Origin of the sequence: Rhizobium sp. WYCCWR10014 (genome assembly GCF_001657485.1) — a bacterium.
GTDB lineage: Bacteria > Pseudomonadota > Alphaproteobacteria > Rhizobiales > Rhizobiaceae > Rhizobium.
This window is the reverse complement of sequence record NZ_LXFU01000051.1, coordinates 57,672-284,763: the sequence shown is the minus strand read 5'-3', so window position 1 is coordinate 284,763 and position 227,092 is coordinate 57,672. Positions and strand designations below refer to the sequence as shown.

At 61.7% G+C, this 227,092-nt stretch carries 213 protein-coding genes, 5 pseudogenes and 1 riboswitch (2 of these 219 only partly in view); of the genes and pseudogenes, 134 read left to right on the top strand and 84 right to left on the bottom strand.

Going from position 1 to position 227,092, the window contains the following annotated elements:
• The 5 genes from A6U98_RS31350 to A6U98_RS31335 form a co-directional block, all read left to right on the top strand.
• On the top strand, positions 1 to 112 hold the 3' portion of the coding sequence (locus A6U98_RS31350; protein ID WP_156667910.1) for a BTAD domain-containing putative transcriptional regulator. Its footprint begins 1,874 nt before the window's first position; 112 of the gene's 1,986 nt are visible here — the last part of the coding sequence; its start codon lies off the left edge, out of view; the stop codon is at positions 110 to 112.
• A 105-nt stretch (positions 113 to 217) separates the two neighbouring features.
• Complete coding sequence (locus tag A6U98_RS37395) at positions 218 to 361, top strand: hypothetical protein (protein ID WP_003548235.1); 144 nt, start codon at positions 218 to 220, stop codon at positions 359 to 361.
• A gap of 13 nt (positions 362 to 374) precedes the next feature.
• On the top strand, positions 375 to 1,637 hold the full coding sequence (locus A6U98_RS31345) for a YcaO-like family protein (RefSeq protein ID WP_064655019.1): 1,263 nt from the start codon (positions 375 to 377) through the stop codon (positions 1,635 to 1,637).
• The gene (locus A6U98_RS31340; RefSeq protein WP_064655017.1) at positions 1,634 to 2,377 is read left to right on the top strand and encodes a TfuA-like protein; all 744 of its coding nucleotides are present in this window, start codon (positions 1,634 to 1,636) and stop codon (positions 2,375 to 2,377) included. Before A6U98_RS31345 ends, A6U98_RS31340 begins: the two co-directional genes overlap by 4 nt.
• Before the next feature lie 66 nt (positions 2,378 to 2,443).
• Complete coding sequence (locus A6U98_RS31335; RefSeq protein WP_064655015.1) at positions 2,444 to 2,710, top strand: hypothetical protein; 267 nt, start codon at positions 2,444 to 2,446, stop codon at positions 2,708 to 2,710.
• Positions 2,711 to 2,791: 81 nt separating this feature from the next.
• On the opposite strand, the gene A6U98_RS31330 is transcribed toward A6U98_RS31335, so the two are convergent.
• From A6U98_RS31330 to A6U98_RS31320, 3 genes are all read right to left on the bottom strand, one after another.
• Complete coding sequence (locus A6U98_RS31330; RefSeq protein ID WP_025397650.1) at positions 2,792 to 3,196, bottom strand: helix-turn-helix transcriptional regulator; 405 nt, start codon at positions 3,194 to 3,196, stop codon at positions 2,792 to 2,794.
• 202 nt (positions 3,197 to 3,398) lie between these two features.
• Entirely contained in the window at positions 3,399 to 4,235 is an 837-nt protein-coding gene (locus A6U98_RS31325) for an amidohydrolase (protein WP_064655014.1), read from the bottom strand.
• Positions 4,236 to 4,306: 71 nt separating this feature from the next.
• The gene (locus tag A6U98_RS31320) at positions 4,307 to 5,092 is read right to left on the bottom strand and encodes an IclR family transcriptional regulator (protein WP_064655012.1); all 786 of its coding nucleotides are present in this window, start codon (positions 5,090 to 5,092) and stop codon (positions 4,307 to 4,309) included.
• A gap of 342 nt (positions 5,093 to 5,434) precedes the next feature.
• Between A6U98_RS31320 and A6U98_RS31315 the strand changes: the two genes are divergently transcribed.
• From A6U98_RS31315 to A6U98_RS31305, 3 genes are all read left to right on the top strand, one after another.
• Positions 5,435 to 6,169, top strand: a complete 735-nt coding sequence (locus tag A6U98_RS31315; protein ID WP_064655010.1) for an SDR family oxidoreductase — start codon at positions 5,435 to 5,437, stop codon at positions 6,167 to 6,169.
• A gap of 95 nt (positions 6,170 to 6,264) precedes the next feature.
• Positions 6,265 to 7,542, top strand: a complete 1,278-nt coding sequence (locus A6U98_RS31310) for an L-fuconate dehydratase (RefSeq protein ID WP_064655008.1) — start codon at positions 6,265 to 6,267, stop codon at positions 7,540 to 7,542.
• Between the two features lie 244 nt (positions 7,543 to 7,786).
• Positions 7,787 to 10,366, top strand: coding sequence for a caspase family protein (locus A6U98_RS31305; protein WP_064655006.1), 2,580 nt, complete (start codon positions 7,787 to 7,789; stop codon positions 10,364 to 10,366).
• Between the two features lie 20 nt (positions 10,367 to 10,386).
• On the opposite strand, the gene A6U98_RS36980 is transcribed toward A6U98_RS31305, so the two are convergent.
• Positions 10,387 to 10,737: a hypothetical protein gene (locus A6U98_RS36980; protein WP_156667909.1), complete on the bottom strand. Its 351-nt coding sequence runs from the start codon at positions 10,735 to 10,737 to the stop codon at positions 10,387 to 10,389.
• On the opposite strand from A6U98_RS36980, the gene A6U98_RS31295 reads away from it, so the two are divergent.
• Complete coding sequence (locus tag A6U98_RS31295; RefSeq protein ID WP_064655004.1) at positions 10,729 to 11,946, top strand: isoprenylcysteine carboxylmethyltransferase family protein; 1,218 nt, start codon at positions 10,729 to 10,731, stop codon at positions 11,944 to 11,946. The two genes, A6U98_RS36980 and A6U98_RS31295, sit on opposite strands and share 9 nt — an antisense overlap.
• A 77-nt stretch (positions 11,947 to 12,023) precedes the next feature.
• On the opposite strand, the gene A6U98_RS31290 is transcribed toward A6U98_RS31295, so the two are convergent.
• Positions 12,024 to 13,634 carry a hypothetical protein gene (locus A6U98_RS31290; RefSeq protein ID WP_064655002.1) on the bottom strand — a complete coding sequence of 537 codons (1,611 nt, stop codon included), beginning with the start codon at positions 13,632 to 13,634 and terminating at the stop codon, positions 12,024 to 12,026.
• A 151-nt stretch (positions 13,635 to 13,785) separates the two neighbouring features.
• Here A6U98_RS31290 and A6U98_RS31285 point away from each other — a divergent pair, with 151 nt between their 5' ends.
• The 9 genes from A6U98_RS31285 (at position 13,786) to A6U98_RS31240 (ending at position 28,136) form a co-directional block, all read left to right on the top strand.
• Positions 13,786 to 14,376, top strand: a complete 591-nt coding sequence (locus A6U98_RS31285) for a hypothetical protein (RefSeq protein ID WP_018246184.1) — start codon at positions 13,786 to 13,788, stop codon at positions 14,374 to 14,376.
• Between the two features lie 293 nt (positions 14,377 to 14,669).
• Complete coding sequence (locus tag A6U98_RS31280) at positions 14,670 to 15,047, top strand: hypothetical protein (protein WP_064655348.1); 378 nt, start codon at positions 14,670 to 14,672, stop codon at positions 15,045 to 15,047.
• A 209-nt stretch (positions 15,048 to 15,256) separates the two neighbouring features.
• Positions 15,257 to 17,206 (top strand): DUF4384 domain-containing protein, encoded by a 1,950-nt coding sequence (locus tag A6U98_RS31275; RefSeq protein WP_064655001.1) that lies wholly within the window; start codon positions 15,257 to 15,259, stop codon positions 17,204 to 17,206.
• Between the two features lie 23 nt (positions 17,207 to 17,229).
• Entirely contained in the window at positions 17,230 to 18,846 is a 1,617-nt protein-coding gene (locus tag A6U98_RS31270; protein ID WP_064654999.1) for a caspase family protein, read from the top strand.
• The gene (locus A6U98_RS31265) at positions 18,843 to 21,374 is read left to right on the top strand and encodes a trypsin-like serine protease (RefSeq protein WP_064654997.1); all 2,532 of its coding nucleotides are present in this window, start codon (positions 18,843 to 18,845) and stop codon (positions 21,372 to 21,374) included. The genes A6U98_RS31270 and A6U98_RS31265 overlap by 4 nt, the downstream gene beginning before the upstream one ends.
• A gap of 13 nt (positions 21,375 to 21,387) precedes the next feature.
• Positions 21,388 to 22,560 carry a serpin family protein gene (locus A6U98_RS31260; RefSeq protein WP_064654995.1) on the top strand — a complete coding sequence of 391 codons (1,173 nt, stop codon included), beginning with the start codon at positions 21,388 to 21,390 and terminating at the stop codon, positions 22,558 to 22,560.
• A gap of 42 nt (positions 22,561 to 22,602) precedes the next feature.
• Entirely contained in the window at positions 22,603 to 25,008 is a 2,406-nt protein-coding gene (locus A6U98_RS31255) for a serine/threonine protein kinase (RefSeq protein ID WP_064654993.1), read from the top strand.
• A gap of 266 nt (positions 25,009 to 25,274) precedes the next feature.
• A complete protein-coding gene (locus tag A6U98_RS31250; protein WP_064654991.1) occupies positions 25,275 to 25,586 on the top strand; it encodes a DUF982 domain-containing protein in 312 nt (103 codons plus the stop codon).
• Positions 25,587 to 26,207: 621 nt separating this feature from the next.
• Positions 26,208 to 28,136, top strand: a complete 1,929-nt coding sequence (locus A6U98_RS31240; protein WP_064654987.1) for an adenylate/guanylate cyclase domain-containing protein — start codon at positions 26,208 to 26,210, stop codon at positions 28,134 to 28,136.
• A 72-nt stretch (positions 28,137 to 28,208) separates the two neighbouring features.
• On the opposite strand, the gene A6U98_RS31235 is transcribed toward A6U98_RS31240, so the two are convergent.
• From A6U98_RS31235 to A6U98_RS31185, 11 genes are all read right to left on the bottom strand, one after another.
• Entirely contained in the window at positions 28,209 to 29,084 is an 876-nt protein-coding gene (locus A6U98_RS31235) for an FHA domain-containing protein (protein ID WP_064654985.1), read from the bottom strand.
• 2 nt (positions 29,085 to 29,086) lie between these two features.
• Complete coding sequence (locus A6U98_RS31230) at positions 29,087 to 29,989, bottom strand: type II secretion system F family protein (RefSeq protein ID WP_197496463.1); 903 nt, start codon at positions 29,987 to 29,989, stop codon at positions 29,087 to 29,089.
• Positions 29,989 to 30,852: a type II secretion system F family protein gene (locus tag A6U98_RS31225; protein ID WP_064654981.1), complete on the bottom strand. Its 864-nt coding sequence runs from the start codon at positions 30,850 to 30,852 to the stop codon at positions 29,989 to 29,991. The genes A6U98_RS31230 and A6U98_RS31225 overlap by 1 nt, the downstream gene beginning before the upstream one ends.
• Before the next feature lie 134 nt (positions 30,853 to 30,986).
• Positions 30,987 to 32,885: an ATPase, T2SS/T4P/T4SS family gene (locus A6U98_RS31220; RefSeq protein WP_064654979.1), complete on the bottom strand. Its 1,899-nt coding sequence runs from the start codon at positions 32,883 to 32,885 to the stop codon at positions 30,987 to 30,989.
• A gap of 20 nt (positions 32,886 to 32,905) precedes the next feature.
• Positions 32,906 to 33,862, bottom strand: coding sequence for an RcpC/CpaB family pilus assembly protein (locus A6U98_RS31215; RefSeq protein ID WP_064654977.1), 957 nt, complete (start codon positions 33,860 to 33,862; stop codon positions 32,906 to 32,908).
• Complete coding sequence (locus tag A6U98_RS31210; protein ID WP_064654976.1) at positions 33,859 to 34,785, bottom strand: hypothetical protein; 927 nt, start codon at positions 34,783 to 34,785, stop codon at positions 33,859 to 33,861. Before A6U98_RS31210 ends, A6U98_RS31215 begins: the two co-directional genes overlap by 4 nt.
• Before the next feature lies 1 nt (position 34,786).
• Positions 34,787 to 35,467: a hypothetical protein gene (locus A6U98_RS31205; RefSeq protein WP_064654974.1), complete on the bottom strand. Its 681-nt coding sequence runs from the start codon at positions 35,465 to 35,467 to the stop codon at positions 34,787 to 34,789.
• Positions 35,439 to 37,076, bottom strand: coding sequence for a Tad domain-containing protein (locus A6U98_RS31200; protein ID WP_064654971.1), 1,638 nt, complete (start codon positions 37,074 to 37,076; stop codon positions 35,439 to 35,441). The genes A6U98_RS31205 and A6U98_RS31200 overlap by 29 nt, the downstream gene beginning before the upstream one ends.
• Positions 37,073 to 37,870 carry a TadE/TadG family type IV pilus assembly protein gene (locus A6U98_RS31195; protein WP_064654969.1) on the bottom strand — a complete coding sequence of 266 codons (798 nt, stop codon included), beginning with the start codon at positions 37,868 to 37,870 and terminating at the stop codon, positions 37,073 to 37,075. Before A6U98_RS31195 ends, A6U98_RS31200 begins: the two co-directional genes overlap by 4 nt.
• A gap of 5 nt (positions 37,871 to 37,875) precedes the next feature.
• On the bottom strand, positions 37,876 to 38,439 hold the full coding sequence (locus A6U98_RS31190; protein WP_064654967.1) for an A24 family peptidase: 564 nt from the start codon (positions 38,437 to 38,439) through the stop codon (positions 37,876 to 37,878).
• Positions 38,440 to 38,452: 13 nt separating this feature from the next.
• Positions 38,453 to 38,656 carry a hypothetical protein gene (locus tag A6U98_RS31185; protein WP_003548168.1) on the bottom strand — a complete coding sequence of 68 codons (204 nt, stop codon included), beginning with the start codon at positions 38,654 to 38,656 and terminating at the stop codon, positions 38,453 to 38,455.
• 396 nt (positions 38,657 to 39,052) lie between these two features.
• On the opposite strand from A6U98_RS31185, the pseudogene A6U98_RS31180 reads away from it, so the two are divergent.
• A pseudogene (locus A6U98_RS31180) lies at positions 39,053 to 40,433 on the top strand (ATPase, T2SS/T4P/T4SS family).
• 185 nt (positions 40,434 to 40,618) lie between these two features.
• Positions 40,619 to 41,509: a hypothetical protein gene (locus tag A6U98_RS31175; protein ID WP_064654962.1), complete on the top strand. Its 891-nt coding sequence runs from the start codon at positions 40,619 to 40,621 to the stop codon at positions 41,507 to 41,509.
• A gap of 100 nt (positions 41,510 to 41,609) precedes the next feature.
• Here A6U98_RS31175 and A6U98_RS31170 read toward each other — a convergent pair whose 3' ends face one another.
• The 4 genes from A6U98_RS31170 to A6U98_RS31155 are packed head-to-tail and all read right to left on the bottom strand — an operon-like array spanning position 41,610 to position 46,655.
• Entirely contained in the window at positions 41,610 to 42,164 is a 555-nt protein-coding gene (locus A6U98_RS31170; protein ID WP_064654960.1) for a sarcosine oxidase subunit gamma family protein, read from the bottom strand.
• On the bottom strand, positions 42,157 to 45,114 hold the full coding sequence (locus tag A6U98_RS31165) for a sarcosine oxidase subunit alpha family protein (protein WP_064654958.1): 2,958 nt from the start codon (positions 45,112 to 45,114) through the stop codon (positions 42,157 to 42,159). The genes A6U98_RS31170 and A6U98_RS31165 overlap by 8 nt, the downstream gene beginning before the upstream one ends.
• Positions 45,111 to 45,392, bottom strand: a complete 282-nt coding sequence (locus tag A6U98_RS31160) for a sarcosine oxidase subunit delta (protein WP_064654956.1) — start codon at positions 45,390 to 45,392, stop codon at positions 45,111 to 45,113. Before A6U98_RS31160 ends, A6U98_RS31165 begins: the two co-directional genes overlap by 4 nt.
• Before the next feature lie 12 nt (positions 45,393 to 45,404).
• Positions 45,405 to 46,655: a sarcosine oxidase subunit beta family protein gene (locus tag A6U98_RS31155; RefSeq protein WP_064654954.1), complete on the bottom strand. Its 1,251-nt coding sequence runs from the start codon at positions 46,653 to 46,655 to the stop codon at positions 45,405 to 45,407.
• Between the two features lie 87 nt (positions 46,656 to 46,742).
• Between A6U98_RS31155 and A6U98_RS31150 the strand changes: the two genes are divergently transcribed.
• From A6U98_RS31150 to minE, 16 genes are all read left to right on the top strand, one after another.
• Positions 46,743 to 47,702 (top strand): GlxA family transcriptional regulator, encoded by a 960-nt coding sequence (locus tag A6U98_RS31150; RefSeq protein ID WP_018448681.1) that lies wholly within the window; start codon positions 46,743 to 46,745, stop codon positions 47,700 to 47,702.
• A 79-nt stretch (positions 47,703 to 47,781) separates the two neighbouring features.
• Complete coding sequence (locus tag A6U98_RS31145; protein WP_064654952.1) at positions 47,782 to 48,465, top strand: helix-turn-helix domain-containing protein; 684 nt, start codon at positions 47,782 to 47,784, stop codon at positions 48,463 to 48,465.
• Between the two features lie 88 nt (positions 48,466 to 48,553).
• Positions 48,554 to 49,462 carry a glutamine amidotransferase family protein gene (locus tag A6U98_RS31140; protein WP_064654950.1) on the top strand — a complete coding sequence of 303 codons (909 nt, stop codon included), beginning with the start codon at positions 48,554 to 48,556 and terminating at the stop codon, positions 49,460 to 49,462.
• 38 nt (positions 49,463 to 49,500) lie between these two features.
• Positions 49,501 to 50,187 carry a GXGXG domain-containing protein gene (locus A6U98_RS31135; protein ID WP_027665463.1) on the top strand — a complete coding sequence of 229 codons (687 nt, stop codon included), beginning with the start codon at positions 49,501 to 49,503 and terminating at the stop codon, positions 50,185 to 50,187.
• A gap of 14 nt (positions 50,188 to 50,201) precedes the next feature.
• Positions 50,202 to 51,530, top strand: a complete 1,329-nt coding sequence (locus A6U98_RS31130; protein ID WP_003548137.1) for an FMN-binding glutamate synthase family protein — start codon at positions 50,202 to 50,204, stop codon at positions 51,528 to 51,530.
• An 80-nt stretch (positions 51,531 to 51,610) separates the two neighbouring features.
• Entirely contained in the window at positions 51,611 to 52,918 is a 1,308-nt protein-coding gene (gene glnT / locus A6U98_RS31125) for a type III glutamate--ammonia ligase (protein WP_064654948.1), read from the top strand.
• A gap of 97 nt (positions 52,919 to 53,015) precedes the next feature.
• Positions 53,016 to 53,900: a formyltetrahydrofolate deformylase gene (gene purU, locus A6U98_RS31120; RefSeq protein ID WP_064654945.1), complete on the top strand. Its 885-nt coding sequence runs from the start codon at positions 53,016 to 53,018 to the stop codon at positions 53,898 to 53,900.
• A gap of 169 nt (positions 53,901 to 54,069) precedes the next feature.
• Positions 54,070 to 55,203 carry an aminomethyltransferase family protein gene (locus tag A6U98_RS31115; protein ID WP_064654943.1) on the top strand — a complete coding sequence of 378 codons (1,134 nt, stop codon included), beginning with the start codon at positions 54,070 to 54,072 and terminating at the stop codon, positions 55,201 to 55,203.
• 11 nt (positions 55,204 to 55,214) lie between these two features.
• Positions 55,215 to 55,820, top strand: coding sequence for a dimethylamine monooxygenase subunit DmmA family protein (locus A6U98_RS31110; protein ID WP_064654941.1), 606 nt, complete (start codon positions 55,215 to 55,217; stop codon positions 55,818 to 55,820).
• Positions 55,817 to 56,782: a PDR/VanB family oxidoreductase gene (locus A6U98_RS31105; RefSeq protein ID WP_064654939.1), complete on the top strand. Its 966-nt coding sequence runs from the start codon at positions 55,817 to 55,819 to the stop codon at positions 56,780 to 56,782. The genes A6U98_RS31110 and A6U98_RS31105 overlap by 4 nt, the downstream gene beginning before the upstream one ends.
• Positions 56,783 to 56,813: 31 nt before the next feature.
• Positions 56,814 to 57,854, top strand: a complete 1,041-nt coding sequence (locus A6U98_RS31100) for a DUF3445 domain-containing protein (RefSeq protein WP_064654937.1) — start codon at positions 56,814 to 56,816, stop codon at positions 57,852 to 57,854.
• 51 nt (positions 57,855 to 57,905) lie between these two features.
• Positions 57,906 to 59,243: an NAD(P)/FAD-dependent oxidoreductase gene (locus A6U98_RS31095; RefSeq protein WP_064654935.1), complete on the top strand. Its 1,338-nt coding sequence runs from the start codon at positions 57,906 to 57,908 to the stop codon at positions 59,241 to 59,243.
• A gap of 121 nt (positions 59,244 to 59,364) precedes the next feature.
• The gene (locus tag A6U98_RS38085) at positions 59,365 to 59,967 is read left to right on the top strand and encodes a PAS domain-containing protein (protein WP_003553302.1); all 603 of its coding nucleotides are present in this window, start codon (positions 59,365 to 59,367) and stop codon (positions 59,965 to 59,967) included.
• Positions 59,968 to 60,176: 209 nt separating this feature from the next.
• Positions 60,177 to 60,896, top strand: a complete 720-nt coding sequence (gene minC / locus A6U98_RS31085) for a septum site-determining protein MinC (RefSeq protein WP_064654934.1) — start codon at positions 60,177 to 60,179, stop codon at positions 60,894 to 60,896.
• An 87-nt stretch (positions 60,897 to 60,983) separates the two neighbouring features.
• Positions 60,984 to 61,799 (top strand): septum site-determining protein MinD, encoded by an 816-nt coding sequence (gene minD / locus A6U98_RS31080; RefSeq protein WP_018448670.1) that lies wholly within the window; start codon positions 60,984 to 60,986, stop codon positions 61,797 to 61,799.
• Positions 61,796 to 62,056, top strand: a complete 261-nt coding sequence (gene minE, locus A6U98_RS31075; RefSeq protein WP_003548116.1) for a cell division topological specificity factor MinE — start codon at positions 61,796 to 61,798, stop codon at positions 62,054 to 62,056. Before minD ends, minE begins: the two co-directional genes overlap by 4 nt.
• 41 nt (positions 62,057 to 62,097) lie before the next feature.
• Here minE and A6U98_RS31070 read toward each other — a convergent pair whose 3' ends face one another.
• From A6U98_RS31070 to A6U98_RS31055, 4 genes are all read right to left on the bottom strand, one after another.
• Positions 62,098 to 62,478, bottom strand: coding sequence for a DUF6481 family protein (locus tag A6U98_RS31070; RefSeq protein WP_064654932.1), 381 nt, complete (start codon positions 62,476 to 62,478; stop codon positions 62,098 to 62,100).
• A gap of 127 nt (positions 62,479 to 62,605) precedes the next feature.
• Positions 62,606 to 62,830 carry a hypothetical protein gene (locus A6U98_RS31065; RefSeq protein ID WP_003553295.1) on the bottom strand — a complete coding sequence of 75 codons (225 nt, stop codon included), beginning with the start codon at positions 62,828 to 62,830 and terminating at the stop codon, positions 62,606 to 62,608.
• 128 nt (positions 62,831 to 62,958) lie between these two features.
• Positions 62,959 to 63,168 (bottom strand): cold-shock protein, encoded by a 210-nt coding sequence (locus A6U98_RS31060; RefSeq protein WP_003548109.1) that lies wholly within the window; start codon positions 63,166 to 63,168, stop codon positions 62,959 to 62,961.
• A 304-nt stretch (positions 63,169 to 63,472) separates the two neighbouring features.
• Positions 63,473 to 65,842, bottom strand: coding sequence for a DUF1989 domain-containing protein (locus tag A6U98_RS31055; protein WP_064654930.1), 2,370 nt, complete (start codon positions 65,840 to 65,842; stop codon positions 63,473 to 63,475).
• A gap of 250 nt (positions 65,843 to 66,092) precedes the next feature.
• Between A6U98_RS31055 and A6U98_RS31050 the strand changes: the two genes are divergently transcribed.
• The gene (locus tag A6U98_RS31050) at positions 66,093 to 67,877 is read left to right on the top strand and encodes an APC family permease (protein WP_064654928.1); all 1,785 of its coding nucleotides are present in this window, start codon (positions 66,093 to 66,095) and stop codon (positions 67,875 to 67,877) included.
• A gap of 110 nt (positions 67,878 to 67,987) precedes the next feature.
• Here A6U98_RS31050 and A6U98_RS31045 read toward each other — a convergent pair whose 3' ends face one another.
• The 3 genes from A6U98_RS31045 to A6U98_RS31035 all read right to left on the bottom strand — a co-directional run bounded on the left by A6U98_RS31045 (position 67,988) and on the right by A6U98_RS31035 (position 71,097).
• Entirely contained in the window at positions 67,988 to 69,019 is a 1,032-nt protein-coding gene (locus tag A6U98_RS31045) for an aldo/keto reductase (RefSeq protein ID WP_064654926.1), read from the bottom strand.
• A 230-nt stretch (positions 69,020 to 69,249) separates the two neighbouring features.
• The gene (locus tag A6U98_RS31040) at positions 69,250 to 70,521 is read right to left on the bottom strand and encodes an NAD(P)/FAD-dependent oxidoreductase (protein WP_064654924.1); all 1,272 of its coding nucleotides are present in this window, start codon (positions 70,519 to 70,521) and stop codon (positions 69,250 to 69,252) included.
• Between the two features lie 63 nt (positions 70,522 to 70,584).
• Entirely contained in the window at positions 70,585 to 71,097 is a 513-nt protein-coding gene (locus A6U98_RS31035; RefSeq protein WP_064654922.1) for a MarR family winged helix-turn-helix transcriptional regulator, read from the bottom strand.
• Here A6U98_RS31035 and A6U98_RS31030 point away from each other — a divergent pair, their 5' ends adjacent.
• From A6U98_RS31030 to A6U98_RS31005, 6 genes are all read left to right on the top strand, one after another.
• Positions 71,098 to 71,988, top strand: coding sequence for a haloalkane dehalogenase (locus tag A6U98_RS31030; protein ID WP_064654920.1), 891 nt, complete (start codon positions 71,098 to 71,100; stop codon positions 71,986 to 71,988).
• A gap of 96 nt (positions 71,989 to 72,084) precedes the next feature.
• Positions 72,085 to 72,684, top strand: coding sequence for a methyltransferase domain-containing protein (locus A6U98_RS31025; protein WP_064654918.1), 600 nt, complete (start codon positions 72,085 to 72,087; stop codon positions 72,682 to 72,684).
• A gap of 147 nt (positions 72,685 to 72,831) precedes the next feature.
• Entirely contained in the window at positions 72,832 to 73,506 is a 675-nt protein-coding gene (locus A6U98_RS31020; protein WP_003553255.1) for a response regulator transcription factor, read from the top strand.
• On the top strand, positions 73,503 to 74,882 hold the full coding sequence (locus A6U98_RS31015) for a HAMP domain-containing sensor histidine kinase (protein WP_064654916.1): 1,380 nt from the start codon (positions 73,503 to 73,505) through the stop codon (positions 74,880 to 74,882). Before A6U98_RS31020 ends, A6U98_RS31015 begins: the two co-directional genes overlap by 4 nt.
• Positions 74,883 to 75,078: 196 nt before the next feature.
• Positions 75,079 to 76,059: a 3'-5' exonuclease gene (locus A6U98_RS31010; RefSeq protein WP_064654914.1), complete on the top strand. Its 981-nt coding sequence runs from the start codon at positions 75,079 to 75,081 to the stop codon at positions 76,057 to 76,059.
• Between the two features lie 183 nt (positions 76,060 to 76,242).
• On the top strand, positions 76,243 to 76,389 hold the full coding sequence (locus A6U98_RS31005; RefSeq protein WP_003548073.1) for a DUF1127 domain-containing protein: 147 nt from the start codon (positions 76,243 to 76,245) through the stop codon (positions 76,387 to 76,389).
• Between the two features lie 151 nt (positions 76,390 to 76,540).
• On the opposite strand, the gene A6U98_RS31000 is transcribed toward A6U98_RS31005, so the two are convergent.
• Positions 76,541 to 76,888, bottom strand: a complete 348-nt coding sequence (locus tag A6U98_RS31000; protein WP_156667908.1) for a hypothetical protein — start codon at positions 76,886 to 76,888, stop codon at positions 76,541 to 76,543.
• Positions 76,889 to 77,015: 127 nt separating this feature from the next.
• Between A6U98_RS31000 and kduI the strand changes: the two genes are divergently transcribed.
• The 3 genes from kduI to A6U98_RS30985 all read left to right on the top strand — a co-directional run bounded on the left by kduI (position 77,016) and on the right by A6U98_RS30985 (position 79,665).
• On the top strand, positions 77,016 to 77,852 hold the full coding sequence (gene kduI, locus A6U98_RS30995) for a 5-dehydro-4-deoxy-D-glucuronate isomerase (protein ID WP_064654910.1): 837 nt from the start codon (positions 77,016 to 77,018) through the stop codon (positions 77,850 to 77,852).
• Positions 77,849 to 78,613 carry a 2-dehydro-3-deoxy-D-gluconate 5-dehydrogenase KduD gene (kduD, locus tag A6U98_RS30990; protein WP_280950279.1) on the top strand — a complete coding sequence of 255 codons (765 nt, stop codon included), beginning with the start codon at positions 77,849 to 77,851 and terminating at the stop codon, positions 78,611 to 78,613. Before kduI ends, kduD begins: the two co-directional genes overlap by 4 nt.
• Positions 78,614 to 78,924: 311 nt before the next feature.
• Entirely contained in the window at positions 78,925 to 79,665 is a 741-nt protein-coding gene (locus A6U98_RS30985; protein WP_064654908.1) for a FadR/GntR family transcriptional regulator, read from the top strand.
• 6 nt (positions 79,666 to 79,671) lie between these two features.
• On the opposite strand, the gene A6U98_RS30980 is transcribed toward A6U98_RS30985, so the two are convergent.
• Positions 79,672 to 82,974 (bottom strand): hypothetical protein, encoded by a 3,303-nt coding sequence (locus A6U98_RS30980; protein WP_064654905.1) that lies wholly within the window; start codon positions 82,972 to 82,974, stop codon positions 79,672 to 79,674.
• A gap of 344 nt (positions 82,975 to 83,318) precedes the next feature.
• Between A6U98_RS30980 and A6U98_RS30975 the strand changes: the two genes are divergently transcribed.
• The 4 genes from A6U98_RS30975 to A6U98_RS30960 all read left to right on the top strand — a co-directional run bounded on the left by A6U98_RS30975 (position 83,319) and on the right by A6U98_RS30960 (position 86,377).
• Entirely contained in the window at positions 83,319 to 83,987 is a 669-nt protein-coding gene (locus tag A6U98_RS30975) for a hypothetical protein (protein ID WP_064654903.1), read from the top strand.
• 780 nt (positions 83,988 to 84,767) lie between these two features.
• Positions 84,768 to 85,556: an exonuclease domain-containing protein gene (locus A6U98_RS30970; RefSeq protein ID WP_064654902.1), complete on the top strand. Its 789-nt coding sequence runs from the start codon at positions 84,768 to 84,770 to the stop codon at positions 85,554 to 85,556.
• A gap of 47 nt (positions 85,557 to 85,603) precedes the next feature.
• On the top strand, positions 85,604 to 85,864 hold the full coding sequence (locus A6U98_RS30965) for a hypothetical protein (RefSeq protein WP_003553233.1): 261 nt from the start codon (positions 85,604 to 85,606) through the stop codon (positions 85,862 to 85,864).
• 216 nt (positions 85,865 to 86,080) lie between these two features.
• Positions 86,081 to 86,377 (top strand): PRC-barrel domain-containing protein, encoded by a 297-nt coding sequence (locus tag A6U98_RS30960; RefSeq protein WP_064654900.1) that lies wholly within the window; start codon positions 86,081 to 86,083, stop codon positions 86,375 to 86,377.
• A 110-nt stretch (positions 86,378 to 86,487) separates the two neighbouring features.
• On the opposite strand, the gene A6U98_RS30955 is transcribed toward A6U98_RS30960, so the two are convergent.
• Positions 86,488 to 86,964 carry a hypothetical protein gene (locus tag A6U98_RS30955; protein WP_064654899.1) on the bottom strand — a complete coding sequence of 159 codons (477 nt, stop codon included), beginning with the start codon at positions 86,962 to 86,964 and terminating at the stop codon, positions 86,488 to 86,490.
• A gap of 196 nt (positions 86,965 to 87,160) precedes the next feature.
• On the opposite strand from A6U98_RS30955, the gene A6U98_RS30950 reads away from it, so the two are divergent.
• Positions 87,161 to 88,474: an MFS transporter gene (locus tag A6U98_RS30950; protein ID WP_064654898.1), complete on the top strand. Its 1,314-nt coding sequence runs from the start codon at positions 87,161 to 87,163 to the stop codon at positions 88,472 to 88,474.
• Positions 88,475 to 88,732: 258 nt separating this feature from the next.
• Here A6U98_RS30950 and A6U98_RS30945 read toward each other — a convergent pair whose 3' ends face one another.
• On the bottom strand, positions 88,733 to 90,274 hold the full coding sequence (locus tag A6U98_RS30945; protein ID WP_064654896.1) for a DHA2 family efflux MFS transporter permease subunit: 1,542 nt from the start codon (positions 90,272 to 90,274) through the stop codon (positions 88,733 to 88,735).
• 268 nt (positions 90,275 to 90,542) lie between these two features.
• The gene (locus A6U98_RS30940) at positions 90,543 to 91,451 is read right to left on the bottom strand and encodes a flagellin (protein WP_064654894.1); all 909 of its coding nucleotides are present in this window, start codon (positions 91,449 to 91,451) and stop codon (positions 90,543 to 90,545) included.
• Between the two features lie 310 nt (positions 91,452 to 91,761).
• Between A6U98_RS30940 and A6U98_RS30935 the strand changes: the two genes are divergently transcribed.
• From A6U98_RS30935 to A6U98_RS30905, 7 genes are read left to right on the top strand one after another with little or no spacing between them, the layout of a single operon-like run.
• Positions 91,762 to 93,444, top strand: a complete 1,683-nt coding sequence (locus A6U98_RS30935; protein WP_064654892.1) for an ABC transporter substrate-binding protein — start codon at positions 91,762 to 91,764, stop codon at positions 93,442 to 93,444.
• 19 nt (positions 93,445 to 93,463) lie between these two features.
• A complete protein-coding gene (locus tag A6U98_RS30930; protein ID WP_064654890.1) occupies positions 93,464 to 94,444 on the top strand; it encodes an ABC transporter permease in 981 nt (326 codons plus the stop codon).
• Positions 94,444 to 95,346, top strand: coding sequence for an ABC transporter permease (locus A6U98_RS30925; RefSeq protein ID WP_064654888.1), 903 nt, complete (start codon positions 94,444 to 94,446; stop codon positions 95,344 to 95,346). Before A6U98_RS30930 ends, A6U98_RS30925 begins: the two co-directional genes overlap by 1 nt.
• On the top strand, positions 95,343 to 96,158 hold the full coding sequence (locus A6U98_RS30920; protein ID WP_003553212.1) for an ABC transporter ATP-binding protein: 816 nt from the start codon (positions 95,343 to 95,345) through the stop codon (positions 96,156 to 96,158). The genes A6U98_RS30925 and A6U98_RS30920 overlap by 4 nt, the downstream gene beginning before the upstream one ends.
• Positions 96,155 to 97,081, top strand: coding sequence for an ABC transporter ATP-binding protein (locus A6U98_RS30915; RefSeq protein WP_064654886.1), 927 nt, complete (start codon positions 96,155 to 96,157; stop codon positions 97,079 to 97,081). The genes A6U98_RS30920 and A6U98_RS30915 overlap by 4 nt, the downstream gene beginning before the upstream one ends.
• Before the next feature lie 11 nt (positions 97,082 to 97,092).
• The gene (locus A6U98_RS30910; protein WP_064654885.1) at positions 97,093 to 97,563 is read left to right on the top strand and encodes a GNAT family N-acetyltransferase; all 471 of its coding nucleotides are present in this window, start codon (positions 97,093 to 97,095) and stop codon (positions 97,561 to 97,563) included.
• A gap of 21 nt (positions 97,564 to 97,584) precedes the next feature.
• Positions 97,585 to 99,606, top strand: a complete 2,022-nt coding sequence (locus tag A6U98_RS30905) for a beta-N-acetylhexosaminidase (RefSeq protein ID WP_064654884.1) — start codon at positions 97,585 to 97,587, stop codon at positions 99,604 to 99,606.
• Between the two features lie 87 nt (positions 99,607 to 99,693).
• Here the strand turns inward: A6U98_RS30905 and A6U98_RS30900 are convergent, their stop codons facing one another.
• A complete protein-coding gene (locus tag A6U98_RS30900) occupies positions 99,694 to 100,170 on the bottom strand; it encodes a helix-turn-helix domain-containing protein (RefSeq protein ID WP_064654882.1) in 477 nt (158 codons plus the stop codon).
• Positions 100,171 to 100,259: 89 nt separating this feature from the next.
• Here A6U98_RS30900 and A6U98_RS30895 point away from each other — a divergent pair, with 89 nt between their 5' ends.
• Both A6U98_RS30895 and A6U98_RS30890 read left to right on the top strand, forming a co-directional pair.
• Positions 100,260 to 101,075 (top strand): oxidoreductase, encoded by an 816-nt coding sequence (locus tag A6U98_RS30895; protein ID WP_064654880.1) that lies wholly within the window; start codon positions 100,260 to 100,262, stop codon positions 101,073 to 101,075.
• Positions 101,076 to 101,125: 50 nt separating this feature from the next.
• Positions 101,126 to 102,127, top strand: a complete 1,002-nt coding sequence (locus A6U98_RS30890) for an NADP-dependent oxidoreductase (RefSeq protein WP_064654878.1) — start codon at positions 101,126 to 101,128, stop codon at positions 102,125 to 102,127.
• Between the two features lie 97 nt (positions 102,128 to 102,224).
• On the opposite strand, the gene A6U98_RS30885 is transcribed toward A6U98_RS30890, so the two are convergent.
• On the bottom strand, positions 102,225 to 102,965 hold the full coding sequence (locus tag A6U98_RS30885) for an AraC family transcriptional regulator (RefSeq protein ID WP_064655347.1): 741 nt from the start codon (positions 102,963 to 102,965) through the stop codon (positions 102,225 to 102,227).
• 277 nt (positions 102,966 to 103,242) lie between these two features.
• On the opposite strand from A6U98_RS30885, the gene A6U98_RS30880 reads away from it, so the two are divergent.
• Complete coding sequence (locus A6U98_RS30880) at positions 103,243 to 104,157, top strand: DMT family transporter (RefSeq protein ID WP_064654876.1); 915 nt, start codon at positions 103,243 to 103,245, stop codon at positions 104,155 to 104,157.
• 22 nt (positions 104,158 to 104,179) lie between these two features.
• Here the strand turns inward: A6U98_RS30880 and A6U98_RS30875 are convergent, their stop codons facing one another.
• From A6U98_RS30875 to A6U98_RS30855, 5 genes are all read right to left on the bottom strand, one after another.
• Positions 104,180 to 105,382 (bottom strand): ROK family transcriptional regulator, encoded by a 1,203-nt coding sequence (locus A6U98_RS30875; protein WP_064654874.1) that lies wholly within the window; start codon positions 105,380 to 105,382, stop codon positions 104,180 to 104,182.
• Positions 105,383 to 105,478: 96 nt separating this feature from the next.
• Positions 105,479 to 106,678: an MFS transporter gene (locus tag A6U98_RS30870; protein WP_064654873.1), complete on the bottom strand. Its 1,200-nt coding sequence runs from the start codon at positions 106,676 to 106,678 to the stop codon at positions 105,479 to 105,481.
• 129 nt (positions 106,679 to 106,807) lie between these two features.
• Positions 106,808 to 107,584, bottom strand: a complete 777-nt coding sequence (locus tag A6U98_RS30865; RefSeq protein ID WP_064654871.1) for an SDR family oxidoreductase — start codon at positions 107,582 to 107,584, stop codon at positions 106,808 to 106,810.
• A 25-nt stretch (positions 107,585 to 107,609) separates the two neighbouring features.
• Positions 107,610 to 108,473, bottom strand: coding sequence for a MurR/RpiR family transcriptional regulator (locus A6U98_RS30860; protein WP_064654869.1), 864 nt, complete (start codon positions 108,471 to 108,473; stop codon positions 107,610 to 107,612).
• A gap of 22 nt (positions 108,474 to 108,495) precedes the next feature.
• Positions 108,496 to 108,885, bottom strand: a complete 390-nt coding sequence (locus A6U98_RS30855) for a RidA family protein (RefSeq protein WP_003553181.1) — start codon at positions 108,883 to 108,885, stop codon at positions 108,496 to 108,498.
• 111 nt (positions 108,886 to 108,996) lie between these two features.
• Between A6U98_RS30855 and A6U98_RS30850 the strand changes: the two genes are divergently transcribed.
• The 3 genes and pseudogenes from A6U98_RS30850 (at position 108,997) to A6U98_RS30840 (ending at position 112,070) form a co-directional block, all read left to right on the top strand.
• Positions 108,997 to 109,479 (top strand): hypothetical protein, encoded by a 483-nt coding sequence (locus A6U98_RS30850; RefSeq protein WP_064654867.1) that lies wholly within the window; start codon positions 108,997 to 108,999, stop codon positions 109,477 to 109,479.
• Between the two features lie 30 nt (positions 109,480 to 109,509).
• A complete protein-coding gene (locus A6U98_RS30845; protein ID WP_064654865.1) occupies positions 109,510 to 110,985 on the top strand; it encodes a M81 family metallopeptidase in 1,476 nt (491 codons plus the stop codon).
• A pseudogene (locus A6U98_RS30840) lies at positions 110,986 to 112,070 on the top strand (D-TA family PLP-dependent enzyme).
• A gap of 118 nt (positions 112,071 to 112,188) precedes the next feature.
• Here A6U98_RS30840 and A6U98_RS30835 read toward each other — a convergent pair.
• Complete coding sequence (locus tag A6U98_RS30835) at positions 112,189 to 113,175, bottom strand: MBL fold metallo-hydrolase (protein ID WP_064654863.1); 987 nt, start codon at positions 113,173 to 113,175, stop codon at positions 112,189 to 112,191.
• A 132-nt stretch (positions 113,176 to 113,307) separates the two neighbouring features.
• Here A6U98_RS30835 and A6U98_RS30830 point away from each other — a divergent pair, with 132 nt between their 5' ends.
• Positions 113,308 to 114,204, top strand: coding sequence for a LysR family transcriptional regulator (locus A6U98_RS30830; RefSeq protein WP_064654861.1), 897 nt, complete (start codon positions 113,308 to 113,310; stop codon positions 114,202 to 114,204).
• Between the two features lie 177 nt (positions 114,205 to 114,381).
• Here the strand turns inward: A6U98_RS30830 and ugpC are convergent, their stop codons facing one another.
• The 5 genes from ugpC to A6U98_RS30805 form a co-directional block, all read right to left on the bottom strand.
• A complete protein-coding gene (gene ugpC, locus A6U98_RS30825; protein ID WP_064654859.1) occupies positions 114,382 to 115,515 on the bottom strand; it encodes a sn-glycerol-3-phosphate ABC transporter ATP-binding protein UgpC in 1,134 nt (377 codons plus the stop codon).
• A gap of 195 nt (positions 115,516 to 115,710) precedes the next feature.
• Complete coding sequence (locus A6U98_RS30820) at positions 115,711 to 116,916, bottom strand: ABC transporter substrate-binding protein (RefSeq protein ID WP_011655222.1); 1,206 nt, start codon at positions 116,914 to 116,916, stop codon at positions 115,711 to 115,713.
• Between the two features lie 73 nt (positions 116,917 to 116,989).
• A complete protein-coding gene (locus tag A6U98_RS30815) occupies positions 116,990 to 117,847 on the bottom strand; it encodes a carbohydrate ABC transporter permease (RefSeq protein ID WP_064654857.1) in 858 nt (285 codons plus the stop codon).
• On the bottom strand, positions 117,844 to 118,728 hold the full coding sequence (locus A6U98_RS30810; RefSeq protein ID WP_029874853.1) for a sugar ABC transporter permease: 885 nt from the start codon (positions 118,726 to 118,728) through the stop codon (positions 117,844 to 117,846). Before A6U98_RS30810 ends, A6U98_RS30815 begins: the two co-directional genes overlap by 4 nt.
• A 13-nt stretch (positions 118,729 to 118,741) precedes the next feature.
• Complete coding sequence (locus A6U98_RS30805; RefSeq protein WP_064654855.1) at positions 118,742 to 119,899, bottom strand: Gfo/Idh/MocA family oxidoreductase; 1,158 nt, start codon at positions 119,897 to 119,899, stop codon at positions 118,742 to 118,744.
• Between the two features lie 329 nt (positions 119,900 to 120,228).
• Between A6U98_RS30805 and yghX the strand changes: the two genes are divergently transcribed.
• Positions 120,229 to 121,116 carry a YghX family hydrolase gene (gene yghX, locus A6U98_RS30800; RefSeq protein WP_064654853.1) on the top strand — a complete coding sequence of 296 codons (888 nt, stop codon included), beginning with the start codon at positions 120,229 to 120,231 and terminating at the stop codon, positions 121,114 to 121,116.
• Between the two features lie 57 nt (positions 121,117 to 121,173).
• On the opposite strand, the pseudogene A6U98_RS37880 reads toward yghX, so the two are convergent.
• A pseudogene (locus A6U98_RS37880) lies at positions 121,174 to 121,326 on the bottom strand (MmgE/PrpD family protein); the annotation flags it as partial.
• Here A6U98_RS37880 and A6U98_RS30795 point away from each other — a divergent pair.
• Positions 121,327 to 122,274: pseudogene (locus A6U98_RS30795) on the top strand (ABC transporter substrate-binding protein); the annotation flags it as partial.
• 134 nt (positions 122,275 to 122,408) lie between these two features.
• A complete protein-coding gene (locus tag A6U98_RS30790) occupies positions 122,409 to 123,857 on the top strand; it encodes a M20 family metallopeptidase (RefSeq protein WP_064654851.1) in 1,449 nt (482 codons plus the stop codon).
• Between the two features lie 135 nt (positions 123,858 to 123,992).
• On the opposite strand, the gene A6U98_RS30785 is transcribed toward A6U98_RS30790, so the two are convergent.
• On the bottom strand, positions 123,993 to 124,433 hold the full coding sequence (locus A6U98_RS30785; RefSeq protein WP_064654849.1) for a DMT family transporter: 441 nt from the start codon (positions 124,431 to 124,433) through the stop codon (positions 123,993 to 123,995).
• Positions 124,430 to 124,912 carry a DMT family transporter gene (locus A6U98_RS30780; RefSeq protein WP_064655346.1) on the bottom strand — a complete coding sequence of 161 codons (483 nt, stop codon included), beginning with the start codon at positions 124,910 to 124,912 and terminating at the stop codon, positions 124,430 to 124,432. Before A6U98_RS30780 ends, A6U98_RS30785 begins: the two co-directional genes overlap by 4 nt.
• A 191-nt stretch (positions 124,913 to 125,103) precedes the next feature.
• Between A6U98_RS30780 and mug the strand changes: the two genes are divergently transcribed.
• The 4 genes from mug (at position 125,104) to A6U98_RS30760 (ending at position 128,672) form a co-directional block, all read left to right on the top strand.
• Positions 125,104 to 125,646 (top strand): G/U mismatch-specific DNA glycosylase, encoded by a 543-nt coding sequence (gene mug / locus A6U98_RS30775; protein WP_197496462.1) that lies wholly within the window; start codon positions 125,104 to 125,106, stop codon positions 125,644 to 125,646.
• Positions 125,647 to 125,698: 52 nt separating this feature from the next.
• Positions 125,699 to 127,459, top strand: a complete 1,761-nt coding sequence (locus tag A6U98_RS30770) for an MOSC and FAD-binding oxidoreductase domain-containing protein (protein WP_064654845.1) — start codon at positions 125,699 to 125,701, stop codon at positions 127,457 to 127,459.
• Between the two features lie 88 nt (positions 127,460 to 127,547).
• A complete protein-coding gene (locus A6U98_RS30765) occupies positions 127,548 to 128,360 on the top strand; it encodes a pirin family protein (RefSeq protein WP_064654843.1) in 813 nt (270 codons plus the stop codon).
• Between the two features lie 93 nt (positions 128,361 to 128,453).
• Positions 128,454 to 128,672 (top strand): hypothetical protein, encoded by a 219-nt coding sequence (locus tag A6U98_RS30760; protein WP_064654841.1) that lies wholly within the window; start codon positions 128,454 to 128,456, stop codon positions 128,670 to 128,672.
• Between the two features lie 34 nt (positions 128,673 to 128,706).
• Here A6U98_RS30760 and A6U98_RS37875 read toward each other — a convergent pair.
• A pseudogene (locus tag A6U98_RS37875) lies at positions 128,707 to 128,874 on the bottom strand (PfkB family carbohydrate kinase); the annotation flags it as partial.
• A 492-nt stretch (positions 128,875 to 129,366) separates the two neighbouring features.
• Here A6U98_RS37875 and A6U98_RS30745 point away from each other — a divergent pair.
• Together A6U98_RS30745 and A6U98_RS30740 are read left to right on the top strand one after the other, a co-directional pair.
• Complete coding sequence (locus A6U98_RS30745) at positions 129,367 to 129,627, top strand: ribbon-helix-helix protein, CopG family (protein WP_064654835.1); 261 nt, start codon at positions 129,367 to 129,369, stop codon at positions 129,625 to 129,627.
• Positions 129,624 to 129,944 (top strand): type II toxin-antitoxin system RelE/ParE family toxin, encoded by a 321-nt coding sequence (locus A6U98_RS30740; protein ID WP_064654833.1) that lies wholly within the window; start codon positions 129,624 to 129,626, stop codon positions 129,942 to 129,944. Before A6U98_RS30745 ends, A6U98_RS30740 begins: the two co-directional genes overlap by 4 nt.
• A 116-nt stretch (positions 129,945 to 130,060) precedes the next feature.
• Here A6U98_RS30740 and A6U98_RS30735 read toward each other — a convergent pair whose 3' ends face one another.
• The 6 genes from A6U98_RS30735 to A6U98_RS30705 form a co-directional block, all read right to left on the bottom strand.
• Entirely contained in the window at positions 130,061 to 130,471 is a 411-nt protein-coding gene (locus A6U98_RS30735) for a TIGR02588 family protein (protein WP_064654831.1), read from the bottom strand.
• A gap of 6 nt (positions 130,472 to 130,477) precedes the next feature.
• A complete protein-coding gene (locus tag A6U98_RS30730; protein WP_064654829.1) occupies positions 130,478 to 131,347 on the bottom strand; it encodes a TIGR02587 family membrane protein in 870 nt (289 codons plus the stop codon).
• Positions 131,348 to 131,517: 170 nt separating this feature from the next.
• Positions 131,518 to 132,405: a DUF1206 domain-containing protein gene (locus tag A6U98_RS30725; protein WP_082934018.1), complete on the bottom strand. Its 888-nt coding sequence runs from the start codon at positions 132,403 to 132,405 to the stop codon at positions 131,518 to 131,520.
• Positions 132,406 to 132,653: 248 nt separating this feature from the next.
• Positions 132,654 to 133,187: a GNAT family N-acetyltransferase gene (locus A6U98_RS30715; RefSeq protein WP_064654823.1), complete on the bottom strand. Its 534-nt coding sequence runs from the start codon at positions 133,185 to 133,187 to the stop codon at positions 132,654 to 132,656.
• A 19-nt stretch (positions 133,188 to 133,206) separates the two neighbouring features.
• On the bottom strand, positions 133,207 to 134,025 hold the full coding sequence (locus A6U98_RS30710) for a bifunctional allantoicase/(S)-ureidoglycine aminohydrolase (RefSeq protein WP_064654821.1): 819 nt from the start codon (positions 134,023 to 134,025) through the stop codon (positions 133,207 to 133,209).
• 114 nt (positions 134,026 to 134,139) lie between these two features.
• A complete protein-coding gene (locus tag A6U98_RS30705; RefSeq protein WP_064655345.1) occupies positions 134,140 to 134,793 on the bottom strand; it encodes a glutathione S-transferase in 654 nt (217 codons plus the stop codon).
• A 123-nt stretch (positions 134,794 to 134,916) separates the two neighbouring features.
• Between A6U98_RS30705 and phaZ the strand changes: the two genes are divergently transcribed.
• Complete coding sequence (gene phaZ / locus A6U98_RS30700) at positions 134,917 to 136,131, top strand: polyhydroxyalkanoate depolymerase (protein WP_064654819.1); 1,215 nt, start codon at positions 134,917 to 134,919, stop codon at positions 136,129 to 136,131.
• A 31-nt stretch (positions 136,132 to 136,162) separates the two neighbouring features.
• Here the strand turns inward: phaZ and A6U98_RS30695 are convergent, their stop codons facing one another.
• From A6U98_RS30695 to A6U98_RS30670, 6 genes are all read right to left on the bottom strand, one after another.
• On the bottom strand, positions 136,163 to 137,998 hold the full coding sequence (locus A6U98_RS30695) for an ABC transporter ATP-binding protein (protein ID WP_064654817.1): 1,836 nt from the start codon (positions 137,996 to 137,998) through the stop codon (positions 136,163 to 136,165).
• Between the two features lie 35 nt (positions 137,999 to 138,033).
• Positions 138,034 to 139,230 carry an aminotransferase class V-fold PLP-dependent enzyme gene (locus A6U98_RS30690; protein ID WP_064654815.1) on the bottom strand — a complete coding sequence of 399 codons (1,197 nt, stop codon included), beginning with the start codon at positions 139,228 to 139,230 and terminating at the stop codon, positions 138,034 to 138,036.
• 68 nt (positions 139,231 to 139,298) lie between these two features.
• On the bottom strand, positions 139,299 to 139,811 hold the full coding sequence (locus tag A6U98_RS30685; RefSeq protein ID WP_033183611.1) for a RidA family protein: 513 nt from the start codon (positions 139,809 to 139,811) through the stop codon (positions 139,299 to 139,301).
• A 49-nt stretch (positions 139,812 to 139,860) separates the two neighbouring features.
• Positions 139,861 to 140,730, bottom strand: a complete 870-nt coding sequence (locus tag A6U98_RS30680) for an ABC transporter permease (RefSeq protein WP_064654813.1) — start codon at positions 140,728 to 140,730, stop codon at positions 139,861 to 139,863.
• Positions 140,730 to 141,671, bottom strand: coding sequence for an ABC transporter permease (locus A6U98_RS30675; RefSeq protein ID WP_003553764.1), 942 nt, complete (start codon positions 141,669 to 141,671; stop codon positions 140,730 to 140,732). Before A6U98_RS30675 ends, A6U98_RS30680 begins: the two co-directional genes overlap by 1 nt.
• Before the next feature lie 80 nt (positions 141,672 to 141,751).
• On the bottom strand, positions 141,752 to 143,278 hold the full coding sequence (locus tag A6U98_RS30670) for an ABC transporter substrate-binding protein (protein WP_028741822.1): 1,527 nt from the start codon (positions 143,276 to 143,278) through the stop codon (positions 141,752 to 141,754).
• A gap of 222 nt (positions 143,279 to 143,500) precedes the next feature.
• Here A6U98_RS30670 and A6U98_RS30665 point away from each other — a divergent pair, with 222 nt between their 5' ends.
• The 19 genes from A6U98_RS30665 (at position 143,501) to A6U98_RS30575 (ending at position 162,396) form a co-directional block, all read left to right on the top strand.
• Complete coding sequence (locus A6U98_RS30665; RefSeq protein WP_064654811.1) at positions 143,501 to 144,085, top strand: DUF1349 domain-containing protein; 585 nt, start codon at positions 143,501 to 143,503, stop codon at positions 144,083 to 144,085.
• A 224-nt stretch (positions 144,086 to 144,309) separates the two neighbouring features.
• A complete protein-coding gene (locus A6U98_RS30660) occupies positions 144,310 to 145,443 on the top strand; it encodes a transporter substrate-binding protein (RefSeq protein ID WP_064654809.1) in 1,134 nt (377 codons plus the stop codon).
• Positions 145,440 to 146,021, top strand: a complete 582-nt coding sequence (locus A6U98_RS30655) for an ANTAR domain-containing protein (RefSeq protein ID WP_064654807.1) — start codon at positions 145,440 to 145,442, stop codon at positions 146,019 to 146,021. Before A6U98_RS30660 ends, A6U98_RS30655 begins: the two co-directional genes overlap by 4 nt.
• Entirely contained in the window at positions 146,021 to 146,869 is an 849-nt protein-coding gene (locus A6U98_RS30650; RefSeq protein WP_064654806.1) for an ABC transporter permease, read from the top strand. Before A6U98_RS30655 ends, A6U98_RS30650 begins: the two co-directional genes overlap by 1 nt.
• Positions 146,869 to 147,789 carry an ABC transporter permease gene (locus A6U98_RS30645; RefSeq protein WP_064654803.1) on the top strand — a complete coding sequence of 307 codons (921 nt, stop codon included), beginning with the start codon at positions 146,869 to 146,871 and terminating at the stop codon, positions 147,787 to 147,789. The genes A6U98_RS30650 and A6U98_RS30645 overlap by 1 nt, the downstream gene beginning before the upstream one ends.
• A gap of 25 nt (positions 147,790 to 147,814) precedes the next feature.
• Positions 147,815 to 149,434, top strand: a complete 1,620-nt coding sequence (locus A6U98_RS30640; RefSeq protein WP_064654801.1) for an ABC transporter substrate-binding protein — start codon at positions 147,815 to 147,817, stop codon at positions 149,432 to 149,434.
• 66 nt (positions 149,435 to 149,500) lie between these two features.
• The gene (locus A6U98_RS30635) at positions 149,501 to 150,445 is read left to right on the top strand and encodes an acetamidase/formamidase family protein (protein WP_064654799.1); all 945 of its coding nucleotides are present in this window, start codon (positions 149,501 to 149,503) and stop codon (positions 150,443 to 150,445) included.
• Positions 150,442 to 152,133 (top strand): ABC transporter ATP-binding protein, encoded by a 1,692-nt coding sequence (locus tag A6U98_RS30630; RefSeq protein WP_064654797.1) that lies wholly within the window; start codon positions 150,442 to 150,444, stop codon positions 152,131 to 152,133. The genes A6U98_RS30635 and A6U98_RS30630 overlap by 4 nt, the downstream gene beginning before the upstream one ends.
• Before the next feature lie 79 nt (positions 152,134 to 152,212).
• A riboswitch (TPP riboswitch) is annotated at positions 152,213 to 152,309 on the top strand.
• Positions 152,310 to 152,359: 50 nt separating this feature from the next.
• Positions 152,360 to 153,163: a hydroxyethylthiazole kinase gene (thiM, locus tag A6U98_RS30625; protein ID WP_064654795.1), complete on the top strand. Its 804-nt coding sequence runs from the start codon at positions 152,360 to 152,362 to the stop codon at positions 153,161 to 153,163.
• Positions 153,160 to 153,795, top strand: a complete 636-nt coding sequence (gene thiE, locus A6U98_RS30620) for a thiamine phosphate synthase (RefSeq protein ID WP_064654793.1) — start codon at positions 153,160 to 153,162, stop codon at positions 153,793 to 153,795. The genes thiM and thiE overlap by 4 nt, the downstream gene beginning before the upstream one ends.
• A complete protein-coding gene (thiD, locus tag A6U98_RS30615; RefSeq protein ID WP_064654791.1) occupies positions 153,792 to 154,601 on the top strand; it encodes a bifunctional hydroxymethylpyrimidine kinase/phosphomethylpyrimidine kinase in 810 nt (269 codons plus the stop codon). The genes thiE and thiD overlap by 4 nt, the downstream gene beginning before the upstream one ends.
• A 218-nt stretch (positions 154,602 to 154,819) precedes the next feature.
• Positions 154,820 to 155,299 carry a GNAT family N-acetyltransferase gene (locus tag A6U98_RS30610; protein ID WP_064654789.1) on the top strand — a complete coding sequence of 160 codons (480 nt, stop codon included), beginning with the start codon at positions 154,820 to 154,822 and terminating at the stop codon, positions 155,297 to 155,299.
• Positions 155,300 to 155,323: 24 nt separating this feature from the next.
• Entirely contained in the window at positions 155,324 to 156,346 is a 1,023-nt protein-coding gene (locus tag A6U98_RS30605) for a glycoside hydrolase family 3 N-terminal domain-containing protein (protein ID WP_064654787.1), read from the top strand.
• Positions 156,347 to 156,389: 43 nt separating this feature from the next.
• Positions 156,390 to 158,036, top strand: a complete 1,647-nt coding sequence (locus tag A6U98_RS30600; RefSeq protein WP_064654785.1) for an ABC transporter substrate-binding protein — start codon at positions 156,390 to 156,392, stop codon at positions 158,034 to 158,036.
• A gap of 55 nt (positions 158,037 to 158,091) precedes the next feature.
• Positions 158,092 to 159,069 carry an ABC transporter permease gene (locus A6U98_RS30595; RefSeq protein WP_003553819.1) on the top strand — a complete coding sequence of 326 codons (978 nt, stop codon included), beginning with the start codon at positions 158,092 to 158,094 and terminating at the stop codon, positions 159,067 to 159,069.
• Position 159,070: 1 nt separating this feature from the next.
• Positions 159,071 to 159,949, top strand: a complete 879-nt coding sequence (locus A6U98_RS30590) for an ABC transporter permease (RefSeq protein ID WP_064654783.1) — start codon at positions 159,071 to 159,073, stop codon at positions 159,947 to 159,949.
• Positions 159,946 to 160,749: an ABC transporter ATP-binding protein gene (locus tag A6U98_RS30585; RefSeq protein ID WP_064654781.1), complete on the top strand. Its 804-nt coding sequence runs from the start codon at positions 159,946 to 159,948 to the stop codon at positions 160,747 to 160,749. The genes A6U98_RS30590 and A6U98_RS30585 overlap by 4 nt, the downstream gene beginning before the upstream one ends.
• Entirely contained in the window at positions 160,746 to 161,645 is a 900-nt protein-coding gene (locus A6U98_RS30580) for an ATP-binding cassette domain-containing protein (RefSeq protein ID WP_064654779.1), read from the top strand. Before A6U98_RS30585 ends, A6U98_RS30580 begins: the two co-directional genes overlap by 4 nt.
• A gap of 70 nt (positions 161,646 to 161,715) precedes the next feature.
• A complete protein-coding gene (locus A6U98_RS30575; RefSeq protein WP_064654777.1) occupies positions 161,716 to 162,396 on the top strand; it encodes a hypothetical protein in 681 nt (226 codons plus the stop codon).
• 3 nt (positions 162,397 to 162,399) lie between these two features.
• Here A6U98_RS30575 and A6U98_RS30570 read toward each other — a convergent pair whose 3' ends face one another.
• The 3 genes from A6U98_RS30570 to A6U98_RS30560 all read right to left on the bottom strand — a co-directional run bounded on the left by A6U98_RS30570 (position 162,400) and on the right by A6U98_RS30560 (position 164,514).
• The gene (locus tag A6U98_RS30570) at positions 162,400 to 163,191 is read right to left on the bottom strand and encodes an aldolase/citrate lyase family protein (RefSeq protein WP_064654775.1); all 792 of its coding nucleotides are present in this window, start codon (positions 163,189 to 163,191) and stop codon (positions 162,400 to 162,402) included.
• A 97-nt stretch (positions 163,192 to 163,288) separates the two neighbouring features.
• A complete protein-coding gene (locus A6U98_RS30565; RefSeq protein ID WP_064654773.1) occupies positions 163,289 to 163,492 on the bottom strand; it encodes a hypothetical protein in 204 nt (67 codons plus the stop codon).
• A gap of 119 nt (positions 163,493 to 163,611) precedes the next feature.
• A complete protein-coding gene (locus A6U98_RS30560) occupies positions 163,612 to 164,514 on the bottom strand; it encodes a LysR family transcriptional regulator (protein ID WP_064654771.1) in 903 nt (300 codons plus the stop codon).
• A gap of 140 nt (positions 164,515 to 164,654) precedes the next feature.
• Here A6U98_RS30560 and betC point away from each other — a divergent pair, with 140 nt between their 5' ends.
• On the top strand, positions 164,655 to 166,169 hold the full coding sequence (gene betC, locus A6U98_RS30555) for a choline-sulfatase (RefSeq protein ID WP_064654768.1): 1,515 nt from the start codon (positions 164,655 to 164,657) through the stop codon (positions 166,167 to 166,169).
• 17 nt (positions 166,170 to 166,186) lie between these two features.
• Here the strand turns inward: betC and A6U98_RS30550 are convergent, their stop codons facing one another.
• On the bottom strand, positions 166,187 to 167,047 hold the full coding sequence (locus tag A6U98_RS30550; protein WP_064654766.1) for a TIM barrel protein: 861 nt from the start codon (positions 167,045 to 167,047) through the stop codon (positions 166,187 to 166,189).
• Between the two features lie 66 nt (positions 167,048 to 167,113).
• Positions 167,114 to 168,484: an amidase gene (locus A6U98_RS30545; RefSeq protein ID WP_064654764.1), complete on the bottom strand. Its 1,371-nt coding sequence runs from the start codon at positions 168,482 to 168,484 to the stop codon at positions 167,114 to 167,116.
• A gap of 275 nt (positions 168,485 to 168,759) precedes the next feature.
• Between A6U98_RS30545 and A6U98_RS30540 the strand changes: the two genes are divergently transcribed.
• Together A6U98_RS30540 and A6U98_RS30535 are read left to right on the top strand one after the other, a co-directional pair.
• Positions 168,760 to 169,038, top strand: coding sequence for a hypothetical protein (locus tag A6U98_RS30540; RefSeq protein WP_064654762.1), 279 nt, complete (start codon positions 168,760 to 168,762; stop codon positions 169,036 to 169,038).
• Positions 169,039 to 169,214: 176 nt separating this feature from the next.
• A complete protein-coding gene (locus A6U98_RS30535; RefSeq protein ID WP_064654760.1) occupies positions 169,215 to 169,655 on the top strand; it encodes a DUF1810 domain-containing protein in 441 nt (146 codons plus the stop codon).
• A gap of 46 nt (positions 169,656 to 169,701) precedes the next feature.
• On the opposite strand, the gene A6U98_RS30530 is transcribed toward A6U98_RS30535, so the two are convergent.
• Positions 169,702 to 169,890 carry a hypothetical protein gene (locus A6U98_RS30530; RefSeq protein WP_064654758.1) on the bottom strand — a complete coding sequence of 63 codons (189 nt, stop codon included), beginning with the start codon at positions 169,888 to 169,890 and terminating at the stop codon, positions 169,702 to 169,704.
• 82 nt (positions 169,891 to 169,972) lie between these two features.
• On the bottom strand, positions 169,973 to 170,596 hold the full coding sequence (locus tag A6U98_RS30525) for a TetR/AcrR family transcriptional regulator (protein ID WP_064654756.1): 624 nt from the start codon (positions 170,594 to 170,596) through the stop codon (positions 169,973 to 169,975).
• Between the two features lie 127 nt (positions 170,597 to 170,723).
• On the opposite strand from A6U98_RS30525, the gene A6U98_RS30520 reads away from it, so the two are divergent.
• The 4 genes from A6U98_RS30520 (at position 170,724) to A6U98_RS30505 (ending at position 172,766) form a co-directional block, all read left to right on the top strand.
• Complete coding sequence (locus A6U98_RS30520) at positions 170,724 to 170,939, top strand: hypothetical protein (RefSeq protein WP_064654754.1); 216 nt, start codon at positions 170,724 to 170,726, stop codon at positions 170,937 to 170,939.
• Between the two features lie 188 nt (positions 170,940 to 171,127).
• Positions 171,128 to 171,376 carry a type II toxin-antitoxin system prevent-host-death family antitoxin gene (locus tag A6U98_RS30515; RefSeq protein ID WP_064654752.1) on the top strand — a complete coding sequence of 83 codons (249 nt, stop codon included), beginning with the start codon at positions 171,128 to 171,130 and terminating at the stop codon, positions 171,374 to 171,376.
• On the top strand, positions 171,376 to 171,798 hold the full coding sequence (locus A6U98_RS30510; protein WP_064654750.1) for a type II toxin-antitoxin system VapC family toxin: 423 nt from the start codon (positions 171,376 to 171,378) through the stop codon (positions 171,796 to 171,798). Before A6U98_RS30515 ends, A6U98_RS30510 begins: the two co-directional genes overlap by 1 nt.
• Before the next feature lie 119 nt (positions 171,799 to 171,917).
• A complete protein-coding gene (locus A6U98_RS30505; RefSeq protein ID WP_032991110.1) occupies positions 171,918 to 172,766 on the top strand; it encodes an IclR family transcriptional regulator in 849 nt (282 codons plus the stop codon).
• Between the two features lie 22 nt (positions 172,767 to 172,788).
• Here the strand turns inward: A6U98_RS30505 and A6U98_RS30500 are convergent, their stop codons facing one another.
• Together A6U98_RS30500 and A6U98_RS30495 are read right to left on the bottom strand one after the other, a co-directional pair.
• Positions 172,789 to 173,997 carry an amidohydrolase/deacetylase family metallohydrolase gene (locus tag A6U98_RS30500; protein WP_064654748.1) on the bottom strand — a complete coding sequence of 403 codons (1,209 nt, stop codon included), beginning with the start codon at positions 173,995 to 173,997 and terminating at the stop codon, positions 172,789 to 172,791.
• A 214-nt stretch (positions 173,998 to 174,211) separates the two neighbouring features.
• A complete protein-coding gene (locus tag A6U98_RS30495; protein WP_064654746.1) occupies positions 174,212 to 175,081 on the bottom strand; it encodes a sigma-70 family RNA polymerase sigma factor in 870 nt (289 codons plus the stop codon).
• Between the two features lie 108 nt (positions 175,082 to 175,189).
• On the opposite strand from A6U98_RS30495, the gene A6U98_RS30490 reads away from it, so the two are divergent.
• Positions 175,190 to 175,648 carry a carboxymuconolactone decarboxylase family protein gene (locus A6U98_RS30490; RefSeq protein WP_003547836.1) on the top strand — a complete coding sequence of 153 codons (459 nt, stop codon included), beginning with the start codon at positions 175,190 to 175,192 and terminating at the stop codon, positions 175,646 to 175,648.
• A 93-nt stretch (positions 175,649 to 175,741) separates the two neighbouring features.
• On the opposite strand, the gene rhaI is transcribed toward A6U98_RS30490, so the two are convergent.
• Positions 175,742 to 177,034 carry an L-rhamnose catabolism isomerase gene (gene rhaI, locus A6U98_RS30485; RefSeq protein WP_064654743.1) on the bottom strand — a complete coding sequence of 431 codons (1,293 nt, stop codon included), beginning with the start codon at positions 177,032 to 177,034 and terminating at the stop codon, positions 175,742 to 175,744.
• A gap of 77 nt (positions 177,035 to 177,111) precedes the next feature.
• On the opposite strand from rhaI, the gene A6U98_RS30480 reads away from it, so the two are divergent.
• Positions 177,112 to 177,270, top strand: coding sequence for a YqaE/Pmp3 family membrane protein (locus A6U98_RS30480; RefSeq protein WP_064654741.1), 159 nt, complete (start codon positions 177,112 to 177,114; stop codon positions 177,268 to 177,270).
• Positions 177,271 to 177,279: 9 nt separating this feature from the next.
• Here the strand turns inward: A6U98_RS30480 and A6U98_RS30475 are convergent, their stop codons facing one another.
• Entirely contained in the window at positions 177,280 to 179,376 is a 2,097-nt protein-coding gene (locus tag A6U98_RS30475; protein ID WP_064654739.1) for a bifunctional rhamnulose-1-phosphate aldolase/short-chain dehydrogenase, read from the bottom strand.
• 198 nt (positions 179,377 to 179,574) lie between these two features.
• Here A6U98_RS30475 and A6U98_RS30470 point away from each other — a divergent pair, with 198 nt between their 5' ends.
• The 14 genes from A6U98_RS30470 to A6U98_RS30405 all read left to right on the top strand — a co-directional run bounded on the left by A6U98_RS30470 (position 179,575) and on the right by A6U98_RS30405 (position 195,706).
• Positions 179,575 to 180,387 (top strand): DeoR/GlpR family DNA-binding transcription regulator, encoded by an 813-nt coding sequence (locus A6U98_RS30470; RefSeq protein WP_018246533.1) that lies wholly within the window; start codon positions 179,575 to 179,577, stop codon positions 180,385 to 180,387.
• Positions 180,388 to 180,435: 48 nt separating this feature from the next.
• Complete coding sequence (rhaS, locus tag A6U98_RS30465; protein ID WP_026265566.1) at positions 180,436 to 181,431, top strand: rhamnose ABC transporter substrate-binding protein; 996 nt, start codon at positions 180,436 to 180,438, stop codon at positions 181,429 to 181,431.
• A gap of 72 nt (positions 181,432 to 181,503) precedes the next feature.
• Positions 181,504 to 183,039: a sugar ABC transporter ATP-binding protein gene (locus A6U98_RS30460; protein WP_064654737.1), complete on the top strand. Its 1,536-nt coding sequence runs from the start codon at positions 181,504 to 181,506 to the stop codon at positions 183,037 to 183,039.
• A gap of 23 nt (positions 183,040 to 183,062) precedes the next feature.
• The gene (locus tag A6U98_RS30455; protein ID WP_064654735.1) at positions 183,063 to 184,064 is read left to right on the top strand and encodes an ABC transporter permease; all 1,002 of its coding nucleotides are present in this window, start codon (positions 183,063 to 183,065) and stop codon (positions 184,062 to 184,064) included.
• Positions 184,061 to 185,068, top strand: coding sequence for an ABC transporter permease (locus tag A6U98_RS30450; protein WP_064654733.1), 1,008 nt, complete (start codon positions 184,061 to 184,063; stop codon positions 185,066 to 185,068). The genes A6U98_RS30455 and A6U98_RS30450 overlap by 4 nt, the downstream gene beginning before the upstream one ends.
• Positions 185,065 to 185,385, top strand: coding sequence for an L-rhamnose mutarotase (gene rhaM, locus A6U98_RS30445; RefSeq protein ID WP_064654731.1), 321 nt, complete (start codon positions 185,065 to 185,067; stop codon positions 185,383 to 185,385). The genes A6U98_RS30450 and rhaM overlap by 4 nt, the downstream gene beginning before the upstream one ends.
• Positions 185,382 to 186,761, top strand: coding sequence for an FGGY-family carbohydrate kinase (locus A6U98_RS30440; protein WP_064654729.1), 1,380 nt, complete (start codon positions 185,382 to 185,384; stop codon positions 186,759 to 186,761). Before rhaM ends, A6U98_RS30440 begins: the two co-directional genes overlap by 4 nt.
• A 79-nt stretch (positions 186,762 to 186,840) precedes the next feature.
• The gene (locus A6U98_RS30435; protein ID WP_064654727.1) at positions 186,841 to 187,599 is read left to right on the top strand and encodes a fumarylacetoacetate hydrolase family protein; all 759 of its coding nucleotides are present in this window, start codon (positions 186,841 to 186,843) and stop codon (positions 187,597 to 187,599) included.
• A 125-nt stretch (positions 187,600 to 187,724) separates the two neighbouring features.
• Positions 187,725 to 188,609: an AraC family transcriptional regulator gene (locus tag A6U98_RS30430; protein ID WP_064654726.1), complete on the top strand. Its 885-nt coding sequence runs from the start codon at positions 187,725 to 187,727 to the stop codon at positions 188,607 to 188,609.
• Between the two features lie 157 nt (positions 188,610 to 188,766).
• Positions 188,767 to 190,926, top strand: coding sequence for a TonB-dependent siderophore receptor (locus A6U98_RS30425; RefSeq protein WP_064654724.1), 2,160 nt, complete (start codon positions 188,767 to 188,769; stop codon positions 190,924 to 190,926).
• Between the two features lie 94 nt (positions 190,927 to 191,020).
• Positions 191,021 to 191,800, top strand: a complete 780-nt coding sequence (locus tag A6U98_RS30420; protein ID WP_064654722.1) for an ATP-binding cassette domain-containing protein — start codon at positions 191,021 to 191,023, stop codon at positions 191,798 to 191,800.
• Between the two features lie 3 nt (positions 191,801 to 191,803).
• Complete coding sequence (locus tag A6U98_RS30415) at positions 191,804 to 192,679, top strand: ABC transporter substrate-binding protein (protein WP_064654719.1); 876 nt, start codon at positions 191,804 to 191,806, stop codon at positions 192,677 to 192,679.
• Positions 192,672 to 194,660, top strand: a complete 1,989-nt coding sequence (gene fhuB, locus A6U98_RS30410) for a Fe(3+)-hydroxamate ABC transporter permease FhuB (protein ID WP_064654717.1) — start codon at positions 192,672 to 192,674, stop codon at positions 194,658 to 194,660. The genes A6U98_RS30415 and fhuB overlap by 8 nt, the downstream gene beginning before the upstream one ends.
• Positions 194,657 to 195,706 carry a siderophore-interacting protein gene (locus A6U98_RS30405; RefSeq protein WP_064654716.1) on the top strand — a complete coding sequence of 350 codons (1,050 nt, stop codon included), beginning with the start codon at positions 194,657 to 194,659 and terminating at the stop codon, positions 195,704 to 195,706. Before fhuB ends, A6U98_RS30405 begins: the two co-directional genes overlap by 4 nt.
• Before the next feature lie 7 nt (positions 195,707 to 195,713).
• Here the strand turns inward: A6U98_RS30405 and mmsB are convergent, their stop codons facing one another.
• The 7 genes from mmsB to A6U98_RS30370 form a co-directional block, all read right to left on the bottom strand.
• Positions 195,714 to 196,595 carry a 3-hydroxyisobutyrate dehydrogenase gene (mmsB, locus tag A6U98_RS30400; protein WP_064654714.1) on the bottom strand — a complete coding sequence of 294 codons (882 nt, stop codon included), beginning with the start codon at positions 196,593 to 196,595 and terminating at the stop codon, positions 195,714 to 195,716.
• A 12-nt stretch (positions 196,596 to 196,607) separates the two neighbouring features.
• Positions 196,608 to 198,203 (bottom strand): GMC family oxidoreductase N-terminal domain-containing protein, encoded by a 1,596-nt coding sequence (locus A6U98_RS30395; RefSeq protein ID WP_064654712.1) that lies wholly within the window; start codon positions 198,201 to 198,203, stop codon positions 196,608 to 196,610.
• 136 nt (positions 198,204 to 198,339) lie between these two features.
• The gene (locus A6U98_RS30390) at positions 198,340 to 199,329 is read right to left on the bottom strand and encodes a branched-chain amino acid ABC transporter permease (RefSeq protein ID WP_064654710.1); all 990 of its coding nucleotides are present in this window, start codon (positions 199,327 to 199,329) and stop codon (positions 198,340 to 198,342) included.
• 1 nt (position 199,330) lies between these two features.
• The gene (locus tag A6U98_RS30385; protein WP_003547797.1) at positions 199,331 to 200,218 is read right to left on the bottom strand and encodes a branched-chain amino acid ABC transporter permease; all 888 of its coding nucleotides are present in this window, start codon (positions 200,216 to 200,218) and stop codon (positions 199,331 to 199,333) included.
• Positions 200,219 to 200,222: 4 nt separating this feature from the next.
• On the bottom strand, positions 200,223 to 200,924 hold the full coding sequence (locus A6U98_RS30380; protein ID WP_064654708.1) for an ABC transporter ATP-binding protein: 702 nt from the start codon (positions 200,922 to 200,924) through the stop codon (positions 200,223 to 200,225).
• Entirely contained in the window at positions 200,924 to 201,706 is a 783-nt protein-coding gene (locus A6U98_RS30375; protein WP_064654706.1) for an ABC transporter ATP-binding protein, read from the bottom strand. Before A6U98_RS30375 ends, A6U98_RS30380 begins: the two co-directional genes overlap by 1 nt.
• A gap of 5 nt (positions 201,707 to 201,711) precedes the next feature.
• A complete protein-coding gene (locus tag A6U98_RS30370) occupies positions 201,712 to 202,917 on the bottom strand; it encodes an ABC transporter substrate-binding protein (RefSeq protein ID WP_064654704.1) in 1,206 nt (401 codons plus the stop codon).
• A gap of 174 nt (positions 202,918 to 203,091) precedes the next feature.
• On the opposite strand from A6U98_RS30370, the gene A6U98_RS30365 reads away from it, so the two are divergent.
• A complete protein-coding gene (locus tag A6U98_RS30365) occupies positions 203,092 to 204,045 on the top strand; it encodes a LysR family transcriptional regulator (RefSeq protein WP_064654702.1) in 954 nt (317 codons plus the stop codon).
• Between the two features lie 55 nt (positions 204,046 to 204,100).
• Here A6U98_RS30365 and A6U98_RS30360 read toward each other — a convergent pair whose 3' ends face one another.
• Positions 204,101 to 204,439 carry a cupin domain-containing protein gene (locus tag A6U98_RS30360; RefSeq protein WP_064655344.1) on the bottom strand — a complete coding sequence of 113 codons (339 nt, stop codon included), beginning with the start codon at positions 204,437 to 204,439 and terminating at the stop codon, positions 204,101 to 204,103.
• 163 nt (positions 204,440 to 204,602) lie between these two features.
• Between A6U98_RS30360 and A6U98_RS30355 the strand changes: the two genes are divergently transcribed.
• From A6U98_RS30355 to A6U98_RS30340, 4 genes are all read left to right on the top strand, one after another.
• On the top strand, positions 204,603 to 205,790 hold the full coding sequence (locus A6U98_RS30355) for an acyl-CoA dehydrogenase (protein WP_064654700.1): 1,188 nt from the start codon (positions 204,603 to 204,605) through the stop codon (positions 205,788 to 205,790).
• A 90-nt stretch (positions 205,791 to 205,880) separates the two neighbouring features.
• Positions 205,881 to 206,339 carry a hypothetical protein gene (locus A6U98_RS30350; RefSeq protein ID WP_064654698.1) on the top strand — a complete coding sequence of 153 codons (459 nt, stop codon included), beginning with the start codon at positions 205,881 to 205,883 and terminating at the stop codon, positions 206,337 to 206,339.
• Complete coding sequence (locus tag A6U98_RS30345) at positions 206,336 to 207,697, top strand: FAD-containing oxidoreductase (protein ID WP_064654696.1); 1,362 nt, start codon at positions 206,336 to 206,338, stop codon at positions 207,695 to 207,697. The genes A6U98_RS30350 and A6U98_RS30345 overlap by 4 nt, the downstream gene beginning before the upstream one ends.
• Before the next feature lie 145 nt (positions 207,698 to 207,842).
• The gene (locus A6U98_RS30340; protein ID WP_064654693.1) at positions 207,843 to 208,412 is read left to right on the top strand and encodes a DedA family protein; all 570 of its coding nucleotides are present in this window, start codon (positions 207,843 to 207,845) and stop codon (positions 208,410 to 208,412) included.
• A 12-nt stretch (positions 208,413 to 208,424) separates the two neighbouring features.
• On the opposite strand, the gene A6U98_RS30335 is transcribed toward A6U98_RS30340, so the two are convergent.
• The gene (locus A6U98_RS30335) at positions 208,425 to 209,468 is read right to left on the bottom strand and encodes an NAD(P)-dependent alcohol dehydrogenase (RefSeq protein ID WP_064654691.1); all 1,044 of its coding nucleotides are present in this window, start codon (positions 209,466 to 209,468) and stop codon (positions 208,425 to 208,427) included.
• 480 nt (positions 209,469 to 209,948) lie between these two features.
• Between A6U98_RS30335 and A6U98_RS30325 the strand changes: the two genes are divergently transcribed.
• The 7 genes from A6U98_RS30325 (at position 209,949) to A6U98_RS30295 (ending at position 218,711) form a co-directional block, all read left to right on the top strand.
• The gene (locus tag A6U98_RS30325; RefSeq protein ID WP_003547774.1) at positions 209,949 to 210,038 is read left to right on the top strand and encodes a K(+)-transporting ATPase subunit F; all 90 of its coding nucleotides are present in this window, start codon (positions 209,949 to 209,951) and stop codon (positions 210,036 to 210,038) included.
• A gap of 70 nt (positions 210,039 to 210,108) precedes the next feature.
• A complete protein-coding gene (gene kdpA / locus A6U98_RS30320) occupies positions 210,109 to 211,812 on the top strand; it encodes a potassium-transporting ATPase subunit KdpA (RefSeq protein ID WP_064654686.1) in 1,704 nt (567 codons plus the stop codon).
• Between the two features lie 209 nt (positions 211,813 to 212,021).
• On the top strand, positions 212,022 to 214,082 hold the full coding sequence (gene kdpB / locus A6U98_RS30315) for a potassium-transporting ATPase subunit KdpB (protein ID WP_064654684.1): 2,061 nt from the start codon (positions 212,022 to 212,024) through the stop codon (positions 214,080 to 214,082).
• Positions 214,083 to 214,118: 36 nt separating this feature from the next.
• Positions 214,119 to 214,688 (top strand): potassium-transporting ATPase subunit KdpC, encoded by a 570-nt coding sequence (kdpC, locus tag A6U98_RS30310; protein ID WP_064654682.1) that lies wholly within the window; start codon positions 214,119 to 214,121, stop codon positions 214,686 to 214,688.
• 112 nt (positions 214,689 to 214,800) lie between these two features.
• Positions 214,801 to 217,509, top strand: a complete 2,709-nt coding sequence (locus A6U98_RS30305) for a sensor histidine kinase KdpD (RefSeq protein WP_064654680.1) — start codon at positions 214,801 to 214,803, stop codon at positions 217,507 to 217,509.
• Positions 217,506 to 218,198 carry a response regulator transcription factor gene (locus tag A6U98_RS30300; RefSeq protein ID WP_064654677.1) on the top strand — a complete coding sequence of 231 codons (693 nt, stop codon included), beginning with the start codon at positions 217,506 to 217,508 and terminating at the stop codon, positions 218,196 to 218,198. The genes A6U98_RS30305 and A6U98_RS30300 overlap by 4 nt, the downstream gene beginning before the upstream one ends.
• A gap of 57 nt (positions 218,199 to 218,255) precedes the next feature.
• Positions 218,256 to 218,711, top strand: a complete 456-nt coding sequence (locus A6U98_RS30295) for a PTS sugar transporter subunit IIA (protein WP_064654676.1) — start codon at positions 218,256 to 218,258, stop codon at positions 218,709 to 218,711.
• 114 nt (positions 218,712 to 218,825) lie between these two features.
• Here A6U98_RS30295 and A6U98_RS30290 read toward each other — a convergent pair whose 3' ends face one another.
• Entirely contained in the window at positions 218,826 to 219,842 is a 1,017-nt protein-coding gene (locus A6U98_RS30290) for a porin (RefSeq protein ID WP_029874803.1), read from the bottom strand.
• Between the two features lie 362 nt (positions 219,843 to 220,204).
• On the opposite strand from A6U98_RS30290, the gene A6U98_RS30285 reads away from it, so the two are divergent.
• The 5 genes from A6U98_RS30285 to A6U98_RS30265 all read left to right on the top strand — a co-directional run bounded on the left by A6U98_RS30285 (position 220,205) and on the right by A6U98_RS30265 (position 225,107).
• Positions 220,205 to 221,230 carry a sulfate ABC transporter substrate-binding protein gene (locus tag A6U98_RS30285; protein WP_064654674.1) on the top strand — a complete coding sequence of 342 codons (1,026 nt, stop codon included), beginning with the start codon at positions 220,205 to 220,207 and terminating at the stop codon, positions 221,228 to 221,230.
• A gap of 8 nt (positions 221,231 to 221,238) precedes the next feature.
• Positions 221,239 to 222,096 (top strand): sulfate ABC transporter permease subunit CysT, encoded by an 858-nt coding sequence (gene cysT, locus A6U98_RS30280; protein WP_033183675.1) that lies wholly within the window; start codon positions 221,239 to 221,241, stop codon positions 222,094 to 222,096.
• A complete protein-coding gene (cysW, locus tag A6U98_RS30275; RefSeq protein WP_064654672.1) occupies positions 222,086 to 222,958 on the top strand; it encodes a sulfate ABC transporter permease subunit CysW in 873 nt (290 codons plus the stop codon). The genes cysT and cysW overlap by 11 nt, the downstream gene beginning before the upstream one ends.
• A 10-nt stretch (positions 222,959 to 222,968) precedes the next feature.
• A complete protein-coding gene (locus A6U98_RS30270; RefSeq protein WP_064654670.1) occupies positions 222,969 to 224,009 on the top strand; it encodes a sulfate/molybdate ABC transporter ATP-binding protein in 1,041 nt (346 codons plus the stop codon).
• Positions 224,010 to 224,273: 264 nt separating this feature from the next.
• Positions 224,274 to 225,107: a cell wall hydrolase gene (locus tag A6U98_RS30265; RefSeq protein WP_064654668.1), complete on the top strand. Its 834-nt coding sequence runs from the start codon at positions 224,274 to 224,276 to the stop codon at positions 225,105 to 225,107.
• Between the two features lie 38 nt (positions 225,108 to 225,145).
• On the opposite strand, the gene pepT is transcribed toward A6U98_RS30265, so the two are convergent.
• The gene (gene pepT / locus A6U98_RS30260; protein WP_064654666.1) at positions 225,146 to 226,378 is read right to left on the bottom strand and encodes a peptidase T; all 1,233 of its coding nucleotides are present in this window, start codon (positions 226,376 to 226,378) and stop codon (positions 225,146 to 225,148) included.
• A 103-nt stretch (positions 226,379 to 226,481) separates the two neighbouring features.
• Positions 226,482 to 227,092, bottom strand: partial view of a metallophosphoesterase gene (locus A6U98_RS30255; protein ID WP_064654664.1) — the 3' portion only. It continues 142 nt past the right edge of the window; the window shows 611 of its 753 coding nt (coding positions 143-753); its start codon lies off the right edge, out of view; the stop codon is at positions 226,482 to 226,484.

Genomic DNA, 227,092 nt, shown 5'->3' with positions numbered 1-227,092 from the left:
GGAAAGTTTCCCGGATTTCCGGTGTGAGGATATCCGCCATTTCGTTCCTGATCGCGACCCCCGCTACACGGAATCGCTGATTCATGGCCTGCATCTGGCCGGACTTCCCTGATCCATTGCCTTTTAAATAAGCCTGTAACGCTTAAATGACGCAGGCAATGTTCCTCTCCGACGGTTAACGGCAGCCTCCCGCTGCCTTCCCTATCGGAGATGGAAAATGAAAACCAACGTTGAAACCAATGCCGCAATTCTCTCTCAGCCGCGTTTCTCGGCTGCAGCCAAGGCCGCGATGAAGCAGGACGAACTCAACATCGCTCCGAACGGTCTCGAAAACCTCACACATGCCCTGAAGTTCCGCTAAGGAACAAATCGGCATGTCCGCTTTCACCGACCTTGAAACGCTTGCCGGTGACCTTAAACGATCATCGGCCGGTGTCAGCGATTATCATGACCGCGCCGTCACGCCGGCGCAGACCTTGGCGGCCATCAGGCCCCATCTGCGCGAATTCGGCATCACGCGCGTCGGTCTGCTGACCGCACTCGACGTTCTGAACATCCCTGTCGCCTTCGCAACAAGGCCGAACAGCCATACGCTGTCGGTCTTTCAGGGCAAGGGTATCGACAATGATGCCGCCATGGCCTCGGCGGCGATGGAGGCGGTCGAGACGCGGATCGCCGAAATTGCCCCCGCCGACCTGACGCAGGCGACGGTCGAGAGCATGCGGGCGGAGCGTGCCGCCATGATCGATCTCGACAATGTCGCACGCTGCGCGCCCGACGAGATCGGCAGCAGTCCTATTCCCTGGTGCACGGGGTTCGACGTCCTTTCCGGCAGCAGCGTCTTCGTGCCCTGGTGGCTTGTCGGTCTCGACCATCGCGGCGAGAGGCCGCCGGGCTTCGAGCAGTCGAGCGATGGGCTTGCCTCCGGCAACACGCCGTCCGAGGCGGTCCTGCATGGACTTTGCGAGTTGGTGGAGCGCGACGCCTGGGCCTTGACCCAGCTGAAATCGCCCGAGCGCCTGAAGGAGAGCCGCATCGACCCCGCCTCCTTCGGCGATGCGGTCATCGACGTCATGACCGACCGGATCACCCGGGCCGGCATGAAACTGCTGCTCCTCGACATGACGACGGATATCGGCGTTCCCGCTTTTCTGGCGGTCATCATGCCAGGCAACCTTTCCGACCGTGTCGACGCGCGCTGGTCGCATGTCTGCGGTGGCTGCGGCTGCCATCCCGATCCCGTGCGCGCCGCGCTGCGCGCCATCACCGAAGCGGCGCAGAGCCGGCTGACCGCGATTGCCGGCAGCCGCGACGATTTCTCGCCGCGCATCTATCAGCGGCTCGACAGGAGTGCGGCGATGCAGCAGGTGGTTGAACTCTGCGAGGGCAGCGGCCGGATGCGCTCGTTCCAGGCCCGCGATCGCCGCCCGGCGACGATCCAGGACACCATCGGCCATATTTCCGAGCGGCTGGCGGCGACCGGTATCGAGCAGATCGTCGTCGTGCCGTTTCCGCACCCGGCCCTGCCGGTCTCCGTCGTCAGGGTGATCGTGCCGGGACTGGAGGTCGATATTTCAGGCCAATACATCCAGCTCGGCCTGCGCGCGGTCAACACCATGAGAGGAGCCGAATCATGAAAGTGCTGTTCGTCGGCCCGAGCCTGGGCAGCGATCTTGCCGCGGCAAGAGCCATGTCCCCCCGCATCGATTTCCGGCCACCGGCCGCCTGCGGCGACATCCTGAAAGCCGTTGAGGACGGCGCCACCGCGATCGGTCTCGTCGACGGCTATTTCGGCGATCTGCCCTCGGTCTGGCACAAGGAAATACTTTACGCACTCGAACACGATGTCGCCGTTGCCGGCGGCGCCAGCATGGGCGCGTTGCGGGCAGCCGAATGCGCGCCCTTCGGCATGGTGGGGCTCGGCTCGGTCTTCGAAGACTATGAGTCCGGGCGGCTGCTCGACGACGAGGCCGTTGCGCTGGTGCATGCGCCGCAGGAGCTCGGCTGGCTGCCGCTTTCCGTACCCTGGGTCGATTTCGAGCCGACTATCGATGCGCTTTACGCCAACGGCGAAATCTCGTCCGGCGAGCGCAAGAAGCTGCTGCTTGCCGGCCGTTTCCTGCATTTCTCCGAGCGCACCTATGCGAAGGTGGCCGACGAGTGCCATTTCCGCAGGCCGCGCCGCGATCACATCCTCGCCGCCATCCGCGGGAACCGGGTCGAGCGCAAGCGGGGCGACGCGTTACTGGTGCTGGAATGGCTGCGCCGGGACAAATTCCGCCCTGTCAACCGTGACTGGCGCTTTGCCGCAACCTCGCACTGGGAGCTCCTGCACGCCGAAGTCACGCGCAATGCGGTTCCTGTAACGCTTGAATAACGGTCGCGGCGGAAGATGCAGTAATGATGGAATCGTAGGGTTCCACGACCAAAGAGGGCGGGAACGATGTTTGAACACCACAACGAAGCTACCGGCAGCGAATATGCAAGGATCTTCCGGCTGCTGTCGGCAGCCAAGGATGAGGCTGAAAAGCTTCAGCTGCGCAATCTGACGCATTTGACGAACATGGCGCTGCTGCAGGTCGTCATCGATTGGGACGGCATAGACCCCGACAGGGAGCTTGACGTCAATCTCGAGAAGCTGCTCGGCAGCAAAGCCAAGATCGCAATGAAGGATGCCAGCGAGAATCTAATCCTGATCGATCGCCATTGAGCCCGATCGATTGCTTTTGATCTCGATCAACCGCCATTGATCCTCATGCGGTCCGTTCGGAGCGCGTGAAGGACAACCGGTCTATTCGGCCGCTTCAGTATCCAACTGTCCGGTGTTGGCAATCGCCTGGACCAGCTTCAGGATCTTCTTGCGAAGCGCTTCGTTCTTGATCGAAAAGAACGCCGCATTGAGAAGCACGCCTTCGCGCGAAATAACGAATTCCTCGCTCGGAGCGGCGTTGTCGTTGGCTGTATCAGGGGTCGACAGATCGTCGAAAAACGTCCTGACATCGACCTTCAGCGCGCCGGCGATTTCGACCAGCATGCTGGCGGAAACGCGGTTGGAGCCCTTTTCGTATTTCTGGATCTGCTGGAACGTTACGCCCACACGATCGCCCAGTTCCGTTTGAGAAACTTTCCTCAACAGACGCTGGATGCGGATCGTCTTTCCGACGTGAACATCGACGGAATGCGGTTCTTCTTTCATCTCATTTCCCTTCTGAAGGCAGCGGACAAGGGGTTATTCGCCATATCCGTGTCAACAACTTTTAGCCGAGATAAATAAGGCTAGCAATTGCTTGCATGTAGATAGAGTTAAACCCGAAAATCTGGCCCTTTTTGTCCCGGAATGGTACAAAAAACATGCCGAAATGGCACATCCAGGAGACCGGTCGCTTTATTTTATGACGTCAGAGCGACCAGAGGCGCTGTGCATTGGCGAAAAGCAACTTCGAGCGCTCTGTCGCGCTCGCGCCGGAAAGCATGGCATGGGTCGCCGCAACCCAGGTAGAGAGGCCGCCACCGAGCGTGCAGACCGGCCAGTCGCTGCCCCAGACGACGCGGTCCCAGCCGAAACTTGCGGTCACATGTTCGATATAGGGTTGTAGCGTTTGCGCCGTCCAAGTCTTCGCATCGGTATAGGCGACGACGCCGGAAATCTTGCAGACGACGTTCGGCCGCCGGGCAATCTCTGAAATGCCCGCCTTCCAGGGCTCAAAGGCATCCGAGCGGATATCCGGCACGCCGCAATGGTCGAGCACGAACTGCACATCAGGCGCAAGATCGACGAGGGCGGTCACACGGCTCGCCTGATGCGGCAAGGTGCAAAGGTCGAAGGTCAGGCCGCTGCCGCCGATGCGCCTGATGTTTTCGCGAAACAGGGCGCCTTCGGAGACATCATCGGGCACGACATGCAGCACGCGGCGGAATCCCTTGACGAAGGGATCGGCCTTTTGCCGCTCGAGATAGGCGGCAAAGCCTTCCTCTTCCGGCCGGCAGGAGACGATGGCGCCGGCAAGCAGACTGCCTTCCTTTTTGGCTATGCCGGCGACGTGATCGGTCTCGGCCTGCATGGCGGCGGGATCGACGTCGACCTCCATATGCAGCACCGTGGTGATGCCGCAGCGCCGGGCCTCCGTCGCATAGGCCTCGTAGAGGAAATCATGATCGAGATCAGGCGTGCCGGAAAGCCAGGGATAGGGCAGGGCCGCTCGATCGATGATATGCAGATGGGTGTCGATGAACACGCTCTTCCTCCCAGATGGTTTCGTGAAACTATCCCTGGTGAATGGATTGTTCAAATAGAAATTCTTGGGCCTCAGGCAGGGGTGACGACATCGGCGCCGGCAAGCAGCGAAAGCTGGGCGGCGGTCTTCTGCACCAGCGTGATCGCCTGGGTGATATCGGGAGCCGACGGGGCATTCACGAGCGCGATGAAGGGGCAGGTGAGGGCGGCGATGCAGCGGCGGTCCGGTCCGAGGACGGGAGCGGAAAGATTGTAGACGCCTGAAGTCTGGGCGCTCGCCATCATCTCGTAGCCGCGCTCGCGGATCTGGTCGAGACGATCGTAGAATTCTGGCCCGAGTTCGACGTCGGCGCGGCTACGCACATGTTCCGAGATCATCATCTCCCGCTCCTCCTCGCTGCGGAAGGCCAGCAGCACATGCCCCGATCCGGTATCGAAGAGGCTGATATGGGCGCCGATGCGGATTGAAAATCCCCAATAGTCCGGCGCCTCCTGCTGGGCGATGACGACGGCAGCACCCCGATCGAAGACAGCGAGGTGATTGGCCTGGCGCGTGCGCTGGGCAAGATCGCGCATCAGCGGCGTGGCGTAAGAGGCGAGCCGGCGCACCGGCGCATGCAGCTGCGCAAGGCCGAAGAGCTTCAGCGTCAGTGAGTAGCGGTCGCCATCCAGTCGGGTGACGTAACCGCGCCGTACCAAGCGATCGAGCATGCGGTAGAATTCGTTGGGGCTGCGGTCGAGCCGCTTGGCAATATCAGCCTGGGTGAGACCGCTGTCGACGCCGGCAAGCAGCTCCAGGATATCGAGGCCCTTGTCGAGGGCAGGAGCACGATAGCGGTCGGACTCGTCGGTCTCCATTCCTTCCTCCTGTGAATACCACTCTGCATATACGCAGAACCGCAGCCGGAAAAGGAAAACTTCGCACTTGACCCTTGGCCAATCGTCTGTTTGTCTATAAACAGACAAATCATCACTGAAGAGCAGGGCGGCGACGGGAGGAGCTGCTCTGCCTTTGCAGCAGTGGCAACTCCTCCATTTAACACGGAGAGCTGCGCGCATCTTGCCAGAACCCGGTCGAAACGCGCAAAGAAGGCGAATGGCGGACGATAATGGACAAGCCGTTCCATCACGACTGAGCTTCGCCAAGACATGACCCGCACTCCATCGTCCAGCGTAGACATTCCAGAAAAGGCCCGTGATATGACAAGCAGACTTTCCGGCAAGACCGTTCTCATCACCGCCGCCGGCCAGGGCATCGGCCGGGCGACGGCGGCAGCCTTTGCCGCGATCGGCGCCAAGGTCCACGCGACCGACATCAACACCGAGGCGCTCGCGACGCTTGCCGCGGAAACCGGCGTTGCCACCCATAAGCTGAACGTGCTCGAAGAGGATGCGGTCAAGGCTCTGGTCGCCGAGATCGGAGCCGTCGACGTGCTGTTCAACTGCGCCGGCTTCGTCCATGCCGGCTCGATCCTCGAGATGAAGGATTCCGATCTCGAATTCGCCTTCGACCTCAACGTCAAGGCGATGATCCGCACCATCCGCGCCGTGCTGCCCGGCATGATCGAGCGCAAGGACGGGGCGATCATCAACATGGCCTCCGTCGCCTCCAGCATCAAGGGCGTGCCGAACCGCTTCGCCTACGGCGTCACCAAGGCGGCGGTGATCGGGCTCACCAAAGCCGTCGCCGCCGATTACGTCGGTCAGGGCATCCGCTGCAACGCCATCTGCCCCGGCACGGTGGAAAGCCCGTCGCTGCAGGATCGGATGCGGGCGCAGGGTGATTACGACGCGGCGCGCGCCGCCTTCATCGCCCGCCAGCCTATGGGCCGGCTCGGCTCGCCGGAAGAGATCGCCGATCTCGCCGTCTATCTCGCCGGTGCGACCTACACGTCGGGCCAGGCGATCGCTATCGACGGCGGCTGGACGATCTGATTTCAGCGGATGCGGCCGGCCCGGCAGTCTTGCCGGCCGGTCCGCCCACTGCAATCAGCTCTATATAATCGGCCAATATAATCGGGAGAAACACCATGACCCGCATCACCGACCTTCGTGTCTTCGATCTCCGCTTTCCCACGTCGCAAAGCCTGGACGGATCCGATGCGATGAACCCCGATCCGGATTATTCGGCCGCCTACGTCATTCTCGATACGGATGCGCCTGATCTTGCCGGCCACGGCCTGACCTTCACCATCGGCCGCGGCAACGACATTTGCTGCATGGCGATCGAAGCGATGCGCCACCTCGTCGTCGGTGCCGACCTCACAGAGGTTCTGGCCCATCCCGGCGCCTTCTGGCGGCATCTGACCAGCGACAGCCAGCTGCGCTGGATCGGCCCGGAAAAGGGCGCCATTCATCTGGCGACCGGCGCGGTCGTCAATGCCGTCTGGGATCTGCTCGCCAAGCAGGCCGGCAAGCCCGTCTGGCGGCTCGTCGCCGAAATGTCGCCGGAAGCGATCGCCGATATCGTCGACTACCGTTATCTCACCGACGTGCTGACGCGCGCCGAGGCGGTCGAGATCCTGAAGCGTGCCGAGGCGGGCAAGGCCGAACGCATCGCAATCCTCGAAAAGGAGGGTTACGCCTGCTACACGACCTCGGCCGGCTGGCTGGGCTATGGCGACGAGAAGCTGCGGCGCCTCTGCCAGGAGGCGATCGATGCCGGCTTCAACCATATCAAGATGAAGGTCGGCCGCGACCTGGAAGACGATACCCGCCGCCTGAGGATCGCCCGTGAAGTGATCGGCCCCGATCGTTACCTGATGATCGACGCCAACCAGGTCTGGGACGTCGGCCAGGCGATCGACTGGGTGAAGGCGCTCTCCTTCGCCAAGCCCTTCTTCATCGAGGAGCCCACAAGCCCTGACGATGTCGCTGGCCACCGCAAGATCCGCCAGGCGATCGCCCCGGTGAAGGTCGCGACCGGCGAGATGTGCCAGAACCGCATCATGTTCAAGCAGTTCATCGCCGAGGGCGCGATCGACATCGTGCAGATCGATTCCTGCCGCATGGGTGGGCTGAACGAGGTTCTGGCCGTGCTGCTGATTGCCGCCAAGTTCGACCTGCCGGTCTGGCCGCATGCGGGCGGCGTCGGCCTTTGCGAATATGTGCAGCATCTGTCGATGATCGATTACGTCGCGGTGTCCGGCACCAAGAAAGGCCGCGTTATCGAATATGTCGATCATCTGCACGAACACTTCCTCGACCCCTGCCGGATCGAGAACGCCGCCTACATGCCGCCCACCCTGCCGGGCTTCTCCATCGAGATGAAACCGGCCTCGATCAGCAACTATACGTTTCGAGCTTAAGGAGAGTTCGCCGCAGCTGACGTATCCGATGCCGGCCGCATGATAATTTCTTGATTCTTACAGTCTTTCCCGCCGCCGATGGGCTTCCAATCTGACGGGACTGCTCCAATTCACTTGGAGGCGGCGAAGCTTGCTTTTTAGAGCGCCGAGGAATAGTTTTGAAATGTGAATGCGGAGGGGGCCCAGCACCAGCAGGCCAGCAAATTTTATTGAACTTAGACAATAGAATGTTTGCGATCGAGCCATGCCCAAGTTTCACTGCGTCAAGAGACTATACGCTTATCTGCTGATCATCGCAGCAGTGCTGCTATCGATCGGCACGGTACATGCAGCCATCACCGAGGAGAGCGGGCGCCGCGTCGCCCTCGTCATCGGCAACTCGGTCTACAAGACGCTGCCCTCGCTTCCCAATCCTGCCAATGATGTCGAAGAGGTCGCGACCACGTTGCGCGCGGCCGGTTTCGACGTGACGATCGGCGTTAATGTCGACCGTATCGGGCTCGAAGATACGGTGCGCCGCTTCCTGCGTTCGACCAGCAATGCTGAGGCCGGCCTCATCTACTATTCGGGCCACGGCATCCAGGTGGGCGGCCAGAATTTCATCGTGCCGGTCGATGCGACGCTGGAGACGCCCTATGACGTTGAGACGCAGACAATGCCACTCGACCTCATCCTGAACCATCTCAAGCAGAATTCGCGGGTGCAGCTGATCTTCCTCGACGCCTGCCGCAACAATCCCTTCAATGCCCAGAAATTCTGGATGGCGGAAAAACTGGAGCCGGTCGGCGCCACACGCGGGCTCGCGCGCATCGACAGCGATCTCGGCAGCTTGATCGCCTTTTCGACAGAACCCGGCCAGGTGGCGCTCGATGGCACCGGGGCGCTCAGCCCCTATTCCGAATCCTTCATCAAGCGGGCGAGCGAGCCCAACAAGGAAATCCGCCAGGTCCTGACTGATGTGCGCCGCGACGTGATGGCCATGACCGGCGGCAAGCAGGTCCCCTGGGAAAACTCCTCGCTGATGGACAGCTTCTATTTCATTCCGGCGCCGCCGCCGCCGAGCGTCGAACCGATGCAGCAGGTGAGCGTGCCGGAGGGTGCGGCCACGACCAAATTGCCGATCGCCCCGCCGCATGACGAGACCGGCTCGGCGCTGCTCGTCACCCTCAACCAGCTTCCCAAGATCGGCAAACTCAGCTTCGACGGCAAGCCGGTCGAGCAGGGCGCGAAGATGCCAGCGGCGGCACTGACGGCGCTGACCTATGATTCATCAGGCGTTGCCGCCGGAACCGTCGGCCTGATCGGCTATACCGTCAGCGACCCTTACGGTCAGGCGACGCAGGGCGTCGTCGCGATCACCGTCTCGGCGGATGCCGGCGCCAAGATCGCCCAGCTCGAACAGGAAAAGCAGGTGCGGCTGGCCGATGCCGAAGCCTATCTGAAGACGCTACCGCGCGACGTGGACACAACGATTGGCGTCGGCCCTGTTGAAGCCAGCCTGCCAGTCGTGCCGGCATCGACCGCGGAGATGACCTTTAAGGTCGCGGCCCTGCCCGACAAGGGCACGCTGCGCACCGGAGACCGCGTGATCGGGCTCGGTCACGTGCTCGAAGCCGCCGATATTCCCGCTCTTTCCTATGAGCCGCAGATCGGCACCGAAAACCAGTCTTTCGCCCTGACGCTACAGGCCGCCAACGACGACTTGCCGCCGGCGACCGTCACTTTCAAGCCGACGCTCGACGCCTGCGATAGCGCAGCCGCAGCTCCGCTCGATCTGCAGGGCGTGACAGCAGGCAAGCTGCCAAACGAGATCGTCGCCGATGATGCGCTGCCCGCTTGCATGGACGCGGTGAAGGCCTATCCCGGGGTGGCGCGCTTCATCTATCAGCTCGGCCGTGCCCAGCTTGCCAACCGCGATACCAAAACGGCGTTCGCCACGATCAAGAAGGCAACGGATGCCGGGCATGTCCGGGCGATCCAGGAACTATCAAGGCTTTATGAGTTCGGCGCCTCCGTCCCGCGCGATGCGGCCAAGGCTAGCCAGATCGCCAAGGATGGTGCGGCCAAGGGCGATCCCTTCGCCCTGCACAGCTACGGCAAGGCCCTCTATCACGGTCGCGGCACCAAGGCCGATCAGCAGCTCGGGTTGCGCCTGATGCTGCAGGCCGCCGATCTCGGCCATACCTATGCGATGAACGAACTCGGCTATATCTTCCTGAACGGCGTCAACGTTCCGGCCGATCCGGAGCGCGGTATCCGCTTCTACGAAGCCGGCGTCCAGCGCAACGACATCTATTCGCTGAACAATCTTGCGCTCGTCTACCGTTTCGGAAAGGGCGCACCGGAGGATCTCCCGAAAGCCCTCGATCTTTTCACGCGGGCGGCGGAGGGCGGACAGCCCCATGCTCCGACAAATCTCGGACGCATGTACCGCGACGGTATCGGCGTTGCCGCGGACAAAGCGGAAGCGGTGAAGTGGCTGGAGATGGGCGCCGAACGCGGCGACTATTGGGGTGCCCTCGACCGCGCGATGCTCGCGAAGGAAGAGGGTGCGGACGCTGACAGTCTTGCAATCGCGGCACGTTACTTCGCACTGGCGACTGCCATCAACATGCCGGGCAGCGGCGATCCGAAGAACCAGGCGCTGGCGGAACTCAAGAGGATGCCTAGCGCTGCGAAGAAGAATGCGGAGGCCGCCTTTGCCGCGGAGCTCACCGCTCAGGAAAAAAAGTCAATTCCGAAGACCAAGTCGCTCGATGACAGGCTCGTCAAGCTCGCCAAAGCGACATGGGTCAAGCGAAATCCTAGGTACGATCTCTTCTAAAACGGCGGTCCGGGGGCGCCCTACATGAACAGCAAGCTAATCATCCGTATGCTATTGTGCTCGACATTCATCGCAGGCTCAGGCGCAATCCTGCAAAGCTGCATCTTCGATCCTGGCGCCAGGACGCTGTTTGCCAGCGAAGAGCCGGCGGCCAGGAGCGCCACGCCGACCAGGAAAACCACTCCCACCGTTAAAAAGGTGGCCGCGCAACCCGCTTTCGCCCGCTCAGAGAACAGTTCCAGTGGGAATTCCGGCGGCGGTGGCTCTGGCGGCGGCATGGGCGGTGGTTCTAGCTCTAGCGGGTCGTCGAGTTCCGGCAACTCTTCGAGCGGCGGTCCTTCCTGGTAAAGGCAGGGTCTTTCATGATCCAAGCTGCGACGTTCATCGGAGCAGCAACCGGCATCGCACTCTCCACATATCTCCGGCTCGAGTCCGGCATGGCGATGACCCTTGCTGTGTTCTGCCTTCTCCTGGCGTGGATCGCCGTCGACGGCACATCCGCTGCTCGTTCGACCTGGATATCGCGAAAGAGACGAGACGAGGCTCCGGCCATCTTCTGGCGTCGCATCGGAGCGAAGCTTGTGGGCCTCGCTGCGCTCCTTGGCGTGGTCGTCATCGCCTGTTCGGTCTTTCCGTTTTTCATGCAGTCGTCGGCGGTCCGATGGATCGTTGAGGCTAGCCACACCACCATTCCGCTTTCCATCGCACTTGCCGGCGCCACCATTCTCTACGTCGCGGTCACCGATCTGGTCGCGGAGGAGCCCGACGATTATCTCAACCAGGTCGGGCGCGCGGTGTTGATGCAGGATTTTCGCGAGGAGGACGTGCTGTTCGCATTGCGCCTGCTCGCGATCAAGTGCTTCTTTCTCGTCCTGATGTTCTCGGGCGGCATGGCGGCTCTTTCCAATCTTGCCGAGAGGCCGGCTTGGGCGTTCCCGCCGCTCTCGGCGGCCTGGTTCGAAGGCCTGTTGCAGCTTGCCTTTCTTCTCGACGTCGTGCTTGCCGCCGGCGGCTATGTCGCGACTTTCAAGCTTTTCGGTTGGCATGTCAGGGCGACGGAGACGACCGCACTCGGCTGGCTCGTCTGCCTCATCTGTTACGAGCCGTTCTTCCCTGCGATCTCCCATGCCTTCGTGCCCTATGGCGAGGGGCCGGGCTGGGAGACCGTGATCCAGGAAGGGTCGGCCGTCTTCATCCTCTGGAGCGTCGCGACGCTGTTCTGCACCTTAATCTATGTCTGGGCGACCGTCGCTTTCGGGCCGCGATTTTCAAATCTCACCCATCGCGGCATCATCACATCGGGCCCCTATCGCTTCATGAAGCATCCGGCCTATATCTCGAAGAACATCGCCTGGTGGCTGGTTGCAATCCCAGGTTTCCTCGCCAGCGGCCTTGCGGAAGGGCTTGCCCGGGCCGGTATGCTGGCGATCGTCAGTCTTATCTACGTCATGCGTGCGCGAGCGGAGGAACGAATGCTGAGCCGGGATCCCGTCTATCGGGACTATGCCGACAGCGTTGCAGCTCACGGACTTCTGGCGATGGCAAAACGGCGGCTGACACCCACAGCGCCGCGCGTCTGAAAAGACGCGCAAAGGAGGCTGTAACACTTTGAATTGCTGCAATTATATGGCGGACCGGCGGCGTGAGGTCCGGCCGTTCAGCCGTCGAGCCCCTTGAAGCGCACCGGCTGGTAGCCGCGCATCAAGAGGCTGCCGAGCGAATAGGTATTGCGGCAGACGCGGCCCTTGCAGGCATTCGGCGAGGCCTCCATCACCTCCACCTTCTTGTCGGCCGTAAAGCGCATGAACAACAGGACATGCGAGCCCGGCTTGTTCAGCGCGTCGCCCGGCCGCATCGACCAGGGGTCGGAGAGGCGCTTGGTGATCCCGGGGATAGCGCGCGTCGAAACGTGCATCTTCAGGCCCCAGGCGTCGCTGACGAAACCGGAGCAGTCGACGCCGAGGATATTGGATTGCGGCGCGCTCTTGGTGCAGACATTGCCGGCGGTCTGGCCCTTTTCCACGCCACCGACGAAATTTTCGAGCGGCGTCTTGCAGCCCCAGCAGTAGGGAACACCCTTGACCGTCTGGCCGCGCTTGCCGATTAGGTAGATCGGGCGGCGCAACCGGTTCATGTTGACGCAGCCCGGGCCGGGATCCCTGCCATAGGCGGTTGATGTCACCAGCCAATTCAGCGTCTCGAAGCCGATTGCCCGCTCGATGACGTCGCTGCGCGATTTCGGCACGATCGCCACCTTCGGCGTCTTGCCGGGCTTGCCGGCAGTCGGCTGCTTGGCCGGGCGGGCGACGGCAAGTTTGCGGCCGGGCTCCCGGCCGTCGAGCCGCAGCACCTGGGCCCGGCTTTCCTGCGAGCGCAGGTAAAGCACGTCGCCGCGCGGGCCGATCGCCACGAAACGCCTGGAAAATACCGTGCCGGGTTCGATCGGCAGGTCGTAGACCCGGTCCATCGCGCCGTTCGGCGTGAAGCGCACTACCAGCATGCCGGTGCGCTCGGGCCGGTCGGCGGGAACGAGCTCGACCAGCGCATAGGGCCTGCCTGTCGTGTCGATGTCGAGAAGTTCGACGGTGCCGATCCGCCCTTCCGAGGCGAGCTGCAGCGAAAGGAAATTCTCCTCCGAGCTGCTGCGCCGCAGCAGGATTTCCGCCTTGTCGTTTGCGGCAGCCGAGACCTCGGCAACGATATCGCCGAGCCCGCGGCTTGGTACGTATTGAATGACCGGCGGGCGGGCCTCGGGCCGGCTGGTGCTGCGCCCGATCTCTTCGATGATGCTGTTCAGCGGGCCCGGCGATACCGAGCCCATGGAGGCGAAGACCGAGCGGGTATAGTCGTCGGCATCACCGCCGCCGTCGACGGCACGCAGCGTCTGCGACCGGCCATCGGCATCGGTGGAGCGCTCGAGCGGCACGACGCCGTCGGACCAAAGGTAGAGTTCGTTGTGAACGACGGCGAGATCCTCCGGCGTGGCATTTTCCGGCAGCGGCAGGATTTCAGGCTCGGCCTGCGAGCGTTCGGCGTCGACGGCGAGCACCCGGCCGTTGTTCTGGTCGAGGATGTAGATGGTGCCGTCGTCGCCAACGGTGATCGCCGCCGGCCCGGATGCCTCCGCTTCCTCGTTGGATGAGATGATGCCGACCGAACGCGCGCCGTCGCCGCCGCGAAGCTCGATGATCGTCGTATCTTTGGCGAAAACCGGCGAGGCGACCGCAAGTGCCGCGGCAAACAAAATATGCGACTCAAAACCACGCATTGCCTCGACCCCCGAAAGACCGTCACGTCTTTCAAAAATGGTAGGCTAGATATGACTTCTCAGCAAGCCGTTGCTTTCCAAACGATTTGGAGATCTGCGCCGGCGATAGTACAAGAGCATCGGTTCGAAGATTTGTCGGCAGGAAATGCTTATGCTGGAATGGAACGGTGACGAACTGGCGCTCGACATAAGCTTGCTGGAGCAGGTTCGCGCGGCGAGAATAGGTTTCTCAGACCGCGTCTGCGCCGCCTCGGCCAGCAAGGACGACAAGCATCTGGCGCAACTGCGCTCGGAGCCGACCTATCTGATGGCCGAGTTTCTCTATTCGATGAAGGTCTTCGGCATCAGCACCGCCGAGGATATCGAACGCTTCGCCGATCTGCACAATGATTACGTGGTTTCGCTCACCCGCGATCCGGCTAAGCTGCAGCGCCTGGGGCTTTCGCAGGATCGGGCGCTCGCCTCGATGTTCACCGCCGACACCAAGCCGCGGCTGATCCAGAACTGGGCAGAAAAATCAGGCGCGATCGACCAGTCCAATCTCGCCCGTTTCCTTGTTGCGGTGATGTCGAGCGAGACCTGCCGCAAGACATTGATCGATTTCGAGACGGCGGGCTTCATGCAGCGCAAGCGCTCGCCCTACGGCACCATGGTCGTCTGGTCGACCGGGATGATCGAGGAGATCTTCGGCGAGATGTTGCGCGACCTGCGCCTTAGCCTGCAGCAATTGAAGATCCTGTAATGCATGTCGGCGGGAACTGTGCAGCGAGGGTCGACGACATGCATGAAACAATGAGCGAAAGCGCCGCTGCCAGCCGATTTCAACCCTCCCAATCGATTGGCACCGAGCGCCGTTGCCTTCCTTCCGGCCTCTCCCTATTCTCGGGGCGCGCTTATGCATGTCGCCGGAAGGGTGCAGCGGTTCCGGGGCAACGACATGCATAAAAACAAAGAGCGAAAGCACGTCGCATGAATCAAGTTTAATGCGACGTGCTTTTGTCGCGCAGTGGCGCCAATAAGACGGATGTGACGACGATGACGAAATCCTGGCTCATGACCTTGTCGATCAGCCTTCTGCTGGCGCTGCAGATACCTGAGCTCGCGCATTCCGGCCCGACAGAGGACGCGCTCGCGGCGCGAAACCCCTCGCTTGCGGCGCTGCGCCAGCATGACGAAAAGGCCTTTGCCGCGGCGACCGCGATCATCGCCGAACACGAACGCGCCAAGGGGTTGACGCCCGGCGAGGACAAGCTGCCCGATGCGACCTCGCCCGGCCGCGACATGGGCTCGGGCCCCGGCAAGGAATTCACGATCGACAATCCGGATATTCTCTGGCTCTACAATTCCTCGCCCGAGGGAATGAGCGACCTGATCTCGATTTTGAAATCAGCCGGGCAGAAACCCAAGAACTAACCGCCTCCTCGCAGTCGAACGGACTATAACAGGTTCCGGTTATTCCAGAGCGCGAGTCTTGCTCACGTCTTTGCCTTGGCGGATTCTTCCAGGCTCCAAATAAATTGTAACCCTCCCTCAAGCAAGACAGGCGAAACCATCCCAATTTCGCCAGTCAGTGCTATTCTCATCTTCAACACAGTGTGAGATGTTCGAAGAGGAGGTTTCCAATGCCGAACCGCAAAGCCATCCTGGCAGCAGCCACTTTTCTTTCGTTCTTTTCGGTGGTTCCCGCCGTCGAGGCGCAGAACGAACGGACATTGACTGAGGCGCCGGCGCAGACCGGGCCTGTCAGCATCACCTTCGATCGCGCTGAAGCCAAATACGCCATTGGCGAAGTTGTCGGCCTCTTCATCCAATCGACCGAGAATGCCTATGTCACGGTGCTGAACGTCTCGCCGAACGGCGCGGTCGTGAAGCTTTTCCCGAACAAGTATCAGACCGACGCCCTTGTCGGCGCCGGCAAGCGCGTGCAGGTGCCGGATCCGGCAAGCGGCGCCAAGCTGCAGGTTTCCGGCCCGGTCGGCCAGGAGCAGATCAAGGTCTTCTATTCCTCCAAGCCGCTCAACATCTTCGCCGATCTCGGCGGCAGCGGCGGTGGCATGTTCCGCTCGATCGACGGCGGCATGGATGCCGTTTCCCGTAGCCTAGAGGAAGCCCGCAGCCTCGGCACCAAGATCAGCAGCAAGACGCTGATGCTGACGACGGTCGATAGTCCGGCCGCCATCCCGCCCGTCGCAGCCGCCCCCGCAGCAAAACCCGCGCCGGTCGAGCAGGCCGCAAAGCCGCCCGTTGCGCCGAAACCCGCGGCGGCTCCGAAGCCGGTAACGAAACAGGAAGTCGCCAAGAAGCCGGAAACGGTGGTGGAAAAACCGAAGCCGGCTGCTCCGAAAAAGGTTGCGCCGAAGCCTGTCGAGCAGGCAACCCAGCAGCCGCCGAAGAAATACAAGATCGTCACCAACCTGGCGCCCGGCCAGGAGCTTGCCGCCGACGAACTGGAACTGATCGGTCCGGCCGACACCACCTCATCCACCCGGCCGACCCAATATAAGCAGCCCACGCAGTACAAGCAGCCGAGCCAGTCTTCGCAGACGAAGATGCCGAAAATGCCGATGCCGCAGATCAAGATGCCGCAATTCAAGCTTCCCGGCGGCTTCAGCATCAAGATGCCGCAGCTAAACCTCGGCCGTTCGGCCGAACCTGATCAAGCCGGCGAGGAGATCGAGGTTGCAAACGCCGATACGCCCGTTTGCACCACCCTTCTCGACAAGCTGAACACCGCCGTTGCCGCCAAGGATATCGGTGCTGCCGCGGCTGAAGCCGATGCGATCGCCGTCAGTGCCGATTGCGGCCAGTTCCAGGTGAATGCCCAGCGCCGCGTCGCGGCCCTCAGGCTTTCCGCCGCCCAGGAGATGATGGCCGACAACAAGCCGGTCGCCGATTACGAGCCGCTGCTTGTCGCCGCCGACAGTCCGCAGGTGCTCTGGCAGGCCTCCGCCACGCTCGGCGAGATCTATTTCTCCGCACGCCGCTTCGCCGATGCTGCCGCCGATTACCAGCAGGCGATCGAGATCATCAAGAACGAGACCCGCACGCCGAAGGCGCCGCCCGCCGAGACGATTTCCGACCTCATCCAGCGCGCCGCCCAGGCTCGCATCCTTGCCGCCAACCCGACGAGCGACAATCCTGAAGGCAGCTTCGTGCCGGCCGAAAAGGATCACCGCAGCGGCGTGCTCGGCGGCATCTATTCCGAGAATGTGCGCGGCATCGTGCCGGTCTCCATTCCGGTTCCGATCACCTTCGATTTCAACAAGTCGAGCTTCACCTCGATCGGCACCGAAGCCGCCCAGGAATTGCTGGAGGCGCTTAAGGAACAGAAGCCCGGCCGCATCATCCTCGTTGGCCATACCGACCGGCGCGGCGGTGACGACTATAATCAGAAGCTGTCCGAACGCCGCGCCCAGGCCGTCGCCGACTTCCTGAAGAGCAACGGCCTCGACGCGACAATCGACGCCGAAGGCCGCGGAGCATCCGAACCGGTGGACGTCACCGCAACCGCAAACCTCACCGAAGACGATGTCGATGCGCTGAACCGCCGTGTCGAATGGCGCCGCGAATAGGCCGGGCGAGGAGGAATCTGGCCATGACCGCATTCGTTTCCATGGCCGCAGCACTTGCCCTCCTCACCATGGCGGCCACCGAGAGCCTGGCAAGGGTGATCGAGGCGCCGGAGCGTGGTGCGGTCAGGGCCGTGCTGATCGGCATCGACCTCTACCGCAATGTTCCACCGCTGCACGGCGCCGTCGCCGACGCCGACGACCTATCGCTTTCGCTGCGCTCGGTCGGCGTCGAGGACATGACGCTCCTGAAGAATGGCGCTGCCGACCGCGAGGGCATTTTCCATGCGATCGAGGCCGTGACGGAACGGGCAGGGCCTGGCGACCTCGTCGTGCTCGGCATCGCCGGTCATGGGTCGAGCGAGCCGGAACGCGTCAAGGGCTCGAAACCGAGCGGCCGCGACGAGGTCTATATCCTCGCAGGCTTCGACACCCGGCTGCCCGGATCGCGCGAGCGCATCTTCGGCGACGAATTCAAGACGCTGATCCGCAAGCTCGAGGCCAAGGGTGCCGATGTGGTCTTCATCGCCGATACCTGCCATGCCGGCGGCATGACCCGCGACGTCGATCCGCGCGGCGCCGAGATCACCTTTCGTCAGGCGCCTTCCTATACGATCGAGGAAGATGATCTCGCGCCGATTTCGACCACGGCGGATGCGCTGTCCACCGGCTTCGATTTCAAGCGGCTGACTTTCCTCGCCGCCGTCGACGAGAACACCAAGTCGCCCGAGATATCAATTCCCGGCATTCCGCAGAAACGAGGCGCGCTGAGCTATGCCACCGCCCGCGCCTTCGAAGGGGCCGCGGACCGCAACGCCGACGGCGCCGTCAGCCGCCGCGAACTGTTCGAATATGTGCGCCAGGCGGTCTACCAGTTCACCAACCAGCGGCAGAACATCTTTACCGAAAGCCCGCCCGGAACCGATCTCGATCGCGCGGTCGTCTACAATTACGAAGGGGCGGGGGGGCAGGCGGCGACGGAGAAATCAAACGCTCCGCTGCCCGCCGAGCCCGCGCCGATCAGCGTTGCCGCCCTCGGCTCGGAGCCGGTGCTGCAGGGGATCGATCCCGCAGTCACACCGTTCAAGCTGACGGAGGGTGCTGATGCCGAATTGGTCTTTGATCCGGAAAAACATGAGGCGATTGCCGGCGGCGATGTCGTCGCCTCCGGCGTCGGTGCCGGCGACATGCCTTTCGTCGTCGACCGGATGGCGGCGCTCGATGCGCTGAAGCGGCTCTCCGAGACAAACCCGCAGACCGTACGCGTGACGCCTTCCGACACCGTCCATCGCGAAGGTGAGCGCGTCGGCGTCACGGTGTCCGATATATCAGGCCGCAAGCTCGTGCTCTTCGACGTCACCGGCGATGGAACCGTGCAGTTCCTCTATCCGAACGAGAAGGAGGCCGGTGCTGAGATGTCTCAGACCTTCGATCTCGACCTTTCGGTCGTCGCACCTTTCGGCACGGACCTGCTCGTCGCCGTCACTTCTGAAACCCCGATGCCCGAACTTATTGAATTCCTGAAGCAGAACGACAGGCGCCGCACCGCCGGCAATATCGCCAAGCGCCTCAGCGAATTCCTGCCCGAGGGCGCACGCGTCGGATTTACGGTCCTCTATACCTCCGCCGGAGCCAAGCTATGAGCACGTCGATCAGCAAGGTCCTCAATATTGCGTCCGTCATGCTGCTGCTCGCCTCTCCGGCTCTTGCGCAGCAGGACACCGATTTCGCCGGTGAGGATGGTGGGCGTGTCATCGGCGGCCAGGCCGCCAAGAAGGGCGAATGGCCCTGGCAGGTAAAGATCCTGGCGCCCGACCCCGAACAACGCGGCCGTTTCGGCGGTCATTGCGGCGGCTCGCTGATCGCGCCCCGCTGGATATTGACCGCCGCCCATTGCGTCACCAGCGGCCGCTCCGGCAAGCAGGATCTCTTCGCCCGAGACTTGCTGATCGTCGAGGGCAAGTCGAAGATCGACAAGGTTATCGCGGTCGACGGGCCCGACAAGCCGGGCCTTGCCGTGGAAGACGTGATCATCCATGAGGATTTCGACCGCAAGGTCTTCGCCAACGACATCGCCCTCATCAAGCTTGCCGAGCCCGCCAAATCAAAGCCGGCGATCCTCGCCTCGGCCTCCGATGACGAGGTGGAGGCCGCGGGCCACCCGGCCGTCGTCACCGGCTGGGGTTACACCAAGGCCGATCATGGCTGGGACGACAAATACCTGCCGACCGAGCTGCAGGAAGTGGAACTGCCGATCGTTCCGCGCGAGGACTGCCGCGCCGCCTATCGCGACAGTTCGATGCGCATGAACCCGATCGACGAGCGCAATGTCTGCGCCGGTTATGCCGAAGGCGGCAAGGACGCCTGCCAGGGCGACAGCGGCGGACCGCTGGTCGCCCAGCGTCCCGACAAGCGCTGGATCCAGCTCGGCGTCGTCAGCTGGGGCGCCGGCTGCGCCGAGGCCGAACATTACGGCGTCTATACCCGGGTTGCCGCCTTCCGCGACTGGATCGCCGCAAAGACCGACGGCGACGTGCCCAATGTTGAAGGACCTGCCGCCGGCGATCAGGTCGCGTCCACTACGGCCAGTGGCGGGACGAAGCAGAGGAAGTCCGGACAGGAAGAGGCCAATCTCGCCATCACCACCCCGCCCGCCGGCGATACAGCGCCTGCCGGCACGACCGAAACGCCTGCTGCCGACACGCCCGCCGGCGATACCTCGCCGGCTGACCAGCCTGCCGCCGACGAACCCGCCGTGCAGCCGCCGGTCGTCCAGACGCCGGTGATCGAAAGCTCGCCCGGCGACCGCGCGCTGTTGATCGGCATCGACGATTACGAGATGCGCGAGGCGAAACTGACCGGCTCCGCCAGCGATGTGAAGACGATGCAGGTCTTCCTCGCCAAGACGCTCGCCTACCGCCCGGAACAGATCCACACGCTGACCAACCGCAAGGCGACCCGCGAGGCGATCCTTGCCGAGATCGACGACTGGCTGGTGCGCCAGTCGACGCCGGGAAGTCGCGTCTTCCTCTATTTCAGCGGCCAGGGCTCGGAAGAAATGGGTGCGGAGGCGACAACCAGCCCGACGCTGGTTGCAGCCGATGCCAAGCTGGTGCGCGAGGGCGGCACGGTAACCGTCACCAACCAGATCCGCGAAACCGAGATCGCCGCCCGGCTGAACAGCCTCAAGGACCGCCGCGTCACGCTGCTGATCGATGCCTGCCATGTCGGGCCCGGCAGCCGCAGCGCGGTGGCCGCACCCTCCGGCACCGTGCGTTGCCTCGGCCCGGCGCTGGCAGCGCTCGAACCCCCGAACAAATCAGGCAAGGAAGCCAAATTCTCCTTCGGCGGCGAAAACGCCATGGTCTGGTCGGCCGTCAATTCAGGGCAGTGGGCCCTCGTCGACCGCGAGGCCAAGCCGGCGCTCGGCGTCTTTACCCGCCGCTTCATCGAAGGGGTGCAGGATGGCGTGGCGCGCGCATCCGACAAGCCGAATGTCAGCAATGCCGCGCTTCTCGACTATGTCCGGCGCAAATCGGACGAATATTGCCGCACACATGCGGGAGACTGCCGCTTCACGCCAGTCCCGCAATTTTATGGCCAGCCGGATGCGCTCGGCCGGGATGTGATCACCGGCGAGGAGGCGAAGACGGCGGTCGCCGCCGTCGAGAACACGCTGAAGAGCGACAATGAGGCCGGAGTCGCCGTCGACGTGCTGCCCGGCACCGCGGTCAGCATCGGTGACAAGGTGGCGATGCGTGTCTCCACCAAAAAGTCCGGTTACCTGATCCTGGTCGATATCGACGCCTCCGGCAAGCTGACGCAGCTTTACCCGAACAAGCGCTCCATGGGCCTGAAACCGACAGCCAAAAGCGGCGACAACCGGCTCGATCCGGCCCGGCCGGTCGTCGTGCCGGATGCCCGCAATCCCTATACCGGCTTCGAATATGTGGTGGAAGGGCCGGCTGGCGTCGGCATGGTCGTTGCCATCCTCAGCGACAAACCGATCGAGGTGCTCGACCTGCCCGATGTGCCGACGCCGCTCGTCGGCCAGCGCGCCGCCTTCAACTATGTCTACGATCTCGCCCGCAGCCTCAGGATCGTCGGCGACGACGAGAACGGCGCCCAAGGCAAATGGTCGTTCGATTCCAAATTCTATCGCATCCGCTGAACAGGAGCGAACCATGCCGAAATCCACTCTGCTGGCGGGTCTTGCCGCTTCCCTGATGGCGCTTGCCCCGGCTCATGCCGGCGACAGCAAGGCGATGCTTGCAGCACAAGCCGGACTTGCCGCCGAACTGATCGACCGGACGCTGGCAAAGGAGGGTGCCGCCAATATCATGGTATCGCCGGCAAGCCTTGCCGCAGCACTCGGCCTTGCCGCCCTCGGCGCCTCCGACGAGGGCAAGGCATCGATCGCCAAGAGCCTCGGCTTCGGCGGCGAGGTGAAGGGACCGGAAACGGCGCTTGACGCCATGACCCCCGAGAAGCCGGCAGCGGCGGATGCGCCGTTGACGACGGCGGTCGCGATCGTCTTCGACGATAAGCTGGTGCTCGTCCCCGATGCGCTCTCCATGCTCGCCGGCCACCGGATCAAGCCGTCGATCGAGGATCTCGACGGACCGAAATCGGTCGAGCACATCAACGGCTGGGTCAAGGACGCCACGAGGGGCGCCATTCCGGTCATCCTGGATGCACCACCCGGCGGCGGCTTCGTCAGCCTCGGCGCGCTCACCTTCAAGGCGCGCTGGAAGACCTCCTTTGACAAGGAAAGCCCGGCAAGCCCCTTTCAGCGGCCTGATGGATCGACGATTTCGGTGCCGATGATGCATCTTGCCGGCGAGGGCCAGAAATTCCGCTTCGACGAGAAATTCACCGCCGTCGACCTTGCCTATGCCGGCGAGAGCTACAGTATGGTCGTGGTGACGGCGCGCTCCGGCAAGGGTGTGGGCGGCGCGGACCTGAAGGCTCTCACTTCCTGGCTGCAAGGGGAAAAATTCGAAGCCGCCAAGGGCGAAATCTTCCTGCCCCGCTTTTCCCTGAACGACGGGCGTGATTTGATGCCGGTACTCAATGCGATGGGAGTGGCGCCCGAGAAGGCCCAGGATGCGGGTTTCCCGGGTTTCACCAAGGAAAACATCAGTCTGGCACGCGTCCTTCAGAAGACGATGATCAAGGTTGACGAAAACGGCACGGAGGCAGCGGCAGCCACGGCTGTCATCACGGAACGCAGCATCGATCCGAAGCTTGTTCGTGTCGTGGCCGATGCCCGTTTCGCCTTCGCGCTTCGCGACACAAGGACCGGCCTGCTGCTGGCCGCGGGTCTGATCGGCGATCCGCTTCTGGCGGGCGAATAGAATTCGGTTTCATGAATGCAATGAATGCAGGGGGACAAGTGCATGAGAAGTGATCTGATCGCCCGCTACACGATCGGCGAGCCGGTCTATGAGAATGAGTTCATCGTCTATCCGGCCCAGGACAAGCGGATGGACCATGCGGTCTTCATCGTCGCGCCCGATATGGCGCTGAAGCTGGACAAGGCTCGTTTCGAGCGGGTCTGGACCTCCATCAACGAGGCCAAATCGCTGACGGCGCGGCGCTTCGTCGAAATCGAGGACCTCATCCCGCCGTCGCCGGAAGACGACAATTTCTACATTGTCGAGAAGCGGCCGTCGAAAACGCTGCATCAATATCTCGACGAAACGGAGATGGTGGCTTACGAGCGCGCCGCCGAGATCGGCCGCCACATCCTCGAGGGGCTGGCAACGCTGCACGGCGCCGGTTACGCCCACAATGCGCTGACGGACCAGTGCATCTACGTGTCGGAGGACTATTCCGGCCTGTCGGTCCGGATCGGCAACCTGCATCTGATCTCGAAGATCGGCGAGCACATCATCCCGCCCTATGTGCCGGAATTCGGCGCGCCGGAGATCTATGCCAGCGGCACCTTCTCCGCATCCGCGGCACTCGATATCTACGCCATGGGCATGATCGCCTACAAGCTGTTCCTGCCGCGGCAGACCTATGCCAGCGTCTTCGACAGCGTCATGGTCTGGGAAGACGAGCATCAACGCGAGCAGAGCTGGAAGAACATCCATCTCGACCCTTCCAATATCTTTCCCCGCCTCGATGTGCTGATCCCCGGCTTTCCCGAAGGTCTTGCAAGCCTTGTGGAACGGATGCTGAGCCGCGATCCGAGCGCGCGACCGCGCACGGGCGCCGATGCGCTGGGCGAATTCGCGCGCGTGACGACAGGCATCCAGCCGATGTCATGGGATCCGCGCGGCGGCATGCCGCAGCAGCAGGACACCCCGAAGCCGAAGAAATGGACGCCTGTCAAAATCTCCATGATCGCAGCACTGCTGCTGATCTGCATCGGCGTCGGCGTCTTCACCATCCCGAAGCTGCTGGCCCCGGATCCGAAACTCGTAGCCGATGTCGGCACCTGGAAGAAGGAGGCCGAAAGCAGAAAGCAGAAGGCGATTGCCGCCAAGGCGCCGGAGCGCCCGGCCAGTGACCAGGCGAAACTCTCGTATGACACGGGTGCTGCGGCGCTGACATCGGCCGATGCACTGCTCAAGGACGAAGACTATGAAAAGGCCCTTCCTGGCTTCCAGACGGCAGCCATCAATCTCGGCAATGCGTTGATCGGCATCTCGAAGGAGAATGCCGAAAAGGCGAAGGCTGCCGCTTCGGCCGCCGGCGGCGACAAGGCGCCAGTTTTTGCCGAGGCCGACGCCAAGATGAAGACTGCTGCCGATGCCGCCACCGCAAAGCAGATGCATGCTGCGGTCGGCGCCTACGACGAGTCGAAAACGACGTTTGACGATCTCGCCAAGGCGCTGACCGCGCTAACGGCGGCCGAAAAGGACGCCTCGGCAAAACGCGAAACCGTCAATCGCATCGGCGCCGGCGATAGTCCCGATGTCGCCAAGGCGAGCGGCCTGATGACCGAGGCCAAGGCCAAGGCCGAGCAATGGCAGATGCCGGCCGCGACGTCGGGCTATGGCGACGCCGCCAAACTGTTCGACGCCGTCATTGCCGATGTCATGGCGGCAAAGGACGAGGCGACGGCGCTGAAGCAGAAAGTCACCGATCTCAGCGCCTCGATCGCGACACGCGCCGGTGCTGCCGATCCGACGCTTGCCGCACTCGCCCCGAAGATCGGCGAGGCTGACGGCCGCTACACCGCGGAAGCCTATAAGCTCGCTATCGTCGCCTACCAGCCGATCCTGGCCGATCTCGAGGCGCTTTCGGCACGCGGCTTCTGCCCGGTTTCACAGACGCTTGCCTTCGAGACCGTGCCGGCGGGAAGTTATTCGCTGGAGAATGTCCGGCTGATGACCTCGTCGATGAAAGAGCTAGGCGGCATGCTCGGCGTTGCGAATGGCGCGGTGAAGATCGACAAGCCCTTCTGCATGCAGACGAAGGCCATCACCCGTGCCGAGATGGCGGAATATTACACTGCCAATTCCGATCCCGCCGCAGCCCAGGCCTATGCCGACAATCCGCAGCAGCCGGCCGACGACGTGCCGCTTGCCGTGGCGCAGAACTATACGGCCTGGCTGTCGAAGCAGCTGAACGCGCCCGTCCACCTGCCGTCGGCGACGGAATGGATGGCAAGCGCGGCGAAGATTACGCCGGAAAAACTGCCCGATAACGGCGATATCATCCTGCAATGGAGCGCCACCCCCTGCGAAGCCGGCGGCAATGTCGCCTTCATGGCGCAGGAAGGCTCGACCTTCGTCGTCTGTTCCGACGCCTCAACCGGCGGCATCTTCCGCGTCACCGCCGAATTGCGGTGAGCGCGGCGAAATGTGGAACCGGAAGCGTGCGCCGCTGTCACGGGGGCGAGGTAATCCGCTGCGAACCCGCAACGCGTCCATCAGTGCAACACTTGTCGACGACGGCAGGGCGCCCGACATAAGTTTCCAGAGCGCCCTTTCTTCTTCATCCGGCAGCTCGCTCTCAAGGGGTACGCTTCAACATTTTTCAATTCCAAATTACAAAATACGCGCGTATATTGAAGGTGGGGACTGTAGTACCCGTGCCTTGAGGGGTCGAGGGGACAATGTGCTGGAATACATCATCAGCATTCACGCCGGTTGGATTTGCTTTGCGAGGCCCGGCATCTCGCAAGATCGTATGGACGCTGGGCGACGCGGCGCGTCTCCTGATCAACGACTGGCCTTGCGATGACGGCGAGGAATATGTGGCTGCCGTGAAAGCCTGCGTCGACGCATTGAGCGGCAAGATCGCTCCAGAACAATTCCGGGAAGCGCTTCTACGTGCGGCCGATGAGGCGGGTATCGCCGCTCTATCGCTCGTCCGGCAGGAAGTTGGAGAGCGACAGCCGGACCTGCCGTCAAGCGCGCAAAGATAGTCGGAATTTCGGGGGCTACTCGCCTTTCGACGTCACGTTTGCGCCAGCAGCCGCGGACATCAGTCGCAAAGCTCAAGAAGCACAAAATGCAAAATGGCTCGAGCAGGTGCTGCCGGAATGTCCTACAAACCTGTTCCGATGTACCTCATCTATGCGGCCGAACCGTCGGCCGACAGCGATGTCGCGGATAGTAATAGATTTCCGATGGACCGGTTTGGCTGACCACGCTCGGTCGGGGACGACGGCGGATACACCGCGGAAGCCGAAAGCGGCGAATGATCTTCCGCTGCTATGCAGGAGCCTCCGCCTCAGGCGACGGACCATCCACCGTCCACCAGCAAGCTCGATCCCGTCACCAACGTCACCTTGCCCCTGAAGTCCGGCGTATTCTTCTGCATCACGGTCCCTCCCTCGATGAAGCTCATTTATGGCACCGTCGGCGCGCGGATGTCAGATGTTCTGCGAGTGCCGAGGAGTGTCCCCTTTGACGCGTGACGTCTGTTTCGGTTCTGGGGCGGATGTTACCACAAGCAGACATGCCGTTTTAGCGGTGTGCTAGTTGCAGCGCGTCGATGGGTGTAGACTGCCGACACGATTGCATGTTCATGCAAGGCAACGATGATGGGCACCCCCACGCTTGACCGGAAGCTGCTCGCAATCCTAGCGGCGGATATGGTCGGCTACTCCAAGGCGATGGAGGCCGATGAGGCCGGCACCATCAAGCGACTGAAGGCCATCCGCGCCGAACTGATCAATCCCGCCATCTCCCTGCGCCATGGCACCGTTATCAAGCTGATGGGCGACGGCGCGCTCGTCTCCTTCGACAGCGTGGTTGATGCGGTTGCCTGCGCCGCGGAGTTTCAGAATGTCGTGGCGGCGCGCAACGCCGACCTACCGGAGCCTGAGCGCATCGTATTTCGCGTCGGGATCAATCTGGGCGATGTGGCCTTGGTGGATGGCGATGTCTATGGGGATGGGGTGAACGTCGCCGCGCGGCTGGAGCATTTGGCCGAGCCGGGCGGCGTGGTGGTGTCGGGCACGGCATACGATCATCTCCAGGGCAAACTCGACTGGCCGCTCGATTTCGCCGGCGAGCAGCAGGTCAAGAACATCAGCCGCCCAGTGCGGATGTATCGACTGAGACTTGACGGCAAACGGGCGCGTCGGCCGCTTCTCGGAAGGATGCCGCGCTGGGCCAAGACGGCTGCAGCGGCGATCGTGGCGCTGGCTCTGGCGGGCGGCGGGGTTTGGTGGTTCTTGCAGCCGGAACCTTTGAGCGGCAAGCCGTCGGTGGCGGTGCTGCCCTTCGACAATTATGGCGGCGACGAGGCTAGCGGGCGTCTGGCCGATGGCCTAACTGAGGACATCATTACCGACCTCGCGCGGTTTCCCGAATTCGAGGTGGTGGCCCGAAATTCGACGGACGTTTATAAAGGCAAGCCGGTGGATGCCCGTCAGGTCGCAAGCGCGCTCCATGTCGGCTTTGTACTGCAAGGCTCGATCCAGCGGCAGAGTGGCCGGGTACGGATCACAGCACAGTTGATCGATGCGAAAACCGGCCACCATCTTTGGTCGGAGAATTGGGACCGGCCTGCAGAGGACGTGTTCGCCGTTCAGACCGAAATCGCAGAACAGGTGGCCAACCGCCTCGGCGGCGGAGTGGGACTGATTCAAGAGGCCGGGCGGGCTGCAGCCAAACGCAAACGGCCTGAAAACCTGAATGCTTATGATTACTATCTTCTCGGGTCCGAGAAGATCGAAAAGCTCACCAAAGCCGATGACGAGGAGGCCATCACGTTTCTCAACCGCGCCGTCGAGCTCGACCCAGGGCTAGCCCGGGCCTGGGTAGAACTTTACCATGCTCATGATCTGATGGGCGTGTTTGGCGTCGACCCCGAGAGCAACCGCAAGGCGGCCGCCGATGTGGCCGAACGCGCGGTGCGGCTTGATCCAAGCGACGCTGAAGCCCATGCGGTGTTTGGTATGAGCCTTGCCAATAAGGGCGATATGGGCCGCGGCAAGTCCGAATTCGACACGGCCCTTCGCCTGGCTCCGGGCTCGTCCGAAATCCTGACCTTTTACAGCGGGTATGCAGCACGCTTCGGTGAACCAGAACGCGGTGCTCAAATGGTCGACAAGGTCATGCGGCTCGATCCGAGTTATCCGATGTGGGCGTCCAACTTCTTCGCACCTGCCTATTTTATGGCGGGGCGGTATGAGGACGCGGTGAAGATGCTGGAGCGCATGACGCCCAACAACTACCAAAGGTGGACCTGGGTAGTCCGTAGCAGCTCGCTTGCGGCACTGGGTCGAACCGATGAGGCGCATGCTTCAGCTATGGAAACTCTCAAGCAGCACCCGGATCTAACTGTCGAGAGCATGATCAATGAACCCGGCCTAAGCATAATCGAGCGCAATCGGTTCATAGAGACAATGCCGCTCGCTGGCTTCCCGGCATGCGCCAAGCCCGAGGCGCTGGCGAACCTCGCCAAACCTGTGCGACTGCCGGAATGCGAGGCGGGGAAGGCCAAGCCCCTCGGGCAGCCATAGAGCAGCCCTGTGCAATGCGCGCGCCGCTGATTACCCCGACACCGGCGTGCATTGCTTGCTACAGGCCTCCGATCAACGCCGCGCCGGCGGCTTTGTGGCGGCGCGGCGCTGCAGCGCGAAGCGCGCGGCTGAGCAGTTGACGTCGGGAACGAGATCGTAGGTTTGCTGATAGAGGGTCTGCGCCAGCGTGTTATTGCCGCGGTTTTCCGAGGCAAGGGCTGCGAGCGCCGTGCGTTTGTAGGCCTCGACGATCGGCTCGGCGGCCTTTGCCAGCGCGGCGTCATCAGATGGTTCGGCTGCCAGCGAGAGGGCGGCATAGGTTGCGTCGCCATCCCTGCCGACGCGGCCGCCGACGGCGCCGTTGAAGCTTTGCTCGGAAACCTGGCGCATGCGCCGGGCATTCTTGATGCATGTCGGAATGCGGGCGGCTTCCGCACTGATGCGCTCAGCCGTCGGGCCACTCTCCGCGCTGCCGCTGTCAGACAGGATCACGTAGCCGATGATACCGACGATGGCGAGATAGACGACACCCATGCCGGCCAGGAAGGCCGGCTGCTTGAGGAGCGACTTTTTCGGCTTGTCGTCGCTCGTCTTGGAGGCCTCCTTCTTCGGCGCTTCCTTGGCGGCGGCCTTGACGACGAACTGGAATTCGACGTCCTTGCCGAGGCGGAAGCTGTCGCCGGCTTTCAGCGAGGCAGTCTGCAACAGCGCTTCGCCGCGCAGCATGATCGGGTTCAGCCCCATGCGGCGGATGATGAAGCCGCCGTCGCTCTGCCGCTCGATGCGCGCATGGATCGGCGCCAGGAAAGGATCGTCGACGACGATATCGGCATTGGAAGCCCGCCCAATCGACATTTCCGGCCGGTCGAGCACATGGCTGCGGCTCTGGCCGCCGGGACCGGTCTGCAGAAGGCTAGGCTTGTTTCCGCGAAAGAAGGAAAAGACCATGATCAGAACATCCCACTCGACATCATTTCGACAATTGCAGGCGCCAGCACCAGAAGCAGGATCGACACGACGATCATCATCGCCGGCATGACGATCTTGGCCTTCAGCTTTTCACTGGCCCTGTCGGCCTTTTCCCAGCGACGGAAGCGCAGGTCGCGCGCGTGCTCGCGCAACAACTCGACGCGGTTGCTGCCTTCGACTTCGCCCTGGATCACGGCGCGGATGACGCGGATGACCTCCTCGGCGGTCATGCGGCGCTCCAGGCGCTGCAACGCCTCGATCATGCCGGTGCCGAGCGCCACGTCCTTCAGCGTCTGTTCAATCTCCTCGCTCATGACGGTGCCCGGTGCCGCCTCGGCATAAAGCCTCAGGCTTTCCGGCAGTGTCGCTTGCGCCTGCTGCGTCATGACCACGAGATCGAGGAAATAGGGAAATTCGCGCGAGATGCGTTCCTTGCGGTCCTGCGCCTTGTCGTCGGCGACGACCCAGAAATAGATGGCGGGGATCAGGCCAAGGATCAGCCCGGCCACCAGCCCGCCAATCACGCTGCCGCTGGCGATGCCGAACAGCACACCGAGCACGACGAAACCGAACAGGCTCAAAACGACGAGAAGGGCGATATATTCCCGTCCCGTCACGCCGCCGAAGGGCCGGCCGGCATAGATCAGCTTCTGCTCGAGCTGCGCGCCGTAATCGGCCAGAAGCGGCTCGAAATGCGTCAGCACGAATTCGACCGGCGTGCGCATGCCGATGCTGTCGACAATGTTCGGGGGCGGACCATCGCCGCTGGCGGACCGGCGCACCACCTGAATGCTGCCGAGCAGATCGCCGATCCACCAGACGAACAGCGCAGCGGTGATCCCGGCAAAGACGACGGCGATGGGGGCGAGAGGTATCTGAGACATCAAACCGACACCTTCATCATCGAGCGCATCCAGAAGAAACCGGTCGCATAGAGAATGGCGCCGACGATCGCGATGACGATGCCGATGGCGTTGCCGAACACCTTGTCGATCAGTTCCGGCTGACCGAAGAAGATCAGCAGGATCATGAACAGCGCGCCGCCATTGACGACGCGGAAGTTCATGCGCGCCTGCGACGACGAGGTGGTGATCTTCTGATCGAGCTTCCAGATTTCCTTGAAGGATTTCGACATTTCCGTCAGCGGCTCGGAAATGTCGCCGCCCTGCCGGGCAAAGAGACCGAGGGCCGCATCGACCATCTTGAAGTGCAGGCTCGGCACAGTGCGGCCGTGGCGGTCGAGCGCCTCGACCAGGCCGATGCCAAGCTTCTGTTCGCGGGCGATGCGCTCGAATTCGCGCGAGGCCGGCATCTGACCGGTATCGGCCACCGCATTGACGGCGACGGCAAGCGGCTTGCCGGTACGCACCGCCGAGACAATCTGGTCGACGGCATAGGGAAGCTGCGATTCGATCTGCAGCCAGCGCCGCTGCAGGAAATAACGGATCAAGCCCTTGGGCAGGAAGAAGGCGACCGGGATGGCGACGACGAAGCCGAAGATCGGCCCGAAGATCAGCGAGATCACCACGAAGACGACGATCGCCGTGATGCCGTAGGCGAGGATCATCGTATAGGGCGGAACGGCATCGCGCCCGAAGACCTGCGCCGCCTCGCTGGCGAGCGCAATGTCGCGTTCAGTGGCGCGCAGCAGCGGCGCCGGCCAGCGCACCGGTGCGCCCCAGACGAGCAATCCCGCCGTTACAGCGCCGAGGGCGATCGTAAAAATCTGCAGAATGCTGATATCCATGGCTTCCCCCTCAGAGCAATTCCAGGAAAAGTGCGAAGTGGTTTCCCAGGCAAAGCGCAAAGCCCTTTTGCCGGGAATTGCGTAAAAACAAAAACTTAGAGCGGTTCTGCGCTTCCGCGAAACCCTGAACCGCTCTAGACGAACATGTCCAGTTTCTCGATCTCGCCGTCGTCGTTGAACTCGACGAGTTCGGCGACGAAGCTCGGCAGGTAGCCGGTGAAGGCATGCACGGCCTGGCCGCCGGCGCGGCCGACGAGATTGAAGATCGGCTCGACTATGATGAGGCCGGTATCCGGATCGATGCCGATCACCTCCGATATTTCGGTCACGGCGCGCCGCCCGTTCGCCAGGCGGTTCAGCTGCACGACGAGTTCGACGGCGGCAACGATCTGCTGGCGGATGGCCATGACCGGCAGTGAACTCTGGCCCTGCAGCACCATCACCTCCAGGCGGGTCATCATGTCCTGCGGCGTGTTGGCATGCGCCGTCGTCATCGAGCCGGCATGGCCGGTGTTCATCGCCTGCAGCATGTCGATCGCCTCCGCACCACGGCACTCGCCGACGATGATGCGGTCGGGCCGCATGCGCAGCGCGTTGCGCACGAGGTCGCGGATGGTGACGCTGGTCTCAGATTCCGCCGTCTTCGGCCGCGATTGCAGATAGACGACATGGATGCCGTCGAGCTGCAGTTCCGACGTGTCCTCGACGGCAACGACGCGCTCGCCGACCGGGATGAATTGCGACAGGCTGTTCAGCAGCGTCGTCTTGCCGGAGCCGGTGCCGCCTGAGACGACGATGTTCTTGCGTGAACGGACGGCAGCCTCGAGGAAGGCGCGCATCGGCTCGCTGAGCGCGCCGGCGGTCACCAGCTTGCTGATGTCGAGCCTCGACTTGCCGCCGAATTTGCGGATGGTGAGGCAGGCGCCCTTGACCGCCAGCGGCGGAATGACGGCGTTGACGCGTGAGCCATCCGGCATCCGGAAGTCGGCCATCGCCTCGCTCTCGTTGATCGAACGGTTGGAATCAACGGCGATGCGCTCGATCACCTTCATCAGCTGCCGCTCATTGGCGAAGGCGAAGGGATAACGTTCCAGCAGGCCGAATTTTTCGACGTAGATCTCGTCATAGCGGGTCACCATGATTTCCGAGATGACATCGAGATCCATCAGCTCCGAGATCGTCCCCCAGCGATACATCAGCTCCTCGATATTGGAGCGCAGGTGCATATGGGCGATCTCGTAGCGGTCGCCGGCGTTGAAAAGAGCCTGCCTGGACTGGAAGGCGGCGCTGAACCGCGTATCGAGCTGGGCAAAGTCGGAGCGGGTGGATTCGAAGTTGAGCTTGAGCTGAAGGGCCGAAATCAGTGCCTTGCCGACGTCGAAGAGACGGCGATTGTCCTGCTCCTCGCGCGAGAGGCTTGCGGCATTCGACGAAGCATCACGCCGCCCCGTGCGGGCGATGCGTTTTGCCAGCCACCGATAGACGGCGTTCTTGATGACGAGGATGACGAGATCCTGCGGCGCGCTGTCGAGCGCCTCCTTGATGAACATGTCGAGGCGCTCGCGGATTCGGTTTCGCGTGTCTTCGCGGCCGAAATCGGAAGATTTCACCAGCCGGTCATATTGCGTGTCCTTCAGCAGGCGCTCGTGGATTTCCATCTGCAGGGCGAGCACGCGTTCCTGATCGGGAAATTGCGTCACCGCTTCGGCCACCGCCGCCGGCTCGACGAGTTCGATCGTGACGTTGGGCACCCAGATCGACATGCCGGCCGAAACCGCAACCGGCGTGCCGGCCCGAAGCGGCTGATCGTCGACGCGCGTCGGGTTGCGGCCGTGATGCTGCACCGACCAGCCCTGGCCAGACTTTCGCAGCACGAATTGCGGCGAGGAGACGTGGCTGCCGCGAAGCCGCACGACGCCCGCGCCGGCGGGAAGCGTCAGTGTGCTGCTTTCGCCGACGAAATAGGTCTCGTTCGCCGAGAGCGGGATCACCTCCCGACCGCTGCCGTCCTCATAGGAAATCTTCAACAGCATGGCTTACTCTCCCGCGCCGGTCACATGCGCGTCCAGTTGATGCTCGGCAGGTCCTCGACGGTATTGTCGGCCGGATTGCGCAGCACGAGGTTCAGGCTGCCGTTCGACTGGCCCATGGCAAAAATCAGCATTTCAGCTTCCGACGGCGTCACTTCGACGGTCACATTGTTGTAGGTGCTGTTGGCCTTGGTGACCGCGCCCTCCGCCGTCGTCGCCGCGCCGACGGCCAGCACTTTGACATTCTGCAGGAAGGTGCGGGTGACGACGCGGGTGCGCGAGCTGATGCCGAGCTTATAATCCTGCGCCTGTTTGCGGTAGGCGTTGACATCGTTCTCGTCGGCCCCGGGATATTGGGTAAGATAGTTCTTCAGCATCTGCTCGACCGGCGACTGCGGCTGGGCTGGAGCCTGCGGCTGTCCGGCTGTGGCCGGCGCCTGACCCTGGACGGCAGGCTGACCTGGCACGGCAGCGGGCTGGCCCGGAGCTCCCGGCTGGGTGGCGGCGGCCGGCGCCACGGGTTCGACCGGTTCGTCGACCGTGCCGATGATATCGACATAGCTGCCCGGCTCGACGAAATGGCCGACGGCTGCGGCCGCGTTGACGGGAAGGGTCAGGGCCCGCTTGCCAGGCGCGATCATCGTCGTCAGGCGTCCGCCGTCGGTATCGTCGAAATACTGGAAGAGCAGCACGGAGCCGGCCGGAATGTCGCTGGCGGCCGTCCTGTCCTTCAGCCATTCCTGGTAGGCGCTGGCAGCGGGCACCGCGAGTTTGGCGAGCGCCCCGAAGCTTTCCGGCAGCATCACCGGTTCGGCGAGCATGTCGGGCGTAATCGCCTGTCCTCGTGTGACCTTCCTGTCGGGCTGGAGCCGCATGAAGGCATAAGCCGTCTGCTCGTTCTTGACGCTCTCGGTCCAGAAATAAAGCAGAACGCCGGTGATGAGCCCGACGATGACCGCCGCGATGAGCTTCCAGTTCATGGTGTTATTCCTTCGACGAAGGGTTGCCTGATTTGAATGACTTCGACGGTCCGGCCGTCGGTCTTGCTGCGGGTATAGAGAACATTGGCCTCGACGCTTCCGCGCCGGCCATAGAGCGCGGTGACCCCGCCGCGCTGTGCCGGCGGCGTCTCAATGGTGAAACCATCGCGGGCGAGCAGATCGGCGCGCTGATCGGACCAGCGCACGGCCGACAGCGTGCCTTTCGACACTACCGTGCGCGACGTGTGGCCCTTGTCGCGGTCGCCGATATCGCTCAGCACATCGACACCGGCCGGCGGACGCAGCGACATCGGCAACTTGCTGATATCGGCCGGAGCCGCGAAGGCCGGCAGCGTCGAGGCGACATCCTCGAAGCGGCTCATCAGCACCTCGGTCCGCGGTGCACCGGCGGGGCGGCGGATCATGATCGAGACGCCTGGGATCGGCGCTCTTGCCGAAGGATTTTTAGGATCCTGCCGGCGGAGATAGTCGAGGGCCGCCTCGCCGTCGCCGTCGAAGAACCGCACCACCACGGCAAGATCGTCGCGGATGCGGCTCGTCTTCGGGACGATCAGCATGTTGGCGGCAATGACGGCGGTCAGTTCTTCCTTGTCGTTGCTTGTCGGCAAGGCCGGCCTTGTGTTGGCAGCCAGCACCCGCAGCCATTCGTCGGTGATATCGGAAATGCTGCGATCGCTCTGATAGGGCGTGAACTCAAGTGGCTGGCCGTTGATGGCGAGATCGCGCGGCGCCCGCTCTGGCGCGCCGAGAATGCTGGCCAGCATCGAATTCAGCGTCACTCTGAAATCCTTGTAGATTTCGGCGCGAACAGGTGTGGCCATGGCGGCGGCGAGCCCGATGAAGAGCGCCAAACCGGCGAGATGCCTGGCAAAACGGAAGGAGATGCGCGAGCCCTGTCTCATCTTATTTCGCTCCCGGGAAGACGCCGTCGAACAGATCGCCGGAGTCGTCGGCCACATCGCGGATTTCCCGGCGCAGCGTCGGGTCGTAGCCTCGGCTCGTGGTATCGTTATTGTGAGAGGCAAAGAGCGTCGAATCATCAACCGTGAAGGCGTCCTTCCAGCGGAGGCTCCTGATCGTATCGAGATCGTCGGAATCCCTGAACTTATAAACCCGGTCGGCCGTCGCCGTGACGAGCTGCGGCTTTTCATTGGCGAGGTCGCCGACCATATCGCCGAACTCGCGGCCGTCGCTCTTCCAGGTATTCTGTACGTCGTCCCAGACAAAGGTGCGCTGAGGGTCGCCGCCGCCTTCATGCGATGGTGCGCGTGAGCAGCTCATGGCGTCGCGCCCGGGCAGTGCCGGCAAGGCCGGGATAGGGAAGACGTTCGAGAAATCCGACGTGCAGTCCAGCCCATTCGCCTCGGCGAAGGCGGCGTTGCGCATCGCCACCATGGTTCCCACCTTCTTGGTGGAAATCTTGTTCGCATGGATGACGAAAATCACGATCAGCAGGATGACCGGCGCGGCGAGCACGAATTCTATCGAGGCAAGACCGCGCCTGTCGCGGTGCAGCCGCATCAGCAGCCCGCGGCCCGGAGGACCGCCCATAGGCTCAGTGTGTGTTGACGGCAGCCCAGGCATTGGCTCCTCCCTGATCGAAGACGCGGGTCAAGCCGGTAAAACTGTCGGCTGCCGGGCTCTGCTTGATGGTGTTGGAAACCGCGCCGGTATCGTCGGCGAGTGTCGCGGGGGCAAGCGATGCCAGCCAGTCCTGGGTGTAGAGGTCGAAGGCCGTGTAGTTGTGGACCCAGCTCTGCGCCAAGGCGTAGGCGGACGGTGTCTTGTCCTTGAAGATGCGGATCTGCAGCCTGGCGCGCGGGGCGCGCGAAACGATCGCCAACGTCTGGTAGTCGTCGAGTTGCTCGCCGCCGAAGGGCGTGAAGTTGAAAGGTGTGCGTCCCTTCAGCCAGTAAGGCTTCGGGAAGGAGACGACGGGCAGTGCGCCTACCATCGAAATCGCAGCGCCCGCCGGGCTGCAGACACCATTCCAGATCGTGTCGAACTTGCGGGTGAAATCGTTCTCGTCCTTTGTCTGCTTGTCCGAATAGCGCGGTGGCTTGTCGATCGGCAGCTGAAAGGGGTTCACGATGCCGAATTCGATGCCGAAGAATTCCTCGGCGACAAAGAAGCTGCCATCGAGCAGCAGTTCCTGCCACCAGCTGAGATCGCCAAATTGCTCGATGATCGCCTTGAACGGGATCTTGCTCAGATAGGCCGGGCCGAAGGCTTCATAAAAGATGTAGAAGTCCACTAAAGCATCGTCGATGCCGCTCTCGTGATTGACCCAATCGCGGATATGGCTGCCGTCGACGCCGCCTGCGGTCAACGGACCCTTGCCGTTGGGGAAGCCGCGATTGGCAAACTCGCCGCGCATGAGAAACGGATCCTGCCCCTGGGTGCCATAGGTCATGGCGAGGCACATTTCAGCATAGGCCGAGGCGGGATTGATGCCGTCGCGATCGACCGGCAGGTTACCGCCAGCGCCTTCTCCAGCCTGGCCGCAGGATTCGCACGGCGGATGGAAGACGACGTGGTCCGACTTGTTCAGGCGCACCAGATGCAGGGCTTCGTTACCGACGCGCTGAGGAAAGCTCTCGACGAGGTAGTCGTTGAGGTCGTTCATCGCGTCGATGATGTCGCTGGACTTCACGATGAGGCCCCAGGGATCATAATCGATCTGTGCTTTCACCGTATATGCAATCGCCTTGGTGGCTCCTATCGCCCGGACCCCCTGGAACGCCAGGCAAGCACCGTAGATGATGCCGCCGACGATCGGGACCTTCTGCCAGCCCGGGCAATGGGGCATCGGCGGCATCGGCGGTAGAAGCGACGCCGGTCCGAAGCCATCCGTGAAAGAATATTCGGCGAGTTTCGCCAGAATGGCGCCCGAGCGCAGGGCCAATTCCGCGGTCGTCAGCTGGAAGGCGACCGAGGTCGCCATGACGACGGTTGCCTGCGAGGAGGCGACGTTGTTCATCGCCATGATGTTGAGATAGCGGGCTTCCCAGTCGGCATGGACGAGTGCCGCGGCATCCGCCGTGTCCTGCGTGCGCTGCTTGTCGTAGATCATCTGTCCCGTATTCAGGATCCAGACAATCATCAAAGCGAGCGCGATCGTCATGTAGAGAATGATCGGTGACAGGAAGCCGCGTTCGTCGCGGTGCAGGCGCTTTATGAGGGTCGGTGTCATAGCAGGTTCACCTCCGCCTTCGAGATCGTGTAGTAGCGGCCGTCTTTCCTCTGGCCGCGGGCAAAGACCCAGCCGGCATACTCGAGCAACAGGAAGCGCGCTTCCACCTTGGCGGTCACCGGTACATGCGGCGAGCGGTTGATGGCGGCATAGAGCGCCATCGGCGCGCGGTCGACGGTGACCGTGACGTTCTGGGGGTCGAACATGTAACGGGCCTGGTTGCGCATCGCCCGCCAGTTCTTCGAAAGGCCGGAGGCATCGGCGAGGCTTTTGAGCGCCTCTTCCGGCGGCTGGCAGGCGCCGACGCATCTGAGCTGGTCGTAAGGGGCAGCCGGGATCAGCGCCAGGCGGGCGGCAAGATCGGCCTTGCCGGCGGCAGCATCGTCATCGCAGGTCTTGACGTCGATGATGCTTCTAAGCGTGATCGGAAAAGCCGGGCAGAAATAGACGCGGGCGCTGCGGGCCGCCGCGTAGGCGGCATAATGGGTGAAGAGGTGGTTCTTGGCCAGGATCGTGAACTGGAAGACTACGAACATGAAGAAGACGAAGACCGGTGTCACGAGAACGAAATCCATCATCGTCGTGCTGCCGGAGATATCGCCGTGAAGCTCCGATATCCGGCGCCGGCGGGCGGAAAGCCGCGGCAGCAGCAGCATCGAGGCAAGCAGCATCATGGCGATCGCAAAGGTACCGAGGAGCGCGCCGTGATCCTGAGGGACCCAGAAGGTCCGCGAGTGCAGGATCGAACTCCAGAAGGCACCGTCGAAGATGGGGCGTTCGAGTTCCGCGCGCATTGCCGTTACCTCACGAATGAAAGAGGGGTGAAATCGGGCATGAAAAGGCACCAGAGAAGTCCGAGGGCAGCGGCAACGCCGAAGCGGACGGTATGATGGGTTTCGCGTGGCTTGAGCACCGAAGCGGCATCGCGGAAACCGGCAGGCAGGAGAAGCGCAAACAGTCCGACCGTTCGTGCCAGCACGCTCCACTGAACACGTCGCACCATGGAGAAAACCGCGATCACGCCGCCGGCCATGAGCGATGCAAGCGTGACGTCGATGGCGGGCCAGAGGCCAAGAATGGCGCCGAGCGCCGCCATCAGCTTGACGTCGCCGCCGCCGCAGCTTCCGGCTGCGAAGGCGATGATGAAAATCAGGCCGGCTGCAAGGAGGCCTGCGAAGGCAAGCCCTATGCCTGCGAGACCGCCGCTGACTGCCGCCAACATGAACCCGCCAAGCAGGCAGGGATAGGTGACGGCGTTCGGGATATGACCGTGGCGATGGTCGAGCACCGCCGCGGTCATGGTGCAGGCGACGGCGAGAGCCGCCGCCGCAGGCATCAGGGTCAGATCATAGGTCGTATCCATGATCCCGACCCGCTTATTGACCCGGCTCAGGAATTCTCTCGGCATCCGAGAGCGCCGTGTTCTTTTCGTTGAACCATTCGCCGATCTGTTTGCCGAATGCGAGCAGGATCAGCATCAGCGGAATGACGATCAGGGCGACGGCCAGGACGATCTGGGCCATGTCGCCGCGTTCGTCCTTGTGAAGTGCAATTGCGAGAGTCTTGAGTTTACCAAACATGTGATTACTCCTCATTCCCAGGTTTGTTTCGGTTCGAAGCCGTGGTGAAGATGAACCAAGCATACGCTATCGATCCGAACGAGCATGTTGCTCGATCCAATGATATTTTCTGCTTCAGCTTTTCTTCCCCGGCGGCCAACGTTTGTTGAGCAACACCATTAAGACCCAAGAGTGCGCCCAAGGCCAGCCCCCCGTCAAGCAAACGAAACGAAGGGTTCCAATTGTCTTGGAGGCGTCGGCTGCAAAATCGCAGTTGACGACGGATTTTTTCAACTAAGCTTTTGAACGGGCTGAAGTTTTACCTGCGGAGAACAAGTTTTTGATCGACCTTCGCGACTTCGTCTATTGCTCCAAAATTGGCCAATTCTTTCAAAGCCATAGAAGAAACGGCGTACGATGGTCGGAATCACTGCCCGCGCGGCGCACGACCATGGCGTTGTTTGGCGATCTGGATTAAGCTTTTCAAATGGTGGGTATCGCCCGCCAGTCGATCCGGAGAGAGAACGATGGAAACGATGAGCAGCATATTAATACTTGGATTGGTCCTCATTCCATTGATGATGTTCTTTCCGACAGCGGTTCAGATGATGGCGACGTTGTTCGGCATGAGCACGGTCCTGGTCGGGATGCCGCTCTGATGAAGGCCGTTTCCGACGACGCTGCCGAACAGGCGACCTTCCAGGTCCTGACCCGGGCGCTGGACAAGCTGCTCGGGCCGATCCGTTTTCTCCTCGATGATCCGAGCGTGTCCGAAATCCTGATCAACGGGACATCCGACATCTTCGTCGAGAGGCGAGGCAAGCTCGAACGCGCCGATACGCGCTTCGCCAGTCGTGAGGATCTGGAATCGGCCGCGCGCAGCATCGCGCAGTTCTCAGGCAAGCGACTGACGCCGGAGGAGCCGAGCATCGAGGCACGTCTGCCCGACGGTTCGCGCGTGCAGATGATCCAGCCGCCCGCCGCCCGCACCGGGCTTTGCATCTCCATCCGCCGCTTCCTGAAAGAACATCGCAGCATCCGCGACCTCGTCACCCAAGGCAGTCTGACCGAGGAATCGCTGTCGCTGCTGCAGGCGGCCGTCGGGCTGCAGAAGAACGTCATCATCTCCGGCGGCACCGGCACCGGCAAGACGACGATGCTGAACGCGCTATCGGAAGCCTTTGCCGACCACGAGCGCGTCATCGTCATCGAGGACACATCCGAACTGCAGATCCGCAAGGAACACGTGGTCTATCTCGAAGTGACGAAGCCCGACCGTTTCGGTCGCGGCGGCGCCAGCATCCGCGACCTGTTCCGCTCGTCGTTGCGCATGCGGCCCGACCGGATCATCGTCGGCGAGTGCCGCGGCGGCGAGGCGCTCGATATGATCCAGGCGATGACCTCAGGTCACAGCGGCAGCCTTTCGACAGTGCACGCGAACACACCCTATGACTCGCTGCACCGGCTGGAAACGCTGGCGCTGATGTCTGATATCGACATGCCGCTTCGGCCGCTGCGCGCCCAGATCGCTTCGGCGGTTGACGTCGTCGTGCAGATCGCCCGCTTCAAGCGCACCGGCCGGCGCCGGGTGATCGAGATTTCCGAGATCAAGGGCCTGAACAATGACGGCCAGTATATTGTCGAAAGCATCTACAAGCTCGAGGGCGACGGACATTCCAATCCCGATGGCGCATTGCTGTGGACCGGTGTCGTGCCGAGCTTTGCCGCCGATGCGGTGGAGGAGTTGCAAGGCGCGGAGCGCCCCGAATGGGTCGGTGCTGCCGCGCAACCAGCTTGAAACTTGTTGGCGGATGCCACCGCCAACAAGGGCTTTAGCGGCGGCTTTTATTCGCGCAATGATTGCACATATGCAATACTCTATTAATGTTCTCGTTGCACTCTAGCGATATCAAATGATCACGTTCGTCATGATGACGATCTGCAATGCCGCCTCATGAGGGGGCGCTCGACAGAGAACACATCATGATTTCCGCTTCATCGTCCGCAGCTTCCGGCAATTCGACGGCCCTGACCCTTCTCAAGGGCTCCGTCCAGTCGGCTGCGGCGACGACAAAACAGTCGGCCGCCAGCCAGATTCTGTCATCCATTTCCGGCGTCAATCTCGATCCGCTGAAGCAGACGGAGGGCCAGATCACCCGAATTCTGCTTGAGAACGGCGGGCAGTTCATCGTCGGCGGCGCGTTTTCGGACATCACCGGCACTGATAAGGATGACATTATCCGTGCGGGACCGGGCGGCGGGGTGAACGGCGGTGCTGGAGACGACATCATCAGCGGAAGCTTCGAAATGAACATCAGCGGCGGCGCCGGAAACGATTCGATATCGGTTAGCTCTCACAGCACGATCAACGGCGGCCAGGGAAATGATACGCTTTTTGCCGGATTGGAAAGCACAGTGACGGGTGATGCAGGAGACGATGCCATCATTGCCTGGCACAACAATACGATTGATGCGGGTGCTGGCAACGATACTATCCAGGTTGGGATTGGGAATGTTGTCACCGGCGGGACCGGAAATGACAAAATTGTCATCAGCGGCATCCAGGCTGAGAGCTACGGAAGCTCCGGATCGACCGTCAAATTCGCGATCGGCGACGGACAGGATTCCCTTACATTGGCCCGAAGCGCCTCCACCGTTGAGTTGGGAGAAGGCTTCACCGCTGAGAATACTAAGGTAACCATAGCGGGCAACAAGGCTACGATTTCTTTCGACGGAAACGATAACGATGGAATCTCGGTGGATTTCTTCTTCGGCAGCGCGCTGACGCTCTCCTTTGCCGATGGCAATACGCTGGAGGTCAAGCCAGGCGAAACGACGCTGCCGAGTTTCGTGTTATCATACCGACAACTCTGACCAACCGCCCTCGCCGACAAGGCGAGGCGTTGCAGACCGTGAGATGCAACATTGAAGCCGTCATGGCTTTTCGGGTTCCAGCAATACATGCTGGCTCTCGTTACGATGACGATGCGCCATCCTTTTCGGCGCTGGCCGCCATATGAGCGAGATCGTCCCAGAGACTTTCGGCAAAGCTGCGCAGCACCGTAAGCTCGAAGCTGTCATCGCCGGTGCGGACGATCTGCACCGAGAGATGACCGACCATCGTCATGGCCGAATGACCTTCCGGAAAGACGGAAGGATCGAGATCGACGGCAGTTCCCTTTGAAAGAAGCGCCCGCGAAGAGCGGCCGGAAACGCCGATACGCACGCGCCCGTGGCTCTGGTCCATGACGTAGGCCTTTCCCGCAAGCGCTGCGGCGAGAGTATCGAGGCTGGCCCGGACAAGCGGCTCGTCGCCGGCGACGAACCATTGCCGGAAGCCCGCCTTGCGGATCGAACTCTCAGCAAAGCCCGCCTTCACCAATTCCGCGGCGAGCGCGGATGGCTCGATGGCGCCCAGCACATGCAGGAGATGGCCCTCCGGCAGGGCTGCCAGCCGGATGCCTGCCTCCGAGATGCCGTTATAGACCGTTCCGGCCAGAACCGGTTTATGTTGCGGAAGATCACGCATGGAGCTTCTCGTTTTCGGGATCGATGAAGACGGGATGGCAGAGCACCGCATCGGTGAATTCGTTGCGCAGGCCGTTCCAGACCGTCACCTTTTCACCGATGCGCTCCGGCCCGCGCCTGACGAGCGCCAGGCCGATCGTATGGCCAAGCCCCGGCGAAAAGGCGCTTGATGTGACGTAGCCCTGGTCGTTTTCGAGGGTCGCGGCAACGCCGTCGGCAAGAATATGCGAGCCGGTGCGGAAACCACTTGCCGGATCGAGCGGCTTGACGCCGACGAGGCGCGGCCGCTCGGGATCCTGCAGTCCTTCGCGGGCCAGCATTGCCTTACCGATGAAATCCGGCTTGGTCGATGAAACCATGCGGCCGAAACCGAGGTCGCCTGGTGTTACCGTGCCGTTGATTTCGGCATGGGTGACATGACCCTTTTCGATGCGCATGACGCCGAGCGCTTCGGCGCCATAGGCGCAGATGCCATGTTTTCCGCCCGCCGCCATGACCGCATCGGCGACACTTTCGCCGTAGCCGGCCGGTACGGCCAGTTCGTAGGCGAGTTCGCCGGAGAAGGAGATCCGGAAGAGCCGGCCCTCGAGCCCGCCGCCGAAGAGCGAGACCTTGCGAGCGCTCATGAAGGGGAAGGCCGCATCCGACAAGTCCTCGTCGACGATCTCCTGGAGAATGGCGCGCGACTTCGGCCCGGCGACGGCCATTTGCGCCCATTGATCGGTAGAGGAGGCGAAGCAGACGTCGAGTTCCGGCCAGAGCGTCTGAGCGCAGAATTCGAGATGGGTCAGCACACCGGCGGCAAGTGCGGTCGTCGTGGTCATGAAGAAATGGCCGTCACTAAACCGGCTGGTGGTGCCGTCATCATAGATGAAGCCGTCCTCACGCAGCATGATGCCGTAACGCGCCTTGCCAACGGCGAGCTTGGCGAAGCCGTTGCAATAGATGCGATCGAGGAAGGTCGCGGCATCCTTCCCGAAGATCTCGATCTTGCCCAGGGTCGAGACGTCGCAGAGGCCGGCATTCTTCCGGATGTTCAGCACCTCGCGGTCGACGCTTTCGCGCCATGTCGTCTCGCCGGGGCGCGGGAACCAGGAGGAACGGTACCACAGGCCGGTTTCGACGAAGACCGCACCGCTCTTCTCAGCCCAGCCATGCAGCGGCGATTTGCGCGCCGGCTGGAAATGTTTGCCGCGCGACGCCCCGGTGAGGGCGCCGAAGGAAACCGGCGTATAGAAGGGCCGGAAGGTCGTCGTTCCCACCGCCGCGGGAGACACGCCGCGCGCCTCGGCGAGAATGCCGATGGCGTTGATATTGGAAAGCTTGCCCTGGTCGGTCGCCATGCCTGATGTCGTGTAACGCTTGGCGAGCTCGACATGGCCATAGCCTTCGCGGACGGCGAGACCCAAATCCTTGAGATGCACGTCGTTCTGATAATCGACGAAAGCCTTGCCCTTCGAGCCCTTGACCGACCAGAGCGGCTTTGCCTGTGCAGCCGTCTCGGACGCCGGAGCAAAGGCCGGCTTCGCCGCTGCGAAACCGATCGTCTTCAACGCGACAGCTGCCTTTGCGGCTCCATCCCCGAGGCAGGTCGCGGTTTGCAGCATGCCGGCAGCCGAGCCGGCAACAGTCAGACCTTCCTGCTGGACGGGCGCCAGAAACGCCGAGGCCTCGTTCGACCATTGCGGTTTTGCACCGCGATGGCAGGCAAGATGAATGATCGGGCTCCATCCGCCCGACATGGCAAGCGCATCCGCTTCAATCCGACGGGTGCCGCCTGCTGCCTCGACGCTGACGCCGCGCAGGCGCTTGCCGCCAAATGCATCGATGACCCTGGCGCCCTTCAGCACTTCGGCGCGGCCCTGCCAGCTCGCGGCCGCATCCCCGCGGCTGTCGACGATCGCCGCGACCGCGAGGCCGGCGGCCTCGAGATCGGCTGCGGTTCGATATCCGGCATCGTTGGTGGTGAAGATGACAGTGCTTCTGCCGGGCGCGACCGCCTGCCGGTTGAGATAGCTGCGCATGGCGCCTGCCATCATCACACCGGGAATATCGTTGCCGCCGAAGACGATCGGACGCTCCTCGGCGCCGGTCGCAAGGATCGCCTGCCGGGCGACGATGCGCCACAGTCTTTCGACCGGACGATCAGGATCGGGCATCGCCACATGTTTCTGCACCCGCTCGACGGCGCCGAAGACATTGTCGTCGTACCAGCCGAACACCGTCACGCGCGGCAGGCGGCGCACATTCGCAAGTCCCTCCAGTTCGGCAAGCAGCTCTCCCAAAAGCGCGTCCGCCGGCTTGCCGTCGACAGAACCGCTGTCGGAAAGCAGGCCGCCGCCGAGTTCGGATCCCTCGTCGGCGAGGATGACGCGCGCACCGGCGCGGCCGGCGGTCAGCGCTGCGGCAAGACCAGCAGGGCCGGCGCCGATCACCAGCAGATCGCAATGCGCCCAGCATTTTTCGTAGCTGTCGGGATCGGCCTCGTAGGATGCCCTGCCGAGGCCCGCCGCCTTGCGGATCACCGGCTCATAGAGCTTTTCCCAGAGGGCCGCCGGCCACATGAAGGTCTTGTAGTAGAAGCCGGCGCTGAGGAAGGGCGAGAGCAGCCCGTTGACCGCGCCGACATCGAAGGCGAGCGAGGGCCAGCGGTTCTGGCTCCTTGCCGTCAGCCCCTGGTAAAGCTCGATCATCGTCGCGCGCGTATTCGGCTCGGTGCGCCCGCCGCTGCCTGTCGTCACCAGCGCGTTCGGTTCGGCAGCGCCTGCCGTCAGGATGCCGCGCGGGCGATGATATTTGAAGCTGCGGCCGACGAGCTGGACGCCGTTGGCAAGCAGCGCCGAGGCGAGCGTGTCGCCCGGATGGCCTTCAAGCGGCCTGCTGTCGAAGGTGAAACCGAGTGTCGTGGCGCGGTCGATCCGGCCGCCGGAGGAAAGACGGAAGCTCGTCATGCCGGTTCTCCGCCGAGCTTGGAAAGTGCGGCGTCCCTGACGCCGTGGACCGCATGGGTGACGGTATCGCGTTCGACGATCAGCCAGCGGCGGCATCCGGAGGAGTGGTGCCAGTATTCGCTGTGCCGGCCCCGCGGATTGTCACGCAGATAGACATAATCGAACCAGGCCTCCGCACCGGCATCCGGTGCCGGCCGAGCAGGGCCCGCATCACCGCGGATCGTAAATTCCTCCTTGGGTCGGGCGCCGCAATGGGGACAGGAAATCAGGCTTGCCATCGTCGAAAGTCCTCAGTGCAGATTGGGCTGGGCGCCGACGCCCTTTTCGTCGATCGGGTAGCCGCGCGCGAAGCGGTCGAGCCGGAAGGCGCGGGCGGTCTGATGCGGCGCATTGCGGGCAATCAGATGGGCGTAGCAGAAGCCGGAGGCGGGCGTGGCCTTGAAGCCGCCGTAACACCAGCCGGTGTTGAGATAGAGATTGTCGATATGGGTGCGGTCGATGATCGGCGAGCCGTCCATGCTCATATCCATGACGCCACCCCAGGAGCGCAGATAACGCACCCGCGACAGCGACGGGATCAGCGCCAGCCCGGCTTCGGCAACATGCTCGACGCAAGCGAGATTGCCGCGCTGGGCATAGGAATTGTAGCCATCGATGTCGCCGCCGAAGACGAGGCCGCCCTTGTCCGACTGGGACGCATAGAAATGCCCGGCGCCGAAGGTGACGACCGTGTCGATGAAGGGCTTCAGCCCTTCGGAAACGAAGGCCTGCAGCACATGGCTTTCGATTGGCAGCCGCAGGCCGGCCATATCGGCGACGACGGTGGAGTTGCCGGCCGCCGCAAGCGCCAGCTTGCCGCAGCCGATGAAGCCCTTGCTGGTCTCGACGCCGGTCACGTGTCCGTTTTCGCTGCGGATGCCGGTCACCTCGCACTGGGTGATGATGTCGACGCCGCGGCTGTCTGCGCCGCGCGCATAACCCCAGGCGACCGCATCGTGGCGCACCGTGCCGCCGCGCGGCTGGAACAGGCCGCCCATAATGGGAAAACGGGCATTGCCGAAATCGAGGAAGGGCAATTTCTTGCGCACCGCCTGCCTGTCGAGAAGCTCGGCGTCGACGCCGTGCAGCCGCATGGCGTTGCCGCGGCGCGTATACGCATCGCGCTGCGCGTCGGAATGGAAGAGGTTGAGCACGCCGCGCTGCGAGACCATGGCGTTGAAGTTGAAGTCCTGCTCCAGCCCTTCCCAAAGCTTCATCGACAGCTCGTAGAAGGGATTATTACCAGGCAGCAAATAGTTCGAGCGGATGATCGTCGTGTTCCTGCCGATATTGCCGGAGCCGAGATAGCCCTTTTCGAGGACGGCGACATTGGTGACGCCGAATTCCTTGGCAAGATAATAGGCGGTGGCAAGACCATGGCCGCCGCCACCGACGATGATGACGTCGTAATGCGGCTTTGGCGCCGGGTCGCGCCAGGCAGGCGCCCAGCCTTTGTTGCCGCGAAGGCCATTCAGGAAAATCGAAAGAGCGGAATAGCGCATGGGTCACCCCGGAAAGAACAGGGCAATGATGCCAGAAAGAGCACGGCAGACTTGCATGATAAGGACATGAATCGCTAAGAAAGAGACATGTCCTCACTTGATAGCAGAAATGCGCAGACGATCGGCTTCATCCTAATCCCGGGGTTCGCGCTGATGTCTTATGCCTCGGCGACCGAGCCGCTCAGGGCTGCAAATCTCTTGGCCGGCCGTGAGATCTATCGGCTGCAGATCTTCTCGCCCGATGGCGCGCCGGCGCTTTCCTCCTCGGGCGTCAGCGTCCCCGCCGAACCGCTGCCCGTCAGGGGCGCGGGGCTCGGAACGGCCTTCGTCTGCGCCGGCGGGTTGCCCCGCGACTGGCGGTATCCCGGCGTACTTGCCTGCTTGCGGCAGCTGTCGCGCGAAGGTGTGAGGATCGGCGGCATCTCGGGCGGCCCCTATCTGATGGCCGCTGCCGGTCTGCTTGGCGGCCGCGATTTCACCATCCACTGGGAGCATGCCGCAGCCCTTCTTGAAGCCTTCCCAGACCTCACGCCGCGCCAGGCGCGCTTCATGATCGACGGCAACCGGATTACCTGCGGCGGCGGCATCGCACCGCTCGACATGATGCATGTGCTGATCGCCGAGCGCATGGGGCCGGATTTCGCCCGCCGCGTCAGCGACTGGTATCTTCATACAGAGGTCAACGAACCCGCCGCACCCCAGCGCGCCTCGCTGGCGGAGCGCTATGGCGTCTATCATCCCGGCCTGCTCAGCGTTCTCGAGCGGATGGAAGAGACGATCGAGATGCCGCTCGAGCGTGCCGCCATGGCGCGCATCGCCGGCGTCACCACCCGCCATCTCGACCGGCTCTTTGCGGCCCAGCTCAATACCACCTTCCTCGATCAATACCGCAGGATCAGGCTGCAGCATGCCCATCGCCTGCTGAAGCAGAGCCCGCTTTCCGTCTCGGAAATTGCGGTGGCCACCGGCTTTTCCAGTCTGAGCCATTTTTCCCGGATGTTCCGCGCCCTCTACGGCATCGCTCCGCGCGAGGCGCGGCGGGAATAGGTTTTCTTCACGGTTGAGAAATTTTCACTATGACGATAGGGTTGCCGTGGACAAAAGAAAAGGCGGCAGTGGAAAACCCATGAAATCCAACCGTAAAGCGGCAGAGCAACCGGAACAGGCGAATAGTGGACGCGCTCCCTTGTCCCAGGACCCGCACGCCGTTCGCGAGCCGAAGGAAAACAACCTCGAAATGGCGATCGGCCATGAGGTGCGCGCCTACCGCAAGAAACTCGGCATCACGGTCACCGATCTGGCGGCCGCCACCGGCATTTCACTCGGCATGCTGTCGAAGATCGAGAACGGCAACATCTCGCCGTCGTTGACGACGCTGCAATCGCTGTCGCGGGCGCTTGGCGTACCGCTGACTGCCTTTTTTCGCCGCTATGAGGAACCGCGCAATGCCGTCTTCGTCAAGGCCGGCCAAGGCATCGAGCTCGAACGGCGCGGCACGCGCGCCGGCCATCAATATAATCTGCTCGGCCATATCGACAACAATACCAGCGGCGTCATCGTCGAGCCTTACCTCATCACACTAACGGCCGATTCCGACACCTTCCCGACCTTTCAGCACGAGGGCATGGAATTTCTCTACATGCTCGAAGGCGTGGTCGTTTACCGCCATGGCGACCAGCTTTTCCAGATGGAGCCGGGCGACAGCCTGTTCTTCGATGCCGATGCACCGCATGGGCCGGAGCAGTTGGTGAAACTGCCGAGCAAATACCTTTCGATCATCACCTATCCACAGCGAAGCTCGAAGGGCTGACTTGCCTTAAAAGAAAAAATCTTTCTTCCGAGTTGAAATCGCAAAACAGACCTGCTAGTCCTTTCTCAACACGAACGGAGGTCTGGTCATGTGCGGAATTGTGGGTCTCTTTCTCAAGGATAAAAGTCTCGAACCGGAGCTCGGCGCGCTCCTGTCGTCCATGCTGGTGACGATGACGGATCGCGGGCCGGACAGTGCCGGTATCGCGATCTATGGCGACACCAGCGGCAACAATGCCAAGATCACCATCCAGTCGGCCAATCCGAAGAAGGATTTCGCCGGCCTCGAGGCCGAGCTCGGCGAGGCGGTTGGCGCACCGGTCGCCATCCAGGTGAAGAGCACGCATGCCGTCATCACGCTTGCCAAGGACCTGCTCGACGCGGGCAAGGCAGCCGTTGCGGACTTGCGTCCGAACGTTCGCATCATGAGCAGCGGCGACGCCATCGAGATCTATAAGGAGACCGGCCTGCCGAAGGATGTCGTCTCCCGCTTCGCGGTCAGTTCAATGGCCGGCACCCATGGCATCGGCCATACCCGCATGGCGACGGAATCAGCCGTCACGACGCTCGGCGCCCATCCTTTCTCCACCGGCTCCGACCAATGCCTGGTGCATAATGGCTCACTGTCCAACCACAACAATCTCCGCCGCGAGCTGAAGCGCGAAGGCATGACCTTCGAAACGGAAAACGATACCGAGGTCGCCGCCGCCTATCTGACCGCAGAGATGGCCAAGGGCAAGAATCTCGGCCAGGCGCTGGAAGGCGCGGTCGATGACCTCGACGGCTTCTTCACCTTCGTCGTCGGTACGAAATCCGGCTTCGGCGTCGTGCGCGACGCGATTGCCTGCAAGCCCGCTGTCATGGCCGAAACGGAGCAGTATGTCGCCTTCGGTTCGGAATACCGGGCGCTCGTCAATCTGCCCGGCATCGAGAATGCCCGGGTCTGGGAGCCGGAGCCTGCAACCGTCTATTTCTGGGACCACCAGAAGGTCGCATGACCGGCACCTCATGCGCATTCTCCAAGGGTTATCGAAACATGCCTGTCATTGATCTTGCCACTACGCCGTTGCGTGAACTCAACAGCGCCCTGCACAACATCCAGAACGGTTCGAACGATCTTTCCTTCGAAGTCGTCAATCCGCGCGGCAGCCATTCGGTCGCCGTCGGCATCGATGCGCCGGTCACCGTCGATGTGAAGGGATCCGTCGGCTATTACTGTGCTGGAATGAACGACGGCGGGACCGTCACCGTTCACGGTTCGGCAGGTCCGGGTGTCGCGGAAAACATGATGTCTGGAACAGTCGTCATCGAGGGCGATGCCAGCCAGTATGCCGGGGCAACCGGCCGCGGCGGCCTCCTTGTCATCAAGGGCAATGCGGCGTCACGCTGCGGCATCTCGATGAAAGGCATCGACATCGTCGTTCATGGCAATATCGGCCATATGTCCGCCTTCATGGGGCAGTCCGGCCACCTCGTGGTGCTCGGCGATGCCGGCGATGCGCTTGGGGATTCGCTCTATGAGGCAAAGCTCTTCGTGCGCGGTTCGGTCAAGAGCCTGGGTGCCGATTGCATCGAAAAGGAGCTGCGTCCGGAGCATCTGACGAAGCTGGCCGAACTTCTCGAAAAGGCGGGCGTGAGCGAAGTGAGGCCCGAGGAATTCAAGCGTTACGGCTCCGCCCGCAAGCTCTACAATTTCAATATCGACAACGCTGACGCATATTAAGGCGAGGGACCATCATGAGCTATCACAACCCCTATACCCCGCCGCGCAAGTCAGCGACCTTCGATGATTACACGCTGGCTGAAATCCGTCGTGCTGCGGCGACCGGCATTTACGACATCCGTGGCGCCGGCACCAAACGGAAGGTTCCGCATTTCGATGACCTGCTGTTTCTCGGCGCATCGATCTCGCGCTATCCGCTCGAAGGTTACCGCGAGAAGTGCGACACGTCAGTCGTCCTCGGCGCACGCTTTGCCAAAAAGCCCATCCACCTGAAAACGCCGATCACCATTGCCGGCATGAGCTTCGGCGCCCTGTCAGGCAATGCCAAGGAAGCGCTCGGACGCGGCGCGACGATTGCCGGAACCTCCACCACGACAGGCGACGGCGGGATGACCGATGAAGAGCGCGGCCACTCACAGACACTGGTCTACCAGTATCTGCCGTCGCGATACGGCATGAACCCCAAGGACCTGCGTCGCGCCGATGCGATCGAAGTGGTTGTCGGTCAGGGCGCAAAGCCCGGCGGCGGCGGCATGCTGCTCGGCCAGAAGATCTCCGATCGCGTCGCCAACATGCGCAACCTGCCGAAGGGAATCGACCAGCGCTCGGCCTGCCGCCATCCGGATTGGACCGGCCCGGACGACCTCGAAATCAAGATCCTGGAACTGCGCGAGATCACTGACTGGGAAAAGCCGATCTATGTGAAGGTCGGCGGCGCGCGTCCCTATTACGATACGGCGCTGGCCGTGAAGGCCGGGGCCGACGTGGTGGTGCTCGATGGCATGCAGGGCGGAACCGCCGCGACCCAGGATGTGTTCATCGAGAATGTCGGCATGCCGACGCTCGCCTGCATTCGCCCCGCGGTCCAGGCGCTGCAGGATCTCGGCATGCATCGCAAGGTGCAGCTGATCATCTCGGGCGGCATCCGTTCGGGCGCCGACGTGGCCAAGGCACTGGCGCTGGGTGCCGATGCCGTTGCCATCGGCACCGCAGCACTCGTTGCGATCGGCGACAACGATCCGCATTGGGAAGAAGAATACCAAAAGCTCGGCACGACGGCCGGCGCCTATGATGACTGGCACGAGGGCAAAGACCCGGCTGGCATCACGACGCAGGACCCGGAACTGATGAAGCGGCTTGATCCGATCGCCGCCGGCCGCCGTCTCGCCAACTATCTGAAGGTTATGACGCTGGAAGCCCAGACCATTGCGCGCGCCTGCGGCAAGAACCACCTGCACAACCTGGAACCGGAAGATCTTTGCGCCCTGACGATGGAGGCGGCCGCCATGGCCCAGATCCCGCTCGCCGGCACAAACTGGTATCCCGGCAAGGGAGGCTACTGATTTCTACCGGCCGGGCAAACGTCCCGGCCGTCTCGCATCCATAACCAAGGTGTCTCTAAGAAATCCAAAGGGGAACGAGAATGACACTGGACCTTGCTGCTTTTGCCAGAGACAAAGGCATCAAATATTTCATGATCAGCTATACCGACTTGTTCGGCGGCCAACGCGCCAAGCTGGTCCCCGCGGAAGCCATCGCCGACATGCAGAAAGATGGCGCTGGCTTTGCGGGCTTTGCAACCTGGCTCGATTTGACGCCGGCTCATCCCGACCTGTTCGCGCTTCCCGATGCTTCCTCGGTCATCCAACTACCCTGGAAGAAAGACGTCGCATGGGTTGCCGCCGACTGCGTCATGGACGACAAGCCTGTCGAACAGGCGCCGCGTGTGCTGCTGAAAAGACTGGTCGCTGAAGCTGCGAAAGAAGGGCTCCGGGTGAAAACCGGCGTGGAACCCGAGTTCTTTCTGATCTCCGCCGACGGCTCGGTGATTTCGGACCAGTTCGATACAGCCGAAAAGCCCTGCTACGATCAGCAGGCCGTGATGCGTCGCTATGATGTCATCGCCGAGATTTGCGACTACATGCTCGAGCTCGGCTGGAAGCCCTATCAGAACGACCACGAGGACGCGAACGGCCAGTTCGAGATGAACTGGGAATATGACGACGCGCTTCAGACGGCAGACAAGCACTCCTTCTTCAAGTTCATGGTCAAGTCGGTCGCCGAAAAGCACGGCCTTCGCGCCACCTTCATGCCGAAGCCCTTCAAGGGCCTGACCGGAAATGGCTGCCATGCCCACATCTCGGTCTGGGACATCGATGGCAAGGTCAACGCCTTCGCGGACAAGGAAATGCCATTTGGGCTCTCCGCTCAGGGTAAAACCTTCCTCGGCGGCATCATGAAGCACGCCTCCGCGCTTGCCGCGATCACCAATCCGACGGTCAATTCCTATAAGCGCATCAACGCGCCGCGCACCACATCGGGCGCGACCTGGGCGCCGAACACCGTGACCTGGACGGGCAACAACCGCACCCACATGGTGCGTGTGCCGGGACCGGGCCGTTTCGAGCTGCGCCTGCCTGATGGTGCGGTCAATCCGTACCTGCTGCAGGCGATCATCATCGCGGCCGGCCTCGACGGCATCCGCAGCCAAGCCGATCCCGGCCGGCACTACGATATCGACATGTATGCCGAGGGGTATCTGGTGAAGGACGCGCCGCGCCTGCCGCTCAATCTGCTCGACGCGCTGCGTGCCTATGATGCCGACGAGGGCTTGAAGGAGGCGATCGGGGCTGAGTTTTCCGCCGCTTATCTCAAGCTCAAGCATCAGGAATGGAATGCCTACTGCTCGCATTTCACCCAGTGGGAACGCGACAGCACGCTCGACATCTGAAGGGACGGACGTTCTGCAGACACGCTGATGCGCCGGAGCGGACAAGCTCCGGCGTGATCTGCCCCTCTGCACTTGGGATAGCGAAGAAAGAGACAGCATGAAGAACTTCGTACTCACCGTATCCTGCAAATCGACACGCGGCATCGTCGCGGCGATTTCGAGCTATCTGGCCGACAAGGGCTGCAACATCATCGACAGCTCGCAGTTCGACGATCTCGATACCGGCAAGTTCTTCATGCGCGTCAGCTTCATTTCGGAAGAGGGTCTCTCGGGCGCCGATATCGACACCGGTTTTGCAGCCGTCGCCGCTCCTTTCGACATGGATTTCGATTTCCACGACAGCGAGAAGCGCATGAAGGTGCTGCTGATGGTGTCGCGCTTCGGCCATTGCCTCAACGACCTGCTTTATCGCTGGAAGATCGGCGCGCTGCCGATCGATATCGTCGGCGTCGTCTCCAACCATTTCGATTACCAGAAGGTCGTGGTCAACCACGACATTCCCTTCCACCATATTCCCGTCACCAAGGCCAACAAGGCGCAGGCCGAGGCCCATATCATGGAAGTGGCCGAGCAGACCGGCACGGAGCTGATCGTGCTCGCCCGCTACATGCAGATCCTGTCGGACGAGATGTGCCAGAAGATGTCCGGCCGGATCATCAACATCCACCATTCCTTCCTGCCGAGTTTCAAGGGCGCCAATCCTTACAAGCAGGCCTACGGCCGCGGCGTGAAGCTGATCGGGGCGACGGCGCATTACGTCACCGCCGATCTCGACGAAGGCCCGATCATCGAGCAGGACACGGCGCGCATCACCCATGCGCAGTCGCCCGACGACTACGTCTCGATCGGCCGCGACGTCGAAAGCCAGGTGCTGGCACGTGCCATCCACGCCCATATCCATCACCGCACCTTCATCAATGGCAATCGTACCGTGGTCTTCCCGGCAAGCCCCGGCAGCTACGCCTCCGAACGCATGGGTTGAGACTTGCATCGACAGTAGTGCCTCGCCGCATCCGTCATTCAGAGCGTTAAGGTTGCGGCAGGTGCCATCAAAGTTTGGGAAATGCATGCCGGGCGGGCTTGCCACGGCGCGAAAGACTTATATAGTCAGGAAATAAATATTCCGTAGAGGAAACAAAAGGGAACGGACAATGGCTTTATCATGGCGTTTCTCCGTCTTGGCGGATCGGCATCGCGCTCTGGGATCGAAGCTTGAGGACTGGAGCGGCATGGGCACCGCCTGGACCTACGACAAGGACATGTCGGAAGAACATGTCGCCGTCCGCACCAAGGCCGGCATCATGGATGTCTCGGGCTTGAAGAAGGTGCACCTGGTCGGCCCGCACGCCATCGCAGTGCTTGACTCCATCACCACCCGCGACCTGACGAAGATCTACCCCGGCCGGTCGGTCTACGCGACCATGCTGAACGATCGCGGACACTTTACCGACGACTGCATCGTCTATCGCACCGGCCCGAATTCCTGGATGCTGGTACATGGCTCCGGCTCTGGGCATGAAGAGGTCGTCAAGCAGGCGGCCGGCCGCAATTGCGCCGTGCTCTTCGACGACGACCTGCACGACCTGTCGCTGCAGGGTCCGATCGCGGTCGACTATCTCGCCAAATATGTGCCCGGCATCCGCGACCTCAAATATTTCCACCACATGCAGACGACGCTGTTCGGCGCACCGGTGATGATCTCTCGTACCGGCTATACCGGTGAACGCGGCTACGAGATCTTCGTACGCGGCCAGGACGCCGTGATGGTCTGGGACCGGATCGTCGAGGAAGGCAAGGAAATGGGCATCATCCCCTGCTGCTTCTCCGTTCTCGACATGCTGCGGGTCGAAAGCTACCTGCTCTTCTACCCCTACGACAATTCGCAGATGTATCCCTTCGCCGATCAGCCGCCCGGCGACAGCCTCTGGGAACTCGGCCTCGACTTCACCGTCAGCCCCGGCAAGACGGGCTTCCGCGGCGCCGAGGAACATGCTCGCCTGAAGGGCAAGGAACGCTTCAAGATCTTCGGCATGCTGATCGATGCCGACGGACCGGCCGATCTCGGCGACGAAGTCTTTGCCGACGGCAAAAAGGTCGGCGTCATTACCTGCCCGAGCTATTCGTCGCTGACGAAGAAATCCATGGCGATTGCCCGTCTGGACGTTGACAAGGCGGTGCATGGGACGAAACTCGAAGTCCGCGGCAAGACCGTGAAGGCAGGCGCCACCGCCCACACGCTTCCTTTCGACGATCCGGAGAAGAAGAAGAGGACCGCCGTAGGTTAAGGAGCACGCGAATGCTCGTTGCAGGCATCAAGAGCCGTCCAGTCTACACGGGCCTGACCATCCAGCCCAACGCCCGGCGGCACATTTTCGCGCTCGAGGGGGAGGGCGCCAAGGCTCTCCTCGATCAGCAGCCGGCGCTTGACGAAACGGCGCTTTCCCGCAGCGAAATCCTCTATGTCGCCCGCGGCTCTCAAGGGTCCGGCCTCGACGAGGCGCTGCGCCGCCTCGGCGCCGACATGTTCTTCACGGCGCCGACCATCGCAACGCTGCTCTTCCGATTGAAGGGTTCGCTCGCGACCGCCCATATGGGCACGCGGCTTTATCTATCGGGCACGGAAGGCTTCATCGGCCAGGCGATGCTGGTGGCGCTCGATTACGGCATGGACCACGCCTCCGTCATCACCGAGCATCGCGGCTCGCTGGCCCGGCGTGTGCAATGCGTCCATTGCAAGGGCATCACCGACGACGTCACCACCAGCCCCTTTGCCTGCAGCCATTGCGGGCTGCCGCTTCTGGTACGCGACCATTATTCGCGCCGGCTCGCTGCCTTCCAGGGCGTCAATATCGATGCGGAAGAACCGGGCAGCGCGCCTGATCCGGAGGAGTTGTTCCTTTGAGCGGTGGCACTGAAATTCCTGTCCGCGTGACGCGGATCACGCCGATCGCCGAGCGCGTCAAGCGCTTCCGTTTCGAGCGCCTTGACGGCAAGCCGATGCCTTATTTCTCCGGCGGCGCCCACGTCATCGTCTTGATGAACGATGGCGGCCATATGCGCCGCAACGCCTATTCGCTGATGTCGCCGCCGCATGATTGCGCAGCCTATGAGATCAGCGTGCTGCACGTCGAGGATTCGCGCGGCGGCTCCACCTTCATGCATGAGAAGCTCAGCGAAGGCGACGAGCTGAAGGTCAGCTATCCCGTCAACCTGTTCCAGCCGGACTGGCGCGGGCGCAAGCACCTTCTGATCGCCGGTGGCATCGGCATTACCCCATTCATCGCGATGATGGAGCAGTTTTCCCGCGAAGGCGCCAATTTCGAGCTGCATTATGCCATCCGCACGCGCGACCGCGGTGCCTATTGGCAGCAACTCGTCGAGCGTTATGGCGGACATCGGATCAAGATCTATTGCGACGCCGAAGGCGACGCCATCCCCCTCACACGCCTGCTGGGCACCCAGCCGCTCGGCACGCATCTTTATGTCTGCGGCCCGTCCGGCATGATCGACGGCGTGCTGAAAACCGGCCTCAACGCCGGCTGGCCGGAGCAGAACCTGCATTCGGAACGGTTCCTGTCGTCACTGCCCGGCAAGCCCTTCGCGATCGAGCTCCTGCGGTCCGGCAAGACCGTGAAGGTCGGCCATCACGAAAGCATGCTGGAGGCGATCGAGGCGGCCGGCGTCGACGCGCCCTTCCTCTGTCGCGGCGGCGCCTGCGGTCAATGCGAGACCGGGGTCGTCACCTGCGACGGCAAGCTGCTGCACCATGACGTCTATTTGACGAGCGAAGAAAAGGCATCCGGCCGCAAGGTGATGATCTGCGTTTCCCGCTTCGAGGGAAACACGCTGCATCTTGATCTTTAGCGGCATCGGAAGCGGAACAAGGAGACCGGACATGGCAATCGTCTTCAAGCAGGAAACCTTCCGGAACGATTTCAGCTATCGCAACAGCCCCGAAAACATCCGGCGTTTCCCGTTTCCCTTCGACCGTGACGAATACATGTATTCGGTCAACATGGAGCCGCATGTGCACGGCCGGGCGGGAACCGTCTACGAAAGCCTGATCGACGTCGACGAGCATTACGTCGCCGAAATGCACGACCGGGCGCTGGTGCTGAAGGAAGATCCGCTGCGCTACCAGGCCCTGCCGCATATGATGAGCGCGCAGTGGGACACGCTCGAACTTTTGATGGAAGAGCAGGCGGCGGGTTACCCCGATCATTTCACACTGATCCGCAACGGCGACCAGTGGCGCTGGATCAACCGCCCGCTCGGCATCGACGACAGCTTCACCTTCGGCGATGCCTCGACGCTGCCCTTTGAGCCCTTCGAATATATCACCCGCCAGGCCCAGGGCGATTTCTGCATCGTCGACCAGCGCGACAGCAATCTCTGGATGGATGCCGGCATGGTGACCACTCAGGCCGACTGGTCGCTCGATTTCGATATCGGCATGAACTTCATGGAATGGCACGGGCCGGTGCCGCTCGCCCACCAGATCGGCGTCTTCGACCGGGCGCTGAAATTCCTGTTGAACCTGCAGCAGGGCAAGCCGACGCGACGCTTCAACTGGACGATGACGATCAATCCGCGGCTCGACACCAGCCCGGAGAATTATCACAAATGGGGTCCTGACCGCACCACGGTGACGCCGGAGAATGTCGGAGAAAAGGTGCATCTGCGCGTCGAGCTGCAGAGCCTCTGGCGCCTGCCGCGCTCGAACGCCATCCTCTTCGTCATCCGCTGCTACCTGATGAACATGGAAGAGCTCGTCACCGTGCCGAAATGGGCGCGCCGCTTTCCGCGCGTGCTGAAGACGCTGCCGCCCGAGCTCATCGACTACAAGGGCCTCACCCGCTTCCGCGAGACGACGATCGACTGGCTTGCCAAATATGACGACGGGGCGCCGACCAGCCCCGGCATCTATCCGGACTGAGGCGCAGCGAATGTGCAAGATAAAACGATATAATCAAGAGGGGAATGCTTCATGACAAGAGTAGCCGTCATCGGTGCCGGTCCTTCCGGGCTGGCGCAGCTGCGCGCCTTTCAATCGGCCGCCCAGAAGGGCGCCGAGATCCCGGAGATCGTCTGCTTCGAAAAGCAGTCGGATTGGGGCGGGCTCTGGAACTACACCTGGCGCACCGGCCTCGACGAATATGGCGAGCCGGTCCATGGCAGCATGTATCGTTACCTCTGGTCGAACGGCCCGAAGGAATGCCTCGAATTCGCCGATTATTCGTTCGAAGAGCATTTCGGCAAGCCGATCGCCTCCTATCCGCCGCGCGCCGTGCTCTGGGATTACATCAAGGGCCGCGTCGAGAAGGCGAACGTCCGCCACTGGGTGCGCTTCAGCACGCCGGTGCGCATGGTCCGCTTCGACGATCAGACGAAGAAATTCACGGTGACGGCGCATAACCGCATCGAGGACCGGATGTATGACGAGGAATTCGACTATGTCGTCGTGGCATCAGGTCATTTCTCGACGCCGAACGTGCCCTATTTCGAGGGCGTGAAGACCTTCAACGGCCGCGTGCTGCATGCCCATGATTTCCGCGACGCGCTGGAGTTCAAGGGCAAGGATATCCTGATCGTCGGCCGCAGCTATTCGGCCGAAGACATCGGCTCGCAATGCTGGAAATACGGCGCAAAATCGGTGACGACCAGCTACCGCTCGAAGCCGATGGGCTTCAAATGGCCGGAGAATTTCGAGGAACGGCCGCTGCTGACCAGGCTCGAAAACCGCACGGCGCATTTCCTCGACGGCTCGACCAAGGAGGTCGATGCCGTGATCCTCTGCACCGGATACCAGCACCACTTCCCCTTCCTGCCCGACGATCTAAGGCTGAAGACCGCCAATCGCCTCTGGGCCGACAGCCTCTACAAGGGGGTGATCTTCGACAAGAACCCGCAGCTTTTCTATATCGGCATGCAGGACCAGTTCTACACCTTCAACATGTTCGACGTGCAGGCCTGGTGGGCGCGCGACGTGATGATGGGTCGCATCACCCTGCCGTCCGAAGAGGAGCTGAAGGCAAATTTCGACATGTGGCGCGCCCGCGAGGAAACGCTCGATGATGCCGAGCAGATGATCTGGTATCAGGGCGACTATGTGAAGGAACTGCTTGCCGAAACCGATTATCCCAATTTCGACATCGAGGGCACCAACCAGACCTTCATGGAGTGGGAACATCACAAGGCCCACAACATCATGGGCTTTCGCGATCATGCCTACCGGTCGCTGATGACCGGCAACATGTCGCCGACGCATCACACACCCTGGGTCGAGGCGCTCGACGATTCCATGGAGGAATATCTGCGCAACTGATGAGGCGGACCTGCATTGCCGGAGGAGGGTGTTGGTGCTCTCTTCCGGCATTTGGACGTGCGCCTTTCTAAATGAGACGACATAAATCCATCTGCAACTCTTCTCTTCGGATGTGGCCTTCATGGATTTTCAAACGAGCATTCTCGGGCGCATGAGCGGTTTTCTCTATCGCTGCCGTGCCGACGAAAACTATACGATGCTTGAGATGACCAACGGTATCGAGCGCATCTTCGGTTATCCGGCCGACGAGATCATCGGCAACCGCACGCGGACCTTCACCTCGATCATGTACGAGGAAGACGTGCCTGTGATGGACGAGATCGTCGGACGGGCGCTGGAGAGGCGCACGGACTGGACGATGGAATACCGCATCCGTCACGCCATGGGCCATCTCATCTGGGTCACCGAGACGGGCGGCGGCATCTGGGACGAGAAGGGCGAGCTTCTCTATCTCGAAGGCAGCATCATCAATATCGAATCACTCTATCAGCGAATCGATGACCAGACCGCCGACATGCGCGTCACCGCTTCGAAGACCAATGAGATCCTGCAATCGCTGCGCTACCTGAAGCTGCTCGCCGTCAATGCCGGCATCGAGGCCGCCCGCGCCGGCACGGCCGGATCGGGCTTTGCCGTGCTGGCGGCCGAAATGCGCACGCTTGCCAACTCCTCGGAAGAGGCCGCACGCGCCATTTCCAACGCACAACGCAAGGCGGAAGGCTGAGTGTTACCCAAGCAGCCGCAGATTTGCGGCTCACGTTCAAAGCCATATAATTAACCGTTCGGCGCTTCCAGAGATTGCAACGCGATTCCAATGACTTGCAATAATTCTGTGCCTGACGAATCTCAGGTGATTGTTAGTGAAATTAAGGCCGCGTTAACTTTTTGTTAACCATAGCAGCGGTAGACATGGTCAACGATTTCTTCACATAGATGACCAAAGTGCTAACAGACGCTCGCTCTATCCGCATCAAGGGCCGCTCTTTCCTGGCGGTCATGCTGTCCCCGGATCTTCCGATCGATGATTGGTTGATCCGGCTGGACGATCTGGCCGCCCGTTCGGCCGGCTTCTTCCTCGGACGGCCTGTCGTGCTCGACCTGACGGACCTGCAAATCGACCGGCCGCAGCTGAAGGACCTCATTGCCGAACTTGCCAAGCGCAATGTCAGTATCATGGGCATCGAGGGCGCGCGGCCTTCCATCCTGGGGTCCGGCATGCCGCCGGCACTCAAAGGGGGCCGGTCGGTTTCCGATATCGAGGTTCAGACAAAGGAGCCCGTCGATCCGCCCGGCAAACCGGCAGCGGCAGAGACCCGCCCGGCCATGCAATCGATCGTCATCCGGGAGCCTGTGCGCTCGGGGCAATCGGTAATCTTTCCGGAAGGCGACGTCACCGTCATCGGTTCGGTCGCCTCGGGTGCCGAGGTCATCGCCGGCGGGTCCGTCCATATCTATGGCGCCTTGCGTGGCCGAGCCATGGCAGGGTCCATCGGAAACGCATCGGCGCGGATATTCTGCCGCAAGCTCGAGGCCGAGCTGGTTGCAATCGACGGCATCTACAAAATGGCGGAAGACATGGCGCCCAATCTTCGCGGACAGGCTGTTCAGCTCTGGCTCGAAGACGACGCGATCATGGCAGAGAAACTGATCTGACGGCAGCGCCGCGCGTCTCTTCGAGAGCCGCAAGAGGATCGCTTTAACACTTTGAATTACTGGGGCCACGGCAAAGGAGAGACAATGATGGGGAAAGTGATCGTCGTCACGTCAGGCAAGGGCGGGGTTGGCAAGACCACCTCGACCGCCGCATTGGGAGCGGCGCTGGCGCAACGCAATGAAAAAGTCGTCGTCGTCGATTTCGACGTGGGCCTGCGCAATCTCGACCTCGTGATGGGCGCCGAACGCAGGGTCGTCTACGACCTGATCAATGTCATCCAGGGCGACGCCAAGCTCACCCAGGCGCTGATCCGCGACAAGCGTTTGGAAACGCTGTTCCTGCTGCCGGCCTCGCAGACGCGCGACAAGGACAATCTGACGGCCGAGGGCGTCGAGCGCGTCATCAACGACCTGAAGCGCTATTTCGACTGGATCATCTGCGACAGCCCCGCCGGGATCGAGCGCGGCGCAACGCTTGCCATGCGCCACGCCGATGTTGCCGTGGTCGTCACCAATCCCGAGGTCTCGTCGGTGCGTGATTCGGATCGCATCATCGGCCTGCTGGATGCCAAGACCGCCAAGGCCGAGCGTGGCGAGCGGATGGAAAAGCACCTGCTGCTCACCCGCTACGACGCCAATCGCGCCGAACGCGGCGACATGCTCAAGGTCGACGACGTCCTGGAAATCCTGTCCATCCCGCTGCTCGGCATCATACCCGAAAGCATGGATGTTCTGCGGGCATCCAACATCGGTGCACCCGTTACGCTGGCAGACAGCCGCAGCGCGGCTGCTATGGCCTATTTCGACGCTGCTCGCCGGCTCGCCGGCGAGACGGTGCCGATCGCCATCCCAGAGGAAAAGAGGAATATTTTCGGTAAGATCTTCGGACGGAGGGCGGCATGAATATTTTCCGTCTTTTCAACAAGCAGAGAACCGCACCGGCCGCCCGCGAACGGCTGCAGGTCCTTCTCGCTCATGAACGTTCCTCGGCGGGGTCTGACCTGGTCACCCTGCTGCGCGAGGAAATCCTTGCTGTGATCGCAAAGCATGTACAGCTCGACCACGACAAGGTGCAGGTGACGATCGATCGCAACGAGTACGTCTCGACCCTTGAGATCGACGTCGAAATCCCGCTGAATGCAGCCGTGCAGGCCGCTTGAAAGAGAGCGCTGCCTGTTGCGACAACAGGCGGCGCTGACGATCAGGACTTTCTGGCTTTGCGATTGGCGTAGCGCAGGTCGCGTTCGGCCTTTCGGGCAGCTTCGTCGGCAATCACGCGAGCGATCCGGTCTTTGTCAGCTGCTTCGCGCGCGTCGACTTCTGCGCGTGCTGCGGCCTCGGCGGCAGCCTGGCGTTCGGCCTCGGCCGCCTGAGCCCGCTCCAGTTCCTCTTGCTTGGCGCGTTCTCGCTGAGCGCGACGTTCTTCCCTGGCCGCGGCAATGGCTTGGCGCTCCGCCTGCTTTGCAAGCCTTGTGGGTTCGGCTGAATCCTTGGCGTTACGATACGCATTGAGGAGAGCCGCCTTGGCTTCGGCAGCGGCGCTGCGGCGATCGGAAAGCTCGTTGTTTCTGGCGTTTTTCAAATCTGTTTCCTGACTGTTTGACTTGACCCTACGGCCCCGCGCGCCATCAGACGCGCAAAGGGCGCTGTAAACTGCTGCATGGTTTTATCCTGAAATCGAATCCGATTTAAGGAATTATGCAGTAGGATCAGATTTTCTTTTTTCGCTTCGCGCTGGGAGCAGTAACTCCTGTCAAGCGATCCTGCAATTCCTTGGCCTCACGCGCTTCGCGTAACCGCAGGGTTTTTTCATCGCGGGCACGTACGGTCGAATCGATCTCTTCGACCGCGCGGCTTCTGGCCAGGAACTGCGATTGCGCGTTTCCGAAGGCAATCTCCGCCTGCTTGCGTGATTTGCTGTGTGACTCTGTCATATCAATCCTGGATTTATGAGCCCGCTTGGCGAAAGCAGCAAAAAGGCCAGGCAATTTGCCTGACCTTGATAGTATCATACTTTCGACAGTGCCGGTACATCCGCGGTCAAAGGAAAGCAGATTTCAGTTTAAGCAGCTTGGAGATTGCAAGCGGACATTTTGCCCGACTTGTTATCGCGCTCGAGCTCGTAGCCGATCTTCTGGCCTTCGACGATTTCACGCATTCCAGCGCGTTCGACGGCAGAGATGTGGACGAAGGCGTCAGCGCCGCCATCGTCAGGCTGAATGAAGCCGAAGCCCTTGGTGGAATTGAACCATTTAACTGTGCCAGTGGTCATAACAAACCCTTTCATAGCAATTGAACGACCGCACGTGCGAAGGCACGACGGATGATGATCTCGATTTTGAAGAGGGAAGTTCGTCCAGGGCACGTTGCCAGCGCGCGATAACAAAAGTCAAACAAGCAATATCGACAACCGAGATATAGTAATTCAATCCAAATTTGTCAACTTTTAGTTTTTCAGGGTCATGCACTCAATATAAGGTTGCATCTCTGTCACCTTGCATGCCGCCGCTAAAACGTGCGGCTTCATCAACCGCGCGAGAAGCCGATCGCCGTCTCCCGAACCTCCAAAGCAGGCATTACGAGCGGGGCCGCGTCTTCTGCGGGTCGTAATGCGAAAGCGGCACGATCGTCGCCGGCAGGCGCTTCTGATGGCCGTCGAGCTTGCCGATCTCGACCTCGGTGCCGGGGGTTGCATGCATCACTTCGATGCGGGCGAGCGCGATCGTCTTGCCGAGGACCGGCGAGCGCGTGGCGCTGGTGACGACGCCCACCTGGGCGCGGCCGATATGGATGCAATCGCCGTGGCCGACCGCTTCGTTCGCCTTGATGTCGAGCCCGACGAGCAGATGGCGCGGATGCTCCTTGCGCCGGATCAGCGCCTCGCGGCCGATGAAATCGTCCTGTTTGGATTTCAGCGGCACCGTGAAGCCGATGCCGGCTTCGAACGGGTCCGTCTGGTCGGTGAATTCGTGGTGAGCGAAGATCAGGCCCGCCTCGATGCGGACCATGTCGAGCGCCTCCAGCCCCATCGGCTTCAACCCGTGTGGCTGCCCCGCCTCCCAGACGGCGTCGAAAACCGTCAGCGCGTCCTTCGGATGACAGAAGATCTCGTAGCCGAGTTCGCCGGTATAACCCGTGCGCGAGACGACGACGGGGGCACCCTCGAAGCCGCCGATGCGGCCGACGGTGAAGCGGAACCATTCGAGTTCGCCGATCTCAGGTTGGCGCGGAGCCGTCCAGATGATCTCCTTCAGGATATCGCGGCTCTTCGGACCCTGCAGGGCGATATTGTGCATCTGATCGGTCGATGAGCGGACCCAGGCCTTGAAGCCCTTCTTCTCGGCCTGCTCACGCAACCAGATGCCGCTGAAATCATCGCCGCCGATCCAGCGGAAGTTCTTGTCGCCGAGCCTAAAGAGCGTTCCGTCATCGATCATGCCGCCGTTTTCGTAGCACATGGCGGAATAGACGACCTGGCCGGTCGACAGTTTGCGCACGTCGCGCGTCAGGCAATATTGCAGCAGTTCCTCGGCATCCGGCCCCGTCACCTCGAATTTCCGCAAGGGCGAAAGGTCGATGACGGCGGCGCGCTCGCGGCAGGCCCAGTATTCCTCGACCGGCCCTTCGCTGGAAAAGCGGTTCGCCAGCCAGTAGCCGCGATATTCGGTGTAGTCCCGCGTCAACTCGGAAAGGCGGGGATGGAAGGCGGTTTCGCGCGTCAGTTCGGCGTCGGCATCTGGGGTCATGCGATAGGCTACCGCTCGTGAGAATTTCTCTTTTCCGGAAAAGGTGCGGACGTGGATATCCGTCGGATCCCAGCCGTTCGCCGCGTCGATATCGTCAGGGCAGGACGAGGAGACACAGACGAGGTCGGTCAGCGCCCGCATCAGCACGTAGTCACCGGGGCGCGACCAGGGCTCGTCGAGATAGAGCTGGTTGTTGTGGTCGATATTGGTGTTGTAGAAATAGTTCAACGCTTCCCAGCCCTTGCGGCCGGCAATGCCGTAAGGCGCCAGCGCCGCGTTGAAATTATCCGTGCAGTTGACGTGGCCGGGATAACCCATGTCGTCGTAATAGCGCGAATTGCAGGCGGTCGCGAAAGCGTCGTGGCGCCCGACCGTATCCTGAACGATCTCGACCAGCGGCTCGAAGTCGCGGTCGAAGGCCTTGGAGGGCAGGCCCGGCATCGGATAGCTGCGGCCGAGCAGCGTGCGGGTGACGGTGGAATCAAGCGCGAGGTCGAGACCCTTGTCGACCTTGCGGGCGGCAAAAGCCTGGAAATCCGTGCACTGGCGTCCATAGACATCGATGATCTGGATGAATTCGCCGGCCCGCACGAAATAGGCTGCGGCGGTGGCCGCCCGGATGCGGATATCCTCGAGCGGATCGGCGGCCGGTTCCGGCAGGGCGGAGGCATAATCGCGGATCAGCAGACTGCGCTTGATCCTGATCTCGATCGGCGTCGCCGTATCCTGCGCCTCCGGTGACATGGCGCCAGCGGGCGCAGCGACGATCAACAGGCCCTTCATGGAGATCGTGAATTCCGCCCGGCTGCCCGGCGTCGATCCGGCCCCGAAGATGCTGAGCGCGCCGGCCGTGGCCAGATCGGCGCCGCGACGCTGAAGTGCTGCGCGCGTTCGGGCAGCACTCTCATCCTCTGCCTGAAGAATGGCTTTCAAACCATTGGCCGAATTGCTGAATGCCGTTCCGAGACCAGCGGCCAGGAACCTCCCTTTCTCATCGAGGAAAGAGATTTCGCAGACCTGTCCGCCCTCGCTGTCGATAACGCTGACGCGGTCGCCCGGCTCGACGCGCATAACGACCGATCCGCCGCCCTTTGCCCTGTAGCGCTCGGTTCCCTCCGGCAAGGTGGGAATGCCGGGATAGCGCACGAGGCTCGCAGACGCCGGCCGCAGGCCCGTCATAGCAGGATGAAGTTCTCGCATACTGCCCTCATGGGAGGATCGGGCGTCCTCGGACACCCACGCAAGCAGGTTACAAAATGTCCCGGGAAAGTAAAGTGATGTTGACTAAAAAGAAAATATCTTCACTATGCATCAAGAGTTGAGACTCGGGGAATCCGTCGGGAACACGGATCGCCAAAATCATCCGGGCGGGCTTGAGACTGTCAGGGAGACACGTTCAGGGAGACGTACAAAGATACGTCCGGAACAAATAGAATGGGGAATTTCACCGATGACAGACATTGTGGAGGCCGGGATTGCATCCGGCACCGAAGGTAAGCTTGTACGTGCGCTCGACTGGAAGGGCGCATTCTGGGTGGCTGCGGGCGTGCCGCCGCTCGTTCTTTTCTCCATTGGCGGCATCGCAGGCACGACGGGCAAGCTTGCCTTCGTCGTCTGGATCATCTCGATGGTGATGGGTTTCCTGCAATCCTTCACCTATGCCGAGATCGCCGGCATGTTCGCCAACAAATCCGGCGGCGCGTCGGTCTATGGCGCCACCGCCTGGCTGCGTTACTCGAAATTCATCGCGCCGCTGTCGGTCTGGTGCAACTGGTTTGCCTGGTCGCCGGTGCTGTCGCTCGGCTGCGCCATCGCCGCCGGTTACATCCTCAACGCATTCTACCCGATTCCGGCAGCGGATTCGCAGATGGTCCTCGACTGGATCTCAGCGCATGCCGCTTCCATCACGGCCGACAGCCCCCGCGTCGCCGAATATATCGCCGCCCATGCCGGCACGACGCCGGACGACGCCATCAAGGCGTTGCTCAGCACCGACGGGATCGCCGCCCTGACGCCGGCGATCCGCAGCTGGTCGCTCTTGAGCTTCAACATTCCCTTCCTCGCCACCGCCAATATCAACGCCACCTTCTTCATCGGCGGCATCCTGATGCTGATCATCTTCGCGATCCAGCATCGCGGCATTTCGGAAACGGCAAGCGTGCAGAAGTGGCTGGCAATCATCGTGCTGGTGCCGCTGCTCATCATCGGCCTCTATCCGATCGTCAGCGGCCAGATCCTTGCCACCAACGTCACCGGCCTCGTGCCGCCGACCGCCGCCTATGCCGCCGCCGACGGCACATGGAGCAACGGCGGCTGGACGCTCTTCCTCGGAGGCCTCTATATCGCCGCCTGGTCGACCTACGGCTTCGAGACGGCGGTCTGCTACACTCGCGAACTCAAGAACCCGAAGACCGACACCTTCAAGGCAATCTTCTATTCCGGCCTTGCCTGCTGCCTGTTCTTCTTTCTCGTGCCCTTCGCCTTCCAGGGCGTCCTCGGCCATGCAGGCATGCTGGCCCCCGGCATCGTCGATGGCACGGGTGTTGCCGAAGCGCTCGGCGGCCTGATCGGCGCCGGCCGCGTCGTCACCCAGCTTCTCGTCGTACTGATGATCATGGCGCTTTTCCTCGCCATCATGACGGCGATGGCCGGCTCTTCGCGCACGCTCTACCAGGGCTCGAAGGACGGCTGGCTGCCGAAATATCTCGACCACGTGAACGAGCACGGCGCCCCGACGCGGGCGATGTGGACCGATTTCGCCTTCAATCTCTTCCTGCTGGCAATCGCCTCGGATGTCGGCGGCTACTTCTTCGTGCTCGCCGTTTCGAATGTCGGCTACATCATCTTCAACTTCCTGAACCTCAATTCCGGCTGGATCCACCGGATGGATTCCGGCCATATTGAACGCCCCTGGAAGGCGCCGACCTGGCTGATCGGCCTCAACACCGTGCTGGCCTTCGTCAACGCGCTGTTTCTCGGCGCCGGTGCCAAGGTCTGGGGTTATTCCAACGCGCTCTGGGTGGGCTTCATCTTCGCCGCCCTGATCCTGCCGGTCTTCGCCTATCGCCACTATGTGCGCGACGGCGGCAAATTCCCGGCCGGCGCGATGGAGGATCTCGGTCTCGTCGGCCAGGATCTCGGCGTCAAGAAAGCCGGCATCCTGCCTTACGTCGCGCTCGCCGGCGGCCTGGCGATCGTCCTGATCGCCAACGTGATCTTCCAGCTTCCGGCCTAAAATCGCCTCCCAAGCAGAAAGGCCGCTAAGCCGCCATGGAAACATGGCGGCTTTTTTCGTTGTTGGTCGCAGGCCGGGCGAGACGTCTCATCCGGTTATAGACGGAAGGCTCAGCGGCCGCCCTCGATCTTGCGGTGGCGCTGGTTGATGCCGCCCTTGCCGTAGGGATAGTCGAGTGGCTGAGGGGCGCTCACATCGTTCAATCTCGTCATCTCGTCATCGGAAAGCTTGACCTTCATGGCGCCCAAATTGTCAGCGAGCTGCTCCGGCGTGCGGGCGCCGAGGATGACTGACGTGATTGCCGGCTGCGCTGCCGTCCAGGCGAGCGCCACCTGCGCCATGCTGACGCCATGCGCCTTGGCGATCTCCTCGACGACAGCGATGATTGCCCAGGTTCTCTCCAGCGCATTGCGCGGCGCAAAGGATTCGCCGCCGCGATTGGGGTTTTCGCCGAGGCGGGTGGCGCCCGTCGGCATCTCGTCGCGCTTGTATTTGCCGGTCAGCCAGCCGCCGCCCAGCGGTGACCACGGCAACAGACCCATGCCGGCATCCTGGCAGGCCGCGACGATCTCGAGCTCGATGTCGCGCACCAGCAGGTTATATTGCGGCTGCAGCGTCACCGGACGGGTATAACCGCGAGCCTTGGCGATCTCCGAGGCCTTGGCGATATGCCAGCCGACATAGTTGGAGAAGCCGTAATAGCCGATCTTGCCGGAGGAAACCGCGTCGTCGAGGAAACGCAGCGTCTCCTCGATCGGCGTCAGCGCGTCCCAGGCATGCATCTGGTAAAGGTCGATCTGCTCGAGGCCGAGGCGGCGGAGCGAATCGTCGAGCGCCTGGCTAAGATGCCGGCGCGACAGGCCGATATCGTTGGGGCCGTTGCCCATCGGAAAGCGCCCCTTGGTGGCGACGATCGCCTGGCGGGCCTCGGTCGGGCGCGCCTTCAGCCAGCGTCCGATGATCTCTTCCGACTTTCCGGCGCTATAGACGTCGGCGGTATCGATGAAATTGCCGCCCCAGGCGAAATAATCGTCGAGCAGCTTGTGCGAGGCGGCCTCGTCGGCCTCCGCGCCGAAGGTCATGGTGCCGAGGCAATAGGCGGTGACGACGGTCCCGCTGGGACCGAGCTTGCGATAATCCATTTCTTCCTCCTCATGCGGATACCCGCAGCCGACGTGCAAACGTCGGGGTAGAAGCCGGGGCTCCTGCAATCAATGACAATGACAATATTGTGCTTGAGGCGGCCGCTTGCCGCCGGATGACGTATAGCGCCCTGGGCTGGGAGCACAGAGGCTGGGGTGAGCATAACCAATCCCGCCCGCGCGACAAGTGAGAAAAAAATATTCCTGCCTGCCGTTGCGGCCGACAACGATTACGGATTTTGCGAAAACGAGCCGGCGATCAGATCGGCTGCGGCGACGCCGGTCTCGTAGGCGCCGTGCGCCGTCGAATAACGCGACGTCGAACAGGCCTCGCCGGCAAAAAAGATCCGCTCGTCATGCGGCGCGGCGAGACGGCCGCGTTGATCGGAGGCGCCGGGTTCGGCGTAGGAATAGGAGCCGCCGATATGGGGCGCTGCGGCCCAAGCCGACATTGCCGCAACCGACAGCTCCTTGCGGATGTCCGCGCCAAAATGTGCCGCCAGTTCGTCGCCAGCGAAGGAGAAGGCAGCCTCTCTGCCTTGGCGCTCCAGATCATGCGCAAGGTCGCCGGCGAAATAGGCCTCGACGACGGGCGCACCGAATGGCCGGAGCTGATAGGTGCCGGTCGCGCCGCGACGGGTAGAGCCGAGCATATGCGTGTCCGCCGGCAGTGCCTCCTGGTTTGCGAGCCTCAAGAAGAGCTTGTCGGCAAGCCCGAGCGGCAAACGGGCCGCTGCCTCGATCTTGTCAGGCAAAGGCGGATCGAAGTTGATCTTGCCGGCGGCAAGCACATTGGTCGAAACGGTCACCAGCACCGCACGGGCACTCAGCACACCCTGGTTCGTCTCGATGCGGATACGGCCGGCGTGACGATGGTCGATGCGCGTCACCTCCGTGCCGAGCCTTGCCCGAACCGGCTTGCCGTAAAGCGAGACCAGCGTTCCGTAGCCCTCGCGCACCCGCCAGTCAGGGCCAGGGCCGGGATCGTATCTGTTGTAATCGACGACCGACGACCGCTCCAGCTCTGCGCCGGTGATATAGGTGCCGACCGCCCGGATCTGGCCGTTCCAGGCATTGCCGGGCTCGAGCATATCGGCCATGGCTGCGTCATTCCCCGCGTGGCTCTCGAGGCGCTCGAAATAGGCGCCTATCGCCTCGCTTGCGGCATGCGCCTCGGCGTCATCCCGCTGAAGCCGCCGTCCGCCATCGTTCCAGGGCGCCGGCGTGCGGTCGACCGTCAGTCCGACCTCGCCGGCGATGGCAGTCCAGGCATTGGTCCGCGCGCCATGCAGCCAGCCGCAGCCGAGATCGAGCCCGATATCGGCGGCTTCAGGCAGGCTGGCCGTCCAGGCGCGACCGCCGAGACGGTCGCCGGCTTCAAGCAGGAGGATGGACAGATCCGGGCGGATTGCCTGCAGGCGACGGGCGGCGGCGATGCCGGCGGCACCGGCGCCGATGATGATGACATCCTCGTCGGCACCTTTGCTGTTGTCACCAGGCATGTATTTTCCTTCGGTCGCGCGACGGTTAAGTGGAAAGGGTCGTCTCAAGCAAGCCCCGCTTCGCTATTGCAGCTGCTCCAGCAGCCGCCGAAGTGCTGTCCGCAGATCGTCCATCTGCTGCTGGCTGGTCAAGGCCGCCCAGTTTTCATCGACGTGCCGGCCCGCCGCCATCGCTATCGGCCTGACCCCCTGGCCTTTTTCCGTCAGAAACACCAGCCTGCCGCGCCGATCGTTCGGATCGGGCCGGCGCTCGACATAACCCAAGCGCTCGAGTTCTTCCACGGCCTGCGTCATCGTCTGCTTGCGAACGCGGGCGAGCTTGGTCAGCTCGCTAACCTGGATGCCCTCGGGCCGTGCGAAGGTGAAGACGTTGGCGTGCGGTGGGCGGATATCTCCGTAGCCTGCCTCATCGAGCGCCGCTTCGACGGCCTGTGTCCAATGTTGATGGACCAGACGCAACAACAGGCCAAGGGAAGAAGACGACATGAAACCCCGCGCAACAATATAGACAGTTGCCTGTCTATATGATAAATGGACAGCTGCCTGACTATATAGCACGAAAGCGCGGAGCTCCATATGCCGATCATCGATATTCTCACCTCGTTCATCTCCTACGAGGAACTGGGGGAGGGCGACCCGATCGTCTTCCTTCACGGCAATCCCACCTCATCGCATCTCTGGCGGAACATCATGTCCGGCATCGGGCCCGGCCGCTGCCTGGCGCCCGATCTGATCGGCATGGGACGCTCCGGCAAACCCGACATCGGCTATCGCTATGGCGATCACATCGCCTATCTCGACGCCTGGTTCGAAGCGCTTGACCTCGACGACGTCGTGCTCGTCGGCCACGACTGGGGCGGCGCGCTGGCATTCGACTGGGCCTCGCGCCACGCCGAGCGGGTGCGCGGCATTGCCTTCATGGAAACCATCCTGCGGCCGATGAGCTGGGAAGATCTGCCAGGCGGCGGAAAGGCACGTTATGAACTGTTGCGGGGTGCGGGAACCGGCGAGGCCAAGGTCCTCGACGAAAATTTCTTCATCGAACAGGCCTTGCGCGCAACCACGCTGAAAGGGCTCAGCGATGCCGATTGGGACGTCTACCGCGCCCCCTATCCGGACCGCGACAGCCGGCGCCCGCTGCTGGAATGGCCGCGCGCCATGCCGATCAACGGCGAGCCGGCCGATGTGGTCGCCAGGATCGAGGCCTATGACCGCTGGCTTTCCGCCAGTCCTGAGACGCCCAAGCTGCTACTGACCTTCGACGGGACCGCCGAAACGCTATTGATCGGCAGCGAGATGATTTCGTGGTGCCGCGACACCATCGCCGGCTTGGAAATCAGGGGCTGCGGGCCAGCGCGTCACATTGCCCCCGAAGACCAGCCCGAGGCGATTGCCGCCGAAATCAAAGGCTGGATCGATCGGAATGGGCTCAGAACAGCGCAGCGGAAGGTCGCCTCTCAGGCATAAAAATCTGCGTCTGCGTCACAGTGACTGCGACATGACAGACTGTTGCAATGTTGAGCCGGTTCATGGGTGGGATCAATCAGCCACTATGAAGGTCCAATGTCACGTTTCGATCGACGACGCTTTCTTCTTGCCTGGCTTCGCGCGCCACTGCGCATTGCCTCGATCACGCCATCAGGCCCGCGCCTTGCGGGCCTGATGACCAAGGAAATCTCTGCGATAACCGGGCCGATTCTCGAACTCGGTCCGGGCACCGGCGTTTTCACTACAGCCCTTTTGGAACGCGGCATTGCCGAGCGCGATCTGACGCTGATCGAATACGAACGGGATTTCGCCACGTTGCTTCAAGATCGCTTTCCCGATGCCAGGGTGCTGCAGCTGGACGTGCGGGAGATGTGGAAGACGGCGCTTTCCGGAAGATTCTTCGGTGGCGTCGTCAGCGGGCTTCCGCTTCTTGCCATGCGGCCCGACGATGTGCAGGCGCTGCTCGAGGGCTGCTTTTCCAACCTCAGGCCACACGGTGCCTTCTATCAGTTCACCTACGGGCCGAAATGCCCGGTGCCCGTCGAAATCCTCGACTCTCTCGGTCTTGTCTCAAAGAGGATCGGCTGGACGTTCCGCAATATCCCGCCGGCCGCGGTCTACCGCATCAGCCGCAGGTACCAGCCAATGGCATTGATCGAGCAGCGCCGCGCATGATGACGGATACGATCCTTCGATACGAGGCGGCGATCCGGCATTCGATGCGCGACAGGCATCGCAGACTTGCTCGAGGGTGATATGGTTTCCACCTATGGACCGACGGCCCCGATGGGCCCCCGATGGGCCCCCCGATAGGAATGTGAGATGCGCATATTACTGATCGAGGATGAACCTCAAATGGCTGTGGCGCTCCGAGGGGCGCTCACCAGGCACGACATGGTTATGGATCACGTTTCGACCCTATGCGACGCCGAACTGGTGATCGGCGACGGCGCCTACGACGCCGTGCTTCTGGATCGGCAACTGCCCGACGGCGATGGCCTCGAACTCATTCCGAAGATCCGCAAGAAGGGGCTGACGCTGCCAATCATCGTCATCACCGCCAAGGGAGAGGTTCCAGATAGGATCACCGGCCTTGAGACCGGTGCCGACGATTACCTTGCCAAACCCTTCGTCTTCGACGAACTTCTGGCGCGGCTGCGCGCAGTTATGCGCCGCTCCGAAACCTTGCGCCCGGCGCTGATTTCGATCGGCCGTCTTTCGTTCGACCCGACCTATTGCGACATCATCGTTTCCGGTCTGCGTCTGGAAATGCCGCGCCGGGAGGCGTTGGTGCTCGAATGCCTCATGCGCCGGGCCGGTCGCATGGTGCCCAGACCGGCCTTGATGGAAGCGGTCTTCGGCTTCGACGACGAGATCCAGTCGAACGCGCTCGATTCCCACATATCGCGGTTGCGGCGCAAGCTGGCAGCATCGCAAGCGGGCGTGGTCATCAACGTTATCCGGGGCGTGGGTTATCTCCTGCGTGAATCATCATGAGCAAACGATGCTCCTATTCGCTGCGCAAGCGCCTGTTCTGGCGGCTTCTTGCCGTGCAATCGGTCGTGCTCATCCTGGTGATGATCGTGCTGATTTCGGTTGGCAAGATATCCGAGTTCAGCTCGACGGAGGGCACGATCGAGATCCTGCGCCAGGCCGTCTTCCGCCAACCCACAGGAGAGTTGAGCCTGAGGGAGACCGAGGATCTGCGACAGCTGCGCAAGGAGGCGCCCGATCTCTGGTACACTGTTCGCGACATGCAGGGACATGTTTTGAGCGAGGGCCGGATTCCGGAAGAATATGCCGCAATCGGCAACACGCTCGATCATGTCGGCCAGGCGAAGTTCGGCTCGAACCTCGGCGACCACGACCGTCCAGCTGCCCGGATGAAGTGGATTGCGACGGATTGGGGACAGGTGCAGTTTCTGACAGGCACTGACGGCCCCAACTCGTCAACCTTCATCCTGCTCAAGCTTTCGCTGGTCCTTGTGAAAATTGTTATTCCCATCGTCGCAGTGATGGCGTTGGGTGCGTTGATCGCGACGCCGCTCGTCGTGCGAAGGTCGCTGGTCGGGATCGACCAGGCCGCGCTCCAGGCCGATACGATCGATATCGACCAGCGTGGCGGCCGGCTGTCGGAAAACGATACTCCGGAAGAGATCGCGCCGCTGGTGCACGCCGTCAACCGCGCGCTCGGTCGTCTCGACGAGGGTTATGAGCGGCAAGAGCGGTTTCTGACCGACGCCGCCCACGAGCTGCGCACGCCGATCGCCATTCTGAATACGCGAATTGGGTCCCTGCCGCACAGTTCGATCAAGACCGACCTCTTGGAAGATGCCGCAAGGCTTGCCGTACTCACCGAGCAGATGCTCGATCTTCAGCGGCTGAAACAGGGCAAGGTCCAATTCTGCAAGGTCGATCTCGGCCAGCTGGCCAGGAAGGTCATCATCGAGATGGCGCCGCTGGCCTTTGCCGCGGGCTATATGGTGCAGTTCGATGTCGACGGCGCCGGCGAGATCGAGGGCGATCCTCTGGCGCTGCAGCGCGCCCTGATGAACATCCTGCAGAACGCGATCAACCACGGCGGCAGGAAAGGTACCATTTCGCTGACCGCCGGCTGCAACTGGATCGAGGTCAGGGACGAGGGACCGGGCATCCCCGCCGATATGCGGGATCGCATATTCGAGCCGTTCTTCAAACGCCATCACGACGGACGCGGTGCCGGCCTCGGCCTCAATCTCGTTCGCGACATCCTGCGCATGCACGGCGGCGAGGTGACGATCGACAACCGCAATCCCGGCGCGGTCTGCCGGCTGAGCTTCCCGCCAGACAAAACGGCACGCGTTGATACTCCACCGCATCTCGCTACTGCATAATTCGAAGTGCTAAAGCGCGTCGCGATCTTTCAGATTCGCTTGCCGGTTCAGGTCTTTGGTTTTGCGGATGTCGTTGTCGCAAAACCACTCCACACTATGCGCGGCATCCTTTGGAGCATCCGTTGCGCCTCGCGAAAAAAACGCGCGGTGCTGTCCGGCGATGGATTAAATCGCGTCTCCGTGACATATAGATTCGATGAGCGTGCACAGAGATTCGCAACTCGACATGTTTGCCAAGGCATCGTCCGCGACGGCCAAGGCACGCGGTCCATCGCACCGGCGGCCATCGCAGCCGGTCGTCCACTCCAATGAAGACATGGCGCGGGCGCTCGAAGAGAGCGGCAACTATCGCATCTTGAGAAAACTGGTCGCCCGGCCGATTGCGTCAGTCAGACAGCCGGGGTTTTCGCGCCTCGGCGTCATTCTCGATACGGAGACCACGGGTCTCAACCATCGCAGCGACGAGATCATCGAAATCGGCGCCGTCGCCTTTACCTTCGACGATGACGGCGCGATCGGCGATATCGTCGGCATTTACGGCGGCCTGCAACAGCCCTCCCGGCCGATCCCGCCCGACATCACCCGGCTGACGGGTATCACCGATGCGATGGTCGAAGGACAACTCATCGATATCCGATCGCTGAGAACTCTGATCGAGCCGGCGGATCTGATCATTGCTCACAATGCCGGTTTCGACCGGCCGTTCTGCGAGGCTTTCTCGACGATTTTCACCGGCAAGGCCTGGGCATGCTCGGTTTCGGAGATTAATTGGAGCGCCCGCGGCTTCGAGGGCACGAAGCTCGGTTATCTCGTCGGCCAGGCCGGCTATTTTCACGAAGGCCATCGCGCCGTGGACGACTGCCACGCCCTCCTGGAAATCCTCGATCGGGAGCAGCGCGACGGTGAAAGCCCGTTCACCGAGCTGTACCGGGCCAGCCAGCGCTCGCGCATCCGCATCTTTGCCGAACACAGCCCGTTCGAGATGAAGGATCATCTGAAGGCGAGGGGTTACCGCTGGTCGGACGGCAGCGACGGTCGCTTGAAGTCCTGGTGGATCGAAGTCGGCGAAGAGGATCTCGACGACGAGCTTTCCTATCTGCGCTCGGATATCTACCGATGGGCCGAGGCGGAACCGCCGATCGTGCGGCTGACGGCCTTCGATCGCTTCAAACTCTGACCGCGAAGCGGTTCGGATCCCGATTGGCTACGGCATATGGCGACCCATGCAAGCGCCGCATAGGTGCAGTGATGCATTGGCGCTGCAATAATCAGATGTCCCGTACTATATACAACTCATCGAAGCGAACGAAGCGCCAAGGACTGGCAGCTAAGCTTCGAAAGCCCACGAAAGGGGATCATCATGAACGTAGCACGCTCTTTCAATAACTGGCGCAAGTATCGTCAGACGGTCGCTGAACTGGGTCGTATGTCCGCACGCGAACTGGACGACCTCGGCATCGGCCGCAGCGAAATCCGCAACGTCGCCCGCGCAGCCATCGCCCGCTAACGGCAGCTTAGACCAAGCATCTTCAAAGACTATGCCAGCGCCTGCTTCCTCCCGAGCGGGCGCTTTGCTTTTGTGCTTCCGGCAGATGGACCATGTGATCGAGCCTCCCGCTTTTCGCATAACGCATAGCTGCCCTGCAAAGAAATGCCTATCAACTGAGCAAAAAATAAGTATGATAATTTCTATCGAAGCGATGCACCTCCTCCCGCATCCCTTCGATAGACAGGCGCCCCATCCTCCTCCCAGGGTCGCCTGTGGAATGACAGCACTCCTCCTCCCAGCTGTCGTTCGGTTTTTTACGAAAGCCTGCCGCACCTCCTCCCGCGGCAGGCTTTTTCGTTTTGGCCGATAGCACCGCCGGATCGCCCAAGAACGGCCGCTTGCGATCCACTGCTTGGATGATGGCGTCATCATCTCCAGAAATTCTCCTGTCCATTCCCTGATTTTCTTTTGTGCTCTTGCGGGCCTTGCGTCTCCTCGAGCGCGCACGGACAAACATGTTGACTCCAAACTTGTCGTACAACTATGTAACCGGATGGATACCGCCGCAGCGGAACAGGCCGGACAAGACCGGCTTCCGTAATAGCGACGACCCGTAGCGACAATGAAGCGGAAGGAAAATTGACATGCAGATCGACGTGAGGCACGCCTCCCATCCCGAGGCCGTGCGCGATTTCGACACGGAGACGCTGCGGCGTCACTTTCTGGTGGAAACCGTCTTCGCGAGCGGCGAGATCCGGCTCACATATTCGCATTACGACCGCATGGTCATCGGCGGCGCGACGCCGCTTGGCCCCGGGCTGACGCTGACGGCGCCGACTGCGATCGGACAGGAAACCTTCCTTGCCGAGCGTGAACTCGGCGCCCTGAACATCGGTGGGGCCGGCCGCATCATCGTCGACGGCACGAATTACGATCTTGCCAAATATGATTGCCTCTATGTCGGCAAGGGTGCCAAGGACATCAGGTTCGAGAGCGCGGATGCTGCCAACCCGGCAAAGTTCTATCTGGTCTCGACGCCGGCGCACCAAGCGCACCCGACCGTGTTGCTCACCCGCGAAAAGGCCCGTCACCTGACGCCGGGCGAAGCTGCAACAGCCAACAAGCGGTCGATCTATCAGTTCATCCATCCGGACGTCTGCCAGTCCTGCCAACTCACCCTCGGCTTCACCATGATCGAGCCGGGCAGCGTCTGGAACACAATGCCGGCCCATACGCATGACCGCCGCATGGAAGCCTATCTCTATTTCGATCTCGAAGCGGAGCAGCGTGTGTTCCACTTCATGGGCGAGCCGCAGCAGACCCGGCATATGCTCGTCGCCAACGAACAGGCGGTCATCTCGCCGCCCTGGTCGATTCATTCGGGCGCCGGCACCAAGAACTACAGCTTCATCTGGGCGATGGCCGGCGACAATAAGAGCTTCACCGACATGGACCATATCGCCATTGCGGATCTGAGGTGAGCGTCGTGGCAAATCCCTTCGACCTTTCAGGCCGGGTTGCCGTCGTCACCGGCGCCAATACCGGTCTCGGCCAGGCCATCGCGGCAGCATTGGCGCAGGCCGGTGCGTCGATCGTCGCCGTCGGACGCTCCTCAATGGACGAAACCGAGGCGCTGGTGAAGGAAGCGGGAAGCCGTTTCCATGTCGTCAAGGCCGATCTCGCCAGTATCGAGCCGGTAAAGGGGATCGTCACTGAGACCATCCAGACCTTCGGCGGCCTCGACATCCTCGTCAACAATGCCGGAATCATCCGCCGCGCCGATGCGCTCGACTTCACCGAGGAAGACTGGGACGCGGTGATCGACGTCAACCTGAAGACCGCCTTCTTCCTGTCGCAGGCAGCCGGCCGCCACATGGTCGACAAGGGCAGGGGCAAGATCATCAACATCGCCTCGCTGCTCTCCTTCCAGGGCGGCATCCGGATCCCGTCCTATACCGCCTCGAAAAGTGGCCTCGCCGGACTGACCAAGCTGCTGGCCTGCGAATGGGCCGGCAAGGGCGTCAACGTCAACGCCATCGCCCCGGGCTACTTCGTGACCAACAACACCACGGCGCTGCGCGAGGATGCCGACCGCAATGCGGCCATCCTTGCCCGCATACCGGCCGGGCGCTGGGGAACGCCGTCCGAACTCGGCGGTGCGGCCGTATTCCTGGCATCGTCGGCATCCGACTACGTGCATGGAACGGTACTGCCCGTCGATGGCGGTTGGCTGGCGCGCTGATCGGTCTCACCAATCGATCAGACCTAGACACCGCGCCAAGGAGGCTCTGTCGCTTGATTTTCCGCATGACCGCAGAAATCGATTCTTGTTTTCGGGGTTATGCGCTAGAGCATGATGCCGAAAAGTATGAGCGGTTTTCGGACGACATCATGCTCTAACTATATAATGTAGAACAGGATTCAGATTTTAGGCCGACCCGGCCTAAAACCATTTTGTTCTAGAGCTGCTGCCCACCGCATCGGCGTGGATACGGAGTGCGAACAGGAAACGGGGACGGCGAGGCCGCCCCGACACCGGGATTTCGAAACAGGATGGCAGATAAGGACAACGCGGACTTCAATACGACTCAGCAGGCGCCGAACCTGCGCAGCAACCTTGCCGATATGTTGACGGCGCAAATCGAATCCGGCGACCTGAAGCCCGGCCAACGCCTGCCGACCGAACAGGCGATCATGACGGCGACCGGCGTCAGCCGGACGATCGTTCGCGAAGCGCTCGCCGCCCTGCGCGCGAAGGGGTTGATCACCACGCGGCAAGGCCTTGGCGCTTTCGTCTCGAACGATCCGACGCCCAGATCCTTCTCGATCATTCCGAACGACCTGCAGTCGATCGACGAGGTTCTGCGCGTGCTGGAGCTGCGCATGGGGGTCGAATACGAAGCTGCCGGTCTTGCCGCGTTGCGGCGCACCCAGGAGGACATCGAGCGCATGCAGGATCGTCTCGACGCCCTCGACAAGGCGCTCGAGGAGGGTGGATACGGCGCGCAAGAGGATTACGCCTTCCACAGGTCCATTCTGGTCGCGACGCACAACTCCTATTACGGTCGCCTCTTCGACACGTTCGGCAACATCATGGTGCCGCGGCAATGGGCACGCCTGGACAAGATGACATCAGCCGAACGCAAGCGTCATGCGGCGCGCATGCGCAGGGAACACCATGCCATATTCGCGGCGATCCGCGACCGTGACGAGCTTGCCGCGCGCCGCGCCATCCGAAGCCACCTGTCGAAAAGTGCCGCACGCTTCGAAGAGTTGCGTGACGCTACGGCATAATCCTTTTCACAGCTCGGGCTTCGGCTTCATCAGCCGCCGCCAGGCGGCGTGGTCGGTTTGCAGATCGACAGAAGCGTGGATCGCGGGCAGAAGCGGTTGGCGTTTGCGCCGGCCGAAGCGCCGTTTGAAGCCGAGGATATTTTCGACGAAGCTTCGGGTGTAGAGCCCGGGGCCGCTTGAATAGATCCGCCATCCACCGTCGACGGCGATTTCCCCCGCCTTGACGCGTTCCCATTCGGCCGTTGCCTGATAACGATCATGGAAAGCCGCATCGCTGCTGCTGAAATAGGTATTGCGCTGGCGCAGTGAAGCATGCGGCAGCGCTGTGGTGACGGAAATCGGATTGACGACGGCGATCGCCTTCCAGAGCTCTTCCGCCTCGGCATCGAGCGCCAGCGTCTCGCAGTAGCGCAGATGCGCATGGACATACATCAACCCGATCTCGCGGCCGAAGAAGGAGGAGGACTCGGCGCGGCGAAACAGCGTCTCAGGCCCGCCGGCATAGGTCGCGGGCTTTTCCATCAGCCGCACGCCGTCGGGGAAGAGCAGATGCTCTTCGATCAGCTTCATATGCTCGTGCCTCTGAGGCGGTGTGAACAGCCCCCCGAGCATCGCCTGCGTCATCGAGATCAGCGAGTAATGCAGCCCCGTGCGCCGGTCGCTCGGGTGCAGCAGTAACTCGACGCCGTCATGGCTGGGATCGAAGATGCCATAGCCGGCCACGACGCCGTCGCGCACGAGATGGCGGTTGAAATCCCGGCGCATCGCCGTAGCGATCTTCCTCAAACCCTTCGCCTTGTCGATTTTGGCCTTGTCGCCGTGGCCGAGGCGGCGCAGGATCGCCGAATAACGGACGATCTGCTCGTAGAGCAGGGCAACGGTCCAGCTGCTGACCATCCAGTCGCGCAGATGCGGATCGGCCGGCTGCAGGGAATCGTTCCAGTCTCCCTCGCCATAGCGGATCAGATGCGTTCCCGGGATGAAAGCTTCGCGAACGGTCTCGAGCAGCTTCTCGACATGGATCGCGATGGTGTCGAGCTCTGGCGCCCTGGCCATCGTCTTTTCATCGCGCCAGGAGACCTTCTCGTCGAGGATGGCAAGATCGCCGGTCGCTTCGATATAGTCACAGAGCGCCTTCAGCGGCCAGACGACGATGTCGCCGTGACTATCGCCTGCCCGGATGTTGGCATAGGGCTCCAGCATGAACCATTGGGGCCAGTCACCTTTTTCCAGGTATTGTTCGCTGAAAACGGTTTTCAGCACCGCCTTGGCTTCGCGGTCATGCTCATAGGCAAGCAAGAATTCGATCGGCCCCTGGCAGGCGTCGCGTGTGCCCCAGGCCGCACCGGTATATTGCTCGAGGCCGTGCGGCACGCTCAAATGCACGATCGCATCATGCGCCAGCCAGGGCAGCAGCGTCGTCTGCGCGGCAAGGTCGGGCGAGGTGCTGCCGATCGTTATGCCGCGCACCGCGTTCCGCCAAAATTTTGATGCCGGTGCAAGCATGGCTTCGTCGGTGACGCCGGCCTCATAACGCTGCGCCAGGCGCTCGGCATCCGTGGCATCGGTCATCGAGCCGACGACGGCAAAGCAGAGCGCCTGTGTCGGCCGGGATCGGAGCGCCACGAAAGCACCGTTGCGTGTTACCCCATCGCTGTAGAGCAGTTCGTCGCCGCCGATTTCCTCGATGGCATCGGGCGTCGAACTCACCAGCCAATATCCGGCATCGGGATAACGCTCGCCCCAGAGCCAGGCCGGGTCCGGTCGGAAAAGAATGCGTTTGCCTGCCGTATCGAATTCGATCTGCCCACCCACGTCATATTCGCGCTCGCCGAGCACGATATGACCAAACACCAGGAAGCGGCACGGCTTGCCCTCGACGGAGACGGTCCACTGCATCGCCGCATCCTCGCCGGAGGCGGCCGCCGACACGATGATCGTGCGTTCCGCGCAACGATAGATCCAGCGGCAATCGCTGAGCCCCATTTCGAACGCCGACGGCACCGCCAGAAGCTGCCAGCCGGCGCCGACATCCGCCATGATGCGCAGCCCGCTGGCGCGGGTCAGATTGTAGGGGTCGCGGGAGACGGAAAAGAGCTTGTGAAAAGAGGTATTGCCGATCGTCAGCTGGGCCGCGAAAATGCCCTGCATCCAGCAGGTCGCGGCAAGCGTCGCATCGTCGAGCAGCATATTCTCACCGCTTCTGACGATCGCGCCGTGACGGCGCGCCACAATGAGCTCCTTGTCGCGTAGGACCACATGGCGGTTCAGAACGCCGTCGGAGACGAAAAACGAAAGAAGCTTTCCGTCGACGCGCTCTTCCAGGCTCCGCTCCGGATAGAGCTTGCCGATCGCCTTTTTATCCAGCGCCTCGGCCTTCAGCAGGGCTGCATCCTGTAGCAGGCTGCGGACCGGCGCGACCTCCTCGATATCGGCAGCCGCACTGTCGGTCGCCGCGAGCTCGTCAAGCCGTGTAAGGTCGGCATCGCTCGACGCCTCGGGATGATCGGCGGCAAACACGGCAAAGAAGGTCGCGGTCACACCGCTTGCCGGGACGGAGAGCGATTTCGACTGGATGGCGGGACACGCCGTCTCTTGCTGGCGCCGTTTGCTCGGCAAGCTGGTGCCGAAAGGGCCGACCAGCTGGTCGTCGAGGCGGTCCTTCGCCTGCACCAGCTGGATCGCATCCGTGGCATAGGCGGCCGCCCCATCGAGGCAGCCTTGCACGAGCCAAGGGTTACGGGCACCCGACTGTTTTAGATTTTGTCGGTTCATCACGACAGGGCCGAATGTCTCGTGACCGGCGATATGATGGTCGACATATTGTGAGGCATAGGCTTCGCTGTTCATCAGGAAGCCGCGATCGCCGAGACCAACGTCCTGGATCAGCACCAGATCGACCGGCAGCGTCCCCTCCTTGAGATGCCGGATGGAGGCACGCCAGAACCAGGCCGTTCCGGAGGAATGAAGCTCGAGGCGGACGTCGTAGCCGATATCGCCTGTTTTGCCGCTCCAGGCCAGGCTCGTCGCATTGTGCCCGAAGCTGCCATTGGCGCGTGGCCCGACAAGCTCCACCACCTCGGGCGCGGCCCCGCCGATGCGCAGATAAAGGCGACCGACGCCGCCGGCGAGCGGCGAGCCCTGGATCTGGTTGATCTGCACCGATCCCTTGTCGTCGACGTATTCGATGGCAAACAGGGTGCCGTTCGGCAGGGCCGTTATCGACAGGCCGGAACCGTTGCTGATCGCAACGAGGCCAAGCTCATCGCGTCGGGGCATTTGAAAACTGCGCGTAAGGTCCGTGGCCATGAGATCTCGTCGATTGGCTTCAGAAGGGAACTGGAGGATGACGCAAAATGGTTGAGAGAAATCTTACCAATATCGCCGGTTCTCGATTAGGTCCTTGAAAGACAGGCCAGCCGATATCACTTGATGTTTCAATTCGAAAGTTGCACCGAGAGGTCATTGCCAAGGCGTCAATTGAACTGAGGTCGACGGTGACGATGATACGGTCAGGTTGCTCAATGGCGCCATAAGGCGGGAACGGAGTTCCCTATCATTTAACTTCAAGGCAAACTGGGACGGAAAAGCGCTGATTCCGTCTGTGCGTGCTTCTTGATGCAACTCGCAACTCCCATTCAACGAGGTGACTATTGACGCAGTTCTTCGAAACCACCCAAGGGATTATGGCAATGGGAGCGCTCATCGGCGCTGGCGGTTTAGCCGCTGGCTCCTTGCTTCCCATCGTTATCCGACTTGCGAAGTCTGGGATCAACCGGCGCCCGAAAGCCGAGGTTAGAAACCTAGCGATGCTGACGGTGCTGGCCCTGGACGATTTTGTCGGCGCCAGCTATGCGGCTGTTCACGACATGCCCGAATTCAATCCCATGGATGAAGGCGAATTCGCGTTTCACGTTCGTGATCCAGCCCTTGCACTCCCGCAGGACGCAAACTGGGGGCTTTTTAGTACCGAGCTCTCAGAAGAAATTTTGTGGTTGTCGAACCGAGTGAAGACCCTTTCTTATGCGTTGGATAGTCTCGACCTTTCCAGGCCGGGATACGATGGCTTCTTCGAGCGTCGCCAAGAAGGTTATGCTGGTCTGGCGGCTGAAGCGATGGACATTATTGAGCGTATGCTTGAAGAGTTTGACCTCACCCTGCCTGCCAAGCCAGATTATTATCGCCAGCGGGAAGGTCTCGTTTCAGCTGTCCAAAAGGCTGGGGAAAACACCTCGCGGCGCTCAAAGGCGCGCGCTCTGGCGCACCCGAGTGGGTCAAATGTGCTGCAACTGTTCCCAAAGGCGAACGACGACGCCGAGTAAAATCAAACGAAATCGTCGAACCCGATTAAGGGCGTCGCGTCCTCAAGCATGGCCTCTCCAGGATTTGATGGCTCGTTTCTCTGTGACCTAGTCCGGCGCCAGATCGACGCCTTCTAAAGAGTTCAAGATCCAGGTCGCGGTAGCAGCGTTCAAGAGGCCATCCTCCACGGACTATTTCGGCCGGATGATCCACTGTTGCATAGCTGCCTTGCACAAAAAATGTTTTCCAACCGGTCAAAAAAGGAGCATGGTGATTACAGCTGATGCAACACGACGGCTTTTCCTCCCAGTTCCGTCGTTTCAGCTGTTCCCCTCTGGAGGTTTATACCTTCACAATTAATGGGCCACGGTTCTCCGTCGGCCCTCTTTTTTTGTCCGCGAAAATCACGCGTTGCCGCCGGGTTTGATCGACCGCCATCCAATTCCCAGGTTGCAATGGAAGAAACTTATAGGGCGCTCAACCCGTTTCCGGGGAGCGCCCTTTTTGTTGCTCAAAGCGCGAAAACCAACAAGTCGGCAGGCGATCTGAAGTGGCGCTGCAATACAGGCGAGACGCCGTCGCGTAAAGTCCCGATCTTCTGTGCCAGGTAAGTTCCCCGGTTATTTCACAAAACATCGGGAACATTCTCCAAATTGATCGGTGCTCGTGGCGTAGCAGGCCTCTTTTGCCCATGTCGCTTAGGTAAAGCACGTCGACCATGTCGACAAACGTTAATAGCCTGTCCCATCATGTCCGAGCGATATCTGGACTTTTACGGCATTGGGTCGAAATAGCTAAATATGTTGATTGAGAGCAGTGGGATTCTATCAAAACCTGTAGATCATAAATCTCGCATCCGCGTCGTTGACCTCGAAACAGCCGGGAATGGCCCGAATGATGTTTGCGAGATCGGATGGCAGGACGTCGTGCTCGGCCATGATGGGGGATGGCGGGTTGACGATGAGCGCGGATCATTGCTTGTAAATCCAGGGCGACCGATCTCTCCTGAGACGATGGCAATACATCACATCTTGGACGCGGAGGTCGCGACAGCACCTTTTTGGAAAGAAATCGCCTCCAGCGTCTTACGGCCGGAAGGTGGAGCAATCGCACTGGCTGCACATCGGGCAAGTTTCGAGCAGCGCTACTGCACCCCCAGATATGCCGGTGGAGCGGCCTGGATATGTACGTGGAAATGCGCACTTCGGCTGTGGCCTGAACTGCCGAGGTTCTCCAATCAGATGCTCCGCTACCTGCGTATGCCCGAGGGACTGGTGCACGCGATTGGCCTTCCGGCCCACCGCGCGATGCCCGATGCGTACGTAACCGCACACCATTTGCGGGACATGTTGAATGAATCCACCTTCGAGCAACTGGTGAAATGGAGCAGCGAGCCTGGCCTTTTGCCACGAGTACCTTCAGGCCATGAGCGTGGCAAAAGCTGGGATCGGCTGGATATTGCGGCATTGCAGGCGTTCGCTCGCGATCGGGATGCCGACGTCCGCTTCAGCGCGGAGACGGAACTTCGCCGCCGTGGCGGCGCGGACGTGAAAGTGGCTGACGAAGCCGAACAGGGAACACTGCTTTAGGAGTTCTTCAGCTCCTGCAGGGGAAGGGACACAGCGGTGAGTGTTTGATGGCAGAACGAATGTCTGAACGCGCCAAGGGTGACATCGACGCCATTTTGGAACGGCTCTATCGGGTTTCCCCGGAGCTGGATAGAATTGCCGCCGATTGCGAGAGAGCTTTGCGGCTCAATGCGGAAGCAAGAGGCGATTACATTTCGCCACGAACCGTGCAGGCGTTTGCCGAAATGCGCGATGCCGTAAGGGCGCTGTACGGCTCGGCGCAGAATGCGATGAAGGAAGCCGATAGGTTCTTCAAGCCGAAGTCGTAGGTTAGATTTCGCTACGAATGCGCGATAGGGCCATGGGGCTCGGCACGGCCGACCATTTCAAGCCATTCGCCAGGTTAACCGTTCATCCACGGGAGCTTCAACAACGACAACAGTTCCCAAAGGCCGATCGCTTTTCGAGCGTCAACCATTAGCCTCACGCAGGAACAAACTGCACCCCGGCGGCTTTCACATGGGCTCGAACGGAGGAGTTTGAAAATGGACCATAGCAAGCACGTAAGACTAGGCACCGACGAACTAACGGCCGCAGTCCTTGAAGGCGCTACTGTCTACGGCGCAGATGACGACAAGGTTGGAAGCGTGGACCACGTGCACGGTTCTGGCCGCAGCGCAAATGTCGTCATCGACGTCGGTGGGTTTCTCGGCATTGGCGCAAAACCTGTGTCCGTGCCGATCAGCGATCTGGACTTCATGCGCGATGAAGATGGCGACGTTCACGCGGTTACGTCCTGGACAAAAGATCGGCTGAAAGAGATGCCCGAGCATCGAGACTAATTCACGGCGAGGAAGTTAAAAGCCCGATCTGTGAAATCGGGCTTTTCAAATTCGCGGGTTGTGACGGACTAAAGCCAATCCCGAAGGCAGGAGGGTGGTGCCACTCGTGGTCAAGTCGGCGGTTTACCGTCAGACGTGAACCTCGCGGAAAACCGTTGGCCATTAGACATCGTGCCATCACAGGAGACGGTCGCTTCGCCTTCATAAGGGTTGCCATAGGTACATGTACCGGTCGCGGCGACGACCTCTGGATCGTTTGGCTTCCCCTTAACGCCGATGATCACCTTGTCGACCTTCACGACGTCGCTGTCCGGCGTCCGATTGGGAGCATCCATACCGCTGAAGGTCACGATCCGTCCGTCATCGAGAATAAAGTAGAAGCCGACACGACCGTCTGGATAGGACATGTTGAGCAGCTTGCCCGAACAGCTATCAGCGAGCTTCTGTTTTCCCAAGATGAGCTTGTCGCATGAGCCCGTTAGGCCCATAGCGGTTGCATCGCCAATGCTCGTTTGTGCATGAGCGAGATTTACTGGCATCGCAGGAACGGCCGCGATTGCCGCAACAAGCAGTTCAAAGTCTCTCAAACATTTTCCTCGCAACTTTAGCAGCGGCCTCTCAGGCTCCGGTCTTAAGCTTCAGATCAGATGTACGAGCCGATCACCTTGCAGAATGTCATAAAACGCACAGGTAAGGCTGGCAAATGGCCATCGCGGCTTGCGGCTGCGATCTTTTGGCCTGAATGCACTATGAGCGGTCCATGGCAGCCGGGTTTGGAAACAAATGACCCCAATCACAATCGACGATGCACTCAACCACGCGGGGGCAGGACGATATCAGGGACGGCTGATGGCCATCTTCGGCTTGGTTTGGGCAGCTGACGCCATGCAGGTCATCGCAGTGGGCTTCACAGCGGCTTCGATCGCCACGAGCTTCGAACTAACGGTGCCGCAGGCGCTTCAGACGGGCACGGTGTTTTTCCTTGGCATGTTTCTGGGCGCAATGGGGTTTGGTCGGCTTGCCGATAGGATCGGTCGTCGCAGCGTTCTGATCGCGACAGTCTCCTGTGATGCGGTCTTTGGCACGCTGTCAATTTTCGCGCCAGACTTTACCTTCCTTCTGTTCATGCGCTTCCTGACCGGTGCAGCAGTCGGCGGGACGTTGCCGGTGGACTATGCGATGATGGCCGAATTCCTACCGGCGAAGAACCGAGGCAGGTGGCTGGTGCTGCTGGAGGGCTTCTGGGCCGTCGGGACCCTTGTTGTCGCAATTGCAGCCTGGCTGCTCAGTCTGTGGAACGTGGCCGAAGCCTGGCGATTGATCTTTGCCGTAACAGCAGTCCCGGCGATTATCGGTTTCGGTCTGCGGTTTTTCGTGCCGGAATCGCCGCTCTATCTTCTACGCAAGGGAAGGGGTGGAGATGCAAAGGCGATCATCGACCGGATGGCCCTGGTGAATGGCCGCAGTGCTCTGGGGCAAGAGGTTGACCTCGCGCCCGCAGCACCGACGCGTAGTATTGGAATATTCTCCGACGCTCTGCGGCGTCGAACCCTTCTGATCCTCGCGGTTTGGTTTCTGGTGTCCATTTCCTACTATGGTGTCTTCACCTGGATGCCTCCGAAACTTGCCGGGGACGGCTTTGGCTTCGTTCGCGGCTACGGTTTTCTTGTGCTGATCGCGCTTGCCCAGATTCCCGGGTATGCGCTCGCTGCCTACGGCGTCGAAAAGTGGGGGAGACGTCCAACGCTTGTGGCATTTTGCATCCTTTCCGCGATGGGATGCATTTTGTTCGTCGTCGGCTCATCCGCACTCTTGGTAGCGTCGTCACTGCTAATCATGAGCTTCGCGCTACTTGGTACGTGGGGTGCACTCTACGCCTATACGCCAGAGCTTTATCCTACTGCGTCCAGGGCAACCGGAATGGGTGCCGCCGGTGCCATGGCTCGGCTTGGAGGGCTGCTCGCGCCATCGTTGATTGGTCTTTTTGTGACCAAAGATTTCGGCCTGGTCATCGGGATTTTCGCTGCTTTGCTGCTGTTGGCAGGTGCCGCAGCCTATTTCATCGATGCCGAGACGCGCAGTGCTGCGCTGGCCTAGAAGCGGTTTGACCGATGTTTTACATACTGTCTTTCCGAGATAAGCAAGATGATGTGGGACGGAGGCTTCGCTTCTGCCCTTACGTTAAATCGACCCAATGAAGCTGTGTGGATGCGATCGAATATTGAAGGGTATTTCGGTGATCTGGCTGGTGCCATGCGCGAGTTAGGACTGCTCAGATTCCCCATCGCAGTCTCGGATCCAAGATTTTCAACAACTTAGTTGATTCTCTTTAAGCGGTTTCGTCAGCTCTGGTTTTCACGTCGGCGTTGGCCGCCTGGCAAAGGGCACTGAGAGCAGGGCGCAGCCGGTCAGGACGGCAATGACCATCCAGGCTTCATTGATTGCCTGGACGCTTGCCGCCGTCTGGACCAGCGGATCGAGCAGCGCCGTGGTATCCGCATCGAAGCTGCCGCTATGTCCCGATATGGTCTGAAGAGGTGCGCCGACAAATGTCGCAGCCTCGATGTCGCCGGCTTGAAGACGGGTCCACAGGGATTGTCCCAGCGGTTCCGAGCGCGTGTAGATGATGGTGTCGATGAGCGCGATGCCGATCGCCCCGCCGAGATTGCGCATCAGGTTGAAAAGTCCACTGGCATCGGGAATGCGATCTGGCGGAAGTGTGCCGAGCGCCAGCCGCGTCGGCGGCAGCAGGCAGAACATGATGGCGACGCCGCGCACGACCTGCGGCCAGAACATCGCGTCATAATCCGTGCGAGGATCCTGAAACGCGCTCATCCCGACGCCGATCGCAAAGAGCGCGAAACCGGCCGCCGACAGCAGGCGTGCATCCATGCGCTTCTCCAGCGCGACCGCGATCGGCGCGGTCACCAGTTGCGCGATGCCCGTGACCAGCATCGTCATGCCGATTTCGAGCGCGTCGTGTCCTCTGATGAAAGCGAGGAAGACCGGCATGAGATAGACCGAGCCAAAGAGGCCGATGCCGAGCACGAAGCTCAGGACGGAGCCGACGAGAAAGTTCCGATCGCCGAAGTTGCCGAGATCGACGATCGGCCTGTCTCGGCGCAGCGTTCGCCAGACGAAGACGCCTCCCGAAGCAAGGCAGACGGTTAGCAGGCTGAGCACATAGGCCGAGATCCAGCCGCTCGTCGGCGCCTCCTTCAGGCTGAGTTCCAGGCTCGTCAGCGCGGTCGCCATCAGCGCGAGCGCCAGTCCATCGAGATGCCTGAGTTCGGACGGATCGGTCGCCTGCCGCGGCAGGGATCGTGCGGCCAGGATTGCCGAGATGATACCGGGGATGATGTTGATCAGGAACAGCCAGTGCCAGGAATAGGTCTGCGTCAGCCATCCGCCGACGATCGGCCCGACGGTCGGCGCCAGCACCGCAAGCACGCCGGCGATCGTCGTCGCAAGCGCCTGCCGCTCGTTCGGAAAGAGAATGAACACGGCTGAAAATACCGAGGGGATCAGCGTTCCGCCGGAAAAACCCTGAAGCACGCGCCAGGCCACCAACTCGCCGAAGCTGCCGCTCATCGCACAGCCGGCGGAGGCTGCGACGAACAGGCTGATGGCGGTAACGAACAGCCATCGCATCGTCAAAAGCCGGGTCAAGAAGCCGGTGAGCGGGATCGCCACCACTTCGGCGATGAGATAGGCCGTCTGTATCCAGCTCATCTGATCCGGATCGATACCGAGCGCCGACTGGATGGTCGGCAGAGATGTCGCCACCACCTGGACGTCGAGGATCGCCATGAACATGCCGACGCACATCGCCATGAAGCCGAGCCAGACGATGGCGGGCGTTTCATCAGGACGGGCAGATTCAAGTCGTTCCGACATGCGATGATCCCGCGCGCTGCGTTCTCCGCCCTCGGGTGCGAAGACTAAGGCCGATCGTGGTTGCGATCGAGACGACGGACAGCATGGCTCGGAAGTGAACCGCGATTTCGCCGATCGCGACACCATAGTTCGGATGAGGACAGGAGGGATAGGGACCCGCCGACACAAATTTGCACGAGCGAGTTGAACGCGATCGAGCCTGACCGTGTGGGCCAGGCTCGATCGTATCATCAACGGATTTGCTCCGAGCGTCCTATATATCCGGCGTTTAGCTGCGGAAGAGCGACAGGATATTCTGCGACGACGAATTCGCGATCGATAGCGACTGAATCGCAAGCTGCTGTTGTGTTTGCAAGGCAGACAGTTTGCTCGACTCCTCCTCCATGTCGGCGTCGACCAGCCGACCCACACCCGAGTCGATCGAATCGGAAAGCGCGCTGACGAAGTCTTCCTGCAGATCGATGCGCGTCGAGATCGAACCCAGTTGCGCACCGGCAGAGGTCATTGCCGACAGTGCGGATTCGATGGTCGACAGCGCCGACTGGATCTGACCGGTGGTGAAGTCGGTGATATCAAGCGAATAGACGGAATCGCCGTTTGCGTCCACCGTTCCGAGGATGCCGGACGCGGTATCGATCGTCCCGCTGCTCATGCCGAACAACACATTGCCCGTGGAGCTGGTATCCAGAGCGTATTTCGTCATTTTAACGGAAACGGCGCCGGAGCCGTCGCGAACGAAGGACGATACGACACTTTTGGTGCCATCGGCGCCGGCGACCCAGTTTTCACCCGAGAACGACGCCGACTGGGCAATGCTCAGCAGCTGTTCCTGAAGCTGACTGATTTCTTCCTGGACCTTGGACTTGTCCACACCGTCCTCGGTCGCTGCGACAAGCTTGGATTTGATCTCGTCGACAACGTCGATCGCATTGTCCATGGCCGTATAGGCAGTATCGACCTTTGCTGCGCCAAGGCCGAGCGCGTCGGAGACGGCGGAGAGCGCCTTGTTGTCGGACCGCATCGTGGTTGCGATCGACCAGTAGGCGGCATTGTCGGATGCGGTGTCGACCCGATAGCCGGTAGAAACACTATTCTGTGTCGTTTCGAGACTGGAGTTGATGTTGCGCAGCGTCTGAAGGGCAGACATCGCTGAATTGTTCGTATTGATGCTCGTCATGGGAAATTCGACCCGCTCTTAGAAGTTGAATGTGTTGCATCCCGGGTGACATCCCGGCCGTGGCGAGCAGCCTCATGCTTATCGACCAATGTTCGAGCAGGTCGATTCGCCATCGTTGAAACAATTATGGTACTTAAAGGTACATTAATTATTAACGCCGGAATTATCCTTACAAAACAATGCTGATAACCGGCTCGGAGGCCGTTGCAAAAAGTTTGAGATCGGCAATTGACGTGTCGGCAGGAAACTGACTATCAATATTAAATCAATTTGATTGACTTCAAAAATAAGCAACAAGGGGAACGATGAAATGAGATTGAGCAAGAGTGCAAATTCCATGCGCGCCGGTTTTGCGGCGGCAACCGCCCTGACGGCGCTCGTCTTTTTTGGGGCGGGTGGTGCAGCCGCAGAGTCGGTGCTGACGATGCATATCGAGGAGCAGAGCAGCTGGGTTCAGAACTTCAATCCGTTCGATCTTGCCGGCCGCCGGCAGAGCACGATGGATTTCATCTACGAGCCCCTGGTCATCTTCAATGCCGAGGATGGCGGCAAGCCGGTGTTTCGCCTGGCGACCAACTATAAGTTCTCCGAGGATATGAAATCCGTCACCTATACGCTGCGGCCTGGTCTGAAGTGGTCCGACGGCCAGCCGCTGACGTCGGCTGACGTAAAATACACGATCGATCTCATGCTGAAGAACGCAGCACTCGACACTGTCGGCGTCGGCGAAACCATTGCATCCGTCGAGGCGCCGTCGGCGACCGAGGTCAGGATCGATCTCAAGGCCGTGAACTCCGATTTCCCGGAAACGCTTGCCGATCTCGCCGTCGTTCCCGAGCATATCTGGAAGGATGTTTCCGATCCGGTCGCCTTCAAGAACGAGAAGCCGGTCGGTTCCGGCCCGATGACGGAGCTGCGCCGTTTCACGCCGCAGGTCTATGAGCAGTGCCGCAACCCGAACTATTGGGATGCCGCCTCGCTGCATGTCGATTGCCTCAGACTGCCGCAGATATCAGGCAACGACCAGATGCTTGCCATCCTCCCGGAAGGCAATATGGACTGGATCGGATCCTTCATTCCACAGATCGACAAGACCTTCGTGGCGCTCGATGCCGACCATAACGGCTACTGGCAGCCGCCGGCCGAAACCGTCGCCTTCCAGATGAACTTCAAGAGCGGTAATGAAGGCAACCTCGAGGCCTACAAGGATCTGAACTTCCGCCATGCCTTCAGCCTCGCCATGGATCGCGCGTCGATGGTCGATATTGCGGGCTTCGGCTATCCTGTCGTCAACGAGCATGCGACCGGCCTGCCGCCGCGTTTTGAGACCTGGCGCAACAAGGGCGCCGAGGGCGACAAGGACGCCTTCATGGGCTTCGATACCGAGAAGGCCAACAAGATCCTCGATGATGCCGGCTACAAGAAGGGTGCCGACGGCTTCCGCACGACGCCGAGCGGCAAGCCGATCGCCTTCCCGATCATCGTTCCGAACGGCTGGACGGACTGGATCGACGCGGTCCAGATCGCGGTCGAAGGACTGCGTGCTGCCGGCGTCAACGCGTCCGTTGCCACGCCGGAATATGAACAATGGCGCAAGCAGATCATCGATGGCAGCTTCGAGGTCGTCATGAACTCCCGCGCCGACGGTGCTACGCCATTTCGCGGCTATTACCAGAGCCTGTCGACCGCCTATGGCGGGCGCATCACCGGCGCGCCCTCGCGCTATTCGAACCCGAAGCTGGACGCGCTTTTCGATCAGTATCTGACGGCGACGTCGGAGGACGATCACAGGAAGATCTTCAACGACATCCAGCTGCTGATTGCCGACGACTTTCCTGTCGTGCCGGTATTCAACGGGCCGACCTGGTATCAGTTCTCCAGCAAGCGTTTCACCGGCTGGGTCACCGACAAGGATCCCGTCATGAACCCGGAAGACCATGACAACAACCGCATGCGCCTGATGCATCTGCTGCGTCTCAAGCCGGTCCAATAAGCCTCGCGAGGAAGCGGAAATGCGCGTTTCGAGCCGGCGCCTCGGCGTCTATGCGGTCGCCCTGGCGTTCGCCATCGTCATGAACTTCATTCTTCCCCGGCTCATGCCGGGGAGCCCGGTCGATGCCATGATTGCCCAGCTCGGCCCACGGGCAACCCCTGCCGCCGTCGAGGCGATCAAGGCGCGCTTCGGCGCGGTCGACCAGCCGATGCTTTGGCAATTCGTCGATTACGTGAAGGGGTTGGCGACCCTCGATCTCGGCGTCTCGGTCAAATATTACCCCCAGACCGTCGTCCAGGTTCTCGGCCGTTCGACGCTCTGGACCGTCTTCCTTGTCACCACCGCAATCATCTTTTCGCTCTGCGTCGGTGTCGTGCTCGGCGCGATTTCGGCCTGGCGCCGTGGCGGACGCTTCGACACGATCGTCTCGCCGCTCTCCGTGATCATGATTTCGGTGCCGCCGGTCATCGTGGCGCTGACGACACTTTTCGTCTTCGCGGTCTCACTGCGCTGGTTTCCGGTGGGATATGCCTATGATCCGAACCTCGATCCCGCCTTCGATTTCACCTTCATTGGCAGCGTGTTCGCCCATGCGATCCTGCCGGTCCTGACGCTTTCGCCGTTCCTGATCGGCGAATTCCAGACGACCATGCGCTCATCGATGATCTCGGTACTCGGCGAGGACTATGTAACCATGGCGCGCGCCAAGGGGCTCAGCCACCTCACGGTCATGTTCGGCTACGGCGCACGCAATGCCATGCTTCCTGTTCTCACCAACCTGGCGCTGATGCTCGGCGCCGTCTTCGGCGGCTCGATCGTCACCGAGATCGTCTTCAACTATCCGGGGTTGGGGCTGACTCTTTATACTGCGAGCATCGCCCGCGATTATCCTGTCATCCAGGGGCAGTTGCTGCTGATGACGCTCGCGACGCTGGGCGCCAACTTCCTCGTCGACATCATCTACGGGCTCGTCGATCCCAGATTACGGGAGGCCGTCTGATGAGCTTTACGCTGCGACCCATCCTCAGGCAGAAGAAAGCGCTGGCCGGCCTCGTCATCGTTATGGCTCTGTGGCTGATGGCGCTGTTTGCGCCGATCGTTGCGCCCGGCGAACCCGGAGCGCGTGTCGGGCGCTCGCATCAGCCGCCGTCGATCGAACATGTCATGGGCACGACGAAGATGGGGCGGGATGTCTATCGCCAGTTCGTCTGGGGCGCCCGTAGCTCTCTCTCCGTCGGTTTTGCCACGGGCATTGCCATCACGGTTCTCGGCACGGCCATCGGCCTCGTCGCCGGTTATGCCGGAGGCAGGACCGATGCGGTGCTCGATCTTGCGACCAATGCCGTGCTTGTTGTCCCCAACATGCCGCTCTTAATCCTGCTCGCCTCCTTTGCCGGGACGGTGGGGCCGATGACGATCATGGCGATCATCGCGCTGACCTCCTGGCCCTGGGGCGCCCGCATGACACGCTCGCAGACGATGGCGCTTCGCAATCGTGACTTCGTCACGGCCTCCAAGATGATCGGAGAGCCGGCCTGGCGCATCATCTTCGTGGAAATCCTGCCGAACCTGACGACGCTGATCGGCATCAACCTCGTCGGCAGCATCATCTACGCCATCGTTGCCCAGACGACGCTCGAATATCTGGGCTTCGGCGATCCGCTGAAGGTCTCCTGGGGCACGATGCTCTACAATGCCCAGAATTCCTCGGCGATCATGGTCGGTGCATGGTGGGACATCGGGGTGCCGGCAGTCGGCATCGCGCTGACGGGGCTAGGCCTCGCGCTTTTGAATTTCACCTTCGACGAGATCGCCAATCCGCAGCTGCGCTCCGGCCCGGCGTTGACGCGCTGGTTCCGCCTCAACCGTGCCCGCAACAGGGAACTGGAGGTTGGCCGATGAGCGACAATCTTCTGGAAATCGAAAAGCTCAATGTCGACTACCTCATCGACAAGGGAGAGTTCCGCGCCGTCAAGGAGGTCTCCTTCAATATCGGCCGGGGCGAGATCTTCGGGCTGGCGGGTGAATCCGGTTGCGGCAAGAGCACGATTGCCTATGCCATCACGCGTCTTTCCAAGGCGCCTGCCTGGATCAGCGGCGGCAGCATCCGGCTGGACGGACAGGATCTCCTGAGGCTGCCCGAACGCGAGTTGCAGAAAATCCGCTGGAAGCGCATCGGCATGGTCTTCCAGAGCGCGATGAATTCGCTCAATCCGCTGATGCGGGTCGAGGCGCAGTTCCATGACGTTCTGCGCCGGCACACCGGTTGCTCGCATGAGGAATCAAGGGCTCGGGCTGAGGAGATGTTCCGTCTCGTCGGCATCCCCACACATCGCATCGGCGACTACCCGCACCAGTTCTCCGGCGGCATGCGCCAGCGCATCGTCATCGCCATCTGCCTGGCGTTGAGACCCGAGCTTATCATCATGGACGAGCCGACAACGGCTCTCGACGTGGTCGTGCAGCGGGAGATCCTCGAGCAGGTCGTCGATCTGCAGCGGAGCTATGGTTTCTCGGTGCTCTTCATCACCCATGACCTGCATCTGATGGCGCAACTCTGCCAGCGCATCGGCGTGATGCTGAAGGGCGAACTCGTCGAAGTGGGCGACGTTCGCCAGGTCGCTCAAGCGCCGCGGCACGATTATACGCGCAAGCTTTGGAATGCCATTCCGCAGCTTCCAGGCAATCCGCATCACTCGGGAGTCTTGGCATGAAAGCGGAGGCAAATCCTGTTGTCGCCGACGCCGTGATCCGGCTCGAAGACATCCAGCGTAATTTCGGCCCGGTTCATGCGCTGAAAGGTGTGTCCTTCTCGCTCTTTCCCGGGCGGGCGTTGGCGCTGGTCGGCGAATCCGGCTGCGGCAAGACGACGTGCGCTCGCATCATCGCCCGCTTGGACAGGCCGACGGGCGGCAGGCTGTTTTTCCGCGGGCAGGATCTGACTGCCCGCGGCGAGGCGAAGGATGAGCATCAGTACCGCAGGGAGGTGCAGATGGTCTTCCAGGATCCGTTCTCGTCGCTCAACCCGGCCTTCACCGTCAGCCACCATCTGGCGCGGCCGCTGCAACTGCATCGGCAGAGCGGCTCCAGGGCGGATCTTGCCGAAGAGATCGCCCGTCTGCTGACAAGCGTCGGGCTGGAACCCGATTTGACCAGGCAGAAATTCCCGCATGAACTCTCCGGCGGCCAGCGGCAGCGGGTGAATATCGCCCGGGCGCTGGCGGTTGCGCCGAGCGTGCTGGTCGCCGATGAGCCGACCTCGATGCTTGATGTCTCCATCCGCAAGGACATTCTCGATCTGCTCGCGACGGTGAAACGCGAGAATGACCTCGCCATGCTCTATATCACGCACGACATCGCAACGGCCGCACATGTGGCCGAGGAGATCGTCGTCATGTTCGCCGGCCAGATGGTCGAATGGGGCGACACCGATACGGTTCTGTCCGATCCACGCCATCCCTATACAAGGTTGCTGCTGTCAGCCGTTCCGGATGGCAGCCGGCCGTTCGTGACCGGCGGAAGCGCGCGTTTCCTCGAACAGGCAGAAAAGGTACGCTCGCTCAGCCGTCCTGAATCGACTGTCATCGAGCAGGTCGGCTCCAACCATTTCATACGCGCACTCGGCGTTTCCAGCTGAAGGATGGCAAAGTGGACTATCTGGTAAACCTTTCCACCCTGCCGCCAGATACGCAGTCGCCCGAGCGAATGGCCCGGGAGGGTGTGACGATCCGCCGTGCCCTGCCGCCGGAATTCCGGCTGATCACTGGCTGGATCGCAGAACAATTCGGTGAGGGATGGGCGAGCAAGGCATCCGTCGCCATGACCCGCCAGCCGCCGACCTGCTTCATCGCCACGCGCGAACAGAAGCTCGTCGGTTTTTCCTGCCATGAAGCGACGGCGCGCGGCTTCTTCGGACCGACCGGTGTCGACGAGGGCCTTCGCGGGCTCGGCATCGGCCGGGCATTGCTTTTTGCCAGCCTGAACGACCTGAAAGCGATGGGCTATGCCTACGCGATCATCGGCGATGTCGGCCCTTCTGCCTTTTACGAAAAGGCCGTCGGGGCCATGCCTATCCCCAATTCCGCTCCCGGCATTTACGCCGGAATGCTCAAGACCTGATCTTCAGAAGGAAGAGTGACCATGTCCACATCACGACCGAAAGCCCTGCGGCTTGAAACCCTTTGGAACCCGCCTGCTGATGGTAAGGAGTTTTCCTATGTCCTGCGCCTCAAGAACCTCGGCACTGAGCCGCTTTCGAATTTCTCCCTCTGCGTCAGCGGCCCGGGTCGTGTCGATCCGGCCGGGCGCGTCGAAGGCGCGACGGTTTCGAAACGGCTCTCGAATTTCACCGAATTCCAGCCGCCGGCCAATTTCGTTCTCGGCGCCGGCGAGACCTGGACGATCTCGGTCTACGCGCTGAGCTGGCAATTCCGTCACTGGACGGACGGCGCGACGAGCGGCTATCTCGCGCTTTCCGATGGCAGCACGATCGTGCTCACCATCGAGCCGACGCGATCTTCGGTCAGCAACGCACCCTTGAAGCGTGGCGCCGAGATCTATCCGGTTCCCATCAATGCGCCCGTTCAGGTGTCGATCATCCCCTGGCCGAACCATGTGTCGGTCACTTCCCGCCGGCCGCTGCCGGCCGGTTTTGCGCCGCAGGCGCAGAGCGCTGAAGGGCAGGCGGCAGCACGAAACTTCGCAGCGCTGGTCGAGCATCTGTTTGCCGTCGAGGGCATCGTGCGGAGCGAGGCGGAAGGCGCGGTTCCGGTTGCCCTGAAGGATGCCGTCGGGTTCGGGCCGGAGGCCTATCGGCTGGGCTTCGAGGATGAGGCGATCACGATCGAGGCAAGCAGCCGGACCGGCTTCCTCTACGGTCTCGTCACGCTCGGCCAGATCTGGCGCGGTGCAAGGCTGCATCCCGAGGTCTTCCAGTTTCCGGCTTCCGGCGAGATCGTCGATGAGCCGTCGATGGGTTGGCGTGGGCTGCATCTCGATGTCGCCCGCCAGTTCTACGGTGCGGCCGAGGTCAAGAAGCTGTTGGCGGTGCTTGCCTGGAACAAGCTCAACCGCTTCCACTGGCACCTTTCCGACGACGAAGCATGGCGCGTCGAGATCGACGCCTATCCTGATCTGACGGCGGTCGGCGCCTGGCGCGGCCACGGTCTGGCCGTTCCGCCGCTGCTCGGTTCGAGCCCGGCCCGCACAGGCGGTTATTACACCAAGGCCGCCATCCGCGAGATCGTCGCCCATGGCAAGAGCTTCGGCGTGGAGATCGTGCCGGAGATCGATGTCCCCGGTCATTGCTACGCCATGCTGCAGGCGATACCGGAGCTGCGCGATCCGGCCGAGGTCGGCAGCTATTATTCGGTTCAGGGCTTTCCCGACAATTGCATCAATCCGGCCCGCGAGAAGACCTATGAGATCATCGAGACGATCCTCTCCGAGCTCATCGAGCTCTTTCCGTTCAAGATCATCCATCTCGGCGCCGACGAAGTTCCGCTTGGCGCGTGGTCGGGTTCGCCGGAGGCGCTCGAGCGCCTGCGCAGCGTCGCCGGCAACGAGGTTGCCGATGCGCATGCCAAACGGCTGAACGTCGTGACCAATACCCATGGCGCCGACGACATCCACGGCTCGGGTGCCGCCTTCCTGCAGGCGGAGTTCCTGAACCGCGTCCAGCGCTTCCTTGCGAGCAAGGGCTGCATCACCGGCGGCTGGGAAGAGGCCGCCCACGGCGATGTCATCGACAAATCGAAGAGCTATCTCTGCAGCTGGCGCAATGTCGAGGTCTCGGCCGAACTTGCCGAGCGCGGCTACGAAATCGTCGTCTGCCCCGGACAGGTCTACTACCTCGACATGGCGCTCAGGCCCGACTGGGATGAGCCCGGCGCCAGCTGGGCGGGGACTTCAGATGCCGAGAAGCTCTACAATTTCGATCCCATCGGCGGCTGGACGGCGAGCCAGAAACAGCAACTCCTCGGCATCCAGGCCTGCATCTGGTCCGAGCCGATGACGGATCGCGCCGTTTTCGACCGCCTCGTCTTCCCGCGCCTTTCCGCACTTGCCGAAACAGGCTGGACGAAGCCTTCGTCCAAGTCGTGGGAGCGTTTCAGGGCGCTCGCAGGACTGATGCCGCTACTCTACGGACTACAGCAGTCGTAACGCTCGGATTGGCACCGCGGGCTTTATTTGAGGATCACCCTTGCCATCGCCGGAGGCGGTGGATGGCGGGGGATACTGACATCGCTTTCAAAGGGCGTTGTCAGGTGCCGCTTCATCTGCCGCAGGCAGCTCGCATCCGGGTGCTGCGATACGAATAGGACGTGTTCCAATCGGCGCGCCGGTCGCGCGGTCGATGGTGACGGGATCGATCTCCGTACCGGTCTCGACGTCGAAGAAGCGGGTGACTGCACCGCCGCCGCGGTGCTTGCGGCCCCAGGCGCCGATCGCAAACAGCACCGGCAGAAAGTCGCGTCCGGCTTCCGTCAGCACATATTCGTCGCGCGGCGGACGCTCGGAATAGCGGCGTTTTTCCAGCAATCCTTCCTCGGTCAGCGATGACAGCCGCCCCGTCAGCATTGTCGGGACAATGCCAAGGCTTTTGCGAAATTCATCGAAGCGGGTCAGCCCCGCATGGGCGTCGCGCATGATCAACATGCTCCACGCATCGCCGACGAGTGCCAGGCTACGGGCGATCAGGCAGGGCTGTTCGGAAAGATTCTTCATGTCGATATCTTTTTAGTAGTGACTTGCTATCGATTTGATAGTAACAGACTGCGCATGGATATTCCACGACAAAACGAAGGCAGACGTCGATGAGCAAGAGAGAACGCGGCATTGCCCTGGTCACAGGGGCTTCTTCCGGCATCGGGCTGGTGACGGCGAGGGCCTTGCTACGCGACGGTTACCGGGTGTTCGGCACCAGTCGAAAGCCGATGTCCGACACCGCCGATGGGATCACCATGCTGGTCTGCGACGTCATCGATGATCAATCCGTGCAGGGCGTCGTCGACGAGGTTCTGAGCCGGGCAGGGCAGATCGATCTGCTCGTCAATAATGCCGGGATCGGCCTGCTCGGTGGCGCCGAGGAGTCGACGACGGCGCAGGCGAAAACCATATTCGACGTCAACGTTTTCGGCACCATCAGAATGACCAATGCTGTACTGCCGGTGATGCGGCGGCAGCGCAGGGGCCGGATCGTCAACCTGAGCTCGATCCTTGGACTGATCCCGGCGCCTTTCAACGCGCTCTACGCAGCGACCAAGCATGCGATCGAAGGCTATTCGGAATCCCTCGACCATGAAGTGCGCACACAGGGCATCCGCGTCGTGCTCGTCGAACCGGGTGTCACCCGCACCTCCTTCGAGGAGAACATCACGCGCCCCGACCGGCCGATTGCCGTCTATGATGCGGTGCGCGCCGACGCGGAGAAGCTGATGCGCGAGATCGTCTCAAAAGGAGATGCGCCCGAGGTGGTTGCCGCAACAGTCATCCGGGCTGCCAATGCGCTGTCGCCCAAGCGACGCTATACTGCCGGGAAAGCAGCAGGACAGGTGCGTTTCATCCGCCGCTTCCTGCCCGAGTCCTTCGTCGACAAGAGCCTCCGGAAATTCAACAAACTTCCCGGTTGAGCCTGCCTTACCGCATTTCCGGCGCACCACAAAAACGAAAGTTCGCCCTCATGAAAGCATTCCTGATCGATCGCTACAAGAAGGGCGGCGCCCTCAGGCTCGGCCAGAGCCCTGAACCGCAGCTGCGCGAGAATGACGTCATGGTCGAGATCCATGCCGCCAGCGTGAACCCGCTGGATGCCAAGATCCGGGACGGCGAGTTCAAGCCGATCCTGCCTTACCGCCTTCCGTTGGCGCTCGGCAATGATGTCGCCGGTGTCGTGGTCCGGGTAGGCGCCAACGTTCGGCAGTTCAAACCCGGCGACGCGGTCTATGCGCGCCCCGGCCAGGATCGCATCGGCACCTTCGCCGAGTACATCGCCATCGACGCTGGCGATGTCGCGCTGAAGCCCGCCAATCTCAGCATGGAAGAAGCCGCATCCATTCCGCTTGTGGCGCTGACCGCATGGCAGGCGCTTATCGAGCGCGCCAAGCTGCAGAAGGGGCAGAGGGTGCTGATCCATGCGGGCTCCGGCGGCGTCGGCACCATCGCGATCCAGCTTGCCAAACATCTCGGCGTCCATGTGGCGACGACCGTGAGCACGGCAAATATCGATCTGGTGAAAAGCCTCGGCGCCGACGTGGTGGTCGACTACAAGAAGGACGACTTCGAAAAAGTGCTGAAGGGCTATGACGTTGTGCTGAACAGCCTCGGCAAGGATACGCTGGAGAAATCGCTCGCCGTCCTGAAGCCGGGCGGCAAGCTGATCTCGATATCAGGTCCGCCCGACCCCGATTTCGCCAGGGAAAACGGCTTCGGCTGGCTGCTGCGGCAGGTCATTCGTTTCTTGAGTTTAGGCATCCGGCGGAAATCGCAACGCCGCGGGATCGGCTATTCCTTCCTCTTCATGACGGCAAACGGCGCGCAGCTCGGCAAGATCACCTCGCTGATTGAGGCGGGCGCCATCCGCCCCGTCATCGACCGGGCCTTCCCGTTCGAGAAGACCAACGAGGCGCTGGACTATGTGGAGACAGGCCGCGTCAAGGGCAAGGTCGTCATCGCGGTGAAGTGAGGCCCGGGAGGGCCGAAGAGCCCTCGGTTTAGCCGAGCGAGGACGTCGAAACGCGGATTGGTTTCGGAAAAGAGAAGGGCGGTCGAGTGAAGGGGCTTCACTGTCGTTGCCGATAGGCAGAGGGTGTGACGCCTGTGCCCAACTTAAATGCCCGTGTCATGTGGCTCTGGCTGCTGAAGCCGCAGGCCGAAGCGATCTGCGCTATTGGGTCCATGCCTGATAACATCGATTTGGCGCGCTCGACACGCCGGTGAGCCACCCAGCCATGCGGGGACACACCGTAGCTTGCCCGGAACATCCGCTGAAAATGAAAGGCGCTGAGCTGCCCGATCGCCGCCAGATCCTGCAATCGGATTGTCTCACCGAGATGGGCCTCGATATACTCCAGACTCCGGCGCCGCACATGAGGAGCGAGCCCGCCGCTGATCGCGCAGGGACGCATCCCTCCATAACGACGATCAACGAAGAAATCGTTGATCGTCTGTGCCATCGCTTCTTCAGCCTGCAGATGACTGCCCGCCACGATCGCTTGCGTCATCTGCCGAAGCGTGCGCGCCAAGGCAGGTGCATCTGCGAAGGTCACTTCGGGAAGAGCCATGAGCCGAGCATCACGGTCAAACGTCTCCGCAAACATCCGGCGCATCTGGTCGTCGGGAACATACAGATGAACGAATTGGGAGAAGTCGGTGATTTCCCATTCGGACGAGTGCTCCTGTGGCATGATGCACAGCACCCCCGGACGGCCGCGCGCGGCGGGGCTGCCATCCAGACGACGCGTTCCGGCGCCGCCTCTGAGATAAAGACTGAACGTATGACCGTTCGGCCGCTGATAGCTCATCCTGTCGTGTGCATTGCTCCAGATGGCAGCTGATCGCCCGAACCCCAAATCGATGGATTGTGACATCCGCGCAGTGGGAGATGCTGACAAAAACCCGAAAACCGAGGGGTGACTATATTTCACCAATTCTTCCCCACACCTGACCATGCCGTGCGAACAATACCGGCGGACGACCCGCATGGCGAGCCGGAAGTCCGAGCAAATCGATTTCATAGCAAGAATCTGCAAGAGGCCTGCTCTCGGTCCGCCTATTGGTCGGGAAAACGAGGATCACTCCATGGCAAATGCCGCTCTCTTCATCGCAACCGTGCTCATATGGGGGACGACCTGGATCGCCATTGCGATGCAGGTCGGTCCCGTGCCGGTCTTGGTCTCGGTCTTTTACAGATTTGCGGTCGCAGCAGTGATCCTCGTCGCCATCCTGGCTGTCATGCGGCGGCTCAAGCTCCCTGCCTTGCGCGATCAACCTTTCATCCTTGCGCAGGCGCTTTGCCTGTTCAGCCTCAATTTCATCTGCTTCTACAACGCCGCCGCCTCTATCCCGTCCGGGCTAATCTCCGTGATCTTCTCGCTCGCAACGATCTACAATGCCGTCAATGCGCGTCTCTTCTTCGGCGACCGCATTACAGGCCGCACGCTTCTCGCAGCGGCGCTCGGAGCAACCGGCCTCCTCCTGCTTTTCGGACAGGATGTTGTCGTCGATTTCGACATGGGCACGCTGAAAGGGATCGGGCTCGCAGCGCTTGGCACGCTGTTCTTCTCGCTGGGCAATATGGCATCGCGTCGAAACAGCGCGGCCGGAATCTCACCGCTGACCGCCAATGCCTGGGGCATGACCTATGGCGCGATCGTCCTCCTGTTCCTGATTGCCGTGACGCAAACGCCGATCGTGGCGCCGCCCAACATCACCTATCTTGCCGCCCTGCTCTATCTCGCGGCAATCGGATCGGTGATCGGCTTCACCACCTACCTCATGCTGGTGTCCCGCATCGGCTCCTCACGCGCTGCCTATGCCACCGTCCTGTTCCCGATCGTCGCCCTGTCGTTGTCGACGGTCTTCGAGGGCTACCACTGGACCGGCCTAGGCCTGATCGGGCTGGCGCTGACGCTTCTCGGGAACGTGGTCATCTTTGCGCGACCTCTAGCCCGTCGCCAGCCGCAGGCAGAGGCGCGGCTGCCGGCAGGCGGATGAGAGGCCGGCCCCGGCAATCTCCCTAGCCGAGCGGCTTTTGCAGCACGTCGAAGCGCGGATTGGTTTCGGAAAAGATCGGCAGGGCGGCGGCGCCGAGGATCGCCGTATCCTTGCCGGTCATGCCGATCATGACGCGGGGCAATGTCCGCTTCTGGTTGGGATCGATCGGGGTGTGCAGCGGCTCCAGCCGCTCTGCAAGCCGAAGCATCAGCGATGTCGAGATGCTGCCTCCAAGTACGATGGTCTGCGGATCGAAGGCCAGTTCCAGAAAGTCGACGGTCTGCCGCAGCGGCTGGACGGCCTGGTCTAGCCAGGCGTCGAGACCTTCGCCGCCCTTGGCGATCAGCGCATCGAGATCGTCAGGCGAAAGCTCCTCGGCATTGGCAATGCCCATGAATTCGTAGGCGACCGTCAGCGAGATGTAGCGATCCAGACAGCCGCGCTTGCCGCAGCTGCAGAGCTTGCCTTGCGGTTCGACGATGATATGCCCGATCTCACCGGCATTGTTGCGGCTACCCTTGTAGAGGTGACCATCGAGGAACATTCCGGCGCCGATGCCGCCTCCGCCGGCGAGGAAGAGGTAGACGAAGCTGCCCAAACCGCGGGCGACGCCGTGAAGACGCTCGCCGATCGCTGCTGCCGTCGCATCGTTTTCGACAAGCACCGGCACCTTAACCCGCTGTTCCAGCTCATGCCCGACAGGAAAACCCTGCCAGCCGGGCAGGTTCAGGGGGCTGAGAGAAGTGGTGCCGCCATCGGCATAGCGGCCGGGCAGGGCCATCCCGACGCCGAGCAGCCGGTTCCGATCGAAAACGAAGGCCTGCTGAAGATCCTCGACGATGGACTGAAGAGCCGGCATGGCCCGTTGCGGATCCGGATGTTCGACATGGCGCTCGATGCGGGCGCAAACCGCGCCGGAGAGATCCGTTAGAACGCCACTGGCGCGCTGGCGGCCAAGTTCGAGGCCAATCGAATAGGCGCCGCGCGGATTGATGGTGTAGGGAATGATCGGCTGGCCGCGCGCCAGCTTCTGCGCCTCGGACGGGACGAGAAGATGCGATCTCTCCAGTTCCTCGACGATATTCGACACGGTCTGAGCCGTCAGCGCCGTCATCCGGGCGATCGCTGCGCGCGACAAGGGACCGTGCGTGCGGACAGCCTCGATCACCACACGCCGGTTGTGAGACTTGGCCTGTTCGAGATTCGTGCCGGAGATCGCCTTCATGTCGCCTTCAAAGGAAATGGTGCGTCACCCTTGTCACAAGACGAACACCGATGAAAGCCACATTCTTCGTCACGTCCCCTTTGCCGATGGCGCCGGCTAATGGGCTTTGCCTCTATGCAAGAGGCCGATGATCGCTATCCCCGCCAATCCGGTGACGGCGCTCAGGATCGCAGTTCCCGAATAGCCTGTCACATAGGTGCCGGCGGCAAAGACGAGCGCGCCGATCCCGGCGCTGGCGAAGATATTGACTGAGATCAGCGCGCTGCCGAGCCCCGGTCGGTCGGCGATCAAGTCCTGCAGATAGGTGATCGGAATGGTGATGATTGCCGACGCTCCGATGCCGGCAAGTAAGGTGAGCGCATAGAGGTGCCATGGCTCGGAGGCAAAGCCGAGCAGGCTGAGGAACACGGCATAGATGATGGTACCGGCGGCAAGCGCCGTCATCTGGCCGGTCTTCCGCGCGATGCGTGACCAGACGATGATGAAGACGACTTCCAGCAATGCGACGATGCCGACGAGAATGCCGACGTCGCTCAACCTGCCATGCGCAGCACCAGTGGCGATCAATGGCAGAAGGGCGTCGTTCAGATGCAGCGTGCTGGTGATCAGCGCCACCCCGCAAATATGCGCCGAGATGCGCGGCGAAACCACCTGGCGAAGCGCGCCGAGATAGCTGAGATGATGCGCTGCGGCCATCTCCGTTCCCGCGCGCTTCGGCAGGGCGAAGACAATGATGCCCTGGCAGAGCAGGCATGAGATGCTGGCAAAGAGGTAGGCCGGCAGCATGCTCGATGCGCCTGACAGAAGCAGGCCGGTTACCCCTGGGATCAGCACCCAGGACAGCGAGATCATGGCGCGCACGCCGGAGTTGGCCGTAACCATGTCGCTTCGGTTCATGCCGTGCATCGCCGCGCGCGCATTGGCAAACAGCAGCGAGTTCAGCGCCCCGTAGATCGGCAGGGGCAACAAGCCGCTGATGACGAATATGGCCGCAGTCGGAAAAGCGTAGACCATGCCGTAGCCGACGATGCCGAACAGGCAAGCGCCGATCATCGTCGACCGGTACTCGCCAAGCCGGTCGGCGAGATTGCCGAGAAGAATGCTGATGACGACGTTCACCGCCGCCGAGACGAAACTCAGGAAGGAATAGAGGCCGTCGCTCAAGCCCAGTTCGCGGATACCCACGACCGAACGGTAAGGTGCGGTCATCGCCCCCGCCATTCCAAAGGTGAAAATGGCGATCATGCTGGCGCGGATCGCCGGATTGCGGAAGACGTCGGGAAAAAGTCGGCTCATGCGGTCATCGATCAGAAGTAAGCCGGTCTCCCAACCTGCTCCTCTCGTCTTCCTCTGGAGCAATTCCAGGAAAAGTGTGAAGCGGTTTTTTGTCCGGAATTGCTTAAAAACAAAAAGTTATGGCGGTTCTCAGTAATGTTCCGATTGCGAGAAGGTTCGCGCGAGTTCGGCCTGGCCGGCCGTAAGGCCGCAATCGACAGGTAGGCAGACGCCGGTGATGGCTGCGGCCAGGGGACCGGCAAGGAAGGCCACGGCATTGGCAACATCTTTCGGATCGACAACGCGCTGCAACGGATACCAGCGGCGTGCTTCCTCGAACACATTCGGATTGGCTGCCGCGCGCACTTCCCAGGCCTGCGTCTTCACCGTGCCAGGTGCGACGGCGTTGGAGCGGATGCCGAACTTGCCGTACTCCACAGCGACCAGTCGGGTGAAATGCAGAAGGCCGGCCTTGGCGACGCTATAGGCCGGGTGCCCGAAGACATGCATGCCGTTGACCGAGGCGATATTGACGACGGAACCCTTCGAGGCCTTCAGCATGGGCTCGAATGCACGGAAACATAAGAATGCCGCTTCGAGATTGAGCGCATTGTCCGCCCGCCAGATCTCGGGCGTCGTCTCGTGCAGGCTGGTCGCGCGGGCGGCACCGGCATTATTGACCAGGGTTCGAACCACGCCGACGTCGGCAGCGCGCCTTGCCAATTCGGCAATGCTCGTCTCGCTGGTCACATCACATCCGACGGCGACGAAACGGTCGTCCGCCCCGAGCTTCGACGCCACGGCAACCGCAGCCGCGGCATCGATGTCGGCGAGAACCACGACGTCGTGGTCATCGGCGAGCCGTGCGGCGATCGCCGCGCCGATATCGCCCGCAGCGCCGGTGACGATGGCAATCGACTGCGTCATTTTCTGTCGCTCCCGTTCATGAACCTCAATCTCCAAGCAATTGCCGGTCGTCGCCGTCACGGTGAATGACAAGCTGCTGCTTGATACGCCGAAGCGTGGTCGTCGCCTTTGGCTGAACGGCATAGGCGACCAAGCTCGACAGGATATCGATCGTCGCGATGTAGGCGATGCGCGTCGAGGTCGGGCGATAGATATTGTGGCCCTCGGGAAGATCGATCGGCACGACGATTTCGGCGGCCTTTGCAACCGGGCTGTCCGTCTGGGTGAGGGCGATCGTCTTCACCTTTGTCTGGCGGGCAAGCTCGAAGGCCCGTACCAGCTCCATATTGCGCCCTGAGAATGATGAGCCGATCAACACGTCGCCGGGCCTTGCCGCGGCAGCCATCATCAACTGCATGCTGTGGTCGGAACTTGCCGTGATGCGAAGCCCGAGACGGAAGAGCCGGTTCTGCAGTTCGTCGGCGATCATCGACGAGTTGCCGCCCGACCCGAACGCATAGATCATCTCGGCCTTGGCGATATGAGAGACGGCGGCTTCGATCGCGGCAAGATCGAGCGACCGGTGCAGGAGAAAGAGCGCGTTCTGGGCCTTGGTGATGATATCCTGGGCGACATCAGCCGGATCGGTGCTTTTCGATTCCGGTTTCAGATAGCGCACGCCGATATGGGCGGTGCGGGCAAGCTGCACCTTGAAGTCGGAAAAGCTCTCGCAACCGAGCCGCCGGCAAAAGCGGGTGACGGTCGGCGGCGATACCTCGGCTCGTTCCGCAAGCTCGATGATCGAGGCATTCACGGCAAACTCGAAGTCGTTGACGATGATCTCCGCGATGCGGCTCTCGGAGGGAGAGAGCCGGCCCTTGTCTTCTTGCAGCGTTGAAAAGATATCCAAGCCCGTCCCCCCCGATAGTTGTCTATCTATCCTTCTTCTTATAGGCCACGCAGTCGATCTCAACCTTGCAATCAACCATCATCGACGATTGCACACAGGCGCGTGCCGGCGGATGTTCGCCGAAATACTCCTGATAGATTTTATTGAAGGTCCAGAAATCGCGCGGATCGTCGAGCCAGACGCCGACGCGCACGACGTCCTCGACGCCGTATCCGGCTTCATCGAGGATCGAAAGGACATTGGCGATCGTCTTGTGGGTCTGGGCGATGATGTTGCCGTCGATGATTTCGCCATCTTCCATCGCAACCTGCCCGGAAACATACAGCCATCCGTCGGCTTCGACCGCACGTGCGAAAGGCAGCGCCTTGCCGCCGGCGCCCGTTTGAACAGTGCCATAGCGCTTGATGGGCATGCTGAAGTCCTTGCAAATTATTTTCTTGATAAGTTGACAAGTGACCATAGAAAGCAGAATTTGACCAGTGAAAAACACGTTTTATGAAAAGAATTTCAATCTGGGGCAGATATGCGCGATCCTTTCAAGAATCCTTTCCCGTCCGACAGCGCCCGGCACGCTATCTGGGAGATGCTCGTTCCGCGCGATATCGATGCCTTTTTGGCCGCCGATTGGTCGATGGTCGAACATGACTTCGTGGAAGAGGGCTTCATCGGCATCGACGGCCGAAAGGAAGTCAGCCCCGACAAGTGGCGCCTCGCATTTCCGACGCTGTCGGCCTATCGCGAGGAATGGCTGAGGCAGGCGAAGGATTTCGCCGGCCAGAGCTTCGCAGAGGATGCTCGCACGGCGATCTTCACCACGACGACGCTGGAAGATATCGAAATCGAAGGCGACATGGCGCTCGTCCGCAAGAAATTCGACGGCGGCATTTCCAAGCCTGACGGTACCCGCGATGTCATGCAATGGCAGACGCTCTATTATTGCAGGCTTCACCAAGGACGCTGGAAAATCTCAGGTTTCACCGGCTACCTGCCGAACCCGATGGGTTGACGCGGGGCCGACAACACGAAGGCCACTTTCTTGCGCATTTTCACGGCAGCACTGGCGACCGAGACCAATACCTTTTCCCCGATCTGCGTGGATCGTCGCGCGTTCGAAGCGTCGCTTTATGCCCCGCCCGGCCAACATCCCGAAACACCGACACTCTGCACCGCGCCGATCACCGTCGGAAGGCGCGTCACCCGAGAAAAGGGTTGGGAGCTGATCGAAGGAACCGCCACCTGGGCCGATCCTGCGGGCCTCGTCAACCGGGCGACCTACGAGGAATTGCGTGACGAAATCATAGGCCAACTCCGCGCGGCAATGCCTGTCGACGCTGTCGTCATGGGCCTGCACGGCGCCATGGTGGCCGCCGGATACGAGGATACGGAAGGCGATCTTCTCTCGCGCATCCGCGAGATCGTCGGGCCTGATGTCCTCATCTGTGCCGAACTCGATCCGCACAGCCATCTCACCGCAAAACGCGTCGCAGCGCTTAATTTCGCCGTCTATTTCAAAGAGTTTCCGCATACGGACTTCGTCGACCGCGCCGAGGATCTCTGGCGCATTGCGGTCGAAATGCTCGAAGGTCGGGTCAAGCCTGTTATGTCAGTGTTCGACTGCCGCATGATCGACGTTTTCCCGACATCGCGCGAGCCCATGCGTTCCTTCGTAGACAAGATCATGCAGATCGAGAAGGATGATCCGGACATCCTGTCGATCTCGGTGATCCACGGCTTCATGGTGGGCGACGTTCCCGAGATGGGAACGAAGCTGCTTGTCGTGACGGATAATAAGCCGGAGAAAGGCGCGGCTTTAGCGCGCGAACTCGGCCTCGAGCTATTTTCGAAGCGCGGCACCTTCATGGTCCCGCAGATCGACGAGAAGGAAGCCGTTGCGCGTGCGATCGCCGCCACCGCATGGCCTGTTGTCATTGCCGACGTCTGGGATAATCCGGGCGGTGGCACCGCAGGAGATGCGACGGTTATCCTCGGAGAGCTCATGGCCCGCGGCGTCACGAGTGCAGCGATCGGCACCATCTGGGATCCGGTGGCCGTCCAGATTTGTTTTGCGGCAGGCGAGGGGGCAGAAATTCCACTGCGCTTCGGCGCCAAGTCGGCGCCGGGCACCGGCAATCCCATCGACGGCACCGTCAAGGTCGTCAAGCTGGTGAAGAATGCCGAGATGCAGTTCGGCGAGAGCCTCGCACCTTTCGGCGATGCCGCACATATCGTGTTTGACGGCCTCGACATCATCCTCAATTCGACCCGCGCTCAAAGCTTTGATCCGAGCCTTTTTTCGGCGATGGGCATCGATCCCGCCAGGCAAAAGATCCTGGTGATCAAATCCACCAACCACTTCTTCGCGTCCTTCTCGAAGATCGCGGCCGAGATCCTTTACTGCTCCGCCGGAACGCCCTATCCCAATAATCCGGCGACGACGCCATACCGGCGAGCACCGAAGACCATATGGCCGATCGTGGCCGATCCACACGGACCAGAACGCGGAGCCGCCTAGATGCCTGATGCCAGGTTTGCCGTCATCGCCAAGGCAGGCGACAGGATCGCCGATCTCTCGACGCCGCGTCCTGTGATCGACGAAGACCGGCTGGCTTCGAACATAGACCGCGTTCAATCCTATATGGATCAGCACGGGCTGAACTTCCGCCCGCATATCAAGACGCACAAGATCCCGGCTCTCGCCGTCGCGCAGGTTGCCGCCGGCGCCAAGGGCATCAATTGCCAGAAGGTGACNCCGAAGCCGGCTTCGAGGATATCCTCATCACCTTCAACATCCTGGGTCCGCAGAAGCTCGAGCGGCTGGCCAAGTTGAACGAGAGAATTTCGGCCCTCAAGGTCGTCGCCGACAGCGAAGTGACGGTCGACGGGCTGGCAGCACATTTCTCCGGCCACAAGCCGCTGAACGTACTGGTCGAATGCGATACCGGCGGCAGCCGCTGCGGCGTGCAGACACCGGGTGAGGCGGCCTCGCTCGCCAAGCGCATCGCCGCTGCCGACGGCCTCACCTTCGGCGGCATCGTGACCTATCCGAAGCCGCAATCGGCCGCCGCTGTGGAAGCCTTCATTGCCGAAACGCTGCAACATCTGAAATCGGAAGGCATTGACTGCCCGATCGTCAGCAATGGCGGAACGCCGAGCCTTTTCGAGGCGCATCTCGTCACGTCGGCCACGGAACACCGCGCCGGCACCTATATCTACAACGATCGCCAGATGGTGCGCATGGGTCATTGCTCCGAGGACGATTGCGCGATGCATGTGCTTGCAACCGTCGTGTCACGGCCAAACGCGGACCGCGCCGTCATCGATGCCGGGTCGAAGGCTCTGACATCGGATCTTCAGGGTTTTAGCGATTACGGCCTGATCGTCGGTTATCCCGAGGCGCGGATCAGCAGCCTCTCGGAAGAACACGGCGTCATCGACCTGTCGAGTTGCACCGGCCCCCGACCACAGATCGGCGAGAAGCTCTTCATCATCCCGAACCACACCTGCGTAGTGTCCAACCTGTTCGATACGATGGTCTTCCATCGGGGCGGTATCGTCACCCGCGTAGAGGATGTCGCGGCCCGCGGTCTCGTCTGGTAGGGGTTGGTTCCGATTGAGGTCGAAATAGCCCTGATCGCCAAACGCGGCTTTATCGCGGTGCAGCAGCCCCGCGAAAGCGGTCATGGCGATCACTACCCTTGCGACCGCCAAGCAGACCTCAGTTCTGCAGGGCCCAATCCGCTACCTGCCAACGCATCTGCCCACGGTCGGCAACGACACGGCCGAGCCCTGGGAAGGGCATGTGCGTGGCGGCGATGAGGGCGCCTTCCGAAGCGGCGCGAGGAAAGAACCGGTCGCGCATGGCTTTGGCCGCGGCAGGATCCTGCTCGAATAGGAAGAACACGTCGGTCGCCCCAGGATGAACGACGGGAAAGATCATATCCGAGACCATGATGAGGCTCTGCCCGCCATCCTCGACCCGCACGCCGATATGGCCGGGTGTATGGCCGGTCAGGTCGACAATCGAGACGCCCGGCACGATTTCTCGCTCTCCGTCGATCGCCTGAAGTCTCGGATAGAGGCGCACGACCTCGTCGGCCATTTTGAAGCTGGTCTGCAGATAATCGGGTGCGCCGCTGCGCTTGGCCGGGTCGGTCCAATGGGCGACGTCGCGGCGATCTATATAGAGTTCCGCCTTGGGATAGTTGTTCTTGCCTCCGAGGATCAGACCGCCCATGTGGTCCTGATGCATATGCGTCACGATCACCGCGTCGATCTGGTCGGGCTGCAGGCCGAGCGCGGCGAGCGCCTGCGGCAGTTGGCCGGTCTGCCCGATCGAGCCTGCCGCACCGGCATCGATCAGGATGCGGCGTTCGCCATCCTCGACGAGATACTGGTTGAACAGGAACCGCACCCCGCTGGCGCGGGCGGTGAACTGCGCGACTGCCGCCTGTTCGACCTCCGCCGCGGTTCGCCCCGGAAAATAATCATAGGGCATATCCGCATAGCCGTCCGTCAACGCCGTCACCGTGAAACGACCGATGCGGATCTGCGCGAGCGGCGTAACGCTGACCGGCGCTTTGGCCGTAGCCGGTGTCGCGGCAAGCGCGGACGCGCCTTCAATCATTCCTCCGCCGAAAAGGCTTCCCCCGAGCAAGCCGAGAGGGAGGGCGCTTGCAAAGGCACGGCGCGAAAGTTTGGGCATGGCGTCCTTCCTGATCATTAGCAATACGGGAAACCGAACAGCGCCGGTGAACGACGTGAAGCTATGATATCCACAATCAGTAGGGTATCCTGCCATTTTGAGAACATTCCTCTCAGATAACGGAAGGATTGCATGGATCGATTTGACGCGATGTCGGTATTGCTGGCGGTGGTCGATGCCGGCAGCCTTTCTGCCGGGGCGCGGCAACTGCGTGCCCCGCTTGCCACGGTCAGCCGCAAGGTCGCCCATCTTGAAAAGCACCTCGGCGTGCCCTTGGTGCTGCGCACTCGCCGGGGCCTGTCGCTGACCGAAGAGGGGCGCGCCTTTGTCGCCGCCTCACGCCGCATCCTTGAGGAGCTGGACGCGGCGGAGCGGCAGGCGAGCGGCGACCATGGAGCGCTGCGTGGCGGGCTCCATGTGACCGCACCTGTTGCCTTCGGCGAGCGTCATCTGCTGCCAATCTCGCTGCAATTCTTGAAGGAGCAACCCAATATCAACCTGCGCCTGACGCTGGTCGATCGGCAGATCAATCTTGCGGACGAGCAGGTTGACGTGGCTCTTAGAATTGGCCACCTGACGGACAGTGCACTGATCGCAACACGCGTCGGCAGTGTCCGCCGGGTGATCTGCGCCAGCCCCGAATATCTGGCCCGCCGAGGCGTGCCGCGTCAGCCGGAAGACCTCGCACGACATGACGGTATAAGCTTCCAGGGCTTTGCGACCGCGCCGGAATGGCGCTACCGCCGGGACGGTCCGGCCTTCACCATCGAGCCGCACCCCAAACTCGCGGTCAACACGACGGAGGCGGCCATTCAGGCTGCAATGGCCGGTATCGGCATCATCCGCGTACTGTCTTACCAGATTTCCGATCAGCTGCGCTCCGGCGCTCTGCAGGAATTGCTGACGGAGTTCGCGCCGGAACCGCTGCCTGTGAACGTGATGCATGGACCAGCCGATCCGCTGTCGCTGAAGGTGCGCTGCTTCCTCGACTGGATCTTGCCCCGCCTACGCGCGCGGGTGGCGGACTAAAGCGCTCGTCGCCGGGGCGCGGCTCGGTTGATGACAGTCACGCGAAACGGTCCGAATGCTTCGGGGCGCGGCTGACCGTTCCTAAGTTCGTAACATGCCGCCCGAGAAATCGCTGAACGAGAGGCGCAATTCCGCCATACTGCCGACGCCCGAACCGCTGAAACAGAGCCGGTCGTTTCAAGCCGCCGTCGGATTGATCACATTCATATCGATTTCCGTCAGCTCCACCCGCCGCTCGAAGGCGATGCCAGCCTCGTCGAAGAGATGGCAATCGGCGGCGTTGATGCCGGTGGCAACCGGCGTGTCGGGGCGGATGCCGACGCTGCCGGGCAGCATGGCGCAGAAATTCTCGGACTCTCCATTCAGCGAGGCGTAAGCGACCGTATTTGCCCCGAGGCGTTCGATCACCGTCGGCGTCACGGTAAAGACGATATCGCCGCCGTTGAGCTGGATATGCTCCGGGCGGATGCCGAGCGTCAGGGTCTTACCGGCCATACCGTCGCGCGGCGTTACCGGCAGAACGGCGGATTGGCCGAGATAATCGACTTCGACGCCGCCGGCGCTGATGCCTTTGCAGGTCACCGGCAGGAAATTCATTTTCGGATTGCCGATGAAGCCGGCGACAAACTGATTTGCAGGCTTGTGATAGAGCTCCAGCGGCGCGCCGGTCTGGGAGATGTCGCCGGAATCCAGCACGACGATACGGTCGGCCATGGTCATCGCCTCGACCTGGTCGTGCGTCACATAGATCATCGTCGCCTTCAACTGCCGGTGCAGCTTGGCAAGCTCGATGCGCATGTCGGCGCGAAGTGCTGCGTCGAGGTTGGAAAGCGGCTCGTCGAACAGGAATATCTTCGGTTCGCGCACGATGGCGCGGCCGATCGCGACGCGCTGGCGCTGGCCGCCGGACAGCATGCCGGGTTTCTGCTGCAGCCGCTGTTCGAGGTGAAGGATGCGCGCCGCATTTTCCACCTTGGCCTTGAGCTTTTCCTCTTCCATCCTTTCGACCCGAAGCGGGAAGGCGATGTTCTCGAAGACGGTCATGTGCGGATAAAGCGCGTAGGACTGAAACACCATGGCGATGCCGCGCTTGACCGGCGGCAGATCATTGACCCTGATGCCATCGATGACGATGTCGCCCGCCGTCGTTGCGTCGAGACCGGCAATCATGCGCAGCAAGGTGGATTTGCCGCAGCCGGACGGACCGACGAAGACGACGAACTCGCCGTTCTTCACATCGAGCTGCACGCCCTTCAGAACTTCGTAGTCGCCATAGAATTTCTGAACTTTGTTGAGTAGGAGCTGTCCCAAAAATCTGTCTCCACCGGCGGCCTTCGTCGCACATTCGATCAGCGTGACTGCATGATTCCTTACATCGGATTCGATTTAAGGAATCATGCAGCAATTCAAGGTGTTACAGCGCCGCCCTAAGAACGTACATGCGGCGCTGCGTGGGAGGGGGATCGCGGGCTGTTGCCGTCCGCGATCCCGCGCCCCCAAAGAGGCCTACTTGAACGCCTCGACTTCGCCGGCGGCCTTCTTGAGTGCTGCCTCCGGCTCGGCCTTGCCCGTCACCACGGACTGGATCATCTCGATCATCGAGTTCTGGAAGCCCTTGTAGTCGGTGAAGAGCGGCTCGGGACCACCGTAGCTGATGCCGTCGATCAAGGGCTTCCAGTGGGGATCCTTGGCGACGAATTCATCGACCTTTGCTGACGGCCGCAGCGGAGTGAGGCCCGCGCCGCCCTGCAGTTCGTATTCGGATTGCACATCCGGCGAGGTGATGAACTTGGCGAATTCCGTCGCCTTGTCCTCGACCCCCGAACCCTTGAAGATCGCCAGGCTGTCGGTGATCAGCAGCGTGCCGGGGCCTTTGGCGTCGGGGCCGAGCGGCAGCGTCGTGATGCCCCAGCTGATTTTCGTTGCCTTCAGGCGGTCGGCTGCACCCGAGCCTGCCTGGATCATTGCCACTTTGCCGTCGAGGAAGATGGCGCGGACTTCGTTCTGCTCGTAGGCGGTCGGGCCTTCTTCGGAGTAGGGGACGATGTCCTTGTAGGCCTTCAGCGCGGCGAGAATCTGCGGGCTGTCGAGGGTGACTTTGCCGTCGGCATCAATCACCGTGCCGTTGTTGGTGTAAACCCAATGCATGAACTGGTGCATCGTGTTGTCGAAGGTCTTGGCGGAGAGACCGAAGCCCGGAATGCCGGTCTTTTCCTTGATGGTCTTTGCCATCTCGATTTCTTCAGCCCAGGTCTTCGGCGGCGTCTCGGGGTCGAGACCAGCCTGCTTGAAGAGATCCTTGTTCCAATAGAGCGCCTTGGTGGAGAAGGCGATCGGAACACCCCATTGCGTGCCCTCGAAGGTCACGGTGTTGACGATGTTCGGATAGTAGGTCTTCTTCTCGTCATCGGTCATCGGAACCGGAACGATAAGGTCGTTCTGCGCGAATTCCTTCAACGTGCGCGAGCCGACATAGGCCATCGCCACCGGCGTGCCGGCGGCAGCAAGCGTCGTTGCCTTGTCCTGGCACTGTGCCCATCCGACAACCTCGGGGGCGACCTTCCAGCCGGTGTTCTTTTCTTCCCACTGCTTGATGTATTTGGTGTGGACCGGGTCGATCGTGTCGCCGCAATAGATCCAGCTGATTTCCTTGTCGGCCGCCTGGGCAGTGACGGCGGTCAGTGCCGTCGAACCGAGCAGGGCGAGCGCCATAAGGCCTGTCTTGATTGATATGCTCACGTCGTGACTCCCATTCTTGTGTTAGCTGTTCACTCGTTTTTTGGTCTTATTGTTTCACCGCACCGGCGGTAAGCCCGCCGACAAGGTAGCGCTGAAGGAAGAAGATGACGACCATCGCCGGCGCGATACCGACGAAGGAAGCCGCCATCAGTTCGTTCCAGATGACCTCCTGCTTGCCGAAGTAAGCAAAGAGCCCCACTGGCAAGGGCATGTATTCGGTCTTCGAGTTGAACGTCAGCGCGAAGATGAATTGCTGGGCGTAAGCGCCGATGAAGGTAGTGATGGCGACGACGATGATCCCCGGCATCGCAATGGGCAGGATGACCCGGCGCAGCGTGTAGAAATGGCTGGCGCCATCCATATAGGCCGCTTCGTTAAGCTCCTGTGGAATGCGGATCATGTAGGTGCGCAGCAGCCAGATCGCCGAGGGGATCAGGAAGGCGACGCCCGGCACGATCATGGCGAGATAGGTGTTGAGCACGCCGATGCTGCGCATCAGCCGGAAGAGCGGGATCAACAGCACGGCGCCGGAGAACATGTTCACCGTCAGGAAGGCGCCGAGCAGGATGCCCATGCCCCTGAATTCGAACTTCGCGAAGGCATAGGCCGCCGGAATGACGAGGCAGAGCACGATCAGCGTGACGATGATCGAGATGAAGAACGAGTTGAAGATATAGCGCCCGAAGCCCGGCACGCTGATCCACATCGTGCGGTAGGCTTCGAAGGAGCCGTTCTCCGGCCAGAAACGATAGGGCGAGGAGAATAGCTGGCTGAGCGGCTTCAGCGACACCAGGAATCCTTCGACGAAGGGCGAGAGAACGAAGAATAGAAACAGCGCGATGCCGCAATAGATCAGGATGATTTCCCACCGGCGGTAACGGTCGATCATGGCCGCATTGCTCATGCGCGTTTCTCCGGATTGAGGCGGCGGGTGACGCGGAAATAGGCGAAGCAGAAGAGCGACAGGAAGATGCAGATCAAAACGGCGCGCGCTGCACCTTCACCGTATTTCTTCGAGCCGATCGCGGTCTGATAGGTATCGATGATCATCGTCGTCGTCTCGCCGCTCGGTCCGCCCTGCGTCAGGATCCAAATGATGTCGAACGAGTTGAAGGTGGCGATCAGCGAGAGCATCGACATGGTAATGATCGCCGGCACCATCAGCGGCAGCGTGATGCGGCGGAAGCGGTACCAGCGGCCGGCGCCGTCGGTCCAGGCGGCCTCGTAGAGATCCTTCGGAATGGATTGGATCGCCGCCAGGAAGTAGATCGTCACCAGCGGCACGCCGATCCACACGTCGGTGATGATCGTTGCCCAGAAGGCGGTGTTTCCATAGGCGAGGAAGGCGACAGGGCCGTCGACGAGACCGAAGCGCTGCAGCATGCCCGATATCATCCCGAACTGGCCATTATACATCCAGCCCCACATGAAGATGCCGATCGCCATCGGCACGATCCATGGCGGCATGGTCAGCAGCCGGAACAATGAGCGGCCGGGGACCGCGGCATTCAGCATCGTCGCACCGAAGGTGCCGATCACCATTTTCAGGGCGACCGAGAAGAAGGTCCAGATGAAGGTGCGGATGATGACTTCGGCAAACCGCTCGTTGAAGATCTTCTCGTAATTAGCCCAGCCGACCCAATTGGTGGTCTTCCTGAGCGACGCGTCGGTGAAGGAGAGAATGAAGGTATCGACCAGCGGATAGGCGACGATCGCCAGAACATAAAGGACAGCCGGGAGAAGAAGGATGCAAGCGAAGATGAAGGTGCTTCTTTGAACACTCATCTTGCCGCCCTCCTCAAGCCGCTCTCGCGTGAAGGGCTTCGTCGAAGCGGTCCCAGATGGGTCTGAGATCGACGACCGCTTTCTTCATCCTCGCTTCGTCCATCGCCAAGGCGAGGATGCCGGCTTCGAGCGCGTTCAGGGTGGAAACAGGAAGTTCGAGCCCGGTGCGCACGCTTTCAAGCAGGTCGCTCGCCATCTGCTCATCGGCGCCGTAATGCTGGGAGAGCTCGGTGGCGGCATATTTGTTCTCGACCACCTTGTTGCCGGTCAGTTGTTCGTGAACGTCGAGATAGCCACGAACGAAATCACCTTCGGCCATGCCGCGCGAACCCATGATGGCGAAACGGCGGAACTGGTCGGGCACGTTCAGATTGGTGTGGAAGTTCATGCCGACGCCATTGGCATATTCGACGATCGCCACCTGATAGTCGATGATATCGGCATCGCTGTCGAAGACCTTGTCCGATCCCATCCATCCGCTCGGCTTGCGGTGGAAGAGCTCGAGGTCGTTGATGCCCTCGCGCGCCGGGTCGTTGGCCGGAATGAAGCTCTTGCGGCCGCCGAAACTGGCGACGCGCTCCGGCCGTGCGCCGGCGACGCCATTGTAAAGATCGAGGTCGTGGCAGCATTTCTCCAGCATGAAGCTGCCGGAATAGCGCTCATAGCGGCGCCAGTCGCGCATGAAGAAGGCGCCGTGATAAGGCTCGATATGTTCGGAAGCCTCGATCGACACGATCTGGCCGAGCTTGCCCGCGGCCTGGATGGCGCGGAGATCCTTGTAAAGAGGAGAATAGCGCAGCACGAGACCGACCATCAGTCGCTCATGGCCGAATTTTGCCATCAGATGGGCAAGTTCGATGCTTTCGGCGATCGTCGTGACAATTGGCTTTTCGCAAAAGACCTTGAGACCGGCTTGAAGTCCGAGCCTGATATGGTCGAGATGCAGATGGTTTGGGGAGCCGATCATCAGCAGATCGAGCTTTTCGGAGGCAAGGAGCTCCTCCGGCGAACCATAGGCCTTGCCGACTGAAATTCCCTTTTCCGTCAATCCGGGAAGTCCGGCCGGTTCCGGATCCACATAGCCAACAATGTCGAAGCTGCTATCGATTGCCTTGAAAACATAGCCGAGATAGCCGAGCCGGAATCCTAGCCCGATGATTCCCACTTTCATGCCGATCAGGTTCCCATTTAGTAATTTATTTTCTTTAAGTTGGGACAAAAATCGAGAGGCGTCAATAGAAAACGGGCATCGAAGCGCGAGTATGAAATTAATTTTCATAGATCGATAGCCGGCGGTCGATTGCTGCTTATGACCGGCCGGACGCGGATTGCCAAAGAAAAGAGCGCGCGCCGTTTGCAGCAGGTTCGGCGAATTCAGCGACTGTTGGCGCAGGCAGCGATCGCCATGGCAAGCACACGCGGGACTCGCGAAATGTTGAAAAGACTCGTGAGTTTACGTGTGTAGGATGATGCGAGACCCGAAGGCACGGAGGAGCCATCATGACCCGTATGACAGCCAAGGATTTCCCTCAGGAACTTCTCGAACTCTACGATTATTACGCGCACGGGAGAATTACCAAGCGCGAGTTTCTCGACCGGGCCGGCAAATTCGCGGTCGGCGGGCTGACGGCAGCGGCCATTCTTTCATCGCTGAGCCCCGACTATGCGCTGGCGACCCAGGTTGAATTCACCGATCCCGATATATCTGCCGAATACATCACCTATCCCTCGCCAAAGGGAAATGGGGATGTCCGCGGCTATCTCGTCCGCCCCAAAAACGCCACCGGCAAAGTCGCGGCCGTGGTGGTCGTTCACGAGAACAGGGGCCTGAACCCCTATATCGAAGATGTGGCGCGGCGCGTGGCGAAGGCGGGTTTCATCGCACTTGCGCCGGATGGCCTGACCTCGGTCGGGGGCTATCCCGGCAATGACGAAAAGGGAAGGGAACTCCAGCAGAAGGTCGACCCGGAAAAGCTGATGAACGACTTCTTCGCGGCGGTCGAATTTTTGATGCACAGCGATCTCACCACCGGCAAGGTCGGCATCACCGGTTTCTGCTATGGCGGCGGCGTCTCCAACGCCGCGGCGGTCGCCTATCCAGAGCTTGCCGCAGCCGTGCCCTTCTACGGCCGGCAGCCGCGCGCCGAAGACGTGCCGAAGATCAAGGCGCCGCTGCTTCTCCATTATGCCGGACTGGACAAGGGGATCAACGAAGGCTGGCCGGCCTATGAAGCTGCGCTGAAGTCATCGGAAAAGACATTCGAGGCCTACGTCTACCCTGACGTCAATCACGGCTTTCACAATGATTCCACCCCCCGCTACGACGAAGCGGCTGCCAAGCTCGCCTGGCAGCGGACGGTCGACTGGTTTACGAAATACCTCGCCTGAGAAGAACGAGCCGCGGCGGGGGAGTTCTCCCCGCCGCCAATCCGTCCCCCCGGCCTGTCAAGACGATTGATGGCCTGTGATCAGGCTCCAGAAGGGATCGTCGCCGGACAAGTTTTCCAAATCGGCAAGCCCGCGAAGATGCAGGAAAGAGGCGCCGGACATATTCCGATTTCCCCAGCGCAAGCAGTCCGTGAATTTGACTTCACGTTCATCGCCAAGTTCGACGATTATGTCTCGCCTCAGAACGACGGCAAGCCCGACGGCATGGTCGGCTCCAAGCGCCCTCTCGTCGATGGCATCAAGTTCATGGTCATTCCCGATGCTTCGACCGTAAAGGCCGGCCTTCAGTCCGGGGTGCTCGACACCGCGGAGATTTCGCCGGATCTCATTCCCGAATTCAAGACCAGCGACACGATGCAACTGATCGTGGCGCGCAACAACGGCAAAAACCTCTTCTACATCCAGACGCGCGACAAAGTTCTGAGCAATCCCGGCGTGCGCCGCGCCATGGCGATGGCACTCGATCTCGACCAGCTCGTCGAGGCCGCCTCCAATGGCACCGGCGCAGCCAACGGTTCGATGGTTTCGCAAGACTCGCTCTATTTCGACGATGTCCAGAAGAAGCGTCTGCCCTACGACATCGAGGCCGCGAAGAAGGAGCTCGCGGAGGCCGGCTACAAGGGCGAGCCGATTACCATCATCGCCAACAAGCGCAGCAACGTGCCAAGCTTCCCGGCCGCGGTGATGGCGCAGGCCATGATGCAGCAGGCAGGTCTCAATGTGCAGATCGAGGTGCTCGACTATGCGACGCAGGTCGATCGCCGCCGGTCCGGCAACTACCAGATCATCTCGCAATCGGTCGCGCCGCGGCTCGATCCGGCGCTGATGTACGGCTTCTATGTCGGCAACAAGGACAAGAACGCTTCCTTGATGTGGGATGACCCGAAGGCAGTCGAGCTGATGAAGGCCGCCTATGCGGAGGCCGATCAGACGAAGCGTCAGGCGATCTTCGACGAGTTTCATACGCTGATGCTCAAGGAAATGCCGGGGATCTTCCTCTATGACATGGTCGATGTCTGGGGCGCGACCAAGAAGCTGAAGGGTCAGCCCGTCTGGCAATCGAATGCCCGTCTTTGGGAAGTTTCGCTCGACAATTGAGCCCGAATTGCCGCGCCCGGTGGATCGGGCGCGGCCGTCCCACTTCGACAATCAACAGGAGATCCGGCAGGCAGTCCTGCCGGGTCCGGTGCAACACGTCCCTGTGGCGGCAGGACTGACAGCGAGGAAATGCCATGAATCTTGACGCGATCAGCTCCATTGCCGCGACGATCGAAAAGATGAAACCCGATTATGTCGCCCTCAGCGACAGTATCTGGGATTTCGCGGAGTTGAAGTTCGAGGAGCGGCGCTCGTCGCAATTGCTGGCAAGGACGCTCGAGGAAAACGGCTTTGCCGTGCGCCGCGGCGTCGCAGGCATGGAAACGGCCTTCATCGGCGAATCCGGCAGCGGCAAGCCGGTGATTGCCTTCCTCGGCGAATTCGATGCCCTGGCCGGAATGAGCCAGACCGCCAACCTGGCCGAGCCTCGTCCCCAAACGGCGGGAGCGACCGGTCACGGCTGCGGGCACAATCTGCTTGGTGTCGGATCGCTGATGGCGGCGGTCGCACTTGCCCGCCACCTTAAGCAGAACAACCTGCCCGGAACGGTGCGCTATTACGGCTGCCCGGGAGAGGAGGGCGGTTCCGGAAAGACCTTCATGGTTCGCGCCGGCGCTTTTGATGACGTCGATGCCGCCCTGACCTGGCATCCGGCTCCGTTCAACGGTGTTCGCTCGACGAACAATCTTGCCGTTCTCGAATATTACTATCGCTTCAGGGGTGTCGCGGCACATGCGGCCAACAGCGCCCATCTCGGCCGTTCGGCGCTCGATGCTGTCGAACTCATGAATGTCGGCGTCAATTTCCTGCGTGAACACATGCCGCAGGATTGTCGCGTTCACTACGCGATTACCGACACCGGCGGCAGGGCCGCCAATGTCGTGCAGGCCAGCGCCGAGGTTCTCTATCTGATCAGGGCGCCTGACATGCCGCAGGCGCTTGCGCTTGCCGGGCGCGTCGAGAAAGTTGCACGAGGTGCTGCGATGATGACCGAAACCGAAGTCGAGATCGTGTTCGACACCGCCTCGACGAACCTTCTTCCCAACATCACGCTTGAAACGGCAATGCACGACAACATGGTCACGCTCGGGCCGATCGCCTTCGACGAGGCTGACATCGCCTTCGCCAGGAAAATCCAGGACACCTTCACTGAGGAAGCGATCAAGAGCAGCATCCGCCTCTATCAGATCACCGGCGATGTGTTCTCCAATGCCAAGGTCGATGGCTCGACGCCGTTGCACACCGGGCTGCGCGATTTCGAAGGACAATCGCATTTCCGGGCCGGATCGACCGATGTCGGCGATGTCAGCTGGGTGACGCCGACCGCGCAATGCTGGGCGCCAGCCTGGGCGATCGGCACCAATCCCCATACCTGGCAGGTCGTCGCGCAGGGAAAAAGCCCGGCCGCGCACAAGGCTATGGCGCATGCGGCGAAAACGCTTGCGACCACGGGGCTCGCATTGATGACGTCATCCGACCTTCTGGCAACCGCGAAAGCCGAGTGGCGGGAAAAGACCAGCGGCAAAGCCTATGTGTGCCCGATACCCGACGATGTGATGCCCGCAACGGTTCACAGCCGGTAGCCCTGCCCTGAGAACGCCGCGCCTAAAAAGATGCTGCGGGGCGGGGAGGCATCCCCGCCGTCAATCTATCCCTTGGCTTGCGATCGGTCGATGAAATTGCTGGTTCAGCCATGGCTTCGAAAGCCATCGGATTGGCTATTGCGAACCGCTGGCATTGCGGCGTCCCCGACTGACCATCATTCCGCCGATGATGAGAACAATTCCAGTCGCGTTCGCCCAAAACGACGCTGGGACCGCGCTGAGATAATCAAATGCCACCCCTGTCACCATCTGGCCGCCGATGATCAGCAGAGCCGAATTCACCGCTCCTATTCGAGCAATGACCCAACTGCCCGCCGCCACGAAGATGACGCCGATGGGACCACCCAGATAGGCATACCAAGGCGCCTCGGCAGCACCCGCGGGAAGCAGACCTCCGACAAGGAGGCCAAGGCAGGTCAGGGCAGCAAAGCCTATGGCATGGTTCCAGAAGGATGCGATCAGCGGCGTGGTCGATATGCTCAACCGCCCATTGAGCTGACGACTGAGGCCGACGAGCACACCGCCCAGGCAGGCCAGGAGAATGAACACCGTCACGCCGCACCTCGCCCAAACAGGATAATGAGTGCGGCCCCCGTGACGACCAAGCCGAGTGCTAAGATGTCTCGTCTATCTGGGCGTCGCTTTGGCAGACCGAACAGTCCCCAGCTGTCGGCCGCGACGCTGAAGGCGACCTGGCCTGCCAAACCCAAAGCCAAGGTGCCGGAGAGCCCGAGCGGTGAGTTGACCGCAGTCGAGGTCAAAATGACCGTTGCCGCGCCGGATATCCCACCGAGATAAGCCCACCAAGGTGCGTTGGGGGCTTTTTCTAACAACGGCGTGCGCCGGCGGTGGACCACCAGGAGAAGAATGACGGCTGCGATGATGCCTGTGCCGTGTGCGGTCCAAGATGAGAACAGGGGATTGCCATAACGGGCCAACTCGCCGTTGAGGTGCACCATGAAAGTCAGGAGTCCGCCCGTGGCAAAAGCTCCGATGAAGTAGATGGGATGCGAATTGCGTGCTTCGGTGGTCATTGCAGATCCTGTCAAGAATCGATTGCGCCCGTTATTTTTCAAATTGCCACTAAGGCCATTCATCGGCATTTTCAGCAAGATGATTAGCACCGAGTGTTTTTTAGACGGGCCTCTTCTTGTTTCGATCCATGCACGGTTGGTGTATTTGACGGGCTTAATCCGAGCGATGTCCCATAATGCAAGATGATGCCATGTCCGCGGACCTCGATGGTCCAGACGCCCCCACGATGCCGAAAGCCGGATTGTCGGAAATCCTCGCACCTGATCTTTCCGTGGTTTTCTGCGGATTGAATCCGGCTCTGTCCGCCGTTCGCGACGGCCATAATTTCTCGAACCCGAGCAACCGTTTTTGGCGGGTATTGCATCTGGCTGGATTTACACCGCGTCTGCTGCGGGCGGATGAAGAGCGCGAGCTGCTGCAATATGGCTGCGGTCTTACATCCGCGGTTTCACGTCCCACGAAAAGCGCAAGCGAGCTCAAGAGGCAGGATTACCTCAGTGCCGCGGCTGTCCTGGAAAACAAGATACGAAAGTTTGCGCCAGCCAATCTGGCCTTTCTCGGAAAGGCGGCATACGCGGCTATCAGTCTTCGAGCCGATGTTGAATGGGGTCGGCAGCCTGAGGAATTTGCCGGCGCCGCCGTCTGGCTGTTGCCAAATCCGAGCGGCCTCAACAGAGCCTTCACCTTGACGACGTTGACCGAACACTATCTCGAGCTGAGATTGACGCTGTAACCGTCCTCCGTCGATCTCGAAATTGCGGTGAGCATCATTCGGGAGAAATGTCATGGTACACTTGCTTTCGGTCAATGTGGGCCTGCCGCGCGACATCACCTGGCAAGGCAAGATCGTCAACACTGCCATTTGGAAGACGCCGGTCGACGGCCCGCGTATGGTGCGGCGCCTGAACGTGGACGGCGATGGACAAGGCGACCTGGCTGGCCACGGCGGCGAAGGCCGCGCAGTCTTTGTCTATCAGATCGATTCCTATCGGTACTGGCAGGAGCAATTGCGCCGAGACGGGTTCGTCTACGGGCAGTTCGGCGAGAATTTCACCGTCGATGGCTTGCCGGACGCAGAAGTATGCGTTGGAGACCGTTACCGGATCGGCAGCGCTTTGTTCGAAGTGACGCAACCGCGCGTCACCTGCTACCGGCTCGGCATACGCATGGACGAGCCGGAGATGGCCGCCCTGGTGGTCAAACATGGCCGCCCTGGTTTCTACTTCCGTGTGCTGGAGGAAGGGGAAGTGCAGGCCGGCGACGAGATCACGAAAGTGGCGTCCGGCCCCGAGGGCATGAGCGTTTTCGAGATCAACGCGCTGCTTTATATGCCGGGTCACCCCCGCGATCAGTTGGAGCGCGCGCTACGCATCCCGGCGCTGAGCCCAGGCTGGCGTCGTTCTTTCGAAGCGCTGCTCAATCAGGAGCGGGAGGAGGGCGCGACAACAGGAAATGCCGGGCTGACAGCCGCCTCCGGCCCACCTCCGGCATGGCGCGGGTTTCGCCCGCTGCGTGTGTCGCGCAAGGTGCGTGAAAGCGGCAGCGTGGTTTCGCTTCTGCTCGAACCAGCAGATGGCCAACCTGTTGCCGCAGCACTCCCCGGGCAGTTCGTGGTGCTGCGGCTCGGGCCGGCTTCGGCGCCTGCGCTGATGCGCAGCTATTCGCTGTCAGGCGAGCCCAGCGCCACCCACTACCGCGTCAGCATCAAGCGGGAGGCCCATGGCGCTGCCAGCGGCTACATCGACGACGAGTTGCAGGTTGGCGACATCGTACAGGCAAGTGCCGCACGCGGCAGTTTCACATTGCGGCAGGGCGATACACCGGTTGTTCTAATAAGTGCCGGGATCGGAGTGACGCCGGTGCTGGCGATGCTTCATGTTTTGGCCGCCGAAGCATCGACGCGGGAAGTCTGGTGGTTATATGGAACCCGCAATGGCCGCGAACATCCGTTTGCCGAAGAGGCGCGCGGGCTGCTCAAGGCGCTCGGTCACCATCACAGCCACATTTGCTATAGCTCTCCCGAGCCTAAGGATCGGCTCGATATAGATTTCGACGCTCACGGCCATCTGGATGCGCAGGTGCTCAAATCGCTCAACCTGCCGCGCGACTGTGACGTCTATGTCTGCGGACCGTCGGGCTTCATGAGTGATCTGACCGTCGGCCTTGAAGCCTTGGGCATCGCGCCGGATCGCATACACAGCGAGATGTTCGGCGCCGGTCCTGCAATGACCCCCGGCATAGCTGCTTCGCCCCGCCGGCCACCACATTTGCCGGCAGGGCTTCCAGGCTCGGGGCCGCTGGTGTCGTTTGCCCGCACCGGTCTCAATGTGCGCTGGGAGCCGACATTCCTGAGCTTGCTTGAGCTGGCCGAGGCCTGCGACGTGCCGGTGCGATGGTCATGCCGAACCGGCGTCTGTCACACTTGCGAGACCGGACTTGTCGAGGGAACGGTCCGTTACCGCCCGGACCCCATCGATGCGCCGGCGGACGGCAATGTGCTGATCTGCTGCGCGAAGCCTGAGGGCAATATCGTGATCGACTTGTAGAGCGGGACGACGCGCCCTGGTCCCTGATCACAACGCAGGGCGCGTCGTGGCCTTGGCTGGTCACTGCCTTGCAAGCATGGAGGATGCGATGCTGATCAAGGGTGCACGAACGTTCGTGGTGCGGGATGCGGGAGGCTTCGTCGCACATGTCAACATGCCGGGCTGGTTGAAGCCGAAGCCGACCGATCACGGCCTGGGCCCCCTCGCCATGGTCGTTGAATCCATCCTCGATCCTGGCCGCCTGGTTGCGATGCATGAGCACCGGAACGACGAGATCATTTCCTGGGTGCCCGACGGCGTCATGCGTCACGACGATAGGGCCGCTGGCCGGTTGGTGATCGACCGCGATCATCTGATGGTGATGAATGCCGGAAAAAGCTTCTGGCATTCCGAAGAGACGCTGGCATCCGATCCCCCTCTGCGAATGCTGCAGATCCTTATTCGCCCTTATGCGGTCGATCTCGAGCCGAAGATCCAGCACGGGCCGATGCCAGCTGCCGCGGCAAACGTCTGGCGACACCTAGTCGGGCCGGAAGGGGAGGGCGCGCCCTTCTATGTCCGCAGCGCGATCGACTTCTTCGATATGCGGCTAGATGCGGGCATACGGGTGGAATTTCCGCAGAAACAAGGCCGAGACCTCTATTTCTACGTCTTTAGCGGTTCCGTTGTCGTCAATAAGCAGACGTTCGCCGAAGGCGAGCAGGGGCTGCATTTATCTGATGACAAGCTCGAAGTAGAGGCGCAGAGTGCAAGCACGTTGGTCGCGTTTCTGCTCGACCCGAACGCATCTATCACCAGGCAGGGGACTGTCGGCGACCACAAGAAGATCCCGCCGGCAATCATCATTCGCGCGTTCCTGCGATGGAGAAAATTTCGCCATATGTGGCGTCGTCATCATTAGCATCGCCGCTCGAAGACCGAAAAGGCGATATGAATGGAACAAGGATGCCCCTAACGGGTTTCGAACCTTAGCGTTCAATAGGAGGAGCATTTCATGCCTACGGTTGCCGCCACACCCATAACACCCCCAGACCAGCATGTTGTAACAGCCCGCGAAGCCATCGAGCCGCTTTATGAGAAGCTTGAGCTTCAAACGGAGTCGCTGGTTCTGTCTGCGGCGCTGGAAGCGGGATGGTCTCCAGATGAGGCAACCAAGGCGCTGGCGGCGCTCAGACTGCAGGATGCACTTTCCACCCTTGGACGAACGGCCTGACCGATAAAACTCCGAGAATAATCGACACTGTCAGTTACTGACTGATGTCGCGCGGCGTGCTGACTAGCACGGCGGCTGCGTGATTAGCGGCGTGGAGCGCCCCCTCCAGTCCGGTCCCACCTGCGATTTCAGCGGCCAGTACGCCGGTGAATTCGTCACCGGCGCCGTGGGTGCTGACAAGCCGCACCTTTATGGCTTCGATCCGATCCTTGAAGGTGAAGTCGTTCGTGGTCACCTCAATCCGGCGAACGCCGATTTTGCTCAGTTGTCCGCGAGGACGTAATAGGTAGTGCGCCATCAGCCAGGCAAGGAGCTCCCGTCGTTCGGCCCTCGGCCAACCATGCTTTTTGCCTCAGTCTCTCCGCCCTCGCTAAAAGCCAACTCCCATGCCTGAAACTCGACAACCGCTTTATCGCGGGTCTGCCGCTGGTGTTGAGAGACTCCCGTCGCGACTGTTGTCAGGTTCTCATCGGTCTGGTTCGCCAACTTGGTGACCGAGCGGCTGTACCCGCATTGCGACTTCATCGTGCGGCAGGCATCCGCGAAGTCCTTCGAAGCAGCAGGCGAGAAACTCCTCGCGGTTGTTCTATCTCTCAGACTGGCCCGGTTTCCTCGCCCGAAGCGGGGTTCTTTTTGCAGTTTGACGGACGCCCCTCCAAGAACTATCTTTGTATTACAAACGGAGGCGAAAACGATGTCAGCTCATAATCTTTCGGACCCGCTCACCATGCGCCTGCCCTTAGATGTCCTTTCCGAGATCGAAGAAATCGCGAAGATCTCGAACAAGTCCAGAAGCTGGGTATTCGTACGTGCCCTGAAGTCCTATCTGGCGGCCGAGGGCAGAGAGATCATCGACATTGCGCGTGCTCGCGAGGATATCGATGCTGGCCGCGGCCACGATCTTGATGACGTGATCGACGAAGTCGATGCGATCGTCAAGGGAGCTGCGGCTTGAAGATTACACTGTCGCCGGCGGCCAGAGAGACCGTCAAGGCAGAGGCTTACTATCTCAAATCCAAGAGCCACCGAGCGGCGCAGCAGTTCTCCGACGATCTGAAACGGCTGCGTCAGAATCTCAGCCGATTTCCCGAAATGGGTAGGACTACCGAAGAGCTTCCGGCTCCAGGCGTCCTTCGCTTCGTGATGGGCGTCTATCTGGTCGACTATGAAATCAGGAAAGACGAGATCATCATCTTCGCCATCCGCCATGGTCGCGAGCGACCGCTAGGCGTCGAGCTCGACGACGATTTCGACTACGAGAACACGGACTAAGTTTCCTCGCCCGAAGCGGCGTTCTTTTTTGTCCGCGGGCATCCCGCAGCAACGCCTGATGCTCTCCAAATGTCCAAATCCGTCTCGTAAGGAGCGGAGATATCCATATCGCTCGACTATGGCTCATCAAATGAGGACGCTCTGATCGTCAACGTCTTCCCGGCGGGGTCTTGCTGGAATATCAGCCCACCTTTGGCTTTCGAGTGTCCCGGGACATAGTCCAAGACGGTCTCGACGTTTTCGAGCACCGAACCGTGTTCTCGCATCTCGCCCTGGACGGTTACCTGCGACGCGGTCGCGCTTGAATCGTTTCGGATTTCGAAGAGGACTTGAAAGCCACCGTCGCGCTTTTCGGTTTGCAGCAAGACCCCGACCAGGTTCGGCGAAGAATCGCGGTCCACCAATGCATCCTTGCCAATCCAAGCAATCACGCCAAGGACAATTACGGCCGAGACGACGCCCGTGGCCCATTCAATCCAATGCGGTTCGCCTGCTTCCACATTTTTGTCGTTGGAGATTTTTGTCATGTTGCCTCACAGGATCAGGCGAGCTGCCGCCGCGCCAATGGCACCGGGAAAGCTCAGAACGACAACGGCCATAAGGATTTGGGTAGACCCGATGTCATCGGTTCTGTGAAACGTCCAGAGGCAATAGGCACTGATCAGACCGGCAATTACATAGCCCGGCAGGGTGAAACGAACGAAAGCGTGCCAGCTTGGCGTACCCTCGGCGAGATCGTGGCTCCCCTTGAAAGAAAGGGCGTAAACGAACCCATGCATGACTGCCAGCGAGGCGGCGATCATGAGCAAGCCATGCCACGGGGTCATCTTGTACGAGAGCAAGATCATTTCCTCGGTGGGCGCGACGTTGAGGTTGAGGAACAGGGCGCCGACCGCCATCAGGAATAGTTCACCGGCGTAGGTCGTTTCCCGTTCTTGGACTGGGTCATCACTATCGACTTCCTTGGCATCGTCATCATCGTCCGATTGTCCGCCGAGCTGGCTCCGACCTAGCATCGCGCCAATGCTGGCAGGTATGGCTTGGATGGCGATGATTCCGATAATCTCGTGCGGGGATTGATCGTATTTCAGCACCCCCATGACGATGAGGATCAGTGCGCTGCCCAGAACCCCAAGGCCGTAGGCAATACTTGCGTCACGGATCGCTTGTCGCCAGGTCGACGTCCGCTCAAATCCGATCCGGTCCGAGAGAATAACGAGGAGGGGAATATTGACGATCAGCAAGAGAAACAGGCGGCCGCGGTCCATGTAGAAGCCGAGCTCCCACATTTCCATGGTCATGAACATGGGCAGCGCAAAAAGCAATGCTCCAGCAATACCGCGTGCAATCCCTGCAAAAAATTTGCTGCTATTGAAGTCCTCGCGCGTGGTCGCGACACTCAAGTTAGATCTCCCCCTAAATGAAAAACTCCCACCACCCGTAAACCGAGGCAGCGGCGTTCAAAGCGCACGCGCTCGCTGCAGAAGCGCGGGTTGGACGCATGAGCACCAGCGCCGCCGAAGCCAAAGCCGTCATGGACATCAAAGTTGACATGACTTTTCTCAAATGCTTCTCAGTTACGAGATAGTGGCAGTTCCGACCGTACCTGCGAGAGTTGTGGTGTCGACACGGTTCGATAGCGTGCCTCGACCAAATTATAGATCCCGAACGCAGCCAAGCCGATAGCCACGACGAGGTAGAGAACGGCTCCGAAAGGAAGCTGTCTCACGAAGGTCAAGGCATCACTTATGCTTCCCGCCTGGCCCGAATCGACGGTGAAGGCCGCATAGCAAAAGAAGACGCCGACGATCACGAAAACGACCCCACGGGAAACCAGCCCATAGACGCAAACCAATAACAGAGGTCGGCTTTGACCGATCATGAGATATCGCTCAAATCGCCGCGTGATACCTTTCAGCGCGGTAACAACACCACCAACGACAAAGCCGAGACCAATCGCACCAGCCAGGAAACGACCAAACGGCTGCGACATGGCCCAGGCTGCTAAGTCCTTTTCTCCGCCGTCGCCACCTGATCCAAAACCAAGGGCGTCCTGAAAGGCGTATATCGCCAACCCCATGTAGGCCACGGCGCTCCCGAGAAGGGCGGCACGGATCAGGTAGCTTTTCACACTGTGATCATGGTTGTCTGCGTTCGCGATGGACTGGGCAAGCCGCCATGCTACAAAGCCGAGTAGCCCGAGCCCTATCAAGCCCAGCCACACCCGGCCGAATGGTTGTTCCAAGACAGCGTCGAGCGCTGATTTGGTATCGGCCTTTCCGCCGCCGAAGCTCGAAAATACTGCCAGCGCAGCAACGAGCAAAAACACAATACCTCGAGCGCTATATCCGGCCCGCGCAAGCCATTCAAATTTCGACCTGGTCATCTCTGGTTCCCCCGCCGCGGATTTAACGAGCGCCCAGCAAAACAGTTCCGACTTCTCCGCGATGAATGTCTTCAACGAGGCAAGCGCCTCGAACTTTATCGCAATTTTGATTGTTGGACGCCCACCGGAGTTTCCAATGAAACGAGATTACGAGCAGCGCGAACGAGCCTACAGCGTACTGTACATGCATATCGCGCGGCTAAATCTGAATCAGTTCCATAAGATAGATTACGCCACTTTCACAATCATGGATTGCTAGAATTACGAGAGCGCACTCTTGGTTGTTTGAGGGACTCAGCTGGGGCCTCCCCTGAGATCCGCTTTCAAATACCGGCTGATGATCGCAGCTCATAGAGCACGTGATGGCGCAAAGGATGGCCCTCGGCCAAATTGGGATGATCGAACTCACCGATCTGGTTCATCCCCAGTCGCCTCATCAAACCCCAGGAATTGCTGTTTGCGGGCACCGTGAAACTGACAATGCGGTCAAGCTTCAGCGTGTTGAACGCAAAGTCGAGAGACCGTTCCGCGGCCTCGCGCGCATAGCCGGCACCGTGCCGCGACGCGGAGAGCCGCCAACCGATTTCGACTGCCGGGGCAAATGGCAAAGTCGGTGAAACCTTGGCGAGGCCGCACATACCGATCAACGCGCCGCTTGCCTTCTCTTCCAGCGCCCAGAACCCCCAGCCATGATCCTCGAAGTGAAGGTCGATACGGTCGAGCATCGCATTCGACTGTTCGTCGGTCAGAGGATTGAGATATCTGACAACGTCGGGCTCGGCATTGATCGCAGCGAAAGGCTTGCGATCCTGCAGTCGCCAGGGTCTCAAAATCAGACGTTCGCTTTCGAGCCTCATCGTCCCTCTGCGATAGATCCTACCAGAGCGTCATGTGACGGTTGACGTCCTTGTAAAGCAGGTAGCGGAAACGGCCGGGGCCGCCGGCGTAACATGCCTGCGGGCAGAAAGAGCGCAGCCACATGAAGTCGCCGGCTTCGACCTCGACCCAATCCTGGTTCAGCCGATAGACGGCCTTGCCTTCCAGTACATAGAGACCATGCTCCATGACATGGGTTTCCATGAAGGGGATCACGGCGCCCGGCTCCAAAGTCACGATATTCACATGCATGTCGTAGCGGACATCGGCCGGATCGATGAACCGGGTCGTCCCCCAGCGTCCATCGGTGTCGGGCATCGCCGAGATGGCGTGTTCGTCCTCATGCGTGACGATCGCCGGTGGTGGCTCCAGCCCCTCGACCTCCTGAAAGGCCTTTCGAATCCAGTGGAATTTTGCCGCAGTTGAGCCGCCGTTTTTCAGGCGCCAGACCGAACCCGCCGGAAGATAGGCGAACGAACCGGCCCGGAGCGGATGGCTGACGCCGTCGAGTTCCACGGCCATCTCGCCTTCGACGACGAACAGAACCGCTTCGGCCCGCTTGTCGGGCTCCGGCCGATCGCTTCCGCCGCCTGGCTGAACTTCCATCACATATTGCGAGAAGGTCTCGGAAAAACCGGAGAGCGGCCTGGAGAGAACCCATGCCCGTGTCCCCGTCCAATGCGGAAGGACGCTGGTGACGATGTCGGTCATGACGCTGCGCGGGATGACCGCATAGGCGGTGGTGAAGACGGCCTTGCTGGAAAGCAGCTCGGTTTGCGGCGGCAATCCGCCGAGTTTGGAATAATAATCTCTGTTCATCGGTCCAGGCTTCGCGGCATGTGGCACTGCATCTGCTTTATGCGCCGCTCATCGTCCAGGCAACTCTTAATTCGACCCGTGAAAATTGATGCGGAGCCGTCCGGCACGTTTCCGTCAGAACTCGACTTCCAGCTCGACGATCTCGTCCGGCTCGACCAACGCCCCTTCGGTCCATTCGCCCATCAGCGGCCAGGACAGCACCGTCTCGACATAGGCTGCAAGCCGCGGCTCCAGTTCCACCGCATAGGTGCGAAAGCGGGTGCAGACCGGCGCGTACATCGCATCGGCCACAGTTGGCGCGGCCCCGAACAGCCAGGGCCCACCGCTTGCCTCGAGGCATTCGGTCCAGATTGCCTTGACGCGCTCGACATCGGGCCGCGCGCCCGAGAATATCTTGAAGCTCGCATGCCGCGCCTTGAGGTTCATCGGCAATGCCGAGCGCAGATTGTGGAACCCCGAATGCATCTCGCCCGACACCGACCGGCAGCGGGCGCGCGCCGCGCGCTCAGTGGGCCAGAGCCCGGCATCCGGCACGACCTCATGGAGATATTCGGCAATCGCCAGCGTGTCCCAGACCGTCACCTCGTCATGGGTCAGCCTCGGCACCAGAACCGACGGTGAAAGTAGAAGCAGTTCCTGACGCGCCTCGTCATCCATCTCCACAAGGACTTCGGCGAAATCCAGCCCCGCCATCCGGCACAGCAGCCAGCCGCGCAGAGACCATGAGGAGTAGTTCTTCGAGGAAATCGTCAGTGCAGCTTGCGACATCGGGCTCGTATCCTTGTCGGACAATGTTGCTTCTTCCTCGATAATCTTCTCGCATGGCAGGACATATTCCACTAGCATTTTTTGCACCGCCGCATCGATGCGGCAGTGCGGGAGATTTCGGCCATGCTCTATCAGGCCTATCAGTTCCAGGATGACCTCATCGCGCCGCTCCGCGATCTGGCGCGGCGCCTGCAGATGTTTTCTGCGACAGCGTTCTGGAACCCCGGCGGCGAAATGGGACGGCAGTTCTCCGCCGCGATGGAGATGATTTCCCGCTTCGAGATTACTCACGAACGTCCGGATTTCGCCATCACCTCGGCCTTGATCGGCAACCGCATGGCGCCCGTCACCGTCGAGTCCGTGCTCGACCTGCCCTTCGGCACGCTGCTGCGCTTTGCAACGGACACCGATGCAAAGCGGCCGCGGGTGCTGGTCGTCGCACCGCTGTCCGGCCATTTCGCCACACTCCTGCGCGGCACCGTGCAGACCCTGCTGCGCGATCACGACGTCTATATTACCGACTGGGCCAATGCCCGCGACGTGCCGCTGTCGGCAGGACGCTTCGGCATGGACGACTATGTCGATTATATCATGCATTTCCTGGAGGAAATCGGCCCCGGCGCTCATATCCTCGCCGTCTGCCAGCCCTGCGTACAGGCGCTGGCCGCCGTTGCCGTGATGTCGGAAGAGCGGCATCCCGCCACCCCACGCACCATGACGTTGATGGCCGGGCCGATCGACCCGCGCGAAAGCCCGACGAAGGTCAACGAGCTTGCCGTGTCGAAATCGCTCGCCTGGTTCGAGAATTCGCTGATCACAGGCGTTCCCTGGCGTTATCGGGGTGCGGGACGGCGCGTCTATCCCGGCTTCCTCCAGCTCGTCGCCTTCATGTCGATGAACATGCAGCGCCACCAGGACGCCCATCGCAAGCTTTACGACCATCTGGCGAAGGGCGAGACAGCCGAAGCCGGCAAGATCAAGAAGTTCTACGACGAATATTTCGCCGTGCTCGACCTCACCGAGGAATTCTACATCGAAACCATCGAGCGCGTCTTCCAGAAGGCGGAACTCGCGACCGGCGACTTGACCCACCATGGCCGCAAGGTCGACCCGGGCCAGATCCGCAACACGGCGCTTTTGACCGTCGAGGGCGGGCGCGACGATATCTGCGCCCTCGGCCAGACCTCGGCCGCGCACGATCTCTGTCGGGCGCTGCGCCCGCATCTGAAGCGCCATCATCTTCAGGCCAATGTCGGACATTACGGCGTCTTCAGCGGCCGCCGCTGGGAGGGGGAAATCTACCCCGTCGTGCGCAACATGATCCTGGCGATGGAATAGCGCCGGTCAAATCCGAAACGCAATGGCAAGCCTACCGATCAGCCATGACCAGATGGCCCGGCCCGACCTCACGATAAGACGTGCTCGCAGGCTGATAGTCGACCGGGCGCATCGGGCTCTTGATCTCGTCATTCGCCACCAACCGCTTTTCATGGCGGCGGTCTGGATCGGGCACCGGCACTGCCGCGATGAGCTTCTTCGTATAGGGATGCTGCGGATTTTCGAAGACCGCGGACCGCGGGCCGATCTCGACGATCTCGCCGAGATACATCACCGCAACACGGTGGCTGACACGCTCGACCACCGCCATGTCGTGTGAGATGAACAGGAAGGCGAGGTTGAAACTCTGCTGCAGATCGAGCATCAGGTTGATGACCTGCGCCTTGATCGAGACATCGAGCGCCGAGACGCTTTCATCGGCGACGATGACCTTCGGCTCCAAGGCAAGCGCGCGGGCAATGCATATGCGCTGGCGCTGGCCGCCGGAAAATTCATGCGGATAACGCGCGGCCATATCCGCCGACAGACCGACCTTCACCAGCAAATCGGCGACGACCTCTTTTGCCTGTTTCGAGTTGCCCATCTTGTGCTCGAGATAGGGTTCGGCGATCGCAGCACCGACCGTCATGCGCGGATTGAGGCTGGCAAAGGGATCCTGGAAGATCATCTGCACGGATTTGCGCATCTCGCGCAGATCCTTCCTGTCGAGGCCGAGCACCTCCCTGCCCTCGACAAGAACGGAACCGGCCTGCGGCTCGATGAGGCGCATGATGGCGCGGCCGGTCGTCGATTTGCCGCAGCCGGATTCGCCGACGAGCGACAGCGTCTCACCGGCATGAAGATCGAAGGAGACATTTTCGACGGCATGCACCCGGCTGGTCAGCCGGCCAAACAGGCCGGAATGAATGTCGAAACGCTTGGTGAGGTTCTTCACCTGCAGGACGGGTGTCGCTGCCACCGTATCGGCGACCTCGGCGGGAATGTCCGATTCACCCGTTGCGGTATTGACCACGGGAAAACGCAACGGCCGTTGCCGGCCCTGCATCGAGCCGAGCACCGGCACAGCGGATAGTAGCGCTCTCGTATAGGGATGTTTGCCGCGGTGGAAGATATCGGCCGTGGCGCCGCTTTCCACCTGTTCGCCGCGATACATCACCACCGTCCGGTCGGCGATCTCGGCAACAACGCCCATGTCATGGGTGATGAACAGAACGGAGGTCCCCTCCTCGTCCTGCAGCATCTTGATCAGATCGAGGATCTGGCCCTGGATGGTGACGTCGAGCGCCGTCGTCGGCTCGTCGGCAATCAACAGCTTCGGCCGGCTGGCGAGCGCCATGGCGATCATCACCCGCTGGCGCATGCCGCCGGAGAAGCGATGCGGATATTCGCCAAAGCGCGAGGCGGCAGACGGGATGCGGACCTTTTCCAGCAGCCTTATCGTCTCAGCTTTGGCATCGGCCCTGCTCATATCGGAATGGCAGAGCAGAGCTTCGGAAATCTGGTCGCCGATGGTGAAGAGCGGATTGAGCGATGTCATCGGCTCCTGGAAGATCATCGCCACCTCGTTGCCACGCACCTGCCGCATGGCATTTTCCGGCAATGCCAGGAGGTCGCGTCCGCCGAGCATGACGCGACCCTCGACACGGCTCGTATCCGCCTGCAGCAGCCGCATGATCGAGAGAGAGGTGACGCTCTTGCCCGAGCCGGATTCGCCGACGATCGCCACCGTCTCCGCTGGCGCCACCGTGAAGGAAACATCGCGCACGACCGGTTTCCAGACGCCGTCCACCAGGAAGGATGTCGTCAACCTTTCGACGGAAAGAACGTCGGTGGTTGTCTCAATCGGTTGCGCTTGGGCAGTGGCCATGGTGGTTCCTCTTGCGGCAGATGAGCGGCGGCGGATCAATCCGGCCAGCGCAGCGCACCGTCGAAGCGGTGCCTGCTGCGGTTCTCGATCGGCGTTGCGATGATCTCGTTGGAGGCGCGCGCCTTGTCGAGTTCCTGCGCCAGGCGCTCCGCGACAATCATCTCCTCGCCCGGATGCAGATTGCACGGGTCAAGGTAGAAATAGCGGTGCTCCACCTCGTGATCGCGCACGATGATTGGCGGGCTGCCCTTGGCAAGCGCATCGGCCAGATCCCAGGCAGTGATATGCGCCTGCTCGGGATCGACGATCAGGCGCAGCCGATCGAGCGGATTGTTGGTCGGGTCAGGCTCGATCAATGCGGTGAGGCCGGGGCGGCCGTCGAGCGTGCGCTTCCACAGGTTGAGATAGCCGGTCTCGCGTTCCCGGATGCCGGCATGGTCGCGGTTTTCCCAGGCTTCGAGTGCTGCCATGACGCCGAAGATGCTCTCCTTGCCGACCTTCATGCCGCGGCCGATGCCCATATTCTGCAGGAAGGCGTGGCGCACCAGCTCCTTGCTGCCGGCAACGATGCCCGAGGTCGGGCCGCCGAGGAATTTGTGGCCGGAGTAAAGGGCGATATCGGCCCCCTGCTCCAGGAAAATCCTGAGATCATATTCCGAGGCCGCATCGACAATGACGGGCACGCCCTTGGCATGGGCAATCTCGACGAATTCCTTGAGGTTCAAAAGGCCGTAGTCGACGACATGGTGGGAGACGACATAGACGGCGGCGGCGGTCTTATCGGTGATGGCGTTTTCCATGTGGAAGCGATGCGTCGAGGTCGCCTGCCCCACAAGCACGACCTTGCCGCCGGCAAGCCGGATCGCCTGGTCGACCGGGGCGCCGTAGCTCACCACGTGGCCCATCTGCACCAGCACTTCGTTCTTCTCCGACACGACATCCGGCAGCTTCTCGATCGCCAGCAGGTTATTGCCGGTGATCGCGCCGGCGACAGCCAGCGAAATGCCGGCCGAGCAGGAGGCGGTGACGAAGCCCGCCTCGCCGCCGGTCAGCCGGGCGATGACGGCGCTGGCCTTGCGTTGCAGGTCGTTGATCTCGACGAAGTGCGGCAGGATCGATGCCATCGCGCTGATCGCTTCGGGAACGACGATCGAGGCGCCGAGGCTGGTCATCGTGCCCGATACATTGATGACAGGGCGAAGGCCGAGCGACGGGCGTATATCAGTGGACATGGAGATCTCCAGGAGTCTGGGTCGAAAAACGAAACATGGGGCGGTCGATCAACTGTGTCGAGTTCCCGTTAGCCGTGCAAGGCGACGATCGCCTCGATCTCGACGGTGATGTTGCCGGGCAGCGAGCCGAAGCCGACGGCCGAGCGGGCATGTTCGCCGGCTTGCCCGAAGACTTCAATCAGCAGATCCGAGCAACCGTTGATGACGCTCGGATGATCCTCGAAATCAGGCACGGCATTGACCATGCCGAGCAATTTCACTACCCGCTTGACCCGGGAGAGATCGCCGAGCGCGTCCTGCATGACGGCAAGCAGGTTAATGCCGGTCAGCCGCGCATGGCCGTAGGCCGCCTCGACACTGACCCCACCACCGACCTTGCCGGCATGCATGAAGCCGTCGGCCTCACGCGGGCCCTGGCCGGAGAGGTAGAGCATATTGCCTTCGATCACGTGCGTGACGAAATTGGCGATCGGCGGCGGCGGCGGCGGAAGCGCAATACCGAGGGCGGCAAGCCGTTCGTAAGGCGAGTTCTCGACCTTGCCGGCGGCGGTGGGAAACTGATTCACGCAAACTCCTGTCATGCAATTTTCGATTTGGCGAATTTCGATTGGGCCGACGTTTGGTCGGCGATTAAAGATCCTTGCGCTGTCTTGGATCGAGCATGTCTCTGAGGCCATCGCCGACCATCTGCAGCGACAGCACGGAGAGGATGATGGCGACGCCTGGAAACAGCGTCATCCAGTCGGCCTGGCCGATATACTGGCGGCCGGCGGCGATCATCGTTCCCCAGGTCGGGATTTCGGGGCTGACGCCAAGGCCGAGGAAAGACAGGCCGGCTTCGGCAAGCATCGCGCTCGCAAAGAGGAAGGTGGCCTGCACCAGGATCGGCGACAGCAGATTGCGCAGCACATGCCGTGTCATGATGTGGAAGGTCGAAATGCCGAGCGCCCTCGCCGCCTCGACATAGGGCAGTTCACGAATGACAAGCGTCGAAGCGCGGACGATGCGGGCAAGGCGCGGCGCATAGACGATCGACAGCGCGATGATAACAGTCGTCAACGACGGGCCGAGGGCAGCAACGAGCGCAATCGCCAGCAGAATATCCGGAAACGCCATCATCGCGTCGATCAGCCGGGCGATCGGCGTATCAAGCTTCTGAAAGAAGCCGGCAAGCAGGCCGAGCGTCACGCCGATCACGGCCGAGAGCGTCACGACCGCAACACCGACGAGCAGCGACAAGCGGCCGGCGAAGATCGTACGCGAAAAGACGTCACGGCCGAACTCATCGGTGCCGAAGAAAAAGGTGCCGCTCGGCGGCTTCAGCCGATTGACGATGGAAAGCTTCGACGGCGAATAGGGCGCGACAACAGGCGCAAAGACTGCCAGAAGCACGAAGATCGTCAGGATCAGCAGACCCAAGGCGACCGTCTTGCGCTTCAGCAGGCGCTTGGTGAATTTGCTGCCCTCGCCTTCGACTGATTTGATTGCGATATCGGTCATCAGTAGCGCACCCTCGGATCGATCAGCAGATAGAGCATGTCGATCGCAAAATTGATCAGCACGTAGAGCGCGGCGATGACGAGCAGAGCCCCCTGGATGACCGGATAGTCGCGGCGGAGAACCGCCGAGACGACGAGATTGCCGACACCCGGCAGGCCGAAGACGGTCTCGGTGACGACGGCGCCAGATATCAGCACCGCTGCCGTCAGGCCGATCACCGTCAGGATCGGGATCAGCGCATTCTTCAGCGCGTGCTTGAGAATGACCCGGCGCTCGATCAACCCCTTGGCGCGTGCCGTGCGGATATAATCGTCGCCAAGCACATCAAGCATCGACGCGCGGGTGAAACGCAGGATCAGCGCCGAGGAGACGATGCCGAGCGCAAAGGCAGGCAGCGTCAGATGATACATCCGATCGAGAAAGGTCGAGCCCGGACCGCCATAACCCGAGACCGGGAAGAGGTTGAGCCTGACGGCGAAGAACTGCATCAGGATCAGGCCGAGCCAGAAGCTCGGAATGCTGGCGGCAAACATGGCGAGCGTCGTTGCCGCCTGGTCAATGAAGGAGCCGCGCCGATAGGCGGCATAGATGCCGATCGGCAGGGCGATGATGCTGGCAATGGCGAGCGAAAACAAAGTCAGGAAGAAGGTCGGCTCGGCCCGGTCGAGCAAGGCCGAGGTGACAGGCATGTTGAGGAAGATCGACTGACCGAGATCACCTCTCAGCATCTGGCCGATATAGTAGACATATTGCAGGCCGAGCGACTGATCGAGGCCGAGCCGGGCCCTGAGGTCGGCAATATCCTGCGGCGTCGCATCCGGCCCGAGCATGACGGCGGCCGGATCTCCCGGCGTCACGCGCACGATGACGAAGACGATCGTGACGACGAGAAACATCACGACGATCATGCCGAACAGGCGCTGGAGGATGTAGCGTATCATGAATGCCTGGCAAACCCTTGCAGATGCTGCAAAAAAGAAGACCGATACCGACCAGGAATGGCCGGTATCGGTGGCGATGTTTACTTCTTGATCGAAGCATTCCAGAAATACGGCCACGGAGCCGGATCGACGCCTTCAAGCTTGGTCGATTCTGCCGAAACGGCGTTGAAGTCCCCGATCTTCATGAAAGGTGCGTCGGCATAGATCGCCTTCTGGACATCGGCCCAGAGCGCCACGCGCTTCTTCGGATCAACTTCCGAGGTGAAGGCATCGACGGCGGCCTTGCGGGCCGGCGTATCCCACCAGCCCGGCGAGCTTGTCGAGAGCGAGCCGATCAAAGCAGGCTCCGGCAGGAAGGGGCTATGGGTGATATAGATATCCCAGAGCTTCGGATCGGTACGGCGCTGCGTCAGCGTTGCCCAGTCCACAACCTGCATATCGACGGTGAAGCCGGCAAGCTTCAGATATTCGGCGGCGACCTGCGCCATCTTGTAGTGGAATTCATACTGGCGGCTGGTCAGGATACGGATCGGCTCACCATTGTAGCCGGCCTTCTTGGCGGCAGCGGCCGCCCCTTCCGGATCGGCGACGTTGTAAGCGCCTTCGACGCCGGCATCCGTATGCCAGGAATAAGATTCCGGATAGATGGCGCCGTCGAGTGCGTAGAAATCCTTGCTGCCGAAAGCTGCGGCCAGCATGTCTTCCATGCTGAGCGCCTGGCGGACCGCCTTGCGAACCTCGACATTCTTGTTGACGCCATCGGCCGTGTTGAAGACGAACACCGGATAGCCGAAGGGCTTCAGGATGATCGGCTGCGAGGCGGTGGAGGCCTTCAGCTTGTCATAGGATTCGACCGGGATCGAGTCGACGTAGTCGTATTGTCCGGAAACGGCGGCCTCGACGCGGGTGTTCGGATCCGGCACCGGCACGAAGCGGATTTCATCGAGATACTGGTGGCGGGCGCCGCCATAACCATTGCTGTCGCCTTCGCGCGACTTGTAGCCATCGAAGCGGACGAGCTGGATATACTGGTCGGCCTTGCGCTCCTTCAGCATGTAGGGACCGGTGCCGATGAAGTCTTTCATCGGCTCGTCCTGCTTTTCGGAAGGGATGATGATCGCGGCCGAATTGTTGAAGGCGAGCAGCGAGGTCAGCGGCGCATAGGGTTGCTTCAGCGTGATCGTCACGGTCGCTGGATCGGCGGCAGTGACCTTATCGATGAAGCCGGCGACCTGCTTGCCGCGCGAAGCGATCTTCATCCAGCGGCCAAGAGAAGCGACGACATCTTCCGAGGTCATGTCGGTATTGTCGTGGAACTTGATGCCGGTCCTGAGCTTGATCGTGTAGGTTTTGCCGTCGGCACTGATCTCAGGCAGGCTTTCGGCCAGAAGCGGCGTGACGTTCCAGCTCTTGTCGAAGGTGTAGAGCGTTTCGAAAATGTGCTGCGTAACGATGCCGACCAGATCGGCCGTCGACGACATCGGATCGAGCGTCGGCGGCTCGCCGATCGTCGCGACATTGATGACGCCGCCCTTTTCCTGGGCAAGGAGCGTCGAAGGCAGGGCGACGAGCGCGGTGCCGAGAAGGAATGCGACCAGTGTTTTCATGTGAGGGCTCCCGTTTAGTTCCACAATTATGTAATTCATCTTTTTGTAACAGAATAGGAGATCGATCGATCCTGTCAAGCAGGAGCGACGGATTATGCGCTCGGCGGACAGCGAGACGCCGGAGAAACACACAATCCTTGGCTGCGCCCGCCTGCAACAAGACCGCGCATTGTGCCAAGGTGTGTCAATCGCAGTGAGGCTTCAACGGAACGGGAGAACAGGATGAGCATCGATTTCAACGACGGCAAATGGCTGAACGAGCCGGCCAACTGGCAGGCGGACGAAGGCGGACTTACCCTGACGACCGATGAGAAAACTGATTTCTGGCGGGAGACCCATTACGGCTTCACCCGCGACAGCGGCCATTTCCTCGCCTTTCCTTTCAGCGACGGCTTCACCGCTCAGATCCGGGTCCAGGGCGAATTCCGCACGCTCTACGACCAGGCCGGCCTGATGGTGCGCATCGACGAGAGGCGCTGGGTGAAAACAGGCGTCGAATTCACCGACGGCGAAGCCTTCCTCAGCACCGTCGTCACCGACGGCAAGTCCGACTGGTCCGTGGCACAACCCTTCAAAGAGCTGGAGGATTTCCGCATCCGCGTGACCGTCGCCAACGGCGCAATGCGCATCCAGGCTTCGCGTGATGGCAGCTTCTGGCCGCTGCTGCGGCTCGCCCCCTTCCCGGCAGCAGCGCACTACGAGGTCGGACCGACCGCCTGCACGCCGGAGCGCAGTGGCCTGACGGTTCGCTTTTCCGAATTCTCGATCGGCCCGGCGATCACCAAGGATCTGCATGATTTGAGCTAGAAGAGCGCCCTTTCGCGGCTCTACCGAGAGAACAAGATCAAATGACTGCGAGTGCAGGGCAGCACACTTGACAAAGACTAGCTGCCTGTATTTTACTCAAGCCTGCGGATTAGGCAGAAGGCCGCCGCATTGACATGACTCCGATAGTCTCTGGGCAGTTTCGCCCCATGACGCCTCATCGCTCGATGGGACCAGCGTCGTGGGGTTTTTGATATGGTCACTTCATGAATGACGCGCTGAAAATCGGTATCCTCTATTCGACCACCGGACCTTACGGCTCGATGGGCCGCGACGCGCGCGACGGCGCCGATTTCGCCATGGCCGAATATACCGGCGTCGAAGGGCTGGCGATCGAACCGGTCTTCTTCGACCCCCATGCCGATCTTGCCGCCTATCTCGACGGCGCGCGCCATCTTCTGCGCGCCGGCTGCCGCCATATCGTCGGCACGATCACCTCTGCGGCACGCAAGGAAGTCATCCCGCTCGTCGAGAAACATGACGGCCTGCTCTGGTACATGTGCCCCTATGAAGGCTTCGAGGCCAACGAGAACGTCATCTATGTCGGCGGCTGCCCGAACCAGCATCTGCTGCCGCTTTTCGAGCACCTGATCCCGCGTTACGGGGCAAGGCCCTATCTCGTCGGCGCCAACTATGTCTGGGGCTGGGAGATGAACCGGCTCGCCCGCGAACTGATTACCAATGCCTGCGGCGAGGTGCTGGGCGAACGCTATCTTCCGCTCGAGGAAACCGCCGTCGAGCGCATCGTCGCCGAGATCGCCCAGCGCCGCCCGAGCTTTATCCTCAACAATCTGATCGGACCGTCGAGCTATGCCTTCCTGGAGGCGATCAAGGCGCTCGGTGATCGCGACCCGGCCTTCCGGGCAGAAAACTGCCCGGTCGTCAGCTGCGACCTGATGGAATGCGAGCTCGACGATATCGCCGCCGGAGCCGCCGCCGGCCAGCTTTGCGCCGCGTCCTATTTCGACAGTATCGCGACCCCGGAAAATGCCGCCTTCAAGGCTCGCGTCACCGAGCATCACGGCGCCGAGCGGCGCGTCTCCAGCGTTTTTGCCAGCGCCTATACGGCCGTCCGGCTCTGCGTCGACGCGATCGTCGCTGCCGGCGGTGACGAGCCCGACGCCGTCCGGCGCGAGCTCTACAATCGATCCTGGCCGACCCTGTTCGGCGCGCTTTCGATCGACCGGGAGACCAATCATGCCGCCCTGCCCTTCCATCTCGGCCGGATCAACGCCGACAACGGCTTCGATGTCGTCGCCTCGCGGCCGCCGCTCGCCGCCGACCCCTATCTGACCGGCCGCAACCGGCAGGCCTTTCCGCGGCTGAGGGTGGTGTCATGAAGGAGACACCCAATTTCACCGGCTGGCAGGCGATGGTCCTGCATCGCGAGGACGGCAACACCGAAAGGCTGATCCGTCAGCTTCGCCTGCTCGGCATCCATGCAGCGCTGCAATGGGCGCCGCTTTCAACCGCGGCACTGCCTGATCTCGTCATCGTCGATGCCGACCAGGGCTGGGACGATCTGCTGCCCTGGAACGGCGAAACGCCTGCGTGCCCCGTTGTCGCCTTGCTTGGTTCGGAAGCACCCGGCCGCATCGCCTGGGCCCTTGGACAGGGTGCCGGCGCGATCATCGCCAAGCCGATCGCCACATCGGCCGTCTATCCGGCGCTTGTCATGGCCGTCTCCATTCATCAGGAGCGCAAGGCGACTGCGGAAAAGCTGAAATATCTCGAAGAGCGCGTCCGGCTGCGGCCGCTCGTTCACGCCGCCGTCGAAAAGCTTCAGGCCGCACACGGCATCGACGAAGAGAGCGCCTACGCAATCCTGCGCAATTGCGCCATGCGCCGCCGCCTGCCTATGGAGCAGATATCAGCCTTCATTCTGGCAGGAGCAGAACCTCTGCCGGAGGCGGGCTGATGCATGTCTTGAAACAGATGATCCGCCAGCCGACGGCCCTCTTCGGGCTGGTGATCGTCACACTCGTAATCGCGCTGGCAATTGCTGCGCCGTGGATCGCGCCGTTCAGCCCCGACGAGCAGATGTTTGACGGCCTTTCGCTCGAAGGCGCGCCGCTGCCGCCGGGCGGCCCCTATCTGCTGGGCACCGACACGCTCGGCCGCGACCTCTTCTCGCGCCTGCTCTTTGGCGCCCGCACCTCGCTGATCATCGGCCTTGTCGCCAATGGCATTGCGGTGGCGATCGGCCTCTTCGTCGGCATCGTTGCCGGTTATCTCCGCGGGCTGCCGGGCAACATCCTGATGCGCTTCACCGATCTGATGATGGCCTTTCCGGCGCTGTTGCTCGCCATCGTACTGGCAGCCCTTTTGAAGCCGAGCCTCTGGATCGTCGCCATGGTGATCGCGCTCGTCAACTGGGTGCAGGTCGCCCGCATCGTCTACACCGAAACCCGCGGGCTGGTGGAGCGCGATTTCATCATGGCGGAACGCTCGCTCGGCGCCGGCCATATGCGCGTGCTCTTCATGCATATCCTGCCGCACCTCGTGCCGACGGCAATCGTCTGGGGAACGCTCGGCATTGCCACCACCGTGCTGCTCGAGGCCACACTTTCCTTCCTCGGCGTCGGCGTCCAGCCGCCGCAGCCCTCCTGGGGCAACATCATCTTCGAGAGCCAAAGCTATTTTCAGGCCGCTCCCTGGCTGGTCTTCATTCCCGGCGCGATCATCCTTCTGACGGCGCTTTCCTTCAATCTGGTGGGCGACGCACTACGCGACATTCTCGACCCGACCCAGCGCGGGAGGGGCTGATGGGTTTCGTGATGCTCCGCCGGCTGCTGCAGGCGGCCCTTATCCTGCTCGGCGTCGCTGCAATCACCTTCGTGCTGCTCTACGCCCTGCCCGCCGATCCGGCCCGCATGATCGCCGGCCGCAGCGCCACGACCCAGACAGTCGGCAACATCCGCCATGAGCTTGGCCTCGACCAGCCGCTGCTGGTCCAGTTCGGCACCTATCTCGGCAATCTGCTGCATGGCAATCTCGGCCGCTCCTATGCGCAGAAAACCGACGTCTGGACGCTGATCGCCGCACGACTGCCGGCAACACTGACGCTGATGCTCGCCGGCATCTTCGTCGAGGTGGCGCTCGGCCTGACGCTCGGCACCATCGCCGCCGTGCGCCGCGGCGGCTTCGTCGACCGGCTGGTGATGATGGCCTCCTTTGTCGGCACCTCCGCACCGCAATTTCTCGTCGCCCTGCTGCTGCTCTATCTGCTGGCGGCAACGCTCGGCTGGTTTCCGATGAGCGGCTACGGCAGCTTCTCGCATCTCGTCCTGCCGGCCGTAACGCTCGGCATCTGCGGCGCCGGCTGGTATGCCCGGATGGTGCGCTCGTCGATGATTGATGTGCTGAACCAGGATTACGTCCGCACGGCGCGCGCCAAGGGTCTTTCCTCGAAGCGTGTCATCCTGCGCCATGCGCTGCCCAATGCCGTGCTGCCGATCATCGCCATGATCGGCATCGATATCGGCCAGTTCATGGGCGGCGTGGTCGTGGTTGAAGCAGTCTACGGCTGGCCCGGCATCGGCCAGCTCGCCTGGCAGGCAATCCAGCAGGTCGACATCCCGATCATCATGGGCGTCACGCTGACGTCGGCGCTCGCCATCATCATCGGCAATCTGCTTGCCGACCTCATCGCGCCGGTCATCGATCCGCGCATCCGCACACGCTGACAGCAACCAAAGAAGGGGAACCAAGATGTTCAAACGCTGGCTGCAACAGACGACCATGGCAACGATGGTGGCGCTCGCCCCATTGTCCGTCATGGCGCAGGACACGCCCAAGCAGGGCGGCGATATCGTCGTCACCTACAAGGACGACATCACCACGCTCGACCCGGCAATCGGCTACGACTGGGTCAACTGGTCGATGATCAAGAGCCTCTATTCCCGCCTGATGGATTACGCACCCGGCACGCCGAACCCGGTTCCCTCACTTGCCGAGAGCTTCACCGTTTCGCCCGATGGCTTGACCTATACCTTCAAGCTGCACAAGGGCGTGAAGTTCTCGAACGGCCGCGAACTCGTCGCCTCCGACGTGAAATATTCGATCGAACGGGCCGTCGACCCGAAGACTCAAGGGCCCGGCGCCGGCTTCTTCGGCGCCATCAAGGGCTTCGAGGATGAAACCGGCGGCAAGACGACGACGCTCTCCGGCATCGAGACGCCTGACGATAGCACCGTCATCTTCAACCTCTCACGTCCCGACGCCACCTTCCTGCACGTGCTCGCCATCAACTTCGCCTCGGTCGTGCCGAAGGAAGCCGTCGAGGCGGCCGCCGGCGATTTCGGCAAGAAGCCGGTCGGCTCCGGCACCTTCATCCTCAAGGAGTGGACGATCGGCCAGCAGCTCGTTTTCGAGCGCAACAAGGACTATTTCGTCAAGGGCGTTCCCTATATCGACAGCTTCAAGGTCGAGGTCGGCCAAGAGCCGCTGGTGGCGCTCTTGCGCCTGCAGAAGGGCGAGGTCGATATTGCCGGCGATGGCATTCCGCCGGCAAAATTCCTCGAAATCAAGAATTCGGCCGACGGCGCGCAGATGATCGTCGACGGCGAACAGCTGCACACCGGCTACATCACGCTGAACACCAAGGTGAAGCCCTTCGACAACGTCAAGGTTCGCCAGGCGTTGAACATGGCGGTCAACAAGGAGCGCATCACCCGTATCCTCAACGGCCGTGCAACGCCTGCCAACCAGCCGCTGCCACCGCTGATGCCGGGCTACGACAAGGCCTTCACCGGCTATGCCTATGACGTGGCGAAAGCCAAGGCACTGCTTGCCGAAGCCGGCTATCCCGATGGCTTCGAAACCGTACTCTACTCCACCAACACCGATCCGCAGCCGCGTATTGCCCAGGCGATCCAGCAGGATCTGGCCGCCGTCGGCGTCAAGGCCGAAGTCCGGGCGCTCGCCCAGGCAAACGTCATCTCGGCCGGCGGCACGGAAGGCGAAGCGCCGATGATCTGGTCGGGCGGCATGGCCTGGATCGCCGACTTCCCGGATCCCTCCAACTTTTATGGCCCAATCCTCGGTTGCGCCGGCGCGGTTCCGGGCGGCTGGAACTGGTCATGGTACTGCAATGCCGATCTCGACAAGCGCGCCGTTGCTGCCGACTCCATGTCCGATCCGGCAAAAGCAGCCGAGCGCACCGCCGCCTGGGGCAAGATCTTCACCGATATCATGGCCGATGCGCCGTGGATCCCTGTCATCAACGAACGCCGCGTCGTCGCCAAGTCGCTGCGCATGGGCGGTGCTGACAACATCTACATCGATCCGACCCGCGTCATCAATTACGACGCGATCTACGTCAAGCAGTAAGCCCTGAAGAACAATGCCTTCCCGGTCCCAGCCGGGAAGGCGTCATAAAATCGAGGGAGACACGACATGTGCATCGCCTGCACCCACACCATTCACCGCGCCCAGCATAATTTCGGCTGGAACAAGGATTTCGTCCCCGCCGTCGTCGCCAAGCCCGGCGAGACGATCCACTTCGAATGCATGGATTCATCGGGTGGCCAACTCGGAAGCAACGCGACGCTGGAAACGCTGAACGCGCTCGATTTCGGCAAGATCAACCCGGTCTCCGGCCCGGTTTATATCGAAGGTGCCAAGCCCGGCGATGCGCTGAAGGTGACGCTGCGCAAGTTCATTCCGTCGGGCGTCGGCTGGACCGCCAATATTCCAGGCTTCGGCCTGCTTGCCGACCAGTTCACGGATCCGGCACTGCACGTCTGGTCTTACGATGCCAACACCATGGTGCCCGCCCTTTACGGCCCGGGCGGCCGCGTGCCGCTGAAGCCCTTCGCCGGCACGATCGGCGTTGCACCCGCCGAGCCCGGCACCCATTCCGTCGTTCCCCCGCGTCGCGTCGGCGGCAACATGGACATCCGCGACCTGACGGCGGGGGTGACGCTCTATCTGCCCGTCGAGGTCGACGGCGCGCTGTTTTCGATCGGTGATACCCATGCTGCCCAGGGCGATGGCGAAGTCTGCGGCACGGCGATCGAAAGCCAGATGAACGTCGAAGCGACGATTGAGCTCGTCAAGGACGCCAAGCTGCAGACGCCGCGCTTCACCACGACCGAACCGGTGACCCGCCATCTCGACGGCGCCGGCTACGAGGTGACGACCGGCATCGGCCCTGACCTGATGACCGGAGCACGCGAAAGCGTCATGCGCATGATCGATCTTCTCGGCGCCGAACACGGCATGAGCGCCGTCGATGCCTATCTGCTCTGCTCGGTTTGCGGCGATCTCCGGATCAGCGAGATCGTCGACCAGCCGAACTGGGTGGTTTCCTTCTATTTCCCGAGGATCGTGTTCGCGTGAACGAAGCCATGCCCGCCGCGGCACCGGTGCTCAGCCTTCGCAATCTGAGCGTCGATGCCCGCACCCCCGAAGGCCGGAAGCCCGTTCTCCAGGATGTCAGCTTCGAGCTTGCAGGCGGCGAAACGCTCTGCATCGCCGGCGAATCCGGCTCCGGCAAGTCGGTCACCTCGCTGTCGATCATGGGGCTCTTGCCGAAAGCCTCGCTGCGGGTCGCCTCAGGCAGCGTGCTGCTTGGCGAGCGCGACCTGCTTAAGCTTTCCGACCGGGCGATGCGCAGCGTGCGCGGCGGCGATATCGCCATGGTGTTCCAGGAGCCGATGACCTCGCTCAACCCGGTCATGTCGGTCGGCAACCAGCTGACCGAAGCAATCCGCGCGCACCAGGGCAGCGAGAATGCCGAGGCGGTGGCGCTGAAGATGCTCGACGCCGTGCAGATCACCGACCCGGCCCGACGGCTGAAGCAATATCCGCATGAGCTTTCCGGCGGCATGAGGCAACGGGTGATGATCGCCATGGCGCTCTCCTGCCGGCCGAAGGTGCTGATCGCCGACGAACCGACGACCGCACTCGACGTCACCGTACAGGCGCAGATCCTCAGGCTGATGCGCGAGTTGAAGCGCGAATTCGGCGCCTCGATCATCCTCATCACCCACGACATGGGCGTCGTCGCCGAAATGGCCGACCGCGTCGTCATCATGCAGAACGGCAGGATCGTCGAGCAAGGAACGACGCTCGCCATCTTCCAGCGGCCGAAGGAGGCCTATACGCAGCAACTGCTGGCCGCCGTCCCGCGGCTCGGCGCGCTTGCAGGCACCGACCGTCCACCGCGCATCACACAGCGCGCCGTCGAGACGCTGCATCCGGACCGCACGCCTGTCCTGAACGTGCGCGACCTCACCGTCACCTATGGCAATGCCGCAAGCCGGTTTTTCAAGGGCAAGCCGCCGGTCGCAGCCGTCGACGACGTTTCCTTCGATATCCTGCCGGGTGAAACGCTCGGCCTTGTCGGCGAAAGCGGTTCCGGCAAATCGACGACCGGCAAGGCCGTGCTCGGTCTCATCCCCTTCGAGGGCAACGTCCTGATCGACGGCCGCAATATTGCCGGCCTCAGCCAGCGCGAGATGCGGCCCGTGCGCCGCTCGGCGCAGATGATCTTCCAGGATCCCTATGCCTCGCTCGACCCGCGCATGGCCGTCGGCAAGGCGATCGGCGAACCGATGGTCATCCACGGCATCGGCAACCACAGTGAACGGCAGGACCGCGTCGCCGAACTGCTGCGCCGGGTCGGCCTGACGCCTGATGCGGCGACGCGCTATCCACACGAATTTTCAGGCGGCCAGCGCCAGCGCATCTGCATCGCCCGGGCGCTGGCGCTGGAGCCCAAGCTGATCGTCGCCGACGAAAGCGTCGCAGCGCTTGACGTCTCCGTCCGCGCCCGGGTGCTCGACCTGCTGCTCGAACTGCAGGAAACGATGGGGCTCGCCTATCTGTTCATCTCCCACGACATGGCGGTGGTCGAGCGCATGTCCCACAACGTCGCCGTCATGCGCGCCGGCCGCATCATCGAAACCGGCACACGTCGGGATATCTTCGAGAACCCGAGGGATGACTACACCCGTGCGCTGATCGCCGCGGTTCCGATCCCCGATCCGGAGGTCTATCGCGGCAGGGAAGCCCGCCTTTCGTAAAAGAGACGCGGCGGCGCGTAGGTCGAGCACTTGTCATTTTCGGGGTGACAGGCGCCTCGTTCTCTGCGAAAAAGAGCGCGATGAGAGACAGGGGCGCCCGTCGACAGATGGGCTGAGAAGCACCCTTCGAACCTGAACCGGATAATGCCGGCGGAGGGAGTCGCTCGGGGTCGCGGCATCGCCCGCACGAACCGCCCCGTGCCCGCCCCCGCCTGAAAGGGGCCACATGCAGACCAAGACCACACCAGGAGCGATGCTGAAGGCAATGCGTGAAAAGCCGCCGCTCGTTCAGTGCATCACCAATTACGTCGCCATGAATATCGCCGCAAATGTTCTGCTTGCCGCCGGCGCCTCGCCGGCCATGGTGCATGCCGCCGAAGAAGCCGGCGAATTCGCCGCGATCGCCAGTGCTGTGACAATCAATATCGGCACGCTGTCGACGCAATGGATCGATGGCATGCAGGCGGCTGCGAAGGCGGCGACATCAGCTGGAAAGCCCTGGGTGCTCGATCCCGTCGCCCATTATGCGACGGCTTTCCGCCGCAATGCGGTCGCCGAACTGCTCGCCCTCAAGCCCACGATCATCCGCGGCAACGCCTCCGAGATCATCGCGCTTGCCGGTGGTGAGAGCCGCGGCCAGGGCGTCGACAGCCGCGATCCGGTCGAGCAGGCGGAAGGTTCGGCACGATGGCTGGCTGAGCGGCAGCTGGCGGTGGTCGCCGTTACCGGTGCGGTGGATTTCGTTACCGACGGCGAGCGGGCCGTGCGCATCGAAGGCGGATCGGCCTTGATGCCTCAGGTCACAGCACTCGGCTGCTCGCTCACCTGCCTCGTCGGTGCCTTTGCCGCTACGGCACCCGAAGATACCTTCGGCGCGACGGTCGCAGCACTTTCAACCTTCGCCATCGCCGGCGAGGAGGCAGCACTTGGGGCGGCCGGCCCCGGCTCCTTCTCCTGGCGCTTCCTCGATGCGCTGACCGCGCTCGACGCCGAAACGCTTGACGCCAGGGCAAGGATATCAGCCGCATGAAGGCTTTCGACCTTTCGCTCTATCTCGTCCTCGACCCCGATCTCTGCGCCGGGATCGGCATGGTCGAAACCGCGCGCCTTGCCGTGGCCGGCGGCGCGACCATGGTGCAGCTGCGCGACAAGCACGCCGGCACCATCAGGATGATCGAGACCGGCCGCGCCCTGAAACAGGCGCTGGACGGGACCGGCGCCCTCCTCATTGTCAACGATGACGTCGAGGCGGCAATCGCCATCGGCGCCAACGGCCTGCATATCGGCCAGGAAGACATGGATGCGGTGAGAGCGCGAACGATGATCGGCCCCGAGATGATCCTCGGCCTATCGGTGGAGAGCGAGGCGCTTGCTACCGCCGTCGATCCTGATCTCGTCGATTACACCGGCGTCGGGCCGGTGTTTGCGACACCGACCAAGGCCGATCACAAACAGCCGATCGGTTTTGACGGACTTGCAAGGCTGGTAAAGGCCTCGCCCGTGCCATCGGTCGCAATCGGCGGGCTCAAGGCGGATCATGTCGCCCAAGTGTTTGCCGCAGGCGCCAGTGGGCTTGCCGTCGTCTCCGCCATCTGCGGCACGTCGGACCCCGAAGCGGCTACGCGCCGCATCGCGGCAGAAATTCGAAAGGTCCGCGCATGATCCGCAACGTTCTTTCGATCGCCGGCTCTGATCCCTCCGGCGGCGCCGGCATCCAGGCCGATCTCAAAGCCTTTTCCGCCCGCGGCGTCTACGGCATGGCGGTGCTGACCGCGCTGACCGCGCAGAACACGCAAGGCGTCAGCGGCCTGCATCTGGTGCCGCCGCAATTCGTCGCCGATCAGATCAATGCCGTCTTTGCCGATGTCCGCGTCGACGCCGTCAAGATCGGTATGATCGCCAATGCCGGCATCGCCGACGCCGTTGCCGGTGCGCTGGCTGCCCACCGCGACATTCCGATCGTTATCGACCCTGTCATGATCGCCAAGGGCGGAGCCGCCCTGCTGGCGCCCGAAGCGGTCGACGTGCTGACCCATCGGCTGCTGCCGCTTGCCACACTGCTGACCCCGAACCTGCCGGAAGCCGCCGCCCTGCTGCATCAGCCGGTCGCGACCATCCGTGCTGAGATGGCGGAACAGGCCGAGCGCCTGCGCGCGCTTGGCCCGGCCGCGGTACTGGTCAAGGGCGGCCATCTCGACAGCGACGAGAGCCCTGACGTGCTTGCCACGGCCGACGGCCTGCACTGGTTTGAAGCCAGGCGCGTGCCGACCAAGAACACCCACGGCACCGGCTGCACGCTCTCCAGCGCGTTGGCAGCCGAACTCGCCAAGGGCGCCTCGGCGCAAGAGGCCGTCGCCATCGCAAAGGATTACCTTGCCGGCGCGGTCGCAGCTGCCGGACAACTCACCGTCGGCTCCGGGCACGGCCCGGTGCAGCATTTTCATGCGCTTTGGAAAGATGGCGAATAGGCGCTCGTTCCACCAATATTCCGCCAATCGAAACGGCCCGGCCTTCCCGGGCCGTTTTTGCGTATGGCACCTACTTTGCGTTGAAACCCTGGGGACAGCGGCGGGTCGCGCCTTTGGTGGTTTGAAAAACCTTGTTGACAAGCCCGGTTAGATGGCCAAGTCTATGACACTAAAAGGGGATATGTTCCGCAATAAAGGAATAACTGGAGGAGTAACAGGTGCCAGACCTGCTTGTGAGCCTATATTCCACTGAGCTCGCCGACCTGAAACGCAAAGCCGACGATGTCGGCGTCTCCATCCGTCCGGCCCTCCCCCCGGAACTGCATTTCATCGTCAGCTGGGTTCGCGAACACTTCAGCGAGAACTGGGCAAGCGAAGTCACGGTCGCCTTCTCCCGGCAGCCCGTTGCCTGCCTGATCGCCGTCGACGGCGGCAAGCTGCTGGGCTTTGCCTGCTATGACACGACAGCCCGCGGCTTCTTCGGCCCGACCGGCGTCGATCCCGATGCCCGCGGCAAGGGCATCGGGCTCGCCCTCTTTTCCGCCTGCCTTCAGACCATGAAGACGCTCGGCCACGCCTATGCCCTCATCGGCGATGCCGGCCCGGTCGATTTCTACGCCAAGACCGCAGGCGCAATCGTCATCCCCGCCCCCGACAAGGGCATCTACGAAGGCATGCTGAGAAGCACGCCGAAATGACCATCTGATACCGGAGCTACAGAATTGTCCTCGACCCCGCTCGCCCTTTTCGTCGGCCTTCCGAATCCCACTATTTCGGATGATGAATTCGCCCTCTTTCGCGAAACCAATCCGCTCGGCCTCTTCGTCGGCCGGCGCAATCAGCGCGAGCCGGAGCAGACGAGGCGTCTGATCGAGCGTTTCCGCGAAGCCGTCGGCCGCGACGACGCGCCTATCTTCACCGACCAGGAAGGCGGCCGCGTTCAGCATCTCGATGCCGGCCCCTGGCCGCTCTTCCGCAGTTTCGGCCAGTTTGCCGAACTTGCGCGCCGCGATTTCGATCTCGGCAAAAAAGCACTGCGCCTTTCCTCCCAGGCCATGGGCGCGATGATGACGGAACTCGGCCTTTCGAGCGGCTGCTCGCCCGTTCTCGACCTCGTCTTCGAGACGACGAGCGCGGTCATCGGCGCCCGCTCCTTCGGCCCTGATCCCGATGTCATCGCGGCCCTCGGCCGCGAGGTGGTCGATGGCCTGCTCGAGACCGGCAACATGCCTGTGATCAAGCACATTCCCGGCCATGGCCGTGCGACGCTCGATTCCCACAAGGAGCGTCCGGTCGTCAATGCCAGCCGCGAGACGCTCACCGCCACCGATTTCAAGCCCTTCGTGGCGCTGAAGGATACGCCCTGGGCCATGGTCGCCCATGTCGTCTACTCGGCCTATGACGCGGAGCTGCCGGCATCGGTCTCGCCGATCATGCACGACGTGATCCGCAAGGACATGGGTTATGACGGCGTGCTGATTTCCGACTGCATCTTCATGGAGTCGCTCTCCGGCACCTTGCCGGAGCGCGTCAAACAGGTGCTCGACGCTGGCTTCGACATCGCGCTCCACAGCCACGGCGACGTCAAGGAAAGCGAAGCCGCCGCCAAGGCCGCCTGCCCGCTGACGGAAGCTGCCCTGCAGCGGATCGCTGCCGGCAAGGCCCGCCTCGGCTATCTCAAGATCGATGTCCGCGCCGCCCATGCGCAAGTCGAAGACATGTTTGCAAGCGCGCTGGTCTCCTGACCGGCACGTCATCTCTCACCGCATAAGAAAAGGGGAATGAAATATGAAAAAATATCTTCTTGCCGCCGCCGCACTAACACTGCTTTCGGGTTCTGCCATGGCGCAGACGGTCCTCACAGTGAATATCGAACCGGCGACGACCTGGGTTCGCAACTTCAACCCGTTCAACCAGACCTCGTCGCGCCAGTCGACACTCGACTTCATCTACGAGCCGCTGGTCGTCTTCAATCGCTTCGACAGCAACAAGCCGGTCTATCGCCTGGCCGAAAGCTTCAAACTCTCCGACGATCTGAAGAGCATCGATTTCAAGCTGCGCCCGAACCTGAAATGGTCGGACGGCAAGCCGCTGACCGCAGCCGACGTCAAGTTCACCTATGATTACCTGAAGAAGTTCCCGGCGCTCGACTTCGTCAGCATCTGGACCTTCATCACCGATGTGCAGGCAGTCGACGGCCAGACGGTGCGCTTCACGCTCGCCAATCCGAGCTCGCTTGCCGCCGAACAGATCTCGCAACTGCCGATCGTTCCGGAACATGTCTGGAAGGACGTTGCCGATCCGGTCACTTTCGCAAACGAAACGCCTGTTGGAAGCGGCCCGCTAACGGAAGTGCCGCGCTTCACCGGTCAGACCTACGACCAGTGCCGCAACCCGAACTACTGGGACAACGAGCACCTGAAGGTCGATTGCATGCGCTTCCCGCAGCTTGCCGACAACAACCAGATGCTGACCGCAACGGCCGACGGCACGCTCGACTGGGGCGTCTCCTTCATTCCCGATATCGACAATGTCTATGTTTCAAAGGATCCGGAGCATTTCCACTACTGGTATTCGCCGAGCAGCATGGTCGCCTTCCTGTTCAACCTGGAAACGGCGAACGAGAACAACAAGAAGGCCTTCAACGACCTGAAGTTCCGCCGTGCCGTCTCGATGGCGCTCGACCGCAAGACGATGATCGACGTCGCCGGCTACGGCTATCCGACGCTGAACGAAGACCCCGGCCTGATGGGCGAGCTTTACAAGAGCTGGTCGGACCCGTCCGTCAAAGCCGACTTCGGCAAGTTCGCCATCTATGATGCCGATGCCGCCAAGGCCCTGCTCGACGAGGCGGGCTACAAGGACAAGGACGGTGACGGCTTCCGCGACAATCCCGACGGCACCAAGATCTCCTTCTCGATCATCGTCCCCAGCGCCTGGACCGACTGGATCGACACCGTCAACCTCGCCGTCGAAGGCATGCAGGCGGTCGGTATCGACGCCAAGATCGAAACGCCTGAAGAAGCCGTCTGGACAGGCAACCTCATCAACGGCACCTTCGATGCGGCGATCAACAGCCTGCCGGCATCGGCTTCGCCCTACTATCCCTACAAGCGCGCTTTCAGCGCTTCGGACAAGGGCAAGACCCGTTTCACCGCGCAGCGCTGGTTCAACCCGGAGGTCGAGAAACTCGTCACCGAGTTCACCCATACCGCCGACCTTGCCAAGCAGAAGGACGCGATGAACAAGGCGCAGCGCATCGTCGCCGAAAACCTGCCGATGATTCCGGTGTTCAACAATCCGAACTGGTATCAGTACAACACCAAGCGCTTCACCGGCTGGTCGACCAAGGAAACCCCCTTCGTCAATCCGTCGATCTCGCGGACCAATCCGGCACGCCTGCTGAACCTGCTCGCTCTCGAGCCGGTCAAGTAAGCATCGCAATCCTCGGGAGCGGCGTAAAGCGCCGCTCCGTCACGACGGAGTCCTCATGGCTTTCCTGCTTCGCCGCCTCGTCTTCTACATGGCAGCCTTTATCGCGGCAGCGACAATCAATTTCTTCCTGCCTCGTCTGATGCCGGGCGATCCCGTGCAGATCATGTTTTCGAGTGCCGGCACCGAATTGCCACCGGAAAGCCTGCAGGCGCTGAAGCTCACCTTCGGCTTCGTCGACGGTCCGCTCTGGCAGCAGTACCTCACTTATCTCGGCAGCATCTTCACCGGCGATCTCGGCCGCTCGATCAAATATTTTCCGCTGCCGGTCACCTCGGTGCTCGGCCATGCCCTCGTCTGGACCGTCGGCCTGATGGGCACGGCGACGATCGTGAGCTTCGCGCTCGGCACCTTCCTCGGCATCGTCGCCGCCTGGCGCCGCGGCAGCAAGTTCGATGTCATCGTCTCCGTCGGCGCAATCTTTGCCACCTCGGTGCCGGCCGTCGTTACCTCGCTGATCGTGCTCTTCATCTTCGGCTTCACGCTCGGCTGGTTTCCGAACGGCTATGCCGCCGACCCATCGCTCGATCCGGCCTTCAGCCTGCAATATATCGGCAGCCTCGCTTATCACGGCGTCCTGCCGATGGTGACGCTCTGCACCGTGCTGATCGGCGGTTTCACCGTCACCATGCGCAACAACATGATCAACCTGCTCGGCGAGGACTATATCGTCATGGCCCGCGCCAAGGGCCTTTCGGATCGGCATGTGATGCTCTGGTACGCGGCGCGCAACGCCCTGCTGCCAACCGTCTCCAGCCTTGCCATCGCCATCGGCACCATCCTCGGCGGCTCGCTGGTGACGGAGGTCGTCTATAACTATCCCGGCCTCGGCAACATTCTCTACCAGGCGATCCTCGCCCGCGATTACCCCGTCATCCAGGGCCAGCTCCTCATCATGACCGCGACCATGCTGATCGCCAATTTTATCGTCGACGTCAGCTATGTGCTGCTCGACCCGCGGCTGAAGGGAGCGTGAGATGAAGACCCTGCTTCGAAACCGCAAGGCGCTGGTCGGCCTCGTCATCATCGCCTTCATCGTCCTCGTTGCGATCGCAGCGCCCCTGCTGACGCAGTACGATCCCGCCGCCCGCACCGGGCGGCCGCACCAGGCTCCGTCACTCGACCATATTCTCGGCACCACGCGCATCGGCCAGGATGTCTTTGCCCGGCTGATCTACGGTGCCCGCACCTCGCTTGCCGTCGGCTTTGGCGCCGGCCTGCTGATCACGCTGGTCGGCACCGCACTCGGCATCATCTCCGGCTATCGCGGCGGCAAGACCGACGAGATCATCAGCTTCTTCACCAATATGGTCCTGGTCGTTCCAAACCTGCCGCTGCTGCTCGTGCTTGCCGCCTTCATCGGCCAGGCAAGCCCCCTCGTCATCGCCCTCATCCTCGGCGCCACCTCCTGGGCCTGGGGCGCACGCGTCACCCGCGCCGAAACGCTCTCCGTCAAGCAGAAGGATTTCGTCAAATCGGCCGAGATGATGGGTGAGCCGCAATGGCGCATCATGACATTCGAGATCTTTCCCAACGTGATTTCAATCGTCGGCATCAATTTCATCGGCAGCGTCATCTTCGCGATCATCACCGAGGCGACGCTGGAATTCCTCGGCCTCGGCGATCCGAGAGCGATCTCGTGGGGGACCATGCTCTACAATGCGCAGAAGGCCTCGGCCCTTTCGGTCGGCGCCTGGTGGGATATTCTCACCCCCTGCTTCGCACTCGCCTTCCTCGGCATCGGCATGTCATTGCTGAACTTCGCTGTCGACGAAATCGCCAACCCACGGCTGCGCACCGGCAATCATCTGAAGCGCTGGTCCCTGCTCGTCCGCTCCGGGGAGGGCCGCCTGTGACGCAGCCGCTGCTTTCGGTGAGAAACCTCACCATCGACTATATCGGCGAGGAGAAGGATTTCCGCGCCGTCGAGGATGTCAGTTTCGATGTCGCGCCCGGCGAGGTTTTCGGCTTGGCCGGCGAATCCGGTTGCGGCAAGAGCACCATCGCTTTTGCCATCAGCCGCCTGCACAAGCCGCCGGCGCTGATCCGCAAGGAAAGCCGCATCCTGCTCGACGGCCGCGACGTGCTCGGCCTCGACCGGCAGGCGCTCAGCGCATTCCGCTGGCGTGAGGTCGCCATGGTCTTTCAGAGCGCCATGAACTCGCTGAACCCGGTGCTGCGCATCGAAACGCAATTCTACGACATGCTGCGCACTCACAAGAACATGAGCCGTGCTGCAGCCCGCGAGCGCACCGCCGAAATGCTGACGCTCGTCGACATCGCGCCGGATCGCATGCGCGACTATCCGCACCAGTTTTCCGGCGGCATGCGCCAGCGCATCGTCATCGCCATCTGCATGGCGCTCGATCCGAAGCTCGTCGTCATGGACGAGCCGACGACGGCGCTCGACGTCGTCGTCCAGCGCGAAATCCTGCAGCGCATCAATGAATTGCGCCGCAGCTTCGGCTTTTCCGTGCTGTTCATCACCCATGATCTCGGGCTGATGGTGCAATTCTGCGACCGCATCGGCATCATGCTATCTGGCCAGCTGGTGGAGCAGAACACGGCCGAAGCGATCTACCGAACGCCCAAGCACGACTACACGAAGAAGCTCTGGGCCTCTTTCCCCTCGCTGCACGGAGGAGTGCTCTTATGACAGACGCCATACTCGCGCTCGACCAGGTGACGAAGACCTTCGGCTATGGTTCCGGGGCCGTGCATGCGGCGCGCGCCATCTCGTTTTCGCTGCATGCCGGCCGGGCGCTGGCGCTCGTTGGCGAATCCGGCAGCGGCAAGACCACCTGCGCCCGCATGGCGATGCGCGAATATCTGCCGACATCCGGCCGGATCCTCTACAAGGGCCGGCCTGTCGAGGCGGCGAAATCCGCTGAGATCGCCCGCTACCGCCGCTCGGTGCAGATGATCTTCCAGGACCCCTTCGCCTCGCTGAACCCTGCCCACACCATCGCCCATCATCTCCGGCGGCCGCTGAAGCTGCACCGCCCGGAGATCAAGGGGGCCGAGATCGACGCCGCGATCCGCGAACTGCTGCAGCGCGTCAGGCTCGATCCCGATCTCGTCGCGCCGAAATATCCGCACGAACTCTCCGGCGGCCAGCGCCAGCGCGTCAACATCGCTCGCGCCTTGGCCGTCAAGCCGGAGGTGATCGTCGCCGACGAACCGACCTCGATGCTCGACGTCTCGGTGCGCCTCGGCGTGCTGAACCTGTTGAACGAGATGAAGCAGGAGAGGAATCTCGGCCTGCTCTACATCACCCATGATATCGCCACCGCCCGTTATGTCGCCGAGGACATCGCCGTGATGTATGCCGGCCAGATCGTCGAATGGGGCAGCGTTGCCAAGGTGATCGACAATCCGCTGCATCCCTATACCCGTCTGCTGCTCTCGGCCGTACCCGATCCGGATGTCCGCTTCGACGACCCGAAGGCCCGGCTGAGGCCCGACGAGGTGGAGGATATCCGCCGCCGTTCGGCCGTGCCGCAGGACGACATAATCGAAATGGGGCCGGATCATTTCATCCGGATGATCTGAGGCCGGCTTGCTGGCCTCATCTAGCGCCCTATGCTAGGGGACGGTCCCTTTCATAAGAGGCGAAGCCGTCATGCTGCCCTGGATCCAGCTCGATTCCGCGACCATTCCCGGTGAAAACGGCGAATTGCGGCTGAAGCAGCGCGGCAGCGAATTCTCGATCATGCTCGGCGCCAACGAGCTGATGAACAGCCGCCTCAGCGGCTCGGAGGAAGCACTTGCAACGCTGTCGTGGGAGCGAATCAAGACGCATCCAAGACCAAGAATACTGATCGGCGGGCTCGGCATGGGTTTTACCCTGCGCGCCGCTCTCGCCGTCCTTCCCGATGATGCCGGCGTCACCGTCGCCGAACTGGTGCCTGCCGTCATCGCCTGGGCGCGCGGGCCGATGGCCGAGGTCTTCAAGGGTTGCCTCGACGATCCGCGTGTCAGCATCCATCAGGGCGACGTCGGCGAAGCGATCCGCGCCGGCAGGGCTGCCTATGACGCGATCCTGCTCGATGTCGATAACGGCCCTGATGGCCTGACCCGCAAATCCAACGATCGGCTTTATGATTTCGCCGGCCTTCGCGCCGCCGGCGACGCATTGCGCCCCGGCGGCGTGCTCGCCGTCTGGTCGTCCGGTCCGGACCCCGATTTCACGCGACGTCTCAAGGGCAGCGGTTTTGCCGTCGATGCGGTCAATACCCGCGCCAACGGCAAACGCGGCGGCGCCCGCCACGTCATCTGGCTGGCCGTCAAGCCGGTGAAATGACGCTCAAGCCGAAGCGATCCTGCGGGCAGCATTGATGGCGCGGCGGGCGCCGGAGCGCAACTGCGCTGTCTCGGCACCGGCAATGACCAGATCGAAGCCGAATTTCAGCAATTCGCCGGCCCGCTCGCCGTCGCCGGCGAAGGCGCAGGCGAATTTGCCATGGGCGCGGCAGCGCGAAACCGCATGCTGCATGGCGCTGTCGATCTCGGCGGCGTTCGGCGCCACCTGATCACCGTTGGAGAGTGCAATCGAAAGGTCGGAAGGACCGATGAAAATTCCATCGATGCCGGCAACGCCGAGGATGCCGTCGATCGCCTCGAGTGCCGCCCGGGTCTCGATCATGGCGATGGCGACGGTGAGTGCGTTGGCGTTCTTCAGATAATCATCGGCAGACAGGCCTGTATGGTTGAGCGCCAGCGACGGTCCCCAGCTGCGTTCGCCGAGAGGCGGGTATTTGGTGCTCTTGACGAAGGCTTGCGCGTCTTCGGCCGAATTGATCATCGGCGCGATGATGCCGGAGGCTCCGGCGTCGAGCAGGCGCGAGGCGGAAGCGAAATCGCCGACTGGTATGCGCGCCAGCGCCGGCTTGCCGGCAAGCCGCACCTGGGCGACGGCGTTGGCTGCCGAGGGCATGTCCCACATGCCGTGCTGCATATCCAGCACGATGGTGTCGAAGGCCTCCTGCGCCAGGTGATTGGCGAGCGTGGCGTCGGGAATACCGATCCAGGCGGAGATCATGCCGCCCCGGTGCTGCCTGATCCGGTCCGCAAAGCCGTCGATTTCAGCTGCGCTCATGCCATTCTCCTCAATTCGACAGGCCGTTAGCCGCCAGATATTTCTGCTCGAGGAACTCGTCGATGTCGAACTCCCTCAAAGCCATGCACGTGCCGGCTCATCCTCTCCGGCGCAGTCGTGAGATAATGATTGTCACAGCCAGCCCCGCGACAGCCATGATGCCTCCCCAGAGAACCCAGATGCTTTGGTTGATCATGAAACTGGACGCGGGATAGGGAAAATAGCCACTTCCCTGGGCGATCCAGATCAGTCCCAACAGGATCATGAGCAGTCCAACGACGTATCCGATGGTTCGCGACATGCTTCGGTCCTTCCCTATGAATCGATGCCACAATGTCGGTCGGCGTCGGTCATGACAAGGCTTCTCTCCTGAGCGCACACATATTCCGATGCAATGACCGGCCGGCCTCCGTCCGAATGTCATGTCCTGCCGACTTCATCCACCAGCCAGGTGCTGAGCCTCTCGCTATCAGCGTTTGCCGATCGCGGCGGTATCAGCCAATAACCGCGGTCGGGTGCCTCGAGCGGCGGCCCGGCTTCCACCAGCATATGCGTGGAGAGAAGCGTATCAACCAGCCCCATCCAGCCGATCGCCACGCCCTGTTCGCTGAGCGCGGCCTGGACAACCAGCGAGTAGGTGTTGAAGCTGACATCGCCGCGGCCGGCATGGAGATCGCGAGCAACGGAGAATTCGGCAAGATAACTTCGCCAGTCGAACCAGGGCGATGGCGTCGGCGAATCGAGATGGATCAGGATCGCCTTGGCCAGCTGCTGCGGATCGGCGAACGGGCCGTTGCGATCGAGAAAGCCTCGCGTGCAGACGGGCACGACCTTTTCCTGCAGCAGGAGTGATCCGATGGCGCCGAATTCGGCCTTTGTGCCGAAAACCACCACCACATCTGCGTCGTCACGAAAGCCGGGCTCAAGCCTCTGGGTCGCGACGATCTGTATATCCGTTTCGGGGTGAAGCAGGCGAAAGCCGTGCATGCGCGGGATCAGCCAAAGCGCTGAAAAGGCATAGTCGGTTCTCAGTCTGACGACCGGCCTTTGAGCCTCGGTGCGAAAACTGCGCGCCAGAGTATCGATGTCACCAACCGTCTTGGCGGTGACCTGGAAAAGCCGTTCGCCCTCCGCGGTCAACTCGACGCCGCGATGCTGCCGGCGCAGCAGGGCGACGCCGAACTGCTCCTCCAGGCGCCGAATCTGGTAACTGACGGCAGGCTGCGTAAGGCCGAGACCTGCCGCCGCGGCCGAAAAGCTGCCGAGCCTTGCGACCTCGGCGAAGATGCGCATCCATCCCAGCTCAGGCCGGCGGTCTGACATAAAAATTCCTTTTGGCAAACATCAAAAAAACCCAGCTTTACAAGTATTATGATACTGGCTTTGATAAGATCTGCAAATAACAATGGGTGCACTTCAACAGGACCTACCCCGGCCTTTGAGACCACAGGAGACAATGTCACATGGCTCGTCCGAATATCCTCATCCTGATGGTCGATCAGCTGAATGGGACTTTCTTTCCAGATGGGCCGGCCGAGTTTCTGCATGCGCCGCATCTGAAATCATTGGCGGAGCGTTCCGTGCGCTTCACCAACGCCTATACGGCAAGCCCGCTCTGCGCACCGGCGCGGGCCTCCTTCATGTCCGGACAATTGCCGAGCCGAACCCGCGTCTATGACAATGCGGCGGAATTTGCCTCTGACATTCCGACCTATGCGCATCATCTGCGCGCTGCCGGATACCAGACGGCGCTTTCCGGCAAGATGCATTTCGTCGGCCCCGATCAGTTGCATGGCTTCGAGGAGCGGCTGACGACGGACATATACCCGGCCGATTTTGGCTGGACGCCCGATTATAACAAGCCCGGCGAACGCATAGACTGGTGGTATCACAATCTGGGCTCGGTCACCGGCGCCGGCATTGCCGAGATCACCAACCAGATGGAATATGACGACGAGGTCGCCTACCATGCCGCCCGCAAGCTGTTCGATCTCTCGCGCGGCCATGACGAGCGCCCCTGGTGCCTGACCGTCAGCTTCACCCATCCGCACGACCCCTATGTCGCGCGCCGCAAATTCTGGGACCTCTATGAGGATTGCCCGGCACTTGACCCGACGGTTGCGCCGATTGCCTTCGAGCGGCAGGACCCGCACTCGCAGCGTTTGATGAAGGCCTGCGACCACGACGCTTTCGACATCAGCGATGAGCAGATCAGGCGGGCAAGGCGCGGCTATTTCGCCAATATCTCCTATGTCGACGAGAAGATCGGCGACATTCTGGGCGTCCTGGAACGGACCCGCATGACTGACAACACGATCATCCTCTTTGCGTCCGACCATGGCGATATGCTCGGCGATCGCGGCCTCTGGTTCAAGATGAACTTCTTCGAAGGATCGGCCCGCGTTCCGCTGATGATGTCAGTACCCGGCTGGAAGCCCAGACGGATCGATCAGCCTGTCTCCACGCTCGATGTGACACCGACGCTGGCCGGTCTTGCCGGGATCGATATCGCCTCGCTGAAGCCATGGACCGAGGGCGAGGATCTCGCAGCGCTTGCCGAAGGCACCGGCAGCCGCAGCCCTGTGCCGATGGAATATGCCGCAGAGGGTTCCGAAGCGCCGCTCGTCTGCATCCGGGACGGGCGATACAAACTCTCGCTCTGCGAGAAGGACCCGCCGATGCTTTTTGATCTCGACGCCGATCCGCAGGAGCTCGACAATCTGGCGGCCGACCCGGCGCACGCCGGGATCTTGGCAAGACTTGTCGAACAGGCCGGCCGGCGCTGGAACCTTTCCGCTTTCGACGCAGCCGTGCGCGAAAGCCAGGCGCGCCGCTGGGTGGTCTATGCGGCGCTGCGCAATGGGGCCTATTATCCGTGGGACTATCAGCCGCTGCAGAAAGCCTCGGAGCGCTATATGCGCAACCACATGGATCTGAACGTGCTGGAGGAAAACCAAAGATTCCCACGCCAGGAATGAGCAAGAAGTGCTTCTGATTAAGCCGTTCTGCGCGCCGGCGCCTCGCGCAGGAAGTCCTCTATGAACGCCTTCTGCAGCAGGATGCCGTCCCATTCGTCAGGGAAGAAGGGCGAGTCATAGATCAGCGTGAAGGGGCCGTCGTAACCGGCCTTCTCGCACATCTCCAGGCACGTGCGGTAATCCTCGGCATCGAGGCCGGTGACGCCGTAATCGGCCTTGGCATGGCAGATTTCCGCCCGGCCCATGATGTCGGCGAGGCCTTGATATTTGGCCGGCGCCGCCCAGTTGCCGAGGTCGCCGTTGAGACCGACCTTGCCGTCCAGCCGGTCCAGCAGCCAGTTCATCTCGACCGGCGACGGCAGCAGGTCGAACCAGTTCTCGACGACGACACGCACGCCGCTGCCTTCCGCCTTTCCGGCCAGCCAGTTCAGATGGCGGGCGGCGCGGGTAAGGTTTTCCTCCGTCGGCTTCTGCTTGCCGGCAATGACGCGCATCCTCTGCGCCCCAAGGGCAGCAGCGATGTCGATCCACTTCGCCATCCATTCAACGTCGCGTTCGGCCGTCTCGGGATGGCTCGGATCACCGTCCTCGACGAGCAGCGTCTGGAACAGCACGTTCGAGGCCGCCATCGCATCGCACAATTCGCTTATATAGGCGGCGTCAAGGCTCGGCAGATGGAAGGAGCAGACCTCCAGCCGATTGACGCCGCGCGCGACCAGCGCCGCCGGCACGTCGATCAGCGCCGCGGCACCGGGGCCATAAGGTTCTTTCGCCGCAACACTTTTCTCGGGATCGGGACTATAGGCATGAACGGCGCCGAGCAGCCGATGCAGCGACCATGTCGAAACCGCGAAACGTCCGTTTTGCAAAACCTGCACTTGCTTTCCTCCGGGATCTCCTAATGCCATCAATGGCAACTAAATCCCGGCGGTTCAATTGCCAATTCAGGCAAAATCGTCGCGGATGACTGCCTCGGCGGCAAGGGCAATCCCCAGCAGCGCCTCATCGCGATGGGCGGTGGCCGAAAGCAGCAGTCCAACAGGCATGCCAGCCTCGCCCGTGCCGCAGGGAATGGAAACGCCGCACCAGTCGAGGAAATTGCCGAGCGCAGTGTTGCGCAACGTCTTGTTGTTCGTCGTGAAGAACAGCTCGTCATCCTGCTCCAACGGCCCGATCGGCGGCGCGACATGGGCGACGGTCGGAAAGGCGAGCAGCCGGTCGCCAACGAGGCGCTCGACATCGGCGATCAGGCGGCTGCGCGCCTCGAGGATCGCCAAGTAATCGGGCAGCGTCGTCTTGCTTCCGAGACGGGTGCGCATGACGACACGGTGGTCCATGCTGTCCGCGTCCGGTCCTGCCAAGCGTTCGCGGTGAAGTGCGAAAGCCTCCGCCGTCACCAGCGGACCATATCTCGTCATCAGATCGAATATCTCGTTGAAGGCAGGGATGACGGTGCGGGCAACCTTGGCGCCCGCCCTTTGAAAACGTCCCAGAGCTGCCTCGAACGCATCGACGACGCCGGCTTCAGCGCCATCGAAGACGATATTTTCAGGCACGATGAGTTCCAGGCCTTGCAGGGGAAGCTCAACGACATCGGGCGCCGTCAGCCCGCGCATTGCCGCATCGATCCAGACCACGTCCCTGACGCTGCGGCAGAGCGGTCCCAGCGAATCCAGGCTCTTTGCCAGCGGATAGACGCCTGCCATCGCATGGCGGCCGCGTGTTGCTTTATAGCCGACGATACCATTGAAAGCGGCGGGAATACGCACTGAGCCGCCGGTATCGGTGCCCATGGCGACCGGCACCAACCCGGCCGCGACGACGACACCCGCACCGGAGGATGAGCCGCCCGGAATGCGTGGGCGATCGAGGCTTCGCGGATTTACCGGCGTGCCGTAATGCGGATTGATGCCGAGGCCGGAAAAGGCGAATTCGCTCATATTGGTGCGTCCGACTGCGACCATGCCCGCCTGCCTGAGCAAAGCAACGACAGCTGCATCGCGCTTGGCCGGCATATCCTTTGCCAGAACGACGGAACCCGCCGTCGTCGGCAAGCCTTCCATGTCGAAAAGATCCTTCCAGGCTATCGGAATGCCGTCCAGCAATCCAAGCGAGCGCCCTTCCAGCAGACGTCGCGAAGAGGCTCGCGCCTCCTCCATCGCCCGGCCTTCAAGCAGTGTGGTGAAGATCGCCCTGTCGGCATAATTCGCGATGGAATCAAAGACCGCCTCGGCCACCTCGACAGGATCGGCCGCGCCACCTTGAATGAGGACCGAAAGCTGCGCGACCGACATCGCGCCGAAGGATTTGCTCATGGGACTATCCAGAAGAGAGATGTTCCTCTCTGGACTACCCCGGATCATTCCGGTGAACCAGAGCTTCACGATATTTTGCATTTATTGGTACGATTTTTTGAACACTGAGTTTGCATATCGCCCCTTCAATTGCCACGATCGAAGACACACATGCTGCTCGCATGCGGAAGCGGTTCGGCACGAGGGTGAGAGTTTGCCCCAGAGAGACCGGCGCCGCATGTGTTGCAGGAGTAATTAAAATGACAGATTGTGAAACTTTAACCCGTCGCCAGGATATGGTGACCCTCCATGTAAAAGAGGACGAAACCGCCGGTTTAGGCGAACGCGATTATGTAGATCATGTCAGCGCCCAGAAACTTTCGGCCTTCGAGCGCATTGTCGTGGTCGGAGCGCTGGTTCTCTTGAGCTTTGCGGGTTTTGCCGCATATTCTTCCGGCAATACCGACCCGATGACGACATCGGCCATTGCCGCCCCGGCCGGCGATAACATGCCGCAGCATCCGGCCTACGGCCATTGCCGCGACAGCAGCCCCTACGCTGAGAGGGTTTGCTGATAGCAAAACCACTGCATAATTCCTTAAATCGGAAACCGATTTAAGGATGAAATTATGCAGTCATTCAAAGTGCTACAGCGTCCTTTGCGCGTCTGAAAGACGCGCGGCGCTGTAGATCGCCGGGCGTGGAAACCTTGGCCCAGGCTGCATCGACAGCAGGAAAAGGGAAAAGGACCATGGCCGGCGACATCGACTACAAGCTTCACCGCTTCATCGACGCCCAGAACGGCGTATACGAGCGGGCGCTTTTGGAGTTGAAAGCCGGGCGCAAGACGTCTCACTGGATGTGGTTCATCTTCCCGCAGATCGCCGGTCTCGGTACGTCGGCGATGGCGGAAAAATATGCGATCCGCTCGGCGGAGGAAGCCGCCGCCTATCTCGCCGATCCCATTCTCTCAAGCCGGCTGCTGCGTTGCGTCGAGGCGATCCTGTCGGTGGACGGCCGATCGGCGCACGAGATCCTGGGCTCACCCGACGACCTCAAGCTGCGCTCGTCGATGACCTTGTTTGCCGCGATCAGCGACCATGGTTCGCCCTTCCACCAAGTGATCGAGCATTTCTATCAGGGAAAATTCGACGGTCGGACGATGGAAATCCTCAACGCCAGCACAGACTGATTTTATGCCGGTCGCTTAAAATCTGAATGCTGTTGCAAATCAGTAGTTATCGGCCCGGCCTGCTCTCCAGCGTAGCAATCTCCTCGGAAATTTCGCTCAACCGCTGACGCAGATCGCTGTCGGTGCCGTCTTCGACCTCTTCTTCGCCGAAACAATAGCGTGCATCATGCAGCTCCAGCTTGGCTTCGAGCTCGGCGCGTTTGGCATACAGGCGTTTGAGATAGACGTAGTTCATCTCCCTGCCTCCACATCGTCCTCGGGTTAGTGTGAAAACGGCATGGAAGCGGTAAGGTTCCCCTCCCACACACTTGCGGTCCTCAGGCGAAAGACGCGATCGCCGCGTGGCAGGCCTTGGCGAAATGACCGCAGCAGCCGGCAGCGCCCATGGCCTGGCGGCTGACGCGTGCGCCCTCGAGCAGCAGCGTCAATGTATCGGCAAGAAGCTGGGGTTCGCGCGCGCCGGCCGCCGAACAGAGCGCGGCCAGGCGATCACGCTGTTCGGCCTTGTGCCGCTCGATCATTTCGTGGGCCGGATGGCCCTCGCCCTTCAGCTCGATGGCGGCATTGGCGAGATCGCAGCCGGCGGGCTCGCCGTTCAGACATTGCGCCCGCAGCTCCACCCAGGCGTCCAGCTGGGCGCGCGGATTGCCGGGATAGGCCGTTTCCAGATCGCGCCAAATGGCACCCGCCTTTTCGGAGGCGCGGCGAAGCGTCTCGCAGACGAGCTCGTCCTTCGAGCCGAAATGCCGGTATAGCGTCATCTTGTTGGTCAGAGCCGCGTCGGCAATGGCATCGACGCCGATGCCGCGAATCCCGCGCTCGCGGAAAAGCTCCGAGGCGGTCGAGACGATACGCTCCCGCGGTGGGATGCGATCTTCTGGAACGGCTGCGGGGATTTCATTCGAAGTTTCTGATTTTTTTGCGGACGTAGTCCTTGACATCAATGTGACCGATCGGTAACAAATGCATTGTTACTTACCGGTAACACCACGAAACGCGAAAGTCAATGCCGAGGGCATGGCAGCGGAAAGTGGAACACGGGCTACCGCCCACGAAAGGAGGACAACCATGACAAAGACCAGAGATGACCTGACGATATCCGAAGCCCTTCACGACCCCCTGATCGCCATGGTGTTGCGCGCCGACGGCGTAAAGCTTGAAGACTTCAAGCAACTCCTGGAGACGGCCGCCCGCAAGCGCGAACCGCGCTCGAAATCGGTGGGCAATATGATCGGAGCACTCGCAAGCCGCGCCAATCTGCCGGCAGTGCCCTGCTTCGGCTGAAGAAGCCGCCTAAACAGCTTGGGGATCTCTCCCTGCCCCCGTCAAGGGCTGCCGTCAAAACCAGACGGCGGCCCTTGCCGCTTTAGAGGATCGGCTTGCCGCCGGTAACCGCGATTGTCGTGCCGCGGTCTTGCGGCTGTTTAGCTTTCAGACTAAAATGACTAGAAAATTGGTCATCAAGAGGCATCATGGCAAGTGTCAATCTAGCGGAAGCCAAGGCCCATCTTAGCGAATTGCTCAATCGCGTCGAAGCCGGCGAGACCGTCGAGATTTTGCGGCATGGCAAGCCGGTGGCGCAGCTCGTGCCCGTCAAGACGCGCAAAAAACCGATCGATGTCGAGCGGCTGAAGGCATTGACCGCCTCGATGAAGCCGCCGGCCGAGCCAGTCGATTCCACGACTTTCATCCGCGACATGCGCGATACCGACCGTTACTGATGCTTTATATCGACACGTCAGTCCTCGTCGCCGCCTGGACGATCGAAACCCGCACGGACGACGTGCAGCAATGGCTAGCGACGCTTGGATCCGAAGAGATCGCGGTCAGCGGCTGGACGATCACCGAATTTTCAAGCGCCGTCGCGCTCAAGACAAGAAACGGACAGATCGACCCGGCCGATCGCGGCAAGGCATTGGCGATGTTCAGAGAATTATGTTCGACGACATTCGAGCTCCTGCCGATATCGCGAGCGCACTTTGTTGAAGCGGCACGAATGACCGATCAATTCGACATTGGTCTTCGCGCTGGCGATGCACTCCATCTCGCTGTCGCGCTCGGCAGCGACGCCACGCTCGTCACACTGGACAAGGGGTTGGCGAAGGCTTGCAACATCGTCGGAGCAAAGCACCAGCTGTTATGATGCCACCGGCAGATCAATCCCACCACCGCAACTGCCGAAACGATGCCGTAGGGTTATCTTTTGTTGCGATTTGCCACAGCGACATCTATGCCATAGTAATGTAACATGATCGCAGTTTTATGAGGTGCGTGGAATTGGACGGAAAGACATCATCCGCAGTTTACTCAGAAGATGAGGGCGTTGCCGGCGAGACCGGTGGCAAGGGCGCGCGCCGCGCACGCGTCAGCGGCATCGACCGGGCGCTTCAGGTGATCGATCATCTTTACGAGACCGGATCGCCGGCCGGTGTCTATGCTATCGCCAAGGCGGTGAAGGCGCCGCTGTCGACCGTTTACGTCATCGTCGACGATCTCGTTGAGAAAAACATGCTGACACGCCAGGCGGACGGCTCGATCTGGCTTGGCGCGCGGCTCTACCATTACGGCCTTGCCTATGCCAGGTCGTTGGATTTCATGAGCATCGCTACGCACGAAATGCACGATCTCTGCCGCCAGGCCGGCGAAACCGTGCAGGTCTGCGGCCGTGACGGCGACTATATGCTGGTGCTGGCCATGGCCGACGGCCCGAGCCATTTTCAGGTGGCGTCCCGCGTCGGCACAAGGGTGCCGCTGAACTGGACGGCCTCCGGCCGCCTGCTCGTCGGCCACCTTGCCGAGGAGGAGCGCATCGAACTGTTCAAGCGCTGTGCCCGCTCATCGCCGACTGGCCGCGCCGAGATCGATCCGGGCACGCTGTCGGAAGCCGCCGGCAAGGCCTTCGAATCGCGCCTGTCGATCCAGGCAGGGGAATCGGATTATGCGGTTGCCTGCATCGCCTCGCCGATCTGCGATCGCGACGGCCAGTGCGTCGCCACCATTTCCATCGTGCTGCCGGAACAGAAGGCGTTTTCCGACGAGAACCACTATACAGCCCATGTGCGCAGTTCAGCCGAACGGATCGAAAAGCTGATGGGCTGGCGCAACCGCTGAGCCCTGCCCTCTTCCGCGAATCCTACCTGTAGGAATAGCCGTGGCTGTGACGCACCAGCTTGCGCGCCCGCGGCACATAGCGGCTGGCGGCAAAGGCATCAACGCCCATCACCGCATAGCGCGGCTCGAACAGCTTGTTGAGGACCGAGACGTCGCCATTGGAATCCGTCGCCTCGAGATCGGAATCGACCAGATCGAAAATGGTGAACTCCGCTTGCGAGCCAACCGCAAGCCGGTTCTCCATCGACAGCTTGATGACGGATGCCGGCGCATGGGTAACGGCTTCCACCACCTTGTCGAAAGGCATGCCGACGCTGAGCAGCTTCGACATCGTCGTCGCCAGGTCCCAGACCGGGAAGTTCATCGAATGGCCGTGCAGATCGGTCGAGATCGAGAACGGCAGAAGCCCGCGCGCGATCGCCGCCTCGGCGACCTTAAAGGAGAAGGAGGCGCCGCCGTGGCCGATATCGAGACGGATGCCCTCGGAGGCGCAGCGCTCGGCGAGATTGAAGAGGTCCTCATCTTCCATGATGCTCGACCCGGCCTTGCCGTTGAAGCAGTGGGTGACGACGTCGCCGGGGCCCAGGATCTCCAGCACTTCGTCATAGAGCGCCGGCGGCTCGCCGACATGCACCATCATCGGCACTTTCAAAATCTTGGCGATCTTCTTGCCGAGCTTGACCGGGGTGACGCCCCAGGATCCGGTGATGACATGGCTGGCGCGCACCTTGATGCCGACAATGTGCTCGCTGTTTGCGGCATAAACTTCGAGAATGCGGTCGAGATCGATATCGCGGATATCCCGCAATTCCGCGACGCGGTTGCAGGCAACGAGGCCGATCGAGCCGAGATTAAGGAAGGCCTTGATGCGCTCGCGCGAGGGCTCGATGATATATTCGCGGAAGCCATGGAAATTCGCCTCACCGGCAGAGCCGGCATCGACCAGCGTAGTGACGCCGCGCTCGAGGCCGCATTCGGACGGACGGATGGAAATATCAGTGCCGCCGTGCCAGATATGCACATGCAGATCGACCCAGCCCGGCGAAATGAAGGCGCCCTTGCCGTCGATGCGCGTCACATCCTGCGAGACCGAAAGCGACGGACCGATCTCGGCGATGCTGCCATCGGCATTGACGACAATGTCGATTGCCCCCTCTGATGGGCCAGAGCCGAATGCGATCGGTTTGACATTGGTGAGGAGAAGCGGCTTCTTCGCCTGGTCGCCGGACATGACATGCATTCCTTTCGAAGTCTTGGACCGGGATCGCTCCCCGGTCCTCCGTCTAAAATTCCATAGTTATGCTATATAAATCTTTATAATAGAATAGAGCTGAGGATGCCGCTGTCAAGAAAAATGACGCGGCCGACACCGCTCAGAAAATGTCAGCGGCGCGCTCCTTGCAAAGCGCGCCTATCTCGAAGATCCGACAAATTTGTGTTTGTTTTCAATCCCGAAGGATCGAATAGTCAAGCTGCTCCAGGTGATCCGGATCGGCGATGGCGTCGATCGCGGCGATCCTGTCATCAGCAATCGTCAGCGCCACGACGACGCGGAGCTGGCCCTTGATCTCCACGACAAATCCGAGCTCACCATCGACGATGGCGATTTCTGCCGCCTGCGCCCGACCCTTGAAGGCTTCGGCCACGTGAGCTGCGCCGCGCATTTTTCCAATGGTGCCGAAGCGGGCCGCCGTCGCATCCGGCCGGAAGACGACGTCAGGGGCAAGCACCGCGATCAATCCCTCCAGATCGCCATTGCGCGACGCCGTCAGAAAGGCCTCGGCGATCGTCCGCTTGCGGCCGAAATCGCCATCAGGCGCTTCGTCCACCCCCTGCACCCGGCGGCGGGCGCGGCTTGCGAGCTGGCGGGTGGCCGCGGACGAACGGCCGATGATCGGTGCGATCTCGTCGAAGGGCAGATCGAACATGTCGTGCAGTACGAAGGCGACACGTTCGGCGGGCGCCAGCGTCTGCAGCAGGACGAGCAGTGCCAGACCGACCGAATCGGCAAAGGCGGCTTCGCGCTCGGGATCGTTCGCCGGATCGGCGATCCCGGCATGGACGGGCGCCTCCAGCGGTTCCTCGCGCCGGTTCTTGCGGGCGCGCAGCATGTCGAGGCAGATGCGCGCCACCACCGTCGTCAGCCAGCCGCCGAGATTGTCGACCCCTGTCGTATCGGTGCGGCTAAGCCGCAGCCAGGCCTCCTGAACGGCATCCTCCGCCTCGCTGCGCGAGCCGAGCATGCGATAGGCTGCCGCCCTCAGATGCGCTCTGTTCGCCTCGAATTCTTCAGTCAGCCATTTTTTCTCGTCCATTTGTCACATTCCTCCGCTGCATTCCGTCAATTCCATGACGAATGAACCCCGGCCGATGTGACAGCGCCGGCGGATCGTCAGACGGTAAACCTATAAAGGAGACTTATCATGCAGGAGAGAATGGGAAATCCCGCCCTCGTCCTTCCCGCAGCCATGCAGGCGCTGGCGGCTCTCAGCAAGGTGCCGGCCGAAACCGGCCTTTCGCCCAAGCTGCTCGAACTCGTCAATCTGCGCGCCAGCCAGATCAACGGTTGCAGCGTCTGTGTCGACGGGCATCCCCGCATTGCAAAGAAGCTCGGCGAAACCGACGAACGGCTCTTTGCCATCGGCGCCTGGCGCGACTCGCCCTATTTCAGCGATGCCGAGCGGGCAGCCCTTGCGCTGACCGAGGCGGTAACCCGCGTCAGCGATCGCGCCGACCCTGTGCCGGATGATATCTGGGACGAAGCGACCCGGCATTATGACGGCAGGAGCCTTGCGGCACTCGTCATCGCCATCGCCAACATCAATGTCTGGAACCGGCTGAACATCGCCACCCGCCAGATCGCCGGGGCCTGGAAGCCGTAACCGGCGAGGTTGCCGGCAACGCATTACCCCTGCGCTGCCGGCAACCATCATCCCTAATCACCAGGCTTCAGGCCATGCGAAACAATCGGTCGTTCAGATGATGCCGCCGCCGCCGGCAGCAGATGCCGGGCGCTCGGCCGCTACCTTCTTGCGATAGCCGCTGGCGCGATAGACGGCGATCGGGTCGATTGCGCCGCCGGCCCTGCGTCGGGCTTCGGCGAGGATCGGCTCGACATCGGCGCGATAGGCGCGCTTCAGCGTTTCCGATGCCATCAGCGCGTCGTTGTCGTCCTGGTAGCCGGAGAGCGCCTTGCGGTCGACGAGCAGCGCCTGCGCATAGGCGCGGCGGATTTCGTTGGCGCTGTTGATCAGGCTTTCGATCGGGTCGGTGACATTGTGCGACTGGTCGATCATATGGGCCGGGTTGAAGTCGTTGACGCCGCGCTGCTCGGCATCGACCAGTTCGTTGAAGACGAGGAACAGCCGGTAGGGATCGATCGCGCCGGCGTCGAGATCGTCATCGCCATATTTCGAATCGTTGAAGTGGAAACCACCGAGCTTGCCGAATTGGATCAGTCGGGCGACGATCATCTCGATATTGGTGTTCGGCGCATGGTGACCGAGATCGACGAGGCAATAGGCCTTGGGGCCGAGCGTCTGGGCAATCAGGTAGTTGGTGCCCCAATCCTGCACGATGGTCGAATAGAAGGCCGGCTCGTACATCTTGTGCTCGGAGAACAGCTTCCAATCGTCGGGCAGCGCCTTGTAGATGTCCGCCATCGAAGCGAGGTAACGCTCGAAAGCCTTGGTGAAATGGCTCTGGCCGGGGAAGTTCGAGCCGTCGCCGATCCAGACCGTCAGCGCCTTCGAGCCGAGCGCCTTGCCGATCTCGATGCATTCGAGATTGTGCTCGACCGCCTGCGCCCGCGTCGCCGCATCGGTGTGGCTGAGCGAGCCGTATTTATAGGAATGGGCCTGGCCGGGCGCATCCGAAAAGGTGTTCGAGTTCATCGCATCGAAGCCGAGGCCGAGCGCGTCGCCCTTGGCCTTCAACTCCCTGGCATCCGCCTTGTCCCAGGGAATATGCAGCGAGACGTTCGGGGTCGCCTGCGTCAGCTGGTTGATGACGGCGCAATCGTCGAGCTTGTCGAAGATGCCGCGGGGCTCGCCGGTACCGGGGAAACGGGCAAAACGCGTGCCGCCAGTCCCAACGCCCCAGGAGGGAACGGCAACGAAGAATTCCGCAACCTGGCGGGTGACCGCCTCGATATCGACACCGCGACGGGAAAGCGTCGCGCCCAGTGCCTCGTAATCGGCTTTCAGCGCGGTTGCCCGCTTGTCGTTGTCAGTCGCGACCAGATCTGGCGCAATCCTGGAATCTGTCATCTATTCCTCCCTGGTCGCGAACCATAGGGCACGGTTCGCGTTCAAACGCTTACATGTCTTCAAACGAAGGAGCTACGATGGACGTTGTCCGCATTCTTCTTGCGATCATCCTGCCGCCCCTTGGCGTATTTTTGCAGGTCGGGATCGGCCTGCATTTCTGGCTCAATATATTGCTGACACTCTGCGGCTATCTGCCGGGGGTCATCCACGCAATATGGGTGATCCTCCGGAAATAGCTCTTTGTTCTAGCGCGTAAAACTCTGCACGTTGCCGGCATCGACGTTGATGATGTTGCCGGTCGATTTCGCCGAAAGGTCCGAAGCGAGGAAGTAGATCGCCTCGGCGATATCTTCCGGAAACACGTTGAGTTTCAGCATCGAACGCTTGCGGTAATGTTCCTCGAGATCGTCCACCTCGATCTTGGATGAGGCGGCACGCTGCTCGCGCCATTCGCCGCTCCAGATCTTCGAACCGCGCAGGACCGCATCCGGATTGACGGTGTTGACGCGGATGCCGGCATCGGCGCCTTCCAGCGCCAGGCAGCGGGCGAGATGGATTTCAGCAGCCTTTGCCGTGCAATAGGCAGACGCGTTCGGCGAGGCGGCCAGACCGTTTTTCGAAGCGACGAAGATGACGTTGCCGCCGAGCGCCTGACGGCGGAACAGGCGGAAGGCTTCACGCGAGACGAGGAAATAGCCGGTCGCGAGAATGTCGATATTGCGGTTCCAGGTCGAAAGCTCAGTGGCTTCGATCGGCGCGGAGGAGGCAATGCCGGCATTCGAGACGAGGATATCGATGCCGCCGAATTCGACGCAGGCGTCCGCGAAGGAGGCAATCACTGCGTCTTCCTTGGTGACGTCGAGCCGAACGCTGCGCACGGCGTCAGCGCCATATCGCTTGACGAAATCGGCTTCGGTGCCCTCGAGCGCTGCCTGGTCGATATCGGCAAGCACCACGCAGGCGCCTTCGCCGACGAGGCGCGCGGCCGTCGCCCGGCCGATGCCGCCGGCGCCGCCGGTGACGAAGGCGACGCGGCCGGCAAGGCTCTTCGGCTTCGGCATGCGCTGCAGCTTGGCCTCTTCGAGTAGCCAATATTCGATGTCGAAGGCTTCCTGCTCCGGCAGGCCCTGATATTCCGAGACCGTCGAGGCGCCGCGCATGACGTTGATGGCGTTGACGTAGAATTCGCTGGCGATGCGGGCCGTCGCCTTGTCGCGGGCAAAGGACAGCATGCCGACGCCGGGAACGAGGAAGATGACCGGATTGGCATCGCGGATGGCAGGCGAATTGTCGTGCTTGCAGTCGTTGTAATAGCGGGCGTAATCGGCGCGGTAATCCTCCAGCGCCTTGTCGAGGCCGGCAACGATCGCCTCGACATCCGGCTTGGCCGGGTCGAAATCGACGATCAGCGGGCGGATCTTGGTGCGCAGGAAATGGTCAGGGCAGCTGGTGCCGAGCGCACCGAGCGGGCGCAGATCGCTGGAATTGACGAATTCGAGCACGGCGTCCTGATCGTCGAAATGTCCGAGCTTGCGCTCCTGCTTGCCGATGCGGCCGCGGATTTCCGGCATCAGCCGGGCGGCGATGGCGCGGCGTTCGGCAACGGCCAGGCTCTGTGCGACCGCACCGCCGAAAATGGTCTTGCCTTCGGTCTTTTCGGCGAACCAGACGATCGCCTTGTTGATGATATCGAGCGTCAGCTCGTAGCAGGCCTTGGCATCGTTCGCCCAGGTGAAGAGGCCGTGGCTTTCCAGCACCACACCCTTGGCATTCGGGTTTGCGGCAACGAATGCGCCGAGGTCGAGGCCGAGCTGGAAGCCCGGACGGCGCCAGGGCAGCCAGCCGATCTCGTCGCCGAAGATCTGCTGCGTCAATTCCTTCGAATTCTTCGATGCGGCGATCGCGATGATCGCATCGGGATGCATGTGGTCGACATGGGTGAAAGGCACGAAACCGTGCAGCGGCGTGTCGATCGAGGCGGCGCGGGCATTCAGGTTGAAGGTGCAGTGCGGCAGGAAGCCGACCATGCGGTCCTCGTCCTCGACACCCTTATAGATACCCTTCAGCGATTCCAGCTTGTCCTGGTAGAGCGTCGCGAAACCGTCGAGCTTGATCGTGCCGACGTCGCCGCCCGAGCCCTTGACCCAGAGCACCTTGACCTTGCCGCCGGTCAGCGGATCGGTTTCCATCACCTTCGCCGAGGTGTTGCCGCCGCCATAATTGGTGATGCGCTTGTCGGCGCCGAGCAGGTTGGAGCGATAGAGCAGCTTGCCAGGCTCATCGAGGCCTGCCGCGTAAGCATCATCCCACCGGTTTTCCAGAAGCCGGACGTTCGCCGCCATGTCATCCTCCCATATGAAATCTTCATCGAGACGCAAAGTTCGCGCCCCTTTTCGCTGACGGTATCGCTCATCAAAACGCAGCTTGTCAATCGAAAACGATCAAATTCGATTATTGTGCAGCGCAATATGAAAATTTATGATCGTTTTTGATTGACACATTGTCATATGTGCGAAATAAACGATCGAAGGAGGAGCCCCATGCACGAACGCGAACGCCATCGCATCATTCTGAGCGCCGTTCAGGAAAAGTCCGTCGTGACGGTTCAGGATATTTCCGAGCTGACCGAGGCTTCCGAGGCGACGATCCGTCGCGACATTGCGGCTCTTCATGTTCAGGGCAAGATCCGGCGTGTGCGCGGTGGCGCCGAGGCGGTGCATCCGCCGCAGCTTGGCAATCTCGCCGGCCGCCCCTTCCGCGTTTCGGAATCGGTCAATATCGACAAGAAACGCGCAATTGCACGCCAGGCGGTCGAGCTTTGCGATCCGGGCGATGCGATCATCATCAACGGCGGCACGACCACCTTCCAGATGGTGCATTTCATGGCGGCGCACCGCCTGCAGGTGATGACCAATTCTTTCGCCATCGCCGAACATCTGGTCAAGCATTCGAAGAACACCGTGACGGTGCCGGGCGGCGCGATTTATCGCGAGCAGAGCCTGATCCTCTCCCCCTTCGACAATGACGCGATCCGCAATTTCTACGCCCGCCGCTTCTTCATCGGCGCGCAGGGCGTCGGCCCGCTCGGCATCATGGAAGCCGATGCGCTGATTATTCAAAGCGAACAGAAGCTGATGCATCAGGCCGACGAATTGGTCGTCATGGCCGATTCCAGCAAGTTCCATCGCCGGTCGAGCCTCATTCTGTGCCCGCTCGAGCGTGTGTCCACAATCATCACCGATGACGGCATTCCAGAGGAAGCCGTCAGGATGATCGAGAATGCCGGCATCAGGCTCATTGTCGCGAGCCCGGTCGCCCAGGCAATCAAGGAGGATTCCTCGTCGGTCGCATAAGGCGCCGGCCAGGTGTGAAGAGTGTCAATCAAGTGGGAGGATGAAAGCATGAAACTCGCAAAGAAACTCGCAATCGGCGTGGCATTTGCCGTCGCCATGATGGCCGGCACGGCAAGTGCCGCCGACATCAAGATCGGTCTCGTCGTCAAGTCGCTCGGCAACGGCTTCTTCGATGCCGCCAACAAGGGCGCGCAGGAAGCCGCCAAGGAACTCGGCGGCGTCGAGGTCATCTATACCGGTCCGACGACGACGACGGCCGAAGGCCAGATCGAAGTCATCAACTCGCTGATCGCCCAGGGCGTCAGCGCCATCGCCGTTTCGGCCAACGATCCCGACGCGCTCGTTCCGGCGCTGAAGAAGGCTGCGCAGCGCGGCATCAAGGTCATCTCCTGGGATTCCGGCGTGGCGCCTGAAGGCCGTATCCTTCAGCTCAACCCGTCGTCCAACGAGTTGATCGGCAAGATGTGCCTGACGCTCGTCAAGGACCATCTCGACGGCGGCAAGGGTGACTTCGCCATCCTGTCGGCAACGACCACCTCGACCAACCAGAACATCTGGATCGACCAGATGAAGAAGCAGCTCAAGGATTTCCCGGGCCTCAACCTCGTCACCACGGTCTACGGCGACGACCTCTCGGACAAGTCCTATCGTGAAGCCGAAGGCCTCTTGAAGGCAAACCCGAACATCAAGGTCATCGTCGCTCCGACGACGGTCGGCGTTCTGGCCGCATCGAAGGTCGTCGAAGACAAGGGCCTTGTCGGCAAGGTCTACGTCACGGGTCTCGGCCTGCCGTCCGAAATGGCCGGCGCGATCAAGTCGGGCGCCACGAAGGAATTCGCCATCTGGAACCCGATCGATCTCGGCTACTCCGCAACGCAGATCGCCTATCGCCTCGTCAAGGGCGAGACCGACGGCAAGCCAGGCAGCGAGATCGAAGCCGGCCGCATGGGCAAGATCAAGGTCGGCGACAACGGTGAAGCCGCCATGGCCGATCCCTTCGTCTACAATGCTTCGAATATCGACCAGTTCTCCAAGGTCTTCTGATCTGGAGCCGACGCATAAAAGCCCGGCGGCCTGATGGCCGCCGGGATTCTCATTCGACACTGGTAGAAACTGATGAACGCCGCCTTTCAACAAACCGCCACGGACAGCAAAACCGGTGATGCGCCCGCCATTCTGGAAATGCGCGGCATCTCCCAGATCTTCCCGGGCGTGAAGGCGCTCGACAATGTCAGTATCGCGCTGCATCCCGGCACGGTCACCGCGCTGATCGGCGAAAACGGCGCCGGCAAATCGACGCTCGTCAAGATCCTGACCGGCATCTACAGGCCGAACGAAGGCGAGATCCTGGTCGACGGCCAACCGGTGACCTTTGCCAGCGCCCAGGCCGCAATCGACGCCGGCGTCACCGCCATCCATCAGGAAACCGTGCTGTTCGACGAGTTGACGGTTGCCGAAAACATTTTCCTCGGCCATGCGCCGCGCACGCGTTTGCGCACCATCGACTGGCGGGTGATGAACAGCCGCGCCAAGGCGCTGCTGACCGCGCTCGAAAGCAATATCGATCCGACAATCCGGCTGAAGGACCTCTCGATCGCGCAGCGCCATCTGGTGGCGATTGCGCGCGCTCTGTCGATCGAGGCCCGCATCGTCATCATGGACGAACCGACGGCAGCCCTTTCCCGCAAGGAGATCGACGATCTCTTCCGCATCGTCCGGGGCCTGAAGGAAAAGGGCAAGGCGATCCTCTTCATCAGCCACAAGTTCGACGAAGTGTACGAGATCGCCGACGATTTCGTCGTCTTCCGCGACGGCCGCGCCGTCGGCCAGGGCAGGCTCAAGGAAACGCCGCAGGACGAGATCGTCCGCATGATGGTCGGCCGCGACGTCGAGAATGCCTTTCCGAAGGTCGATGTCGCCATCGGCGGCCCGGTTCTCGAGATCCGCAATTACAGCCACCGCACCGAGTTCCGCGACATCTCCTTCACCCTGCGCCAGGGCGAGATTCTCGGCATTTACGGCCTGATCGGCGCCGGGCGTTCGGAACTGTCGCAATCGCTCTTCGGCATCACCAGGCCGCTCTCGGGCACCATGATGCTCGAAGGCCGCGAAATCACCATTCACTCGCCGCAGGACGCAATCCGCGCCGGCATCGTCTACGTGCCGGAAGAACGCGGCCGCCACGGACTGGCGCTGCCGATGCCGATCTTCCAGAACATGACGCTGCCCTCCCTTACCCGCACCTCGCGCCGCGGCTTCCTCCGGGCGGCAGAAGAATTCGCCCTCGCCCGCAAATATGCCGAGCGTCTGGACCTGCGCGCGGCCGCCCTTTCCGTCCCGGTCGGCACGCTCTCCGGCGGCAACCAGCAGAAGGTCGTCATCGGCAAATGGCTGGCGACGGCGCCAAAGGTCATCATCCTCGACGAACCGACAAAGGGCATCGATATCGGTTCGAAGGCGGCCGTGCACGGCTTCATCAGCGAACTCGCCGCCGAGGGCCTGTCGATCATCATGGTCTCGTCCGAACTGCCCGAGATCATCGGCATGTCGGACCGCGTCCTGGTGATGAAGGAAGGTCTCGCCGCCGGAATTTTCGACCGCGCCGAGCTGTCGCCGGAAGCGCTGGTGCGCGCCGCCACCGGCAATGCATGAGGCCCGCAATGCAAGGTAAGAGCATGTCAAGACTGATCAGAAAACGCGAAACCCTGCTGTTCCTCATCATCGTCGTGATGATCGCGATCTTTTCGACGCGCGCTGCCGATTTCGCAACGCCGGAGAATCTCGCCGGCATTTTCAACGATACCTCCATCCTGATCATCCTGGCGCTCGCGCAGATGACGGTCATCCTGACGAAATCGATCGACCTGTCGGTCGCCGCCAACCTCGCCTTCACCGGCATGGCGATCGCGATGATGAATGCCGCCTATCCCGACCTGCCGCTCGTCGTACTCATCCTCGCCGCGATCGTCATCGGCGCCTGCCTCGGCGCCATCAACGGCTTTCTCGTCTGGGCGCTCGAAATCCCGCCGATCGTCGTCACGCTCGGCACGCTCACCATCTATCGCGGCATGGCCTTCGTGCTGTCAGGCGGGGCGTGGGTGAACGCCCATCAGATGACGCCGGTCTTCCTGTCGGTGCCGCGCACGCCGATCCTCGGCCTGCCGGTTCTCGGCTGGGTGGGCATCGTCATCGTGCTTCTGATGTATGTCCTGCTCCGATACACCCAGTTCGGCCGCTCGGCCTATGCGACCGGCGGCAATCCGACCGCGGCCGTCTATGCCGGCATCGATACGGGTTGGACGAAATTTTTGGCCTTCGTTCTGTCGGGGGCGCTTGCCGGCCTTGCGAGCTATCTCTGGGTGTCGCGTTATGCTGTTGCCTACGTCGATATCGCCAACGGCTTCGAGCTCGACAGCGTCGCGGCCTGCGTTATCGGCGGCATCTCGATTGCCGGCGGCGTCGGCTCGGTCGCCGGCACCGTGCTCGGCGCGCTCTTCCTCGGCGTCATCAAGAATGCGCTGCCAGTCATCGGCATTTCACCCTTCACGCAGATGGCGATCTCCGGAACCGTCATCATTCTCGCCGTCGCCTTCAACGCCAGGCGTGAGCGCAACCGCGGCCGCATTATCCTGCGAGACCGCGCCGCAGCCGAGATCAGAACGGAGGCCGCAGCATGAGCACCGTGTCCACACACGAAAAGCGGGTCATCCCCGACCGTCTCGGCACACCCTTCCGCCGCATCGCCGCCAGCTGGGAAGTGCTGCTCTTTGCCGTCGCCATCCTGATCTTCATCTTCAATTCGCTCGCCTCGCCCTATTTCCTCGATGCCTGGAACCTTTCGGACGCCACCTTCAATTTCACCGAAAAGGCGATGATCGCCTTCGCCATGGCGCTCCTCGTCATATCAGGCGAGATCGACCTCTCGGTCGCCGCGGTCATCGCACTCGCCTCGACGGCAATGGGCGCGGCGGCACAGCTCGGCATTGGCACACCGGGCCTGGTCGCGATCGGCATTGGCACTGGGCTTGCCTGCGGCATTTTCAACGGCGTTCTGGTCTCGGTGCTGAAACTGCCGTCGATCGTCGTCACCATCGGCACGATGAGCCTTTTCCGCGGCATTTCCTATATCGTGCTCGGCGACCAGGCCTATGGCAAATACCCGGCTGATTTCGCCTATTTCGGCCAGGGCTATGTCGTCTGGGTATTCTCCTTCGAATTCGTGCTCTTCATCGTACTGGCGATCCTCTTCGCCATCCTCCTGCATGCGACGAATTTCGGCCGGCAGGTCTATGCGATCGGCAACAACGACTTCGCCGCCCGCTTCTCCGGCATTCCGGTCGAGCGCGTCAAATTCATCCTCTTCCTGTTGACCGGCGTCATGAGCGGTGTCGCCGCCGTCTGCCTGACCTCACGCCTCGGCTCGACCCGGCCGTCGATCGCCCAGGGCTGGGAACTCGAGGTCGTCACCATGGTCGTGCTCGGCGGCATCTCGATCCTCGGCGGCTCCGGCACGATCGTCGGCGTCGTCATCGCCGCCTTCGTCATGGGCCTCGTCACCTTCGGCCTCGGCCTGCTGAACGTGCCCGGCATCGTCATGTCGATCTTCATCGGCCTGCTTCTGATCATCACCATCGCCATCCCGATCATCGCCCGCCGCATCAAGGTCATGAGCTCCCGATGACTTTAGAAAAACACGCCTTCAAAATGCAGCTCAATCCGGGCATGGAAGCCGAATACCGCAAGCGGCATGACGAGATCTGGCCGGAACTGGTCGATCTCCTGCACAAGTCAGGCGCCAGCGACTATTCCATTCATCTCGACCGCGAGACCAACACGCTGTTCGGCGTGTTGACGCGGCCCGCCGACCACACGATGGCCAGCCTGCCGGAGCATCCCGTCATGAAAAAATGGTGGGCGCACATGGCCGACATCATGGCGACCAATCCCGATAATTCACCGGTCCAGGGCGACCTGGTCACCGTCTTCCATATGCCATGAACGCCACCTCCTATCGCCGCATCGCCGTCCTCGACATCGGCAAGACCAATGCCAAGGTCGTCGTCCTCGACAGCGAGACGGGCGCCGAGGTCGCCGTGTTGAAGCGGCCGAATATCGCGATCAAAACCGGTCTCTATCCGCATTACGACGTAGAGGCTCTCTGGTCCTTTGCGCTCGATGCGCTGAAAAGCCTTGCGCGCGAACCCGGCTTCGACGCCATTTCGATCACCACCCATGGCGCCTCCGCAGCACTCCTTGCCCGGGACGGTACGCTTGCCATGCCTGTCATCGACTATGAACACGAATATCCGCAGGAAATCCGCGACGCCTATACGCGGCTGCGCCCCTCCTTCGACGAAACCTTCTCGCCGCACCTTGCGATGGGCCTCAACGTCGGCGCCCAACTGCACTACCAGAAGACCGCCTTTCCCGAGGAATTCGCCAAGGTTGCGACCATCCTCACCTATGCGCAATACTGGACTGCACGGCTGACCGGTGTCGCCGCCAATGAGCTGACCTCGCTCGGCTGCCATACCGACCTCTGGAACCCGAGAGAGGGCCACTATTCTTCGCTCGTCGACAGCCTCGGCATTCGCGAACTCATGGCGCCGATCCGTTCCGCTTTCGATGCTCTCGGGCAGGTTCTTCCCGAGATCGGCGCAGAGCTCGGCCTTACCGCACCCGTGCCGGTCTATTGCGGCATTCACGATTCCAATGCCTCGCTTTTGCCGCATCTGGTTCATCGGGCCGCGCCCTTCGCCGTCGTCTCCACCGGCACATGGGTCATCAATTTCGGCGTCGGCGGCGATCTCGATCATCTCGATCCGAAACGCGATGCGCTCGCCAATGTCGATGCCTATGGCCGGACCGTCCCCTCCTCCCGTTTCATGGGCGGCCGGGAATTCGAAATCCTTTCGGCCGAAATCGGCCCTGTCGACGAAAAAGCCGCCCAGGCGGCAATCGGCCCCGTCATCGGCAAGGGCATGATGCTCTTGCCGAATATCGCGCCCGGTTCCGGGCCCTTTCCGGGAAAGGCAAGCCGCTGGATCGGCGCCGAAGAGGCAAGCCGCGAGGAGCGCTCTGCCGCTGCCTGCCTCTATCTCGCTTTGATGACGGATGCCTGCCTCGGACTGGTCGGCGCCAAAGGCCCCGTTATCGTCGAAGGACCTTTTGCGCTCAACGGGGCCTATCTCAAGCTGCTCGCCGCCCTGACCGGCCGCGAGGTCATGGCCCTTCCAGGCTCGACCGGCACCAGCCAGGGTGCGGCCCTTCTCACCGGCATCCGGCCGGTGTCGGGCGCCGAGACGCATGTTCCGCCGACCGATATCCCCGGGCTGGCCACCTATCGCACCCGCTGGTACGCGGCGATGGAATAGGAGTCTTTCCAAAAGCGGCCTTGCTCGTCCCTGCCGTCTCGTTAGTGTGGCACCTCGAAAATCAGGTCGAGGAGATAGCATGACAGAGACATTCGATCCGCGCACGGTTGCAGCCAGGCTTCACAGCCTGCGACAGGCCGGCAGACAGGAGGCAACGAGCACCTTCGCGCTGCCAGCCGATCTCCATCAGGCGATGGAGGCGCAGAACTTGCTCACTGCTGCAGACGGTATTTCCAGCAATGCCTGGAAGGTGACGGTCTCGCCGCAGGGCCAGGCGGTCACCGCTCCGCTGCATCCCTATGCCGAAGCCGTTTCGGGGGCTGACATTCCCTGGTATCCGGGCCTGAAATTCGAAACCGAGATCGCCGTCCGTCTCGGCAGTGATCTGCCAGTCCGCGCCGGCGTTCCCTACAGCCGCGCCGAGGTGGTCGAGGCGATCTCCGCGGTCTATCTCGGCGCCGAGCTGCTGGTCAGCGCCGTGAGCGAAAGCGGCAGCGTTTCGTTTCTGCTGTTCGTCGCCGACCGGCTCGGCAATAGCGGCTATGTGCTCGGTCCGAAGCTCGAAAAAAGCGTCGTCGACACCATCGGGGGAACGCCGCTCAAGGTCACCCATGCCGGCCGCACGATCTATGATGGTCCGGCACAGCATCCGAAAGGCGATGTCCTCACCTGGCTCGTCGACTATGCCAATGACGGCTTGCGCCCCGAGACATCGCTGAAATCAGGTGCGCTCATCACCACAGGCACGTTGAGCGGCGCGATCGAACTGACCGAACCCGGCGCGATCGACATCCTGCTCGGCGACATCAGGCTCAGCTTCTCGGTGTCGAAGGCTTGATTTGACCCTGCTTTTCCCCGGTTTGGTGCCGGATTTGGCAATTGCCATCCGGTTGCGCCTGCGGTAATAAACTTGAGTACAATTTGAAGGTTTACTCCGGCGCATAGCCGGAGGCGGAAGTGGAAATGACGTTTCAACCGCGGATGCAGAACAAGATCCAGGGCTTTTCCGTCATCGGCGGCGTGCATCGCCGCCTGTGGAACGGCATCGTCGCCGATGTCTGGGACGTGGAATGCGCCTCCTATGCCGGCGGCTATTACGTCTCGCGCGATCCACGGCTGTTCATCATGCTCGACAAGCGGGGACCGGGCAATTCGCGTATCAAGCTCTCGCCGAAGGCGCAGGGCACCGTCCAGGACACGGAAAAGCGGCCGATCTCCTATGTGCCGGCCGGCATGGAAGTCTGGGCAGATCTGACCGACGTGCATTCGGTGCGCCACCTCGACATCCATTTCGACACCGAGACCGTCAGCCGCCGGCTGATGGAGGATATCGATCCGCGCCGTCTGGAAAGCCCGCAGCTTCTGTTTTCCGATGAGCGGGTTTTGTCGCTGGCACAGCTGGTCGCCGCCGAATGCCTCAATCCGGAGCCGTTGCACGATCTCTATGGCGACGGCCTGGCATTGGCGCTGATCATCGATGTCCTGAAGATTGCCAAGGCGATGCCGCGCAAACGCAGCAAGTTGGCCTCCTGGCAGCTGCGCCGCGCGACCGAATTCATCGAGGAAAACTGCCTGCGCAATATCCGCCTTGAGGAACTCGCCGGCCTGACCGGCCTGTCGCAATCGCATTTCAGCCATGCCTTCAAGGCCTCGACCGGCATCGCTCCGCATCAATGGCAGACCAATGCCCGGCTCGACAGGGCCAAGCGGCTGCTTGTCGAAAGCGAAAATGCGTTGACCGCAATCGCCGCCGAAACCGGCTTTGCCGATCAGGCGCATTTTACCCGCGTCTTCCGCAAGCATGTCGGCATCACGCCGGCGAGCTGGAAGAAGGCACAAGTTGCCTGATTGCAACGTTTGGCGGGCAATTGTTTGCAACGCGGAGAATTGCCCAAAAACGTTCAATTTTCCCCGATCGCGACAATCCACCCCGGTAAAACTGAGTTAATCACTCATCTTATTCAGGGCTTCGCCGCACGCGCGGCACGAGTGGGGTATAGGACATATGCGCGGGAAGACCAGGGGTCTCAATTTCAAGGTAATTCTATTGGCAGGGGTGGCGATCGCCGGCCTGATCGCGGGCTCCGCCGCGGCACAGGAAGCGAATTCGACTGAGCTTGCGCCGATCGTCATCCAGGGCGGCGGCGACACCGCCACCAGCCCGGTCAAGGGCTATGTCGCCAAGAACTCCTCCGCCGGCTCGAAGAGCGACACCCCGCTCAACGAAATCCCGCAATCCGTCTCCGTCATCGGCACCCGTGAAATGGACGATCGCGGCATTACCAACAAGATCGACGAGGCGCTGCTTTATACGCCCGGCGTCACGTCGCAGCCCTTTGGCAACGACGGCGATACTGACTGGTTCTATATCCGCGGCTTCGACGCGACGCAGACCGGCGTCTTTTTCGATAATCTGACGCTGTTCAGCTATGGCTTCGGCGGCTTCCAGCTCGATCCCTTCATGCTGGAGCGCGTCGAGGTGCTGAAGGGTCCGGCCTCCGTGCTTTACGGCGGAGCAAACCCCGGCGGCATCGTCAATCTCGTCCGCAAGCGCCCGCTCGACGAGCCGCTGTTTTATACCGAGATCGGCATCAACAGCAACGGCAACGCCTTCACCGGCTTCGATGTCTCCGACAAGGTCGGCTCCAGCGGAACGATGAGCTATCGCATCGCCGGCAAGGTTGCCGGCGGCGACAATTATTCGGATTTTTCCGAGGATCTGCGCGGCTTCACCATGCCGCAGCTGACCATTTCGCCGGATGACAGCACGAGCCTCACGGTTTGGGGTTACCTCGCCGGGCTCGACCAGGTGCATACCGGCAACGGCTTCTTCCCCTATGTCGGCACTGTCGAGGATGCGCCTTTCGGCAAGATCGACCGCGACGCCTTCTATGGCGAGCCCGACATCGACAACGGCAGCTATGTGCAGAAGATGATCGGTTACGAATTCGAGCATGAATTCGACAATGGCATCAAGTTCTCACAGAATGCGCGCTACGGCCATCTCGACAAGCATGAGATCGGCCCCTACCTGAACGGCTGGGTCGGCGGCGTGCCGACAGGTCCGGACTACCAGCTGGCGCGCATCGGCTTCGAAGGCCGCTCGGGGGTCGATAGCTTCTCGATCGACAATCGGATCGAAGGCGAGACCGAAATCGGCGGCGCCACGCATAATCTTCTCGTCGGGCTCGACTACACCTATTACCGCCTCGAAAACTGGCAGGCCTGCTGCGGCTCCAATTCGATCAGCGCAACCGATCCCATCTATGGCACGACACAGGGCGCCAATTTCGTCTATGCGGACGGCGTCGTCACCAAGAACCAGATCGGTGTCTACGCCCAGGATCGGGTCCATTTCGGCGATGGCTGGCTGCTGACGCTCAACGGCCGCTACGACTATGTCGATATCGATCAGAACGCCGAAATCGGCACGACCTACAGCACCAACGACAGCGCCCTCAGCGGCCGCATCGGCCTTGCCTATGAGTTCGACAACGGCCTGACGCCTTATGTCAGCGCCGCAACCTTCTTCAACCCGCTCGTCGGCACCGGTGTTTCCGGCGCGTTGAAGCCGGAAGAGGGTGAGCAGTTCGAAGGCGGCATCAAGTATGAGCCGGCCTTCATCGACGGCTCGCTGACGGCCTCCATCTTCCACATCACCAAGCGCAACAACACGGTGACCAATCCCCTGACCTTCGCCCAAAGCCAGCTCGGTGAGGTGGTTTCGCGCGGCGCCGAACTCGAAGGCAAGGTCAATATCAACGAGAACTGGAAGGTTCTCGCATCGCTCGCCTATACCGACATGGAGGTAATGGAGAACGACGCCAATCCGGCGCTGGTCGGCAATTCACCCTATATCGTCCCGAAGGTGACCGCCTCTCTCTGGGTCGACTACACGCTGACGACAGGGGCTTTCGAGGGCATGAGCTTTGGCGCCGGCGTCCGCCATCAGGGCTGGTCCTGGGCCGATGAGGCCAATACCGAGAAGGTGCCGGCCGCCACGCTCGTCGACGCTGCGATCCGCTACGAGAAGGAAAACTGGGGCGCCTCGCTCAACGTCGCGAACCTCTTCGACAAGGAATATGTCAAGGGTTGCGGCGGGCTGACCGTCTGCGGTTACGGCGATGCCCGCACCGTCACCTTCAAGCTCAGCAGGAAGTGGTAAGTTGACAATCTTAGTTTAGTTTTGCAGGAACCTGTGGGGAAAGGGAGGGCCTGCCCTCCCGGACCCGTTTGCAGCGCCGAACCTGGAGCAGACCATGCCTTCGCCTTTCCTTGCCCTCTCGCGGATAGATTATGCCATCGGGCCGAAATCCATCCTGTCCGGCATCGACCTGACGCTTGAGCGCGGCCGCATTTACGGACTGGTAGGGCCGAACGGTTCCGGCAAGAGCACGCTTTTGAAGATCATCGCCCGCCAGGTCGCGCCGAAATCCGGCGCCATCACCTTCGACGGTAAGCCGGCGGGTGACTGGGGCAGCCGCGCCTTTGCCCGGCACGTCGCCTACATGCCGCAATTCACGCCGGCGACCGACGGGATGAGCGTGCGGGAACTTGTGGCGCTCGGTCGCTTTCCCTGGCACGGCACGCTCGGCCGCTTCACCGCGACGGATCGCAACATGGTCGAGGAGGCGATCGTCCGCACCGAGCTCGAGGATTTTGCCGATCGTCTCGTCGCCAGCATGTCCGGCGGCGAACGCCAGCGCGCCTGGATCGCCATGATGCTCGCCCAGGACGCCCGCTGCCTGCTGCTCGACGAGCCGACATCGGCGCTCGACCTCGCCCATCAGGCCAGCGTTCTCTCGCTGGTCGAGGAGCTCAGCCATGAACGTGGGCTGACCGTCATCATCGTGCTGCACGATATCAACCTCGCCGCGCGCTATTGCGACGCGATCATCGCGCTCAACCGCGGCCGGATCACCGCCGAGGGCACGCCCACCGAGATCATGCAGGCCGATACGCTGCAGTCGATCTTCGGCGTCGGCATGGGCGTCTTCCCGCATCCGGTTCGAAACGAGCCGGTCAGCTATCTGTTGTAGTCCATGGCTTTTTTCTCCCGCAGGCAGTTTCTGGCCGGTGCGGCGGCCTTGCTTTCCGCCCCCGCGCATCTGCGGGCGGCGGAGGGCTTGCGCGTTGCGACGCTCGATTGGGCGCTGCTTGAAACCTTGCTCGCAATCGGCGCGAATGTCGTTGCGGCGACCGAACTGCGGCAATTCCGCGAGGTGGCGGTCACGCCTGAGGTGCCGGCCACGACCGCCGATCTCGGTCTGCGCGGCACGCCGAATTTCGAGGTGCTGCGGTTTGCACGGCCGGACCTGATCTTCAACTCGAACTTCTATGCCTGGGCAGACGAACGCATGCGCGGGATCGCGCCTGTGGAAAGCCATACGATCTACACACCCGGCCAAAGCCCCTTCGCGCTGGCCGAACAGGCCACACTTGCAATCGGCGAGCGCCTGCAGCTTGCCACTGCCAGACAGTTGAGCGAAGAGCTTGCAGCCAGGCTCGACCGCCACCGGACCCTCCTTGCCGCCGGCGACGGGCGGCCGGTGATCCCGATCAATCTCGGCGATGCCAGGCATTTCCGCGTCTTCGGCTCCGACAGCATGTTCGGTGAGGTGCTGAAACGCGTCGGCCTCACCAATGCCTGGCAGGCTCAGACCAGCTACTCGGCCGCAGCTCCGGTCGGCATCGAGATATTGGCATCGATACCCGACGCCTGGATCGTGATGATCCCGCCACACCCGGCCGATGCGCTCGCCACGCTCGCGACCAGCAGCTTCTGGAATGCGTTGCCGGCCGTGCGCGAGAAACGCGTGCTGATGCTCGGCTCGATCAATCCCTATGGCGCACTGCCGGCCGCCGCCCGCTTTGCCGATCTTCTGTCGGAGGGGCTTCAGCATGCATGGAATGGTTAGCCGCGCCAAGCCCGCACGAAACGCGGGCGCACCCGTCTTCGCGATATTGCTGCCCGTACTCTGCATTGCGGCCTTCGCACTCCTCATCGTAACGCGTCCTGAGGTTCCGCACGGCGATGCCAATGCAGCCATGTTGAACAGCGTGTTGCTCTGGAACAGCATCATGCCCCGCGCCATGCTGGCATTGATCGCCGGCGCGGCACTCGGCCTTTCCGGCACATTGCTGCAGCGTGTCCTGCGCAATCCGATTGCCGATGCTTCCACGCTCGGCATTGCCTCCGGGGCGGAACTGGCAATGACGGCGGCCATGGGCTTCTCGCCCCTGCTCATCGGATTTTCGCGCGAGATGGCCGCCTTTGGAGGTGGCTTGGTGGCTGTCGCCATCGTCCTGGCTCTGAGCTGGCGACGCGGGCTCGATCCGGTGACCGTCGCCCTCTCCGGCCTGATCGTCAGCCTGATCGCCTCGGCCCTCAGCGTCACGCTGATCCTTTCGCGCGGCGAATATGCCATGTCGATCTATATCTGGGGCGCCGGTTCGCTCAGTCAGCAGGATTGGAACGGCGCACTCTCGCTCGGGCCCCGGCTTTTCCTCGGCTTTGCCGCCGCTCTTCTCCTGGTGCGGCCGCTCCGCATCCTTGCCCTCGACGACAGCGGCGCCAGGAGCCTCGGCCTTGCCCTGCATTCGACCCGCCTGGCGATCGTCGCGCTCGCCGTCTGGCTTGCCGCCTCAGCGATATCGGAGGTCGGCGTGATCGGCTTCGTCGGGCTCGCAGCCCCCGCGATCGCAAGGCTTGCCGGTGCGCGCAGCACCGGCAAACTGATGCTGACGGCACCGCTGATGGGCGCCGGCCTGCTGTTCCTGACCGATTGCCTCACCCAGATCCTTGGCCCCGGCTTCACCGATCTTGCGCCGACGGGAGCCGCGACCGCCCTGCTCGGCGGCCCGTTACTGCTCTGCCTGCTGCCGCGCGTGCATTCCGTTTCCGTCGTTGCCGCCCAGTCGACCGCTGCGCTGAACAGGCTCGCCAAGCCGCTTCTGGCCCTTGGCGCGCTCTTTGCTGCCCTCGCCCTGATCTTTGCCGTCGTCCTCACTGTCGGCCCTGCCGAGGACGGCTGGCATATCGCGACCGGCTCGCTCTTGACCGATCTCCTGCCCTTCCGACTGCCGCGAACGATCGTTGCGGCCGGGGCCGGCGCCATGCTGGCGGCAGCGGGCTTCATCATGCAGCGCGTCACCGGCAATCCGATCGCCAGCCCCGAGGTCCTGGGCGTCAGCAGCGGTGCCGGTGCGGGTCTGACCGTGGCGCTGTTTCTCTTCGGCTTCCCCTCGCCCATCATCATGCTGCTTGCCATGGCGCTCGGCGCGCTGGCCGCCTTCCTTGCGATGATCGCCATATCAGCCCGCGCCCAATTCTCGCCGGAACGCATGCTGCTTGCCGGCGTCGGCATCGGCGCCTTCGCCATGGCGATCGTGACGATGGTGCTCGCCCAGGGCGATATGCGTGGCTATATCCTGCTCACCTGGCTTTCCGGCTCGACCAACCGCGCCGGCGCCTTCGAAGCCTGGACGGCCATCATCTCGCTCGTCGTGCTGACAGCGCCCCTGCCCTTCCTCAGCCGTTGGCTGACGATCCTGCCGCTTGGCGCCGGTCCCAGCCGCGCTGCCGGCCTTCATGTCGGGGCAAGCCGCCTGGCGCTTGCCATCCTCGCCGCGCTGATGACGGCGATCGCCTCCTTCCTCGTCGGGCCGCTCAGCCTCACCGGTCTCATCGCGCCGCATCTTGCCCGCCTTGCCGGCTTCCGCGCCCCGGGCCACCAGCTGACAGCGAGCCTTCTCTTCGGCGCCGGCGTGCTGATGGCGGCGGACTGGCTGTCGCGCGTCGTCATCTACCCCTACCAGGTGCCGGTCGGCCTCTTCGCGGCCCTGATCGGCGGCCCCTATCTCATCTGGCTGCTTTCGCGAAAGGAGGTTCAGCAATGATGGCTGAACGGTTTACAGTATCCGGCGTCGCAGTCACTGCCGATCCCGGCAGAATGCTCGACGAGATCTGCACGCATTTCGTCGAGCATGGCACCGTCACCCGAAACGGCGACGCCGTCACAGTCGAGACGATGATCGGAAAGGCCGATATAAGTCGAGACGGCCCGGCACTCGCGATCGAGCTTTCCTGCCGCAGCGCGCGTGCGCTGCAGAATGTGCGGGCCATCCTTGCCGAACACCTCTTCGACTTTGCCGGCGAGGAGACGCTGGAGCTCAACTGGTCCGATGCTCCAAAGGCGGACCGCCTGCCCGATCTGCGCGAAATCCGCGTCATCGGCGCTACAAATATCACCCCGCATATGCGCCGGGTTACCGTCGTCTGCGACGACACCAGGCATTTTGCCGATGGCGGTCTGCATTTCCGCCTGCTCATTCCGCCGAAGGGGCGCCCGCCCGTCTGGCCGCAGTTGCGCACCGACGGCCGCATCCAGTGGGCGAGCGGCGAGGACGCACTGACCGTGCGGATCTATACGATCCGCAACCTCGATGTGGAACGGGGCGAGATGGAGATCGATTTCGTTCTACATGAGGGCGAGAACATGCCCGGCGCCGAATGGGCGATCAACGCCAAGCCGGGCGACATAGCCGGCGCCCTCGGGCCGGGCGGCGGCGGAGTTCCCGATGCAACGTCGATAATCCTTGCCGGTGACGAGACGGCGCTGCCCGCCATCTCCCGCATCGCCGCCGAGATCCCCGAGGGAAGGCGGCTCAAGATCTTCCTTGAAATCGACAGCGTCGCGGAAGAACAGTCCTTGCCCTCGGCGGGCATTGTCGATGTCACCTGGATGTATCGAAACGGCAAACCTGCCGGCACGATGGGCTTGATCGAAAAAACCATCAAGAATGCGCTGCTTGAAGCCGATGCCGACACCTTCGTCTGGGCCGGCTGCGAAAGGGCGGAAGCCAAGCGCATTCGCGACTTCCTGAAGACCGAGCGCGGCCACGACCGCCAGAGGATGAGCATCGGCGCCTATTGGGAGCGCTGAGTGCCGCTTACGCCTTCTCGCGGAACATCTCGATGATGGCGGAAAAGTCCCTTCCGCCATTTCCCTGCTTTTCGAAGAGCGCATAAAGCTGTGCTGCTTCCGCGCCGAGCGGGGTGGAGGCGCCGCTTGTCAGCGCCGCCTCCTGTGAAAGCCTGAGATCCTTCAGCATCAGCGCTGCGGCAAAACCCGGCTTGTATTCGTTGTTCGCCGGCGAGGTCGGCACGGGTCCGGGCACCGGGCAATAGGTGTTGATCGACCAGCACTGGCCAGACGAGGTCGAGGCGACGTCGAACAGCGCCTGATGCGAGAGGCCAAGCTTTTCTGCGAGCACGAAGGCCTCGCAGACACCCACCATCGAAATGCCTAATATCATGTTGTTGCAGATCTTTGCCGCCTGGCCGGCGCCTGCCTCGCCGCAATGGACGATCTTCTTTCCCATGGCCTCGAGGATTGGTTTTGCCTTGGCGAAGGCCTCTTCCGAGCCGCCGGCCATGAAGGTCAGCGTGCCCGCGCTCGCCCCGCCCGTGCCGCCGGAGACGGGGGCGTCGAGCGACAGGCAGCTTGCGGCCTTGGCCATCTCATGCGCCTTGCGGCTGCTTTCGACATCGATGGTCGAGCAATCGATGACCAGCGTGCCTTGCGCGGCGGACTGCAGGATATCGGTCCAGGCGGTCAGCACATGTCTGCCCTGCGGCAGCATGGTGATGATGATCTCCGCCTCCTTGACCGCCTGGCTGGCATGGCTTGCCGGCTTGACGCCGCTCTCCTCGGCAGCCTTCAGCACCGAAGCCGCGAGATCGAAGCCGAGGACCTCGTGACCTGATTTGACCAGATTGGCCGCCATCGGCCCCCCCATGTTGCCGAGGCCGATGAATGCGATCCTTGCCATGGTCTTCTCCTCCTATCGATTGTCTTCGAGGATCATCACTGCCGCCTTTTCGGCGATCATGATGGTCGGCGAATTGGTGTTGCCCGAGGTGATCGACGGCATCACCGAGGCGTCGGCAATCCTGAGCTTGGTGAGCGCCCGGAATCTCAGCCTGGGATCGACGACGCTGTCCCTGTCGGCACCCATGCGGCAGGTGCCGACGGGATGGAAGATCGTCGTGCCGATCTCGCCCGCCGCCCGCTCCAGATCGGCCTCCGTCTGGTAGGCGGGCCCCGGCTTGAATTCCTCCGGCCTGAAACGGGCAAACGAAGGCTGCGTGACGATCTTGCGCGTCAACCGTATTGAGCGAACAGCTATGTCACGATCGCGCTGCGTCGAGAGGTATTTCGGGCTGATCGTCGGCTGGGCGGCAAAATCCGGGCTGGACAAGTGAACCGAACCGCGGCTTTCCGGCCTCAAATTGCAGACGCTCGCCGTGATTGCCGGGAAAGGGTGGACGGGATCGCCGAACTTCTCCAGCGAGACCGGCTGCACGTGATATTGCAGGTCGGGCGTCTCCCGGTCCGGGCCTGATCGGGTGAAGATGCCGAGCTGGCTCGGCGCCATCGCCATCGGCCCGGAGCGGCGGACGAGATATTCGAGCCCAATCGCCGCCTTGCCGATCAGCTTCGTCGCCTTCTCGTTCAGCGTCGGAACCCCCGTCACCTTATAGGCCAGACGCAGCTGCAGATGGTCCTGCAGGTTCTCGCCGACACCCTTGACCTCGGTGACGACATCGACGCCGGCCTGCCTGAGAACCTCGCCCCTGCCGATGCCTGACAGTTCCAGGATATGCGGCGAGCCGATCGAACCGGCCGAAAGGACGGTTTCTTTCGCCGCATAGGCGCGCTTCGCCACGCCACGATGCTGGAACTCGACGCCGGCAACGGCGCCTTCCTCCACCAGCAGCCGCCGGACCTGCGCCTTGGTGAGCACGGTCAGGTTGGAGCGCCTCATCGCCGGGCGCAGGAAGGCCTTTGAGGTGTTCCAGCGAATGCCGGAGCGTTGGTTGACGTCGAAATAGCCGGAGCCCTCGTTGCTGCCGCGGTTGAAATCCGCAGTCTCCGGGATGCCCGCTTCCTTGGCGGCCTGCTGGAAGGCATCGAGCACGGCCCAGCGCACACGCGCCTTCTCGATGCGCCATTCGCCGCCGGCACCATGCATCTCGTCTTCGCCGCGATAAAAATCCTCCGACTTGCGGAAGAAGGGCAGAACATCGTCCCAGCCCCAGCCGCTGCAGCCCATCTGCCGCCAGAGGTCGTAATCGCGCGCCTGGCCGCGCATGTAGATCATGCCGTTGATCGACGAACAGCCGCCGAGGACCTTGCCGCGCGGATAACTCAGCGCCCGGCCGTTCAACCCCGCTTCCGGCGCCGTGGTGAAGCACCAGTCGGTTCGCGGATTGTTGATGCAATAGAGATAACCGACCGGAATATGGATCCAGTGGTAGTTGTCGCTGCCGCCGGCTTCCAGCAGCAGCACCCGGCTCCGGCCATCGGCAGACAGCCGGTTGGCGAGCACGCAGCCGGCGCTGCCTGCCCCGATGATGATATAGTCGTAACGATCCATGTGCCCTGCATGAAACTCCAGATGCTTGCCGCTTCCCCCTCCCCGCAGCACGGGGAGAGGAAGAGTCGCAGCGCCGCTGCCCGTCTCTTTTCCCGCGAAAGAGCAGTTCTTTCCGGAAAGAGAGAGGTCCGCACGTTCAGCGGCGATAGACGAAGCCCAGTTTCCGCCCCAGCCGCGAGGCGTAGAATTCGCCGATGATGCCGCGGCGGAAGATCAGCACGCAGACCATGAAGACGATGCCGGTGATGATCGTCACCGGGAATTCCGAGGTGGCGAGGTAGTTTTCCAGCACCACCACCAACCCGGCGCCGAACAGCGGGCCGATCAGCGTGCCTATGCCGCCGAGCAGGGTCATCAGGATTACCTCGCCCGACATCTGCCAGGCGACATCGGTCAGCGTCGCGAACTGGAAGACGATCGATTTCACCGCGCCCGCGAGCCCCGCAAGCGCTGCCGACATGACGAAGGCACCGAGCTTATAGCGCGCCACGGAATAGCCGAGCGAGATTGCCCGCTGCTCGTTTTCGCGGATCGATTTCAGAATCATGCCGAAGGGCGAATTGATAAAGCGCCAGATGATCAGGATGCCGACGAGAAAGACGGCCAGCACGAAATAGTACATGTTGGTCGAACTGTTCAGATCGATGAAGCCGAAGAGATGGCCGCGCGGCACCGACTGGATACCGTCCTCGCCTTCGGTGAATTCCGCCTGCAGGCAGAAGAAGAAGAACATCTGCGACAACGCCAGCGTGATCATCGCGAAATAGATGCCCTGGCGGCGGATGGCGAAGAAGCCCATGACGAGACCGAGAAACGCCGCACCCGCCACGCCGATCAGGATGCCGAGTTCCGGCGGCAGGCCCCATGTCTTCACCGTATAGGCGGTGAAATAGGCGGCACCGCCGAAGAAGGTGGCGTGGCCGAAGGACAGCAGGCCGGTATAGCCGAGCAGCAGGTTGAAGGCACAGGCAAAAAGCGCGAAGCAGAGCAGCTTCATCAGGAAGATCGGGTAGAAGAAAAACGGCGCCAGCAGCAGGAGCAGCAGCCCCGCCAGCAGAAAACCCGCCTGCACCGAAAAGGCGGTTCGGCTTTTTTCCACTTGGATGGTTTCGGTGATGTCAGCCATGTCAAGCATCCCGTCCGAAGAGGCCCGCGGGCCTGATGAGAAGCACGATCGCCATGATGACGAAGATCACGATGTTGGAAGCCTCGGGATAGAAGACCTTGGTCAGGCCCTCGGCAATGCCGAGCACATAACCGGTGATGATCGCGCCCATGATCGATCCCATGCCGCCGACGACGACGACGGCGAAGACGACGATGATCATGTTCGAGCCCATCAGCGGCGACACCTGGTAGATCGGCGCCGCCAGCACGCCGGCAAAGGCCGCAAGGCCGGCGCCGAGCGCATAGGTGAGCGTCAAGAGTACCGGCACGTTGACACCGAAGACCTGCACCAGCACGGCGTTTTCGGTCGCAGCCCTGAGATAGGCACCGAGCTTGGTCTTCTCGATCAGCAGCCATGTGCCGAGGCAGACGACGAGCGAGACGACGACCACCCAGCCGCGATAGATCGGCAGGAACATGAAGCCGAGGTTTGCCCCGCCGGCAAGCGCTGCCGGCGTCGCATAGGGCTGGCCGGAAGAGCCGTAGAGGTAACGGAAGGTGCCCTCGACCGCGAGCGCCAGCCCGAAGGTGAAGAGCAGGCCGTAGAGCGGATCGAGATCGTAGAGCCGGCGCAGGAACAGCCGCTCGATGATTGCCCCGGCAAGGCCGACGATAACCGGCGCCAGGATCAATGACGGCCAGTAGCCGATGCCGGCATAGGTCAGCAGCAGGTAGGCAACGAAGGCGCCGAGCATATATTGCGCGCCATGGGCGAAGTTGATCACCCTGAGCAGGCCGAAGATGATGGCGAGGCCGAGGCTGAGCAGCGCATAGAACGAGCCATTGATCAGGCCGATCAGCAGCTGGCCGAACAGCGCCTGCAGGGGAATGCCGAAGATCATCGTCATCTGGTCATACTCCCAGAACCTTGTGCAGCGTATCCATGCGCTGCGGCAGTTCACCGACCGGGAATTCCGACACCATCTGCCCATGATCCATCAGATAGAAGCGATCGGCAATACGGCTGGCGAAACGGAAATTCTGCTCGACGAGCAGGATCGTCATGCCGCGCTCCTTCAGCGTCTTCAGCACCTCGCCAATGCGCTGGACGATCACGGGGGCAAGCCCTTCCGTCGGTTCGTCGAGAATGAGCAGCCTGACGCCGGTGCGGAGGATTCGGGCGATCGCCAGCATCTGCTGCTCGCCGCCTGACAGTTTGGTGCCCGGGCTGGCGCGGCGCTCGTGAAGATTGGGGAAAAGCTCGTAGATTTCGTCGAGCGTCATGCCGCCTCCTGCCACGACTGGCGGCAGCAGCAGGTTTTCCGAAACGGTGAGCGTCGAGAAGATGCCGCGCTCCTCCGGCACGAAGCCGATGCCCCGATGCGCCGTCTTATGCAGCGGCACCTGCATCATGTCGCTGCCGTCAAAGCTGATCTTGCCCTTGCGGGTCCGCACGATGCCGGTGATGGTGCGCAGCGTCGTTGTCTTGCCGACGCCGTTGCGGCCGAGAATGGTGATCGTCTCGCCTTCGGCCACGCGCATGTCGACGCCGTGCAGGACGTGGCTTTCACCGTACCAGGCATTGAGCCCCTGGACTTCGAGGAGAGCGGCCATCAATGCTCCTCCGTGCCCATATAGGCGACACGCACACGCTCGTCCTGGCTGACGGTCGCATAATCGCCCTCGGCGAGAATCTCGCCGCGCTGCAGCACGGTGACATGCTGGCAGATATTGGCGACGACGGAGAGATTGTGCTCGACCATCAATACGGCGCGGTCGCGGGCGACCTCGCGGATGATCGAGGAGACGACGCCGACATCCTCCTGCCCCATGCCGGCCATCGGCTCGTCGAGCAGCAGCACCTTCGGTTCGAGCGCCAGCGTGGTGGCGATCTCCAGCACGCGCTTGCGGCCATAGGAAAGATCGGCGGCGATATGATCGCGCTCCTTGGAAAGCCCAACGCTGTCCAGCAGTTGCTCGGCGCGCTCGTTCAGCCGGTCGAGTGCCGAAAGCGGCCGCCAGAACTGTGTGGAAAGATTGTTCGGCCGCTGCAGCGCCACGCGCACATTGTCGAGAACGGTCAGATGCGGGAAGACCGCCGAGATCTGGAAAGAGCGGACCAGCCCCATGCGCGCCACCTTGTCGGGCGGCGTTTTCGTGATGTCGACGCCCATCAGGCTGATGGTGCCTGAGGTCGGCTGCAGGAACTTGGTCAGCAGGTTGAAGACCGTCGTCTTGCCGGCGCCGTTCGGGCCGATCAGTGCATGCACGCTGGCATCATGCACATCGAGATCGACGTTCTTGACGGCCGTGAAGCCGCCGAAATCGCGGCGCAGGCCGCGGGCGGACAATACCACCCGCGGCTTTTCCTGAGTTTCAATTGCGGAAACCGCCATCGTGCTTACTTCACCAGATCGCAGCCGCTCTTGGCGGGATCGATATAGGCTTCCTTGCCGGGAATGGTGGCGAGCACGTTGAAGTAATCCCACGGCTCCTTGCTCTCGGAAGGCTTCTTGACCTGCAGCAGGTACATGTCGTGGATCATGCGGCCATTGGCGCCGACCGTGCCGCCACGGCCGAAGACGTCATCGACCGGCATTTCATGCAGCTGCTTGGCGACGGCTTCCGTTTCGTCGGTGCCGGCCTTCTGCACCGCCTTCAGATATTGCGTCACTGCCGAATAGGTGCCGGTGTGGACCATATTCGGCATCTTGCCGGTGCGGGCGAAGAACTTCTTGGCGAAGGCGCGACTTTCGTCGTCGCGGTTCCAGTAAAAACCTTCCGTCAGCGTCAACCCTTGAGCCGCTTCGAGCCCGAGACCATGGACTTCGGCAAGCGTGAAAAGCAGTGCCGCCAGATGCTGGCCGCCCTGGGTGATGCCGAATTCGGCCGCCTGCTTGATGGCGTTTGCGGTGTCGAGGCCGGCATTGGCAAGGCCGATCACCTTGGCGCCGGATGATTGCGCCTGCAGCAGGAAGGACGAGAAATCTTGGCTCGACAGCGGATGGCGGACGGCGCCGACGACCTTGCCGCCGCTCGCCTTGACGTAATCGCTGGTCTGCTGCTCCAGCGAATAGCCGAAGGCATAGTCGGCGGTCAGGAAGAACCAGCTGTCGCCGCCCTGCTTGACGAGTGCGCCGCCGGTGCCGACGGCGAGCGCATGGGTATCGTAGGCCCAATGGAAGCCGTAAGGCGAACAGGCCTTGCCGGTGAGATCGGTCGTCGCCGCACCGGTGACGATGTCGATCTTCTTCTTCTCCTTGCCGATCGCCTGCACGGCGAGCGCCACCGACGAGGTCGTCAGTTCCATGATCGCATCCACCTGCTCGGTGTCGTACCACTGGCGGGCGATGTTGGAGGCGATATCCGGTTTGTTCTGGTGATCGGCATCGACGATCTCGACTGGAACGTCGAGCACCTTGCCGCCGAAATCCTCGACCGCCATCTTGGCGGCTTCGACGGAGGACTTGCCGCCGAAATCGGCATAGACACCCGACTGGTCGTTCAGGATGCCGATCTTGACCTTGCCGTCGGTCGCGCTCTGCGCGAGCACCGCAGTGCTGCTCGCAAGCAGAAATGCAACTGATGCAATGAGATTATTTCGCATATGATCTCCTCCCAGAGATTGGCCAGATTGCGGATCTGTTCAGATTTGGCCAGCCGCACTCCTCAGAACGACGGACCCTCACCTTACGATCACGGAAATTCCGCCCTGAGGCAACGGGTGATTTACAACTAATTCCAAACAGTATCTGTTCATTTTTGAACAGAGGGGATCGCGATGAACAATCCACCGCAGTTTACTTGGGACGATCTGCAGTTTTTTCTAGCCGTCGCCCGCACGGGACAGCTGTCGACGGCGGCCCGCCAGCTGCGTTCCAGCCATGCCACCGTCTCGCGCCGCATCGACCGGCTGGAGTTCACCCTCAAGGTCAAGCTGTTCGAGCGCAATCCGCGCGGCTACGTGCTGACCGCCATGGGCACGCGTTTTGTCGAGACGGCCGAGAAGATGGAGCAGGAGACCGAGCGGCTGCGCGCCGATCTTGCCGCCGGCTCGATGGCGCAGCGCGGTCTGGTGAGGCTGAGCGCGCCGGAGGGTTTTGCCAATTTCTTCTTCGCAACCGTGCTGCCGCAGTTTGCCGCCCAGCATCCGCATCTCTCGCTCGAACTGGTGACGATCCAGCAGATCATGTCGCTGTCACGCAAGGAGGCCGATCTTTCCGTCGTTCTCGACGAGCCGAAGGGCGGGGCTTATTTCGCCGAGAAGCTGACGGACTACCACCTGCAGGTCTATGGCTCGCGCGACTATCTGGCGAAGGCAGCGCCGATCACCTGCCGCGAAGACCTGCTCGGCCATCCATTCGTCAGCTATATCGAGGAGATGATTTTCGCGCCGGGCCTGGATTATCTGGGCGACGTGCACCCGCGCATCAAGCCGCAATTCCAGAGCTCCAGCATCTTCGCGCAGCTCACTGCCACCAGAAACGGCCTCGGCCTCTGCATCCTGCCCTATTTCTTCGCCAGCCGTTATCCCGAACTCGTGCGTGTGCTGCCCGAGGAGATCGACCTCAAGCGCCATTACTGGATCACCTGCCATCGCGACCTGAAACAGGCGCCGCGCGTTCGCGCCGTCATCGACTTCCTGCGCGAGGCGGTGCGCGGCGAGGATACGCGCTTCGTACCGCCCTATGTCACCGCCGCCGGTCCGGCGCGCCGGGCAAGATCGGATATTTAACTACAGCATGAGTGTCGTGCAAAAACCGCTCACAGTTTTCGGCATCATGCTCTTGTTACCTCAGGAATTCGGCCCGGTGCGGGGTGAATGCATCGATCAGCCGGCCCTTTTCCAGCGCCTTGACGCCATGGACCAGATTGGGGGGCACGATAAAGCTGCCGCCCTGCTTGAGCACCTCTGTCCGGCCATCGATCGTCACTTCGAAACTGCCTTCGGCGACGTAACTGGCCTGAATGTGCGGATGCGAATGGGCCGCACCCACGGCGCCGCTTTCGAAGGCCACTTCCACCATCATCATCTCGGGCAGATAGGTCATGATGCGCCTGACGACGCCGGGCTCAGGATTGACCCATTCGGCGCCTTCGGCCGATACGAACAGATCGCTTGACGACATTTCCGCCTCCTCGTTCCAGAATCGATCGCGGGCAAAGTGGATCATGCCGACGCTTTTGAAAAGATGGCGCGGCCCGTCTTTTCGAGACTGCCGCCCTCTGTTGACGCGGTCGGCTGGCGGGTCTATGGCCAACTTGGGCGAGGCAAGCTGAGGAGACACGGCCATGCAGCATACGCGCGAAGTTTTCGACTGGGCCGATCCGTTCCGCCTGGTGGAGCAACTGACCAGCGAAGAGCGCATGGTGCAGGACACCGCCCGCGCCTATGCGCAGGAAAAGCTTGCGCCCCGCGTTCTCGACGCCTTCCGCCATGAAAAGACCGATCCTGAGATCTTCCGCGAAATGGGCGAACTCGGCCTGCTCGGCCCGACGATCTCGCCGGATTATGGCGGTGCCGGCCTCGGCTACGTCGCCTACGGCCTGATCGCCCGCGAGGTCGAAAAGGTCGATAGCGGTTACCGCTCGATGATGAGCGTCCAGTCCTCGCTCGTGATGGTGCCGATCGAAACCTTCGGCTCCGCGGCGCAGAAGCTGAAATACCTGCCGAAACTCGCCACCGGCGAATGGATCGGCTGCTTCGGCCTGACGGAGCCCGATCATGGCTCCGACCCCGGCTCGATGGCGACACGCGCCAAGAAGGTCGACGGCGGCTACAGCCTCACCGGCTCGAAGACCTGGATCTCCAACGCGCCGATCGCCGATGTCTTTGTCGTCTGGGCAAAGACCGAGGACGGCCTCATCCGCGGCTTCATCCTCGAAAAGGGCTGGAAAGGACTTTCGGCGCCCGCGATCCACGGCAAGGTGGGCTTACGCGCCTCGATCACCGGCGAAGTGGTGATGGACGGGGTCTTCGTGCCTGAGGAAAACCTTCTGCCTGATGTAACCGGCCTCAAGGGACCGTTCACCTGCCTGAACTCGGCCCGTTTCGGCATCGCCTGGGGCGCACTCGGTGCGGCCGAGGATTGTTATGCAAGAGCCCGGCAATACACGCTCGAGCGCAAGCAGTTCGGCCGGCCGCTTGCTGCCAACCAGCTGATCCAGAAGAAGCTCGCCGACATGGTGGCGGAAATCTCGCTCGGTCTTCAGGGCTGCCTGCGGCTTGGCCGCATGAAGGAGGAAGGCCGTCCGCCGGTGGAGCTGACCTCGATCCTCAAGCGCAACAGCTGCGGCAAGGCGCTGGAGATTGCGCGGGCGGCCCGCGACATGCTCGGCGGCAACGGCATCTCCGACGAATTCGGCATCGCCCGTCATCTCGTCAACCTCGAAGTGGTCAACACCTATGAGGGCACACACGACATCCACGCGCTGATCATCGGCCGGGCGATCACCGGCATTGCCGCCTTTGCGAACTAGCGCATTGGCGCGAAAGGGCGAATTGCCACGCGCCTGACAATGTGCAACCTTCCCCTACGACGGCAATAGCCGGCAAAAGGGGGATCATGCATGTTTCTGCTGCTTGCATTGCTGATTGGTGTCATATCAGGGCTTCGCGCCATGACGGCGCCCGCCGCCGTCGCCTGGGGCGCAGCACTCGGCTGGTTCGATGTCTCGCAGACGCCGCTTGCCTTCATGGGTTACCAGTGGACGCCGTGGATCTTCACGCTTCTCGCCGTCGTCGAACTGATCACCGATCAGCTACCGTCCACGCCGTCGCGCAAGGTGCCTGTGCAATTCGGTGCCCGCATCGTCATGGGCGGGCTGGCCGGCGCCACGATCGGTGCCGCCAGCGGCCTGCTCTTCGGCGGGCTGATTGCCGGGGTGATCGGCGCCGTCATCGGCACATATGGTGGCGCCGCCGTCCGCGGCAGGCTTGCCGCCTCCTTCGGTAAGGATCTGCCGGCCGCTCTCATCGAAGATGCCGTCGCCGTCATCGGCGCGCTGCTGATCGTGGTCGTGTCATGAAGAGCTTCGACGCCATCGTCATCGGGGGCGGCCAAGCCGGCCCCTTCCTCGCCGCCCGCATGGTCGAAAAGGGCATGAAGGTCGCCCTCATCGAGCGCAAGTTCCTCGGCGGCACCTGCGTCAATGCCGGCTGCATGCCGACGAAGACGCTGGTCGCCAGCGCCCGCGCCGCCCATGTCGCGAGAAACGGCGCCGTTTACGGCGTGAATCTCCCAGGCGAGATCGCCATCGACATGAAAGTGGTGAGGGCTCGTGCCGAAACCGTGACCACGAACGCCCGCAACGGTCTGATCGGCTGGTTCGCCGGCATGGACGGCATGACCGTGATCTACGGCCACGCCCGTTTCGAGGATCCGAATACCGTCAGCGTCAACGGCGAGACGCTGACCGCACCGCGCATCTTCCTCAATGTCGGCGCGCGCCCCGTCATCCCCGACCTGCCCGGGATCAACGATATCGACTATCTCACCAGCACCTCGATCATCCATCTCGACACGCTGCCCCGACATCTGGCCGTGATCGGCGGCAGTTATATCGGGCTGGAATTCGCGCAGATGTATCGCCGCTTCGGCGCCGAAGTCAGCGTCATTGAGCATGGCCCCAAGCTCGCATCGCGCGAGGACGAGGATATATCCGACGCAATCGCCGATGTCCTGCGCTCGGAGGGGATCGACATTCATACCGGCGCCAGCGACATCGCCTTCGCCAGGAACAGCGATGGAATAACGGTCGCCACCGATTCAGCGAGGATCGATGCGAGCCATGTGCTGATCGCCACCGGCCGCAAGCCGAACACCGACGATCTCGGCCTCGATGCCGCCGGCGTCATTACCGACGGACGCGGCTTCATTACCGTCGACGACAGGCTTGCCACCAATGTCGAGGGCATCTGGGCGCTCGGCGACTGTAACGGCCACGGCGCCTTCACCCACACTTCCTACAATGATTTCGAAATCGCCGCCGCCAATCTGCTCGACGGCGGCGACCGCAAACTCTCGAGCCGCATCCCGGCCTATGCGCTCTACATCGACCCGCCGCTCGGCCGCGTCGGCATGACGGAGAAGCAGGCGCGCGCCTCGGGACGCAAGATCATGATCTCGACCCGGCCGATGAGCCGCGTCGGCCGCGCCAACGAGCGCGGCGAGACCAAGGGCTTCATGAAGGTGATCGCCGACGCCGAGACCAAAAAAATCCTCGGCGCTGCGATCCTTGGCATCGAGGGCGACGAGGTGATCCACGGCATCATAGACGCGATGAATGCAGGAACGACCTATCCCGCACTGCAATGGTCGGTGCCGATCCATCCGACGGTGTCGGAGCTGATCCCGACGCTGCTTGGGGATTTGAAGCCGGTTTAGAGCAATTTCAGCAAAAGTGCGCAGCGGTTTTGCGTCCGGAATTGCGTGGAAATAAAGAGATAGAGCATTTCCGTGATTCGGAGAAAAACGGAAACGCTCTAGCTATGAATTGATGCTTCGAAATCGACAGCTGGAGGCGGGCTGAGTGTCTATCGAACTGCTGATCGAGCACTACGGCCTGTTGGCGATATTTCTGGGCGCAGCCTTCGAAGGCGAAACAGCCGCCTTCCTTGGCGGCGTCATCTCCCACCGCGGGCTGCTGAGTTATTGGTCGGCATCGCTTGCGGCTACGGCAGGATCCTTCGCGGGCGATCAGTTCTGGTTCTTCGCCGGCCGTTATGCGGCTCGATGGGGTCTCGTCCGGCGGCTGATGGAAAGACCGACGCTGGCGCGCGCCACCCGGCTTTTGGAAAGATATCCCACAGGCTTCATCCTTGCGTTTCGTTTCCTGGTGGGATTGCGGACGATCAGCCCGATCGTGATCGGGACGACGCGAATAGCGACCGGTAAATTCATCGTCCTGAATGCCGTGGCCGCGCTGGTGTGGGGCCAGCTGTTCACGGCACTCGGTTATCTATTCGGGCACGGCATCCAACAGACATTGGGCCACCTTCCGCTTCATCGCCATCTGCTGATTGCAATCGGAGCCGCAGCTGTCGTCGCGGCCGCGGCTCTTGCCTTTCGCAAGATGAAACTGAGCGCCAGGCACTCGTAGCGGTATGGCGTCCTAGTCCATCACGATCTGCAGCTTCACGTCGCTCGGCCGCGCTTCGACGGCGCGATCAAACGCCTTGATCGAATCTTCGAACTTAAAGGTCTCGGAAATCAGCGGCTTCAGATCGACGCGTCCCGAGCCGAGCAGCGCGACCGAGCGCTCATACTGGTGCGCGTAACGGAACACCGTCTCGATGCGGATTTCCTTGGTGGATGCCGTCGAGACGTCGAAGCCGATCGGGTTGACCGGCAGGCCGACGACGACGATGACGCCGCCCGGGCGCGGCAGCGCCATGATCGTCTCCCAGGCCTTCGGCGAGCCGGAGCATTCGAAGACGACATCGGCGCCCCAGCCGTCGGTCAGCCGGGCAACCTCTTCGGCCAGGTTCTTCTCGCGGATATTCACCGGAATGACGCCCTGATACTGCGCAGCGATATCGAGCTTCGGCTGGGCAAGATCGGCGACGATCGCGCGGGCGCAGCCGCCGGCAAGGGCCGCGATCGCCACCATCGTGCCGATCGGTCCGGCGCCGAGGACGACGGCAGTATCACCAGGCGTAATCTTCGCCTTGGTGGCCGCCTGCATGCCGACGGCGAAGGGCTCGACCATGGCGCCTTCGGCGAAGCTGACATTGTCGGGCAGCTTGAAGGTGTAATTGGCGGGATGCACGACCTCTGATGTCAGCACGCCGTGGATCGGCGGGGTCGCCCAGAAGGTGACGGCCGGGTCGATATTGTACATGCCGAGCCGGCTTGCCTTGGAATTCGGATCGGGAATGCCCGGCTCCATGCAGACGCGGTCGCCGACTTTCAGATGCGTGACGCCGGCGCCGACCTCGACCACCGTGCCTGCCGCCTCATGGCCGAGCACCATCGGCGCGTTGACGACGAAGGGGCCGATCTTACCATGGGTGTAATAATGCACGTCCGAACCGCAGACGCCGACGGTGTGGATCCTGATCTTCACCTCGCCGGGGCCGGTTTCGAGCGGCAGATCGATATCGCGGAGCGCAAGCTCATGCTGGCGCTCGAGGACAAGCGCACGGACTTTGGTCATCGTCGGTTTCCTTCCCTAATGGCTTGCCCATGACTCCGTCGGGCAGCGTCGAAGCGACTATAAGACCCGAAGCCTTCCCAATTCAACCAGATTGCGAAGGCTTTTGCTCAACAAATGAAAAAATGCTCAGGCAGATTTGCCAAGGTCGGTGCCCGGCAGCGGCTCGGCCGAAAACGCGTCCGATGGTGAGCGCCCTCGGAAGGGCATTTATAAGATTTTTATATAGATCGCCTGTCGTCCGTCTCGAACCTTTATGCACTTCGGCTCCATATTGATGGCCGAGAGATCGAAAAGATCATCTCCACGCCAGAAAGCATGAAAGGCGGCCTCCCAGCGCCCTTTGTCTTGTCTGACTCCAAGAAGAACAACAGGAGTCACGATCATGATGGATATCATTCTAATCGGCACCGCGATCATATTCTTCGCGCTGTGCTTTGCCTACACCCGGGCCTGCGACAGGCTTTGACAGGAGAAGCGACGATGACCCTCGATTATGTCTTGAGCGGTGCCGTAACCGTGTTTCTCACCGTTTACCTCACCTACGCTCTCCTTCGCCCAGAACGCTTTTGAAGAGAACTGGCGCTTCTTAGCTCGCGCGTGCGCGACCTTAGAAGCAGCCGGGTATTGAAAGTTACCCCAAATGACCCTCAACGGATGGCTTCAGATCCTGCTTTACTGTGGGATCGTCCTCGTGCTCGTCAAACCGCTCGGCGGTTACATGACGCGTGTCTTCAGCGGCGAGCGCACTTTCCTGTCACCGGTCCTCGTTCCGATCGAACGGGGACTTTACCGCATTGCCGGCACCAGCGAACGCGAGGAACAGCATTGGACCTCCTATGCCTTCGCCCTGCTGCTCTTCAGCCTGCTCGGCGTCATCGTGCTTTACGCGCTGCAACGCCTGCAGGCCGGCCTTCCCTATAATCCAGCCGGCATGGCAGCCGTTCCGCCCGAGCTTTCCTTCAACACCGCCGTCAGCTTCGTCAGCAATACCAACTGGCAGAATTACGGCGGCGAAAGCACGATGTCCTATCTGACCCAGATGGCCGGCTTCACGGTCCAGAACTTCGTCTCCGCGGCGACGGGCATTGCCATCGCGCTTGCCTTCATTCGCGCCTTCTCGCGCGCTTCGGGCAAGGCCGTCGGCAATTTCTGGGTCGATATGACCAGGGCGACCTTCTATGTGCTGCTGCCGATCTGCATCGTGCTGACACTGGTCTTTGTCTATCTCGGCGTGCCGCAGACGCTTGGCCCTTACGTCAATGCGACGACGCTCGAAGGTGCGCAGCAGACAATCGCCGTCGGTCCCGTTGCATCGCAGCTTGCGATCAAGATGCTCGGCACCAACGGTGGCGGCTTCTTCAATGCCAATTCCGCCCATCCGTTCGAAAACCCCGATGCGATCTCCAACCTCATCCAGATGGTCTCGATCTTCGCGATCGGTGCGGCCCTCACCAATGTTTTCGGCCGAATGGTCGGCAACCAGCGCCAGGGCTGGGCAATCCTTGCCACGATGGGCATCCTGTTCATCGTCGGTGTCGGCGTCACCTATTGGGCGGAAGCCGCCGGCAATCCGCTGATGCATGCCTTCGGTCTTGGCGGCGGCAACATGGAAGGCAAGGAAGTCCGCTTCGGTGTCGCCCTATCCTCGCTCTTTGCGGTCATCACCACGGCGGCCTCATGCGGCGCGGTCAATGCGATGCACGGCAGCTTCACGGCACTCGGTGGCCTCGTACCGCTGATCAACATGCAACTCGGCGAAGTCATCGTCGGCGGTGTCGGCGCTGGCTTCTACGGCATCCTGCTGTTCATCATCGTCGCCGTCTTCGTCGCCGGCCTGATGGTCGGCCGCACGCCGGAATATCTCGGCAAGAAGATCGAGGCGAAGGAAATGAAGATGGCCGTTCTCGCCATTCTCTGCCTGCCGCTCGCCATGCTGGTGTTCACTGCGATCGCCACGGTGCTTCCAAGCGCCGTCGCCTCGATCGGCACCGCCGGCCCGCACGGTTTCTCCGAAATCCTTTATGCCTATACGTCGGCTGCGGCCAACAACGGCTCGGCTTTCGGCGGCCTGACCGGCAATACGCCCTGGTACAACGTGACGCTCGGCATCGGCATGCTCGCCGGCCGCTTCCTGGTCATCATCCCGGCGCTTGCCATCGCCGGCTCACTGATCGCCAAGAAGACGGTTCCGGCTTCGGCAGGCACCTTCCCGACAGACGGTCCGCTCTTCGTCGGTCTGCTCGTCGGCACGATCCTGATCGTCGGCGGCCTGACCTTCTTCCCGGCGTTGGCCCTTGGCCCCGTCGTCGAGCACCTGGTCATGATCGCCGGCCAGACCTTTTGAGGTGATGCCATGATCCTCCGTCACAGGCTTCGCAACGCCTTCCACTCACGTCCCGGTGCGCCGGGACGTGGGAATGGTCCGAGACCCCAAGCCTCCGACATCATCCTGGTGATGATGGCAGGCCTGCTCGTCATCGCCGCCATAGTCAAAATCTTACAGGGCTGACCGGCTTCCGGTTCGCCATCCTCGTTTCAAAGCTGGAGTCTCTTATGAGCCAGGCAAAATCCGCGAGCATCATGGATTCTCGCATCCTCATTCCGGCCGTGGGCGCCGCTTTCAAGAAGCTCAACCCCCGGGCACTCGCCAGAAACCCGGTCATGTTCGTCGTGGCCACGGTCTCGGTGCTGACCACCATCCTCTTCCTGCGCGATCTGGTGGCAGGCAACGGCAATCTCGGCTTCTCGTTCCAGATCAATCTCTGGCTCTGGTTCACGGTGCTATTTGCCAATTTCGCCGAGGCCGTCGCCGAAGGCCGCGGCAAGGCGCAGGCGGATTCGCTGCGCAAGGCGCGCACCGAAACCCAGGCGAAGCTGCTGACCGCCAATAATGGCAGCGGCTACCGCATGGTGCCGGGCACCAGCCTCAAGGTCGGCGACCTCGTGCTCGTCGAGGCCGGCGACATCATCCCGTCGGACGGCGAGGTTATCGAAGGCGTGGCCTCCGTCAACGAAGCGGCGATCACAGGCGAATCCGCCCCTGTTATCCGCGAATCCGGCGGCGACCGCTCGGCGGTAACAGGCGGCACGCAGGTGCTGTCCGACTGGATCCGCGTCCGCATCACCGCCGCTGCCGGCTCGACCTTCCTTGACCGGATGATCGCGCTCGTTGAAGGTGCCGAACGCCAGAAGACCCCGAACGAGATCGCGCTCAACATCCTCTTGGCCGGCATGACGCTGATCTTCGTGCTCGCCACGGCGACGATCCCGAGCTTTGCCATCTATGCCGGCGGCTCGATCCCGATCATCGTGCTCGTCGCCCTCTTCGTCACCCTCATCCCGACGACGATCGGCGCGCTGCTGTCGGCGATCGGCATCGCCGGCATGGACCGCCTCGTCCGCTTCAACGTGCTCGCCATGTCCGGCCGGGCGGTCGAAGCCGCCGGCGATGTCGATACGCTGCTGCTCGACAAGACCGGCACGATCACCCTCGGCAATCGTCAGGCGACGACCTTCCGCCCGGTTCGCGGCGTTTCCGAACAGGATCTCGCCGACGCCGCCCAACTCGCCTCGCTTGCCGACGAAACGCCGGAAGGCCGCTCCATCGTCGTGCTCGCCAAGGAGAAATATGCGATCCGCGGCCGCGATATGGCGAGCCTCAAGGCAACCTTCGTGCCCTTTACCGCCCAGACCCGCATGAGCGGCGTCGATCTCGAAGGCGCCTCGATCCGCAAGGGCGCTGTCGATGCCTTGCTGGCCTATGTCAACGGCGACGCATCCTCGAAAAACGGCAGCGAGGTCGTACGCGAACTGCAGTCGATCGCCGACGAAGTCGCCAAATCAGGCGGCACGCCGCTGGCCGTTGCCCGCGACGGCAAACTGCTCGGCGTCATCCAGCTGAAGGATATCGTCAAGGGCGGCATCCGCGAACGCTTCACCGAGCTTCGCCGCATGGGCATCCGTACCGTGATGATCACCGGCGACAACCCGCTGACGGCAGCCGCCATCGCAGCGGAAGCCGGCGTCGACGACTTCCTTGCCCAGGCAACGCCGGAAATGAAGCTGGCGCTGATGCGCGAGGAACAGTCGAAGGGCAAGCTCGTCGCCATGTGCGGCGACGGCACCAACGATGCGCCGGCGCTCGCCCAGGCCGATGTCGGCGTCGCAATGAACACCGGCACGGTCGCTGCCCGCGAGGCCGGCAACATGGTCGACCTCGACAGCGACCCGACGAAGCTCATCGAGATCGTCGAGATCGGCAAGCAGCTGTTGATGACGCGCGGCGCGCTGACGACCTTCTCGATCGCCAACGACATCGCCAAGTACTTCGCCATCATCCCGGCGATGTTCCTGACCTTCTACCCGCAGCTCGGCATCCTGAACATCATGGGGCTTTCGACGCCGCAAAGCGCCATCCTTTCGGCGATCATCTTTAACGCGCTGATCATCATCGCGCTGATCCCGCTGTCGCTGAAGGGTGTCCGCTACCGTCCGATCGGCGCCGGCGCGTTGCTGTCGCGCAACCTGCTGATCTACGGCCTCGGCGGCATCATCGTCCCCTTCATCGGCATCAAGGCGATCGACATGGCCGTCGCAGCCCTCGGCCTGGCCTAACAAAATTGGCCTGAAACGCTCCAAGGAGTAAGAACAATGTTGAAAGAACTTCGTCCGGCGGTCGTCATGATCGTCGCCACCACTGCCATCACCGGCCTTCTCTACCCGCTCGCCATGACGGGGGCCGCCCAGGCCCTCTTCCCGAACCAGGCGAACGGCAGCCTGATCCAAAAGAACGGTCAGGTGATCGGCTCGACGCTGATCGGCCAGGCCTTCACCAGCGACAAATATTTCCACGGCCGTCCCTCGGCAGCCGGCGACGGCTACAATGCGGCCGCCTCCAGCGGCTCAAACCTCGGCCCGACCAGCCAGAAGCTGATCGACCGCGTCAAGGGCGACTATGACGCCGCCAAGGCGGCGAACCCGACGGCCGATGTCCCCGCCGACCTCGTCACCGCTTCGGGCAGCGGCCTCGATCCCCACATTTCGCCGGAGGCCGCTTACTTCCAGGTGGGGCGCGTGGCCAAGGCGCGAAGCCTTGATGAAGCCAAGGTCAAGGCGCTGGTCGACGGCGCCGTTCAAGCCCGCGAGCTCGGCATTCTCGGCGAACCCACCGTCAATGTTCTGGCGTTGAATCAGAGCCTTGATGCTTCTATGACTCAGTGACCCTGGCAGGCTGGGCGCCCTTTTCCTTCCCATTGCGGCGCTCGTCGCAGGAACGAAGGATAGGAAGACATAGCGCCCGTCCTCGGCAGCCATCTGCAGAAAGATCATACGCATGCCAGACGACAATCGCGACCAGGCCGGCAGGCCCTCGCCCGATGCGCTTCTCGAAAAAGCCCGGGCGGAGACACGCGGTCGTTTGAAGATCTTTCTGGGTGCCGCCCCCGGCGTCGGCAAGACCTACGAGATGCTCGTCTCCGGCCGTGCCAAGATCGCCGACGGTCTCGATGTCGTCATCGGCGTCGTCGAGACCCATGGCCGCAAGGAGACCGAGGCCCTCCTCGCCGGCTTCGAGATCATCCCGCGCGTCGAAATCAGCTACAAGGGCCGGCCGCTCGAGGAAATGGACCTCGACGGCATCCTCGCCCGCCGGCCTGATCTCGTGCTGGTCGACGAACTCGCCCATACCAATGCCGAGGGCAGCCGCCATCCGAAGCGCTACCTCGACGTCAAGGAATTGCTCGATCGCGGCATCGACGTCTATACGACGCTGAACATCCAGCATGTCGAAAGCCTGAACGACATCGTCTCGCAGATCACCCGTATTCGCGTGCGTGAGACGGTGCCGGACTCGATCATCGACCTTGCCGACGACGTCGAGATCATTGACCTGACGCCGGATGATCTGATCAAGCGCCTACATGACGGCAAGGTCTACATGCCGCGCACCGCCGAGCGGGCGTTGACCAACTATTTCACGCCAGGCAACCTGACGGCGCTCAGGGAACTCGCGCTGCGCAAGACTGCCCAGCGCGTCGACGACCAGTTGCTCACACATATGCAGGCCCATGCCATATCAGGCCCCTGGGCGGCGGGCGAACGGGTTCTCGTCTCGGTCGACCATCATCCGCGCTCCGCCTCGCTGGTGCGTTATGCCGCTCGCATGGCCTCGCGGCTGCGCGCACCCTGGGCTGCCGTCTATATCGAGACCAACCGCTCGATCAATCTGACGGAAGCCGAGCGCGATACGGTCGCTGCCACGCTGCGTCTTGCCGAGCAGCTCGGCGGCGAAGCGATCACCCTTCCCGGCCGCGAAGTGGCCGAAGAGCTCGTCCGCCACGCCACCGCCAACAACGTCACCCATATCGTCATCGGCGCCCCGAAGAAGCCGACATGGCGCGACTGGTGGAGCCGCTCGGTCACCGACGAGCTGATCCGCAAGACCGGCGAGATCAGCGTCCACGTCATATCGGGCAACGAGAAGGACGGCACCACCGCGCGCGGCGTCAGGGCGGCCGTCACCCCGCCGCAACTGGATCTCAGGGCCTACCTGCTGGCAACCTTTTATGTTGCCATCGCGCTCGGCGTCAGCGTCGTGCTTGACCAGGTGCTCGACGTGCGCAACCTCGCCCTCGTCTTCCTGATGGCGGTGCTGACCTCAGCGGTCCTCCACGGCCTGCGGCCGGCCCTTTACAGCTGCATCCTCAGCGCGCTGTCCTTCAACTTCTTCTTCCTTCCGCCGCGCTACACGCTGACGATCAGCGATCCGGAAAGCGTGCTTGCGCTCTTCTTTTTCCTAGGCGTCGCCATCATCGCCAGCAACCTGACCGCGACCGTGCAGCGCCAAGCCGCAGCCGCCCGCCAGCGAGCGCGCACGACGGAAGATCTCTATCTCTTCTCGAAAAAGCTCGCCGGCACCGGCACGCTCGACGACGTGCTCTGGGCGACCGCCTTCCAGCTCGCCTCGATGCTGAAGGTCCGCGTCGTGCTGCTGCTGCCGGAAGAAGGTACCATCGCAGTCAAGGCCGGTTATCCGCCGGATGATACGCTCGACGATGCCGATATCGCCGCCGCCCGCTGGGCCTGGGAGCACAATCACGCCGCCGGCCGCGGCGCCGACACCCTGCCCGGCGCCAAACGCCTCTATGTGCCGCTGAGAACCGGGCGCACCGCCGTCGGTGTCATCGGCCTCGACAGTGACCGCCGCGACGGACCGTTGCTGACGCCTGAGCAGCAGCGGTTGCTCGATGCGTTGGCCGACCAGGCGGCGCTTGCCATCGAACGCGTCCAGCTCGTCGCTGATGTCGACCGGGCAAGACTTGGGGCCGAAGCCGACCGGCTGCGCTCGGCCCTGCTGACTTCTATCTCCCACGACCTGAAGACACCGCTTGCCGCCATCCTCGGCGCCGCCGGCACGCTGCGCGACTATTTCGCCTCGATGCCGGAGGAGGACCGCAGCGACCTGCTGTCAACCGTCGTCGACGAATCCGAACGCCTCAACCGCTTCATCGCCAACCTGCTCGATATGACCAAGATCGAATCCGGCGCGATGGAGCCGAACTATGCGCTGCATTATGCCGGCGATATTGTCGGCAGCGCACTTCGCCGTGCCGCAAAGATCCTCGACGGCCACAAGACCGAGATGAACATTCCAGCCGACCTGCCGATGGTGCGCGTCGATCCTGTCCTGTTCGAGCAGGTAATCTTCAACCTGCTCGACAATGCCGCGAAATACGCGCCCGAGGGATCGGTGATCCATATCGAGGGCTGGGCCGATGCCGACAACGTCGTCGTGCAGGTCTCGGACGAAGGCCCAGGCATCCCGCCGGCCGATCTTAACCGCGTCTTCGACACCTTCTACCGCGTGCGCAAGGGCGATCAGGTGCGCGCCGGCACCGGGCTTGGCCTTTCCATCTGTCGCGGCTTCATCGAGGCGATGGGCGGCACGATCACAGCCGGCAACCGGACGGGCCGTCCGGGCGCCGTCTTCACTATCCGCCTGCCGAAACCCACAGACATTCCGAAACTGGATGAACTCAGATGACCGGTTCAGCCGTCAAAATCCTCGTCGTCGACGACGAGCCTCCGATCCGCAAGCTGCTCCGCGTCGGCCTAACCGCGCAGGGCTACGAGGTGCAGGAAGCGCCGAACGCCAGCGCCGCCCGTCAGTCGGTCGCCGACGACATGCCCGACCTCATCGTGCTCGACCTCGGCCTGCCCGACAAATCAGGTCACGACCTGCTGCAGGAGTGGCGCGACGAGGGGCTCTCCATGCCCGTCGTCATTCTCTCCAGCCGCACCGACGAGGCCGGCATCGTCAGGGCGCTGGAAAGTGGCGCCGACGATTACGTCACCAAGCCCTTCGGCATCAACGAACTCGGCGCCCGCATCCGTGTGGCGCTGCGCCACCGCCTGCAGCAGCAGGGCGAAAAGGCGATCTTCCAGACCGGCGGGCTGTCGATCGATCTCGTCAAGCGCATCGTCAAGGTCGACGGCACGGAAATAAAGCTGTCACCGAAGGAATACGACATCCTGCGCGTGCTCGCCCAGCATGCCGGCAAGGTGCTGACACACCAGTTTCTTCTAAAGCAGATATGGGGGCCGGCGGCTGATGTGCAGTATCTGCGCGTCTATGTCCGGCAGCTGCGGCAAAAAATCGAGCAGATTCCGGACCAGCCGCACTATATCACCACGGAGACCGGCGTCGGCTACCGGCTCAGGGAACCGGATTGACATCCCCTCCCTCCCGCTGCCCGAACAGTATCGAGCCCGAACAGCATCGAGAATGACATGAACCTTCCCAACATCATCCGGCCGGAACACACCTTCATCGGTGTGTCGGCGCCGACCAAATGGCGCGCGCTGCAGACCATAGCCGACAAGGCCGCCAAGGCTTTCTCCGTCGACGGTCAGACCATCCTGAAGGCGCTCGAAGCGCGTGAGAAGCTCGGCTCGACGGGGATCGGCAACGGCATCGCCATCCCGCATGCGGCGATCGACGGCATGACCAGCCCGCGTGGCCTGCTCATCCGCTTCGCCCAGCCGCTGGATTTCGAGGCGATCGACGATATCGCGACCGACATCGCCTTCGTGCTGCTCTTCGGAGAAAACAATCGCGGCGAATATCTGAACGTGCTTTCGGCCATCGCCAGGCAGTTGCAATCGGACGGCGTGCTTGCCGCCATGCGCAAGGCAAGAACGGTCGACGAATTCTATTCCGATTTCATCGCCGATTCACGGGTGTGACGTCCAAATTCAATAGCGAGAGCATGAAGTCGTCCGAAAATCTCTCACACTTTTCGGCATCATAAAAAAGGCGCGGCCCGAAGGTCGCGCCCGCTCGTCTGCAATCAGACTGTCTTAGAAATCGCGCTGGAAGCGCAGGAAGCCGAACACTTCGTCGTCGCCTTCGTCCTCGTCGTGATATTGCACGCTGAGCTTCGAACGCAGGTCTTCGACGATCTGGTAGTCGATGGTGACACCGGTCGTGTAGGCGCTGCCGCCGGTGAAGCCGTTGCCGTCAGCCTCGAGAGCGATGTTCTCGAAGTACTGGAAGCCCGGGGTGACCGACCACTTGTCGTTGACCTTCAAGGCATATTCTGCTGCGATCGTCCATTCGGACTCTTCGTAGTAGTAGTTGGCGCCGCTTGCCCATACGCCGGCAATGCCGAGCGTGCCCGGGCCGATGTCGGCATAGACGATACCGCGGACAGCGACTTCGCTGGTGTCGGTGTCATAACCGGCAAGCAGGTAAGCGCTGATTGCGCCGGCCTTGTAGGAGACCTGGCCTGCGACACCGAAGTTGTTCGGGCCTTCGCCCGGCTTGGTGGCGTAGTCTTCTTCCAGTTCGTCGACCGAAATGCCGGCCGCGAAAGCGCCATTCTCGTACTGATAACGGATCGAGTTATGGGTCGTCTCGTTGCTGGCGAGCGTATCGGTCTCGCCGCTCATGTCGTCGTCCCACCAGCTGTACAGTTTACCGGCGCGGAAACCGGCAATGTCGAGATAACCCTCATCCAGCAGAGCTTCCTGATCGGAGGCATTGTCGACATTGTAACGCAGCGTGATGACGCCGGTGAGCGTACCGTACTCGGTGTCGTTCTTGGTCTGGAAGGTGACCTGACCGCGAGTCCAGAAGTTTACGTCGGAATCGCCGGAGATCTGCTCACCGAAGCGCACTTCGGTACGGATGTAACCGCCGATCGAAAGGCATGTTTCCGTCCCCGGAATATAAAAATAGCCGGTACCGTAGGCGTCGCAAACGCGAACATATTCCACGGGCTCGGGTTCCGCCGCCACGATGGCGTCGGCTGCGCGGGCTCCGGAGGCCGCGGCAAGGGCGGCAACGGAGGCAAAAAGGATAGTTCTGATATTCATTTGAATGGCCCTTAACAGGTTTGGAATGCGAGGCGCACTTCAAGGGTTGCCCCCGCGTAGCAGTCGGCGAATACGACCGCACGGGAGCCATATAGGAATCCGCAAGTGTCATCGCGGCAAAAACTTGGCAAAAATCTGCACCACCATGTCGTTTTCGTGGAGGAACTGTGGCCAAAAAAACACGGCCCCGCGAGAGGCAGCGCCCGGGCGACCAATTGGCCGCGGCCAACTCCGGCACGTCCATTTCCAAATTGCCCCTTAAATGGAATGGCATTCTAACGGCCACGCAGGATCCGGAAGAACCTTCGTTTCATTATACGACTGAGTTGATAGAGTTAAGCCAGAAAACAGGAGGGTTCCCCATGCAGACACAACGGCTCACCCGGCTCATCGCAGCTGCGGTCATGGCAAGCAGCTTCGCAATCGGGAGCATTGCTCCGGCATTCGCGGATCAGACGCTTCTCAACGTTTCCTACGATCCGACCCGCGAATTGTACAAGGATTTCAATGCCGCCTTTGCCGCCAAGTGGCAAAAGGACAGCGGTGAAACCGTGACGATCCAGGCATCGCATGGCGGTTCCGGCGCCCAGGCCCGTTCCGTCATCGACGGCCTCGACGCCGATGTCGTGACACTTGCCCTCGAAGGCGACATCGACGCCATCGCCAAGGCGACCGGCAAGATCCCCGCCGACTGGAAGACCAAGTTCCCCAACAATTCGACGCCTTATACGTCGACGATCGTCTTCCTCGTCCGCAAGGGCAACCCGAAGGGCATCAAGGATTGGGGCGACCTGGTCAAGGATGACGTTCAGGTCATCACCCCGAACCCGAAGACATCCGGCGGCGCCCGCTGGAACTTCCTGGCCGCCTGGGCATGGGCCAAGCAGGCGAATGGCGGCGACGAAGCCAAGGCGCAGGAATACGTTGCGAAACTGCTGCAGCATGTTCCGGTTCTCGACACCGGCGCTCGCGGCGCCACGACCACTTTCGTCCAGCGCGGCCTTGGCGATGTGCTGCTCGCCTGGGAAAACGAAGCCTATCTTTCGCTTGAAGAGCTCGGTCCCGACCAGTTCGAAATCGTGACGCCGACCTTCTCCATCCGCGCCGACCCGCCGGTGGCTGTCGTCGACGGCAATGTCGACAAGAAGGGTACGCGCAAGGTCGCCGAAGCCTATCTCAACTACCTCTATTCGGACGAAGGCCAGAAGATCGCTGCCAAGCACTACTATCGGCCGACCAAGCCGGAAGCCGCCGATCCGGCAGACATCGCCCGCTTCCCGAAGCTGACGCTCGCGACCATCGACGACTTCGGCGGCTGGAAGAGCGCACAGCCGAAATTCTTCGGCGACGGCGGCGTATTTGACCAAATCTACAAGCCGGCCCAATAATAGACTTCATGAAAGCACATAGCCCCACGCGGTGGCGGTTCAAACGGCCGAGCGTCATTCCGGGTTTCGGAATGGCGCTCGGCCTTACCTTGACCTGGCTCACCCTTCTGATCCTCATCCCGCTCTCGGGTCTTGCCGTCCGGTCGAGCGCGCTCGGCTGGGAGAAATTCTGGTCGATCGCGCTCGATCCGCGCACGCTGAACGCGCTGCGCATCAGCTTCGGCAGCGCCTTCATCGCCGCGATCGTCAATGCCGTCTTCGGCATCATCCTCGCCTGGGTGCTGGTGCGTTACCGTTTCCCCGGCAAGCGCATCATCGATGCCATGGTCGACCTGCCCTTCGCGCTGCCGACCGCCGTTGCCGGCATCGCGCTGACGACGCTCTACGCGCCGAACGGCTGGATCGGCCAGTTCCTGACGCCGCTCGGCATCAAGATCGCCTTCACCCCGGCCGGCATCGTCGTTGCGCTGATCTTCGTCGGCCTGCCCTTCGTGGTGCGCACCGTACAGCCGGTCATGGAGGAGATCGACAAGGAAGTGGAGGAAGCTGCGGCAACGCTCGGCGCCAATCGCTTCCAGACGATTTTCCGCGTTTTGCTGCCGGGGCTGGCGCCCGCCGTGCTCACCGGCTTTGCGCTCGCCTTTGCCCGCGGCGTCGGCGAATACGGCTCGGTCATCTTCATCGCCGGCAACCTGCCGTTCAAATCGGAGATCGCGCCGCTGCTGATCATCATCAAACTCGAAGAGTATAATTACGCCGCAGCGACCGGCATTGCGGCGATCATGCTGATCATCTCGTTCGCCATGCTGCTGGTCATCAATCTCATTCAGAGCTGGAGCAGGCGGAGGTACGGTTATGGCGCTTGATACGACCGCTCAACCAACGAAGCTGCGTTCGGTGACCACCGAAAACAGGTTCGCGCGCTTTACCCTGATCATCCTCTCGCTCGTCTTCCTGCTGCTGATCCTGCTTCTGCCGCTCGCAGCCGTCTTCGTGGAAGCCTTTCGCAAGGGAGCCGGCCCCTTTCTCCAGGCGCTCGCAGACGCCGAGACCTTCTCGGCGATTCGCCTGACCCTGATCGTTGCCGGCGTCAGCGTGCCGCTCAATCTCATCTTCGGGGTTGCCGCCGCCTGGGCGATCGCCAAGTTCGAGTTCAAGGGCAAGGCCTTCCTGACGACGCTGATCGACCTGCCCTTCTCGGTCTCACCCGTCATATCGGGCCTGGTCTTCGTTCTGCTGTTCGGCTCCAGTACCTGGCTCGGCCAATGGTTCAGCGCGCACGACATCAAGATCCTGTTTGCGGTGCCCGGGTTGATCCTCGCCACCATGTTCGTCACCTTCCCCTTCGTCGCCCGCGAGCTGATCCCGCTGATGCAGGAGCAGGGAACCGCCGATGAGGAGGCAGCCCTTTCGCTCGGCGCCAGCGGCTGGCAGACCTTCTGGCACGTGACGCTGCCGAATATCAAATGGGGCCTGCTTTACGGGGTACTGCTCTGCAATGCCCGCGCCATGGGCGAATTCGGCGCCGTCTCGGTGGTGTCAGGCCACATCCGCGGACAGACGAACACGATGCCGCTGCAGGTGGAAATTCTCTATAACGAGTATAATTTCACCGGCGCTTTTGCGGTCGCCACGCTTTTGGCCTTGCTCGCGCTCGTAACTCTTGTTTTGAAGACGCTGCTGGAAATGCGCTATAGCGCGGAAATCGCCGCCAGCCGGCGGCACTGAAGGATTTGGAATGGAAGTACGCGTTCAAAACATTCGCAAGGAATTCGATCGTTTTCCGGCGCTGCACGATGTCTCGCTCGACATCCGCTCCGGCGAGCTGATCGCACTGCTCGGCCCCTCGGGATCCGGGAAGACGACTTTGCTGCGGCTGATCGCCGGCCTAGAAAGCCCGACGGAGGGGCTGATCTTCTTCGGCGACGAGGATGCCTCGAAGAAATCAGTGCAGCAGCGCAATATCGGCTTCGTCTTTCAGCACTATGCTCTCTTCCGCTACATGACGGTGCTCGAAAACGTCTCCTTTGGCCTGAAAGTGAGAAACAGTGCGCGGCGGCCGCCCAAGGCCGATATCCGCAGGCGGGCGTTGGAACTACTCGACCTCGTCCAGCTTTCCGGTCTCGAAAAACGCTACCCCGCTCAGCTTTCCGGCGGCCAGCGCCAGCGTGTGGCGCTCGCCCGCGCCATGGCCGTCGAGCCGAACGTGCTGCTGCTCGACGAACCCTTCGGCGCGCTCGACGCCCAGGTGCGCAAGGACCTGCGCAAGTGGCTGCGCGATATCCACGACCGCACCGGCCACACCACCGTCTTCGTCACCCACGACCAGGATGAGGCGCTGGAGCTTGCCGACCGCGTCGTCGTCATGAGTCAGGGCGCGATCGAACAGGTCGGTACGCCGGACCAGGTCTACGACAATCCGAATTCGCCCTTCGTCTTCGGCTTCATCGGCCAGTCGAACTGCCTTGAGGTCGAGGTTGCCGACAGCGACATTCGCTTTGAAGGCCGCTCGCTCGGCCTCAATGCCGAAGGCGAGCCAGATGGCACGGCGCAGCTCTATTTCCGCCCGCATGACGTCAGGCTCTGCGAATCAGCTGAAAACTGTATCGCCGGCCAGCCCGTCTCCAGCCGCCGCGTGGCCGGCACCCGCCATATCGAATTGGATATCGGCGCCGACCGCCCGCATATCGAGATCGAATTGCCGCCGAGCGAGGCCGACAGGCTCGACCGCAACCGGGTGGCCTTCAAGCCGACCCGCTGGAAACTGTTCCGCAGCTGATGGAGATGGGGCCGCGGCCGACTGCGCCGCGCGTCTTTTCGAGAGCCGCAATGGAGCTGTAACACTTTGAATTGCTGCATGATTTTATCCTTGAATCGATTCCGATTTCAGGAATATGCGGAAGTTCGCCGCCGGAATCGCATTTGGCGAGAGTCGTTTGCGCTTTTTGTGATCTAAGGTTGTTTGTATTTCAGTCATATGACGAGTAAAACGTTGTCACTTAATCACAAAGGGCTGGACTAATCCCATAGGAGGCACCTGGCGTTGAGGGCGGAGATTTCCTTTGGAAAATCCCTGATCGGGATTTTGTTCGTAGGACTGGCGGCTGCAAGCTGCACGACGACATCGAAACCGGCGGCAACGGCGGCGAACACCAAGAAGCAGGGTCAACCGGCAAAAGTCACGTTCAATTACACGGCGAAGGATCGCGACTGCCTGCAGCGCGCGATGTATTTCGAATCGCAGCATTCGGACAAGGACGGCTACATGGCTGTCGGTACCGTTGTCATGAACCGGCTCACCTCCGGCGCCTATCCCCCTTCCATCTGCGGCGTCGTCGCCCAGAAAAGGCAATTTGCGCCCGGCGTGATGACGCGCGAAGTCAAGCCGCAGGCCGAAACCGAACTTGCCAGCGCGGCCGATGCGATCCTCATTAAGGGCGCCCGCCATCCCGCGGTGAAGGACGCGATGTTCTTCCACACCAATGGGCTGAAATTCCCCTACGACAACATGCACTATGTGACGGTCGCCGGCGGCAACGCTTTCTACGAGAAGCGCGACTCCAACGGCATGCTTCAAACGCCGCCGCCGCTGCCCTCCTACGAGGTGGCGATGAACTACGTGCCCGGCGAAAGCATGCTGCCGCCGCAATTCGAGGCCCTGATACCCTCGGCGGTTCCCGTTCCTCTGCCGGCTCCAGACCCCATGGCGACGGCGAGCACGGGGCAGATGCGGATCACCGCGCCGGTGACCGCGCCGGAAACATCGCCGGTAACATCGGTCGAGCCCGAGCCGGGAATGCCGATCGCGATCCCGACGCCCCGGCCCGCCTACGACAGCGTGATGCTGCGTGACGGCCTTCCTGCGAACGGCGGTTAATCAATCGCCCTTCCTGTGTGAATTAGATGGAAGCGCGCCTAGGCGCGCTCTTCCCAGACCTTCGCCAGTTCCACGATCGTTTCGACGGCCTTTTCCATATCTTGGCGGCTTACCCATTCGAGTGGCGAGTGGAAAGCATGGCCGCCGGCGAAGATGTTCGGGCACGGCAGTCCCATGAAGGAAAGACGCGAGCCATCCGTGCCGCCGCGGATGCTGCCGCGCACTGGCGTCATGCCGGCCCGGCGCACCGCCTCGATGGCGTTGTCGACGATCTCCGGGTGACGATCGAGCACCACCTTCATGTTGCGATACTGCTCCTTCACCTCGAAATGATAGGTCGAGCCGGGATAGCCAGCCATCACCTCCTTGACGATGGCTTCGAGCATCTCCTCCTTTTCCGTCAGCCCCTTGTCGGTGAAATCACGGATGATGAGGCTCACTGACGCCTTCTCCATCGAGCCGGTCACGCCGGTCGGATGGACGAAGCCCTGCTGGCCTTCGGTGGTCTCGGGCGCAAGATCCCTCGGCAGCCGATCGATGATCGCGCCGGCGATCTTGATGGCGTTTTCCATGCGGTCCTTGGCGAAACCGGGATGGATCGCCACACCTGATATGCTGATCTCGACGCCGTCGGCCGAGAAGGTCTCATCCTCGATGTGGCCGGCCGTCTCGCCATCCATCGTATAGGCGAAGTCGGCACCGAGTTTCTTCAGGTCGACCTTGTTGACGCCGCGCCCGACTTCCTCGTCGGGCGTAAACAGGATCTTGATCGTCCCGTGCTTGATATCAGGATCGCCGACGAGCTTCGCAGCCGCGGTCATGATTTCGGCTAGTCCGGCCTTGTCGTCGGCGCCGAGCAATGTCGTTCCATCGGTCGTGACGATATCATTGCCGATCTGGTTTTGCAGTTCGGGATGATCACTGACGCGGATCACCCGGCCCGTGTCCCCGGCAAGCCTGATATCCCCGCCGGCATAGTTCCTGATGATCTGCGGCTTGACATTGGTGCCGCTGAAATCGGGCGCCGTATCCATATGCGAGCAGAAACAGATGACCGGTACCGTCTTGTCGCTATTGGCCGGAATGGTCGCGTAGACATAGCCGTATTCATCGAGATGCGCGTCGGCAAGACCGATCTTCAGCAGTTCATCGACCAGAACCCGGCCGAGATCCTTCTGCTTGCCGGTGGTGGGCTGCGTCGACGAGGCAGGGTCTGATTGCGTGTCGATAACGACATAACGGAGAAAGCGGTCGAGAACGGTGTCGGTCATGGCATCCAATCCAGCAAAATCACACGGACGATATAGCCCTCATGGGCGATGCGGCAAAAGATTTTTCCGCGCGCAGCACGTGAGGAATGACCGTGCAATCCTTTCATGCGCCCCTGTCGGATGCCGGAACCGAGACCACGTGCGAAACCAGCCTGCCGTCGCTGACCTCATGCATGAGAAAGGACGGAGCGTCGATCACCGAAAGATCGGGCCGGCCTTCCAGCAGAAGCGGATTGGGCGGGCAGAGGGAGCCGCAGGTCTGGACAGGGATCGATCCCAACCGACCAAACGCGGGGCGGTGGACATGGCCGCACAGAATCGCCAGCGGCAGCCTGTGCATCGTCTCGAGGCTGCAGAGAAGCGCACTGCCGTTCCTGCATCCGACCTGGTCCAGCGCCTCGATGCCAATCCTGAATGGCGGCTGATGCATGAACAGAAGGGAGGGCGTCGTCACGTCGGCAAGCACGCTCATCAGCCACGGCAGATGCGGCAGGACGTCGCCGTAGCTTTGACCGGCGACGGTCAGATCGACTCCGAAGAGAGTCAGCCCATCGACGGCTGTCCGGAAGTGCATAGGTCCCGTCGGGTTGATCCACGTGCCAACGGCGGCAAGTTCGGACCGCATCAATCGCACATCGTCACCGTTGCCCGGCAACAGGTGGACAGGGCAGTCCAGCGACCGCAGGCTTTCGGCGACCAGGCGATAGCCTTGCC

What these genes read in the sequence shown, in the direction of transcription:
- A6U98_RS30820 (WP_011655222.1), bottom strand. Translation starts at nt 116,916, where the DNA reads ATGGCGCTCGCCCTGCTCGGTTCGACGGCACTGACCGCCGTCACTGCC.
- A6U98_RS30345 (WP_064654696.1), top strand. Translation starts at nt 206,336, where the DNA reads ATGAAGAGCTTCGACGCCATCGTCATCGGGGGCGGCCAAGCCGGCCCC.
- rhaM (WP_064654731.1), top strand. Translation starts at nt 185,065, where the DNA reads ATGACTTTAGAAAAACACGCCTTCAAAATGCAGCTCAATCCGGGCATG.
- A6U98_RS30670 (WP_028741822.1), bottom strand. Translation starts at nt 143,278, where the DNA reads ATGAAAACACTGGTCGCATTCCTTCTCGGCACCGCGCTCGTCGCCCTG.
- A6U98_RS30545 (WP_064654764.1), bottom strand. Translation starts at nt 168,484, where the DNA reads ATGAGCAAATCCTTCGGCGCGATGTCGGTCGCGCAGCTTTCGGTCCTC.
- A6U98_RS30385 (WP_003547797.1), bottom strand. Translation starts at nt 200,218, where the DNA reads ATGACGATGATCTTCGGCATTCCCCTGCAGGCGCTGTTCGGCCAGCTG.
- A6U98_RS31145 (WP_064654952.1), top strand. Translation starts at nt 47,782, where the DNA reads ATGAAATCCAACCGTAAAGCGGCAGAGCAACCGGAACAGGCGAATAGT.
- A6U98_RS31285 (WP_018246184.1), top strand. Translation starts at nt 13,786, where the DNA reads ATGCTGGAATGGAACGGTGACGAACTGGCGCTCGACATAAGCTTGCTG.
- A6U98_RS30905 (WP_064654884.1), top strand. Translation starts at nt 97,585, where the DNA reads ATGTCCACATCACGACCGAAAGCCCTGCGGCTTGAAACCCTTTGGAAC.
- A6U98_RS31220 (WP_064654979.1), bottom strand. Translation starts at nt 32,885, where the DNA reads ATGCTGTTGAAGATTTCCTATGAGGACGGCAGCGGTCGGGAGGTGATC.
- A6U98_RS31315 (WP_064655010.1), top strand. Translation starts at nt 5,435, where the DNA reads ATGACAAGCAGACTTTCCGGCAAGACCGTTCTCATCACCGCCGCCGGC.
- A6U98_RS30590 (WP_064654783.1), top strand. Translation starts at nt 159,071, where the DNA reads ATGAAGACCCTGCTTCGAAACCGCAAGGCGCTGGTCGGCCTCGTCATC.
- A6U98_RS31250 (WP_064654991.1), top strand. Translation starts at nt 25,275, where the DNA reads ATGTGCTGGAATACATCATCAGCATTCACGCCGGTTGGATTTGCTTTG.
- cysT (WP_033183675.1), top strand. Translation starts at nt 221,239, where the DNA reads ATGAAAGCACATAGCCCCACGCGGTGGCGGTTCAAACGGCCGAGCGTC.
- A6U98_RS30420 (WP_064654722.1), top strand. Translation starts at nt 191,021, where the DNA reads ATGCCTTCGCCTTTCCTTGCCCTCTCGCGGATAGATTATGCCATCGGG.
- A6U98_RS38085 (WP_003553302.1), top strand. Translation starts at nt 59,365, where the DNA reads ATGGATTTTCAAACGAGCATTCTCGGGCGCATGAGCGGTTTTCTCTAT.
- A6U98_RS30580 (WP_064654779.1), top strand. Translation starts at nt 160,746, where the DNA reads ATGACAGACGCCATACTCGCGCTCGACCAGGTGACGAAGACCTTCGGC.
- A6U98_RS31000 (WP_156667908.1), bottom strand. Translation starts at nt 76,888, where the DNA reads ATGTTTGTCCGTGCGCGCTCGAGGAGACGCAAGGCCCGCAAGAGCACA.
- A6U98_RS30505 (WP_032991110.1), top strand. Translation starts at nt 171,918, where the DNA reads ATGAGGTGCGTGGAATTGGACGGAAAGACATCATCCGCAGTTTACTCA.
- pepT (WP_064654666.1), bottom strand. Translation starts at nt 226,378, where the DNA reads ATGACCGACACCGTTCTCGACCGCTTTCTCCGTTATGTCGTTATCGAC.
- A6U98_RS31330 (WP_025397650.1), bottom strand. Translation starts at nt 3,196, where the DNA reads ATGAAAGAAGAACCGCATTCCGTCGATGTTCACGTCGGAAAGACGATC.
- A6U98_RS31060 (WP_003548109.1), bottom strand. Translation starts at nt 63,168, where the DNA reads ATGACCACTGGCACAGTTAAATGGTTCAATTCCACCAAGGGCTTCGGC.
- A6U98_RS30815 (WP_064654857.1), bottom strand. Translation starts at nt 117,847, where the DNA reads ATGAGCAATGCGGCCATGATCGACCGTTACCGCCGGTGGGAAATCATC.
- glnT (WP_064654948.1), top strand. Translation starts at nt 51,611, where the DNA reads ATGACACTGGACCTTGCTGCTTTTGCCAGAGACAAAGGCATCAAATAT.
- A6U98_RS30560 (WP_064654771.1), bottom strand. Translation starts at nt 164,514, where the DNA reads ATGTCAGACCGCCGGCCTGAGCTGGGATGGATGCGCATCTTCGCCGAG.
- thiM (WP_064654795.1), top strand. Translation starts at nt 152,360, where the DNA reads ATGCAGACCAAGACCACACCAGGAGCGATGCTGAAGGCAATGCGTGAA.
- A6U98_RS31025 (WP_064654918.1), top strand. Translation starts at nt 72,085, where the DNA reads ATGTCACGTTTCGATCGACGACGCTTTCTTCTTGCCTGGCTTCGCGCG.
- purU (WP_064654945.1), top strand. Translation starts at nt 53,016, where the DNA reads ATGAAGAACTTCGTACTCACCGTATCCTGCAAATCGACACGCGGCATC.
- A6U98_RS30570 (WP_064654775.1), bottom strand. Translation starts at nt 163,191, where the DNA reads ATGAGCGCAGCTGAAATCGACGGCTTTGCGGACCGGATCAGGCAGCAC.
- A6U98_RS31335 (WP_064655015.1), top strand. Translation starts at nt 2,444, where the DNA reads ATGTTTGAACACCACAACGAAGCTACCGGCAGCGAATATGCAAGGATC.
- A6U98_RS30920 (WP_003553212.1), top strand. Translation starts at nt 95,343, where the DNA reads ATGAGCGACAATCTTCTGGAAATCGAAAAGCTCAATGTCGACTACCTC.
- A6U98_RS31280 (WP_064655348.1), top strand. Translation starts at nt 14,670, where the DNA reads ATGACGAAATCCTGGCTCATGACCTTGTCGATCAGCCTTCTGCTGGCG.
- A6U98_RS30650 (WP_064654806.1), top strand. Translation starts at nt 146,021, where the DNA reads ATGCATGTCTTGAAACAGATGATCCGCCAGCCGACGGCCCTCTTCGGG.
- kduI (WP_064654910.1), top strand. Translation starts at nt 77,016, where the DNA reads ATGCAGATCGACGTGAGGCACGCCTCCCATCCCGAGGCCGTGCGCGAT.
- A6U98_RS31055 (WP_064654930.1), bottom strand. Translation starts at nt 65,842, where the DNA reads ATGCGAGAACTTCATCCTGCTATGACGGGCCTGCGGCCGGCGTCTGCG.
- A6U98_RS31320 (WP_064655012.1), bottom strand. Translation starts at nt 5,092, where the DNA reads ATGGAGACCGACGAGTCCGACCGCTATCGTGCTCCTGCCCTCGACAAG.
- A6U98_RS30935 (WP_064654892.1), top strand. Translation starts at nt 91,762, where the DNA reads ATGAGATTGAGCAAGAGTGCAAATTCCATGCGCGCCGGTTTTGCGGCG.
- A6U98_RS30350 (WP_064654698.1), top strand. Translation starts at nt 205,881, where the DNA reads ATGTTTCTGCTGCTTGCATTGCTGATTGGTGTCATATCAGGGCTTCGC.
- cysW (WP_064654672.1), top strand. Translation starts at nt 222,086, where the DNA reads ATGGCGCTTGATACGACCGCTCAACCAACGAAGCTGCGTTCGGTGACC.
- A6U98_RS30515 (WP_064654752.1), top strand. Translation starts at nt 171,128, where the DNA reads ATGGCAAGTGTCAATCTAGCGGAAGCCAAGGCCCATCTTAGCGAATTG.
- A6U98_RS30850 (WP_064654867.1), top strand. Translation starts at nt 108,997, where the DNA reads ATGCGCGATCCTTTCAAGAATCCTTTCCCGTCCGACAGCGCCCGGCAC.
- A6U98_RS30575 (WP_064654777.1), top strand. Translation starts at nt 161,716, where the DNA reads ATGCTGCCCTGGATCCAGCTCGATTCCGCGACCATTCCCGGTGAAAAC.
- A6U98_RS31030 (WP_064654920.1), top strand. Translation starts at nt 71,098, where the DNA reads ATGCCGATCATCGATATTCTCACCTCGTTCATCTCCTACGAGGAACTG.
- A6U98_RS30900 (WP_064654882.1), bottom strand. Translation starts at nt 100,170, where the DNA reads ATGAAGAATCTTTCCGAACAGCCCTGCCTGATCGCCCGTAGCCTGGCA.
- A6U98_RS30510 (WP_064654750.1), top strand. Translation starts at nt 171,376, where the DNA reads ATGCTTTATATCGACACGTCAGTCCTCGTCGCCGCCTGGACGATCGAA.
- A6U98_RS30285 (WP_064654674.1), top strand. Translation starts at nt 220,205, where the DNA reads ATGCAGACACAACGGCTCACCCGGCTCATCGCAGCTGCGGTCATGGCA.
- A6U98_RS30370 (WP_064654704.1), bottom strand. Translation starts at nt 202,917, where the DNA reads ATGCGAAATAATCTCATTGCATCAGTTGCATTTCTGCTTGCGAGCAGC.
- A6U98_RS31275 (WP_064655001.1), top strand. Translation starts at nt 15,257, where the DNA reads ATGCCGAACCGCAAAGCCATCCTGGCAGCAGCCACTTTTCTTTCGTTC.
- A6U98_RS30365 (WP_064654702.1), top strand. Translation starts at nt 203,092, where the DNA reads ATGAACAATCCACCGCAGTTTACTTGGGACGATCTGCAGTTTTTTCTA.
- A6U98_RS30890 (WP_064654878.1), top strand. Translation starts at nt 101,126, where the DNA reads ATGAAAGCATTCCTGATCGATCGCTACAAGAAGGGCGGCGCCCTCAGG.
- A6U98_RS30765 (WP_064654843.1), top strand. Translation starts at nt 127,548, where the DNA reads ATGCTGATCAAGGGTGCACGAACGTTCGTGGTGCGGGATGCGGGAGGC.
- A6U98_RS31295 (WP_064655004.1), top strand. Translation starts at nt 10,729, where the DNA reads ATGATCCAAGCTGCGACGTTCATCGGAGCAGCAACCGGCATCGCACTC.
- minD (WP_018448670.1), top strand. Translation starts at nt 60,984, where the DNA reads ATGGGGAAAGTGATCGTCGTCACGTCAGGCAAGGGCGGGGTTGGCAAG.
- A6U98_RS30695 (WP_064654817.1), bottom strand. Translation starts at nt 137,998, where the DNA reads ATGGCCACTGCCCAAGCGCAACCGATTGAGACAACCACCGACGTTCTT.
- minC (WP_064654934.1), top strand. Translation starts at nt 60,177, where the DNA reads ATGACCAAAGTGCTAACAGACGCTCGCTCTATCCGCATCAAGGGCCGC.
- A6U98_RS30380 (WP_064654708.1), bottom strand. Translation starts at nt 200,924, where the DNA reads ATGGCCGCTCTCCTCGAAGTCCAGGGGCTCAATGCCTGGTACGGTGAA.
- A6U98_RS31155 (WP_064654954.1), bottom strand. Translation starts at nt 46,655, where the DNA reads ATGCGCTATTCCGCTCTTTCGATTTTCCTGAATGGCCTTCGCGGCAAC.
- A6U98_RS30865 (WP_064654871.1), bottom strand. Translation starts at nt 107,584, where the DNA reads ATGACGCAGTCGATTGCCATCGTCACCGGCGCTGCGGGCGATATCGGC.
- A6U98_RS30655 (WP_064654807.1), top strand. Translation starts at nt 145,440, where the DNA reads ATGAAGGAGACACCCAATTTCACCGGCTGGCAGGCGATGGTCCTGCAT.
- A6U98_RS30870 (WP_064654873.1), bottom strand. Translation starts at nt 106,678, where the DNA reads ATGAGCCGACTTTTTCCCGACGTCTTCCGCAATCCGGCGATCCGCGCC.
- A6U98_RS31225 (WP_064654981.1), bottom strand. Translation starts at nt 30,852, where the DNA reads ATGGATATCAGCATTCTGCAGATTTTTACGATCGCCCTCGGCGCTGTA.
- kdpC (WP_064654682.1), top strand. Translation starts at nt 214,119, where the DNA reads ATGTTGAAAGAACTTCGTCCGGCGGTCGTCATGATCGTCGCCACCACT.
- A6U98_RS30945 (WP_064654896.1), bottom strand. Translation starts at nt 90,274, where the DNA reads ATGTCGGAACGACTTGAATCTGCCCGTCCTGATGAAACGCCCGCCATC.
- A6U98_RS30460 (WP_064654737.1), top strand. Translation starts at nt 181,504, where the DNA reads ATGAACGCCGCCTTTCAACAAACCGCCACGGACAGCAAAACCGGTGAT.
- A6U98_RS31215 (WP_064654977.1), bottom strand. Translation starts at nt 33,862, where the DNA reads ATGAACTGGAAGCTCATCGCGGCGGTCATCGTCGGGCTCATCACCGGC.
- A6U98_RS31260 (WP_064654995.1), top strand. Translation starts at nt 21,388, where the DNA reads ATGCCGAAATCCACTCTGCTGGCGGGTCTTGCCGCTTCCCTGATGGCG.
- A6U98_RS31135 (WP_027665463.1), top strand. Translation starts at nt 49,501, where the DNA reads ATGCCTGTCATTGATCTTGCCACTACGCCGTTGCGTGAACTCAACAGC.
- A6U98_RS31190 (WP_064654967.1), bottom strand. Translation starts at nt 38,439, where the DNA reads ATGGATACGACCTATGATCTGACCCTGATGCCTGCGGCGGCGGCTCTC.
- A6U98_RS30415 (WP_064654719.1), top strand. Translation starts at nt 191,804, where the DNA reads ATGGCTTTTTTCTCCCGCAGGCAGTTTCTGGCCGGTGCGGCGGCCTTG.
- A6U98_RS31340 (WP_064655017.1), top strand. Translation starts at nt 1,634, where the DNA reads ATGAAAGTGCTGTTCGTCGGCCCGAGCCTGGGCAGCGATCTTGCCGCG.
- A6U98_RS30665 (WP_064654811.1), top strand. Translation starts at nt 143,501, where the DNA reads ATGAGCATCGATTTCAACGACGGCAAATGGCTGAACGAGCCGGCCAAC.
- A6U98_RS30940 (WP_064654894.1), bottom strand. Translation starts at nt 91,451, where the DNA reads ATGACGAGCATCAATACGAACAATTCAGCGATGTCTGCCCTTCAGACG.
- A6U98_RS30595 (WP_003553819.1), top strand. Translation starts at nt 158,092, where the DNA reads ATGGCTTTCCTGCTTCGCCGCCTCGTCTTCTACATGGCAGCCTTTATC.
- A6U98_RS30950 (WP_064654898.1), top strand. Translation starts at nt 87,161, where the DNA reads ATGACCCCAATCACAATCGACGATGCACTCAACCACGCGGGGGCAGGA.
- A6U98_RS30305 (WP_064654680.1), top strand. Translation starts at nt 214,801, where the DNA reads ATGCCAGACGACAATCGCGACCAGGCCGGCAGGCCCTCGCCCGATGCG.
- A6U98_RS30705 (WP_064655345.1), bottom strand. Translation starts at nt 134,793, where the DNA reads ATGTCGCAAGCTGCACTGACGATTTCCTCGAAGAACTACTCCTCATGG.
- A6U98_RS31050 (WP_064654928.1), top strand. Translation starts at nt 66,093, where the DNA reads ATGACAGACATTGTGGAGGCCGGGATTGCATCCGGCACCGAAGGTAAG.
- A6U98_RS31305 (WP_064655006.1), top strand. Translation starts at nt 7,787, where the DNA reads ATGCCCAAGTTTCACTGCGTCAAGAGACTATACGCTTATCTGCTGATC.
- A6U98_RS31270 (WP_064654999.1), top strand. Translation starts at nt 17,230, where the DNA reads ATGACCGCATTCGTTTCCATGGCCGCAGCACTTGCCCTCCTCACCATG.
- A6U98_RS30735 (WP_064654831.1), bottom strand. Translation starts at nt 130,471, where the DNA reads ATGACAAAAATCTCCAACGACAAAAATGTGGAAGCAGGCGAACCGCAT.
- A6U98_RS31265 (WP_064654997.1), top strand. Translation starts at nt 18,843, where the DNA reads ATGAGCACGTCGATCAGCAAGGTCCTCAATATTGCGTCCGTCATGCTG.
- A6U98_RS31130 (WP_003548137.1), top strand. Translation starts at nt 50,202, where the DNA reads ATGAGCTATCACAACCCCTATACCCCGCCGCGCAAGTCAGCGACCTTC.
- A6U98_RS30300 (WP_064654677.1), top strand. Translation starts at nt 217,506, where the DNA reads ATGACCGGTTCAGCCGTCAAAATCCTCGTCGTCGACGACGAGCCTCCG.
- A6U98_RS31150 (WP_018448681.1), top strand. Translation starts at nt 46,743, where the DNA reads ATGTCCTCACTTGATAGCAGAAATGCGCAGACGATCGGCTTCATCCTA.
- A6U98_RS30405 (WP_064654716.1), top strand. Translation starts at nt 194,657, where the DNA reads ATGATGGCTGAACGGTTTACAGTATCCGGCGTCGCAGTCACTGCCGAT.
- A6U98_RS30540 (WP_064654762.1), top strand. Translation starts at nt 168,760, where the DNA reads ATGGTGACCCTCCATGTAAAAGAGGACGAAACCGCCGGTTTAGGCGAA.
- A6U98_RS31205 (WP_064654974.1), bottom strand. Translation starts at nt 35,467, where the DNA reads ATGCCTGGGCTGCCGTCAACACACACTGAGCCTATGGGCGGTCCTCCG.
- A6U98_RS31195 (WP_064654969.1), bottom strand. Translation starts at nt 37,870, where the DNA reads ATGCGCGCGGAACTCGAACGCCCCATCTTCGACGGTGCCTTCTGGAGT.
- A6U98_RS30915 (WP_064654886.1), top strand. Translation starts at nt 96,155, where the DNA reads ATGAAAGCGGAGGCAAATCCTGTTGTCGCCGACGCCGTGATCCGGCTC.
- A6U98_RS31210 (WP_064654976.1), bottom strand. Translation starts at nt 34,785, where the DNA reads ATGAGACAGGGCTCGCGCATCTCCTTCCGTTTTGCCAGGCATCTCGCC.
- A6U98_RS30635 (WP_064654799.1), top strand. Translation starts at nt 149,501, where the DNA reads ATGTGCATCGCCTGCACCCACACCATTCACCGCGCCCAGCATAATTTC.
- A6U98_RS30440 (WP_064654729.1), top strand. Translation starts at nt 185,382, where the DNA reads ATGAACGCCACCTCCTATCGCCGCATCGCCGTCCTCGACATCGGCAAG.
- A6U98_RS30675 (WP_003553764.1), bottom strand. Translation starts at nt 141,671, where the DNA reads ATGATACGCTACATCCTCCAGCGCCTGTTCGGCATGATCGTCGTGATG.
- A6U98_RS31255 (WP_064654993.1), top strand. Translation starts at nt 22,603, where the DNA reads ATGAGAAGTGATCTGATCGCCCGCTACACGATCGGCGAGCCGGTCTAT.
- A6U98_RS30805 (WP_064654855.1), bottom strand. Translation starts at nt 119,899, where the DNA reads ATGAAAGTGGGAATCATCGGGCTAGGATTCCGGCTCGGCTATCTCGGC.
- rhaI (WP_064654743.1), bottom strand. Translation starts at nt 177,034, where the DNA reads ATGACAGATTCCAGGATTGCGCCAGATCTGGTCGCGACTGACAACGAC.
- A6U98_RS30295 (WP_064654676.1), top strand. Translation starts at nt 218,256, where the DNA reads ATGAACCTTCCCAACATCATCCGGCCGGAACACACCTTCATCGGTGTG.
- thiD (WP_064654791.1), top strand. Translation starts at nt 153,792, where the DNA reads ATGATCCGCAACGTTCTTTCGATCGCCGGCTCTGATCCCTCCGGCGGC.
- A6U98_RS30425 (WP_064654724.1), top strand. Translation starts at nt 188,767, where the DNA reads ATGCGCGGGAAGACCAGGGGTCTCAATTTCAAGGTAATTCTATTGGCA.
- fhuB (WP_064654717.1), top strand. Translation starts at nt 192,672, where the DNA reads ATGGTTAGCCGCGCCAAGCCCGCACGAAACGCGGGCGCACCCGTCTTC.
- phaZ (WP_064654819.1), top strand. Translation starts at nt 134,917, where the DNA reads ATGCTCTATCAGGCCTATCAGTTCCAGGATGACCTCATCGCGCCGCTC.
- A6U98_RS30780 (WP_064655346.1), bottom strand. Translation starts at nt 124,912, where the DNA reads ATGACCACCGAAGCACGCAATTCGCATCCCATCTACTTCATCGGAGCT.
- A6U98_RS31100 (WP_064654937.1), top strand. Translation starts at nt 56,814, where the DNA reads ATGGCAATCGTCTTCAAGCAGGAAACCTTCCGGAACGATTTCAGCTAT.
- A6U98_RS30430 (WP_064654726.1), top strand. Translation starts at nt 187,725, where the DNA reads ATGACGTTTCAACCGCGGATGCAGAACAAGATCCAGGGCTTTTCCGTC.
- A6U98_RS30960 (WP_064654900.1), top strand. Translation starts at nt 86,081, where the DNA reads ATGGACCATAGCAAGCACGTAAGACTAGGCACCGACGAACTAACGGCC.
- A6U98_RS31185 (WP_003548168.1), bottom strand. Translation starts at nt 38,656, where the DNA reads ATGTTTGGTAAACTCAAGACTCTCGCAATTGCACTTCACAAGGACGAA.
- A6U98_RS30760 (WP_064654841.1), top strand. Translation starts at nt 128,454, where the DNA reads ATGCCTACGGTTGCCGCCACACCCATAACACCCCCAGACCAGCATGTT.
- A6U98_RS30685 (WP_033183611.1), bottom strand. Translation starts at nt 139,811, where the DNA reads ATGACAGGAGTTTGCGTGAATCAGTTTCCCACCGCCGCCGGCAAGGTC.
- A6U98_RS31095 (WP_064654935.1), top strand. Translation starts at nt 57,906, where the DNA reads ATGACAAGAGTAGCCGTCATCGGTGCCGGTCCTTCCGGGCTGGCGCAG.
- A6U98_RS30270 (WP_064654670.1), top strand. Translation starts at nt 222,969, where the DNA reads ATGGAAGTACGCGTTCAAAACATTCGCAAGGAATTCGATCGTTTTCCG.
- A6U98_RS31110 (WP_064654941.1), top strand. Translation starts at nt 55,215, where the DNA reads ATGCTCGTTGCAGGCATCAAGAGCCGTCCAGTCTACACGGGCCTGACC.
- A6U98_RS30855 (WP_003553181.1), bottom strand. Translation starts at nt 108,885, where the DNA reads ATGCCCATCAAGCGCTATGGCACTGTTCAAACGGGCGCCGGCGGCAAG.
- betC (WP_064654768.1), top strand. Translation starts at nt 164,655, where the DNA reads ATGGCTCGTCCGAATATCCTCATCCTGATGGTCGATCAGCTGAATGGG.
- A6U98_RS31005 (WP_003548073.1), top strand. Translation starts at nt 76,243, where the DNA reads ATGAACGTAGCACGCTCTTTCAATAACTGGCGCAAGTATCGTCAGACG.
- A6U98_RS31140 (WP_064654950.1), top strand. Translation starts at nt 48,554, where the DNA reads ATGTGCGGAATTGTGGGTCTCTTTCTCAAGGATAAAAGTCTCGAACCG.
- mmsB (WP_064654714.1), bottom strand. Translation starts at nt 196,595, where the DNA reads ATGGCAAGGATCGCATTCATCGGCCTCGGCAACATGGGGGGGCCGATG.
- A6U98_RS31240 (WP_064654987.1), top strand. Translation starts at nt 26,208, where the DNA reads ATGGGCACCCCCACGCTTGACCGGAAGCTGCTCGCAATCCTAGCGGCG.
- A6U98_RS30895 (WP_064654880.1), top strand. Translation starts at nt 100,260, where the DNA reads ATGAGCAAGAGAGAACGCGGCATTGCCCTGGTCACAGGGGCTTCTTCC.
- A6U98_RS30455 (WP_064654735.1), top strand. Translation starts at nt 183,063, where the DNA reads ATGTCAAGACTGATCAGAAAACGCGAAACCCTGCTGTTCCTCATCATC.
- A6U98_RS30885 (WP_064655347.1), bottom strand. Translation starts at nt 102,965, where the DNA reads ATGAGCTATCAGCGGCCGAACGGTCATACGTTCAGTCTTTATCTCAGA.
- A6U98_RS30520 (WP_064654754.1), top strand. Translation starts at nt 170,724, where the DNA reads ATGACAAAGACCAGAGATGACCTGACGATATCCGAAGCCCTTCACGAC.
- A6U98_RS37395 (WP_003548235.1), top strand. Translation starts at nt 218, where the DNA reads ATGAAAACCAACGTTGAAACCAATGCCGCAATTCTCTCTCAGCCGCGT.
- A6U98_RS30830 (WP_064654861.1), top strand. Translation starts at nt 113,308, where the DNA reads ATGGATCGATTTGACGCGATGTCGGTATTGCTGGCGGTGGTCGATGCC.
- A6U98_RS31175 (WP_064654962.1), top strand. Translation starts at nt 40,619, where the DNA reads ATGATTTCCGCTTCATCGTCCGCAGCTTCCGGCAATTCGACGGCCCTG.
- A6U98_RS30480 (WP_064654741.1), top strand. Translation starts at nt 177,112, where the DNA reads ATGGACGTTGTCCGCATTCTTCTTGCGATCATCCTGCCGCCCCTTGGC.
- minE (WP_003548116.1), top strand. Translation starts at nt 61,796, where the DNA reads ATGAATATTTTCCGTCTTTTCAACAAGCAGAGAACCGCACCGGCCGCC.
- A6U98_RS31310 (WP_064655008.1), top strand. Translation starts at nt 6,265, where the DNA reads ATGACCCGCATCACCGACCTTCGTGTCTTCGATCTCCGCTTTCCCACG.
- A6U98_RS30640 (WP_064654801.1), top strand. Translation starts at nt 147,815, where the DNA reads ATGTTCAAACGCTGGCTGCAACAGACGACCATGGCAACGATGGTGGCG.
- A6U98_RS30790 (WP_064654851.1), top strand. Translation starts at nt 122,409, where the DNA reads ATGAATCTTGACGCGATCAGCTCCATTGCCGCGACGATCGAAAAGATG.
- kdpA (WP_064654686.1), top strand. Translation starts at nt 210,109, where the DNA reads ATGACCCTCAACGGATGGCTTCAGATCCTGCTTTACTGTGGGATCGTC.
- A6U98_RS30985 (WP_064654908.1), top strand. Translation starts at nt 78,925, where the DNA reads ATGGCAGATAAGGACAACGCGGACTTCAATACGACTCAGCAGGCGCCG.
- A6U98_RS31160 (WP_064654956.1), bottom strand. Translation starts at nt 45,392, where the DNA reads ATGGCAAGCCTGATTTCCTGTCCCCATTGCGGCGCCCGACCCAAGGAG.
- A6U98_RS31345 (WP_064655019.1), top strand. Translation starts at nt 375, where the DNA reads ATGTCCGCTTTCACCGACCTTGAAACGCTTGCCGGTGACCTTAAACGA.
- A6U98_RS31020 (WP_003553255.1), top strand. Translation starts at nt 72,832, where the DNA reads ATGCGCATATTACTGATCGAGGATGAACCTCAAATGGCTGTGGCGCTC.
- A6U98_RS30715 (WP_064654823.1), bottom strand. Translation starts at nt 133,187, where the DNA reads ATGAGGCTCGAAAGCGAACGTCTGATTTTGAGACCCTGGCGACTGCAG.
- A6U98_RS31235 (WP_064654985.1), bottom strand. Translation starts at nt 29,084, where the DNA reads ATGGTCTTTTCCTTCTTTCGCGGAAACAAGCCTAGCCTTCTGCAGACC.
- A6U98_RS31200 (WP_064654971.1), bottom strand. Translation starts at nt 37,076, where the DNA reads ATGACACCGACCCTCATAAAGCGCCTGCACCGCGACGAACGCGGCTTC.
- A6U98_RS30770 (WP_064654845.1), top strand. Translation starts at nt 125,699, where the DNA reads ATGGTACACTTGCTTTCGGTCAATGTGGGCCTGCCGCGCGACATCACC.
- A6U98_RS30390 (WP_064654710.1), bottom strand. Translation starts at nt 199,329, where the DNA reads ATGGCTGACATCACCGAAACCATCCAAGTGGAAAAAAGCCGAACCGCC.
- A6U98_RS30325 (WP_003547774.1), top strand. Translation starts at nt 209,949, where the DNA reads ATGACCCTCGATTATGTCTTGAGCGGTGCCGTAACCGTGTTTCTCACC.
- A6U98_RS30810 (WP_029874853.1), bottom strand. Translation starts at nt 118,728, where the DNA reads ATGAGTGTTCAAAGAAGCACCTTCATCTTCGCTTGCATCCTTCTTCTC.
- A6U98_RS31115 (WP_064654943.1), top strand. Translation starts at nt 54,070, where the DNA reads ATGGCTTTATCATGGCGTTTCTCCGTCTTGGCGGATCGGCATCGCGCT.
- A6U98_RS30435 (WP_064654727.1), top strand. Translation starts at nt 186,841, where the DNA reads ATGACAGAGACATTCGATCCGCGCACGGTTGCAGCCAGGCTTCACAGC.
- A6U98_RS30360 (WP_064655344.1), bottom strand. Translation starts at nt 204,439, where the DNA reads ATGTCGTCAAGCGATCTGTTCGTATCGGCCGAAGGCGCCGAATGGGTC.
- A6U98_RS30925 (WP_064654888.1), top strand. Translation starts at nt 94,444, where the DNA reads ATGAGCTTTACGCTGCGACCCATCCTCAGGCAGAAGAAAGCGCTGGCC.
- A6U98_RS31290 (WP_064655002.1), bottom strand. Translation starts at nt 13,634, where the DNA reads ATGCGTGGTTTTGAGTCGCATATTTTGTTTGCCGCGGCACTTGCGGTC.
- A6U98_RS30375 (WP_064654706.1), bottom strand. Translation starts at nt 201,706, where the DNA reads ATGGCGGTTTCCGCAATTGAAACTCAGGAAAAGCCGCGGGTGGTATTG.
- A6U98_RS31010 (WP_064654914.1), top strand. Translation starts at nt 75,079, where the DNA reads ATGAGCGTGCACAGAGATTCGCAACTCGACATGTTTGCCAAGGCATCG.
- kdpB (WP_064654684.1), top strand. Translation starts at nt 212,022, where the DNA reads ATGAGCCAGGCAAAATCCGCGAGCATCATGGATTCTCGCATCCTCATT.
- A6U98_RS30450 (WP_064654733.1), top strand. Translation starts at nt 184,061, where the DNA reads ATGAGCACCGTGTCCACACACGAAAAGCGGGTCATCCCCGACCGTCTC.
- A6U98_RS30535 (WP_064654760.1), top strand. Translation starts at nt 169,215, where the DNA reads ATGGCCGGCGACATCGACTACAAGCTTCACCGCTTCATCGACGCCCAG.
- A6U98_RS30475 (WP_064654739.1), bottom strand. Translation starts at nt 179,376, where the DNA reads ATGGCGGCGAACGTCCGGCTTCTGGAAAACCGGTGGGATGATGCTTAC.
- A6U98_RS30930 (WP_064654890.1), top strand. Translation starts at nt 93,464, where the DNA reads ATGCGCGTTTCGAGCCGGCGCCTCGGCGTCTATGCGGTCGCCCTGGCG.
- A6U98_RS31065 (WP_003553295.1), bottom strand. Translation starts at nt 62,830, where the DNA reads ATGACAGAGTCACACAGCAAATCACGCAAGCAGGCGGAGATTGCCTTC.
- A6U98_RS31230 (WP_197496463.1), bottom strand. Translation starts at nt 29,989, where the DNA reads ATGTCTCAGATACCTCTCGCCCCCATCGCCGTCGTCTTTGCCGGGATC.
- A6U98_RS30565 (WP_064654773.1), bottom strand. Translation starts at nt 163,492, where the DNA reads ATGTCGCGAACCATCGGATACGTCGTTGGACTGCTCATGATCCTGTTG.
- A6U98_RS31015 (WP_064654916.1), top strand. Translation starts at nt 73,503, where the DNA reads ATGAGCAAACGATGCTCCTATTCGCTGCGCAAGCGCCTGTTCTGGCGG.
- A6U98_RS30600 (WP_064654785.1), top strand. Translation starts at nt 156,390, where the DNA reads ATGAAAAAATATCTTCTTGCCGCCGCCGCACTAACACTGCTTTCGGGT.
- mug (WP_197496462.1), top strand. Translation starts at nt 125,104, where the DNA reads ATGTCCGCGGACCTCGATGGTCCAGACGCCCCCACGATGCCGAAAGCC.
- A6U98_RS30530 (WP_064654758.1), bottom strand. Translation starts at nt 169,890, where the DNA reads ATGAACTACGTCTATCTCAAACGCCTGTATGCCAAACGCGCCGAGCTC.
- A6U98_RS30875 (WP_064654874.1), bottom strand. Translation starts at nt 105,382, where the DNA reads ATGAAGGCGATCTCCGGCACGAATCTCGAACAGGCCAAGTCTCACAAC.
- A6U98_RS30745 (WP_064654835.1), top strand. Translation starts at nt 129,367, where the DNA reads ATGTCAGCTCATAATCTTTCGGACCCGCTCACCATGCGCCTGCCCTTA.
- A6U98_RS31040 (WP_064654924.1), bottom strand. Translation starts at nt 70,521, where the DNA reads ATGCCTGGTGACAACAGCAAAGGTGCCGACGAGGATGTCATCATCATC.
- A6U98_RS30495 (WP_064654746.1), bottom strand. Translation starts at nt 175,081, where the DNA reads ATGGACGAGAAAAAATGGCTGACTGAAGAATTCGAGGCGAACAGAGCG.
- A6U98_RS31170 (WP_064654960.1), bottom strand. Translation starts at nt 42,164, where the DNA reads ATGCGTGATCTTCCGCAACATAAACCGGTTCTGGCCGGAACGGTCTAT.
- A6U98_RS30490 (WP_003547836.1), top strand. Translation starts at nt 175,190, where the DNA reads ATGCAGGAGAGAATGGGAAATCCCGCCCTCGTCCTTCCCGCAGCCATG.
- A6U98_RS30880 (WP_064654876.1), top strand. Translation starts at nt 103,243, where the DNA reads ATGGCAAATGCCGCTCTCTTCATCGCAACCGTGCTCATATGGGGGACG.
- rhaS (WP_026265566.1), top strand. Translation starts at nt 180,436, where the DNA reads ATGAAACTCGCAAAGAAACTCGCAATCGGCGTGGCATTTGCCGTCGCC.
- A6U98_RS30500 (WP_064654748.1), bottom strand. Translation starts at nt 173,997, where the DNA reads ATGTCCGGCGACCAGGCGAAGAAGCCGCTTCTCCTCACCAATGTCAAA.
- A6U98_RS30680 (WP_064654813.1), bottom strand. Translation starts at nt 140,730, where the DNA reads ATGACCGATATCGCAATCAAATCAGTCGAAGGCGAGGGCAGCAAATTC.
- A6U98_RS30970 (WP_064654902.1), top strand. Translation starts at nt 84,768, where the DNA reads ATGTTGATTGAGAGCAGTGGGATTCTATCAAAACCTGTAGATCATAAA.
- A6U98_RS30335 (WP_064654691.1), bottom strand. Translation starts at nt 209,468, where the DNA reads ATGACCAAAGTCCGTGCGCTTGTCCTCGAGCGCCAGCATGAGCTTGCG.
- A6U98_RS30710 (WP_064654821.1), bottom strand. Translation starts at nt 134,025, where the DNA reads ATGAACAGAGATTATTATTCCAAACTCGGCGGATTGCCGCCGCAAACC.
- A6U98_RS31045 (WP_064654926.1), bottom strand. Translation starts at nt 69,019, where the DNA reads ATGGATTATCGCAAGCTCGGTCCCAGCGGGACCGTCGTCACCGCCTAT.
- A6U98_RS30980 (WP_064654905.1), bottom strand. Translation starts at nt 82,974, where the DNA reads ATGGCCACGGACCTTACGCGCAGTTTTCAAATGCCCCGACGCGATGAG.
- A6U98_RS30835 (WP_064654863.1), bottom strand. Translation starts at nt 113,175, where the DNA reads ATGCCCAAACTTTCGCGCCGTGCCTTTGCAAGCGCCCTCCCTCTCGGC.
- A6U98_RS30645 (WP_064654803.1), top strand. Translation starts at nt 146,869, where the DNA reads ATGGGTTTCGTGATGCTCCGCCGGCTGCTGCAGGCGGCCCTTATCCTG.
- A6U98_RS30470 (WP_018246533.1), top strand. Translation starts at nt 179,575, where the DNA reads ATGCACGAACGCGAACGCCATCGCATCATTCTGAGCGCCGTTCAGGAA.
- thiE (WP_064654793.1), top strand. Translation starts at nt 153,160, where the DNA reads ATGAAGGCTTTCGACCTTTCGCTCTATCTCGTCCTCGACCCCGATCTC.
- A6U98_RS30395 (WP_064654712.1), bottom strand. Translation starts at nt 198,203, where the DNA reads ATGGATCGTTACGACTATATCATCATCGGGGCAGGCAGCGCCGGCTGC.
- A6U98_RS31165 (WP_064654958.1), bottom strand. Translation starts at nt 45,114, where the DNA reads ATGACGAGCTTCCGTCTTTCCTCCGGCGGCCGGATCGACCGCGCCACG.
- A6U98_RS30355 (WP_064654700.1), top strand. Translation starts at nt 204,603, where the DNA reads ATGCAGCATACGCGCGAAGTTTTCGACTGGGCCGATCCGTTCCGCCTG.
- A6U98_RS30660 (WP_064654809.1), top strand. Translation starts at nt 144,310, where the DNA reads ATGAATGACGCGCTGAAAATCGGTATCCTCTATTCGACCACCGGACCT.
- A6U98_RS31035 (WP_064654922.1), bottom strand. Translation starts at nt 71,097, where the DNA reads ATGGAGCTCCGCGCTTTCGTGCTATATAGTCAGGCAGCTGTCCATTTA.
- yghX (WP_064654853.1), top strand. Translation starts at nt 120,229, where the DNA reads ATGACCCGTATGACAGCCAAGGATTTCCCTCAGGAACTTCTCGAACTC.
- A6U98_RS30525 (WP_064654756.1), bottom strand. Translation starts at nt 170,596, where the DNA reads ATGTCAAGGACTACGTCCGCAAAAAAATCAGAAACTTCGAATGAAATC.
- A6U98_RS30290 (WP_029874803.1), bottom strand. Translation starts at nt 219,842, where the DNA reads ATGAATATCAGAACTATCCTTTTTGCCTCCGTTGCCGCCCTTGCCGCG.
- A6U98_RS30690 (WP_064654815.1), bottom strand. Translation starts at nt 139,230, where the DNA reads ATGTCCACTGATATACGCCCGTCGCTCGGCCTTCGCCCTGTCATCAAT.
- A6U98_RS30965 (WP_003553233.1), top strand. Translation starts at nt 85,604, where the DNA reads ATGGCAGAACGAATGTCTGAACGCGCCAAGGGTGACATCGACGCCATT.